Annotated in this window: 212 protein-coding genes and 1 tRNA gene (1 of these 213 cut by a window edge); 114 read left to right on the forward strand and 99 right to left on the reverse strand. The window is 59.3% G+C overall.

Going from position 1 to position 227,466, the window contains the following annotated elements; genetic code table 11:
• Positions 1-468, forward strand: the final stretch of a protein-coding gene (locus HHJ17_RS13350; RefSeq protein ID WP_296497672.1) for an acetoacetate--CoA ligase. Its footprint begins 1,596 nt before the window's first position; the window shows 468 of its 2,064 coding nt (coding positions 1,597-2,064); the start codon falls outside the window, past its left edge; the stop codon is at positions 466-468.
• Positions 469-538: 70 nt separating this feature from the next.
• Positions 539-1,963, forward strand: coding sequence for a diguanylate cyclase (locus tag HHJ17_RS13355; protein WP_296497675.1), 1,425 nt, complete (start codon positions 539-541; stop codon positions 1,961-1,963).
• Between the two features lie 11 nt (positions 1,964-1,974).
• Here HHJ17_RS13355 and HHJ17_RS13360 read toward each other — a convergent pair whose 3' ends face one another.
• The 3 genes from HHJ17_RS13360 to HHJ17_RS13370 form a co-directional block, all read right to left on the reverse strand.
• A complete protein-coding gene (locus HHJ17_RS13360; protein WP_296506096.1) occupies positions 1,975-2,469 on the reverse strand; it encodes a glycine zipper 2TM domain-containing protein in 495 nt (164 codons plus the stop codon).
• Between the two features lie 59 nt (positions 2,470-2,528).
• The gene (locus HHJ17_RS13365; protein WP_296497681.1) at positions 2,529-2,843 is read right to left on the reverse strand and encodes a BON domain-containing protein; all 315 of its coding nucleotides are present in this window, start codon (positions 2,841-2,843) and stop codon (positions 2,529-2,531) included.
• A gap of 141 nt (positions 2,844-2,984) precedes the next feature.
• On the reverse strand, positions 2,985-9,095 hold the full coding sequence (locus HHJ17_RS13370; RefSeq protein ID WP_296497683.1) for a PAS domain S-box protein: 6,111 nt from the start codon (positions 9,093-9,095) through the stop codon (positions 2,985-2,987).
• A gap of 346 nt (positions 9,096-9,441) precedes the next feature.
• Between HHJ17_RS13370 and HHJ17_RS13375 the strand changes: the two genes are divergently transcribed.
• From HHJ17_RS13375 to HHJ17_RS13410, 8 genes are all read left to right on the forward strand, one after another.
• Positions 9,442-10,266 (forward strand): ABC transporter ATP-binding protein, encoded by an 825-nt coding sequence (locus tag HHJ17_RS13375; RefSeq protein ID WP_296497686.1) that lies wholly within the window; start codon positions 9,442-9,444, stop codon positions 10,264-10,266.
• Positions 10,259-11,158 carry an ABC transporter permease gene (locus HHJ17_RS13380; protein WP_296497688.1) on the forward strand — a complete coding sequence of 300 codons (900 nt, stop codon included), beginning with the start codon at positions 10,259-10,261 and terminating at the stop codon, positions 11,156-11,158. Before HHJ17_RS13375 ends, HHJ17_RS13380 begins: the two co-directional genes overlap by 8 nt.
• Positions 11,155-12,093, forward strand: coding sequence for an ABC transporter permease subunit (locus HHJ17_RS13385; protein WP_296497690.1), 939 nt, complete (start codon positions 11,155-11,157; stop codon positions 12,091-12,093). Before HHJ17_RS13380 ends, HHJ17_RS13385 begins: the two co-directional genes overlap by 4 nt.
• A 54-nt stretch (positions 12,094-12,147) precedes the next feature.
• Positions 12,148-13,167, forward strand: a complete 1,020-nt coding sequence (locus HHJ17_RS13390; protein WP_296497692.1) for an ABC transporter substrate-binding protein — start codon at positions 12,148-12,150, stop codon at positions 13,165-13,167.
• 5 nt (positions 13,168-13,172) lie between these two features.
• Positions 13,173-13,832, forward strand: a complete 660-nt coding sequence (locus tag HHJ17_RS13395; RefSeq protein ID WP_296497693.1) for a TetR family transcriptional regulator C-terminal domain-containing protein — start codon at positions 13,173-13,175, stop codon at positions 13,830-13,832.
• A gap of 158 nt (positions 13,833-13,990) precedes the next feature.
• Positions 13,991-14,878 carry a hypothetical protein gene (locus HHJ17_RS13400; protein WP_296497695.1) on the forward strand — a complete coding sequence of 296 codons (888 nt, stop codon included), beginning with the start codon at positions 13,991-13,993 and terminating at the stop codon, positions 14,876-14,878.
• A gap of 69 nt (positions 14,879-14,947) precedes the next feature.
• Positions 14,948-15,127 carry a hypothetical protein gene (locus tag HHJ17_RS13405; RefSeq protein ID WP_296506098.1) on the forward strand — a complete coding sequence of 60 codons (180 nt, stop codon included), beginning with the start codon at positions 14,948-14,950 and terminating at the stop codon, positions 15,125-15,127.
• A 151-nt stretch (positions 15,128-15,278) separates the two neighbouring features.
• Positions 15,279-15,710, forward strand: a complete 432-nt coding sequence (locus tag HHJ17_RS13410; protein WP_296497697.1) for a hypothetical protein — start codon at positions 15,279-15,281, stop codon at positions 15,708-15,710.
• Between the two features lie 191 nt (positions 15,711-15,901).
• Here HHJ17_RS13410 and HHJ17_RS13415 read toward each other — a convergent pair whose 3' ends face one another.
• Positions 15,902-17,614 carry a sigma-54-dependent Fis family transcriptional regulator gene (locus HHJ17_RS13415; protein WP_296497699.1) on the reverse strand — a complete coding sequence of 571 codons (1,713 nt, stop codon included), beginning with the start codon at positions 17,612-17,614 and terminating at the stop codon, positions 15,902-15,904.
• 449 nt (positions 17,615-18,063) lie between these two features.
• Here HHJ17_RS13415 and HHJ17_RS13420 point away from each other — a divergent pair, with 449 nt between their 5' ends.
• The 8 genes from HHJ17_RS13420 (at position 18,064) to HHJ17_RS13455 (ending at position 26,228) form a co-directional block, all read left to right on the forward strand.
• On the forward strand, positions 18,064-19,569 hold the full coding sequence (locus HHJ17_RS13420) for an aromatic/alkene/methane monooxygenase hydroxylase/oxygenase subunit alpha (protein ID WP_296497703.1): 1,506 nt from the start codon (positions 18,064-18,066) through the stop codon (positions 19,567-19,569).
• Between the two features lie 70 nt (positions 19,570-19,639).
• Positions 19,640-19,906 (forward strand): toluene-4-monooxygenase system B family protein, encoded by a 267-nt coding sequence (locus HHJ17_RS13425; RefSeq protein WP_296497706.1) that lies wholly within the window; start codon positions 19,640-19,642, stop codon positions 19,904-19,906.
• A gap of 15 nt (positions 19,907-19,921) precedes the next feature.
• The gene (locus HHJ17_RS13430; protein ID WP_296497708.1) at positions 19,922-20,257 is read left to right on the forward strand and encodes a Rieske 2Fe-2S domain-containing protein; all 336 of its coding nucleotides are present in this window, start codon (positions 19,922-19,924) and stop codon (positions 20,255-20,257) included.
• Between the two features lie 29 nt (positions 20,258-20,286).
• Complete coding sequence (locus HHJ17_RS13435) at positions 20,287-20,604, forward strand: MmoB/DmpM family protein (protein ID WP_296497753.1); 318 nt, start codon at positions 20,287-20,289, stop codon at positions 20,602-20,604.
• Between the two features lie 57 nt (positions 20,605-20,661).
• On the forward strand, positions 20,662-21,648 hold the full coding sequence (locus HHJ17_RS13440; protein ID WP_296506100.1) for an aromatic/alkene monooxygenase hydroxylase subunit beta: 987 nt from the start codon (positions 20,662-20,664) through the stop codon (positions 21,646-21,648).
• Positions 21,649-21,723: 75 nt separating this feature from the next.
• On the forward strand, positions 21,724-22,746 hold the full coding sequence (locus HHJ17_RS13445) for a 2Fe-2S iron-sulfur cluster-binding protein (RefSeq protein ID WP_296502024.1): 1,023 nt from the start codon (positions 21,724-21,726) through the stop codon (positions 22,744-22,746).
• A gap of 89 nt (positions 22,747-22,835) precedes the next feature.
• Positions 22,836-24,212: an outer membrane protein transport protein gene (locus HHJ17_RS13450; RefSeq protein ID WP_296502025.1), complete on the forward strand. Its 1,377-nt coding sequence runs from the start codon at positions 22,836-22,838 to the stop codon at positions 24,210-24,212.
• Between the two features lie 288 nt (positions 24,213-24,500).
• Positions 24,501-26,228: a methyl-accepting chemotaxis protein gene (locus HHJ17_RS13455; protein WP_296502028.1), complete on the forward strand. Its 1,728-nt coding sequence runs from the start codon at positions 24,501-24,503 to the stop codon at positions 26,226-26,228.
• A 208-nt stretch (positions 26,229-26,436) separates the two neighbouring features.
• Here HHJ17_RS13455 and HHJ17_RS13460 read toward each other — a convergent pair whose 3' ends face one another.
• On the reverse strand, positions 26,437-27,147 hold the full coding sequence (locus tag HHJ17_RS13460) for a GntR family transcriptional regulator (RefSeq protein WP_296502030.1): 711 nt from the start codon (positions 27,145-27,147) through the stop codon (positions 26,437-26,439).
• A complete protein-coding gene (locus HHJ17_RS13465) occupies positions 27,147-28,853 on the reverse strand; it encodes a sigma-54-dependent Fis family transcriptional regulator (protein ID WP_296502032.1) in 1,707 nt (568 codons plus the stop codon). Before HHJ17_RS13465 ends, HHJ17_RS13460 begins: the two co-directional genes overlap by 1 nt.
• Positions 28,854-29,181: 328 nt before the next feature.
• On the opposite strand from HHJ17_RS13465, the gene HHJ17_RS13470 reads away from it, so the two are divergent.
• The 19 genes from HHJ17_RS13470 (at position 29,182) to HHJ17_RS13560 (ending at position 44,474) form a co-directional block, all read left to right on the forward strand.
• The gene (locus tag HHJ17_RS13470; RefSeq protein ID WP_366557542.1) at positions 29,182-29,457 is read left to right on the forward strand and encodes a phenol hydroxylase subunit; all 276 of its coding nucleotides are present in this window, start codon (positions 29,182-29,184) and stop codon (positions 29,455-29,457) included.
• A gap of 38 nt (positions 29,458-29,495) precedes the next feature.
• On the forward strand, positions 29,496-30,494 hold the full coding sequence (locus tag HHJ17_RS13475; protein WP_296502034.1) for a phenol hydroxylase: 999 nt from the start codon (positions 29,496-29,498) through the stop codon (positions 30,492-30,494).
• Positions 30,495-30,525: 31 nt separating this feature from the next.
• Positions 30,526-30,795 (forward strand): MmoB/DmpM family protein, encoded by a 270-nt coding sequence (locus HHJ17_RS13480; RefSeq protein ID WP_296502036.1) that lies wholly within the window; start codon positions 30,526-30,528, stop codon positions 30,793-30,795.
• A 26-nt stretch (positions 30,796-30,821) separates the two neighbouring features.
• Positions 30,822-32,381, forward strand: coding sequence for an aromatic/alkene/methane monooxygenase hydroxylase/oxygenase subunit alpha (locus tag HHJ17_RS13485; protein WP_296502038.1), 1,560 nt, complete (start codon positions 30,822-30,824; stop codon positions 32,379-32,381).
• Positions 32,378-32,734: a phenol hydroxylase subunit P4 gene (locus HHJ17_RS13490; protein WP_296502039.1), complete on the forward strand. Its 357-nt coding sequence runs from the start codon at positions 32,378-32,380 to the stop codon at positions 32,732-32,734. The genes HHJ17_RS13485 and HHJ17_RS13490 overlap by 4 nt, the downstream gene beginning before the upstream one ends.
• A gap of 17 nt (positions 32,735-32,751) precedes the next feature.
• Positions 32,752-33,816, forward strand: coding sequence for a phenol 2-monooxygenase domain-containing protein (locus HHJ17_RS13495; RefSeq protein WP_296502040.1), 1,065 nt, complete (start codon positions 32,752-32,754; stop codon positions 33,814-33,816).
• A 12-nt stretch (positions 33,817-33,828) separates the two neighbouring features.
• Positions 33,829-34,176 (forward strand): 2Fe-2S iron-sulfur cluster binding domain-containing protein, encoded by a 348-nt coding sequence (locus HHJ17_RS13500; RefSeq protein WP_296502042.1) that lies wholly within the window; start codon positions 33,829-33,831, stop codon positions 34,174-34,176.
• Positions 34,177-34,201: 25 nt separating this feature from the next.
• Positions 34,202-35,146: a catechol 2,3-dioxygenase gene (locus HHJ17_RS13505; protein ID WP_296502044.1), complete on the forward strand. Its 945-nt coding sequence runs from the start codon at positions 34,202-34,204 to the stop codon at positions 35,144-35,146.
• Positions 35,147-35,283: 137 nt separating this feature from the next.
• Positions 35,284-35,763: a heme-binding protein gene (locus tag HHJ17_RS13510; RefSeq protein ID WP_296502046.1), complete on the forward strand. Its 480-nt coding sequence runs from the start codon at positions 35,284-35,286 to the stop codon at positions 35,761-35,763.
• A 37-nt stretch (positions 35,764-35,800) separates the two neighbouring features.
• The gene (locus HHJ17_RS13515; RefSeq protein WP_296502048.1) at positions 35,801-37,261 is read left to right on the forward strand and encodes a 2-hydroxymuconic semialdehyde dehydrogenase; all 1,461 of its coding nucleotides are present in this window, start codon (positions 35,801-35,803) and stop codon (positions 37,259-37,261) included.
• Between the two features lie 10 nt (positions 37,262-37,271).
• Positions 37,272-38,111: an alpha/beta fold hydrolase gene (locus HHJ17_RS13520; RefSeq protein WP_296502049.1), complete on the forward strand. Its 840-nt coding sequence runs from the start codon at positions 37,272-37,274 to the stop codon at positions 38,109-38,111.
• Between the two features lie 116 nt (positions 38,112-38,227).
• A complete protein-coding gene (gene dmpE / locus HHJ17_RS13525) occupies positions 38,228-39,010 on the forward strand; it encodes a 2-oxopent-4-enoate hydratase (RefSeq protein WP_296502050.1) in 783 nt (260 codons plus the stop codon).
• Positions 39,011-39,024: 14 nt separating this feature from the next.
• Positions 39,025-39,615 (forward strand): antibiotic biosynthesis monooxygenase, encoded by a 591-nt coding sequence (locus HHJ17_RS13530; protein ID WP_296502051.1) that lies wholly within the window; start codon positions 39,025-39,027, stop codon positions 39,613-39,615.
• A gap of 12 nt (positions 39,616-39,627) precedes the next feature.
• Positions 39,628-40,422 carry an SDR family oxidoreductase gene (locus HHJ17_RS13535; RefSeq protein ID WP_296502053.1) on the forward strand — a complete coding sequence of 265 codons (795 nt, stop codon included), beginning with the start codon at positions 39,628-39,630 and terminating at the stop codon, positions 40,420-40,422.
• Between the two features lie 21 nt (positions 40,423-40,443).
• Positions 40,444-41,391: an acetaldehyde dehydrogenase (acetylating) gene (locus HHJ17_RS13540; protein WP_296502056.1), complete on the forward strand. Its 948-nt coding sequence runs from the start codon at positions 40,444-40,446 to the stop codon at positions 41,389-41,391.
• 19 nt (positions 41,392-41,410) lie between these two features.
• A complete protein-coding gene (gene bphI, locus HHJ17_RS13545; protein ID WP_296502058.1) occupies positions 41,411-42,454 on the forward strand; it encodes a 4-hydroxy-2-oxovalerate aldolase BphI in 1,044 nt (347 codons plus the stop codon).
• A complete protein-coding gene (gene dmpH / locus HHJ17_RS13550) occupies positions 42,451-43,239 on the forward strand; it encodes a 2-oxo-3-hexenedioate decarboxylase (protein ID WP_296502060.1) in 789 nt (262 codons plus the stop codon). The genes bphI and dmpH overlap by 4 nt, the downstream gene beginning before the upstream one ends.
• A gap of 44 nt (positions 43,240-43,283) precedes the next feature.
• Positions 43,284-43,475 (forward strand): 2-hydroxymuconate tautomerase, encoded by a 192-nt coding sequence (locus HHJ17_RS13555; RefSeq protein WP_114968210.1) that lies wholly within the window; start codon positions 43,284-43,286, stop codon positions 43,473-43,475.
• Positions 43,476-43,970: 495 nt separating this feature from the next.
• The gene (locus tag HHJ17_RS13560; protein WP_296502063.1) at positions 43,971-44,474 is read left to right on the forward strand and encodes a hypothetical protein; all 504 of its coding nucleotides are present in this window, start codon (positions 43,971-43,973) and stop codon (positions 44,472-44,474) included.
• A 476-nt stretch (positions 44,475-44,950) separates the two neighbouring features.
• Here HHJ17_RS13560 and HHJ17_RS13565 read toward each other — a convergent pair whose 3' ends face one another.
• From HHJ17_RS13565 to HHJ17_RS13605, 9 genes are all read right to left on the reverse strand, one after another.
• Positions 44,951-45,685: a Mut7-C RNAse domain-containing protein gene (locus HHJ17_RS13565; RefSeq protein WP_296502065.1), complete on the reverse strand. Its 735-nt coding sequence runs from the start codon at positions 45,683-45,685 to the stop codon at positions 44,951-44,953.
• A 78-nt stretch (positions 45,686-45,763) separates the two neighbouring features.
• Positions 45,764-46,459: a DUF3334 family protein gene (locus HHJ17_RS13570; protein WP_296502067.1), complete on the reverse strand. Its 696-nt coding sequence runs from the start codon at positions 46,457-46,459 to the stop codon at positions 45,764-45,766.
• Between the two features lie 110 nt (positions 46,460-46,569).
• The gene (locus tag HHJ17_RS13575; protein ID WP_296502068.1) at positions 46,570-47,556 is read right to left on the reverse strand and encodes a CapA family protein; all 987 of its coding nucleotides are present in this window, start codon (positions 47,554-47,556) and stop codon (positions 46,570-46,572) included.
• Positions 47,553-47,966 carry a hypothetical protein gene (locus tag HHJ17_RS13580; protein ID WP_296502069.1) on the reverse strand — a complete coding sequence of 138 codons (414 nt, stop codon included), beginning with the start codon at positions 47,964-47,966 and terminating at the stop codon, positions 47,553-47,555. The genes HHJ17_RS13575 and HHJ17_RS13580 overlap by 4 nt, the downstream gene beginning before the upstream one ends.
• 51 nt (positions 47,967-48,017) lie before the next feature.
• Positions 48,018-49,124, reverse strand: a complete 1,107-nt coding sequence (locus tag HHJ17_RS13585; protein ID WP_296502070.1) for a sulfate ABC transporter ATP-binding protein — start codon at positions 49,122-49,124, stop codon at positions 48,018-48,020.
• A gap of 26 nt (positions 49,125-49,150) precedes the next feature.
• On the reverse strand, positions 49,151-50,026 hold the full coding sequence (cysW, locus tag HHJ17_RS13590) for a sulfate ABC transporter permease subunit CysW (protein WP_296502071.1): 876 nt from the start codon (positions 50,024-50,026) through the stop codon (positions 49,151-49,153).
• A complete protein-coding gene (gene cysT / locus HHJ17_RS13595) occupies positions 50,023-50,907 on the reverse strand; it encodes a sulfate ABC transporter permease subunit CysT (RefSeq protein ID WP_296502072.1) in 885 nt (294 codons plus the stop codon). Before cysT ends, cysW begins: the two co-directional genes overlap by 4 nt.
• A complete protein-coding gene (locus HHJ17_RS13600; RefSeq protein ID WP_296502074.1) occupies positions 50,908-51,909 on the reverse strand; it encodes a sulfate ABC transporter substrate-binding protein in 1,002 nt (333 codons plus the stop codon). It lies immediately after the preceding gene.
• Positions 51,906-52,490 carry an alpha/beta hydrolase gene (locus HHJ17_RS13605; RefSeq protein ID WP_296502075.1) on the reverse strand — a complete coding sequence of 195 codons (585 nt, stop codon included), beginning with the start codon at positions 52,488-52,490 and terminating at the stop codon, positions 51,906-51,908. Before HHJ17_RS13605 ends, HHJ17_RS13600 begins: the two co-directional genes overlap by 4 nt.
• Before the next feature lie 136 nt (positions 52,491-52,626).
• On the opposite strand from HHJ17_RS13605, the gene HHJ17_RS13610 reads away from it, so the two are divergent.
• A complete protein-coding gene (locus HHJ17_RS13610) occupies positions 52,627-52,998 on the forward strand; it encodes a thioredoxin family protein (RefSeq protein WP_296502076.1) in 372 nt (123 codons plus the stop codon).
• 59 nt (positions 52,999-53,057) lie between these two features.
• Positions 53,058-53,873: a c-type cytochrome gene (locus tag HHJ17_RS13615; RefSeq protein WP_296502078.1), complete on the forward strand. Its 816-nt coding sequence runs from the start codon at positions 53,058-53,060 to the stop codon at positions 53,871-53,873.
• Between the two features lie 25 nt (positions 53,874-53,898).
• On the opposite strand, the gene dsbG is transcribed toward HHJ17_RS13615, so the two are convergent.
• The 3 genes from dsbG to dsbD are packed head-to-tail and all read right to left on the reverse strand — an operon-like array spanning position 53,899 to position 57,295.
• Positions 53,899-54,666, reverse strand: a complete 768-nt coding sequence (gene dsbG / locus HHJ17_RS13620) for a thiol:disulfide interchange protein DsbG (RefSeq protein WP_296502080.1) — start codon at positions 54,664-54,666, stop codon at positions 53,899-53,901.
• Positions 54,667-54,671: 5 nt separating this feature from the next.
• Entirely contained in the window at positions 54,672-55,508 is an 837-nt protein-coding gene (locus HHJ17_RS13625; RefSeq protein WP_296506102.1) for a TlpA disulfide reductase family protein, read from the reverse strand.
• Positions 55,509-55,510: 2 nt separating this feature from the next.
• A complete protein-coding gene (dsbD, locus tag HHJ17_RS13630) occupies positions 55,511-57,295 on the reverse strand; it encodes a protein-disulfide reductase DsbD (RefSeq protein WP_296506104.1) in 1,785 nt (594 codons plus the stop codon).
• 178 nt (positions 57,296-57,473) lie between these two features.
• Between dsbD and dsrO the strand changes: the two genes are divergently transcribed.
• Genes dsrO through HHJ17_RS13645 form a run of 3 tightly spaced genes read left to right on the forward strand, consistent with a single transcriptional unit; the run spans position 57,474 to position 62,435 of the window.
• The gene (gene dsrO, locus HHJ17_RS13635) at positions 57,474-58,235 is read left to right on the forward strand and encodes a sulfate reduction electron transfer complex DsrMKJOP subunit DsrO (RefSeq protein WP_366557543.1); all 762 of its coding nucleotides are present in this window, start codon (positions 57,474-57,476) and stop codon (positions 58,233-58,235) included.
• Positions 58,232-59,329 carry an NrfD/PsrC family molybdoenzyme membrane anchor subunit gene (gene nrfD / locus HHJ17_RS13640; RefSeq protein WP_296506106.1) on the forward strand — a complete coding sequence of 366 codons (1,098 nt, stop codon included), beginning with the start codon at positions 58,232-58,234 and terminating at the stop codon, positions 59,327-59,329. The genes dsrO and nrfD overlap by 4 nt, the downstream gene beginning before the upstream one ends.
• Before the next feature lie 16 nt (positions 59,330-59,345).
• Positions 59,346-62,435 (forward strand): molybdopterin dinucleotide binding domain-containing protein, encoded by a 3,090-nt coding sequence (locus HHJ17_RS13645; RefSeq protein ID WP_296506108.1) that lies wholly within the window; start codon positions 59,346-59,348, stop codon positions 62,433-62,435.
• 16 nt (positions 62,436-62,451) lie between these two features.
• On the opposite strand, the gene HHJ17_RS13650 is transcribed toward HHJ17_RS13645, so the two are convergent.
• Both HHJ17_RS13650 and HHJ17_RS13655 read right to left on the reverse strand, forming a co-directional pair.
• The gene (locus HHJ17_RS13650) at positions 62,452-63,087 is read right to left on the reverse strand and encodes a response regulator (RefSeq protein ID WP_296502086.1); all 636 of its coding nucleotides are present in this window, start codon (positions 63,085-63,087) and stop codon (positions 62,452-62,454) included.
• Positions 63,080-64,849: a PhnD/SsuA/transferrin family substrate-binding protein gene (locus HHJ17_RS13655; protein WP_296502088.1), complete on the reverse strand. Its 1,770-nt coding sequence runs from the start codon at positions 64,847-64,849 to the stop codon at positions 63,080-63,082. Before HHJ17_RS13655 ends, HHJ17_RS13650 begins: the two co-directional genes overlap by 8 nt.
• A gap of 203 nt (positions 64,850-65,052) precedes the next feature.
• On the opposite strand from HHJ17_RS13655, the gene HHJ17_RS13660 reads away from it, so the two are divergent.
• From HHJ17_RS13660 to HHJ17_RS13685, 6 genes are all read left to right on the forward strand, one after another.
• Positions 65,053-65,718: a response regulator gene (locus HHJ17_RS13660; RefSeq protein WP_296502091.1), complete on the forward strand. Its 666-nt coding sequence runs from the start codon at positions 65,053-65,055 to the stop codon at positions 65,716-65,718.
• Positions 65,715-67,031, forward strand: a complete 1,317-nt coding sequence (locus tag HHJ17_RS13665; RefSeq protein WP_296502093.1) for an ATP-binding protein — start codon at positions 65,715-65,717, stop codon at positions 67,029-67,031. The genes HHJ17_RS13660 and HHJ17_RS13665 overlap by 4 nt, the downstream gene beginning before the upstream one ends.
• A gap of 260 nt (positions 67,032-67,291) precedes the next feature.
• Positions 67,292-67,843 (forward strand): hypothetical protein, encoded by a 552-nt coding sequence (locus tag HHJ17_RS13670; RefSeq protein WP_296502094.1) that lies wholly within the window; start codon positions 67,292-67,294, stop codon positions 67,841-67,843.
• Positions 67,844-67,978: 135 nt separating this feature from the next.
• Complete coding sequence (locus tag HHJ17_RS13675) at positions 67,979-68,185, forward strand: CsbD family protein (protein ID WP_296498078.1); 207 nt, start codon at positions 67,979-67,981, stop codon at positions 68,183-68,185.
• A 91-nt stretch (positions 68,186-68,276) separates the two neighbouring features.
• Positions 68,277-68,516, forward strand: coding sequence for a hypothetical protein (locus tag HHJ17_RS13680; RefSeq protein WP_296498080.1), 240 nt, complete (start codon positions 68,277-68,279; stop codon positions 68,514-68,516).
• Between the two features lie 32 nt (positions 68,517-68,548).
• Positions 68,549-68,707: a DUF3309 family protein gene (locus tag HHJ17_RS13685; protein WP_296498082.1), complete on the forward strand. Its 159-nt coding sequence runs from the start codon at positions 68,549-68,551 to the stop codon at positions 68,705-68,707.
• Between the two features lie 143 nt (positions 68,708-68,850).
• On the opposite strand, the gene ssuE is transcribed toward HHJ17_RS13685, so the two are convergent.
• Both ssuE and HHJ17_RS13695 read right to left on the reverse strand, forming a co-directional pair.
• Complete coding sequence (gene ssuE / locus HHJ17_RS13690; protein ID WP_296498084.1) at positions 68,851-69,363, reverse strand: NADPH-dependent FMN reductase; 513 nt, start codon at positions 69,361-69,363, stop codon at positions 68,851-68,853.
• Between the two features lie 42 nt (positions 69,364-69,405).
• Positions 69,406-70,428 carry a sulfate ABC transporter substrate-binding protein gene (locus tag HHJ17_RS13695; RefSeq protein WP_296498086.1) on the reverse strand — a complete coding sequence of 341 codons (1,023 nt, stop codon included), beginning with the start codon at positions 70,426-70,428 and terminating at the stop codon, positions 69,406-69,408.
• 287 nt (positions 70,429-70,715) lie between these two features.
• On the opposite strand from HHJ17_RS13695, the gene HHJ17_RS13700 reads away from it, so the two are divergent.
• Together HHJ17_RS13700 and cls are read left to right on the forward strand one after the other, a co-directional pair.
• On the forward strand, positions 70,716-72,674 hold the full coding sequence (locus HHJ17_RS13700; protein ID WP_296498087.1) for an AsmA family protein: 1,959 nt from the start codon (positions 70,716-70,718) through the stop codon (positions 72,672-72,674).
• On the forward strand, positions 72,671-74,068 hold the full coding sequence (gene cls, locus HHJ17_RS13705) for a cardiolipin synthase (RefSeq protein WP_296498090.1): 1,398 nt from the start codon (positions 72,671-72,673) through the stop codon (positions 74,066-74,068). The genes HHJ17_RS13700 and cls overlap by 4 nt, the downstream gene beginning before the upstream one ends.
• Positions 74,069-74,099: 31 nt before the next feature.
• Here cls and HHJ17_RS13710 read toward each other — a convergent pair whose 3' ends face one another.
• Positions 74,100-74,315: a hypothetical protein gene (locus HHJ17_RS13710; protein ID WP_296498092.1), complete on the reverse strand. Its 216-nt coding sequence runs from the start codon at positions 74,313-74,315 to the stop codon at positions 74,100-74,102.
• A gap of 18 nt (positions 74,316-74,333) precedes the next feature.
• The gene (locus HHJ17_RS13715) at positions 74,334-74,678 is read right to left on the reverse strand and encodes a hypothetical protein (RefSeq protein ID WP_296498095.1); all 345 of its coding nucleotides are present in this window, start codon (positions 74,676-74,678) and stop codon (positions 74,334-74,336) included.
• On the opposite strand from HHJ17_RS13715, the gene HHJ17_RS13720 reads away from it, so the two are divergent.
• Positions 74,656-75,510: a GGDEF domain-containing protein gene (locus HHJ17_RS13720; protein ID WP_296498097.1), complete on the forward strand. Its 855-nt coding sequence runs from the start codon at positions 74,656-74,658 to the stop codon at positions 75,508-75,510. The two genes, HHJ17_RS13715 and HHJ17_RS13720, sit on opposite strands and share 23 nt — an antisense overlap.
• Before the next feature lie 155 nt (positions 75,511-75,665).
• Here HHJ17_RS13720 and HHJ17_RS13725 read toward each other — a convergent pair whose 3' ends face one another.
• From HHJ17_RS13725 to HHJ17_RS13745, 5 genes are all read right to left on the reverse strand, one after another.
• Positions 75,666-76,952 carry an amidohydrolase family protein gene (locus tag HHJ17_RS13725; RefSeq protein ID WP_296498100.1) on the reverse strand — a complete coding sequence of 429 codons (1,287 nt, stop codon included), beginning with the start codon at positions 76,950-76,952 and terminating at the stop codon, positions 75,666-75,668.
• Positions 76,953-77,051: 99 nt separating this feature from the next.
• A complete protein-coding gene (locus tag HHJ17_RS13730; protein WP_296498103.1) occupies positions 77,052-78,308 on the reverse strand; it encodes a Zn-dependent hydrolase in 1,257 nt (418 codons plus the stop codon).
• Between the two features lie 155 nt (positions 78,309-78,463).
• Positions 78,464-79,906, reverse strand: a complete 1,443-nt coding sequence (gene hydA / locus HHJ17_RS13735) for a dihydropyrimidinase (protein WP_296498105.1) — start codon at positions 79,904-79,906, stop codon at positions 78,464-78,466.
• Between the two features lie 67 nt (positions 79,907-79,973).
• Positions 79,974-81,287: an NAD-dependent dihydropyrimidine dehydrogenase subunit PreA gene (gene preA, locus HHJ17_RS13740; RefSeq protein ID WP_296498108.1), complete on the reverse strand. Its 1,314-nt coding sequence runs from the start codon at positions 81,285-81,287 to the stop codon at positions 79,974-79,976.
• A 56-nt stretch (positions 81,288-81,343) separates the two neighbouring features.
• Positions 81,344-82,702: an NAD(P)-dependent oxidoreductase gene (locus HHJ17_RS13745; RefSeq protein WP_296498124.1), complete on the reverse strand. Its 1,359-nt coding sequence runs from the start codon at positions 82,700-82,702 to the stop codon at positions 81,344-81,346.
• 297 nt (positions 82,703-82,999) lie between these two features.
• Here HHJ17_RS13745 and HHJ17_RS13750 point away from each other — a divergent pair, with 297 nt between their 5' ends.
• Positions 83,000-86,035, forward strand: coding sequence for a transglycosylase domain-containing protein (locus HHJ17_RS13750; protein WP_296506374.1), 3,036 nt, complete (start codon positions 83,000-83,002; stop codon positions 86,033-86,035).
• On the opposite strand, the gene HHJ17_RS13755 is transcribed toward HHJ17_RS13750, so the two are convergent.
• Positions 86,032-86,625: an outer membrane beta-barrel protein gene (locus HHJ17_RS13755; RefSeq protein WP_296506111.1), complete on the reverse strand. Its 594-nt coding sequence runs from the start codon at positions 86,623-86,625 to the stop codon at positions 86,032-86,034. The genes HHJ17_RS13750 and HHJ17_RS13755 overlap by 4 nt on opposite strands.
• A 218-nt stretch (positions 86,626-86,843) precedes the next feature.
• Here HHJ17_RS13755 and HHJ17_RS13760 point away from each other — a divergent pair, with 218 nt between their 5' ends.
• The 3 genes from HHJ17_RS13760 to HHJ17_RS13770 all read left to right on the forward strand — a co-directional run bounded on the left by HHJ17_RS13760 (position 86,844) and on the right by HHJ17_RS13770 (position 90,318).
• Positions 86,844-87,572: a tRNA-uridine aminocarboxypropyltransferase gene (locus HHJ17_RS13760; RefSeq protein ID WP_296506113.1), complete on the forward strand. Its 729-nt coding sequence runs from the start codon at positions 86,844-86,846 to the stop codon at positions 87,570-87,572.
• Between the two features lie 266 nt (positions 87,573-87,838).
• Positions 87,839-88,666, forward strand: coding sequence for an alpha/beta hydrolase (locus tag HHJ17_RS13765; RefSeq protein ID WP_296506115.1), 828 nt, complete (start codon positions 87,839-87,841; stop codon positions 88,664-88,666).
• 14 nt (positions 88,667-88,680) lie between these two features.
• Positions 88,681-90,318, forward strand: a complete 1,638-nt coding sequence (locus HHJ17_RS13770; protein ID WP_296506116.1) for a diguanylate cyclase — start codon at positions 88,681-88,683, stop codon at positions 90,316-90,318.
• Positions 90,319-90,431: 113 nt separating this feature from the next.
• Here the strand turns inward: HHJ17_RS13770 and HHJ17_RS13775 are convergent, their stop codons facing one another.
• Positions 90,432-91,340: a LysR substrate-binding domain-containing protein gene (locus HHJ17_RS13775; RefSeq protein ID WP_296506377.1), complete on the reverse strand. Its 909-nt coding sequence runs from the start codon at positions 91,338-91,340 to the stop codon at positions 90,432-90,434.
• A 268-nt stretch (positions 91,341-91,608) separates the two neighbouring features.
• Between HHJ17_RS13775 and HHJ17_RS13780 the strand changes: the two genes are divergently transcribed.
• The 3 genes from HHJ17_RS13780 (at position 91,609) to HHJ17_RS13790 (ending at position 95,449) form a co-directional block, all read left to right on the forward strand.
• Entirely contained in the window at positions 91,609-92,805 is a 1,197-nt protein-coding gene (locus HHJ17_RS13780; RefSeq protein WP_296506118.1) for an acyl-CoA dehydrogenase, read from the forward strand.
• A 388-nt stretch (positions 92,806-93,193) separates the two neighbouring features.
• A complete protein-coding gene (locus HHJ17_RS13785; protein ID WP_296506120.1) occupies positions 93,194-94,465 on the forward strand; it encodes a CaiB/BaiF CoA-transferase family protein in 1,272 nt (423 codons plus the stop codon).
• A 24-nt stretch (positions 94,466-94,489) separates the two neighbouring features.
• Positions 94,490-95,449, forward strand: coding sequence for a hypothetical protein (locus tag HHJ17_RS13790; RefSeq protein WP_296506122.1), 960 nt, complete (start codon positions 94,490-94,492; stop codon positions 95,447-95,449).
• Here the strand turns inward: HHJ17_RS13790 and HHJ17_RS13795 are convergent.
• A complete protein-coding gene (locus HHJ17_RS13795; RefSeq protein WP_296506123.1) occupies positions 95,446-96,513 on the reverse strand; it encodes an HD-GYP domain-containing protein in 1,068 nt (355 codons plus the stop codon). The two genes, HHJ17_RS13790 and HHJ17_RS13795, sit on opposite strands and share 4 nt — an antisense overlap.
• Before the next feature lie 6 nt (positions 96,514-96,519).
• A complete protein-coding gene (locus HHJ17_RS13800; protein WP_296506126.1) occupies positions 96,520-97,038 on the reverse strand; it encodes a flavin reductase family protein in 519 nt (172 codons plus the stop codon).
• Between the two features lie 101 nt (positions 97,039-97,139).
• Here HHJ17_RS13800 and HHJ17_RS13805 point away from each other — a divergent pair, with 101 nt between their 5' ends.
• Positions 97,140-97,988 carry a M14 family murein peptide amidase A gene (locus tag HHJ17_RS13805; RefSeq protein WP_296506127.1) on the forward strand — a complete coding sequence of 283 codons (849 nt, stop codon included), beginning with the start codon at positions 97,140-97,142 and terminating at the stop codon, positions 97,986-97,988.
• Between the two features lie 27 nt (positions 97,989-98,015).
• Here HHJ17_RS13805 and HHJ17_RS13810 read toward each other — a convergent pair whose 3' ends face one another.
• Both HHJ17_RS13810 and hpaR read right to left on the reverse strand, forming a co-directional pair.
• Positions 98,016-98,675, reverse strand: coding sequence for a DsbA family oxidoreductase (locus HHJ17_RS13810; protein WP_296496730.1), 660 nt, complete (start codon positions 98,673-98,675; stop codon positions 98,016-98,018).
• 2 nt (positions 98,676-98,677) lie between these two features.
• A complete protein-coding gene (hpaR, locus tag HHJ17_RS13815) occupies positions 98,678-99,193 on the reverse strand; it encodes a homoprotocatechuate degradation operon regulator HpaR (protein WP_296496732.1) in 516 nt (171 codons plus the stop codon).
• A 134-nt stretch (positions 99,194-99,327) separates the two neighbouring features.
• On the opposite strand from hpaR, the gene HHJ17_RS13820 reads away from it, so the two are divergent.
• Both HHJ17_RS13820 and HHJ17_RS13825 read left to right on the forward strand, forming a co-directional pair.
• The gene (locus HHJ17_RS13820) at positions 99,328-100,269 is read left to right on the forward strand and encodes a bestrophin family protein (protein WP_296506129.1); all 942 of its coding nucleotides are present in this window, start codon (positions 99,328-99,330) and stop codon (positions 100,267-100,269) included.
• Positions 100,270-100,352: 83 nt separating this feature from the next.
• Positions 100,353-101,906: an acetyl-CoA hydrolase/transferase family protein gene (locus HHJ17_RS13825; protein WP_296506132.1), complete on the forward strand. Its 1,554-nt coding sequence runs from the start codon at positions 100,353-100,355 to the stop codon at positions 101,904-101,906.
• 10 nt (positions 101,907-101,916) lie between these two features.
• On the opposite strand, the gene HHJ17_RS13830 is transcribed toward HHJ17_RS13825, so the two are convergent.
• The gene (locus tag HHJ17_RS13830; protein ID WP_296506133.1) at positions 101,917-102,765 is read right to left on the reverse strand and encodes a PA4780 family RIO1-like protein kinase; all 849 of its coding nucleotides are present in this window, start codon (positions 102,763-102,765) and stop codon (positions 101,917-101,919) included.
• 182 nt (positions 102,766-102,947) lie between these two features.
• Here HHJ17_RS13830 and HHJ17_RS13835 point away from each other — a divergent pair, with 182 nt between their 5' ends.
• The 5 genes from HHJ17_RS13835 (at position 102,948) to HHJ17_RS13855 (ending at position 106,146) form a co-directional block, all read left to right on the forward strand.
• On the forward strand, positions 102,948-103,400 hold the full coding sequence (locus tag HHJ17_RS13835) for a hypothetical protein (protein ID WP_296506135.1): 453 nt from the start codon (positions 102,948-102,950) through the stop codon (positions 103,398-103,400).
• A complete protein-coding gene (locus tag HHJ17_RS13840) occupies positions 103,321-104,178 on the forward strand; it encodes a hypothetical protein (RefSeq protein ID WP_296506137.1) in 858 nt (285 codons plus the stop codon). Before HHJ17_RS13835 ends, HHJ17_RS13840 begins: the two co-directional genes overlap by 80 nt.
• 141 nt (positions 104,179-104,319) lie before the next feature.
• Positions 104,320-104,898 (forward strand): cytochrome b, encoded by a 579-nt coding sequence (locus HHJ17_RS13845; RefSeq protein WP_296506139.1) that lies wholly within the window; start codon positions 104,320-104,322, stop codon positions 104,896-104,898.
• A gap of 23 nt (positions 104,899-104,921) precedes the next feature.
• Positions 104,922-105,509, forward strand: coding sequence for a YceI family protein (locus HHJ17_RS13850; protein ID WP_296506141.1), 588 nt, complete (start codon positions 104,922-104,924; stop codon positions 105,507-105,509).
• A gap of 61 nt (positions 105,510-105,570) precedes the next feature.
• Positions 105,571-106,146, forward strand: coding sequence for a YceI family protein (locus HHJ17_RS13855; protein WP_296506142.1), 576 nt, complete (start codon positions 105,571-105,573; stop codon positions 106,144-106,146).
• Between the two features lie 29 nt (positions 106,147-106,175).
• Here the strand turns inward: HHJ17_RS13855 and HHJ17_RS13860 are convergent, their stop codons facing one another.
• The 4 genes from HHJ17_RS13860 to HHJ17_RS13875 form a co-directional block, all read right to left on the reverse strand.
• Positions 106,176-107,234, reverse strand: coding sequence for a TAXI family TRAP transporter solute-binding subunit (locus tag HHJ17_RS13860; RefSeq protein ID WP_296506143.1), 1,059 nt, complete (start codon positions 107,232-107,234; stop codon positions 106,176-106,178).
• 1 nt (position 107,235) lies between these two features.
• Positions 107,236-107,985, reverse strand: a complete 750-nt coding sequence (locus HHJ17_RS13865; protein ID WP_296506145.1) for a zinc ribbon domain-containing protein — start codon at positions 107,983-107,985, stop codon at positions 107,236-107,238.
• Between the two features lie 274 nt (positions 107,986-108,259).
• Entirely contained in the window at positions 108,260-109,765 is a 1,506-nt protein-coding gene (locus HHJ17_RS13870) for a CoA-acylating methylmalonate-semialdehyde dehydrogenase (protein WP_296506147.1), read from the reverse strand.
• Between the two features lie 13 nt (positions 109,766-109,778).
• Positions 109,779-111,122 carry an aspartate aminotransferase family protein gene (locus tag HHJ17_RS13875; protein WP_296506379.1) on the reverse strand — a complete coding sequence of 448 codons (1,344 nt, stop codon included), beginning with the start codon at positions 111,120-111,122 and terminating at the stop codon, positions 109,779-109,781.
• 97 nt (positions 111,123-111,219) lie between these two features.
• On the opposite strand from HHJ17_RS13875, the gene HHJ17_RS13880 reads away from it, so the two are divergent.
• The 5 genes from HHJ17_RS13880 (at position 111,220) to HHJ17_RS13900 (ending at position 117,855) form a co-directional block, all read left to right on the forward strand.
• Complete coding sequence (locus HHJ17_RS13880) at positions 111,220-112,158, forward strand: LysR family transcriptional regulator (protein ID WP_296506149.1); 939 nt, start codon at positions 111,220-111,222, stop codon at positions 112,156-112,158.
• A gap of 103 nt (positions 112,159-112,261) precedes the next feature.
• Positions 112,262-113,245 (forward strand): HlyD family efflux transporter periplasmic adaptor subunit, encoded by a 984-nt coding sequence (locus HHJ17_RS13885; RefSeq protein WP_296506151.1) that lies wholly within the window; start codon positions 112,262-112,264, stop codon positions 113,243-113,245.
• Between the two features lie 72 nt (positions 113,246-113,317).
• Positions 113,318-116,005: a ribosome-associated ATPase/putative transporter RbbA gene (rbbA, locus tag HHJ17_RS13890; RefSeq protein ID WP_296506152.1), complete on the forward strand. Its 2,688-nt coding sequence runs from the start codon at positions 113,318-113,320 to the stop codon at positions 116,003-116,005.
• A gap of 2 nt (positions 116,006-116,007) precedes the next feature.
• Positions 116,008-117,153 (forward strand): ABC transporter permease, encoded by a 1,146-nt coding sequence (locus tag HHJ17_RS13895; protein ID WP_296506154.1) that lies wholly within the window; start codon positions 116,008-116,010, stop codon positions 117,151-117,153.
• 297 nt (positions 117,154-117,450) lie between these two features.
• Positions 117,451-117,855 carry a VOC family protein gene (locus HHJ17_RS13900; protein WP_296506156.1) on the forward strand — a complete coding sequence of 135 codons (405 nt, stop codon included), beginning with the start codon at positions 117,451-117,453 and terminating at the stop codon, positions 117,853-117,855.
• 90 nt (positions 117,856-117,945) lie between these two features.
• On the opposite strand, the gene HHJ17_RS13905 is transcribed toward HHJ17_RS13900, so the two are convergent.
• Complete coding sequence (locus HHJ17_RS13905) at positions 117,946-120,225, reverse strand: nitric-oxide reductase large subunit (RefSeq protein ID WP_296506158.1); 2,280 nt, start codon at positions 120,223-120,225, stop codon at positions 117,946-117,948.
• 274 nt (positions 120,226-120,499) lie between these two features.
• Between HHJ17_RS13905 and hemN the strand changes: the two genes are divergently transcribed.
• Entirely contained in the window at positions 120,500-121,891 is a 1,392-nt protein-coding gene (hemN, locus tag HHJ17_RS13910; protein WP_296506160.1) for an oxygen-independent coproporphyrinogen III oxidase, read from the forward strand.
• A gap of 104 nt (positions 121,892-121,995) precedes the next feature.
• On the opposite strand, the gene HHJ17_RS13915 is transcribed toward hemN, so the two are convergent.
• Both HHJ17_RS13915 and HHJ17_RS13920 read right to left on the reverse strand, forming a co-directional pair.
• Positions 121,996-122,373, reverse strand: coding sequence for a hypothetical protein (locus tag HHJ17_RS13915; protein ID WP_296506162.1), 378 nt, complete (start codon positions 122,371-122,373; stop codon positions 121,996-121,998).
• A 95-nt stretch (positions 122,374-122,468) separates the two neighbouring features.
• Positions 122,469-122,609, reverse strand: coding sequence for a hypothetical protein (locus tag HHJ17_RS13920; protein WP_296506164.1), 141 nt, complete (start codon positions 122,607-122,609; stop codon positions 122,469-122,471).
• 355 nt (positions 122,610-122,964) lie between these two features.
• Between HHJ17_RS13920 and HHJ17_RS13925 the strand changes: the two genes are divergently transcribed.
• The gene (locus HHJ17_RS13925) at positions 122,965-123,606 is read left to right on the forward strand and encodes a nitroreductase family protein (protein WP_366557544.1); all 642 of its coding nucleotides are present in this window, start codon (positions 122,965-122,967) and stop codon (positions 123,604-123,606) included.
• Here the strand turns inward: HHJ17_RS13925 and HHJ17_RS13930 are convergent.
• From HHJ17_RS13930 to HHJ17_RS13960, 7 genes are read right to left on the reverse strand one after another with little or no spacing between them, the layout of a single operon-like run.
• Positions 123,603-123,854, reverse strand: coding sequence for a phosphopantetheine-binding protein (locus HHJ17_RS13930; protein ID WP_296506165.1), 252 nt, complete (start codon positions 123,852-123,854; stop codon positions 123,603-123,605). The genes HHJ17_RS13925 and HHJ17_RS13930 overlap by 4 nt on opposite strands.
• Positions 123,851-125,089, reverse strand: a complete 1,239-nt coding sequence (locus HHJ17_RS13935; protein ID WP_296506166.1) for a dihydrolipoamide acetyltransferase family protein — start codon at positions 125,087-125,089, stop codon at positions 123,851-123,853. The genes HHJ17_RS13930 and HHJ17_RS13935 overlap by 4 nt, the downstream gene beginning before the upstream one ends.
• Positions 125,086-126,075 (reverse strand): alpha-ketoacid dehydrogenase subunit beta, encoded by a 990-nt coding sequence (locus HHJ17_RS13940; protein ID WP_296506167.1) that lies wholly within the window; start codon positions 126,073-126,075, stop codon positions 125,086-125,088. Before HHJ17_RS13940 ends, HHJ17_RS13935 begins: the two co-directional genes overlap by 4 nt.
• Entirely contained in the window at positions 126,075-127,091 is a 1,017-nt protein-coding gene (gene pdhA / locus HHJ17_RS13945) for a pyruvate dehydrogenase (acetyl-transferring) E1 component subunit alpha (protein WP_296506168.1), read from the reverse strand. Before pdhA ends, HHJ17_RS13940 begins: the two co-directional genes overlap by 1 nt.
• Positions 127,088-128,866 carry an acetate--CoA ligase gene (gene acsA / locus HHJ17_RS13950; protein ID WP_296506169.1) on the reverse strand — a complete coding sequence of 593 codons (1,779 nt, stop codon included), beginning with the start codon at positions 128,864-128,866 and terminating at the stop codon, positions 127,088-127,090. Before acsA ends, pdhA begins: the two co-directional genes overlap by 4 nt.
• A gap of 54 nt (positions 128,867-128,920) precedes the next feature.
• Positions 128,921-129,373: a CBS domain-containing protein gene (locus HHJ17_RS13955; RefSeq protein ID WP_296506170.1), complete on the reverse strand. Its 453-nt coding sequence runs from the start codon at positions 129,371-129,373 to the stop codon at positions 128,921-128,923.
• 58 nt (positions 129,374-129,431) lie between these two features.
• A complete protein-coding gene (locus tag HHJ17_RS13960) occupies positions 129,432-130,085 on the reverse strand; it encodes a BON domain-containing protein (RefSeq protein WP_296496762.1) in 654 nt (217 codons plus the stop codon).
• Between the two features lie 121 nt (positions 130,086-130,206).
• Between HHJ17_RS13960 and HHJ17_RS13965 the strand changes: the two genes are divergently transcribed.
• Positions 130,207-130,830, forward strand: coding sequence for a phosphoribosyltransferase family protein (locus HHJ17_RS13965; RefSeq protein WP_296496763.1), 624 nt, complete (start codon positions 130,207-130,209; stop codon positions 130,828-130,830).
• Positions 130,831-130,863: 33 nt separating this feature from the next.
• Here the strand turns inward: HHJ17_RS13965 and HHJ17_RS13970 are convergent, their stop codons facing one another.
• The 5 genes from HHJ17_RS13970 to HHJ17_RS13990 form a co-directional block, all read right to left on the reverse strand.
• Complete coding sequence (locus HHJ17_RS13970; protein ID WP_296496764.1) at positions 130,864-131,511, reverse strand: alpha/beta hydrolase; 648 nt, start codon at positions 131,509-131,511, stop codon at positions 130,864-130,866.
• Positions 131,512-131,530: 19 nt separating this feature from the next.
• On the reverse strand, positions 131,531-132,610 hold the full coding sequence (amrS, locus tag HHJ17_RS13975) for an AmmeMemoRadiSam system radical SAM enzyme (protein WP_296496765.1): 1,080 nt from the start codon (positions 132,608-132,610) through the stop codon (positions 131,531-131,533).
• A complete protein-coding gene (gene amrA, locus HHJ17_RS13980; protein WP_296496766.1) occupies positions 132,607-133,179 on the reverse strand; it encodes an AmmeMemoRadiSam system protein A in 573 nt (190 codons plus the stop codon). Before amrA ends, amrS begins: the two co-directional genes overlap by 4 nt.
• Positions 133,166-133,981 (reverse strand): AmmeMemoRadiSam system protein B, encoded by an 816-nt coding sequence (gene amrB / locus HHJ17_RS13985; RefSeq protein ID WP_296496767.1) that lies wholly within the window; start codon positions 133,979-133,981, stop codon positions 133,166-133,168. The genes amrA and amrB overlap by 14 nt, the downstream gene beginning before the upstream one ends.
• A 214-nt stretch (positions 133,982-134,195) precedes the next feature.
• Positions 134,196-135,971: a sigma 54-interacting transcriptional regulator gene (locus HHJ17_RS13990; RefSeq protein ID WP_296496768.1), complete on the reverse strand. Its 1,776-nt coding sequence runs from the start codon at positions 135,969-135,971 to the stop codon at positions 134,196-134,198.
• 421 nt (positions 135,972-136,392) lie between these two features.
• Between HHJ17_RS13990 and HHJ17_RS13995 the strand changes: the two genes are divergently transcribed.
• The 3 genes from HHJ17_RS13995 (at position 136,393) to HHJ17_RS14005 (ending at position 140,200) form a co-directional block, all read left to right on the forward strand.
• Complete coding sequence (locus HHJ17_RS13995; protein ID WP_296496769.1) at positions 136,393-137,670, forward strand: PQQ-dependent sugar dehydrogenase; 1,278 nt, start codon at positions 136,393-136,395, stop codon at positions 137,668-137,670.
• A 5-nt stretch (positions 137,671-137,675) separates the two neighbouring features.
• Complete coding sequence (locus HHJ17_RS14000; protein WP_296496770.1) at positions 137,676-137,993, forward strand: c-type cytochrome; 318 nt, start codon at positions 137,676-137,678, stop codon at positions 137,991-137,993.
• Between the two features lie 104 nt (positions 137,994-138,097).
• Entirely contained in the window at positions 138,098-140,200 is a 2,103-nt protein-coding gene (locus tag HHJ17_RS14005; protein WP_296496771.1) for a TonB-dependent receptor, read from the forward strand.
• Positions 140,201-140,262: 62 nt separating this feature from the next.
• On the opposite strand, the gene HHJ17_RS14010 is transcribed toward HHJ17_RS14005, so the two are convergent.
• The gene (locus HHJ17_RS14010) at positions 140,263-141,621 is read right to left on the reverse strand and encodes a D-amino acid dehydrogenase (RefSeq protein WP_296496773.1); all 1,359 of its coding nucleotides are present in this window, start codon (positions 141,619-141,621) and stop codon (positions 140,263-140,265) included.
• Between the two features lie 89 nt (positions 141,622-141,710).
• Between HHJ17_RS14010 and HHJ17_RS14015 the strand changes: the two genes are divergently transcribed.
• The 3 genes from HHJ17_RS14015 (at position 141,711) to HHJ17_RS14025 (ending at position 144,513) form a co-directional block, all read left to right on the forward strand.
• A complete protein-coding gene (locus HHJ17_RS14015; RefSeq protein WP_296496774.1) occupies positions 141,711-142,631 on the forward strand; it encodes a LysR family transcriptional regulator ArgP in 921 nt (306 codons plus the stop codon).
• 54 nt (positions 142,632-142,685) lie between these two features.
• Complete coding sequence (locus HHJ17_RS14020) at positions 142,686-143,303, forward strand: TetR/AcrR family transcriptional regulator (RefSeq protein ID WP_296506173.1); 618 nt, start codon at positions 142,686-142,688, stop codon at positions 143,301-143,303.
• A 130-nt stretch (positions 143,304-143,433) separates the two neighbouring features.
• Entirely contained in the window at positions 143,434-144,513 is a 1,080-nt protein-coding gene (locus HHJ17_RS14025) for a type II asparaginase (RefSeq protein WP_296506175.1), read from the forward strand.
• Between the two features lie 142 nt (positions 144,514-144,655).
• Here HHJ17_RS14025 and HHJ17_RS14030 read toward each other — a convergent pair whose 3' ends face one another.
• From HHJ17_RS14030 to HHJ17_RS14040, 3 genes are read right to left on the reverse strand one after another with little or no spacing between them, the layout of a single operon-like run.
• The gene (locus HHJ17_RS14030; RefSeq protein WP_296506176.1) at positions 144,656-145,075 is read right to left on the reverse strand and encodes a universal stress protein; all 420 of its coding nucleotides are present in this window, start codon (positions 145,073-145,075) and stop codon (positions 144,656-144,658) included.
• A 51-nt stretch (positions 145,076-145,126) separates the two neighbouring features.
• Positions 145,127-145,969, reverse strand: a complete 843-nt coding sequence (locus HHJ17_RS14035; RefSeq protein ID WP_296496782.1) for a metallophosphoesterase — start codon at positions 145,967-145,969, stop codon at positions 145,127-145,129.
• Positions 145,970-146,010: 41 nt separating this feature from the next.
• On the reverse strand, positions 146,011-146,967 hold the full coding sequence (locus HHJ17_RS14040; protein ID WP_296496784.1) for a LysR family transcriptional regulator: 957 nt from the start codon (positions 146,965-146,967) through the stop codon (positions 146,011-146,013).
• A gap of 125 nt (positions 146,968-147,092) precedes the next feature.
• On the opposite strand from HHJ17_RS14040, the gene HHJ17_RS14045 reads away from it, so the two are divergent.
• Entirely contained in the window at positions 147,093-147,512 is a 420-nt protein-coding gene (locus tag HHJ17_RS14045) for a hypothetical protein (RefSeq protein ID WP_296496786.1), read from the forward strand.
• Between the two features lie 142 nt (positions 147,513-147,654).
• On the opposite strand, the gene HHJ17_RS14050 is transcribed toward HHJ17_RS14045, so the two are convergent.
• The 4 genes from HHJ17_RS14050 to HHJ17_RS14065 all read right to left on the reverse strand — a co-directional run bounded on the left by HHJ17_RS14050 (position 147,655) and on the right by HHJ17_RS14065 (position 152,002).
• The gene (locus HHJ17_RS14050) at positions 147,655-149,538 is read right to left on the reverse strand and encodes a phosphoenolpyruvate carboxykinase (GTP) (protein ID WP_296496788.1); all 1,884 of its coding nucleotides are present in this window, start codon (positions 149,536-149,538) and stop codon (positions 147,655-147,657) included.
• 454 nt (positions 149,539-149,992) lie between these two features.
• Positions 149,993-150,133 (reverse strand): hypothetical protein, encoded by a 141-nt coding sequence (locus HHJ17_RS14055; RefSeq protein ID WP_296496790.1) that lies wholly within the window; start codon positions 150,131-150,133, stop codon positions 149,993-149,995.
• A gap of 106 nt (positions 150,134-150,239) precedes the next feature.
• Complete coding sequence (locus HHJ17_RS14060) at positions 150,240-150,788, reverse strand: DUF1003 domain-containing protein (RefSeq protein ID WP_296496792.1); 549 nt, start codon at positions 150,786-150,788, stop codon at positions 150,240-150,242.
• An 11-nt stretch (positions 150,789-150,799) separates the two neighbouring features.
• The gene (locus tag HHJ17_RS14065; RefSeq protein WP_296506178.1) at positions 150,800-152,002 is read right to left on the reverse strand and encodes a threonine ammonia-lyase; all 1,203 of its coding nucleotides are present in this window, start codon (positions 152,000-152,002) and stop codon (positions 150,800-150,802) included.
• Positions 152,003-152,121: 119 nt separating this feature from the next.
• Between HHJ17_RS14065 and HHJ17_RS14070 the strand changes: the two genes are divergently transcribed.
• Positions 152,122-152,505 (forward strand): carboxymuconolactone decarboxylase family protein, encoded by a 384-nt coding sequence (locus HHJ17_RS14070; RefSeq protein ID WP_296506180.1) that lies wholly within the window; start codon positions 152,122-152,124, stop codon positions 152,503-152,505.
• A 32-nt stretch (positions 152,506-152,537) separates the two neighbouring features.
• Here the strand turns inward: HHJ17_RS14070 and HHJ17_RS14075 are convergent, their stop codons facing one another.
• Entirely contained in the window at positions 152,538-152,801 is a 264-nt protein-coding gene (locus tag HHJ17_RS14075) for a hypothetical protein (RefSeq protein WP_296506181.1), read from the reverse strand.
• Between the two features lie 435 nt (positions 152,802-153,236).
• Here HHJ17_RS14075 and HHJ17_RS14080 point away from each other — a divergent pair, with 435 nt between their 5' ends.
• The 4 genes from HHJ17_RS14080 (at position 153,237) to HHJ17_RS14095 (ending at position 156,689) form a co-directional block, all read left to right on the forward strand.
• Complete coding sequence (locus tag HHJ17_RS14080; protein WP_296506182.1) at positions 153,237-153,464, forward strand: type II toxin-antitoxin system PrlF family antitoxin; 228 nt, start codon at positions 153,237-153,239, stop codon at positions 153,462-153,464.
• Complete coding sequence (locus HHJ17_RS14085) at positions 153,464-153,868, forward strand: type II toxin-antitoxin system VapC family toxin (RefSeq protein WP_296506183.1); 405 nt, start codon at positions 153,464-153,466, stop codon at positions 153,866-153,868. Before HHJ17_RS14080 ends, HHJ17_RS14085 begins: the two co-directional genes overlap by 1 nt.
• Positions 153,859-154,050, forward strand: a complete 192-nt coding sequence (locus HHJ17_RS14090; protein ID WP_296506184.1) for a hypothetical protein — start codon at positions 153,859-153,861, stop codon at positions 154,048-154,050. Before HHJ17_RS14085 ends, HHJ17_RS14090 begins: the two co-directional genes overlap by 10 nt.
• 233 nt (positions 154,051-154,283) lie before the next feature.
• On the forward strand, positions 154,284-156,689 hold the full coding sequence (locus HHJ17_RS14095; RefSeq protein ID WP_296506185.1) for a hypothetical protein: 2,406 nt from the start codon (positions 154,284-154,286) through the stop codon (positions 156,687-156,689).
• 213 nt (positions 156,690-156,902) lie between these two features.
• Here the strand turns inward: HHJ17_RS14095 and HHJ17_RS14100 are convergent, their stop codons facing one another.
• From HHJ17_RS14100 to HHJ17_RS14135, 8 genes are all read right to left on the reverse strand, one after another.
• On the reverse strand, positions 156,903-157,070 hold the full coding sequence (locus tag HHJ17_RS14100) for a hypothetical protein (protein ID WP_296506186.1): 168 nt from the start codon (positions 157,068-157,070) through the stop codon (positions 156,903-156,905).
• Positions 157,071-157,150: 80 nt separating this feature from the next.
• Entirely contained in the window at positions 157,151-160,483 is a 3,333-nt protein-coding gene (locus HHJ17_RS14105; RefSeq protein ID WP_296506187.1) for a VPA1262 family protein, read from the reverse strand.
• A 539-nt stretch (positions 160,484-161,022) separates the two neighbouring features.
• The gene (locus HHJ17_RS14110; RefSeq protein WP_296506382.1) at positions 161,023-161,448 is read right to left on the reverse strand and encodes a type II toxin-antitoxin system VapC family toxin; all 426 of its coding nucleotides are present in this window, start codon (positions 161,446-161,448) and stop codon (positions 161,023-161,025) included.
• Entirely contained in the window at positions 161,445-161,699 is a 255-nt protein-coding gene (locus HHJ17_RS14115; protein WP_296506189.1) for a type II toxin-antitoxin system Phd/YefM family antitoxin, read from the reverse strand. Before HHJ17_RS14115 ends, HHJ17_RS14110 begins: the two co-directional genes overlap by 4 nt.
• 122 nt (positions 161,700-161,821) lie before the next feature.
• Entirely contained in the window at positions 161,822-165,295 is a 3,474-nt protein-coding gene (locus HHJ17_RS14120) for a DEAD/DEAH box helicase (RefSeq protein WP_366557545.1), read from the reverse strand.
• Between the two features lie 56 nt (positions 165,296-165,351).
• Positions 165,352-166,365, reverse strand: coding sequence for a lipoyl synthase (gene lipA / locus HHJ17_RS14125; RefSeq protein ID WP_296496798.1), 1,014 nt, complete (start codon positions 166,363-166,365; stop codon positions 165,352-165,354).
• Positions 166,366-166,391: 26 nt separating this feature from the next.
• Positions 166,392-167,084 carry a lipoyl(octanoyl) transferase LipB gene (gene lipB, locus HHJ17_RS14130; RefSeq protein WP_296496799.1) on the reverse strand — a complete coding sequence of 231 codons (693 nt, stop codon included), beginning with the start codon at positions 167,082-167,084 and terminating at the stop codon, positions 166,392-166,394.
• A 6-nt stretch (positions 167,085-167,090) separates the two neighbouring features.
• Positions 167,091-167,381 (reverse strand): DUF493 family protein, encoded by a 291-nt coding sequence (locus tag HHJ17_RS14135; RefSeq protein ID WP_296496800.1) that lies wholly within the window; start codon positions 167,379-167,381, stop codon positions 167,091-167,093.
• A 194-nt stretch (positions 167,382-167,575) separates the two neighbouring features.
• Between HHJ17_RS14135 and HHJ17_RS14140 the strand changes: the two genes are divergently transcribed.
• Genes HHJ17_RS14140 through HHJ17_RS14180 form a run of 9 tightly spaced genes read left to right on the forward strand, consistent with a single transcriptional unit; the run spans position 167,576 to position 174,702 of the window.
• Positions 167,576-168,055, forward strand: a complete 480-nt coding sequence (locus HHJ17_RS14140; RefSeq protein WP_296496802.1) for an ATP synthase subunit I — start codon at positions 167,576-167,578, stop codon at positions 168,053-168,055.
• Positions 168,056-168,065: 10 nt separating this feature from the next.
• Positions 168,066-168,950 carry a F0F1 ATP synthase subunit A gene (gene atpB, locus HHJ17_RS14145; RefSeq protein ID WP_296496804.1) on the forward strand — a complete coding sequence of 295 codons (885 nt, stop codon included), beginning with the start codon at positions 168,066-168,068 and terminating at the stop codon, positions 168,948-168,950.
• A 48-nt stretch (positions 168,951-168,998) separates the two neighbouring features.
• The gene (gene atpE / locus HHJ17_RS14150; protein WP_188709704.1) at positions 168,999-169,265 is read left to right on the forward strand and encodes a F0F1 ATP synthase subunit C; all 267 of its coding nucleotides are present in this window, start codon (positions 168,999-169,001) and stop codon (positions 169,263-169,265) included.
• Positions 169,266-169,302: 37 nt separating this feature from the next.
• The gene (locus tag HHJ17_RS14155; protein ID WP_296496805.1) at positions 169,303-169,773 is read left to right on the forward strand and encodes a F0F1 ATP synthase subunit B; all 471 of its coding nucleotides are present in this window, start codon (positions 169,303-169,305) and stop codon (positions 169,771-169,773) included.
• Positions 169,774-169,783: 10 nt separating this feature from the next.
• Positions 169,784-170,323, forward strand: coding sequence for a F0F1 ATP synthase subunit delta (locus HHJ17_RS14160; protein WP_296496807.1), 540 nt, complete (start codon positions 169,784-169,786; stop codon positions 170,321-170,323).
• Positions 170,324-170,372: 49 nt separating this feature from the next.
• A complete protein-coding gene (atpA, locus tag HHJ17_RS14165) occupies positions 170,373-171,926 on the forward strand; it encodes a F0F1 ATP synthase subunit alpha (RefSeq protein WP_296496809.1) in 1,554 nt (517 codons plus the stop codon).
• 29 nt (positions 171,927-171,955) lie between these two features.
• Positions 171,956-172,846 carry a F0F1 ATP synthase subunit gamma gene (gene atpG, locus HHJ17_RS14170; protein WP_296496811.1) on the forward strand — a complete coding sequence of 297 codons (891 nt, stop codon included), beginning with the start codon at positions 171,956-171,958 and terminating at the stop codon, positions 172,844-172,846.
• A gap of 24 nt (positions 172,847-172,870) precedes the next feature.
• Positions 172,871-174,274, forward strand: coding sequence for a F0F1 ATP synthase subunit beta (atpD, locus tag HHJ17_RS14175; RefSeq protein WP_296496813.1), 1,404 nt, complete (start codon positions 172,871-172,873; stop codon positions 174,272-174,274).
• An 11-nt stretch (positions 174,275-174,285) separates the two neighbouring features.
• Positions 174,286-174,702: a F0F1 ATP synthase subunit epsilon gene (locus HHJ17_RS14180; RefSeq protein ID WP_296496815.1), complete on the forward strand. Its 417-nt coding sequence runs from the start codon at positions 174,286-174,288 to the stop codon at positions 174,700-174,702.
• Between the two features lie 114 nt (positions 174,703-174,816).
• Here HHJ17_RS14180 and HHJ17_RS14185 read toward each other — a convergent pair whose 3' ends face one another.
• Genes HHJ17_RS14185 through HHJ17_RS14195 form a run of 3 tightly spaced genes read right to left on the reverse strand, consistent with a single transcriptional unit; the run spans position 174,817 to position 176,897 of the window.
• Positions 174,817-175,338, reverse strand: a complete 522-nt coding sequence (locus HHJ17_RS14185) for a TPM domain-containing protein (RefSeq protein WP_296496816.1) — start codon at positions 175,336-175,338, stop codon at positions 174,817-174,819.
• On the reverse strand, positions 175,338-176,270 hold the full coding sequence (locus HHJ17_RS14190) for a YgcG family protein (protein ID WP_296497062.1): 933 nt from the start codon (positions 176,268-176,270) through the stop codon (positions 175,338-175,340). Before HHJ17_RS14190 ends, HHJ17_RS14185 begins: the two co-directional genes overlap by 1 nt.
• A gap of 39 nt (positions 176,271-176,309) precedes the next feature.
• On the reverse strand, positions 176,310-176,897 hold the full coding sequence (locus HHJ17_RS14195; protein WP_296496818.1) for a LemA family protein: 588 nt from the start codon (positions 176,895-176,897) through the stop codon (positions 176,310-176,312).
• Positions 176,898-177,041: 144 nt separating this feature from the next.
• Here HHJ17_RS14195 and HHJ17_RS14200 point away from each other — a divergent pair, with 144 nt between their 5' ends.
• Genes HHJ17_RS14200 through HHJ17_RS14210 form a run of 3 tightly spaced genes read left to right on the forward strand, consistent with a single transcriptional unit; the run spans position 177,042 to position 179,061 of the window.
• Positions 177,042-177,491 (forward strand): nuclear transport factor 2 family protein, encoded by a 450-nt coding sequence (locus HHJ17_RS14200; RefSeq protein ID WP_296496820.1) that lies wholly within the window; start codon positions 177,042-177,044, stop codon positions 177,489-177,491.
• 42 nt (positions 177,492-177,533) lie between these two features.
• Positions 177,534-178,505: an alpha/beta fold hydrolase gene (locus tag HHJ17_RS14205; protein WP_296496822.1), complete on the forward strand. Its 972-nt coding sequence runs from the start codon at positions 177,534-177,536 to the stop codon at positions 178,503-178,505.
• A gap of 16 nt (positions 178,506-178,521) precedes the next feature.
• Entirely contained in the window at positions 178,522-179,061 is a 540-nt protein-coding gene (locus HHJ17_RS14210) for a DUF2946 family protein (RefSeq protein ID WP_296496824.1), read from the forward strand.
• 93 nt (positions 179,062-179,154) lie between these two features.
• Here the strand turns inward: HHJ17_RS14210 and HHJ17_RS14215 are convergent, their stop codons facing one another.
• Positions 179,155-179,688, reverse strand: a complete 534-nt coding sequence (locus HHJ17_RS14215; protein WP_296496826.1) for a c-type cytochrome — start codon at positions 179,686-179,688, stop codon at positions 179,155-179,157.
• An 89-nt stretch (positions 179,689-179,777) separates the two neighbouring features.
• Here HHJ17_RS14215 and HHJ17_RS14220 point away from each other — a divergent pair.
• The 10 genes from HHJ17_RS14220 to HHJ17_RS14265 all read left to right on the forward strand — a co-directional run bounded on the left by HHJ17_RS14220 (position 179,778) and on the right by HHJ17_RS14265 (position 190,692).
• Positions 179,778-179,853, forward strand: a tRNA-Arg gene (locus tag HHJ17_RS14220).
• 176 nt (positions 179,854-180,029) lie between these two features.
• Positions 180,030-181,232 carry an integrase arm-type DNA-binding domain-containing protein gene (locus HHJ17_RS14225; RefSeq protein ID WP_296506191.1) on the forward strand — a complete coding sequence of 401 codons (1,203 nt, stop codon included), beginning with the start codon at positions 180,030-180,032 and terminating at the stop codon, positions 181,230-181,232.
• Between the two features lie 500 nt (positions 181,233-181,732).
• The gene (locus HHJ17_RS14230) at positions 181,733-183,445 is read left to right on the forward strand and encodes an AAA family ATPase (RefSeq protein ID WP_296506192.1); all 1,713 of its coding nucleotides are present in this window, start codon (positions 181,733-181,735) and stop codon (positions 183,443-183,445) included.
• 582 nt (positions 183,446-184,027) lie between these two features.
• Positions 184,028-184,174, forward strand: a complete 147-nt coding sequence (locus tag HHJ17_RS14235; RefSeq protein WP_296506193.1) for a hypothetical protein — start codon at positions 184,028-184,030, stop codon at positions 184,172-184,174.
• A 36-nt stretch (positions 184,175-184,210) separates the two neighbouring features.
• Positions 184,211-184,543: a hypothetical protein gene (locus tag HHJ17_RS14240; protein ID WP_296506194.1), complete on the forward strand. Its 333-nt coding sequence runs from the start codon at positions 184,211-184,213 to the stop codon at positions 184,541-184,543.
• Positions 184,544-184,770: 227 nt separating this feature from the next.
• On the forward strand, positions 184,771-185,739 hold the full coding sequence (locus tag HHJ17_RS14245; RefSeq protein ID WP_296506195.1) for a DUF932 domain-containing protein: 969 nt from the start codon (positions 184,771-184,773) through the stop codon (positions 185,737-185,739).
• A 123-nt stretch (positions 185,740-185,862) separates the two neighbouring features.
• Positions 185,863-186,873: a lambda-exonuclease family protein gene (locus HHJ17_RS14250; protein ID WP_296506196.1), complete on the forward strand. Its 1,011-nt coding sequence runs from the start codon at positions 185,863-185,865 to the stop codon at positions 186,871-186,873.
• Between the two features lie 112 nt (positions 186,874-186,985).
• A complete protein-coding gene (locus HHJ17_RS14255) occupies positions 186,986-187,915 on the forward strand; it encodes a hydrolase or metal-binding protein (protein ID WP_296506198.1) in 930 nt (309 codons plus the stop codon).
• Positions 187,912-188,553 carry a hypothetical protein gene (locus tag HHJ17_RS14260; protein WP_296506199.1) on the forward strand — a complete coding sequence of 214 codons (642 nt, stop codon included), beginning with the start codon at positions 187,912-187,914 and terminating at the stop codon, positions 188,551-188,553. The genes HHJ17_RS14255 and HHJ17_RS14260 overlap by 4 nt, the downstream gene beginning before the upstream one ends.
• 213 nt (positions 188,554-188,766) lie before the next feature.
• A complete protein-coding gene (locus HHJ17_RS14265) occupies positions 188,767-190,692 on the forward strand; it encodes an ATP-binding protein (protein WP_296506201.1) in 1,926 nt (641 codons plus the stop codon).
• A gap of 30 nt (positions 190,693-190,722) precedes the next feature.
• On the opposite strand, the gene HHJ17_RS14270 is transcribed toward HHJ17_RS14265, so the two are convergent.
• From HHJ17_RS14270 to HHJ17_RS14300, 7 genes are all read right to left on the reverse strand, one after another.
• Positions 190,723-193,002, reverse strand: coding sequence for a restriction endonuclease (locus tag HHJ17_RS14270; protein WP_296506202.1), 2,280 nt, complete (start codon positions 193,000-193,002; stop codon positions 190,723-190,725).
• Positions 193,003-193,153: 151 nt separating this feature from the next.
• On the reverse strand, positions 193,154-196,174 hold the full coding sequence (locus tag HHJ17_RS14275; protein WP_296506204.1) for a DEAD/DEAH box helicase family protein: 3,021 nt from the start codon (positions 196,172-196,174) through the stop codon (positions 193,154-193,156).
• 23 nt (positions 196,175-196,197) lie between these two features.
• Entirely contained in the window at positions 196,198-196,677 is a 480-nt protein-coding gene (locus HHJ17_RS14280) for a hypothetical protein (protein WP_296506206.1), read from the reverse strand.
• Entirely contained in the window at positions 196,674-196,973 is a 300-nt protein-coding gene (locus HHJ17_RS14285; RefSeq protein WP_296506224.1) for a nucleotidyltransferase domain-containing protein, read from the reverse strand. The genes HHJ17_RS14280 and HHJ17_RS14285 overlap by 4 nt, the downstream gene beginning before the upstream one ends.
• A gap of 4 nt (positions 196,974-196,977) precedes the next feature.
• On the reverse strand, positions 196,978-199,005 hold the full coding sequence (locus HHJ17_RS14290) for a site-specific DNA-methyltransferase (RefSeq protein ID WP_296506226.1): 2,028 nt from the start codon (positions 199,003-199,005) through the stop codon (positions 196,978-196,980).
• Positions 199,006-199,117: 112 nt separating this feature from the next.
• Positions 199,118-199,789 carry a DUF4391 domain-containing protein gene (locus tag HHJ17_RS14295; RefSeq protein WP_296506228.1) on the reverse strand — a complete coding sequence of 224 codons (672 nt, stop codon included), beginning with the start codon at positions 199,787-199,789 and terminating at the stop codon, positions 199,118-199,120.
• The gene (locus tag HHJ17_RS14300; protein WP_296506230.1) at positions 199,786-203,109 is read right to left on the reverse strand and encodes a helicase-related protein; all 3,324 of its coding nucleotides are present in this window, start codon (positions 203,107-203,109) and stop codon (positions 199,786-199,788) included. Before HHJ17_RS14300 ends, HHJ17_RS14295 begins: the two co-directional genes overlap by 4 nt.
• A gap of 625 nt (positions 203,110-203,734) precedes the next feature.
• Here HHJ17_RS14300 and HHJ17_RS14305 point away from each other — a divergent pair.
• On the forward strand, positions 203,735-204,451 hold the full coding sequence (locus tag HHJ17_RS14305; RefSeq protein ID WP_296506231.1) for an inovirus-type Gp2 protein: 717 nt from the start codon (positions 203,735-203,737) through the stop codon (positions 204,449-204,451).
• Between the two features lie 39 nt (positions 204,452-204,490).
• Here HHJ17_RS14305 and HHJ17_RS14310 read toward each other — a convergent pair whose 3' ends face one another.
• The 3 genes from HHJ17_RS14310 to rsmI form a co-directional block, all read right to left on the reverse strand.
• Positions 204,491-205,450 (reverse strand): hypothetical protein, encoded by a 960-nt coding sequence (locus tag HHJ17_RS14310; RefSeq protein WP_296506232.1) that lies wholly within the window; start codon positions 205,448-205,450, stop codon positions 204,491-204,493.
• 940 nt (positions 205,451-206,390) lie between these two features.
• On the reverse strand, positions 206,391-207,395 hold the full coding sequence (locus tag HHJ17_RS14315; RefSeq protein ID WP_296496828.1) for a PEP-CTERM sorting domain-containing protein: 1,005 nt from the start codon (positions 207,393-207,395) through the stop codon (positions 206,391-206,393).
• 552 nt (positions 207,396-207,947) lie between these two features.
• Positions 207,948-208,871 (reverse strand): 16S rRNA (cytidine(1402)-2'-O)-methyltransferase, encoded by a 924-nt coding sequence (rsmI, locus tag HHJ17_RS14320; protein ID WP_296496830.1) that lies wholly within the window; start codon positions 208,869-208,871, stop codon positions 207,948-207,950.
• Here rsmI and HHJ17_RS14325 point away from each other — a divergent pair.
• Genes HHJ17_RS14325 through HHJ17_RS14335 form a run of 3 tightly spaced genes read left to right on the forward strand, consistent with a single transcriptional unit; the run spans position 208,871 to position 210,534 of the window.
• Positions 208,871-209,257: a YraN family protein gene (locus tag HHJ17_RS14325; RefSeq protein ID WP_296496832.1), complete on the forward strand. Its 387-nt coding sequence runs from the start codon at positions 208,871-208,873 to the stop codon at positions 209,255-209,257. The two genes, rsmI and HHJ17_RS14325, sit on opposite strands and share 1 nt — an antisense overlap.
• Positions 209,258-209,305: 48 nt before the next feature.
• Positions 209,306-209,899: a phosphoheptose isomerase gene (locus HHJ17_RS14330; protein ID WP_296496834.1), complete on the forward strand. Its 594-nt coding sequence runs from the start codon at positions 209,306-209,308 to the stop codon at positions 209,897-209,899.
• On the forward strand, positions 209,896-210,534 hold the full coding sequence (locus tag HHJ17_RS14335; protein ID WP_296496836.1) for a BON domain-containing protein: 639 nt from the start codon (positions 209,896-209,898) through the stop codon (positions 210,532-210,534). Before HHJ17_RS14330 ends, HHJ17_RS14335 begins: the two co-directional genes overlap by 4 nt.
• 95 nt (positions 210,535-210,629) lie before the next feature.
• Here the strand turns inward: HHJ17_RS14335 and HHJ17_RS14340 are convergent, their stop codons facing one another.
• From HHJ17_RS14340 to HHJ17_RS14355, 4 genes are read right to left on the reverse strand one after another with little or no spacing between them, the layout of a single operon-like run.
• Positions 210,630-211,544: an NAD(P)-dependent oxidoreductase gene (locus HHJ17_RS14340; protein ID WP_296496838.1), complete on the reverse strand. Its 915-nt coding sequence runs from the start codon at positions 211,542-211,544 to the stop codon at positions 210,630-210,632.
• Between the two features lie 20 nt (positions 211,545-211,564).
• The gene (locus HHJ17_RS14345; protein ID WP_296496840.1) at positions 211,565-212,701 is read right to left on the reverse strand and encodes a PilT/PilU family type 4a pilus ATPase; all 1,137 of its coding nucleotides are present in this window, start codon (positions 212,699-212,701) and stop codon (positions 211,565-211,567) included.
• A gap of 21 nt (positions 212,702-212,722) precedes the next feature.
• Positions 212,723-213,352 (reverse strand): cyclic nucleotide-binding domain-containing protein, encoded by a 630-nt coding sequence (locus HHJ17_RS14350; protein WP_296496842.1) that lies wholly within the window; start codon positions 213,350-213,352, stop codon positions 212,723-212,725.
• Between the two features lie 41 nt (positions 213,353-213,393).
• Positions 213,394-214,437, reverse strand: a complete 1,044-nt coding sequence (locus tag HHJ17_RS14355; protein WP_296496844.1) for a type IV pilus twitching motility protein PilT — start codon at positions 214,435-214,437, stop codon at positions 213,394-213,396.
• 36 nt (positions 214,438-214,473) lie between these two features.
• On the opposite strand from HHJ17_RS14355, the gene HHJ17_RS14360 reads away from it, so the two are divergent.
• Positions 214,474-215,166 carry a YggS family pyridoxal phosphate-dependent enzyme gene (locus HHJ17_RS14360; protein ID WP_296506233.1) on the forward strand — a complete coding sequence of 231 codons (693 nt, stop codon included), beginning with the start codon at positions 214,474-214,476 and terminating at the stop codon, positions 215,164-215,166.
• 11 nt (positions 215,167-215,177) lie between these two features.
• Here the strand turns inward: HHJ17_RS14360 and HHJ17_RS14365 are convergent, their stop codons facing one another.
• The 6 genes from HHJ17_RS14365 to HHJ17_RS14390 form a co-directional block, all read right to left on the reverse strand.
• A complete protein-coding gene (locus HHJ17_RS14365; RefSeq protein ID WP_296496848.1) occupies positions 215,178-215,732 on the reverse strand; it encodes a DUF3617 domain-containing protein in 555 nt (184 codons plus the stop codon).
• Positions 215,733-215,825: 93 nt separating this feature from the next.
• A complete protein-coding gene (locus HHJ17_RS14370; protein ID WP_296496850.1) occupies positions 215,826-218,081 on the reverse strand; it encodes a TonB-dependent receptor in 2,256 nt (751 codons plus the stop codon).
• A 183-nt stretch (positions 218,082-218,264) separates the two neighbouring features.
• Positions 218,265-218,621 (reverse strand): DUF2946 family protein, encoded by a 357-nt coding sequence (locus HHJ17_RS14375; protein WP_296506235.1) that lies wholly within the window; start codon positions 218,619-218,621, stop codon positions 218,265-218,267.
• A gap of 209 nt (positions 218,622-218,830) precedes the next feature.
• Positions 218,831-220,114, reverse strand: a complete 1,284-nt coding sequence (locus tag HHJ17_RS14380; protein WP_296506237.1) for a TRAP transporter large permease — start codon at positions 220,112-220,114, stop codon at positions 218,831-218,833.
• On the reverse strand, positions 220,111-220,785 hold the full coding sequence (locus HHJ17_RS14385) for a TRAP transporter small permease (protein WP_296506239.1): 675 nt from the start codon (positions 220,783-220,785) through the stop codon (positions 220,111-220,113). The genes HHJ17_RS14380 and HHJ17_RS14385 overlap by 4 nt, the downstream gene beginning before the upstream one ends.
• 53 nt (positions 220,786-220,838) lie before the next feature.
• Positions 220,839-221,837 (reverse strand): TRAP transporter substrate-binding protein, encoded by a 999-nt coding sequence (locus HHJ17_RS14390; protein WP_296506241.1) that lies wholly within the window; start codon positions 221,835-221,837, stop codon positions 220,839-220,841.
• A 266-nt stretch (positions 221,838-222,103) separates the two neighbouring features.
• Between HHJ17_RS14390 and HHJ17_RS14395 the strand changes: the two genes are divergently transcribed.
• Positions 222,104-222,649 (forward strand): polymer-forming cytoskeletal protein, encoded by a 546-nt coding sequence (locus HHJ17_RS14395; protein ID WP_296506242.1) that lies wholly within the window; start codon positions 222,104-222,106, stop codon positions 222,647-222,649.
• Here the strand turns inward: HHJ17_RS14395 and rocF are convergent.
• From rocF to HHJ17_RS14410, 3 genes are all read right to left on the reverse strand, one after another.
• The gene (gene rocF / locus HHJ17_RS14400) at positions 222,646-223,563 is read right to left on the reverse strand and encodes an arginase (RefSeq protein ID WP_296506243.1); all 918 of its coding nucleotides are present in this window, start codon (positions 223,561-223,563) and stop codon (positions 222,646-222,648) included. The genes HHJ17_RS14395 and rocF overlap by 4 nt on opposite strands.
• A gap of 72 nt (positions 223,564-223,635) precedes the next feature.
• Positions 223,636-224,805, reverse strand: coding sequence for a GGDEF domain-containing protein (locus HHJ17_RS14405; RefSeq protein ID WP_296496858.1), 1,170 nt, complete (start codon positions 224,803-224,805; stop codon positions 223,636-223,638).
• A gap of 37 nt (positions 224,806-224,842) precedes the next feature.
• Positions 224,843-227,338 (reverse strand): EAL domain-containing protein, encoded by a 2,496-nt coding sequence (locus tag HHJ17_RS14410; protein WP_296496859.1) that lies wholly within the window; start codon positions 227,336-227,338, stop codon positions 224,843-224,845.
• Positions 227,339-227,466: the final 128 nt, after the last annotated feature.

Consider the following 227,466-nt stretch of genomic DNA (forward strand, 5'->3'; position numbering starts at 1 on the left):
TGGCGCCATGGCGACTGGCTCAAGATCGGGGCGAACGGCGGCTGCATCATCTATGGCCGCAGTGACGCCACCATCAACCGGCACGGCCTGCGCATGGGCACCAGCGAGCTCTACAGCGCGGTCGAAGCCTTGCCCGAGGTACTGGACTCGCTGGTGGTTGATCTCGAATACCTCGGGCGCGAGAGCTATATGCCGCTGTTTGTGGTGCTGCGCGACGGTCTGACGCTGGATGACACCGTGCGCCGCAACCTTAACGAGGCGATCAAAACCGCGCTGTCGCCGCGCTTTGTGCCGAACGAGATTTTTCAGGTGGCGGAGATTCCGCGCACCCTGTCGGGCAAAAAACAGGAACTGCCGATCAAGAAGCTGCTGCTGGGCCAGCCGCTGGAAAAGGTGCTCAACCGCGATGCCATGGCCAACCCGGGTTGCCTGGACTGGTATGTCGCGTTGGCACAGGCGCGACAGTGAGCTGCATCGGTCACACTTGGACGGCATAATCTGAACGATGAAGTGCGTCAGCCCGGCGCCGATAGGATCTATGACTGCCCGCCAACGCGTGACCAAGACCGAGTCCCCCTCGTTGGAACCAACGGACAACCTGGCGCAAGCGCTGCAAACCCGGATGGCGGACCTGTCACGCCTCAACAACGACCTGAACCACCTGCTGGAGGACGCCGGCATCGGCGCCATCTTTGTCGACCCGCACATGCGCATCCTGCGCTTCACTGCCACCGCGTCCCAGCTGATCAACCTGATTCCGAGCGACGTCGGGCGGACCCTGGATGACATCGTCACCAATCTGATGGGCAGCGACCACCTGGTGGTTGACGTGCAGGCCGTGCTGGACACACAGACACCCCGGAACGTGCAAGTGCAGACGGCGGCCGGTTTATGGTTTGAAGCGCGCATCCGGCCCTACCGCACGCTGGAAAAAGTCATCGAAGGGGCCGTGATCACGTTTGTGGACATCACCGAACTCAAGCGCATGGAGCAGGCGCTGAGGAAGGGCGAAGAACACTATCGCGCCATGGTGGAGTGGTCGCCCGAAGCAATCAATGTGGTGCGGGATGGTCTATTTGTCTATGTCAATCCGGCGGCCATTCAGATGTACGGCGCCAGCACGGCGCAGGATCTATTAGGAACTCCGACGCGCGACCGGGTGCACCCGGACGATTACCAAGTTGCGCTCGGGCGCTTGAAGTTGCTGACCCACCAGCATGTCAGTGCACCCTTGGTCGAGATGAGATTTCTCAAGCTGGATGGCACGGTGATTGAGGTGCAAGCCCAGGCCAAAGAAATTGACTACGATGGCGCACCGGCCATCCACGTTGCCTGGCGCGACATCGCGGAACGCAAGCGGGCGCAAACCGCCCTGCGAGACAGCGAAGCACGCATGCAAATGGCCGACCAGGTGCTGCATCTGGCGTTCTATGACGCGCTGACCAACCTGCCGAATCGGCGTGTGCTGAATGACCGCTTGAACCAGACCATGATCACCAGCAAGCGCAATGGTTGTTATGGTGCCCTGATGTTTCTGGACCTCGATAATTTCAAATCACTCAACGACACGCATGGGCATGAAGCGGGCGACTTGCTGCTGATCGAGGTGGCGCAACGACTGAAAAATTGTGTGCGCGAGATGGACACCGTGGCGCGTTTTGGCGGCGATGAATTTGTCGTGATGCTCAGCAAATTAAGTGCGGACAAAACCGATTCCATATCGCAAGCCAAGAGCGTGGCTGAAAAAATAAGTGTTGCGCTATCCGACCCCTACCAGCTGAGCATCAAGCAGGTCGGCAAAGTCGATACCGCCGTCGAGCATCGTTGCACGGCAAGTATCGGCGTGGCCTTGTTCATCAACAATGAAGCGAGCCATGTCGACATTCTTAAATGGGCGGACACCGCCATGTACCTCGCCAAAAAGGCGGGGCGCAATTTAATCCGGTTTCATGACGGCGACTGAGGCATGAAAAATCAGTAGCGCTGCGCGACGCCGTTTTCAATCCGCACCCGATCACCCACCCGAATATTGGGGTTGGTGGTTTGCGTCAAGGTTTGATAGGAACCATCGTTCATGCGGATGGTGAATTTGTAGGCGTCTGAAGTTTGCTGGTTGCGTTTTTCCAATTCGTGACCGGCATAGGCCCCGCCTGCCGCGCCAAGCACCGTCGCGGCCGTGTTGCCCTGGCCCTGCCCCACTTGGTGGCCAACGATGCCACCGATCACAGCGCCTGCGATGGTGCCCGCGCCTACGCCGCTACCACCAATGCCGCGGTTGTCCACCCGGACCAATTCAATCGCCTGCACGACGCCGTAACTCGCATACGCGCCGCTTTGATTGGTGGATTGCGGATACGACGATCCCGAGTAATTCGGGTTGCCGTTGTTGTTCATGTCCGCGCACGCACCCAAGGTGAGGACGGCCGCCAAGCCCATCACGGGGCCAATGATATTCAGAGGTTTCATCATCACTATCTCCTTCAAATGTGGCTAATCGCAAGAGCACAAGTACGCGCCTCAATACAGGCTCAAGGGCGGATGACGATCTCGTTCTTGACCGCTTTCACACCCTTCACGTCGCGCGCAATTTTTTCGGCGGTGTTGCGTTCCATGCTGCTTTTGGCGAAGCCGGACAGCAAGACGGTGCCATTGAGCGTTTCGACCCGGATACTGCTGGCGGCCACATCGGTGTTGTCAACAAAGCGTGCTTTGATGGAGGTGGTGATCGCGGTGTCGTCAACGTAGGCGCCCACGGTTTCCTGGCCGCGGGTGACCGCACAGCCGGTCGCGGTAAGCAGCGTAACAGCCATCACGGCAACAGCAAGAGTGGTACGAATGTTCATGGTAAATCTCCGGTAGCAGTTGATGTGTGTTCGGGTTCAACCCACTGGTACGGGGCCAATCCCTACTGAACCGAAATGTAGTACGAAGCATCGACGATAGCAAGTCAATCCCGTAAGTTTGTAGGTTTTTTCTATCGCGCTTTAAGCGTCGGCCCACAGCGTTGTCAGCCGTTGGATAGATGCGCCGAGCGTCCGCATGACCGTCTGCATTTCATCGAACAAGACCGGCATCATGGCGGCTTGGCCGTCCAACAGGGTCGTCTCTGTTTTGGCCGCCAGGCGAGCCAGTTCCGTGGCCTGCAGAATGCTGGCCACGCCACTCAGGCCATGAATAAGATCGCGCGCGCCTTTGAGGTCAGCCGCATGGAACAGACGACGGGCTTGCTCGACGTCACCGCCGTGTTGCACGATGAACTTGTTCAGGATATCCCGATACCGCTTCTCGTCCCCCCCAAAGGCATTCAGGGCGGCCGCAATGTCCAGCCCCGGCAGCTGGAGCGCCGGAGCCCTGGCTGGCAAGGCAGGGTCGGGTCTGACGGGTGCTGACGCCAGCGGACCCCGGCGCTCCTTGGCCACCAGGTCGAGCAAATCCTCCACATCCAGCGGTTTGACAATGTGTCCCACCATGCCCGCCAGTCGGGATTTTTCACGGTCCTCGGGTCGGGCAAAGGCGGTCACCGCGATGATGGGCAGATCAAGTAGGCCCAGCTCCTCGCGGATGATCCGGGTCGCGCTATAGCCGTCCAGGACCGGCATCTGAATGTCCATCAGGACCGCATCAAAATGCGCACCGGGCACCTGCAGTGCCTTGACGGCGACGAGTCCGTTGGCCGCGATCACCACTTGGGCGCCCGCGCGGGTCAGGATCTGCTCAATCACCTCCTGGTTGAGCTCGTTGTCCTCGGCCACCAGCAGGCGCATACCAGCCAGGCGCCGATCGGTCTTGCCGGGTGGCGGCAGGAGGGAGTTCAATTCGCCTGAGTACGCCCGCGTAACGGCTTCCAGCAGGCTGGCGGGTGTCATCGGTTTGGCCGCAATGCCATCGAGGTCGAGGTCATCACTGGCCGCTACCGCTTGCTCCAGCTCAAATATGGAGGCCATCAAGACCACGAGCGGCAGACCGATATCGGGTGAGTCATACGCTTGCCGGAGCATCGCCAGCCCATCCAAGCCGGGCATGTGCCAGTCGAGCAACATCAGGTCGTAGTCGCGGCCTTCAGCCACACTGCGCCGCAACTCGTTCAGGCCGGCGGCGCCAGAATCAACGGCGGTCGCCTGCCAGTCGAAGGCGGCGCAGGTCTGCGTCAAAATGTCCCGCGCCAGCGGATGGTCATCAATGATCAGGATGCTCAGGCCGGCCGGAATATTGCTGGAGACAGACACAGGCACGTTCACCCCGAGCGCCAATGGCACGCTGAAGTGAAACTCGCTACCCGACCCCACGACGCTGTTCACCCCGATCTGGCCACCCATCAAACGCGCGAGCCGGGCACTGATGGCCAACCCCAGGCCCGAGCCGCCATAAAGGCGGCTGGTTGACGCGTCCGCTTGGGTGAACCCTTCAAAAATAACGCCCAATTGGTCGCTCGGAATGCCGATGCCCGAATCGCGGACAGTAAATTGCAGCGTCACCCGTGTGGCTTCGCGGGCGAGACAGCGCACCGAAAGCACAATCTCGCCCGTCTCGGTAAATTTGACGGCATTGCTGGTCAGATTCAGCAGGACCTGCTGCAAACGCAAGGCATCCCCGATCAGCGCATCGGGGATGTCCGGCGCCACCTCAAACAAGGCTTCAATGGGTTTGTCGCGCAGGCTAACGCCGACCACCGCCGCCGTGGTGCGCAGGAGGGCGTTCAGCGACAAGGGCGCCTGTTCCAGTCGCAATTTCCCGGCCTCGATTTTGGAAAAGTCCAGGATGTTGTCGATAAGCGCGCGCAAGGCCTGGGCCGATAACAGAATCTTGTCCGCGTAATCTCGTTGGCGGCGGCCCAGTGGTGAGTCAGCCAGCAGTCCTGTCAGGCCGACTACGGCATTGAGGGGTGTGCGCAGTTCATGGCTCATGGTGGCCAGGAAGGCGCCTTTCGCCAGGCTGGCCGCCTCGGCGTCCCGGACTTTTTCGGTCAGTTCGGCATTGAGTTCGGCGATCTCCTGTGTCCGTTCTTTGACCAGTTTTTCCAGTTGCTGCTGGTAGCGTGCCAGTTGGCTGCGGGCGCGCAGCGACTGCAGGCCAAAGGCCATGTCGTTGGCCAGTTCTTCCAGCGACTGCACTTCATTCATGCCAAACGCATCGGGCTCGGCTGAATACAGGGTCAAGGCCCCCAGCACCTGCTTGTCAATGATAAGCGGCAGCGCCACGCTCGATTGGTAGCCTCGGTTAAGAGCGGCCTCGCGCCAGGGCGCCATTTTCGGATTGCTCAGGCAATTCTGATTGATCTGGGCAGTGCCGGTCCGGATGGCCGTGCCCGTCGGCCCGCAACCAATGGCTTGCTCACTGTCCCATGAGACCTGAATGCATTCCAGATAACCCTCTTCGAAGCCGGACTGCGCGACCGGCCGTACTGATTTTTCAGCGTTCTGTTCGGCTATTCCGACCCACCCCATCAGGTAGCTGCCAGATTCCACTACCAACTGGCACAACTCGTCGAGCAGTTGGCCTTCATCCTTGGCGTGGACCAGCGCGATGTTGCAGTCACTGAGCAGGCGCAGGGCGTTGATGAGGCGCTTCTGTTCGGCCTCGGCATCGGAAAGTTCGGCCGTGCGTTCGGCGACCAGTTCTTCCAGATGGTCACGGTACAGATCCAGGGTGAGCTCGGCCTGCTTGCGCTGGGTGATATCGATGCCAATTCCGCGGTACCAGATCACCCGGCCATCTTTTTCCGGCACTGGGCGGGAGCGGGCCATCAGCCAGCGCGGGGCCGCGCCCGGGGGTAACTTGACCTGCCATTCGATTTCAAATTCTTTCTTTTGGGCTATTGCCGTCTTAACGATGTGCTCGGCTTGTTCCAGATCATCGGGATGCACGGTCTGCCGCCAGGTCTCGAAACACGCAGGGACAGAGTTCAATTCCAACCCGAAAAGCGCCCAGAGTTCGTCCGACCAGATATCCACTCCGGTGTCGAGGTTCCACTCGCAGCAACCAGCGCCCGCCCCCTCCAAGGCCATCTTTAAACTCGTTTCGCTATCGCGTAACTTGACGTCAATCTGCCGTTGCTCTGTGATGTCTTTGACGGCACCCATCATCGACTGCGCCGTCCCGCTTTCATCAAAAGAGAACTCCCCGGTCTCCACGACCAGCCGCTCACTGCCGTCTGCCCATCTAAGACGGAATTCAGTTTGCCAAGTGGCTTTGTTGGCCAACGCTTGCAAGGCCATGTCCATGACGCGCTGACGGTCGTCCGGATGCACCCGTGCAAAAAAAACATCCGGGGTCAGGACCGGTATGTCCTCCGGCCTGTAATCCATCAGCCGGTACATCTCGGCGGACCAGGTGACCGGATTATGGTTGAAGTTCTCCAGGTCAAGCAGTTCGATCGACCAGGCGCCGAGCTGGGTAATGCGTGCGGCCTGATTCAAGGTCAACTGGCTGCGTTGCAGCAGCGCCTCGGTGCGTTGGTGCTCCTGAATCTCGACTTGCAGACGTTCTTTCGATGCCGTGCTGACCTCCAGGGTGGTGGTCAGTTCGGCGGTGCGCTGCGCGACGCGCTGCTCCAGGCTGGTATTGAGTTCAAGCAGCGCCTCCTCCGCCTGCTTGCGCGCAGTGATGTCACGGATGATGCCGATGAAGTGGGTCAAGCGGCCATGCTCGTTGCACACGGGTGAGATGCTCAGGTCGTTGCAGAACAGTGTGCCATCCTTGCGGTAATTAAGGATCTCGCCCGTGAATTCGGTCCTGTTTTCCATGGCCCGGCGAATCGATGCCCGCATCCGTGGATCAGTGAGAGGGCCTTGCACAAAACTGCATGTCTGGCCCAGGACTTCTGCCGCGCTGTAGCCGGTGATCGACAAAAAGGCATCATTCGCCGAGAGGATGCACCCGTCGGCACTGCTGATGAGGACGCCTTGCGAAATCGCCTTCAGGGCGAGGTCGCTCACCCGCAGCTTCTCGCTTGACTGTATGCGCGCGGAATTGTCGGTGCCGATCAGCAGGTAGCCGATGATGGTGTTTTGAACGTCACGCAACGCCGTGACCGACACCACTGCCGGAAAGCGGCTGCCATCCTTGCGGATGTAGGTCAACTCGTAGATGTCCTCGATGCCGCGCGAGGCTTTGAATACCAGGGCCTCGAAGCCCGGCTCAATTTGGGTTCCCAATTCGGCGGTCAGGGCCTTGGCGCGCGCAATCACTTCTTGCGGGTCAGAGATGTCGGCCGGGGTGATCTTGTTCATCACGTCAGCAGCGTCGTAGCCCAGCATGTGTTCCGCGCCAACGTTGAAAATCTGGATCACGCCCTGGACGTCGGTGGCGATGCTGGAGAAATTGGCGCTGTTAAAAATCGCGCGCTGCAAGGCGCCGGCCTTGAGCAGCGCGGCCTCCGCTTGCTTGCGCGCGGTGATGTCTTGCACCATGCCGTGGAGTTCGACCACCGTGCCGTTGGCATCGTAGGTGGCTTCACCGCGGGCGGTGATCCAGCGGTGAGTGCCATCGGCGCGCACCATCTCGGCCTCGCATTCGTAAGGCGTGCCGTGTGACCGGGCCGTCTCCGAAACCTCTTCAAAGCGAGCCCAACTGTCAGGCGTGTAATACGCTTGAATTGCTGAATAAGGCAGGGGCGGCAAGCTGGGGTCGATGCCGTAAAGGCGATAAATTTCCTCTGACCAGACACGTTGGTCGGTCCGCAGGTCCCAGCTCCAGCTACCCAGAGCCGCCATCTGCTGCGCCGCCCTCAATGCGAGCTCTTTGCTCTGGAGCGCGGCCTCTACTTCTTTGCGACGCTGGATGTCTTCGATCACCGAGATGAAGTAGTCGGGGCTGCCGTCAGGGTGCCGCGCCAGCGCGACGGTGAGGTGAACCCAGATGCTGGTGCCGTCCTGGCGCAGGTAACGCTTCTCCATCGAATAGGTTTCGAAGGCACCCGCCAACAGCTGCTCGGCCAAGATGAGATCGGCTTGAAGGTCGTCCGGGTGCGTGATGTCCTGGAAGGTTTTTTCCATCAGTTCGGCTTGCGTGAAGCCGGTGATGTCGCACAGTTTTTGGTTCACCTGCAGCAAACGCCCCGCCGGGGCGACCAGCGAGATGCCCACCGCCGCCTGCTCAAAGGTGGCGCGAAAGCGTTGCTCACTGTCGCGCCGGGCTGCTTCGGCTTGGTTGCGTTCCGCAAGCGACTGGTCCAACAGGCGGCGTACGACGGCGATTTCAGTGATGTACGGGACCGGTGCCTTCGGATTTGTGGTGTTTCCCAGCAGCGTCACTGATTTGGCGAGCCGGCGGCCGGCCAGTTTGCCACCGAGAACCCCGGCCAGGGTGGCGCCCAGAATGGCGAGCGCCAGTTGGGTGGCGGCCTCAAGTAGCGGTGCGAAATAGATATGGCGCGGAATTTCAAGCACCACGGACCATGGCGAAGTTTGAGAATGAACGACGAATCGCCCGGGGGTATCGCTTGCCGGGACCGTCTTTTCCCCCGGTGGTCCGCGGCGGGCAAGGGTCTCGCCGGCACCGTCCAACAGGGCGACGGACCATTCCTCAGGCAGTTCCAACTGCTCCAGGCGCTGCTGGAACTGGCGAGCCCCGGCAGGGGTGATCACGAGGAAGGCGATCTTGCCTTTGCGCTGGCCCGGCACCGCGATGCCGACCAGCGGCTCCTTGGAGTTCGGGCCAAAAAAGAGATCGCCAACGGCGGGCATGCCCGTTTGCATGGCGGTCAGTGCCGCGCTATGGCCCTGCGGCAGCATCGGCAGCATCGGCAGAGGCGTGCCGAACGGTTCGCGCGTGTTGAACAGCATGTGTTTTTGCAGGTCGGCGAGGATGACGTGGCTGCCGAAAGCCTGGTGAAAGCCCAGTGCCTCCTGGTAAAGCGCTTTGTGCTGCGAGGGCTGGTCCGCGAGCGGCGACGCAGCCAGAATATGCAGGGCATCAATGCGCGCTTTCAGGTCATGGTCCACCGCCTGGGCAAGGCTCTGGGCAAGGTGTTGGGCATCGACGTTGAGCTCTTTCTGGACATGATTGACATGGACAAAAGCCAAATAGGCGGCCAACAGGACCAGTGGCAAGACGCATAGCCAGATCAGCCGCGTCAGGAATTTATTCAGCGACATGCGGGACTCAGCCGGCGGCCGGATGGGAAGCGATGTTGTTCATGACGATGGCCCTGTGTGATGAGCTCATGCAGGCGATTGCGCTGCGAGAGAAAACTTCTGATGCGGGTTGGCGACTTTGCCCCGTGCCATTTAATCACCTGAGGGGCATCATGGCATACCAAGCTTGGCGATAGCTTGCCAACATAGCAGGCCGGTGGCGCTCAAGGGGGCGAGGGCGGTAAATACCCTGATGATATTTGTGGCACGAAACTGGCATGCATCGATAGAATAAGTTGACCAACTGGTTAACTTTCAGTCTGTTTCGCTTCGTTGTGGTGCAGCCAACTTACTTTTTTGCGTGTCAATGAATACTTCTGAAGTGCCACCCCTGCCAGTTGCCAGTCCCTTGGTCAGCGCGCGGCTGGCCGTTCAAGTCCGCAACGCCAGCGTCATCTACCAGGCAACTGATTCACCGGTGCACGCGCTGGCGGGGATTGACCTGGACATACACGAGGGTGAATTCGTCGCGCTGATTGGCCCTTCGGGTTGCGGCAAGACCACCTTGATGCGTGTCATTGCCGACCTGGAAAAGACCAGCGCGGGCCAGGTGCTGGTCAATGGCGTCACGCCGCACGAAGCCCGGCTGGCACGCGCTTACGGCTATGTCTTCCAGGCGCCGGCCTTGTTCCCATGGCGCACGGTGCTGGCCAACGTCACCTTGCCGCTGCAAATCCAGGGCCGCACCAAAACGGACAGCAAAGCCATTGCCCTGGCGCATCTGGCGCGGGTCGGGCTGACCGGCTTTGAGGGCAAGTACCCGTGGCAGTTGTCCGGCGGCATGCAGCAGCGCGTGTCGATTGCCCGCGCCTTGTCGTTTGAGCCCCGCATTTTGATGATGGACGAGCCTTTTGGGGCGCTGGATGAAATCACGCGCGACCGGCTTAACGAGCAGCTGCAGCAGCTGTGGCAGCGGGAACGCCGCACGGTGGTGTTTGTCACGCACTCGATTGCCGAGGCGGTGTATCTGGCGACCCGCATCGTGGTGATGTCGCCGCGCCCGGGGCGCATCGTCAAGGTCATTGACTCCCCGCTGCCGGATGAGCGTTATTTGGGGCTGCGCGACACCCCGGCCTTCATTGAAGTCGCCCATGCGGTGCGCGAAGCACTGGCGGTGGGTCACCATGACTGACACCTTTAGGACCAGCCGCGTGACGCGCTTCCAGCGGCAGGGCTTGCCGGTGGCGGTGATGTTGCTGGCGGTCTTGCTGGTCTGGTACGGCGCCGCCTGGGCGCTCAATGCGCCGGGTGCGATCGAACGTGTGCTGCCCGCCGACGGGGCCTGGACCTGGCAAGAGTTGTTGCGCGCCACCATGGCCATGCAGCGTCCAGTGCTGCCCGCACCGCATCAGGTGGCGCTGGATTTTTGGTCCAGCCTGGTGGACTGGCCGCTGGATTCGCCGCGCAACCTGCTGTTCCACGTCGCGGTCACGGCGGAGTCCACGCTCTGGGGCTTTGTGCTGGGCACCGCGCTGGGGCTGTTTCTGTCGGTCTGCATTGTTCATTCGCGCACGCTGGACCGGGCCTTGCTGCCGTGGATCGTGGCGTCGCAAACCGTGCCGGTGCTGGCGATTGCGCCCATCGTGCTGGTGATTCTGGGCAGTCTCGGTTTTGCCGGGGTCGCGCCGAAAGCGGTGATCGCCATGTACCTGTGCTTTTTCCCGGTAACGGTGGCCATGGTGCAGGGCCTGCGCTCGCCGCAACGCATCGAAACCGAAATGTTGCACACCTATGCCGCCACGCGTTGGCAGACCCTGTGGCTGCTGCGCCTGCCGGCTGCCTTGCCTTTCTTGTTTCCGGCGCTGCGGGTCGGCATTGCCGCCGGCCTGGTGGGCGCCATGGTGGCCGAGCTGCCCACCGGTGCGGTGGCCGGCCTGGGCGCACGGTTGCTGACCGGCTCGTATTACGGCAACACCATTCAAATCTGGTCGGCGCTGGTGATGTCGGCGCTGCTGGGCTTGACGCTGACCACGGTGGTGGCCGGGGTTGAGCGTCTGGTGCTGCGGAACCGGCCCCAGTCATGAAGCGCACCCTCCAAATCAGCGCCCTGTTTGCCTTGGCCTGTCTGGCCGGCGGCGCGCTGTTGCTGCAATGGCTGGCAGCCATCGGCGAGGCCCCGCCGCCACTGCTGTTCTGGCTGGCCACCGGCATGCTGGCGTTGCTGGCTGTGCAGTCGATCCGGTTTTTGGCCGCGCTGGAGGGCGCCCGCCTGTTGACGGCGGCTTTGTTCGGCGTGTGGGTGCTTTACTTCTGGCAGTTGCTGGTGCTGGCGTTGGCGGTACCCAAGGTTTTGTTGCCGCCACCCAGCCTGATTGCGCAATCGATTGCCCTGCACTGGCCCACGCTGTGGGACGACTTTGTGCAAACCGTGCTCAAGGCGGTGCTGATCGGTTGGGCGCTGGGCTCGGGGCTGGGATTTGCGGTGGCGGTGGCAATTGACCGCCTGCCATTTTTACAACGCGGCTTGTTGCCGCTGGCCTCCCTCAGCAGCACCATCCCGCTGGTGGCCGTGGCGCCGATCGCCGTGATGTGGTTTGGTTTTGACTGGCAGTCCAAAGCCGCGGTGGTGGTGTTGATGACGTTTTCCCCGATGTTGGTGTCCACGCTGGCCGGGCTCAAAGCGGCCGGCCAACTGGAGCGCGAGTTGATGCACAGCTACGCCGCCAGCTACGGCCGCACCCTGCTGGCCCTGCGCTTGCCGGCCGCGTTGCCCTTCATGTTTGGTGCGCTCAAGGTCAACGCGACGCTGGCCTTGATTGGCGCCATCGTGGCCGAGTTTTTTGGTTCACCCACGCAGGGCCTGGGCTTTCGGATTTCAACCGAAGCCGCCCGCATGAACATGCCGCTGGTGTGGGCTGCCATCGCCGTGGCGGCGGTCACCGGTTCGGTGGCGTATGCCGTGCTGGTCCAGCTGGAGCGACGTGCCGCGTTCTGGCACCCGTCGGTGCGGGAGGGATGACGCTGCGCCGCCGTTATTGACTGAAGTTTTTTTCCCTAACCCAAGGAGTTTTCCATGATTCTTCGTTCTTGCAAGATCACCCAGAGCCTGCTGGCGGCGCTGCTGGCCGTAGGTGGCGTGACCGTCGGCGTCAACGCCAGTGCGGCGGACAAGGTCACGGTGCAACTCAAATGGCTGCCGCAAGCGCAGTTTGCCGGCTACTACGTGGCACAAAGCAAGGGCTACTACAAGACCGAAGGGCTGGACGTGACCATCAAGCCCGGTGGCCCGGACATCTCGCCGGTGCAGGTGATTGCCGGCAATGGCGCCGACGTGGTGGTGAACTGGATGCCCGATGCCCTGGCCGCGCGTGAAGCCGGGGTGCCGCTGGTCAACATTGCGCAGGTCTTCAACAAATCGGGGCTGATGCTGACCTGCAAAAAGTCCAGCGGCATCGCCAGTCCCAAAGACCTCAAGGGCAAAACCCTGGGTGTCTGGTACGGCGGCAACGAGTACCCGTTCCTGAACTGGATGGCCAAGCTGGGTTACAAAACCAACGCTGACATCAAGATTCTCAAGCAGGGTTTCAACGTCGACCCGTTGCTGCAAAACCAGGCCGCCTGTATTTCCACCATGATCTACAACGAGTATTGGCAGCTGGTGGATGCCGGCATCAAGGAGAGCGACCTGATCACCTTCTTCTATGAAAAAGAAGGCGTTGCTTCGCTGGAAGACGGCTTGTATGTGCTGGAGTCCAAGCTCAAAGACCCGGCCTTTGTGGCACGCATGGGTAAGTTTCTCAAGGCCAGCTTCAAGGGCTGGAACGACGCCGTGAAGAACCCGGCCGAGGCGGCCCGGATCGTGGTGGCGGCGGACATGTCGGGCAGCGCGACCGAGCAAGTGCAAAAACGCCAGATGGAAAACGTGGCCAAACTCATCACCACCGCCGGTACGCCGAAAATCGGCTACCTGGAGCCGGCCGCCTATGAACGCACCGTCAAGGTGTTGCTGGCCGCGGGCAGCTCACCGGTGATCAAGAAGGATCCGGGCAAAGCGGCCTACTCGCATGTGGTGTGGGAAGCGGCTGCCAAATAAGTGACATGCCAGCGCTTGCCAGAAGCCCGCTCACGGACGCCAGCGATGCCGCATCCAAAGGCCAGATTCGCCAAGCCAATGAGGCCGTGATTCTGGCCGCCGCCGAGCGCGTGTTTGCCGGTGCCGGCTTTGGCGGGGCCACCATGGCCGCGATCGCCAAAGCCGCCGGCCTGCCCAAGGCCAACCTGCATTACTACTTTGGCAGCAAGCAGGAGCTCTACCGCACCGTGCTGGCGCGCACCTTGAAAGACTGGCTGCTCCCCGCGCTCAACATCACGGCCCAAGCGGACCCCAGGGCGGCGATTGAAAGCTACATTCGCGCCAAAATGGCCCTGTCGGCACTGCGGCCGCACGCCTCCAAGGTGTTTGCCAACGAACTGTTGCATGGCGCCCCGGTGGTCAAGGGTTTGCTGGCCACCGAACTGCGCGAGATGGTGCGGACCAAGGCGGCCGTGATCGACGGCTGGATTGCCTCCGGCCGCATGGCAGCGGTGGACCCGGTGCACCTGTTCTTCACCATCTGGGCCGCAACCCAGACCTATGCCGACTTTGATGTGCAGGTGTGCGCCGTGCTGGGGCAGCCCGAGTTGACGCCGCAGGATCATGCGCGCGCCACCGAGCATGTGGTGGCGCTGATTTTGCGCGGCTGTGGGTTGTTGAGCTAAACAGGCCTCTAGCCCCCGTATCTATTGCGTAGGAAGCTATTAAAAATAGAGCAGTTGTTTTGGTGAATTACGGCTCATGCAGGTACCGCCGCCAGTGAGCGCGCCGGAGCGTGTCTGCATAATCGTTCCTTCTCAACTCCGTGCACGAAAGTAGATCCATGCGCAAAATCTCGGCGGCCATGTTCCTGGCTTTGAACTTTTCAATGGCAACCCAGGCGGCCCAGTTGGTTGACCTTGTGCAAGTCGCACCGGTCATCCCCTACGCGACAGGGGCTGAGTCGGCCGCGCCGGCGGTGAACCATGACTGCCACTGGAATACGCAAGTCGTTCAGGCCCTGATCAAGGAGTCCAAAGGTCGGGTCCAGCTGGCTGCGCAAGATCTGGGTGCCTTTGAAGGGCGCAAGCTTATCTTGTTTGCCAGCAGCAGTGCTGAAGCTGGCACCGCAAGCGAGACGGCGCCCAAGTGGCTGGCGGTGACAGGTCAGTTGCTGGACAAAAACACGCTCATCGGGGACTTCAAGTTACGTCAGGAGATCACCAAAGGATCACTGCAGGATAGCAAAATCCTGAAGGAGATGAGCGGTGATTTGGGCGATGGCATGGCGCAATGGCTCGAAGAGCCGATGCGTGGCGTCAGCGTTGCGCCCGCTATGCCTGCTTTGAACAAGGATTCGGTTGACGATGAGGTGCTCAAAAACTGCCCATGGAATACTTTTATTCCCAAATATCTGGCGGAGAACACCCGTGGCCAAGTGAACATTGGGGCGCGAGATATCCACAATTTAAACGAGCGCAAATTACTGCTGACCGTGGTTGAAAGCCGCATCGCGGGGGGTGGGGTTTATTCGGGTGGCAAGTGGATAGACCTCACGGGTCAGCTGATTGAAAACGGCAACGACATTGGCAGCTTTGAAGCGAGTCGACACACCATCAAAGGCTGGAGCGGTTGCGGTGCGGCGAAAAATTTGAGTGAAGAGATTGGTGAGGACATTGCGAAATGGTTGAAAAAACCCAGCATGAACGCCAAGCTGGGCGATGCCAGCTGAGCGTCAACCTCCTGGGCATTGAGTAGACATCGGGGCCAGATTGCACTGGCCGATCGTCATGGCACTGACATGAGTCTTTTAAAAAATCATCGCATTTTTCTCGCCACCAGCCGTGCTGAAGGTGGCGCTGCAAGCGAAACAGCGCCCAAGTGCCAATGCTTGACGGGGCGTTGCGTTGTTTTATTTGCCAGGCACTTCACCCCATTGACATTTATCAAACGCTTTGTCATCAACGGGTTCAGGATTTGATTTGGTAGGACGTGCAAAAAAGGATGGGGCAATGTCAGATACCAATACGGGCAAGCTTTATAGAACTACATGTGCGTTTGCTCATGTTTTTGATGATCGTATGGCTGATGCATTCCACCGCGGCGCGCGGTCTACATTACGTTAAATCGCCATGATGCCAACCAAATTTCTACCCTCATTGTTCGCGTCGATTGCTGTTTCCAGCCTTTTGCTAGGTTGCCAACTCCCTGCGCAACACACCGATAGGCCGCCGCCCTTCGGCTCCTTGGCGCAAATCACTTCTATCTCACCTGACACCCTCCAAGTCTTTAATTCTGGTGCACAAGTAAAACTGAAGGTGGATGTCAGTTATGTCCTGACCACAGAATCAGGAACGATGACGCTGGTCGTTCTCGCTGCGGACAATTCGGGCATTGCCCACGATTTCAAGGTGATCAGCAAGGGTAGCGGGACAGCCACTCTGGAGGCTGAATTCACGGTCCCCCGCACCACGGTCATTCGCGTGTTTACGCCGCTTGTGGTTCAAGGCCAGAACTCAACATCGGTAGCCGATGGCAGAGAATTCAAGGTGCTTCCCAATTGAGGGTAGACCTAACATCCCAATCCAGCGGACCGGCAGCAACCACCAGGAGGCGGTGAGCACGATCAGGTTCATGGCTTGACCTTACTTCCACTGCGTATCACCATGGTTCAGTTAGGCACGCACAAAGCGCGTGCGGGAACGCGTCATGTCGGCATCAAATTTTCTGCACAAAGGTTTGGTTGATGAATGAATCACAAGGTTCCGGGTTCGCTGTGAGGGTCGGTTGCTGACGCAGCGACACCTTGAATCTGGCGGTGCTTTAGCCGGTATGCCAATTGCGGTCGGGTCATGCCCAGCAAGCGTGCGGCCTCCGACAGATTGCCACGTGCGCGCGCCACAGCGTGGTCCAGCACGAGTGCGTCGATATCTTCCAGTGAGCTGCCGCTGTCCAGAATCCGTGCACACAAGTCGTCATCTTGCGCACTGGGCAATTTGGCGAGATGGCCATGCGCGTCCAGGCTGGTCTGTACGGAATCAGGCTGGTTCGGAAACAGGTGCGCCACTTCGACCATGCCGGCCTGGGGCGCAAGGATGACGCCACGCTCCACCAGGTTTTCCAGTTCGCGGACGTTGCCCGGCCAGTCGTGCTGCAGCAGCGCCTGCAGCGCCCGCTCTTCAAAGCCCAGCACCCGCTTGCCGTGCAGTGCGCAAAAACGAGCGAGCATGGCTTGGGCCAGTGGCTCAATGTCGGTTTTGCGCTCGCGCAAAGGAGGAATGCAAATCGGGTAAACATTAAGGCGGTAGAGCAAGTCAGCCCGGAAACGCCCGGCCAGCACGGCCTTTTGCAGATCGACATTGGTGGCCGCGACCAGGCGCACATTGACCTTGCGCGTGGTCTCCCCGCCCACCCGCTCGATCTCGCCTTCCTGCAAGACGCGCAGCAGTTTGGCCTGGGCGGCCAAGGGCAACTCGCCCACTTCATCGAGGAGCAGGGTGCCGCCATCGGCGCGCTCAAAACGACCCATACGCAGCGCATGTGCACCGGTGTAAGCGCCCTTTTCAACGCCAAACAATTCGGCCTCTACCAGCTCGGCGGGCAAGGCTGCGCAATTCACTGCCACAAAGGGCTTGTCGGAACGGCTGGAGAGCTCGTGCAGGGCACGCGCAAAGCGTTCCTTGCCGACGCCGGTTTCACCGGTCAACAGCACCGTAGCCTGCGTCTGCGCCACCTTTTGCATCAAGGTGTAGGCCTTGCGAAAGGCGGTCGAGTTACCAATCAGCTGGCCGCCCTGGCTAGCGGGCGCAAGCGTCGACTTCAATGCATCGACCTGCGATTGCAGGGCCTCCATCTTTTCCATCAGGGAATCGTCGTTGAAGTAGACGCGATGGGCTTCGCCATCAGGCCATTCTTCGATAGGGCGCCCGACGATCTGGCAATGTTCAGCACCACAGGCGGCGCACATGGTTTCCTTGTAAAGGATCAGGCGCCCCATGAACGCGCTGGTGTAGCCGCTGGCATAGCCCAGCAGTGTCCAACAGGCCGGGTCTGTATCCAAACCATACTTTTGCTGGTGCGCATAGGCCTCCCAGGAATGGTCCCAACTGAATTCGCCGTAAAACTGGCCCGCCGCAATGTCGAAGCTGAGCTTGACGGGGGTGACATGGGCCGCCCCTTCGAGCATGAACAGTTGCGGGCCCACCATGAAACATTCATTCAATGTCATGTCGGGCCGCGTCTTTCTGGCGTACTCCGCATCACACATGCCCGCGGCGTAACCCATGCGCGTCAGAATGCGCCGCGCATGCTCGGCCCCGATAGAAGTGATCAGGTCCTGGCGCAATGCGGTCAAAGCCATGGTGTGCATCAGCACCATGCGCCGGTCGCCCAACCAGATCGCGCCGCTGTCCGGCTCAAAGCGAAGCAGGCGTCGCAAATCCTCATTGGGTGGATATTTGAAGCTCATAAACCTATGTCTGATAGTTGCGTCAACTAACGGTTTTCTCGATATTTATCTATGAACCATTGCCAGGGCGATATTTTTCGGACTTCTGCCAGGATTTGATCATCCAAGCAAAAGTAGCGCTTATCACTTTATCGGATGGTAAATATAACCGAGGAAGACCGACAGTTGAGCCAAGGGAAAGCCCTATTGCGCTGAAGTAAAAAAGCCAAATTGGGCTAAAAAGCACCTCGAATGATTAGGGGTTATCCCTATAAATCTCGAGATTAATGCCGGCCTAGGCAAAGTTGGCAAGGACCTTGCAAAGTCACTCAGGCAGGACCTGCCATTTCATAGCCAAGGAAAACCGGCGTGCCACATCACCGGTATCCGCGCCAAAGACATGGCTAGAAGAATTCTTTTGTTGCATGCACCAAGGCACTTTCGCCACATCTAAAAAGAGGAGATTTGTAATGGCTTTGCTGAATCGAATGGACTGGTATGACATCGCCAGGGCAACCAACTGGTCGCCGAAATATGTGACAGAGCTGGAGCTCTTTCCGGCAGACATGGCCGGTGACTATGGGCTGCCCCAGGAAGCGTGGGAAAAATACGATGAGCCTTACAAGCAAACCTATCCTGAATATGTGAAGGTTCAGCGCGAGAAGGACGCGGGGGCCTACTCGGTCAAGGCCGCGCTGGAGCGTTCCCAAATCTTCGAAAACTCGGACCCGGGCTGGAAGTCGGTGATCAAGTCCCACTATGGGGCGCTGGCGCGACTTGAATATGCGGCGGCCAGTGCCGAAGCGCGCATGATGCGTTTCTCCAAGGCGCCTGGCATGCGCAATATGGCGACGCTCGGCTGTCTGGACGAGATGCGTCACGGGCAGATACAGCTCTATTTCCCGCACGAGCATGTGTCGAAAGATCGCCAGATGGATTGGGCGCACAAGGCCATTGACACGAATCAGTGGGCCATGATTGCAGCGCGCCACTTCTTTGACGACATCATGATGACGCGCGATGCCATCAGCGTGTCCATCATGCTGACCTTCAGCTTTGAAACAGGCTTTACCAACATGCAGTTTCTGGGTTTGGCGGCGGACGCGGCTGAAGCCGGGGACCACACGTTTGCCAGCCTGATCTCCAGCATCCAGACCGACGAATCGCGCCATGCACAGATCGGCGGCCCGGCGCTGCAGGTGCTGATTGAAAACGGCAAGAAGGCCGAAGCCCAGAAAAAGGTAGACATCGCTTTCTGGCGTGCCTGGAAGCTCTTCTCCGTTTTGACCGGCCCGGTGATGGATTACTACACGCCCCTCGAACACCGCAAGCAGTCGTTCAAGGAGTTCATGGAGGAGTGGATCGTTGCCCAGTTTGAGCGCGCCCTGACCGACCTCGGTCTTGACCTGCCATGGTACTGGGACCACTTTCTGGAGCAACTCAGCGAGCAACACCACGGCATGCATCTCGGCTCCTACTTCTGGCGGCCTACCATGTTCTGGAATCCGGCAGCGGGCGTGACGCCGGCCGAACGCGAGTGGCTCGAAGAAAAGTACCCGGGCTGGAACGACACCTGGGGCGAGTGCTGGGACGTGATCATCGACAACGTGGTCGACGGCAACATGGCCATGACCTATCCCGAGACACTGCCCATGGTCTGCAACATGTGCAACCTGCCAATCAACTACACGCCGGGCAAGAAGTGGAACGTCAAGGACTTTCCGCTCGAGTACAAGGGCCGCCTGTACCACTTTGGCTCTGAACAGGATCGCTGGTGTTTCGAGCAGGAACCCGAACGCTATGCCGGGCACTTGAGCCTGGTGGATCGCTTTCTCGCCGGGATGATCCAACCGATGGATCTGGGTGGCGCGCTCAACTACATGGGGCTGGCGCCGGGCGAGATTGGTGACGATGCGCACAACTATGCGTGGGCCGAGATTTACAAGGCTATGCGTGCCGAGAAAAAAGCCAGCTAAACCCCACTGACAGACCAAGTCGCCGGCCACCAGCGCTGGCGCAATGAATAACCCGATACAGGAGACCCCCATGGCCTTATTTCCTTTGAGTTCAAATTTTGAAGGCGACTTCGTGCTGCAACTGCTGCCGGTCGATACCGAAAACACCATGGACGAAGTGGCTGCGGCCGCCGCCCATCACTCGGTGGGGCGGCGCGTGCGTGCCCGTCCAGGCCAGATCCTGCGCATTCGCCGCCAAGGCAGTGAAGAACTCTTGCCACGCACCATGAAGGTGGCGGAGGCGGGCTTCAAGCCGACAGAAACGATTGAGATCATCTGGGAAGCCCCCAGCCACTGATCAGGAGACGCAAACATGACATTTAAAAAAGTGTGCACCCTCGATGACCTGTGGGAAGGTGACATGGAATCATTCGAGGTGGAGGGCCAGGACATTTTGCTGGTCTGTGCCGAGGGTGGCGTGATCAAGGCCTTCCAGGGAATGTGTCCACACCAGGACATCCCCTTGTCGGAAGGCAAATTTGATGGAAAAACAGTGATCTGCCGGGCGCATCTTTGGCAGTTCGATGCCTGCTCCGGCAAGGGCATCAATCCATCCGACTGCGCATTGGCCGAGTACCCGGTAAGGATCGAGGGCGAGGATGTGCTGGTCAAAACCGGGGGCATCACACCCCTGTTTGCGCACACATGAATTCGGTAGAAAAAAACAAGGAGACAAAAATGAGCAATGCAAATGTAGTTGTCAACAAGCACAGCAACAACCGGGTGGGCCCGGTGATGCGTGCGGGTGAGTTGGCCATGGCCGTGGCAGAGGCCGCGCGTGAAGACAACCCGGGGCGGGTGATACGGGTGGATGACAAACGCGCCTACCTGCGCATCGATACCGATGACGAATTGATTCTGCGGCGCGAGACGATTGAAAACGCGCTGGGACGTCCGTTCAAGATGAATGATCTGGAGGTTGATCTCAGTTCCTTTTCCGGACGGATTGAGACACTGCCTGACCAGGTGCGTTTCTATTTCGCCACTCATCTTTGAAGTAAACATCCGTGCCGCCCCCTGTCCGGAAACTAGTAATCCAATAGGAAACAGATCATGTCAGAAGTTCAAGTATTAAAGCCGCTCAAGACCTGGAGTCACCTGGCCGCACGCCGCCGTAAACCCAGCGAATACGAAATCGTCAGCGCCAACCTGCACTACAACAACCGCGATGCCAACGCGCCGTATGAGCTGGACCCCGAATTGGCCATGAACAAGTGGTACAAGAAAAACACCTTTGGCAGTCCGCTTCAACATGACGACTGGAATGCCTTTCGTGATCCAGAGGAAGTGGTCTACCGTAGCTACAACATGATGCAGGACGGTCAGGAGAACTATGTCTCAGGCCTGTTTGACCAGTTCAACACGCGTGAACACGACAAGTCCCTTGACCCCCGTTGGGCCGGCACGCTGGCGCGACTCTACACGCCGGCACGTTACCTCTTTCACACCTTGCAGATGGCCTCTGCCTACGTGGGACAAGTGGCGCCAGCCAGCACCATCACCAACTGCCATTATTTTCAGATGGCAGATTCCTTCCGGTGGCTGAGTCATACCGCCTACCGCACCAAAGAACTCTCGCTGGCATTTGCGGACAAGGGTTTTGCGACCGATGAGCGCCATTATTGGGAAACTGATATCGCATGGCAGGGCTTTCGCGAGTTGATGGAAAAGGTTCTGGTGACCTGGGATTGGGCCGAGGCCTTTGTGGCCCTGAACCTGGTCGCCAAGCCGGCCATCGACGAGGCTGTGTTGCGCAAGCTGGGCGAGTCAGCGCGCCACAACGGTGACATGTTGCTGGGCTTGCTGAACGACGCCCAACTGATTGATGCCGCACGCCATCGCCGCTGGGCGACTGCGCTGGTGAAGATGGCGCTTGAAAAGCCGGGTAATTTAGAAGTTATCAAAGGCTGGATTGCCAAGTGGGAGCCCTTGGCCGACAAGGCGATCGAGGCCTATTGTGGCGCGCTGGCCGATGTGCCTGACGCAGCCTCATCGGCAAAGCAGGCCACCCGCGACTTCCGCCATTCATTGGGGTTGTAAGTTCGTTCCTGGCGTACCGCAGGCACCAGCTAGGCGCCTGCGGTGCAGCCAAAAACCCATTAATTGGAATTGTTTATGACCCAAGCCAGAATAACGACTGAAGGCGAAGAAAGTACCTTTGACCAAGTGGGCGGAGACACCGTCTTGCGTGCTGCCTTGCGCGCAGGTGTTGGTTTCCCTTACGAATGCAACTCAGGTGGTTGTGGTAGTTGCAAGTTCGAAGTGCTTGAAGGGGACGTTGAGAATCTTTGGCCGGAGGCGCCGGGCCTTACCGAGCGAGACCGACGAAAAGGGCGCCTGCTGGCCTGTCAATGTCGGGCCCGCACCGACCTGCGCATCAAGGTACGGATCGCACCAGAATGTTTGCACGTCATCACGCCCAAGCGTCTTCGCGCGAGATTCGTTGCCATGCGCGAGATCACGCATGACATTCGCGAGTTCCGATTTGTCTCTGAAGGCAGCGCTGATTTTCTGCCTGGTCAGTACGCGATGCTTGCAATTCCTGGGGTCAGCACGCCCCGTGCTTATTCCATGTCAAATGTCGGCAACAACGAAGGTGAATGGCACTTTCAGATTCGCCGTGTTGCCAATGGTGTGGCCACTGACAAACTATTTCATCATCTTCACGCCGGAGACGAGATCGAGATAGATGGCCCTTACGGCCTCGCCTATTTGAGAACAGAGGTCGCACGCGACATCGTCTGCGTGGCGGGGGGGTCCGGCTTGGCGCCCATGGTTTCGATTGCCCGAAAGGCAGCGCAATCCGGCATGCTGAAGACGCGTCAGCTCCACTTTTTTTATGGCGGCAGAACACCAAGCGATATCTGTGGTGAAACCTTTCTGCGCGAGCTACCCGGCTATGGTGATCGCATTCATTTTCATCCGGTAGTTTCGCTGCCCCATGATGATTCTGGCGCACATTGGAGCGGTGAAACAGGTTTTGTCCATGAACTGGTGAGACGTGTTTTTGGGGATGCCTTGCCCAACTTTGAGTTTTACTTTGCCGGTCCACCGCCGATGACGCAGACCTTGCAGGAAATGTTGATGGTGGGTTACCAGGTCCCTTTCGAACAAATTCACTTCGATCGTTTCTATTGAATCCGAAGATCGTGGGCTTCAGTCCGCAATTTAAGGTTCTTATTCATTGGCAATAAAAATTTACTCAAAAAAATTGAGGAGACAAACAAATGAAATCAAAAATCAATACGCTTAGCGTCATCGCCGTGGCGTGTCTGGCCGCAACATCTCAAATGGCCCATGCCACAGAAGTCTTCCGACTTGAGGGTTACGGACCAATTTCGCGTGCCATGGGCGGGACGGCCACGGCATTCAATGTAGGCGCCGCTGGCATGATGGCCAACCCGGCAACCTTGTCGTTGATGGCCCCAGGTTCTGAGTTTTATCTTGGACTGGATCTGATAAGCACCGACATTAAGGTAACGAACCAGGTAACGGGAGAAAGTATCTCGTCTAATACTCACTCCAGTAACAGAGGCCCCTATCTTGCGCCAGAGCTTGCTTTTACGCACCGAAATGGTGAACTGACATTGGGTGTTGGCGCCTTTGCCCAAGGTGGATTGGGGACTGAATATGGCAATAGCAGCTTTCTTTCCCGTGCGGCTGGTGGGTTGAACACCGGGCTCGAAAACTCAAGCCGTCTGTTGGTATTGAACATTCCGTTTGTAGCGAGTTACCAAGTCAACGACAAGCTGACTGTTGGGGGGAGCATTGATGCGATGTGGCAAGGCTTGAACCTCAATCTATTGCTTGGCGCTGGCCAAGTTGGCTCGTTGATCGGATCAGGACGAGTGCAAGGAAGCCTGTTGCCGGTGCTGGGTGGTCTACCGGACATGCGCGGCGCCCATTTCAGCATGACCAAGAACGAGCCCCTGGCCAGTGGTGTTGAATCCTGGGGCTTTGGTGGGCGTATCGGGATGACATACAAGGTGTCAAATGAGACCATGTTCGGGCTCGACTACGCCATGGAAAGCCAGATGAATGACATGGAAGGGCGAGCCACACTCACAGCGATTGATGGCATTGCGGGGCAAATCCCTTTGCAAGGCGCGATCAAGCTGCGGAATTTCCAGATGCCCGCTAAGCTAGACCTCGGCTTGAGCCACCGCTTTAATGATCAGTGGATGATGGCAGTCGACGTGTCACAAGTATTCTGGGAGCACGCGATGAAAGATATCAGTGTTGGGTTTGTGACAGACAGCGGGCAAACCCTCGATATCCAATTGCCACAAAACTACAAGGATCAAACCATCTTGGCTTTTGGTGTTGCGTACCAGACCGGCAATTGGACGCTGCGTAGTGGGGCGCGGCTGGCGACCCAGGCGCTTCGCTCAGAAACGCTTTTGGCCGTGATTCCTGCAACCCCAAGAAAACATATTTCCGCCGGGTTTTCTTACGCTTTCTCCAAGGATGACAGCGTTGATTTTGCATATTTTCACGCCTTTGAAGAGTCTATGAGTAACGCAAGCTTGCCAAATACTGCGGATCCGATACAGACGACGCATTCGCAAAACAATGCGACTATCGGTTATACGCACAGGTTCTAACAGGCTTCTGAAATACCCTCAGCCAGCTCACACCGACTGAGCCTCAAGCGTTTACTTGAGATCAGTTATCAGTAGTGTTTCAACGTTCTTCTCTGAAGAATGTTGGGCACTAATGATATTTTTTCTTGAGAAATGCAATTTTTAGTGGGTCGCGGAATGACTAACCCACAGCACAAAATATGCCAAGAAGACGCTACACAAATATTCAAAAATGAGAGAAGAACAAGCTTCAATTTTCTAAAGAAAAGATGCTTGAAGCCTACTTACTCCTATAAAACGCGAACCCCCATGTATAAAAATATTCGTATCACCCATCGCATGTTGTCGGTATTGGTGATTTACTGGATTACTTTCTTGATCACGGTAGCCGTTGGCTGGACAGGTCTTCACTTAGCCAGTGAAAGCCTCAAAAGTGTGCATGAAATCCGTATGGGGTCGACACTGAAATTAAATAAAATTTCTAATCTTCTGGATCAAAACAAAAGTCAAATTTTGTTGGCGTTTCAGCATGACCCCGCTAGCCCACTCGCCTCAATGCATGACCATCCTTTGGCTACTCACCTGGAGGTCATCAGCAAAAACAGTGAGGTCATTGAGAAGCTTTGGCGAGACTACTTGACCAATCCCCACTCGCCTGAAGAAGCCGTCTTAGCTAAAGAGGTTGAGATAAAGCGTGCTGCTTGGTTAGATAAATTTACGCAGACGGTTATCGCCCTAAATAATCAAGACTTCTCTTCGGCGACCATGGCCAAGTTTTTACTGGCCGCGCGAACTGAAGGCCAAGCGAATGTTGATGCCACGAGTGCCCTCATCGATCAGCAGACCCAAATGGCGAAAGAAGAAGTTGCAAAGGCTGAGCTGAACTACCACCGCATCTTGGTTGTATTTTTACTGGGTGCCGTGCTGGGTGGCCTGCCGGCGTCCGTCATCATGACTACTGCGTTACGCCGCTTGAGCACAGGATTTGCGTTGGTGACGACGACTGCAGGCGCCATTGCGCAGGGTGATCTGTCCCAATCCGTCGCCGCTGACGGCCGTGATGAAATTGGACAGATGCTGAGTCAGTTGGCGCAGATGCAGGAAAACCTGGCGAAAGTTGTCGCCGACGTACGCATCGGCTCGGAGAGCGTGGCCACCGCCAGTTCGCAGATTGCCTCCGGCAACCACGACCTCTCGGCCCGCACCGAACAACAGGCCAGCGCCCTGGAAGAAACCGCCGCTTCCATGGAAGAGCTCAGCGCCACCGTCAAACAAAACGCCGACAGTGCCCGCCAAGCCAACCAGCTGGCCCTGAGCGCCAGCACCACCGCCATCCAGGGTGGCGAGGTCGTCAACCAGGTGGTCGACACCATGAAGCACATCAACGACAGCTCCAACCGGATCGCCGACATCATCAGTGTGATTGACGGCATTGCCTTCCAGACCAATATTCTGGCTTTGAATGCCGCGGTGGAAGCCGCCCGTGCGGGCGAGCAGGGCCGCGGCTTTGCGGTGGTGGCCAGCGAGGTGCGCAGTTTGGCCGGGCGCTCGGCGGAAGCCGCCAAGGAGATCAAGGGCTTGATCAATGCCAGCGTGGAGCGGGTCGAGCAAGGTTGCGTTCTGGTCGATCAGGCCGGCACCACCATGACGGAAGTCGTGAGCTCCATCAAACGCGTGACCGACCTCATGGGCGAGATCAGTGCCGCCAGCAACGAGCAAAGCCAGGGCGTGTCGCAAGTGGGCGAGGCGGTCATGCAAATGGACCAGGTGACGCAGCAAAACGCCGCCTTGGTCGAAGAAATGGCGGCGGCGGCCAGCAGCCTGAAGTCGCAGGCGCAAGAACTGGTCGGCACGGTGGCGGTGTTCAAACTGAGCTCGGGCACGGTCCCCGTTCGCGCGACCAGTCCGCAAAAACAGGCCTTTAAAGGCGTCGAGAAACGGAGCAACCGACCGGCCCGACTGACCCCGCCGCGTGTGGCCCTGCCACCCGGAAAATCAACATCGACCCAAAACAACACGGAATGGGAAAGCTTTTAAGCACCGTGAGAACCAACCTACCCGTCACCGAGCGCGAATACCAGTTCCCTGGTAGGGAGACCTTGCTCTCTGACACTGACAAGACCAGTCACATTTCGTATGCCAATGCGGCGTTTATCTGGACCAGTGGCTACGCCCCTTGCGAGTTGATGGCGCAAAGCGCTACCGCTGCCAGCAGCATGGCCAACCAGCAAAGTGGAGGCGATGCTCATCCGAGCTGGGTCTGGCGTTTGACGATGTCGTGCGTCAAACGCACATGGGCCTCCAGGGCCAGGGCAGCACGCGCTTCCTGATGGTCAAGGGTGGCGCGAAAAATATCTTCGTGTTCGCGGTGCACATCGCGCCCGCTGGCGTGGGCCGCGGTCAGGCGCCAGTTGATGTTGCGGTAGCGCTCGGCGTGGCGGTACAGGATCGACAGCAGGTACTTGCTCCAGGTCGAATCGAAGCCGGCAATCAGTGCCTCATGAAAGGCCTTGTTGCGCCGCTCCCAGCGGTCTGAGCCGGACTCTGCGAGATCCACTTCGGTCTTGGTCAGCAGTTCGTAACTTTGAACCAGCGCGGCTTCCCATTGCGCATCGCCATGGCGGATGGACTGGCGCAAGGCCTCGGTTTCCAGCATCACGCGCGTGTTGGTCACGTCTTCTAGATCGGCCAGTGAGATCGGTGTCACCCGAAAACCGCGCTGCCCCTCGGAGGTGACCAACGCGTCAGACACCAGCAGGGACAAGGCCTCGCGCAATGTCCCGGCACCGACCTCGTACTGGTCCTTCAGGTGCTCTACGCGCAGTCGCTCGCCGGGGGCGAGCTTGCCGCACACCACGTCATGGCGCAGGCTTAAGTAAGCGCGTTCGACCAGGGTGCGGGGCACCACCGTGTCAGGGTCCGGGTCGGTCCCCAGTTTTTTTTGAATGGTTGACATCAAATTGCTCCGGGTTCGCGGTTGAGTTCGGTTGTAGACGCGCCGCGATTCTGGCGCTGCTTTTGCCGGTAGGCCATTTGCGGACGGGTCAGACCCAGCAGGCGTGCCGCCTCCGACAAGTTGCCCCGGGCGCGCGCCATCGCATGGTCCAGCACGCGTGCCTCAATCTCTTCCAGTGAGCTGCCGCTGTCCAGAATGCGCGTGCTCAAGTCGTCGTCCTGCGCCGTTGGCAAGGGGACGAGATGGCCGTGCGCGTCCAGACTGGTCTGCGCCGCGTCAGGCTGGTTGGGAAAGAGATGTTCGACTTCGACCATGCCGGACTGGCTCGCAAGGATCACGCCACGCTCGACCAGGTTTTCCAGTTCGCGCACATTGCCCGGCCAGTCGTGCTGCAGCAGCGCCTGCAGCGCGCGCTCTTCAAAGCCCAGCACGCGCTTGCTGTGCAACACGCAAAAGCGGGCGAGCATGCCCTGGGCCAAGAGCTCGATGTCGGACTTGCGCTCGCGCAGCGGTGGAATACAGATGGGATAGATATTGAGGCGGTACATCAGGTCGCGCCGGAAACGCCCGGCCTCAACGGCTTTTTCCAGGTCGACATTGGTGGCCGCCACCAGGCGCACATTGACCTTGCGCGTGGTCTCTCCGCCCACCCGCTCGATCTCGCCTTCCTGCAAGACGCGCAGCAGTTTGGCTTGGGCTGCCAGCGGCATTTCTCCGACCTCGTCGAGCAGCAGGGTGCCGCCATCGGCGCGCTCAAAGCGGCCCGCACGCGCCGCGTGCGCGCCGGTGTAAGCGCCTTTTTCCACGCCAAACAGTTCGGCCTCAATCAGTTCGGCAGGCAGGGCCGCGCAATTCACCGCCACAAAAGGTCCACCGGCGCGGCTGGAGAGTTCGTGCAGGGCGCGCGCAAAACGCTCCTTGCCGACGCCAGTTTCTCCGGTCAACAACACGGTGGCCTGGGTTGGCGCCACCTTCTGCATCAAGGTGTAGGCCTTGCGAAAGGCGGTGGATTTGCCAATCAACTGGCCGCCCTGGCTGGCAGGCTCCAACGTGGATTTCAGGGCCTCCACCTGCGATTGCAGGGCTTCCATCTTTTCCATCAGGGAGTCGTCGGTGAAATACACGCGATGCGCCTCGCCGTCCGGCCATTCCTCAATCGGTCGGCCGATGATCTGACAATGGTCCGCGCCACAGGCGGCGCACTCGGTCTCCTTGAACAGGATCAGCCGGCCCATGAAGGCACTGGTATAGCCGCTGGCATAGCCCTGCAATGTCCAGCAGGCAGGCTCGTCCACCAGGCCGAACTTCTGCCGGTGGGCGTAGGCCTCCCAGGAATGGTCCCAGCGGAAGTCACCATAAAACTGGCCCGCCGCAATGTCGAAGCTGAGATTGACGGGGGTGACACGTGCTGCGCCTTCGAGCATGTGCAGCTGGGGTCCGACCATGAAACTGTCTTGCAAGGTCTCGCCGGGGCGCATCTTTTTGGCGTATTCGGCATCGGACAGGCCTGAGGCGTAGCCCATGCGCGTCAGGATGCGCCGCGCATGCTCAGCGCCGACCGAGCTCATCAGGTCCTGGCGCAAAGCGGCCAGTGCGTTGGTGTGCATCAGCACCATGCGCCGGTCACCCAGCCAGATCGCGCCACTGTCCGGCTCGAAGCGCAACAGGCGCCGCAAGTCACTGTCCGGGGGGTATTTGAGGCTCATGTGCAGATCATCTCGCGGTAGGGCTAAAAGGCCATTTTCTCGATATTTTGAATCCGTGACCAAACAGTCAGATTGCCTGATCGACTTCCTCAAATTGATCATTTGGTGAATTTTATCTGTTTTGAATGCATCAAATGCCGAAGTTTCCCTAATATGGCTGAATTATTGGTCTACGGGTAAGCCCTATCTCAGGCCAAATTCGACCCCGTTTCTTTGCGTGAGGTGGCCGGATTTGTAGGGGTTATCCCTTGAAATATCGAGATTTCAAGGGGTTTGCCATTTTTTGGCAAGGTCCTTGCAAAGTCATCACGGTAATACCCACCAAACCATGAACATGACATTCGCCCCATCAACAGCCCCGACCTCAGGGACCAACGCGCCGTGCAACGGTAGCCAGGAGTTCTCGCCTGTGCCCGCTGCTGCCGATGGACTCCGCTGCGATGTCACGCGCAAGTTTGTCCGCATCAAGCAAGTTCGTGCCGACGGTCTGGTGTGTTTTGAGTTCGCCATTGGCTGGCCTGAGTTGTTTGTTGACTTGATGTTGCCTCAAGCTGCCTTTGACGATTTTTGCGTCCAGCAGCACGTGCAACGTTTAAGCGATTGATTCCCAGCGCAGTTTCTTTTCTAAAAAGGATAGTTCACATGTCAGTAGATCTTCACACCCGTGAAATTAAGCCGTTACGCAACACTTATACGCAGACAGCGAAATACGTTGGCAATGACAAACCTGCCTCGCGCTACCAGGAGGCGACTTTGGGTACGCAGCCGACGGCCAATTTCCATTACCGCCCCACCTGGGACCCGGCGCACGAAATCTTTGATGCCTCCCGCTCGGCCATCAAGCTGCTCGACTGGAATGCCCTGCGCGACCCGCGGCAGTACTACTACGCCACCTGGACCATGGCCCGTGCACGCCAGCAGGATGCCATTGAGGCGAGTTACGAGTTCGTGGACTCCCGTGGCCTGCTCGCCAAGCTGCCCGACGCCGTGCGTTCCAAGGTGTGCCAGGTGCTGATGCCGCTGCGCCACGTGGCCTGGGGTGGCAATATGAACAACAGCTCGATTGGCGCTTATGGTTACGGCACGCCGTTTACGGCACCGGCCATGTTCCACGCCATGGACCAACTGGGCGCTGCGCAATTCATCACCCGCCTGGGCCTGGCGCTGGATGAGCCCGGTGTGTTGCAAGCCGGCAAGAACGACTGGCTGAAAGACGCCCGCTGGCAAGAGCTGCGCCACTACGTGGAAGACACACTGGTGTTGCAGGACCCGTTTGAACTCTTTATTGCCCAGAACTTTGCCCTGGACGGCCAGCTCTACCCGCTGATGTTCGGCAGCTTTGTGGACGATCACATCGTGCCGCAGGGTGGCACCGCGGTGGCCATGCTCACCGCCTTCATGCCCGAGTGGCACAGCGAGAGCGCGCGCTGGATTGATGCGGTACTCAAAGTCGCTGCCGCCGAATCGGCGGACAACAAGCAATTGATTGCTGGCTGGGTCAAGACCTGGGCCGATCGCGCCCAGATGGCGCTCGCTCCGGTGGCCGAACTCGCCCTGGGCGCTGAAGGCCAGCAGGCACTCCAGGAGGCACGCGCCAGCCTGGACCAGCGCGGCAAAAAGGCCGGCATCGCAGCCGCCTGAGCATCACAAAAAAATAAAAGGAGACACCCCCATGTCCAATGTATTCATTGCCTTCCAGGACAACGAAGATTCGCGTCCCATCATCGAAGCCATCCTGGCCGACAACGCCACGGCAGAGGCCAGCTACCCGACCGGTCTGGTGAGGATTGTTGCGCCCGACAGCCTGGTGATACGTCGCTCAACCATTGAAGAGCTGATTGGACGCTCCTTCAATCTGCAACAGATCCACGTCAACCTGGTGACTCTCTCAGGCCACATTGACGAAGACGACGACCAGCTCTCGCTGAGCTGGACGCACTGAACCCGAACACCCTCAGGAGACAAAAAATGGACACCCCTGTCATCAAGAAAAAGCTCGGTCTGAAGGACCGCTACGCCGCCATGACCCGCGACCTCGCCTGGGACACCACCTACCAGCCGATGGACAAGGTCTTCCCCTATGACAAATACGAGGGCATCAAGATCCACGACTGGGACAAATGGGAAGACCCGTTCCGCCTGACCATGGACGCCTACTGGAAGTACCAGGGCGAAAAAGAGAAGAAGCTGTATGCGGTGATTGAGGCTTTTGCCCAGAACAACGGCCAGCTCGGCATCACCGATGCGCGCTATGTCAATGCGCTCAAGCTGTTCCTGACCGGTGTCACGCCGCTGGAGTATTACGCCTACCGTGGCTTCGCCCATGCCGGGCGCCAGTTCACCGGCGCCGGTGCCCGCGTGGCCTGCCAGATGCAGTCGATTGACGAGTTGCGCCACTACCAGACCGAGACGCACGCCCTCAGTCACTACAACAAGTACTTCAACGGTCTGCACAGCCCGCAGCACATGTTTGACCGTGTGTGGTACCTGTCAGTGCCCAAGTCCTTCTTTGAAGATGCCTACAGCGGCGGACCCTTCGAGTTTCTCACCGCTGTCAGCTTCTCGTTTGAATACGTGCTGACCAACCTGTTGTTCGTGCCCTTTATGTCGGGTGCCGCGCACAACGGCGACATGTCCACCGTGACCTTTGGTTTCAGCGCGCAGTCGGATGAGTCGCGCCACATGACGCTGGGCATTGAGTGCATCAAGTTCATGCTGGAGCAGGACCCTGACAACGTGCCCATCGTGCAGGGCTGGATCGACAAATGGTTCTGGCGTGGTTACCGCCTGCTCAGCATCGTGGCCATGATGCAGGACTACATGTTGCCCAAGCGCGTGATGAGCTGGCGCGAAAGCTGGGAAATGTATGTGGAAGATAACGGCGAAGCCCTGTTCAAGGACCTGGCCCGCTATGGCATCCGCAAACCCAAGGGCTGGATACAGGCTTGCGAAGGCAAGGACCACATCAGCCACCAGACCTTCGCGGTGTTCTACAACTACAACGCCGCGGCGGCCATCCACACCTGGATTCCTGACGAGGGAGAAATGGCCTGGCTGTCGGAGAAGTACCCCGAGACTTTCGATTCGGTCTACAAACCGCGCTGGGACTACTGGCGTGAGCAGGCCGCGAAGGGCAACCGCTTCTACCAGAAGACCCTGCCCATGCTGTGCCAGACCTGCCAGATCCCCATGATCTTCACCGAGCCGGGCGATGCCACCAAGATCGCTTACCGCGAGTCCGACTACCTGGGCAACAAGTACCACTGCTGCAGCGACCACTGCAAGGAAATCTTTGACAACGAGCCCGAGAAGTATGTGCAGGCCTGGTTGCCACCGCATCAGATTTACCAGGGCAACTGCTTCAAGCCCGATGTCGATCCGACCAAGGAAGGCTTTGATCCGTTGCTGGCGGTGCTGGACTACTACAACATGAAGGTCGGCAGCGACAACTTCGACTTTGACGGTTCAGAAGACCAGAAGAACTTTGCCGCCTGGCGCGGCGATACCAACGAAGGAGCAAAAAAATGAGCGTCATCGCCCTCAAACCCTACAGCTTTCCTGCCAAGGACGTGCGGGAAAACTTCCCCGCACCGCTGCTCTTCATCGGCTGGGAAGACCACCTGATGTTTGGCACACCGATTGCCTTGCCCCTGCCACCGGACACGCCGTTTGGCGCACTAGGCGCGGCGGTGCTGCCCGGCACCTATGGCTACCACCCGGACTTTGCCAAGATCGATTGGAGCAAGGTCGAGTGGTTGAAGTCGGGCCAACCCTGGTCGCCCGATCCGGCCAAGTCGCTGGCTGAAAACGGCTTGAAGCACAAGGACGTAATCCGCTTTCGCACCCCCGGACTCTCGGGCCTGAACGGCTCCTGCAATTAAGCGCCACTGGACCGACCATGAGCTACCAACTGACCATTGAACCGCTAGGCGCCATCATCGAGGTGGAGGAGGGACAGACCCTGCTGGATGCCGCCTTGCGCCAGGGCATCTACATTCCACACGCTTGTGGCCACGGTCTGTGCGGTACCTGCAAGGTTCAGGTCAGTGACGGTGACGTGGACCATGGCCACGCCAACCCGTTTGCCTTGATGGACTTTGAGCGTGACGCCGGCAAGACCCTCGCCTGCTGTGCAACGCTGCAAAGCGATGCCTGCATCGAGGCGGACATTGACGAAGACCCGGACGCGCAGGTGATCCCGGTGCGCGACTTTCACACCACGGTGTCGCGCATTGAGACCCTGACGCCCACCATCAAGGCGATCTATCTCAAGCTCGATAGCCCGGTGCATTTTCAGGCCGGGCAGTATGTGCAGGTGGTGATTCCCGGCATCGAAGGCAGTCGCGCGTTCTCCATTGCCAACTCGCCGGCGCAGGTGCAGGCCACGGGTGAAATTGAACTCAATGTGCGCATGGTTCCCGGCGGCGCGGGCACCACCTGGCTGCACCAGAGCCTGAAGGCGGGCGACAGCCTGCAGATCTCCGGACCCTATGGACGCTTCCTGGTGCGCAAGTCGGCCAAGCTGCCGCTGGTGTTCATGGCGGGCGGATCGGGCTTGTCAAGTCCACGCTCCATGATCCATGACCTGCTGGAAGAGCAGAGCCAGCAGCCCATGACCCTGGTCTACGGTCAGCGCACGCGCGAAGAGCTGTACTACGACGATGCGTTTCGTGAACTTGCCGCCCAGTACCCGCACTTCACGTATGTGCCGACGCTGTCCGGGGAACCTGAAGGATCAGATTGGGCGGGGGCGCGAGGCTATGTCCATGATGTGGCCAAGGCGCACTTTGGTGGCACCTTTGCAGGCCACCAGGCCTATCTGTGCGGACCACCGGTGATGATTGAAGCCTGCATTTCGACCCTGATGCAGGGACGGTTGTATGAGCGTGATATCTACACCGAAAAGTTTCTTTCAGCGGCCGATACCAACCAGCAGCGCAGTCCGTTGTTCAAGCGAGTTTGAGGAGCCATCACCATGTTGTTCGACACCCGCCCCAAGGTCAGCGTGCACGTCGCGCAAACCAACGAAACCTATCTGTGTGCGAATGATGAAAGTCTGTTGCAAGGCATGCTGCGCCTGGGTCGCAAAGGCATCCCGGTGGGCTGCGTCAACGGCGGTTGTGGTGTCTGCAAGGTCCACGTTCTCGAGGGGCAATGCCGCCCCTTGGGCCCCATCAGCCGCGCGCATGTCAGTGCCGCAGAGGAAGCACACGGTTTTACCCTGGCCTGCCGTGTCGCACCCATCACTCCTGTTCAGTTGGAGGTGGTTGGTAAATTTGAAAAGCCGTTTCGCAGAGGGTTTACCACCGCGGTAAATCCCTGATTATTTTTACAACGAGGAGACATCAATGGGTATCTTACGTATCGGTCACGTCAGCCTTCGGGTGATGGACATGGCAGCCGCGCTCAAGCACTATGAAAACGTGCTGGGCATGAAAAAAACCATGGAGGACAAGCACGGTAACGTGTACCTCAAGTGCTGGGACGAGTGGGACAAATACTCGCTGGTGCTGACCCCGTCCGACCAGGCTGGCATGAACCACGTCGCCTACAAGGTCGAGAGCGATGCCGACCTGGACGATCTGCAACAGAAGGTCGAAGCCTACGGTATTCCTACCACGGTACTGCCAGAAGGCACGCTGCCGTCGACCGGTCGCATGCTGCAGTTCAACCTGCCCAGCGGCCACGAGATGCGGCTCTATGCGATGAAAGAATACGTCGGCACCGAGGTCGGCACCGAGAATCCGGACCCGTGGCCCGACAACATCAAAGGCGCTGGCGCGCACTGGCTGGATCACTGTCTGTTGATGTGCGAGCTCAACCCGGAAACCGGCGTCAACAAGGTGGCCGAGAACACCAAGTTTGTGATGGAGGTGCTCGACTTCTTCCTCACGGAACAGATCCTGGTCGGCCCCACCGGTGACATGCAGGCCGCCACCTGGCTGGCGCGCTCCACCACGCCGCACGACATCGCCTTTGTCGGCGGCCCGCGTATGGGTCTGCATCACATCGCGTATTTCCTGGATTCGTGGAACGACATCCTGAAGGCCGCCGACATCATGGGAAAAACGAAGACCAAGATCGACGTCGCCCCCACGCGCCACGGCATCACACGCGGCGAGACGATCTATTTCTTTGACCCGAGCGGCAACCGCAACGAAACCTTCGCCGGCCTGGGTTACCTGGCACAGCGCGACCGGCCTGTGACCACCTGGTCGGAAGACCATTTGGGCAGCGGCATCTTCTTTCACACGGGGGAGATGGTGTCGTCGTTCACAGAGGTGTACACCTGATCTATCCCATGAACCCTTTGCACAGGCAAGCCCTGGTGCGAAGGGTTAACGCTGAAGAGAATGAGAACGCATGAAAAAAACCATCATTGCCATGGCTGTATTTTCAGTTGTGAATGACTTTGGGGGCGCTTAAGCCTATGAGCAGCACGACGACCAAATTCGCACTTCAGTGCAGGGGAGATGCGCAGTCTCTCAGCGTGCCATTGCGGACCATTGACTGGCACGCGGCCTACCAAGCCATCGGTGCGGCAGTGCAAGCCGCCGAGGCCCTGGGCGTGCGCGTCAATGTGGCGGTGGTGGACGCTTCCGGCGTGCTGGCGGCTTTTTTGCGCATGCCGGGTGCGCCGCTGCATTCGGTCGACATCGCCATTGACAAGGCCTACACCGCCGCCAGCTTTGGCCTGGCGACCAGCCAGTGGACCGATGCCTTGCAGCAGCACTCCAGCGCCGTGCGGGAAGGCCTGGTGCTCCGACCGCGCTTCGTCGCTTTTGGCGGCGGCCTGCCGGTGCTGGAAAACGGTCAACGCATTGGCGGCATCGGCGTCTCTGGTGGCTCGGAGCAGGAGGATGAAGCCTGCGCCCGCGCCGGACTGACGGCCATCGGATTGAACAACTAAGGGCGAAGAGCCAAGCACCATTTCACGAGAGAAAAATATGAAAGACTTCAAGAACTTCATCAACGGCGACTACGTCACCAATGTCAGCGGCAGAACCTACGAGAAGCGCAATCCGGTCGACAATTCGCTGATCGGCCTCGTTCATGAGGCTGGCCAACCCGAAGTCAATGCCGCCGTCGCCGCCGCCAAGGCCGCATTGCATGGCCCCTGGGGTCAGCTGTCGGTGGTGGACCGGGTCGCCATGCTGGACGCGGTGGCCAACGAGATCAACCGTCGTTTTGATGACTTCTTGCAAGCCGAAATTGCCGACACCGGCAAACCGCTTAGTCTGGCCTCGCACATCGACATCCCGCGCGGTGCCGCCAACTTCAAGATTTTTGCCGACACCATCAAAAACGCCTCGACCGAATCGTTCGAGATGCGCACCCCCGATGGCAAGACCGCGCGCAGCTACGGCGTGCGCACCCCGCGCGGCGTCATCGCCGTGGTCTGCCCGTGGAACCTGCCGCTGCTGCTGATGACCTGGAAGGTCGGCCCGGCGCTGGCTTGCGGCAACACCGTGGTCGTCAAGCCCTCCGAATGCACGCCGGGCACCGCCACCCTGCTGGGCGAGGTGATGAACAAGGTCGGCGTGCCACCTGGCGTCTACAACGTGGTGAACGGCTTTGGCGTCGATTCCGCTGGCGCCTTCCTCACCGCGCATCCGGATGTGAACGGCATCACCTTCACCGGCGAAACCAAGACCGGCACCGCCATCATGAAAGCCGGCGCCGACGGCATCCGTCCGGTGTCGCTGGAGCTGGGTGGCAAGAACGCCGCCGTCGTGTTTGCCGACTGCGATTTCGAGAACGCCGTCAACACCGTCACCCGTTCGGCCTTTGAGAACTGTGGCCAGGTTTGCCTGGGCACCGAGCGCGTGTACGTCGAGCGCCCGATCTTTGACAAGTTCGTGGCCGCGCTCAAACTCAAGGCCGAGGGCATGAAGCCGGGCCGCCCGTTCGATGCCGACACCAAGATCGGCCCGCTGGTCAGCAAGATTCACCAGAAGAAGGTGCTGTCCTACTACGCCAAGGCCAAGGCCGAAGGTGCCACCATTGTCTTTGGCGGCGGCGTGCCCGACATGCCGGACGAGCTGAAGGACGGCTGCTGGGTGCAACCCACCATCTGGACCGGCCTGCCGGAAACCGCCTCCGTCGTGCGCGAAGAAATCTTCGGCCCCTGCTGCCACATCCAGCCCTTCGACACCGAAGAAGAAGCGGTGCGTTTGGCGAACGACACCAAGTACGGTTTGGCGACTTCGATCTACACGCAGGACATCAGCCGCGCCAGCCGTCTGGCGACGCAGATCGAAGTGGGTCTGTGCTGGATCAACAGCTGGTTTTTGCGCGACCTGCGCACCTCGTTCGGCGGCTCCAAGCAGTCCGGCATCGGGCGTGAAGGCGGCGTCCATTCGCTCGAGTTCTACACCGAGCTGCGCAACGTGATGATCAAGTATTGAAAGTCCATTCATGAGTCATAACCCTGAAATCAGCAAGTCCATCGTTGCCAACGGCATCGTTACCAACTACCACGACATCGGCTCCGGTTTTCCGGTGCTGTTGATCCACGGTTCCGGTCCCGGCGTCAGTGCCTGGGCCAACTGGCGCCTGACGATTCCGGCGTTGGCCGGGCAGCGCCGGGTGATTGCGCCGGACATGGTCGGCTTCGGCTTCAGCGAGAGGCCCGCCGGGATCCGCTACAACCTGGATACCTGGGTGGCCCAGGCGATTGGCCTGCTCGACGCGCTGGAGATCGACTGCGCCGACCTCGTGGGCAACTCGTTCGGCGGCGGGTTGGCACTGGCGCTGGCGATTCGCCATCCAACACGGGTCCGGCGGCTGGTGCTGATGGGCGCTGCCGGCGTGTCGTTCCCGATCACGCCCGGTCTGGATGCGGTCTGGGGTTATCAGCCGTCGATTGCGAACATGCGCAAGCTGCTCGACGTCTTTGCCTTTGACCGCACGCTGATGACCGATGAACTGGCCGAGTTGCGGTACAAGGCCAGCATCCAGCCCGGTTTTCAGGAAGCGTTCGAGACGATGTTCCCGGCGCCGCGGCAAAACGGTGTGGACGCGCTGGCCAGCCGGGAAGAAGACATCCGTGCGCTGCCGCACGAGACGCTGGTGGTCCACGGTCGCGAGGACAAGGTGCTTCCGCTGTCCAACTCGCTGACCCTGGCGCAATGGATTTCTCGCTCGCAATTACATGTCTATGGTCGCTGCGGCCACTGGACCCAAATCGAACACGCCGCACGCTTTAACCAGCTGGTCGAGAATTTTTTATCCGAAGCGGATACGCTGAAGGCCTGAGCCCACTTTCAATTTACTATTGTTTTAATAGCTGTCTGCGCTTATTGCATAAGGGCTAGAGGCCTAAAACATATAAAAAATTATTCTTCCATTCAACCGACAGGACTTATTTACCTATGGACGCCAAACTGATCGAAACCCTGGGCGACGAGCTGTTCCACGCCATGAGCACGCAAACCGTGGTCGAGCCGTTGACCAACCGCCACCCCGACATCACCATCGAGCACGCGTACCACATCCAGCAGCGCATGCTGTCACGCCGCTTGAGCGCAGGCGAGCGCATCGTCGGCAAAAAAATCGGCGTCACCTCGGCGGCGGTGATGAACATGCTGGGCGTGTACCAGCCCGACTTCGGCTATCTGCTCGACGGCATGATCTACAACGAAGGCCAGTCCATCGATGCCAGCACGCTGATCCAGCCCAAGGCCGAGGGCGAGATTGCCTTCATTCTGAAAAAAGACCTGATGGGCCCCGGCATCAGCAACGCCGACGTGCTGGCCGCCACCGAGTGTGTGATGCCGTGCTTCGAGATCGTCGATTCGCGCATCCGCGACTGGAAGATCAAGATCCAGGACACCGTGGCCGACAACGCCTCTTGCGGCGTGTTCGTGCTGGGCGACTGCGCGGTGGACCCGCGCCGCATCGACCTCTCCACCTGCGGCATGGTGCTGGAAAAAAACGGCGAGATCATTGGCACCGGCGCCGGCGCTGCCGCGCTGGGCTCGCCGGTGAATGCGGTGGCCTGGCTGGCCAACACGCTCGGTCGCCTGGGCATCGGCCTGAAGGCCGGTGAGGTCATCCTGTCAGGCGCGCTGGCGGCCATGTCACCGGCCAAGACCGGCGACAACTTCCGCGTGTCGATCGGCGGCATGGGCAGCTGCTCGGTGCGCTTTCACTAGGGTTGGAGACAGCCATGTCAATCGCGAACCTCGACAAACCCTCTGGCGCGGTCACGGTGCTGGTCACGCGCCGCGTCAAGGTCGGGCACGAGGCCGCGTTCGAGCAGGCCTCCAGCGACATGACGGCCGCCGCCAGCGCGTTCCCGGGTTACCTCGGCGGCCAGCTGGTGCATCCCGACGAAGAGGGGAGCGGCGACGAGCCTCATCTCTACCATGTGGTGTTCGCGTTTGACAACGCGGAACATCTGCAGGGCTGGCAACAGTCGCCGACCCGCTCGCTAGGGCTGGCGGCGATTGCGCCGCATATCGAAGGCCAGACGGTGCGTCAGGTCAGCGGCCTCGGCCACTGGTTTGCCGCGCCGGTCGGCCCCAAGCAGAATCCGCCACCGCGCTGGAAAGTAGCGGTCGTCACTTGGCTCGGCATCTGCCCCACGGTGTTCGTGTTGTTCTTGCTGCTGGGGCCGCTGCTGGCGCCGTGGCCTTTGTTGCCCCGGGTGATGCTGCTGACCGCGCTGGTGGTACTCGCCATGACCTGGCTGGTGGCACCCCAACTCACTCAACTGCTCAAGCCCTGGCTGTACCCGGCCACGCGCAGCACCACTTGACAAGGAATCGGGATGGATCTTCAACTCAAAGGCAAGCGCGCGTTGGTCACCGGCTCCACCTCCGGCATCGGCTGGGCCACGGCGCGTGAGCTGGCGGCCGAGGGTGCGCACGTCATCGTCAACGGGCGTGACCCGGTCCGGCTGGCCCATGCCGTCGAACGCATTCAGGCCGACGTGCCGGGCGCCACTATTGACGGCGTGCAGGCTGATCTGTCCAGCGCCGCCGGCTGCCAGCGCCTGCTGGACGCGGCAGGCGAGGCGGATATTTTGGTCAACAACCTCGGCATCTTCGAGCCCAAGGTGTTTGAGCAGATTAGCGACGAAGAGTGGCAGCGCTTCTTCGAAGTCAACGTGCTGAGTGGTGTGCGCTTGAGCCGCCACCACCTGCCGCGCATGAAGGCGCGCGGCTGGGGCCGCATTGTTTTTATCTCCAGCGAATCGGGCATTTGCCCGCCCGCTGACATGGTGCATTACGGCATGACGAAATCGGCCCAGCTGTCGGTGTCGCGCGGGCTGGCGGAGACCTGTATCGGCACCGGCGTCACGGTCAATGCCGTGCTGCCCGGCCCCACGCGCACCGAAGGCGTGGGCGCGTTCTTTGCCACGCTGGCGCGTGAGGCGGGCCAGACGCTGGCCGAGGCGGAGCGTGACTTTTTTAAATTTGACCGTCCGACTTCGCTCTTGCAGCGCTTCATTGAGCCCACCGAAGTCGCGGCCATGGTGACCTATGTTTGCAGCCCGCGTGCGGCCGCCACCAACGGCGCAGCGCTGCGCGTTGAAGGCGGCGTCGTGCGTTCCATTATCTAAATTTATACCTACGGAGACCTTATGAAAAAAATCAAATGCGCCCTGATCGGGCCCGGCAATATCGGCACCGACCTGCTGGCCAAACTGCAACGCAGCAAGGTCTTGGAGCCGGTCTGGATGGTGGGGATTGACCCCGAATCGGACGGCCTGAAACGCGCCCGCGAGATGGGCATCAAAACCACCGCCGACGGTGTCGACGGCTTGCTGCCTCATGTGCTGGCCGATGGCGTGCAGATCGCCTTTGACGCCACCAGCGCCTACGTGCACGCCGAGAACTCGCGCAAGCTCAACGCCCTGGGCGTGATGATGATCGACCTGACGCCGGCCGCCATCGGCCCGTTTTGCGTGCCACCGGTGAACCTGATGGAACACCTGGGCAAGGGCGAGATGAACGTCAACATGGTGACCTGCGGCGGCCAGGCGACCATCCCGATGGTGGCCGCGGTCAGCCGCGTGCAACCGGTGGCCTATGGCGAAATCGTCGCCACCGTGTCGAGCCGCTCGGTCGGCCCCGGCACCCGCAAGAACATCGACGAGTTCACCCGCACCACGTCCGGCGCGGTCGAGAAAGTGGGCGGTGCCAAACAAGGCAAGGCCATCATCATCATCAACCCGGCCGAGCCGCCGCTGATGATGCGCGACACCGTGCACTGCCTGACCGAAACCACGCCGGATCAAGCCAAGATCACGGCCTCGATTCACCAGATGCTGGCCGAGGTGCAAAAGTACGTACCGGGCTACCGCCTGGTCAACGGCCCGGTGTTTGAAGGCAACCGCGTCTCGGTCTACATGGAGGTCGAAGGCCTGGGCGACTACCTGCCCAAATACGCCGGCAACCTCGACATCATGACGGCCGCCGCTGCCCGCACGGCAGAGATGTTCGCCGAAGAAATCCTCGCCGGCCGCCTCACGCTCAAGGCCACTGCTGCGCCCGCAGATGCACCCGTCTCTACCCCGGCGTTTGCCTGAACCATCAAAGAGAAACACCATGAAATTACAAGGTAAAAAAGTCACCGTGCACGACATGACGCTGCGTGACGGCATGCACCCCAAGCGCCACCTGATGACGCTGGAGCAGATGAAAAGCATCGCCTGCGGACTCGACGCCGCCGGCGTGCCGCTGATCGAAGTCACGCACGGCGACGGCCTCGGCGGCTCTTCCGTCAACTACGGTTTTCCGGCCCACACCGATGAAGAATATTTAGGCGCCGTGATTCCGCTGATGAAGCGCGCCAAAGTGTCGGCCCTGCTGATCCCCGGCATCGGCACCGTCGAGCACCTGCTGATGGCCAAGGATTTGGGCGTCAATACCATTCGCGTCGCCACCCACTGCACCGAGGCCGATGTGTCGGAGCAGCACATCACCAAGTCGCGTGAACTGGGCCTGGACACCGTCGGTTTCTTGATGATGGCGCACATGGCCAGCCCGGAAAAGTTGGTCAGTCAGGCGCTGCTGATGCAAGGCTATGGCGCCAACTGCATTTACGTCACCGACTCGGCCGGCTACATGCTGCCGGATGACGTGAAGGTGCGTTTGAGCGCCGTGCGCGCCGCCCTCAAACCCGAGACCGAGCTGGGCTTTCACGGCCACCACAACATGGCCATGGGCGTCGCCAACTCGATCGCTGCGATTGAGGCCGGTGCCAATCGCATCGACGCCGCCGCCGCTGGACTGGGTGCTGGCGCCGGCAACACGCCGATGGAAGTGTTCATCGCCGTCTGCGCGCGCATGGGGATTGAGACCGGTGTCGATGTGTTCAAGATTCAGGACGTGGCCGAAGACCTGGTGGTGCCGATGATGGACCACATCATCCGCATCGACCGCGACTCGCTGACACTGGGTTACGCCGGGGTCTACTCCAGCTTCCTGCTGTTTGCCAAGCGCGCGAGTGTGAAGTACGGCGTGCCAGCGCGCGATATCCTGGTCGAACTGGGCCGTCGCGGCATGGTCGGCGGGCAAGAGGACATGATCGAAGACACTGCCATGACCATGGCGCGTGAACGCAAAAACTTAACCAAGGTAGCCGCATGAAACTCGACGCCAAAACCATTGCCGCGCTGGCCGAACGCCTGGAAAACTGCCAGCTGCAGCAGCAAGACACGACCAAGATCACCGAAGAGTATCCCGACATGGATTGGGATGATGCCTACGCCATTCAGGACGAAATCAAGCGCCGCAAAATCGCGCGCGGCGGCCGCATCATCGGCCTCAAAGCGGGCCTGACCTCGCACGCCAAGATGAAGCAGATGGGCGTGACGACGCCGGTGTTCGGCTTCATGGCCGACGACTATGCCGTGCCCGATGGCGGCGAGTGCAAAGTGAGCGAGCTGATCCACCCCAAGGTCGAGCCCGAGATTGCTTTTGTCACCAAGACCGAGTTGCGCGGCCCCGGTTGCCACATCGGCGCCGTGCTGGCCGCCACCGACTTTGTGATGCCCGGCATCGAGGTTATTGACAGCCGCTACCGCGACTTCAAGTTCGACCTGAAAAGCGTGGTGGCCGACAACACCTCGGCCGCGCGTTTCGTGGTCGGAGGCCAGCCCATGGCCGTGTCCGGCGTGGACCTGCGTACCGTCGGCATCGTGCTAGAGAAAAACGGCCAGGCCGTCGCCTTTGGCGCCGGCGCCGCCGTGCTGGGCCACCCGGCTGCGGCCATTGCCATGCTGGCCAATCACCTGGCGGAACGCGGCGAGTGCATTCCGGCCGGCAGCCTGATTTTGTCGGGCGGCATCACCGAAGCCGTGTCGGTAGAGGCGGGTGACAACGTCACCTTGCGGGTGCAAGGCATGGGCAGCACCAGCATCCGTTTTGTTTAAATACGGTCACCATCAAACCCCAATAACTTGTTTGGAGAATTTCTATGCCATTTGCGCAGATCTACATGATTGAAGGCCGCACCGAAGAACAGAAGCGCGCCGTCATCGAAAAAGTCAGCGCCGCCTTGGTCGAAGCCACCGGCACCCCCATCGCCAACGTGCGCGTCTGGATTCAAGACGTTCCCAAGGAAAACTGGGGGATTGCGGGGGTGAGTGCGAAGGACTTGGGGCGGTGAATTCTTTGAGTCAAATCGGGCTGTAGCTCTCGTCAATGCTGCGTGAGCAGCTATTGAAAGGGGAGCGGTTGGTGATGGTGCCGATGCCACTTACCCGATGGCATCGGTCTGGCGCTTGGGCTGTTCGCGCTGTTGCATCGTTCGGGGGTAAATGCCTCTGGCTTCTAGCATGGTCCCATGCAATTTTCTCGCGCCTTCCTCATCGCAACAGCGTCACTTGTCTTCGTCTCGACGCAGGCCTGCTCACAGAAACTCTCGCCGATGTCGAGGTATGTTTTCAAGTGCGAGGTGGTCTGGCTTGCACCGAAACTTCTAAACCTGAACGTTGCACCGCACACTTGAACTCACGCAAAAATTAACTGCGCTTGTAAAAAAATGTGTCCACCGTCAACGCAAGTGAACACCCCACGTTGTAGATACAAGCCGGAAAAAACTCTGGCTCGCTCATAACAGTCGGAGCTCATACGACTGTTGCTTTAAGAGTGAGTGTTAACAATGTTGAATATCAAAACCCTGATCGCTACGGCCCTTCTTTCCAGTGTTGCTGCTGCGTCATTTGCTCAGGCTCCGGCGGCTCCAGTCGTTAAGCCTGCCACCCCAGCGGTCGTGAAAGCAGAAGCAAAGGCGGATCAAGCTAATGCCAAAGCCGTAGCAGCAGAAGCCAAAGTTGACGTCAAGGCAGACGCCAAAGTTGAAGAGTCCAAAGTGAGCGCCACCAAGGCCAAATCCAAAGCACACACCAAGGCAATCAAAACCAAAACGAAAGCTCATGCCAAGGCACAAGAAGCCAATGCAAAGGATAAGGCAGTCGCTGAGACCAATGCCCAAAAAATCGATGTGAAGGCCGATGCCAAAGCTGACAAGGCTGTTGTGAAAGCCAATACCAAGACCAACGAAGTCAAGGTGGACGCAACTGCAGACAAAGCAAATGCCAAGATCGAAACCACAGCGGTCAAGGCAGAAGGCAAGGCTGATGTGAAAGCCGCAGCCAGCAAGTAATTAACTGATTGTTTTCCTTTCGAAAGACAGGCTTTGCCTGTCTTTTTTTATTGGTGCACCTGTTCAGGTGTGCGCTCCTACAGTGCAAATATTGTCCTGCCGTTGATCGCGTCGAGACAATGCGCAATTGAACGCGAGTGACAAGATACCTGGCTGTTGGGTCTTTCAGCAGTCCGACGGTCAGGTAAGGGTGCTACGAATATCGCGAACGGCTCTGAGGGGTCTTAAGCAGGTATAGCCTTCTGTACGCCCGTTGCGCGAAAAACTCCGCCCAATTGGCCTCCCGGCAGCCGGTGCCGCGTTCCGGAATTTCCTCGACGCGTAGCTCGGCGTCGCCAGGATCACTGCTGAATCAAGTTCGTAAATCGAACCCAATGGTTTTCAAATGCAAGCATGAATAGTCGCCCTGGCTTCTTGACACCTCTAGCGGAAATCAAATCACTATCCAGTCCTCGTCATCATTGTGTGAGCAGCTATTAAAAGTGGAGTGACTGGAGACCTGCTTGCCGAATCGCCGCGTCCAGCAAATGTTGCATGCGTTGCCAGTGCGAGCCTTCCCAATAGACGCGATCACAGCGCGTGCAGTGGGTGAAGTGTTCATGGCTGGTTTGAACGATGGGGGGTAACCGTGGGAGCACCAGTGACTTGCCGATGGCCTGCAAGGGCGCGTTGCATTCCAGGCAACGCGAGAAGGGATGAACGGTGCTTGTGAGCGCCAGCCGGGCCATGATCTCGACGAGTTGTTGTTCCGGCCTGAGTGCATGGACGTAACAGCCGTGAATGATGTCGCGCAGCATGAGCAGGTCGCGGTCGCGCGTCAGCACGATGCGATGCTCGCGCAGGGCGATGTCGGCAATCTCGCGATCTCTCAAGTCATTGCGGTAAAGGGTATCGAAACCAGCCATTCGTAGCAGGCGGGCGAGCCCACCGAGATGGGCGTCGGCGATGAAGCGCTTTTCCTGCGCGGTGTCCGGCAAGCCGGCCTGGGGGTAAACGGCGACGTGATCCCCGTCTTGCAGCCGCTGCTCCAACCCCGCCACTTGGCCTTGTACCGTGATCAACCCGACCTCGGTATGCGGCACGCCGAGGGCCTCGATCATGTGCTTGGTCGTCGCCTGGCGCGCGCACGGCACACTGAACTCACACGCGCGCCGCTGGGGTGACAGGAAGTCGTTGAGTGCCTGATGAAAACGAAATGTGGCAGTCACCATCGATATTCACCTCTCTGCTCGTCTGTCGTGTGGGCCTCAGTCCACCTGGCCTCATGGACCGTGCGCAGGTAACTCGGCCTACATGCCCAGCGACTTCATGAGTTCCTCGTGGTCCAGGGCCTCTACCGATGCCGCTGGGGCACTGGCCTTCTGCTCGGCGTGGGTCTGGGCGATCAACTCGTCCGGGTTGGTCACTTCGTTGACCTCAAAGTCATGCAGCTTGATGAACTCGGTGCGGTCGATCGCCAGCTCAAGGTAAAAAATGTTGTTTTTGCCGGTGTAGAAGGTCACGCGCCGTGCTTCCGGCTTGTCCAGGTGGGTGTCCACACTCAAGGCCACCTGTTTGTTGAGCACCAGCATCTTGGGCTGGTTCTGCGTGATGTGGGTTTGCAGTTCACGCCGCACCTTGCCGGTGAAATCGCCCACGATCTGGTTCATCAGTTCGCCCATGATGTTCGCCACTTCGTCCGAGGTGTGGGACGTGGCCAGTTCGCTCTTGGGCATGCCCATGTTGAGCATGTAGCTCTCGTAGAGCTCCATGGCGGTTTGCGCCGAAAAATTGATGACCACCAGGCCAGAAAAACCGCCGTCAAACAGCACAAAGCAGCCAATGTCCGGCTTCAGGCAGGTTTTGGTGATGCGCTGAACCATGCCGGAATAGTGAATCTGGCATTGGGTCGCCACGTTCAGCACGCGGGTGACCGAATTGCACAGGCTGGTCAGCAGGTCTTCGGTGCCGTACACCACTTCGGATTCTTGTCCCTTGTTGGCCATGTCAAATCTCTTTAATGAAAGCAGGGACTGTACAACACCCTCTCTTGGGCTATCAGCGGCCGCGCTGGCGGCTGAAATTGGAGGCGACCAGTTGATATATCAATTTCAACTCAGTCTGGATTTCGGCACAGCTCCACCTCACTCTGCCCCCTGCGCCAGCACGGGCTGGCGGCTGCGTGGTCGGGGTGCGGGATGCCATCGTCGTTGATCTGCGCCACCCGGGTATCGAAACTGCGCACGCCCTGTTTGTCCAACTGCAGGCGCAGCACCCAGCCGACGCGCTGATTCGCATTGTCGGTTTCCTTCATCACAAAATTGCCGACGCTGTAGATGATGGGTTTGCCCTGGTAGTGCGCAATCTCTTGGGTGACATGCGGGTGGCCGCCAATCACCGCATCGGCGCCAGCGTCGATCATGGTCCGGGCCAGCTGGCGCTGGCGGATGTCCGAGGTCGCTTCGTTCTCCCAGCCCCAGTGCATGACGGGGATCACCAGATCCGCCTTGTAAACAGTACGCGCTTTCTGGATGTCCGCCACGACCTGTTCATCTTCACTCCAGGCGACGCCGGGTGCGTTGTAGTCGGCTTCAAAACTGCGGGGCATGAATTCGCTGTAGCCCAGCAGCGCAATACGGATTCCTTTGCGTTCGATGATGAACGGCGTGTGGGCTTCTGAGAGGTTATGGCCGCCGCCAAAATGGCCAAGCCCAGCTTGTTTCAACAGGCCCAGCATTTCCGCAAAAGCGGGGCGGCCAAAATCGCCTGAATGGTTGTTGGCCAGCGCCAGCGCATCAAAGTGCTGCTTCAGGACCGGCAGCGTGCGGGGATGGGCACGGAAGGTGAAGTTTTTGTCACCCGCCGAGCCGGTGGTGGCGATCACGCATTCCAGGTTGCCAATGCGGATATCCGCATCGTGGAAAACGGACGCAAAGCCGGCAAAGGGATCCTCGCCCCGGCGGATCATCTCGCCCGCCGCATCGTCGAGCACGATATCGCCGGCAAAGACCAGGCTGACCGGGGTCGCGACGTCGGCGGCAAAACCCAGCGGACACCAGACCAGGGTCAGGGCGCTGAGCAAATGACACAAAGCAGTTTTCATGGCTGGACTCCTTCCAGCGTGCAGCTGTAGATCAGCTCGCGCTCCGCCGGGCCGGCATAAAGATGCTGCTCGCCGGTGAGCACAACGGGCGCTGCCGTGGCTTTAAAGGGCGGCAGGTATTTGGCTTCCTGAATCAGCAGCGGCTGGCGGCGGGCATCCAGGTAGGTGTAGAGCTTGATGTAATCCACATGCGCCGCGTCCCCCACCATGACCGCCTTGAAACGAAAGCGGCCACCGATCTCCACCGAGGCAACCGGATAAGGGTCGGCCACGGGACGGGCTTCGATCGTTTGGGTGCTGCCGGCATACGTCACATGGCACCGCAAAAGCGGCGCGGCGAACACGGCGTGATTGAGCAAGAGACCCGCAAGTGCGAGGGTTGCCAAGTGGTGAAGGCGTCGGTGATCCATGGCGCATATTCTGCATGATCCAGAGGCCACCCAGCCTCGTTCGTCGGGGTGTTAACCCTCGGCCACAAACACCCGCGCCTTGCGCGGCGTCAGCACCAGGGTTTCGCCCGTTTGCAAATCAAGTTCCTGGAACAGTTGCGCCGGCAGATGGGCTTCGATGATGTCGCCGTTGCCGGCGGAGGCGTCCAGCGGCAGCAACTCCAGCCGCGCAATCGGTCCCACCACAATGGCGCGCGTCAGCTTGGCGACGATGCCGCGCGGTTGATCCGCCGCACTCAAGCCGGGCGTGTAGCGCTGCACCGTCAGATCGTGCGGGCGCACGTAGGCAAAGGCCTTGGCATCCTGCGCATCGCCATGCTCGGGCGTGGCCAGCCGCAGGCCATGCTGGTCGGCGCCGATCAGCATTTCGCCTTCATGGGCGCGGCCGTGGAACAGGTTGACGTCGCCCAAAAAGCCATAGACAAACGGACTGGCCGGGTGGTCCCAGACGTGCTGCGGTGAGCCGACCTGCTCGACCTGACCAGCGTTCATCAGCACCACGCGGTCGGCCACTTCCAGCGCTTCTTCCTGGTCATGGGTGACAAAGATGCTGGTGACGTGCAAATCGTCATGCAGGCGGCGCAGCCAGCGGCGCAGCTCCTTGCGCACCTTGGCGTCGAGCGCGCCAAAGGGTTCGTCCAGCAGCAGCACCTTGGGTTCCACCGCCAGGGCGCGCGCCAACGCGATGCGCTGGCGCTGGCCGCCAGACAGTTGTGCCGGGTAGCGGTCGGACAACCAGTCCAGTTGCACCAGGCCCAGCAGTTCATGCACTTTTTGCTTGATGACGGACTCCGAAGGCCGGCTGGCGCGTGGTTTCATGCGCAGGCCAAAGGCGACGTTGTCGAACACGCTCATGTGGCGAAACAAGGCGTAGTGCTGAAACACAAAACCGACGTTGCGCTCGCGCACGTCCACGTCGGTGGTGTCTTCGCCGCTGAAAAGAATGCTGCCGGTGTCGGCCGTTTCCAGGCCGGCGATGATGCGCAGCAGGGTGGTCTTGCCGCAGCCGGACGGCCCCAGCAGCGCGACCAGTTCGCCCGAGTTGATGTCCAGGCTCACATCGCGCAGGGCGTGGAAGTTGCCAAAGTCTTTGCTGACGTTGCGAATTTCGATGCTCATATTTTTCTCAATCAGTTCGGTTCAGTTCAGACCACGGGCCGTTCCGGCGGCAAGTCGGCGGCGGCTTTCTGCTCGCGTTCAAACTGCCACTCCACGCCCGACTTGATCAGCAGCGTGACGACCGCCAGCAGCGAGGCCACGGCAAAGGCGGCGACCGACTGGTATTCGTTGTACAAAATCTCGACATGCAGCGGCATGGTGTTGGTCTGGCCCCGGATGTGGCCCGACACCACCGACACCGCGCCGAACTCGCCCATGGCGCGGGCGTTGCACAAAATCACGCCATAGATCAAGCCCCACTTGATGTTGGGCAGCGTCACATGCCAGAAGGTCTGCCAGCCGGTGGCGCCCAGCACCATCGCCGCCTGTTCTTCCTCGGTGCCTTGCGCCTGCATCAGCGGGATCAGTTCGCGGGCGATGAACGGGAAGGTGACGAACACCGTGGCCAGCACGATGCCCGGCACGGCGAACACGATTTTGATGTCATGCGCCTGCAGCCACGGGCCAAACCAGCCGTGGGCACCAAACATCAGCACATAGACCAGACCCGCCACCACCGGCGACACCGAGAACGGCAGGTCCACCAGCGTGGTCAAAAACGCCTTGCCGCGGAACTCGTGCTTGGCAATCGCCCAGGCCGCCGCCACGCCAAACACCAGGTTCAGTGGCACGGCAATCGCGGCGGTGATGAGGGTCAGGCGGATGGCGGTCCAGGCATCGGGTTCCTGCAGCGCTTCCAGATAGGCACCAATGCCCTTGCGCAGCGCCTCGGTGAACACGGCCGCCAGCGGCAGCACCAGAAACAGAAAGATAAAACCGAGCGCGATGCCGATCAGCGTCCAGCGTACCCAGGTTGGTTCGGTGGTGCCGGCTTGCGCCCGTCTGACGGTTCTTGCACTCATGATGCGGCTCCCGAGCGGCGGCGTTGCCAGGCTTGCAGCGCGTTGATGACCAACAACAAGATGAACGAGAAGCCGAGCATCACCACCGCCACGGCGGTGGCGCCGGCGTAGTCGTATTGCTCCAGCTTGCCGATGATGATGAGCGGGGTGATTTCCGAGACCATCGGCATGTTGCCGGCGATGAAAATCACCGAGCCGTATTCACCAATGGCGCGGGCAAAGGCCATGGCAAAACCGGTCAGCAGCGCCGGTGCGATGGTCGGGAAAATGACGTGGCGAAAGGTTTGCCAGCGCGTGGCACCGAGGCAGGTGGCGGCTTCTTCCAGTTCTTTTTCGCAGTCTTCCAGCACCGGCTGCACCGTGCGCACCACAAACGGCAGGCCGATGAAGATCAGCGCAATCACGATGCCGTTGCGGTTGAACGCCAGCTGGACGCCATACGGCGCCAGCACTTGGCCGACCCAGCCGTTGTCCGCCAGCAGCGCGGTGAGCGCGATGCCGGCCACGGCGGTGGGCAGTGCAAACGGCAGGTCCACCAGCGCGTCAATGATTTTCTTGCCGGGGAACTGGTAACGCACCAGCACCCAGGCCACCAGCAGCCCAAACACCACGTTGACCAGCGCCGCAATGAAGGAGGCGCCAAAGGTCAGCTGGTAGGAGGCGACGACGCGCGGGCTGGCCACCGCCGTCCAGAATTGCTCCCAGGTCAGGGTGAAGGTCTTGAACACCAGCGCCGACAGCGGAATCAGCACGATCAGGCTCAGGTACAACACGGTGTAACCGAGCGTCAAGTTGAAGCCCGGCAGCACGCGCCGGCTGGGCCGCTTGCGCACCGGCTGATCCGCCGCAGAGCGCGGCAAAGGAAGAGTGGCTGCCGTCATTTACTTGACCGTGTAGAGCTTGTCGAACTGGCCGCCGTCGTTGAAGTGCACTTTCTGCGCCTCGGCCAGCGAACCAAAATACTGGTTGACGGTGAAGAACTGGATCGGCTTGAACGTCGCGGCGTATTTTTTCAGCACGGCCGGGGCGCGCGGACGCAGCCCATGCTGCGCGGCAATCTCCTGCGCTTCGTCCGAATACAGGTAGTTCAAATAGGCCTTGGCCAGTTCGCCGGTGCCTTTTTTGGCCACGGTGCGCTCCACCACGGCCACCGGGTTCTCGGCCACGATGCTGACCGAAGGATGCACGGCATCGACCTTGCCGGCGCCAAATTCGCGGTCCACCGACACCACTTCGGACTCAAACGTTACCAGCACGTCGCCGATGTTGCGCTGCAGGAAGATGGTGGTGGCGTCGCGTCCGCCCTTGGCCAGCACTGGCACGTTCTTGTAGAGCTTGCCGACAAACTCGGCGGCCTGCGCATCGGTGCCGCCTTTGTGGCGCACGTAACCCCAGGCCGCCAGGTAGGCCATGCGGCCGTTGCCGCCGGTTTTGGGGTTAACCACAATCACTTTGACGCCCGGTTTGACCAGATCGTCCCAGTCCTTGATGCCCTTGGGGTTGCCGTTGCGCACCAGAAACAGCATGGTGGAGGAGGTCGGCGAGGCGTTGCCGGGAAAGCGCTTGGCCCAGTCCTTGGCCACCACGCCGGTGCTGGCCAGAAAGTCAATGTCGGTGGTGGTGTTCATGGTCACCACATCGGCCTCCAGCCCGTCGTTGACGGCGCGCGCCTGGGCGCTGGAGCCGCCATGCGCCTGGTCAATCTTGACGTCTTTGCCGGTGGTCTTTTTGTAATGCGCCACAAAGGCGCCGTTGTAGTCCTTGTAGAACTCGCGCGCCACGTCATAGGAAGCGTTCAGCAGCGTGCTTTGCGCCGCTACTAAATTAGTAGCTGTCAGTGCAACACTGACGAGGGCTAGAGTCACTTTTTGTTTAAATTTCATGCGGATTCCAAGGCGGAGGTTGAAGAGGGAGGCGGGACGAACGCGGCGGTGGCGGAATAGCTGTCGCCGGTGAGAGACTGCAGCAGCGCCAGCCCGAGCGGCCAGGCGCCGAAACCGGCCTCGATGTTGATATGGCCGGCTTTTTGCAGTCGCACAAATTCGCTGCCCCAGGCCCGGGCGTAGGCGCCAGCGGTGCGGACCGGGCAATAGGGGTCGTTGCTGCTGGCCACGATGATGCTGCGGTAGGGCAGCGGCTGGTACGGCACCGGCGCAAAGTCGGCCAGGATGCTGCGGCGTTCCGGGTCGGCCGGGGCCACCAGCAGCGCGCCCTGAATGCGGGCGGCCGCTTCCGGCGGCAAATGGGTGGTGGCGATGCTGCCCAGGCTGTGCGCCGCGATCACCACCGGGCCGGGTTGTTCCAGGATGGTGCGGGTGATGGAGGCGACCCAGGCGCTGCGCGAGGGCGTGATCCAGTCATCCTGCTGCACCCGCACCGCGTCGGGCAACTGCGTCGCCCACAGGCTTTGCCAGTGGCCAGGGCCGGAATCACGCCAGCCGGGAACGATGATGATGCTGACCATGAGGATAAGGAGTGGGTGTTGGTTGGGTTGGCAGGGGGGCTGGCGGATTGTGGGCGGACACCGTTAAAACTCAAACGACTTATTTCCCATTTGTTTATCGCAAAATGGGCATAACGATTTTTGCGATCATTACCCCATGAACTCTGCTACCCCGGCGCTGCCCGCTTCTGTTCTCGTTGTTTGCCTGTGTGCCGAGTGGTGCGGCGTCTGTCGCGACTACCGCGGCCGCTTCGAGGCGGTGCAGGCCAAATTCCCGCAAGCGCAATTTCTTTGGATTGATGTGGAAGACGAGGCCGACCTGCTTGACCCGCTGGACGTGGAAGACTTTCCGACGCTGCTGCTGGCCGTGGGCGATGCGCCCCGCTTTTTTGGCCCGGTGACGCCGCAGCTGGAAATGCTGGAGCGCCTGGTCCGCGCGCAGATCGAGCACCCGGAGGCGCCGGCGCTGGCCAACCCGGCCATTGTCGCGCTGGTGGCCCGCATTCGGGCCGAGAAAAAGACGCCCTAGCGTTGCGCTCTGTGTATTTCGGCCGTCTAATTTAGGTTCATAACATCTAGGAGCAAGCCATGAAGAATTTGTCTCAACTGTCAGCCGCAGTTGTCACTGCTTTTTTATCGCTGAACGCTGGCGCACAGACCGCCGCTGAGTTCAAGGTGCCGCCAGATTCCAGTATTCCTTCCGGTCCCCGAGGCCTCGCCATCCAGGAGGGTAAAAAGCTTCTGACCGAGACGCACCAACGGCTGCCGAAGAATGTGGGCAATGGCCTTAACTGCACCAACTGCCATTTAGCCGGTGGCACTGTCGCCAACTCATCCCCGTGGGTTGGCATCTGGGGCGTCTTTCCTGAATACCGTTCGCGCAGCGCGAAAATCAATTCCCTGCAGGAGCGGGTGAACGACTGCTTCGAGCGTTCGATGAACGGAAAAGCACTGCCCTACAACTCGCCGGAGATGAACAACATCCTGGCCTACATGCAATGGTTGTCGTCGGGCGTGCCCACGGGTGTGAGCGTGAAAGGCCGCGGCTTTGGCGCCATCGACCAAAAGCTCAAGCCGGACGCCAGCCATGGCAAACTGGTGTACGCCGCCAAATGTGCCAGCTGCCACGGCGCGGACGGCCTGGGGGTGAAGAATCCGGCCGGTGGCTATGCCTTCCCGCCGGTTTGGGGTAAGGCGTCGTTCAACGATGGTGCCGGGATGGCCCGCACCTTTACGGCAGCGGCCTTCGTCAAACACAATATGCCCTTGGGACAAGGTGGCACGCTGACCGACCAGGAGGCGGTGGATGTGGCGGAGTTCTTCACCCACCAGCCTCGGCCGGTCTATCCTGGTAAAGCCAAAGACTGGCCGAAAGGCGACAAGCCGAAGGATGCGCGTAGCTGAACGGCGTCAAGCGTCGCCAGCCGGATCAGCGCGGCCCCAGAATTCGATTCAGCATCTCTGCCGATGGCGCCCCTTTCATGCTTTTCAGGTAGCCGTCTTCGTCTTTATAAAGAATCGCCGGGGTGGCTGCAAAGCCCAGTTGCTGCATCAACTGGGCGTTGGCCTCAAGTTGGGCGCTGATCTTGGGTGCAATCTGCGCCAGCGGTTTCATGCCGCCGCTGCGTTGTTGTTGCTCGTGTTGGGCCAATGCCGCCTGCGGGTCCGGGGCCGCAAGCAGCGCGGCCGCTTTCCCGGCACTGGTCGGTGTGAGGATGGCCACCATGATGTGGCGCAGCTGTACCTTGCCGGCCTGGACCCAGGGCCGGGCATCGTTCCAGAACTTGTTGCAGTACGGGCAATTTGGATCGGTGAAGGTGTAAATGACACGCGGGGCACTCTTGGCGCCATCGGCAATCCAGGTGCTGCCTTCCAGCTGCTTCCAGGTTTTCGCGGTCAGGGGTTTGTTCACCAGGCGGTTCAACGGTTCTTCGCTCAACTCCACCCCTTTGCCGTCGATCATGGTGCCGATGATGGCTTGCTTGCCGTCCGGGGTGACGTAGATGGCCAGCGGTTGCTGCCGGATCAGGCCGGCATAGCCGGTCAGTCCGCCGGGCGCTTCAAAAGTGCCCATCACCTCGACGCCCTGGGCTTCGAGGGCCTTGATCGGGGCCGGCCAGTCTTTGGCTTGAGCGCCCAGGGCGAGGCCGAGCGCGGCCAGTAAAACGGCAAGCTGGGTCGTTGGTTTTTTCATCATGGTCGTTATTCCTTGGTTAAGGGGTCGGTGCGCGTGCGCAATTGGTTTAATTTGCTGGCCAGCGAAGCGGCCGACAGTTCACCCAGGTGGGTATCGACCAGCTGGCCGCTGGCGTCGTAGAACAGTGTGGTGGGGAGGGCGGTCGAGCCGATGGCGCGGCCCAGCGCGGTCCCCGGGTCAAGCAGGACGTTGGCCAGATTCAGCTGGCCGGCGCTCAGGTAGCGCAGGGCGGCGGCGCTGTCTTCACCCTGGTTGGCGAAGACAAACGTGACTTGTGTTTCTTGCTGCTGTGCCGCCGCCAGCACGGGCATTTCTCGGCGGCAAGGGGGGCACCAACTGGCCCACAGATTGACCAACATCGGCTTGCCCTTGGCCAGCGCGGCGAGCTGGGTCGGCTCGCCGGCCAGCGTCGTTAATGCCACCGTGGGCAGGCCCGGTTTGGCGGCCTTGTCCACGGCCCCCATCACGCCAAACATCGCGCCCCAGGCCAGCAGCCCTGCCGTCATTCCCCAGATCAGCGGCTGGCGCATCAGTGGCCGTCGCCAGCCGCGCCAGATCGCCACGCTTAACGCCGCCACCAGCCCTGCCCACGGGGTAAAGCCGCCATCGCGGATGTCCAGCATCGACCACGGTGCGTTCCGGTACAGCTCAAACCAGGTTGCAATAAAGGCCAGCCGTGCCGCCAGCAAGGCCGCCCACAACATGTCGATCAGGCTGTTGCCGATGCCGATTTGCTGACGCCGACCGACCAGGTGGCCAACGCCGGTGGCGACCAGCAAGGCGGCCAGCAACAGCAAATGACTGACCTGCAAGGCAAAGGGACCCAGGTTAACGTTCAGCATGTTCAATTTCCTTGTTTTGCCTGTGCCAGGCGGGCGAGAAATTCGTCGGCACTGAGCTCTCCGATGATGCGCTCGGCACGGCGCTCTTTGCCATCGGGACCGATCAGCAGCATGGTGGGCGGGCCGAGAATCTGGTGGGTGCGCATCAGGGTCTGGTCATCGGCATTGTTGGCGGTGACGTCCGGGCGCAACAATTGCATGTCGCTTAAAGCTTGCTGCACACGCGGGTCGGCAAACACCTCGCGTTCGATCACGCCGCACGACACGCACCAGTCGGCGTAGAAATCCACCAGCGTCCACTGGCCGCGTTGGCCCGCTGCGGCGACCTGTGCATCGAGCGCTTGCGTTGTCTTGACCGGTTCGAAGCGGCTCATAAAATTATTTTTGGCGGACGCCGGGGCGAGCGTGCTGGCACTGGCGCCGATGTTCAGTGGCTGCAGGGGGTCATGGGCGCCACCGGCCGCACCGATCACCATAGAGCCGCCCCACAGCCCCAGCAGCAAGGCCAGGAAGCGAGAGAACAAGCGCCCCCTGTCGGTACCGAGTTTGTGAACCAGTGCCAGCAAACTGAGGGCCATCGCCAGCAGCCAGGCGCCCCACAGGCCCAGCGTCAGTGCCGCTGGCAAGACGCGCGCCACAAAAAAGATGGCAGTGCCCAGCAGGATGAAACCGAACAGCGCCTTAACCCGGTTCATCCAGTCGCCGGGGCGCGGCAGCAGCCGGGCCCCGAGGGTCCCGACCAGCAACAGGGGCACCCCCATGCCCAGCCCCATGGCAAATAGGACCAGGGCGCCGGTCAGCACATCGCCGGTATTGCCGATATAAAGCAGGGCGCCGGCCAGCGGCGCGGTCATGCAGGGGCCGACCAGCAGCGCCGACAGCACGCCCATCGTCGCGGCGCCGGTAACGGTGCCGCCGCGCTGGCCCTGGCTGGCATGGTTCAGGCGGTTGCGCAGCACGGCGGGCAGTTGCAGTTCGTAAAAACCAAACATGGACAGGGCCAGCCCGACAAAGACCAGACCGAAGCTGCCGAGCACCCACCGGTTTTGCAACACGGCCTGCAGATTGGCGCCAGCCAGCGCCGCCGCCGCGCCGACCCCGGCATAGACCAGCGCCATCGGCAGCACGAAGGCCAGCGACAGCATCAAGCCGCGTTTCGGACTCGCGCCGCTGCCCGCGATCAGGCTGGAGAGAATCGGCACCATTGGCAAAACACAGGGTGTGAACGTCATCAGCAAGCCCAGTCCGAAGAACACCAGCAACATCCAGCCCAGGTTGAGGCGTGACAGCCGCTCGGCCAGGTCCTGATCCTCGCCCAAAGTGCTGCTCCCGGTTTGCGGCACCTTGGCCGTGGTCATGCTCGCCTCAACCGCGGGTGTCGCGGCGACATCGGCCAAAGCCACGCGCCGGGTTTGCGGCGGGTAGCACAGACCGGCCTCGGCGCACCCCTGCCAGCCGATCGTCAGGGTCTGGGCCTGCGGTGCCGTGAGTAGAACCGCGACTTTGTCGTGGTAGACCTCGCTCTCGCCGTAGGTCTCATCGGTCTTGAGGGTGCCGGCTGGCCACTCGACTTTGAGCGGACTGCCGACGGGGTCCACGGCGACCTTCATTTGCTGGCGATAGAGGTAATAGCCGGGGCTGATGTCCCAGTTCAGACGCAGTTGGCCATCGGCCTGCTTGCTGACGCTCAGCTGAAAAGCCTCTTCTGGCTGCAGAAAATCCGGTTGGGCCTGCGCTGGCAGCGCCCACAAGAAGGTCAAAACGACCGACCACAACAAACGCAGCATAAGCGCCTCATAAATCAAATGAAGCGCCCATCTTTGCGTTGCCAGATTAAGGCAACGTTAACGGTTGATGCGGTGAGCTATAGGGAAAATCATCTAGTCGACTGACCTATGACCCCAATAGCAGCCGGGTCATTCCGCCCCTAAGCTGACAGCAACCCTTGAACCAAGGAAAGTTGTCATGAAAATAGAAGCTATCAGCCCCACCGACCCGCTTGAGTCTTCCTCGAGACGGTCGTTTTTGCGTGGGATTCCCGTCGTCACCATGGGGGCCGTGAGCGTGCCAAGCGCCGCCTTTGCCGCGCAGTCCGGCCCGCATTGGGGCATGCTCATCGACATCCGCAAGTGCATCGGCTGCCAGGCCTGCACCATGGCCTGCATTAACGAAAACGAGGTGCCCGAAGGCAGCTTTCGCACCATCGTCTCCACCTACAGCGTCAAACAGAGCGATCAGGCCGCGCAGCCGGCGGGCACCTACGTCCTGCCGCGTTTGTGCAATCACTGCGACAACCCGCCGTGCATCCCGGTGTGTCCGGTCGGCGCCACCTTCAAGCGGGAGGACGGTCTGGTACTGGTCGACGGCGACCGCTGCGTCGGCTGCGCCTACTGCGTTCAGGCCTGTCCCTATGACGCCCGCTTTATCAATCACCACACTGGCAAAGCGGACAAATGCACCTTCTGCGGCCACCGACTGGAGGCCGGTTTGCTGCCGGCCTGCGTTGAAACCTGCGTCGGCGGCGCGCGGATTTTCGGTGATCTGAACGATCCCAACGGCGAGTTGCGGTTGCGCATGAACACCGCCAGTGATCAATTGAAGGTGCTCAAGCCCGAACTCGGCACCAAGCCCCGCGTCTACTACATCGGCCTGGACGAACGCTTTCAGGGCAAGGTGGAGGGTCAGGGCGCACTGTGGAAACCTGCAACCCATGGAGACGAATCATGAACCCGACCATTGTTGAAACCGTCAATGTTGTCCGCGAAGTCGCCTGGCTGCCGTGGGCCGTCCAGTATTTCTTTCTCATTGGCCTGTCGTATGGCGCATTCCTGGTCTCGTTGCCGGGCATCGTCTGGCGGCGTACCGGCTGGATCGGGATTTCACGGGTTGCCTTGCTCGCCGCGCTGCTCTGCGGCCTGACGGCGCCGGTGGCGCTGCTGGCCGACCTGCACCAACCGGGTCGCTTTTATCACTTTTACCTGTACTTCACTCCTTCCTCATGGATGTCCTGGGGTGCGTTCTTCATCCCGATCTATCTGGGCGGGCTGATCCTGTTCGCCTGGCTGGCTTTCCGACCATTGCTGGCGCAACAGGCGGCGGATGACGCCCTGTCGCCGCGCCTGGCCCGTCTTTGCCGACTGATGGCCTATGGTGGATTCGAAAGCCGGGGTGCGCTGCTCGCCGCCGCCGCCCTGGCCTTCGTTGGTGCCTCGCTGGTTGCGGTGTATACCGGCATGGAGGTGATGGTGGTGCGAGCACGTCCACTTTGGGATACCCCGTTCCTGCCGGTGCAGTTCGTGGTCACCGCGCTGGCGGGTGGCATCGGCCTCACGCTGATCCTCCAGCGCTTTGCTGGGCAGCCGGCGTCCTCAGACGATACCAAACGCCTGTCCAAAGCATTGGCGATAACGCAGGGACTGGCCCTGCTGATTGGTGCGGTCTGGTTGCTGCTCGGCCTCACGGGCTTGTCGCCGAGTCATGCCCAGGCACTGGCCCAAGTGGCGCCTTCCGCGTCCTGGCGGTTGACCGCGGTCTGGGCCGCTGGCAGCACCGCATTGACGCTGTGGCTCGCGCTGCGCCGCCCGGGCAGCGGATGGCTGATCGGCCTGCTCGCCTTGCACAGCGCCTGGATGATGCGCTGGACCATCTTCATCGGCGGCCAGGAAGTACCCAAGACCGGGGCCGGCTTTTACCAGTATCAACTGCCGCTGGGCTACGACGGCCTGCTTGGCATCGTTGGCACCTTTGGCTTGTGGATTGCGCTGTTTATCGCGCTCACGACGCTGTTGCCGGTCGACCGTCTGACCGCCAAGAGCGCGTAAGCGAAAGGAAATCACCATGAAAAATACACGTCGCCAACTCATCGCCGCAGGCGGTCTCACCGCCTTTGCCGTCGGTTTCTCGCAAACCCTGGGCCGCATCGCCGACAAGGTGATGGGCAAGGATGCGCCCAAGCACAACGTCTGGGGCAATGCCGCTGCGCCCGAGTTCACGGTTGATCCCATCACTGGCAAGCTGCAGCCCAACCCCGCGCAGCAGGTCAGCTACACGGCCTGCCTGGGCTGCACCACCCAGTGCGGTGTGCGGGTGCGCATCGACAAGGCTTCGGGCCGCATCATCCGCGTGGCGGGCAATCCCTACAGTCCACTCTCGACCGAGCCCCACCTGCCGATGAAGGCCTCCGTCAAGGAAAGCCTGATCGCCATGTCGCGTTTTCAGGATAAAGGACTCGTCGGTCGCTCGACCGCCTGCGGCCGTGGCAACGCGGTGCTCTCGCAGATCACCTCGCCCTTTCGCGTGTTGACGCCGCTGAAACGTGTCGGCCCGCGCAACTCCGGCAAATGGGAGCCCATCGCCTTCGACCAAATGGTCCGGGAAGTGACTGAAGGCGGCAACCTGTTCGGGGAGGGGCCGGTCACCGGCCTCAAGGCCCTGCGCGACCTGAGCACGCCCATTGACCCGGCGCAGCCCGAACTCGGCGCCAAGGTCAATCAGGTGGCGCTGCTCTCCAGCGTCAATGATGGCCGTGAGCCGTTCGCCCGGCGCTTCTGGAATAAATCCTACGGCACCCTCAATTTTGTGGGCCACGGCTCCTACTGCGGTGGTGCCTACCGCTCCGGCTCGGGCGCCCTGTTCGGTGACATGAAAAAAATGCCGCACGGCAAGCCTGATCTGGCCAACAGCGAATTCGTCATCTTCATCGGCACAGCGCCGGGTAATGCTGGCAACCCGTTCAAGCGTACTGGCGCCATGCTGGCCAAGGGTCGCAGTGATGGCAAATTGAACTATGTCGTGGTCGACCCGGTATTGACCAACGCCGACAACCGCGCCGCCGCTGATCGTGGGCGCTGGATTCCGATCCGTCCCGGCACTGATAGCGCACTGGCGCTCGGCATGATGCGCTGGATGCTCGACCATGAGCGCATCAACATGGCTTATTTAGCCAACCCCAACCTCGCGGTGGCCGAACAACTAGGCGAGCCGTCTTTCTCCAGCGCAACCTGGCTGGTTATCACCGAAGCCGGTCATCCGCGCCAAGGGCGTTTCTTGCGCGGCTCAGACCTAGGGCAGCCAGTCACCCCTGAGGAACGCTACAAAGAAAGCGACCCTTACTTGATCCTTGGCGCCGACGGCAAACTCACTCCGGCCAGCAGTCAGGCCAGTGGCCCGGCAGCGCTTGACGCCCAGGCCAGTCTGACCGTCGACGACAAACCGCTGGCCGTGCAAACCGCCTGGCTACTGCTCAAGGCTTCGATTGAACATCAGACGATTGAACAATGCGCCGAGGCCTGCGGCATCCCGGTCGCCACCATCACCGCCTTGGCCGACGAATTCACGCGCCACGGCCGCAAGGCCGCTGTCATCGCCCACGGCGGCATGATGTCCGGTGCCGGCTTTTACAACGCCTTCTCGGTGCTGACCCTCAACCTGTTGATCGGCAACCTGAACTGGAAGGGCGGCCTGGTGATGAATGGCGGCAGCTTCAAGGAAGACGGGACGGGGCCGCGCTACGATCTCGAGAATTTCCCTGGGGCGATCACGCCCAAAGGGACGCCGTTGGGTCGCAATATGCCGTATGAAAAGAGCAGCGAATTCGCGCGCAAAAAAGCCGAAGGCAAACCTTACCCGGCACAGTCGCCGTGGTTCCCCAACGCCACGGGGCTGGCCACCGAATGGTTCACCGGCGCCCTGAATGGCTACCCCTATGGCATTCAGGCCCTGATTTTGTGGAGCTCCAACCCGTTCTATGGCGTCCCAGGACTGCGTGCACAAATTCAAAAAGACATCGCTGATCCAAAGAAGATTCCGCTGATCATCTCGGTCGATCCGCTGATCAACGAAAGCAACGCCTATGCCGACTACATCGTGCCGGATTCGCTGATGTATGAAAGCTGGGGCTGGACGGCACCGTGGAACGGCGTCCCCACCAAGGCCTGCACGGCGCGCTGGCCGGTGGTCGAACCCAAGGCGGCGAAGACGCCGGACGGCCAGGCGATTGGGATGGAAACCTTCTTCATCGCGCTGGCCAAAGCCATGGCGCTACCCGGTTTCGGGCCGGAAGCCATGAGCGACACGGACGGTAAACCGCTGCCGTTGGAACGGCCGGAACACTGGTACTTGCGCGGGGGTGCCAACATCGCCTGGCTCGGCAAGGAGCCGGTGCCTGACGCCACCGACGAGGATCTGGCGCTGTCCGGTGTGGATCGTTTGCGGCCGATGCTGGAGGCCAACCTGAAAGCAGAAGAATGGCGCAAGGTGGCCTTTTTGTTCACCCGTGGCGGCCGTTACCAGCCGGCCAAGGATGCACAGGACGAGAGCAACCCCGAATGGCAGACCAACCGCTTTAAAAATCCCCTCTGGCTCTGGAGCGACATGGTGGGGGGCAGTAAAAACAGCATCACCGGCAAGCGCTTCACGGGTTGTGCCAGCTGGCAGGTGCCGGCTTTTGTTGATGGCACGCCGATGCGCAAGATTTACAGCGAGGCGCAGTGGCCGCTGCAGGTGGTCAGCTTCAAGTCGGCGTTGCAAAACTCCTACAGCATCGGGGCCACCCGACTGACCGGCATCCATGCCAACAATCCGCTCCTTGTGCACCCGGCTGACGCAGCCAAGGCCGGCCTGAACAGCGGTGACATCGCCACGCTCAGTACGCCGGGCGGCGCCGTCAAAACGACCGTGATCGTGCATGCGGGCGTGATGCAGGGCGTCGTCGCGATTGAGCATGGATTTGGGCATCGTGAACTCGGCGCCCGCGCCCACCGCATTGGCAAGGAGCAGCAGCCGGACAAGCCGGCACTGCGCGCCGGCATCAACCTGAATGACCTCGGGCTCGCTGACCCCACCCGGTCCGGCAAATCAGTGTGGGTCGACGCCATCGCCGGCACTGCGGTACGTAATGGTCTGCCCGCCCGACTGGGGAGAGTCTGAATTCGGGCTGTTGGTTTCAGTCCAGCGCGCGCGGGTCAACCCGCAGCATCAGGCGCGCCAGTTCGGCGGCACTGCCAACCTCGACCTTTTCCATGACGTGTTGGCGATGCACATGCACCGTCTTTTCACTGATGTCGAGGTCGCGTGCCACCTGCTTGTTCGGATGGCCGCAGGCGACGAGACGGGCGACTTCGCGTTCACGCGGTGTCAGTCGAGCCAGCAAGGTCTGCGCCTGTTCGCGTAGTTGACTTGCGATCCGTTGGGTGTCGCCGTGGCGCACGGCGGCGGCAACGGCATCCAGCAAGGCCTGATCGCGAAACGGTTTTTCAAGAAAGTCAAAGGCACCCTGCTTCATCGCCTGCACGGCCAGTTCGACATCACCGTGCCCGGTCATGAACACCACGGCCGGCGTCCAGCCCCGCGCGCGCAGGGTTTGTTGCAGTTCCAGTCCATTCATGCCGGGCATGCGGATATCCAGTACCAGACAGCCGAAATCTGTCGGTGGTCTGGGGCAGGCGGTGAGAAAGTCGGCGGCTGAGGCGTGTGCAAGCACCGACCAGCCGAGTGATTCAAGTAGAAAAACAAGCGACCGGCGAAACGCCGCGTCATCGTCCACGACATGGATCACCGGGTTGTTAGAACAATCAGTCATGAATGGGGAGCGTAAAAGTGAAGACCAGCCCTGGCCCTTCGGCCGGTGGTTGGGCTGAAAGGTGGCCGCCGTGCGCTTCAATGATGGTCGTGCAGATCGACAGGCCGAGCCCCAGACCGTCTGGCTTGGTGGTAAAGAATGGCTCAAACAGATGTTCCCGCGCTTCCGGGGCGAGGCCGCGCCCGTAATCGCGAACCGCAATGTGCAGCGTGCCTTTGTCGGGTCGCAGCAAAATGTCCAGGCGGCGCTGATCGTCAGGCAAATCCTGCATCGCGTCCAGCCCGTTTTTCAGCAGGTTCAGCATGATTTGCTGGATCTGCAGGGGATCAACTTCAACCGCACAATTTGCTGCCGTGCCCTCATCGACCCGAATCTCGGGCCGGTTTGAAAGCATCCCCAAAAACAGCACCACCGTCTCGCGCACCAGCTCGGCCAGGACACGGCGTTCACGCACGGTCGCCCGTTTTCGGGAAAAGCCGCGAATGCGACTCAGGATGCCCGCCGCCCGCGCGGCCTGGCCGGCAATCTCGAGGCTAGCCTCACGAACGGCGGCATCGGTCACGCGGCCGTTGTCCACGCGCAGCACCAGGCTCTGCGCATAGTTGCCGATGCTGGCGAGAGGCTGATTGATTTCATGCGCCAGCGTGCCGGACAGCTCGCCGAGGATCGAGAGGCGTGACAAGTGCTCGACCTGTTCCTGATGCACGCGCATGCGTTCTTCAATCGCCTTGCGTTCGTCCAGCGCCTGTCGCAGAGCGGTGGTCCTCGCCTGCACCAGATACTCCACCCGCACGGTGTAGATAATCCAGGCGACCATCAGCGTCGCCAGCATGAGCACCAGCGGCCAGTAGCGGACCACCGCCGCACGCAGCGTACTTTCCTTGAGGTAGCTGTACGGCCCCGTTTGCAATTCACGAAACAGCTCATGGACCGCTTGGTAATCGGCCGGCACCGTCCACGACATGCCTTCCACTGTCACCGGCATGGCGAGTAACGCGGTGGCAACGGACTTCGCCAGGGCCGGCGGCGTGCTTCGCAGCGTGGCAATTGGCCAGTCGGGATAAAGCCGGGTCGATGTCTGACAGGGAAAATCCGGCTCGCGACGTGGCGACAACACGCGAAAACCAGACGAGAGGCGTGCCGGCAGACTTTCAATGGTGCAGGCCCGAACGATCCCGGCATCGGCACGGCCTGCGGTGACCGCATCGGTCACCTTGTGCATTGGCAAGCCGACGAAGTCGAGTTGCGCGAAGTCCGTGAAGGGGTCAATGCCCAGTTGCACAAACTCTCGCCACGCCACCTGGAAACCACCAAAAGCATTTTCTCCAACGGCGATCACGCGCTTGCCCGCGAGATCGGCCAGCGAGCGCAAATCCTGGCGGTCGGCCCGCACAATCACGGCGGAACCCACCGCGCGCACCGGTGATGGGGCCTGCGCGGTATCCAGCGTGGCGATCCGGCTGATGCCGAATTCCATTTCAAGCGCGACATAGTTGCCGGGGTTGGTGATGACGAAATCGACGGATTGGGTCGTTACCGCTGCCTGCAGCGCCGCCTGGTCGAGCTGTACCAGAACCGGGGTGTAACCCGGGAGTGCGGTGGCGAGGTGGGCAAGCAGCGGGGCCCATTGGCTGTCCATGGTCTCGGTATCAAGAAAGGCCAGCACGGCGATGCGCACGGTGCGCGGTTCGGCAGAAGCTGACAGGATCGGGCCGAAGAAAAACATCAGCGCAAGAACAAGGTAGCGGGGGGAAAAGGACATATCTAGGGAGGGGAAACTCAGCCAACGCAGCCTTGCCATCTTACCTTGGGTGGGGCTTGTCGAAGCACCGCATTGACGACCTAAGATGGTGTTGCAGGTGACCGATGGGATGCAATTTATTAGGGTTGAATCAGACACACGCGCTGCGATAACGGCCGGTCGTGAACAATGCCTACTTTTAACTGAAAGCGACAGAACCTCTCATGCGCGTGTTGCTGATAGAAGATGATGAACTGATTGCCCACGGCATCCTGGCCGGCTTGTGGGCGCACGGGTTGACGGTCGATGGGGTGCACACCGCGGCGCAGGCCGAGGCCGCGTTGTCGGCCGTGCATTGTGATGTGGTGATTCTCGATCTCGGCCTGCCCGACGAGGACGGCATGAGTCTGCTGCGCCGCTTGCGGGCGAGCGGCATGGCACTGCCGGTGCTGATCTTGAGTGCGCGTGACACGGTACAAGATCGCGTTGCCGGCTTGCGTGCCGGCGCCGACGACTACCTGCTCAAGCCCTTCGATCTGGATGAACTGGTGGCCCGGCTGCATGCCTTGCTGCGCCGCGCCGCCGGCCGCAGCGTCGATGTCATGGAGCATGGCCCGTTGCGTCTTGATCCGGCCAGCGGGGAGGTCACTCTGCACGGACAGCCGGTTGTTTTATCGCGCCGCGAACTGGCGTTGCTGGCCGCCCTGCTGCAGGCGCGTGGCCGCATCCTGAGTCCCGACCAGCTCAAAGACAGTCTCTACGATTTCAGTGAAGAAATCGAAAGCAATGCACTCAGTGTGCACATCCATCATCTGCGTCGAAAACTGGGGGCCGACTTGATCGAGACGGTCCGTGGCGTGGGTTACCGGTGCAGCAAGGTCAGCGTATGACGCTTCGACTGCGCTTGCTGCTGCTGATCGGCGTCTCGATGCTGCTGCTCTGGGGTGGGGTGGCGATCTGGATGCTGCACGATCTGGAGCAGGAAATGCAGCGCACCCTGGACCAGCGCCTTGAAATGTCGGCCCATATGGTGGCCGGCCTGATGTCGCAGAACCCGGCCGCGTGGGATGGCCGTGCCGGCAAAGCCGGCGCCTCCACCTTGAACGTACCGGAAACGGTGAAAGGTTTGGCGTGTCAGGTCTCGCTGCGCGGCGAGGTGATCGCGCGCACTCCGGGTGCGGCACCGGAGGCCATTGACCTCGCCGCACCCGGGTTTTCTGATCGAAAAATCAAGGGCGAACACTGGCGCAGCTACACCCTGGATAAACTGGGTTTGCGTGTCACCACGGCCGATCGGCTGAGCGAGCGCAACACCCTGTTGCGCAATGTCATGGTGGCAGCGGTGGTGCCTTTTGTCGTTGCCCTGCTGGGCAGCCTGTTGGTGTTGTGGTTCGGTGTTGGCAGCGGGTTGCGGCCACTGGAGCGCCTGCGTCAGATCCTGGCCAGCCGCACGCCCGATGCCTTGACCCCGATTGAAAATGCGCCGCTGGCGCCCGACTTGCAGCCCTTGGTCAACACCCTGAATCACCTGCTGGCGCGAATGAACGAGACCGTCAACCGCGAACGCCGTTTTACCAGCGATGCAGCCCACGAATTGCGCACGCCGCTCACCGCCATCAAGACCCATCTTCAGGTCGTCCGCATCACGCACGGCCAGGAGGCCGCCGTGGCCATGGCTTACGCCGAAGAGGGGGTGGCGCGGCTGCAGCACTCGCTCTCGCAGTTGCTGACACTGTCACAAGTGGAGGGGGCTTTTGTCTGGGAAGACGGGCACCTCGTAGATGCCAACGAAGTCGCCCTCCTTGCCATGCGCGATGCGGCGCCCGATGCGCCGGAACGCATCGAACTCGACAGTGACGCCAGCGGGGCCGAACTGGCACTGCCGCAAGCGCTCGCCGTGACCGCACTGCGTAACTTGTTGGAGAACGCCTTGCGGCATTCCCCTGCCAAAAATAGCGTCCTGCTGGAAATCCGGCGTGGGCCGGACACGGTTCGTTTCAGTGTCTGTGATCAAGGACCCGGGCTCAGCGAGGAGGCGCTGGTCCTGGCGAAGCAACGTTTCTGGCGGCGCGGTTCGGATCGCGGTAGCGGACTGGGCTTGTCCATTGTTGTCGCCATCGCCGAACGCTTTGGTGGCTCGTTTGAATTGCTGCAGCGACCCGAGGGCGGGCTGGAAGCCAGATTGATCTTGCCGAAAATTTGATTATGAAATGAAAGTTTTCAAACTGGGGGCGTCGATGCTCGGCCGGTTGTAGGTGCGCTCGGCCTAGTTTGACTTCCAAGGTTTTTTGACTCCAGACATGCCCAGCTTTGCGTTTTCTCAATTTGTAATCTCCATTCTCTGAATTTAATATGCATCCTTGGGTTGCGCTTTTCGGGGGGCAAGACCCTGGTGTTGGCGCACACGCAAGGACAGAGCGAAAGCCCCGCTTTCTCTATGACAGTCAATCGAAAAGGAATCCCATGAACCCGCATTTCAATCTCAAGGCTTCATTCGTGGTCGCTGCCATGCTGGTGTTGCCAGTAGCGCAGGCCGCGACCATGACCAAAGCCGACTACAACACCGAAAAGACCCGCATTAGCGCAGACTACAAGACCGACAAGGCCGCCTGCGCCTCGTTCGCTGGCAATGCCAAGGACATCTGTAGGGAAGAAGCCAAGGCCAAGGAAAAAATCGCACGCGCCGAACTGGAATACAGCTACAGCGGCAAGGCCAGCGACCAGACCAAGCTGCTGGAGGTGAAGGCCAAATCAGCCTATGCGGTTGCCAAGGAAAAGTGCGACGACAAGGCGGGCAACGAGAAGGACGTTTGCGTCAAGGAGGCCAAGGCCATCGAGGCCAAGGCGCTAGCCGAGGCCAAGATGGGCAAACAGATTGGTGAGGCCAGGAAGGACGCCGCTGTAGAAACAAGCGACGCCGACTACAAGGTCGCCGTGGAGAAGTGCGACGCAATGGCGGGCGATGCCAAGGCCAGTTGCATGGCAGCCGCCAAGGCCAAGTTCGGCAAGAACTGAGCGCTGCGCGATGACCTGAAAAACCGACTTTTCATCTGATAGTTGGTTATCGAAGGATAGAAATTTCGCACTGTCCATCGTTCAGGTCTGTGCACAGGGGCAAGATAGAAATTTATTAACTTTAGGAGAAGTAGCATGAATAAAAACCAAGTCAAGGGCGCGGTCAAAGATGCCGCCGGTAAAGTTCAAGAGGAAGCTGGAAAGTTAGTTGGAAGTAAAGAACAGCAAGCGAAGGGTTTGCAAAAACAGGTCGAGGGCAAAGCGGAGAAGAAGTTGGGGGATGTCAAAGAAGTCGTCAAGGATGCCAAAGAAGCGATCAAGGATGCAGGCAAAAAACTCTAGCCTCGGTATTGCCACCGATCTCGGCAGAGAGGTAAAGATTAATCTTGTTGCGCACCCTGCCACCATTTTTTACTTTAAAAGGATAGCCGCCATGAACCGTTCCATACTAATTTCGGCGCTGCTCGCCACACTGGCCCTTGCTGCTTGTGACAAGCGCACGGTCGTCAATGTTCCCGCGACACCTGCGGCACCCGTCGTGGTGCCCGGACCCCAAGGTCCGCAGGGCACAACCGGCAGTCAGGGTAACGAGGGCAGCCCAGGCGCCACCGGCAAGCCTGGCGAAAGCAGTACCGTGATCGTGATGCCCCCGGCTTCAGCGCCAGCGAACTAAATCTGCTTATCTAAAATTTCAGGGAGAACGCCATGAGCTTGGGAACCATACTGTTGATCGTTTTAATCCTTATGCTGATTGGCGTCATGCCGACTTGGCCGCACAGCAGGAGCTGGGGCTATGGACCAAGTGGTGGAGTAGGACTGGTCGTGATCATCATCATCGTGTTGCTCTTGATGGGGCGGCTGTAACGGAGTAGTTAAACCGCCACCAAGGCCGAACGCTTCGGTGTAGATCACGCGTTTGAAGCGGGCCTTGTGCTCGGCCCACGAGAACTTGCCGGAGTCGACGATTGCGCCGCCAATTAAGGTGCCATGGCCGACCAAAAACGTGGTCAGTAATGCACCACGATGTCGGCGCCATGCTCGTTCGGTCGTAGCAGGTACGGCGTAGCCACCGTGTTATCGACGATCAGGGGGAACCAAACGTTTTTCCAACGTGCGGCTAGCTTTTTGTGCCAAGGCATGGCCGGTGGCACCGGGCGCAGCGCATAGTCCAGAGCCCGCATGTGGTCTGGGCTGCCACCGGTGGCCAGCGGCAGCACGGTTTTGCCTTGCAGTGCGTTCTGTGGCAACAGGTCCAGAAACACTTTGAGAACCCCGCTGTAAGCCGCCTTGTAAACCGGGGTCGCCACCACCACGACCTCGGCGTCGGCCACCCGCCGGATCGCGTGGCTGATGGTGCGGTGGCTGAAATCCGCCAGGATCAGCGCCTGCGGCGACAGGTCGCGGATCTGCAGCCGCTCCACATGGGCGCCGCGCTGGTGCAGCCGCTGCTGGACGCCGTCCAGCAAGGCGGCCGAGCGCGATTTTTCAGAGGGGCTCCCGGCAATCAACAAAACAGTCATTATTTTTCTCCTTGATCAGTGCGTGTGTGACAGCGTTGGTGCTTACTTTTTCAGGTAGATCTGGTCAAAGCTGCCGCCATCGGCAAAGTGCGCTTTGTCTGCCTTGGCCCAGCCGCCAAAGGCCTGCTCAATGGTGAACAGGTTGAGCTTGGGCAACTGTTTCAGGTACTTGGCCTGCGCCTTGGGCGAGATGGGCCGGTAGAAGTTTTTGCCGGCGATGTCCTGGCCTTCGTCGGTGTAGAGATATTCCAGGTAGGCCTGTGCCACGGCGCGGGTGCCCTTGCGGTCCACGTTCTTGTCCACCACCGCCACCGGCGGCTCGGCCAGGATGCTCAACGACGGGTAAATGATGTCGACCTTGCCGCCAAATTCCTTCTCCAGCAGATGCGCTTCGTTTTCCCAGGAGATGAAAACGTCACCCTGGTTGCGCTGGGCAAAGGTGATGGAAGAGCCACGGGCTCCGGTGTCGAGCACCGGCACGTTCTTGTACAAGGCCTGCACGAACTCCTTGGCCTTGAGTTCACCGTCGTTTTTGCCGCCAAATTTACGTTTGGCAAACTCCCAGGCCGCCAGGTAGTTCCAGCGCGCGCCGCCGGAGGTCTTCGGGTTGGGGGTGATGACGCTGATGCCGGGTTTGATCAGGTCGTCCCAGTCGCGGATCGCCTTGGGGTTGCCCTGGCGCACCACCAGCACGATGGTCGAGGTGTAGGGGGCCGAGTTGTGCGGCAGGCGTTTTTGCCAGTCAGCGGGCAGCCATTGGCCGTTCCTGGACAAAGCGTCCACATCACCGGCCAGCGCCAGCGTCACCACGTCGGCGTCCAGCCCGTCGATCACCGAGCGCGCCTGCTTGCCCGAGCCGCCATGCGACTGCTTGATGGTGACGTCCTGGCCGGTTTGGGCTTTCCAGTGTTTGGCAAAGGCGGCGTTGAACTCGACATACAGCTCACGCGTCGGGTCGTAAGACACATTCAGCAGCGAAACAGGGGCTTGGGCGCTGGCGCCCAACGCGGCGCTCGCCAAAAAAGCGGCCAGGGTGAAATTGAAAATCCGACGACGTGTGCGCATGGTGGCTCCAAAAAAATTGCATTGCAAAACTGCGATGGAATGGATTCTGGGAGTCAATGCTTAAAACTGGAACTAGTGTTTATTTGGTTCTAAATAACTTAAACATCTGTAGTAGCGAGCGCGCGGTCCTTTAGCCCCGTCAGCGCAGCGGTCTCGACCACAACCACTTCCCCTTCTTCACGGTCTTTGCGTATGCTTGTCGGGTACGGATCGCGGAAGGATCATCCTGGCCATTCCCGGGTCCGTGCATTTGGAATCAACATGTACCCCTTGCCTGCCACCTCGCCATGACGCTGTCTCGTTCGCTTAAATGGATCGCCGGCGTGTTGTTGGTGCCCACCGTGCTGGCACTGTTGTTCATCGCCTTCTTTGACTGGAACTGGCTGCGCGGCCCGATCGAACGCATGGCGACGGAGAAAACCGGCCGGGCGCTGGCCATTCAGGGCGACCTTCAGGTGAAGTTCGGCTGGCCGTGGCCGCGCATTTATGCCAACGGTGTGACGTTCGCCAATCCGGCCTGGGCCAAAGAGAAGCAGATGGTCAGTGCCGACGCGGTGGAGATCACGGTCGACTTGCCGCAACTGCTGCGCCAAAAACTCGTATTCCCCGACGTGCATTTGACGCGGCCGGTGGTCTTTTTGGAGCAAGGCAGCCTCGGGCGCAAGAGTTGGCTGCTGGACCTGAACCAGCAGGACGAAGGTGCGCGCATCCAGATCGACCGCCTGCGGCTTGATCACGGCACGCTCGGTTACGACGATGCCGCCAACAAGACCAGCCTCCGGGCCGAGCTCTCGACCACCCAACGGCCCGCCGGCGACACGAACGAGGTCGGGGTCGCCTTCAGTGCCTCGGGACAGTACAAGGGTCTTCCTTTGAAGGCGCAGGGCCGTGGCGGGCCGGTGCTGGCGATCCGCGATGAAAGCACGCCGTATGCGCTGACCATCGATGCGACCATTGGCCACACCGGCGTCAAGGCGCAGGGCAGCATCACCAGCTTGCTCAAATTTTCCGCCATCGACATGCGGCTGGCCCTGAAGGGCGGCAGTCTGGAACAGCTCTTTCCCTTGCTCGGCATCGCGTTGCCGGCAACGCGTGCTTATGCGACCGAGGGGCATCTGCGGCACAGCGGCACGCTGTGGCGCTACGAGGAATTTGCGGGCCGGGTGGGCGACAGCGATCTGGCTGGCACGGTGGAGGTCCATACCAACGGCAAACGCCCGACGCTGACGGCCGATCTGGTGTCCAAGTTGCTTGATCTGGAGGACCTCGGGCCGATGATTGGCTCGCGGCCCGGCAGCGTGGCCAAAGCCACCAGCCCGGTGGCGACGCGCACGCCCGGCCGCGTGCTGCCGGATCTGCCTTTCAAGACCGATCGCTGGAATACCGTGGACGCCGAGGTGAGCTTGCGCGCCAAAACCATTCGGCGTGCCAAGGAATTGCCGCTGGAAGACCTGGTGGCCCATCTGAGCCTGCGCGATGCCGTGCTGAAGCTCGAACCACTCAATTTTGGCCTGGCCGGTGGCAAGCTCACGGCGGTGATTTCGCTGGACGGGCGGCAAGACCCGATCCAGGCGCGGGCCCAGGTGAAGGCCCGCAAAATTCAACTCGGCCAGCTGTTTCCAACCTTCGACATGAGCAAGACCAGCATCGGTCAGGTCAACGGGGAGTTTGATCTGACCGGGCAAGGCAACTCGGTCGGGCGCATGCTGGCCAGTTCCCACGGCAAGGTCGGGCTGGTGGTCGCGGGCGGCATGATCAGCAAGCTGATGATGGAACAAGTCGGCTTGCACCTGTGGGAAATCCTGGCGCTGAAAGCGACCGGCGACAAACAGGTCAAGCTGCGCTGCGCGGTGGCTGATTTCGAGGTGCGCCAAGGCGTCATGAACGCCGACGCGCTGATTTTCGACACCGAGGTCACCACCCTCATCGGGACCGGCACGATCGACCTGGGCCAGGAGCGCTTGAACCTGACGCTCAACCAGAAGACCAAAAACACCAGTCCCCTGGCCCTGCGCAGTCCAATCTATGTGCGCGGCAGCTTTGGCCAGCCCGATGTCCAGGTTGACAAGACGCGCGTCGCGGCGCGTGCGCTGGGCGCGGTGGCCCTGGGCATGATCAATCCGCTGCTCACGCTGCTGCCGCTGATCGACGCCGGTCCGGGACAGGACAGTGATTGCCGGCAACTGGTGCACGAAGCCCGGGCGTTGCCGCATGTCGATAGAAAGAAAACAGGTGCCCGCCAATGACCCCGATCTTCATGCGCACCGTCAGGCAGACGGCGACGATAGTGTGCTGTCTGCTGGCCGCGTCCGGCTGCGCGACCTTGCCGGATACCGAAGAACTCATCAAGCGGCACACCGGACAGGCCGCCCGGTTCGAGACAGCACGCGGTGCGCTGTCGACGCAAAAAAACGCGGCCATCCTCGCCGCGCTGCAGCGCAAATCCGGGGACATCGATATTCTGGAAAAACAGATCGTGCTGGAGCAGGCGATCATCGGCAGTCCGCTCATCCTGGGCAACAAAGTCGCCCTGCTGCAGGATGGTGCGGCGACTTATGCGGCCATGTTTGCGGCCATCCGCAATGCCCGGGACCATATCAACATGGAAACCTACATCATGGAGGACGACGAGATCGGCCGGCAGTTTGCGGACCTGTTGCTGGCGCAGCAAAGCCGCGGCGTGCAGGTCAACCTGATCTATGACAGCGTCGGCGCCTTGAGCACGCCGAAAGCTTTTTTCGAGCGACTGAAACAGGGTGGCATCAAGGTGCTTGAGTTCAACCCGGTCAACCCGTTCGACACCCGGACGCCCTGGCTGATCAATAACCGCGATCACCGCAAACTGCTGGTGGTCGACGGGCGCATCGCCTTCATCGGCGGTATCAATATCAGCAGTGTTTACGCGTCGGGCTCGTTCGTGCGACGCAGCAAAAAAGCGGCCACCAGCACGTCGGCCTGGCGCGACACCGACCTGCAGCTTGAAGGGCCGGTGGTCGGTGAGTTGCAGAAGTTGTTCCTGCAAACCTGGGACAAACAGCGCGGCCAGCCGCTGGCCGCGAAGAACTACTATCCCGCCTTGCAGGCGCAGGGCAAAGACATCGTGCGCGCCGTCGGCAGTACGCCCGACGACCCCTACAGCCTGATCTACCTGACCCTGATTTCGGCGATCGGCAACGCGGAAAAGCAGGTGTCGTTAACCAATGCCTACTTCGTTCCCGACCCCCAGTTGCTGAAGGCCCTGACCGAGGCGGCCGGGCGCGGCGTGGCGGTGCAGCTGATCTTGCCGAGCTACTCGGATTCGGCCCTGGTGTTTCACGCCGGGCGGGCGCATTACACCCGTCTGCTCCAAGGCGGCGTCAAGATTTACGAGCGCGCTGGCGCGCTTCTGCATGCCAAGACCGCCGTGATTGACGGCGTCTGGTCCACCGTGGGCTCGACCAATCTGGATTGGCGCAGCTTCCTCGACAACGATGAAATCAATGCCGTGATCCTCGGGCACGAATTTGCCCAGCAAGTGCAGGCCATGTTTGCCGATGACCTCGCCGCCTCGCAGCCGATCCATCTGGCGCACTGGGAAAACCGGCCCCTGCATTTTCGTGTCAAGGAATGGCTCGCGACCCTGTGGGCGCGCTTGCTGTAAAAGCGAAGCGCTGACCGGGTCCGGGTGACGCTTATTTGCGGGCGATGACCAGCAGGAACACGCCGAGGACGATGGCACCGGCGCTGACGATCAGCGGCACATTGACGCGTTGCTTCTCTTCAACCTTGAGTTCCAGCGGGCCCAGTTTCAGTCCGGTGGTTTCTTTGGTGTAACTGAAGCCGCCGTACGCCAGGCCCAGGCCACCGCCCGCAATCAGAATGATGCCGATAAGTTTTGTCATATTCATGCGTCTGTCTCCTAATCATCAAGAAAAAATATAGCCAATGTAACCACGCGGGTTCATTGCGGCCACCCATCGCGTGATGGTGCGCGCCAGGGGGCAGTGTGGCATAGATGAAAAATGGCGCGTATCAGCCTTTGCTGCCAAGTCCTGGCAGGTGCAACTGGCTTGTGGCTGCGAATCGCCCCGGCGGGCGCCACCGAGCGAGGCACCGGGCCGCACGAGGCGTTTTTGCAGCACGGACAGGGCCTCGTTCGCTACCGCAAGACTATTTGCCGTGATTCGGCCATAATTTGAACAGAGGTCGCGCAACGCGACGTATTGAACTGCTAAAAAGCGCCCCTTCATGAAAAAGAAACCGACTTCCAAATTGCCTGAAGGCACCCAGCCAGCCAAGTCTTTGTCTCAAGTGTTGAAAGAGAGCGAGCTGGTCAGGGGCATGGTCAAAGAGTCTGCGGATGAATTGGCGTCGGTCAACTTGGTCCTCCAAGAAGAGTTTTCGAGTCGGAACCGTCTGCCTGAATTGGAAATGGCCCTTGAAAAAAGCGAAGCCGTTGAAATCAAAGTGCAAGAAGCGTCGGAAAAACTGTCAGGGGTGAATCAAGCGCTGGAAAAAGAGGTTAAGGAACGTCACGTCATTGAACAGGAGCTGGCCAAGGTCATGGACGAGCAAAAGCAGACCCTTCATGCCGCCCTCCATGATGCTTTAACTGGTTTACCCAATCGCGTGCTCTTTAATGATCGGCTGGAACATGGAATGGAGCAAGCCAAACGGCATGGCTGGACTTTGGCCGTGATGTTCATGGACCTTGATAAATTCAAAACTATCAATGACTCCTATGGCCACGACGCAGGCGATGCTGTTCTGCTGACGATTGCCAAGCGACTTAAAGAAACCACACGCACCGACGATACGGTCAGCCGCCATGGAGGCGACGAATTTTTGTATCTGCTCATGGAAATAAATGGCGATCAGGACGCAGCCATCATTGCGAAAAAAATCATCAAAGCAGTTCAAGTGCCGTGTGATGTCAGCGTCGGTGAACTGACGGTCAGCACCAGTATTGGTATATCGATCTTTCCGAGAGATGGCACCACGGTAGACGCCTTGATCAAAAGTGCCGACGCGGCAATGTACCGGGCCAAGCAAAGCAAGTCCGGCTATTCCTTTGCGAGTGACGACCCTACGCCGCCAGTCTGAACGTACTGTGCTGGTGGGGTTGCCTAAATCATCGCTACATTGCTGACCGTCGGCCTGTCAATGCCAACGTCAGGTCTGGAGAAAGTTCTGAACCCGGTTTGCAGTGCGGATTCAACCGGTGAGTGCAACCGATTGGCTGAATCTTTCAGCTGGTTTCACGGCTGTGAAAAGTCGACAGCATCCGGCCGTCCCGCCAACTGCAAGCTCGCTACCACCTCCGGTGTCTGCGCCAGCAGCTTCCCCTTCTTCCACACCTTCAGCCGATTTGCCCGTAGCCGAATCGCCTCCACCGGGTCCCGCGCCTGCAGCAGCACAAAGCTCGCATCGCAGCCCACCGCCAGCCCGTAGCCCTGCAGCAGCATCACCTTGGCCGCGTTGGTCGTCACCGCGTCGAAGCACTGGCGCATGGCGGCCTGGCTCGTCATCTGCGCCACATGCAGCCCCATGTGGGCCACCTCCAGCATGTCGCCACTGCCCAGCGAATACCAGGGGTCCATCACGCAGTCGTGGCCAAAGGCGACGTTGATGCCGGCGGCCAGCAGTTCGGGCACGCGCGTCATGCCGCGGCGCTTCGGGTAGGTGTCGTGGCGGCCCTGCAGGGTGATGTTGATGAGCGGATTGGCCACCACTTGCAGCTGCGCATCAAGCATCAAGGGCAGCAGCTTGCTCACGTAGTAGTTGTCCATGCTGTGCATGGAGGTCAGGTGCGAGCCGGTGACGCGGCCGTGCAGCCCGAGACGCTGGGTCTCGAAGGACAGTGTCTCAACGTGGCGCGACAGCGGGTCGTCGGACTCGTCGCAGTGCATGTCCACCGGTTTGCCCAGTTCGGCGGCCAGTTCGCACAGCAGCTTGATGCTCAATGCCCCATCCGCCATGGTGCGCTCGAAATGCGGAATGCCGCCGACCACGTCCACGCCCATGGCGAGCGCGCGCGTCAGGTTGTCCATGTGCTGGTCCGGTCCCAGCGGGCCGCGCAGCACGCCCATCTGCGGAAACGCCACCAGCTGCAAATCCAGATACGGTGCCACCCGGCGTTTGACTTCCAGCAAGGCCTCCACCGCCAGCAGGCGCGGGTCGCAGACGTCGACATGGGTGCGAATCGCCAGCAGGCCTTTGGCCACCGCCCAGTCGCAGTAGGTGAGGGCGCGTTCCATCAGCGCTTCCTGCGTCAGCAGCGGCTTGAGTTCGCCCCACAGCGCAATGCCTTCCAGCAAGGTGCCGGACTGGTTGACGCGCGGCAGGCCGTAGCTGAGCGTGGCGTCCATGTGAAAGTGGGCGTCGACAAATGGCGCGCTGAGCAAAAAGCCCTGGGCGTCGATGACTTCGCGCGCTGCCACATGGAGCCCGGCGCTGACTTCAATAATTTTGCCATCGCGCACCGCAAGGGACATGCCGACGCGACCATCCGGCAGCGTGGCGTTTTGGAGCAGCAAGTCAAGCATCAGATGGACCCGGAAAGGTGAAATATGCTACTAAATTAGTAGCTTCTTGCGCATATTCTACGGGGGCTAGAGGTGGATTTTGTACATAAAAATTGTGTTTCAGGTACCCGCCCGCTCCAGCATCGCGTGCAGCAGCACATTGCAGCCGGCGGTGATGTGTTCGGGTTTGGCATCTTCGATCTCGTTGTGGCTGATGCCGTCCTTGCACGGGATGAAGATCATGCCGCTGGGCGCCAGTTGCGCCATGTAAACCGCGTCGTGCCCGGCGCCGGAGACGGCCGGCATGTTGGAGTAACCGAGCTTGTTCGCCGCACGTGCCACGGCGTCGATGCAGTCGGCATGAAAGACCTGCGCCGGGTAGCTCGACACCAGTTCAATCTGAATTGCCAGGCCCGATTTTTTGGCGAGCTGGGCGGCGTAGGCCTTGACCTCGTCCACCATGGTGTCGACCAGCGCATCGGTGGCGTTGCGCAAATCAATCGAGAACTTGACCGAGCCCGGAATCACATTGCGGCTGTTCGGGTGCACCTGCACCATGCCGACGGTGCCGCGGCCGTGCGGCGCATGGCGCAGGGCCGTGGCCACCACTTCCTGCATCAGATGGGTGGCGACTTGCAGCGCGTCGCGGCGCAGCGCCATCGGCGTCGGCCCGGCGTGCGCCTCCATGCCGGTGACGGTGCAGTCAAACCAGCGGATGCCGAGCACGCCTTGCACCACGCCAATGGTGGTGTCGTTGTCTTCCAGCACCGGGCCTTGCTCGATGTGGGTCTCAAAATAGGCGCCAACCGGATGGTCGCCCGGTTCCTGCGCGCCGACGTAGCCGATGCGGGTCAGTTCGTCTTTCACCGACTTGCCGTCCACGTCTTTCGCGGCGTAGGCGTGCGCCAGCGTGAAGGCCTTGGCGAACACGCCCGAACCCATCATCACCGGCACAAAGCGCGAGCCTTCTTCGTTGGTCCAGAAGGCGACTTCGATCGGGGCTTCGGTCTCAATGGCGTGCTCGTTCAGCGTGCGCACCACCTCAATGCCGGCCAGCACGCCGTAATTGCCATCGAACTTGCCGCCGGTCGGCTGCGTGTCGATGTGGCTGCCGGTCATGATCGGCGGCAGCGCGTTGTTGCGCCCGGCGCGGCGCATGAAGGCGTTGCCGATCTTGTCGATGGTGATGGTCAGGTCGGCCTGCTTCGCCCACGCCAGCACCAGGTCGCGGCCTTGTCGGTCCAGGTCGGTCAGCGTCAGGCGACAGACGCCGCCTTTCGGCGTGGCGCCAATCTTGGCCAGCTCCATCAGGGTGTCCCACAGACGGGGACCGTTGATGCGCAGCTTGTCGAGATCGAGGGGTTTTGAAGTGCTCATGAATGCCTCCTGAAAATGAAGAATGGACCGCGTTTTTTAGTACGCGTACAACAACGCAACTTGTCGCCGGAGCGGGGATGGCCGGGGGCCGATTTGCTGGCCAGCAGGACTGATGAGGCCCCCGGCCATCCCCGCTCCGGCAGGCCCGCGACCCATCAGCGATGAACAGCAACAGGTGCCAGCGTTTCAGCACGCAGTTTGTTCGCCACAAAATTTGGACCAAATGCCGGCCGCTTGATATAGCGCCCCTTGCCCAGCACCGCCCGCAACTCGCCCTGCACAAACACCAGTTCACCCTGACTCACCGTGTGGCTCGGAATGCCGCGCACGGTGCGGCCCTCAAAGATATTGAAGTCGCCCTTGCTGTGCTGCGTCTTGGCCGACAGCGTTTTTGTGCCCGCCGGGTCCCACACCACCAGATCCGCATCCGCCCCGACCGCCACACAGCCCTTTTGCGGATAAATGTTGAACAGCTTGGCCGCGTTGGCCGAGGTGATGGCGACAAACTCGGAGGGCGTCAGGCGCCCGCTGTTGACGCCGGCATCCCAGATCACCGCCAGCCGTTCTTCCACGCCGCCGGTGCCGTTCGGGATTTTGGAAAAATCATCTTTGCCAGCCGCTTTTTGCGCCGCGCAAAAGGTGCAGTGATCGGTCGCCGTGGTGTGCAGATTGCCCGACTGCAGCCCGCGCCACAACGCTTCCTGATGGCCCTTGGGCCGAAACGGCGGGCTCATCACATGGGCGGCGGCGGTGGCAAAGTCCGGGTGGCGGTAGACACTGTCGTCCAGCACCAGATGGCCGGCCAGCACCTCGCCGTAAACGCGCTGGCCGCGCGCCCGGGCGCGGGCAATCGCGTCCGCCGCTTCCATGCAGGAGACATGCACCACGTAGATCGGCACGCCCAGCACCTCGGCAATGGCGATGGCGCGGTTGGCGGCCTCGCCTTCCACCGGCGGCGGGCGCGACAACGGATGCCCTTCCGGCCCGCTGATGCCCATCGCCGCCACTTCCTTTTGCAGCAAAAACACCAGCTCGCCGTTCTCGGCATGCACGGTCGGCATGGCGCCGAGTTCAAGCGAACGCTGGAAGCTGTTCACCAGCATTTCGTCGTCGCACATGATGGCGTTCTTGTAGGCCATGAAATGCTTGAAGCTGTTGATGCCTTCCTGCTGCACCAGCGTGCCCATGTCGCGTTTCACCGTTTCATCCCACCAGGTGATGGCCATGTGAAATGAATAATCGGACGCCGACTTGCGCGCCCATTCGCGCCAGATCTGGTAGGCCTCGATCAGCGACTGTTGCGGGTTCGGGATGACGAAATCGATGATGCTGGTGGTGCCGCCCGCCAGGCCAGCCGCCGTGCCGCTGAAGAAATCATCCATGGTGGTGGTGCCCATGAAGGGCAGTTGCATGTGGGTGTGCGGGTCGATGCCGCCCGGCATCACATACTGGCCGCCAGCGTCCACCACGGTGGCGCCGGCCGGGGTTGGCAGGTTCTCGCCCACGGCGATGATCTGGCCGTCCTGGGTCAGCACATCGGCCCGGTAAGCGCGGTCGGCGTTCACCACGGTGCCGCCTTGGATCAAAATATGGCGCATGAGTACTCCTCAATTAATAGCTGGTTACGCAATAAGCGCGGGGGCTAGAGGCTGTTTTCATATAAATTCAGAACGCTTGGGCGATGCGCAGCGGATTGTTCGGGTGTGTCGTCCAGTCCGCCTGTTGATCGCTGACCACCCGATTGGTGCGCAAGTCTTTTTCACCGGGCTTGAGATCGCGCAAACTAATGCACTCCGGCACCGGGCACACCAGCACGCACAGGTTGCAGCCGACGCAGTCCTCCTCCTTCACCTCGAAATGCCGTTGGCCGTCCTTCACGGCGGTGATGGCCTGGTGCGAGGTGTCTTCGCAGGCAATGTGGCAGCGCCCGCACTGGATGCAGCTGTCCTGGTCAATGACGGCTTTGCTGACATGGTTCAGATTCAGGTAACGCCAGTCGGTCACGCTGGGCAGGGCCTGGCCGCGAATAGCGTCAAGCGAGCGGAAGCCCATCTCGTCCATGTAGTTGGACAGGCCGTCGCTCATCTCCTGCACGATTTTGAAGCCGTAGACCATGGCGGCGGTGCAGACCTGCACGTTGCCGGCGCCGAGCGCGATGAAGTCCAGCGCGTCGCGCCAGTTGCCGACGCCGCCTATGCCCGAGATCGGCAGGCCGGCGGTGAGCGGGTCGCGCGCAATCTCGGCCACCATGTTCAGCGCAATCGGCTTCACCGCCGGGCCGCAGTAGCCGCCGTGCGAGCCCCGGCCAGCCGTGGCCGGGCTCATGGTCAGGGTGTAGGGGTCCACGCCCATGATGGAGTTGAGGGTGTTGATGAGCGACACGGCGTCGGCACCGCCTTTTTTGGCGGCGCGGGCCGGCAGGCGCACATCGGTGATGTTGGGCGTCAGCTTCACGATCACCGGCAACTTGCTGTACTGCTTGCACCAGGCGGTCACCATTTCGATGTACGCCGGCACCTGGCCGACCGCCGCGCCCATGCCGCGCTCGCTCATGCCATGCGGGCAGCCAAAGTTGAGCTCGATGCCGTCGGCGCCGGTGTCTGCCACGCGCGGCAGGATCGCTTTCCAGGATGCCTCTTCACACGGCACCATCAGCGACACCACCATGGCGCGGTCCGGCCAGTTGCGCTTGACCTCGGTGATTTCGCGCAGGTTCAGTTCCAGGTCACGGTCGGTGATCAGTTCGATGTTGTTGAAACCCAGCAAGCGGCGGTCTGGCGTCAGCAGGGCGCCATAACGCGGGCCGTTGACGTTGACCACCGGCGGCCCGGCCTCCCCCAGCGTTTTCCAGACCACGCCGCCCCAGCCGGCTTCAAAAGCGCGGTTCACGTTGTAGGCCTTGTCGGTCGGCGGCGCCGAGGCCAGCCAGAACGGGTTGGGGCTGCGGATGCCGGCAAAAGTGGTGTGCAGGTTGGCCATGGGGTTCTCCAGATCTTGGGGATGGGGTGCGCGCGGGGGCGAGGCGTGGCGCGGGTTCAGGCGCCGGTGAGCTGGGCGTGAATGGCCAGCGCCGACTGCTTGCCGTGTTCCACCGCTTCCACCGTCAGGTCCAGCCCGCCGGCACGGCAGTCGCCACCGGCCCAGACGCCGCGCAGGTTGGTGGCGCCTGTTGCGTCGGTGGCGATGCGGCCGCCGTCGAGCGTCAAACCGGCTTGCGCCAGCACCGGGTTGCCGAGTTGCTGGCCGATGGCTTTCAGCACCATGTCGGCGGGCATGACTTCGATTTCGCCGGTGGCGGTGAGCTTGCCTGCCACCAGGGATTGCCGGGCAAAGCGCACGGCGCTGGCGTGACCGCTGTGGTCTGGATGCGCAAGAATGTCGACCGGCGCCAGCCAGTGGTGAATCGTGACGCCGTGGGTTTGTGCCCACGCCTGCTCCGCGACCGAGGCCGACATCGCCGCCGGCCCGCGCCGGTAAACGAGGTGAACGCTTTCCGCCCCCAGCAGTTTGGACTGCACGGCGGCGTCCACCGCCGTCATGCCGCCGCCAATCACCACCACGCGGCGGCCCACGGGCAGGGTGGCCAGGTCCTTGGTCTGGCGCAGCGTGGCGATGAAGGCAATCGCATCCATCACGCCGTCCAAATCTTCGCTGGGCACGCCGAGCTGGTGCGTGCTGCGCAGGCCCATGCCCAGGAACAGGGCGTCGTAGCCCTGACGCAGTGCATTGAGCTGGGCCACGCTTTCCAGCGTCCAGTTGGTGCGGATCTCGATGCCGCCGATGTCCAGCAGCCACTGCACCTCGCGTTGGGCAAAGTTGTCCGGCGTCTTGTAACGGGCCAGACCGTATTCATTGAGGCCGCCGGCTTTGGCGTGGGCGTCGAACACCACCACGTCATGGCCGAGGCGCGCCAGCGTGTGGGCGCAGGCCAGCCCGGCTGGGCCGGCGCCCAGCACCGCCACCTTTTTGCCGGTGGTGGTGGCGCGGGTGAACAGTTGCGGGCGCGCGCTTTCCAGCAGCGCGTCCACCGCGTGGCGCTGCAGGCGGCCAATGGCGACCGGCGTGCCCTCTTGCGTATGGCGCACGCACACCGCCTCGCACAGGTTCTCGGTCGGGCAGACCCGCGCGCACATGCCGCCCAGCGGGTTGGCTTCCAGAATGGCGCGGGCCGCGCCGCGCAGGTTGCCGTCGGCGATGCGCTTGATGAACGACGGCACCTCGATGTGGGTCGGGCAGGCGGTGGCGCAGGGCGCATCAAAGCAGTACAGGCAGCGCTCGGCTTCCAGCACCGCTTGTGCCGGGGTCAGACGTGGCGACGCATCGGCAAAGTGTTGGGCGTACGCCAGGGCCGGCAGACGGCCGGGACGAACATCGGGCGAGGGGGGAAGAGACACGGGACTGGACACGCTGGCAACTCCTTGCGTAGGGGGCTGGTAACAGCCCGAAGCCTGAAAGCTGACCGTTTAGTCAGCTTATAAAATGCATGCTAGCAATACATATGCCACGCTGTAACTAGGGGTTTGTCCTCACCCTGGTGTGGCGTTGGCGCAACTTTGCATCGATTCGTATCTGAATGCTGATGCTTCGCAAGGGCGACTTTATTGCGCCGCATAATTTCAACCTTTCAGGGGATGACGGCGTTGCCGCCTTGTCCGATTAACGAGCCAACAATGAGATTCAGGCTGATGCGTATGTGGAAAAAGTTGGTTTCATGGTTGTTCTGGTTGCGGTTTAAGTTGGCCGTTGCGGGGCTGGTTTTGCTGGTGGTGGCCGGCTTGGTGATCGTCCAGGAGATGCGCTCGTCGGCCTATCAGGCACGGTTCTTTGCCGATCTGGCCAGCAAGGCGACCTATACGATGGGTGCCGGGCCGAGTCCGTCCATTCGTTTTCCCCAGAGTGCGCCGTATGACGACCGTTTGGGTTATGCGCAGCTGCCGGTGTTTCTGGCGACGCTCAAAACCCGGGATTTCGAAATCGACCAGCAGGCGCGGTTCTCAACCGGGCTGGCGAAGATCGTCGACGACGGTTATTTCGCGCCCTACCTGGAAAAGACCCAGGGCGGGCTGCGCATCCTGGACTGCCACAACGAGAGCCTGTTTCAGGAGCGTTATCCGAAGCGGGTGTTTGAACGTTTTGACGACATCGCGCCGATGCTGGTGCAAAGTTTGCTGTTCATCGAGAACCGCGAATTGCTCGATGCGACCCATCCGCAGCGCAACCCGGCGGTGGAATGGGACCGGTTGGCCAATGCAGTGCTGATCAAGGGCAAAAACAGCCTCACCGGCGACAGCCGTTCCCCCGGCGGCAGCACGCTGGCGACCCAGATCGAAAAATACCGCCATTCCCCCGAAGGCCGCACCTCCTCGATTCAGGAAAAACTGCAGCAAATGGTGTCGGCCGCCTTGCGTGCCTACCAGCAGGGGGAGGACACCAGCGCGGTGCGGCGCCAGATCGTGCTGAGTTACATGAACACCATGCCGCTGTCGGCCAAGGCCGGTTTTGGCGAAGTGCACGGCCTGGGCGACGGGCTGTGGGCCTGGTACGGCCGTGATTTCACGCAGGTCAACCGCATCCTGCAGACCCCGGCCGCCGCCGTTGGCGAGCTCGACGCGCAGGCGCTGCTGTACAAACAGTCGCTCAGCCTGCTGATCTCGCAGCGCCGGCCGTCCTATTATTTCGACACCAAGGAAGCCGAACTGGAACAAGTCACCGACAGCCATCTGCGTTTGCTCGGCAGCGCCGGCGTGATCACGCCGGCGCTGCGCGATGCGGCGCTCAAGGCCAAGCTGAATCGGCGGACCAGCAAGGTGCCGCTCACCGCGGTTTCATTTGTCTCGCAAAAGGCGGCCAATGCGGTGCGCACCCATCTGGCGGGCCTGTTCGGTGGCAGCCGCTTGTACGATCTGGATCGCCTCGATCTCACGGTCGCCAGCACGCTGGATGCGCCGGCGCAGACCGCCGTGACCACCCTGTTGCGCGAGTTGCGCGACCCGGCCAGTGCCAAGGCGGCCGGCCTCAACGCCCGCCAGTTGCTGGAGCGCGGCGACCCGTCCAAGGTGGTGTACAGCTTCACTCTCTATGAACGCGGCGCGGACACCAATTACCTGCGGGTGCAAACCGACAATTTTGACCAGCCGCTCAACATCAACGAGGGCACCAAGCTCGACCTCGGCTCGACCGCCAAACTGCGCACGCTGGTGACGTACCTCGACATCATGGACAAGCTGCATCAACGGCTCTCCACGCTGGATGCCGCCCAATTGCGCGCGCTGGAAATTGATCGCAAAGACGTGCTGACGCGCTGGGCCGCCGACTACCTGGCGAAGGCCGAAGACAAGAGCCTGAGCGCCATGCTGGATGCGGCGCTGGAGCGGCGTTATTCTGCCAGCCCGGGTGAGGGCTTCATGACCGGCGGCGGCCTGCACCACTTTGACAATTTCACCCACGATGACGACAGCCGGGTGATGTCGGTGCGCGACGGCCTGCGCAACTCGGTCAATCTGGTGTTCATCCGGCTGATGCGCGACATCGTGCACCACTACATGTTCCTGACCCCCGGCTCCTCGGCCAAGCTGCTGCAGGATGCCGACGACCCGCGCCGTGCCGACTATCTGGCACGTTTCGCCGACCGCGAAGGGCAGGTCTTCATGCGCCGCTTCCTGGTGAAATACCAGGGCAAGACGGCGGAAGAAGCGCAGGAGTTGCTGCTGGGCAATGTGCGGCCAACCACCACGCGGCTGGCGGCCATCTTCCGCACGCTGATGCCGCAAGCCTCGCTGGCGGAGTTCTCGGCCTTGGTCAAGGACAACTTGCCGGACGGTATCGATCCGGCCGAACCCAAGCTGGCCCGACTCTACGAGCAGGACGCACCCGAAACGATGTCGCTGGCCGATCGGGGCTATCTGGCGGGTGTGCATCCGCTGGAGTTGTGGCTGGTCGGCTACCTGCGCAACCATCCGGGCGCCAGCCAGACGCAGGTGATGCAGGCCAGCGTCGCCGAGCGGCAGGCGGTTTATGCCTGGCTGTTTTCCACCCACCGCAAGCAGGCGCAGGACAAGCGGATTCTGGGCCTGCTCGAAGGCGAAGGTTTTCTGGAAATTCATCGCCAATGGGCGCAGATGGGTTACCCCTTTGATTCGCTGGTGCCCTCCTATGCCACCGCGCTCGGCGCCTCGGCGGACCGGCCGGCCGCCTTGGCCGAACTGATGGGCATTCTGGTCAATGATGGCGTGCGCAAACCGAACACGCGCATCCAGTCGCTGCACTTTGCCGACGCCACGCCCTATGAAACCCAGCTGCACTACAAGGCCGGCAAGGCAGAGCGCGTGCTGGCGCCCGAAGTGGCGCAAGCCATGCGCGGCGCCATCCGGCGGGTGGTGGACGAAGGTACCGCCAAGCGCGTCAAGCAGGCCTTTGTGCGGCCGGACGGCAGCATCATTCCGGTGGGCGGCAAGACCGGCACCGGCGACCAGCGCTTCGATACCTATGGGGCCGGTGGCCGCCTGGTGTCATCACGGGTGGTGAACCGGTCCGCCACTTTTGTGTTCAATATTGACGAGCGTTTCTTCGGCACCCTGATTGCCTACGTACCGGGCGGCCAGGCCGCCAACTACGACTTCACCAGCGGCTTGCCGGTGCAATTGTTGAAGGTGCTGGCGCCCAAGCTGATGCCACTGATCAATGGTGCGGCCGGCGACGCGGCAGCGCCCGGCGGCTGTGTGCTTTAGAAATGGTAGCGCGCCGACAAGCTGGTGACGCCGACGCGGTCAGTGCGGTCGCCGGCAAATTTCATGTCTTGAGATTCGTATTGCAGTACGGCTGACCATTGCGGCGAGAACAGGTATTCAGCACCAATGCCGTAGGACAGGCCAAAGTCGTTCTTGGAACCCGCCACGATGCCGGAGGCCGGATTGGACGACACGTCGGTGCGGCTGTAAGTGGTGCCGACCTTGCCCAGCAGATTGAAGCTGGGGTTGAGCGGCAGCTTGCCGACCAGACTGAGGTTGAGCCCATTGGCCTTCGTCGTACCACCCGCGCGGTTGATGGAGCCAAAGTCCGTGTAGCCCAATTCCAGGCCCAAGTTGTTGTTGAAATAGGTGCCGCCGCGGACACTGTACGCGGTGTTGCCCTGGTCAGAGCCAAACACGCCAATGCCATTGCCCAGCGAGTAATCAGATTGACCCAAGCCCAGCTCAACATAGGAGTTGCCGGCTGCAGGGAAGTTGGACACGCTGCTTTGGGCTTGTGCACCCAGGGCAACCGTGCAAACTGCTGCAGCGATGAGCAGGCGGGTGAGGGTGGGAGAGGTTTTTTTCATGGTGAGTTTTTACCTTGATTTGATTTCGGGAGTGACTAACACGCTATTTACGCGCTATCTCAGCTTAATCAGCGCTTGCGTAACTGTCTGTGTGATTGCGTAAGCAAGATGCAACATGTCTGTTTGAGGAAGTTGGCGCAGACGGCGCCATACTTGGCGCTTCTTCAACCTTTTGGCCCATCTATGTCCGGCGTCTTTTTTTACCTGCGGGGAGCAGCATGAGCCATGCGGTTGCCCGCCTGCGCGCGGTGCGCATGGCGCGTCTTGACAAGCCCTTTGTCGCCCGCGGTTCGCGTGCGCCGCGCTGCCCTGGTTGCCGGGTGATGTTCAGCCACTGTCTGTGTGCCTTGCGCCCCCAGGTGCCGACCCGGGCCGGCATGTGCCTGATCATGTGCGACATCGAGCCGCTCAAACCCAGCAATACCGGCTGGTTGATTGCCGATGTGGTGCAAGACACCGCCGCCTTTGGCTGGGCGCGCACCGAGGTGGACCCTGCCTTACTAACGCTGCTGGCCGACCCGCAGTGGGCGCCTTATCTGGTGTTTCCCGGCGAGTTTGTCGATGCCGAGCGTGTCGTCACCGAGGTGCCGGTGATCCCCGGCAAACGGCCGCTGTTTGTCTTGCTCGACGCCACCTGGCCGGAGGCGCGCAAGATGTTTCGCAAGAGCCCCTATCTCAACCACTTGCCGGTGCTCAGCCTGCAGCCCGAACAACTCTCGCGCTACCGCCTGCGCCGCTCGACCCGCGATGACCACCTGTGCACCTCGGAGGTGGCCGCCCTGTGCCTGGCCCTGGCGGGTGAGCCGCAGGCGGCCGAGACCCTGGAGACCTATTTGGATGTCTTCACCAACCATTACCTGAATGCCAAACAGTCCGTGCCGCCGGATCTGGAAGACGCCGCGCATCAGCGTTTACGGGCGCTCGGTATGCCTGCGCAGTTTGGGTAGTTGAAGTCAGTCTGTTGCCGTCGGTGACTGGGGAATGGAGGACTTTCGGCATTAATCGACTCTTGGAGACCCAATCCGGACAAACAATATTCCCATCTGATTGCTCCAGACCGGCCATTCAATCTCGACGCTCGGCGGCCAGCACTGTGTCGCCTACCTCCAAAATGGGCCCCGCCGTTCATTACTCATCCTAAATAGCCCAAATCAAAATTGGTTTTACTGATATCCGCAATAATGAAGCCCAACAAACATCGTTGGATACTCGTGTGAACAAAAATAGAAAAATCTCAAACGTTCTTGCAAGAAACAACGTCAAAGTTCTAGCGGGTGACGGCCCCGTGTTGCTTTATGCCCATGGATTTGGGTGCAATCAAAACATGTGGGATCGCGTGACACCCGCGTTTGAATCATCCCATAAACAGGTCTTGTTCGACTATGTGGGCAGCGGGCGATCCGACATTGCCGCCTTCGATCTCGATAAATACGCCAGTCTCAGTGGCTATGCCCAAGATGTCCTTGATATTTGCGACGCTCTGGATTTGAAAAGTGGTGTCATTTTTATTGGTCATTCAGTCAGTTGCAGCGTAGGACTTCTCGCATTGATTGCCCGCCCCGGACTCTTCGCCAAGTTAGTATTGATCGGTCCCAACCCATGCTTCGTCAACCATGCGCCTGAGTACATCGGTGGTTTTGAGAAAGAAGACCTGGAAGGGCTTCTGGCGTTAATGGACCAAAACTACATTGGATGGGCGAATTATCTTGCGCCAGTGGTTTCGGCACAGGGCGAATCGGGTGCAGTGACAGCGGAACTCTCAGACAGCTTTTGCTCGACCGATCCACAGGCTGCAAAAGTCTTTGCACGAACTGCGTTTTTCTCTGATAACAGGGCTGATCTGCCCAAGGTCACTTTGCCTTGCCTGATTCTTCAGCACCGCACCGACACCCTCGCTCCAGTCAGCGTTGGCGAGTACGTGCATGCCCATTTAGCGGGTAGCACATTGAAAGTGCTGGAAGTGCAAGGCCACTGCGCCCACATGAGCGAACCAGCTCTGGTAATTGATGCAATGCGTGAGTTTCTTGCTTCATCCATTTAGTCAGCAACGTAATCGTGCCAACTTTTGACCAGCTACCTTGCCCCGTTTTGGTGACCGACCGGGGGGGCGTTGTTCAATCGGTCAATCAAAGCTTGCTGGACCTTGTGGGCGGCGTCAAAGGCAGTTGGCTCACAAAGCCGATGGACCTCATGTTTCCCATGGCAAGCAGAATATTCCTGCAGACTCACGTCTGGCCGATGCTGTTGCGTGAAAGTCGAGTCCGTGAAATTCGCTTACAGATTTTGGGTGACGCGGGAACGCGGGTTCCTGTATTTGTGAACTGCCAGGAGACAACGCTTGACGCAAATGATCGCTTCACCTGGGTATTTTTTGTAACGATTGAGCGCAGTCGTTATGAGCAGGAGTTGCTGGAAGCCAGGCAAAGGGCTGAAACGATGTCCGCCGACCTCGCCAAAAGCGAGCGATTCATCCGCACGGTTGCTGATGCAATGCCAAGCATGATCGCCTATTGGGACACACAGTTGCAGTGTCATTTTGCAAACAAGACTTACGAAGATTGGTTTGGACGAACACGTCAGGAAATGATGGGGTTGCCGATATCGACCCTCTTAGGCGCCAGTTTGTATGAAAAGAATTTGCCCTATATACAAGGTGCTTTGGCAGGTGAGCCTCAGGAGTTTGAGCGTGCCATTCTGAGACCTGATGGTTCTGTTGGATACGCACTGGCTAATTACATTCCCGACATTAATTCGAATGGAAGCATCCAAGGATTCTTTGCGCTCGAGACCAACATCAGCCGCCTGAGGGAAGCAGATGCGGCGATTCGACTTTCGGCAAGCGTGTTTGAAGCCACTATGGAAGGCATCTTGGTGACGGATACAGCCGCGATGATTATTTCAGTTAACCCCGCATTCACTGCGCTCACAGGTTACACCTCCGAAGAAGTTGTTGGACAGAATGCACGCATCCTGAAATCCGGACGCCATGATGCGACTTTTTTCGGCGCCATGTTTCAACAATTGCAGGCGACCAAATTGTGGAAGGGCGAAGTCTGGAACAATCGAAAGGACGGCTCGATTTATCTGGAACGACTCTCCATTTCTGCAATATGCAACGAAGCCGGCGAAGTCAGTCGCTATGTCGGGGTATGTGCTGATGTAACCCAACAATGGGACAAGGAACAGCTAGTGCTGCACATGGCTTTGCACGATGGTTTAACGGGTTTGCCGAACCGCTCACTCTTAATGGAACGCGTTGGTCAGCTGATCGCCTTGTCTACCCGTGAACCACGTCACATTGCATTATTGTTTCTCGATTTGGATGGATTCAAATTGGTCAATGACACTTGGGGCCATGAGTTCGGTGATCGTGTGCTAAAGGCCGTTTCCACGCGTCTTTTGGGTTTACTCCGACCGTCTGACACCGTTGCACGCCTTGGGGGAGATGAATTCGTCATTTTGCTGAACAACCCTGAAAGCCGCGACAACGTCGCCATGATTGCCTCGCGTGTCATCGAAGAAGTTAATGCCCCAATGAGTTTTGACGGAAAAACGGCCCATGTGGGTACGTCAATTGGGATAGCTTTTTTTACGAAAGAAGTTACATCGCCAGATGATTTACTCAAAAACGCCGACGATGCCATGTATGAAGCCAAAGCAGCGGGGAAGAATACTTACCGTTTCTCGGATTGATTTATGTAAGCGCCAATTACATGTCCGAGAAGGTTGGAACGGGATACTGATGTTTGTTCGCAAATCGGACTTCCTGAATGCTGCCCTTCGCGAATACCCGCAAACGCTGCATTTCATCCCTTCAATAATCCCGTCACTTGCGCCAACCAGTCCCGAAAAATGGTCACCACTGGCCGCTCGTCCGCGCGCTCGGGCGTGACCAGGTAATAGGCCCGTTCGCTGGGCAGGGGTTGCTGGCAGGCCACCACCAACTCACCACGCGCCAACTCGGTCTCGATCAGCAGTCGCGGCACCAGTGCCAGCCCCATGCCGTGGGCGGCCGCCGCCGCGGTCATTGAAAACAACTCGTAGCGTGGACCCGACAAGGCCTGCGGCGCGCTCACGCCCATGGCGTCAAACCACTGCCGCCAGCCTTCCGGCCGGGTGCTTTGTTGCAACAGGGGGAGCTGGGCGATGGCCTGCGGCGTGAGGGCGGTTTGCGCGCCCAGCAAGGCCGGGCTGCAGACCGGCACCACTTCTTCGGCCAGCAGCCGCACGGCGCGGGTGCCGGCCCAGCGGCGCACCTGCTCGACCGTGCCGGCGTAGAGCGCCGCGTCAAACGCCGTGTCGGTAAACATGAAGGGCCGGGTGCTGGTCTCGATGTGGACCGTGAGTTCGGGATGCTGCGCGGCCAGCAAGGGCAGGCGCGGAATCAGCCAGCGCGTGGCAAAGGTGGGCACCGCCGCCAGATGCAGGCTGCCACTGCGGCCCTGCGGCGACATGACGTCCAGCGTGTCGCGCTCCAGCCCCTGCAGGCGCGGCGCCACCTGCAGCGCGTAGTCGGCGCCGCGCTCGGTCAGCGCCACGCCATGCCGGGTGCGGCGAAACAGGGCAACGCCGAGGAACGACTCCAACGCCGTGATCTGCCGCGACACCGCGCCTTGCGTCAGCGCCAGTTCTTGCGCGGCGCGGGTGTAGCTCTCGTGGCGGGCGGCGGCGTCAAAGCAGGTCAGCGCCTGCAGGGAGGGAATTTTTCTGCGCATGATGTGCGTAATATACATAATTAATTTTCAACAGGGGCTTGCGATTGCTCATTAATTAATAGCGTCTTACGCAGATAGCAAGGAGGCTACTGGCTAAAACTATCCATATGTTCAAACGGTCTGAACGACGGCTCGACCAGTTAGATATGCGTTAAACGCACGAATAGATGACGATAAGTCGTTTGCCCGCGCGCCAGGCGTCCGCTACCATGCGTTAGCCGCTGCCGAGACAGCCCTGATTGATTCAACTTTTCACCCGGAGACTTCCATGGCCCACGCAAGCTTCAACTGGCAAGACCCCTTCTTGCTCGACCAGCAACTCACTGACGACGAACGCATGGTGCGCGATGCTGCCGCCGCCTATTGCCAGGACAAGCTGCAGCCGCGCGTGATCGAGGCCTTCCGCAAAGAACAAACCGATGTCGCCATCTTTCGTGAAATGGGCGCACTCGGCCTGCTCGGCCCGACCATTCCCGAGGCCTACGGCGGCCCTGGCCTGAACTACGTCGCCTACGGCCTGATCGCCCGTGAAGTGGAACGCGTTGACTCCGGCTACCGCTCCATGATGAGCGTGCAAAGCTCGTTGGTGATGGTGCCGATTTTTGAATTTGGCACCGAAGGCCAGCGCCAGAAATACCTGCCGAAACTGGCCAGCGGGGAATGGATTGGCTGCTTCGGCCTGACCGAACCGGATCACGGCTCCGACCCCGGCTCCATGGCCACCCGCGCCCACAAGGTGGCTGGCGGCTACAAACTGTCCGGCAGCAAGATGTGGATCTCCAACAGCCCGATCGCCGACGTCTTCGTCGTCTGGGCCAAAGAGGTGAGCGCGAGCGGCCAGGTCGGACCGATTCGCGGCTTCGTGCTGGAAAAAGGCATGGCTGGTTTGACGGCGCCGGTCATCCACGGCAAGGTTGGCTTGCGTGCCTCGATTACCGGTGAAATCGTGATGGACGGCGTGTTTTGCCCGGAGGAAAACGCCTTCCCCGAGGTGCAGGGTCTGAAGGGCCCGTTCACCTGTCTCAACAGCGCCCGCTACGGCATCGCCTGGGGCGCCTTGGGTGCGGCGGAAGACTGCTGGTTCCGCTCGCGCCAGTACGTGATGGACCGCAAACAGTTTGGCCGCCCGCTGGCGGCCAACCAGCTGATCCAGAAAAAGCTGGCCGACATGCAAACCGAGATTGCGTTGGGGCTGCAGGGCTGTCTGCGGCTGGGCCGCATGAAGGACGAGGGCACGGATTCGGTTGAAATCACGTCGCTGCTCAAACGCAATTCCTGCGGCAAGTCACTCGACATTGCCCGGCTGGCGCGCGACATGATGGGTGGCAACGGTATTTCGGATGAGTTTGGGGTGGCGCGGCATCTGGTGAATCTGGAGGTGGTGAACACCTATGAAGGCACGCACGATATTCATGCGCTGATTTTGGGGCGGGCGCAGACGGGGATTGCGGCGTTTGGTGGGTGATTTTTGGCTTTGTTGGTTTTTTGTTGGGCCTGTATTCCCCCCCTATCCCCCAACCCCTTTCCACCCCCGCCGGGGCGGAAAGGGGGGCTAACTGCCACATTTGGCCTTGTGTTTGAAGGTGAGACGTACACGCGCTGATTTGCGTTGACGCGGAACGCGGCGTTACGGTTTTAAAGTGAATCGTAAAAAACGCCAACGGTCCAAACCGTCAAGTTGAACGTGCCACCTTCAAACACGCGGCCAAATGAGGCTCCCCTCTTTCGCCCGGCGGGGCGAGAGAGGGGCTGGGGGAGTGAGTGGGGGAAACCCCCCGAAAAATACATCCCTAAAAAAAGCCAAAGCCCCACCCCCCAATAAACCCAACTTGAAACCCAAACCAAGAACCGCCATGACCCCAGAAAATCCCCAAACAACGACGCAACCAGGCGCCCTGTCCCACCTCAAGGTACTCGACCTGTCCCGCGTCCTGGCCGGCCCCTGGTGCACCCAGATGCTGGCCGACCTCGGCGCCGACGTGATCAAGGTCGAACGCCCCGGCGCCGGTGACGACACCCGCCACTGGGGCCCGCCATTCCTGAAAGACGCACAAGGAAACGACACCGATCAGGCCAGCTATTTCACCGCCTGCAACCGCAACAAACGCGCCATCACGCTCGACATCGCCCAGCCCGAAGGCCAGGCGCTGATCCGCCAGATGGCGGCGCAAAGCGATATCCTGGTGGAGAACTTCAAGGTCGGCGGCCTGGCGCATTACGGGCTGGATTACGCCAGCCTGCAGGCCCTCAACCCGCGCCTGATTTACTGCTCGGTCACCGGTTTTGGCCAGACCGGGCCCTATGCCGAGCGCGCCGGCTATGACCTGATGATCCAGGCCATGAGCGGCATGATGAGCATCACCGGCCGCCCGGACGAGGTGCCCGGCGGCGGCCCGTTGCGCGTCGGCGTGGCGCTGACGGATATCTTCACCGGTGTCTACGCCTGCAGCGCCATCCTGGCGGCCATCGAGGTGCGCCACCGCACCGGCGCCGGCCAGCACATCGACATGGCCCTGCTCGACGTTGGCATGGCGATTCTGGGCAACCAGGCGGCGGGCTTTTTGAACACCGGCCAGGTGCCGCAGCGCCAAGGCAACAGCCACCCCAGCCTGGCGCCGTACCAGGACTTTCCGACGCTGGACGGCGCCATGCTGCTGGCGATTGGCAATGATGGCCAGTTCCGCCGCTTCTGCAACGCCGCAGGCAGGCCGGAATGGGCGGAGGATGCGCGCTTTGTCGGCATGGCCGGGCGCGTCACCCACCGCAGTGCGCTGATCCCGGCGATGGAAGCCCTTACCCGCACCCGCAGCACCGCGCAGTGGATTGCCCTGCTGGAAGACAAGGCGGTGCCCTGCGGCCCCATCAACGACATCGGACAAGCGTTTGCCGATGACCAGGTGAAAGCCCGTTGTTTAGTGATAAATCAACCGCTAGCCCCCGCTGTTGCTGCGCAATCAGCTATTAAATCTATAGCAAGTGTCGCTAGCCCGCTGCGCCTGATGGCGACGCCGCCGGTGCTGCACCGGGCGCCACCGGCGCTGGGTGAGCACACCGATGAAGTGCTGGCCGAACTGGGGCTGGATGCGGCGCAAATTGCCGCGCTGCGGCAGGGCGGAGTGGTGTAATCGAGCTCTTTGACCGGTGGCTTGATGATGAAACGCAAATTCCAGTATTTACTTGGGCTGTTGGCCGTCCTGGCGGGGGTGGCCAGCGCCCAGCCCGTTTCCTTCGGCCTCTTTGGCGACACGCCGTACAGCCACTGGGAGCGCGAGCACCTGCCCGAGCTGATCAGCGAGATGGACCGTGAAAATCTGGCCTTTGTGGTACATGACGGCGACATTAAAAATGGCGGCAGCGTGTGCAGCGATGAAGTGCTGCGCGACATCCTGGGGGTCTTTCAGGCCTCAAAGACCCCGCTGGTGTATGTGCCGGGCGACAACGAGTGGACCGATTGCCATCGCAAAAGCAATGGCGGCTACGACCCGCTGGAGCGCTTGGCCAAGCTGCGTGAACTGTTCTTTGGCGGGGAAACCACGCTCGGCCAGCGCACACTGGCCCTGGAGCGGCAAAGCCGTGACCCGGCGTTTGCCAGCTACCGCGAAAACGTGCGCTGGGAAGCGGGCGGTGCCCTGTTCGTCGGCCTGAACCTGCCCGGCAGCGAGAATAATTACCACGGCACTACCTTCAAGGGCGGTCCGGTGCCGGAGTTTGTGGCGCGCAGTGCGGCCAACCGGGTCTGGCTGGCGCAGGCCTTTGCCCAGGCTCGTGCCAAAAAACTGGCCGGTATTTTGATCGTGATTCAGGCCGATCCTGAATTTGAAAACGCCAACGTCGGCCACCCCCAGCCGGGTTACCGGGAGTTTTTGACCCAGCTGCAGCAAGAGACGCAGGCCTTTGCCGGGCGCGTCGTGCTGGTGCATGGCGATACCCACTTGCAGCAGATCAACCAGCCGATGCGCGACCCGGTGAGCCAGCAAGTGGTGGGCAACTTTACGCGGGTGGAAACCTTTGGCTACCCCTTTTTCGGCTGGGTCAAGGCCACCGTGGATGTGACCGATCCGCAGGTCTTCCGCTTTTCGCCCCGCCCCTGGCGCACGTCCGCGCCTTAGCCCGGGAAAAATTCCGGGTGGGCCTGGATGATTTTCTTCAGGTGGGCGAAGCAGGTTGCATCAATCGCGGTGCCGACCGTGTCGGCCATGATTGCCAGTGTTTTTTCCACCGGCACGGCACTGCGGTAGGGCCGCTCGGCCGTGATGGCGTCAAAAATATCGGCGGTGGTGATGATGCGGGTTTCCAGCGTGATGTCCGCCGCCTGGAGGCCACGCGGATAACCGCCGCCATCCAGCCGCTCGTGGTGCGCCGCCGACACGCGTGCCAGCTCATCGAAGCTCTGGATGCGCCCCAGGATGGACTCGGTGTAAACCGCATGGCGTCGGACCGCCGCCCACTCGGCCTCGTCCAGTTTGCCGGGCTTGTCGAGAATGGCGTTGCTGACGCCGAGCTTGCCGACGTCGTGCAGCAGGGCACCGCGTTTCAGCCAGCGCCGGCGTGCTTCCGGAATCTCCATTGATTCCCCCAGCAGGGCCGTGTAGAGCCCCACCCGGGCGCTGTGGCCGGCCGTAAAAGGGCTTTTGGCGTCCACCACCTGGCCAAAGGCTTCGGCAATGTCGTCGAGGTAGTCTTCGTCCAGCACCGCTTCATGGCCGCCCGGCTCCATGGCGAAGACTTGTGTCTCCAGGTCGGCCGCGTTCAAGGTGGCCCAGAACGGGGCGGCGCTGGCCACGGCCAGAAACGCATCGACCAGTTCGGGGTCAAACCATTTGCCGCGCCGGTGTTGCACCTCCGCCGCCGCCGCGGCCGGGCCGGTGTGGCGCAGCACAAACCGCAACACTTGCGGCAAACTGCCGTCCACCCATTTGAAATCACGCTTGAAGGAAAGGTCATCGGTCAGGTACAGCTCGCAAATGCGCGAGGCGTTGCTGCTGCAGCCCAAATCCTTCAGCAGCAGGGTGTAATAAAGCTCCCACAGCTGCTCGGTCGGCAGGCCCAGCTGCTGGCCGATGTGCATGCCGATCCAGCAGCAGCGCACGCAATGCCCCTCGGGCTGGCCCTCCGTGATGTCGAGCGCATGGCTGAGCGCCCCCATCAGTTCTGACAGTTTCAAGGCCTGCATCAATGCCTACAAAGGGTGCTCGGTGTAAAACTTGCCACCGTGGTACAGCAGCGGAGAAGCACCGACGCGGTGTGAGCAGCGCTCCACTTCACCGACAAAAATAACGTGGTCGCCCTCGGAATAGCGGCTGCGGTTAAAGCATTCAAACGTGGCCGCCGCGCCGGCCAGCAGCGGCGCGCCGCCGACGCCTTCCAGAAAGGCGACATCGGCAAAACGGTCCACCCCCTTGGTGGCAAAACGTTTGGCCAGTTCTTTCTGGTCCGCCGCCAGGATGTTGATGGCGTAGTGCGAGCCGGTGCTGAAGGCAGGCATGGACGCCGCCGCCCGGGCCAGACTCCACAGCACCAGTGGCGGGTTGAGCGATACCGAGTTGAACGAGTTGGCGGTCAGTCCAACGAACTCACCTTCGGCGGTGCGGGCGGTCACGATGGTGACGCCCGTGGCAAACATGCCCAGGGCGGCTCTAAACTCGGGCGCGGAAAAATTGGGGGCGTGAGCCTTGAGGCTCAAATCAGACAAAGACATGGCTTAAATTTACCCGAAAATTCCGCCAGGCCGGAAAACGCGCGGCATACCCTTCGATTCAACGCCCCGTGGTCGCATCGCCAGGCGAATAAAATCAGGCCATGCGTTCTTGCCATTCCCTGTTTGTTATTCTTGCTACTTTTTTTATAGCGTCCCGCGTTTCTGCTGCAGGACTGTGCGACGATTTTTATGCCCGCTTGCCGAATGTGCAGCGCTCCCTGTGCGAAGACGCCAAGCTCCAGGCCAACGCGGCCCGCAGCGTCAAGGGTCGCGCCCTTTACACGCGGGACATTCGTCCGGATGACGCTCGCCTGCGGGTGCTGGTGATTGGCGGTATCCATGGCGACGAGTTGTCGTCCGCGTCGGTGGCCCTGCACTGGATTGGGCTGGCACAAGCCGCACCATCGCAAACGCACTGGCGTTTCATTCCCGCACTCAACCCGGATGGGCTGTTCAGCCGCCCGTCGCGCCGCGTCAACGCCAATGGCGTGGATCTGAACCGCAATTTTCCAACGCCCAACTGGAAGCGCGAGGCCCCGTTTTATTGGGCCAAACAAACGCGCAAAGACCCGCGCCGCTGGCCGGGCAAGCTGCCGCTGAGCGAGCCGGAGTCCAAGTTCATCGTGGAAGAAATGCAACGCTTCAAGCCCAACCTCATTGTCAGTATTCATGCGCCCTATGGCCTGCTGGACTTTGATGGCCCGCTGGCGCCGCCCGTGCGCCTGGGCCGCCTGTATCTGGATCAGGTGGGCATTTACCCCGGCTCGCTGGGCAATTACGGCGGCGTCCACAAGGGCATGCCGGTGGTCACGATTGAACTGCCGAGCGCGCTCAAAACGCCGTCGGATGCCGAGATGCAGCGGATGTGGCTCGACCTGAGGCGCTGGATGGGCGAACGCATGGGGCCGAGCACCACCGTCTTGGCGCCTGTTCCTGCGGCGCGGAAGTAGGCTGCGCCCAAGCGGCGCAGCCTTGTTTCAGTCGCGGCCCGCGACCGCCTGTTGCATGGCACCCAGCAACGTGGCGGGGTCGTGCGCGCCAGAGACGGTCACCTTCTGGTTGAAGATGAAAAATGGCACACCGCTGATGCCCAGACTCCGGATGTGGGCGTCGGCCTGGGCCACCTCTTCCAAATGCTCGGGATCGGTCACAAAGGCGCGGGCGTCTTCGCCGTTGAGACCGGCTTCTTCGGCAATGTTGGCCAGCACATCCAGGTTGCCAATGAAGCGGTTTTCGACAAAATAAGCCCGGAACAAGCGCTCCTGGATGTCGCTGCCGTCGGCATCACCCAGCTGGGCAAAGGCAATCAGGGCGTGCGCCGCCAGCGTGTTGGGTTGGCGTGCGATGCCGTCGATATTCAGCGTCAGCCCGACCGCCTGGCCGGCGGCGCGAATCCGCTCGTAGATCTCGGCGGCGCGCTCCGGCCCGCCAAACTTGTCTTCCAGGTACGCCTGGCGCGACACGCCTTCGACCGGCAAGTCCGGGTTGAGTTGAAACGGGTGCCAGCGGATGACGACATTCGGCAGGTGATAGGCCTCGGGCAAGGCCAGGGCGGCTTCAAGCTTGCGCTTGCCGATGTAGCACCAGGGGCAGACGACGTCGGACACCACGTCGATGGTGAGGGTAGGGCTGTTCATGGCTAAATTGTAGGCGGCGCGTTCAGTGCGGCAGCGGCAGCCGGCGCCGTTGCCGGTAGCGCAATCGGCGGAACTGGCTTGTTCTGCACGCCGATGAACGTTTCCAGCGCGTTGAACAGGTCGTCAAAAATTTCTTTGCCGAACGCCTGTTCGATCTGTTGGTACTGCAAATCGATCAAGGGCGCCATGTCGTTCACCAGTTGATCCCCTTTGGGCGCCAAACGAACCACCACCCGGCGCTGATCGCCTGCAACGCGACTGCGTTGAACCAGCGCCAGCTCTTCCATGCGCCCCAGCACGCCCGTCATGCTGGCACTGTGAATCTGGCACAGGCTGCAAATTTCACGTGGCTCCAGCTGCGAATATTCATCCAGCGCACGCAGGATGCGCCACTGCTGGTCGGTCAGACCAAAGTGTTTCAGGATCGGGCGGAAGTGCGCCATCAGGCTCTCCCTGGCCTTTAAAAAAAGTTGCGGCAGGTTGCGGTAGGTAATGCGGGGCGTCAAGTTGGGTGCCATTTCTAGTGTTGCTTCGGGATCAAAGACGTTTTGGCAGGCAAAAAACGCGCATTTAATCGCTAATATATTAGCGATTAAAATACTAATATATTTGTGAATTTCTTTGAAAATCGGTCCCTAAAGGGAATTTAGACATGATTGTCAGAAGCCGGCCATCCGGGCTCAAGATGTTCTTGCTGCTTCGCGGCTCCATCTTGCCGCGGATTTTGCCATCGTTGATCGCCACCACGGTGATCGCCACCGGGGTCACGCTGACCCATGGCGACCTGTTTGCGCTCAAGATAACCCTGACCACGATTCCCTTCACCTTGATCGGCTTGCCGCTGGCGATTTTCTTGGGCTTTCGCAACAACGTGGCCTATGACCGCTTTTGGGAAGCGCGCAAGCTATGGGGCGAACTGGTCCATAAAAGCCGGAGCCTGTCGCGCCAGTGCCAAAGCTTGATTGCCTATGCCGAGTCGGCCCAGGCCAGTCGCGGTTTAGTGGATCTACGGGTCCGCATGATTTACCGCGCCATTGCGTTCGCGCACGCTTTGCGCCACCAGCTGCGCGACACCGACGCACAGCCGGAATTGAAAGGCCTGCTCCTGGAGTCGGAGTGGCAACAACTGCAAAAGGCATCCAACAAGCCGGATTTCCTGATGCTGAAAATGGGTCAGGATCTGGCGCAGAGCCTGAAAGAGGGGCGGATTGACAGCTGCCTGGCGGCCGGCATTGACAGCACCCTGTCCGCCATGACCGCCGCTGCGGGCGGGTGCGAGCGCATCAAAAGCACACCGATCCCGTTTTCCTACACGCTGCTGTTGCACCGGACCGCGTACTTGTATTGCTTTTTGCTGCCGTTCGGGCTGGTCGACTCCATCGGCTTCATGACCCCGTTTGTGGTGGCCATCGTGGCCTACACTTTTTTCGGCCTGGATGCGCTGGGCGATGAGATCGAAGAGCCGTTTGGCATGGACGCCAATGACCTGCCTTTGAATGCCATCTGCCGCACCATTGAAATCAACCTGCGGGAATCCCTGGGCGACGAAGACAGTCCCGCGCCGCTGGCGCCCGTCAACTATTGCTTGACGTAAATGCAGCTACCCCCGTCACATCGCCAAGCCCTCTGTTGGTCGCTGCGCTCTTCAACTTTATAGACATCAAAGGAATTCAAAAAATGCAAGATAAGCATCAGGACCGTATCCGTTTGCCCTTATTGAGAGCGCGTGTGACCAGCGCCGCCAAGGCGGCGGAGTGGATACAAGACGGCATGACCATTGGCATGAGCGGCTTTACCCGCGCGGGCGACGCCAAGGTGGTGCCGATGGCGCTGGCCGAACGGGCCCGCAACGAAAAACTGAAAATCACGCTGATGACCGGCGCCTCGCTGGGCAGCGATGTCGACAAGACACTGACCGAAGCCGGCGTGCTGGCACGCCGTATTCCGTTCCAGGCCGATCCGGTGTTGCGCGCCGCCATCAATCGGGGCGAGGTGATGTATGTGGACCAGCACCTGTCCGAAACAGTCGAGCTGTTGCGGACCCGGCAGATGGCACCGATCGACATTGCCATCATTGAGGCCATCGCCATCACCGAGACCGGCGCCATCATCCCGACCACGTCGGTCGGCAACAGCGCCAGCTTTGCAATTCTGGCCGACAAGGTGATCGTCGAAATCAACATCACCCAGTCGCTGGAACTCGAAGGCCTGCACGACATCTTTATTCCCAAGCACCGTCCGCAACGCGAACCGATGCCGTTGATGACGCCGCATGACCGCATCGGCACCACGGCGATCGAGATCCCGGCCGACAAAATCGTTGCCATTGTTTTCACTGAAAAGCTGGACAGCTCCTCGACCATCCTGCCGCCAGACACTGAGACCGCGGCCATCGCCGCGCATCTGGTCGACTTCTTCAAGGACGAAGTGGCACAAGGGCGCCTGACCGAGAGCCTGCTGCCCATGCAGGCTGGCATTGGCACCATCGCCAACGCCGTGATGGGCGGCTTCATTGACAGTCCGTTCCAGCACCTGACGATGTATTCCGAGGTGCTGCAGGATTCGACCTTCGACTTGTTCGACGCTGGCAAGCTGGATTTCGCCTCCGGTTCCTCGATCACCCTGTCGTCGCAGAAAAGCAAGGAAGTCTTCGGCCATATCGGCAAATACAAGGACCGTCTGGTGCTGCGCCCGCAAGAAGTCAGCAACCACCCGGAAATCATCCGGCGTCTGGGCATCATCGCCATCAACACCGCGCTGGAAGCCGACATCTACGGCAACGTCAATTCAACCCACGTGCTGGGCACGCACATGATGAATGGCATCGGCGGCTCGGGTGACTTTGCGCGCAACGCTTACTTGTCCGTTTTTGCCACCAAATCGATTGCCAAAGGCGGCAAAATATCGAGCATCGTGCCGATGGTGTCGCACGTCGACCACACCGAACATGACGTGGACATCATCGTCACCGAAGTCGGCTTGGCTGACTTGCGCGGACTGGCGCCGCGCGAGCGGGCCGAGGTCATCATCAACAACTGCGTCGCCGAACCCTATCGGCAAATGCTGCACGACTATGTGACGGAAGCCCAGCTGCGCGGCGGACACACGCCCCATATGCTGGAAAAAGCGCTGTCATGGCACACGCGTTACCGGGATACGGGCTCCATGCTGACCCACGAGAAAGAAGCGGAAATTCTGGCGCAAGAAGCCATCAGTCTGGCCAACGCCTAGGATCGCTCCGTCACTGCGTCGTCTGCATGCGCAGACGGCGCGCCGCGTCCTCGGCGCGGGCATCGTCAATCTCGCGCATCAAGCCACCGACATCGACGGCCCCGGCCTTGCGCTCGAAATGACCTGTCAGCACCACCGCCGGGTCGAGCACCCCGCGTTGGTACAGGTCCCAGATCTCGGGGCCAAAGTCGGTCTGCAGCAGCTCCGGTGCAAACTGGCCGAAGAAGTTGCGCAGGTTGGCTACATCGCGCAGCAGCATGCGTTGGGCGTGGTTGTTGCCGGCGGCGTCCACCGCCTGCGGCAGATCGATGATCACCGGGCCGTCCTCTGCCAGCAAAATATTGAACTCCGACAGGTCGCCGTGCACCACACCGGCGCACAGCATCCGCATGACCTCGATCAACAAGGCCGCATGATGCGCCCGCGCCTGCTCGGGCGTGAGCGCCACGTCGTTCAGCCGCGGCGCCGCGTCGCCGTGCTCATCGGTCACCAGCTCCATCAGCAGCACGCCATCGCAAAAATTGTGCGGCTTGGGCACGCGCACGCCGGCATCGGCCAGGCGGTACAGCGCGTCGACCTCGGCGCTCTGCCAGGCGGCCTCTTGCTTTTCGCGGCCAAAGCGGGTGCCCTTGGCCATGGCGCGCGCTTCGCGCGAGTTTTTGACCTTGCGGTTTTCGGTGTAGTCCACCGCTTGGCGGAAGCTGCGCTGCGTGGCCTCTTTGTAGATTTTGGCGCAGCGGGTCTCGTCGCCACAGCGCACCACGTAGACCATGGCCTCTTTGCCGCTCATGAGCTGGCGCACGACCGTGTCAATCAGGCCTTCTTCAACTAACGACTGCAGTCTCGGGGGTGTTTTCATGGACGCTATTTTGCACTGCGCGCGCCTGAGCGGACACACGTCGTCTGTATACGCATCATGCAGGGCAAACTGACCACGCGGACACCGATCCACGTGGTAATTCTGGAAAAACCAGAATTACCCTTGCCACACTGGCGACTGTTCTGGTCAGCCTCGGGTCGCTGGCGTTTTATGCCAGCCAGATGCTGCGCGACGATATGCAACGCCTGTTGAGCGAGCAACAATTCGCAACGGCTTCTTTCACGGCCGCCCAAGTCAACCAGGAGCTGGACGACCGGTTTAACTTGCTGGGAAAAGTCGCCAAGATTGTGGGCCCCGCCATTCTGGGCAATACGACGTCCTTGCAAGCCATGCTGGAAAACCGCCCGGCGCTACAGGAGTTTTTCAACGGCGGTTACATTGCCTACCGGCTTGATGGCACCGCGCTGGCCGCAGCCGCTGCACGAGTTCGAGGCCTTGGCGAAGCGGGTTTGACGCTTGAGGAATATCAAGCTGCTGCAAACGCACGGTCCTACAGTGGATTTTTTCTGCTGTTGCGGCCCAGGTGGAGATGCGATGACAAAACTGCAGGTGGCGGTGATTGGTTTGGGCCGCTTGGGCCGGGCGTGTGCCGAGGCGCTGATCGACGACAGTGAGCTTGGGTTGGCGGGGGTTGTGCGCCATCCCGACGCGCCAGGCACCTTGCCTGGCCGCCTGCAGCGCTTTGCCGTCGCTTCGCATGTCAGAGAGCTGGCGGACGTCAAGGCGGCACTGGTGTGCGTGCCGGCTGATGCGGTGCTGGGCGTGGCGCGCGAACTTTTTCAGGCACGCATTCCAATTGTTGAATGTGCCTGTTTCGAGGGAAAGGCCATGGAGGCGCATCATGCCGCGCTTGACGAGGCGGCGGACAACCATCATGTGGCGGCGGTGGTCGCGGCCGGCTGGGAGCCTGGTGTCCTGCCCTTGCTGCGCAGCGCCTTCGAGATGCTGATTCCGCGCGGCCAGACCCTGTTTCACCGGCACCCTGGTCTGAACCTGCACCACACCACGGTCGCCGCGGGCATTCGGGGTGTCAAGGACGCGCTTGCCGGTGAATATCCTGGCGAGAATGGCTCGACACAGCATTATGTATATGTCGAACTGGCGCAGGGCGTGGCGCTTGCGCAGGTTCAGGCGGCCATTGCCGCCGACCCCCTGTTTGCCGGTGACGTTACCCAGGTATTTCAGGTGGAGTGCCTGTCCGAGCTGGAAGGCGAGGAAGGGCTCGGCGTCGTGTTGGACCGCCGCGGCAGCGCCACCCACGGCCCGCACGAGAGCCTGCTCCTGGAAGCGCGCTTCGATCACACCTCTTTTTCGGCCCGCGTCATGCTTGACGCCGCGCGCAAGCTCCCCCGCTTGCGCCGGGGTGCGCACCGTTACGCGCTGGGACTTTGAGCGGCAAGCGGGCGTGGACCAGCTATTCAAAAAAAATGAACTTAAACTTCAATTCAATTGAACTTGTTTAAATACATTGACCTCTAAACTTTGATCCGTTCACAGGCTACGCCTTGTGAAATCAATTTTAGGAAGTCTGACGTGACCGTATCTCCCTCCTCTGGCCCGACGCAGGTTGTGGCCCGCTACACGCTGTTGGCCATCGCGCTGCACTGGCTGCTGGCGCTGGTCATTCTGGCCATGTTCGCGGTTGGCCTCTACATGGCCGACCTGCCGTTTTCGCCCTTGCGCCTGAAACTCTACAACTGGCACAAATGGGCGGGTGTGACTTTTCTGGCACTGACCGTCTTGCGTCTGCTGTGGCGCGTGACCCATCGGCCACCGGCCTTGCCACCAGCCGTCACCAAGGCCATGCCGGGTTGGCAAACGCGCGCTTACCATGCCACCCATTACCTTTTATACCTGCTGTTTTTTGCCGTGCCGCTGATTGGCTGGGCCTACAGTTCGGCGGCAGGGTTCCCGATTGTCTGGTTTGGCCAGCTTCCGCTGCCGGACCTGCTGTTAAAGAACAAGGAACTGGCCGACATGATCAAACCATTGCACGAACTTTCGGCCTATGCCTTGGTGGGCCTGGCGGGCCTGCACCTCGCTGCCGCCCTCAAGCACCACTGGGTGGACCGCGACGGTTTGCTGTCCCGCATGTTGCCCGGCCGAAGCTGAAACTTTTTTACAAAGCACCCCTCATGAAATCGACTTCTCTCCTTCTCTCTTTGACAGCTTCTTTGTTGCTGGCCAGCGCGTTGCCGGTGGCGGCGCAGCAAAAAAATGCGCCGCAAAAACTGATTCCGGCGCAAAGCGACATTGGTTTTGTTTTTAAGCAAATGGGCGTGCCGGTAGAAGGCCATTTCAAAAAGTTTGAGGGACAAATCAACTTTGACGCGGCCAAATCAGCCACCAGCAAAGTGGCCTTTACGGTCGATATCGCCAGCGCCACGCTGGGCTCACCCGAGACCGATGCCGAGTTGCCCAAGGCGGTCTGGTTCAACACGGCCAAATTTCCGCAAGCCACGTTTGCCTCATCTGGATTCAAGGCTTTGGGGGTTGGCAAATATGAAGTGACCGGCAAGCTCAGCATCAAAGGTCAATCGCGCGATGTGGTGGTGCCCGTCACCATGACCCAGGCCGGCGCGGTGACGACCGCCGTTGGCGTATTCCCGATCAAACGCCTCGGCTTCAAGATTGGCGAAAACGAATGGGCTGACACCTCGATGGTGGCAGATGACGTCCAGGTCAAATTCAAGCTGGCTTTGAACGGTGTCGGCAAGCTCTAAGCTATTTCCACGGTTCTCTTTTTTCAATTTCTTCTTCAACCCCTACTTCTGGAGCTATTCAATGCGTTTCTCTCTTCTGTCTGTCGCCGCTGCTGCCACCCTGCTGGCGGGTGCGACCCAAGTTCAAGCGGCCAACTACGCCATTGATCCCAGCCACACGTTTGTGACGTTTGAGATTGGGCATTTCAGCACCTCCACCAACCGGGGTCGCTTTGACAAAAAAGAAGGCACCGTCCAGTTTGACCGCGCGGCTAAAACCGGCAAGGTCGAGATCGTGATTGACACCGCGTCCATCAACACCGGCACGGCACCGTTCAACAAGCACCTGCAAAGCGCTGAGCTGTTTGACTCGGCCAAGTTCCCTACTGCGACATTCGCCGCCGATAAATTCAGCTTCAGTGGTGACAAGGTGTCGGAAGTGACGGGCACCTTGACTCTGCTCGGCAAGACCCAGCCGGTGACGCTCAAGGCGAATAACTTCAATTGCTACGACAGCCCCATGGTCAAACGTGAAGTGTGCGGTGGCGATTTTGAAACGACGATCGATCGCACCCAGTTCGGCATGAACTACGGCATCGATTGGGGCTTCCCCAAGAATGTGCGTCTGCTGATCCAGATCGAAGCCATCAAGCAGTAAATCCGTGCAGCTTGGCCAAATTGGCCGGCTTATTTGCACAGACCCAGAATCCGTTCCTGCTGCGAGCACAGCTTGGCTGGGCGTGCTTTCGTTAGCTGGCCCCGCATTGGTTCGCCAGCGATGCAGGAGCGGAGTTCACGCGCCGTTGCGGGAAAGTAAAACCAGCCGCGCCCGAGCTCGGGCAAAGCAAGGTCAACCTCGCGCCACTTCGGGTGTCCTTTTTCCTGCAAGGTCGAGAAGTTCTGGCAGAGCGAACGCGCAAACTGCCGCAGGTGGCGCTCGGTGTCCTTCAACTGGAAATCGTAGGTGACCAGAAAAGCCTTGACCGCCACGCCGGGAAGGTCCGCCGTCAGCAGGTTGGGGTAATTGCTGGCCCGTACTGTCGCTGGAAAATAGGTCTTGAGCACCGCCTGACTAGAGGGGTGGCTAGGATCAAACTTGAGCAGTTTGATCAGTTTGCGGGACTCGGGTTTCATGTCGACGAGCAGTTTGGCCGGCTGGCCGGCGACAACGGCCACCACGTCAATCGACTTGTCCGTGACCAATTTGGCCAGTGCCTCTTCGTTTGACAGGTAGCTGGTGTTCGCGTCCGCCATGGGTTCGTCATACATCAGGCGGTAGAGCGTCGCCGAGGTCAGCGCGGTGCCGCTGCCTAACTCGCCGGCATTGATCTTCGCATTCTGGATCTCGTGGATGTAATTTCGATCCGAGTCAGCGCGCACGATAAAGTAGATTTCCTCGTTATACAGCGGCATGATCACGCGCAGCGGCCGAATCATGGCGCCTGCCGCTGCATTGCCATTCGCGGCCATGTCGAGGAATGACTGGTAGACGTCCGACTGCACCAACGCCAGTTTCATGCCCTGTTCGTAGCGGAGCCGTCGAACGTTTTCTGCCGAGCCGGCCGACGGCACGGACTCGAGCTGGATGTCGGCGGCAGGCGCGACATACTGGGCGAGATCACGCCCGATCTTGATATAGGTTCCCCGCTCGGACGCGGTCGCGATCTTGTATTCGACAGCAGCGATTGCCGCCGGACCCTGACACAGCATTGCTGCCAGCAGCGTGTATAAGACCATTTTTTTCATGCTATTGCTCCTCGTTTTTTGAACTTGAACTGCAGATACCGAGCGCTGCGACGCTGTCCGGGCATTCCTTGAGTAACGTTGGCTCTCGGCGCTTGATAGCGGTCGCTTGGTTCGCCGCGGATGTCCGCACACTCAGCATGGCGCCAGCCGCCGCTGGCGCAGGCGACTCCGGTTCGGTGGAGGTGGCCGTGACGGCTGCGGGTTTGGGCGTCGTGTCTGGGCGCGCTGGCGCTTCTTCCACCAGCGTCGCTACCGGTGGCGGTGGGACGGTGGTCGCCATCGGGAGGCCGGACACGCGTGGGGCAAACGGTATGACGCCTTGTGTCTTCGTGAACTCAGCCGACTGCTCGGAGTAGTACTCACCCGACATCACAATTGCCACGAACAAGAGCGTCAGTGCGGCCAACTGCAAGGTGCGTCGCGACAGCCTCGCCGGCTTGTTCTGCGTTGCGGCGACGACCTGTCCCGGTGGAAGATTGGCGGGCTCCGCCTCATTGAGCGCTGGCACGGCGGCGTTGCGCCCGGATGCTGCCGGCAGGGTGAAGCTCGCGCCGCATTTATGGCAGCCTTTTTCGGTTCGTTTGTTGAGCGCACCACATCGGTCGCAGGGCTGCAGGTGCAGCTCCGAGCCACAGTTATTGCAGAAGCTGGCCCCAGCTGGATTGAGATGGTTGCAGAAAAGGCACTGAAGATAGGGTAGCGGCGACATCTCGAACATGTGACCTGGTTGGGTAGGCAAAGGCGCGTTCATGCCATGGTGAATCCTGATCAGCAAGTCCCGCGTCAGGACTGAATGAGCGCAACGGTTTCTTCGGTATCCAGACGGCAAAAACGGGGGTACCAATGTTGATCGTGCCGCCGCTCAACATATTCCCGAGTGCTTGATTTAATCCAGAGGTTGGCGCCTGGTACTTGCGAAAACTCAAAAAGAAGCAAACCCGAGACCCCGTTGATCGGGTGCGCGCCAACAAAAAACACCCGCTGACGCCAGCGCGTCAAGCGGGTGTTTCAGGGTGCGAGTCGGGTTAACGGTTGCTCGGAAAACTAAACGCGGTTCCCTCCCGCACCCCGGCCGAGGGCCAACGCTGGGTGATGGTTTTACGCTTGGTGTAAAAGCGCACGGCGTCCGGACCGTAAGCGCCAAGGTCACCAAACAGCGAGCGCTTCCAGCCGCCAAACGAGTGGTAGGCCACCGGTACCGGCAGCGGTACGTTCACGCCCACCATGCCGACCAGAATGTTATCGCTGAAGTAGCGCGCGGCTTCGCCGTCGCGGGTGAAGATGCAGGTGCCGTTGCCGTACTCGTGGGCGTCAATCAAGTCCATCGCTTCCTGCAGGGTGTTGACCCGCATCACCCCCAGCACCGGGCCAAAGATTTCTTCCTGGTAAATCGTCATGCCCGGTTTGACATGGTCGAACAGACAGGCGCCCAGGAAGTAACCACGTTCATGGCCGGGCACCGTGATGGAGCGACCATCGACCACCAGCGTGGCACCCTCGGCCACGCCTTGATCGACAAAGCCTTTGACCTTGTCGAAGTGCACTTGGGTCACCAGTGGGCCCATGTCATTGCTGGCATCGGTGCCGGGGCCCACTTTCATCTTGGCAATTTCGACCCGCAGGCCGGCCACCACCGCGTCGGCAACGGCATCACCCACCGCCACCACCAGCGGAATCGCCATGCAGCGCTCGCCGCACGAGCCGTAAGCCGCGCCCATCAAGGCGCTCACGGCGTTGGCGACGTCGGCATCGGGCATCACCACGGCGTGGTTCTTGGCCCCGCCCAGCGCCTGCACGCGCTTGCCATTGGCACAGCCGGTGGCATAAATGGTTTCGGCAATCGGGGTCGAGCCGACAAAGCTGATGGCCTGCACGCGCTTGTCCGCCAGCAGCGTGTCCACCGCCTCCTTGTCGCCATTCACCACGTTGAGGACACCCGGTGGCAGGCCGGCCTGCAACGCCAGTTGCGCCACCAGCAGCGCACTGCTGGGGTCGCGCTCGGACGGTTTCAGCACAAAGGTGTTGCCGCAGGCGATGGCCATCGGCCACATCCACAGCGGCACCATGACCGGGAAGTTGAACGGCGTGATGCCGGCCGTGACGCCCAAGGGTTGAAACTCGCTCCACGAGTCCACCCCGGTGCCGACGTTTTTGCTGTGCTCGCCCTTGAGCAACTCCGGCGCGTAGCTGGCGTACTCGACGTTTTCAATGCCGCGTTGCAACTCGCCCATGGCGTCGCCCACCACCTTGCCGTGTTCGGCGGTGAGCAGGGCGCAGATTTGTTCGGCGTTTTCTTCCAATAAAACTTTGAGCCGGCTCATGACCCGCGCCCGCTTGAGCGGCGGGGTGGCGCGCCAGGCCGGGTAGGCGGCGTGGGCGCTGGCAATGGCTTGCTCGACTGTGGCCTTGTCGGCCAGCAGCAGGCGCTTTTCAGCCTGGCCGGTGGCCGGGTTGAAGACGTCTTGTGAACGGCTGCCGCCGGCGACCAGCTGGCCGTCAATCAGGTGTTGAATCAGGGGAAGGTTTTGCATAGAGGGCGTGAGTTCAGGCGGTTTGGTTGATGGACTCGCCCAGCGCATTGATCAGGCTGTCGATCTGCGCCGGGGTGGAGATGAAGGGCGGTGCCAACTGGATGGTGTCGCCGCCGTAGCGCACGTAAAAACCCTTGTCCAACATGGCCATGGCGATCTCAAAGGGCCGGCGCGCCGGCTCACCCGGCGCGGCATCGATGGTGATGCCGGCGGCCAGGCCGTAGTTGCGGATGTCGGTGATGTGCTTGGTGCCCTTGAGGTTGTGCACCGCGCCTTCGAAATACGGCGCCATCGCTTTCACCTGTCCCACCATGTTCTCCTTCTCCAGCAAGTCCAGCGTCGCCAGGCCGACGGCGCAGGCGACTGGGTGCGCCGAGTAGGTGTAGCCGTGCGCGAATTCGAGCATGTAGTCAGGCCCGCCCTGCGCCATGAAGGTGTCGTAGATGTCTTTTTTGACCAGCACGGCGCCCAGCGGTTGCGAGCCGTTGGTGATCTGCTTGGCCACATTCATGATGTCGGGCGTGACGCCAAAGGCCTCGGCGCCGGTCCAGGCACCGCAGCGGCCAAAGCCGGTGATCACTTCGTCAAAAATCAGCAAAATATTGTTGGCCGTGCAGATGTCGCGCAGGCGCTGCAGGTAGCCCTGCGGCGGGATCACCACGCCGGCCGAACCGGAAAACGGCTCGACGATGACCGCCGCAATGTTGCTGGCGTCATGCAGCGTGATGAGGCGCAGCAGGTCGTCGGCCAGCTCGGCGCCCTGGCTCGGCATGCCGCGCGAAAAAGCGTTGCTCGCCAGTTGCGTGTGCGGCAGGTGGTCGGCGGCGATGCCCTGGCCGAACATCTTGCGGTTGGCCGCGATGCCACCGACCGAGATGCCGCCAAAGTTGACGCCGTGGTAGCCCTTTTCGCGTCCGATCAGCAGCGTTTTGCTGGCCTGCCCCTTGGTGCGCCAGTAGGCGCGCGCCATCTTGAGCGAGGTGTCAGCCGACTCGGAACCGGAACCGGTGAAGAACACATGGTCCAGCCCGGTGGGCGTCAACTCTTTCAACTTGTTGGCCAGCGCGAACGACAGCGGGTGGCCAAACTGGAAGGCAGGCGAATAGTCCAGCGTCGCCATCTGGCGCGTCACCGCTTCGGTAATCTCCGTGCGGCCATGGCCCAAGCCGCTGCACCACAGGCCGGACAGACCGTCAAAAATCTGTTTGCCGTGCTGGTCGGTGTAGTAGCAGCCCTTGGCACTCACCATCATGCGCGGGTTGGCCTTGAAGTTTCGGTTGCCGGTGTAGGGCATCCAATGCGCCTCTAACCAGGCGGCATCCGTGCGGAGGGGGGCGAGGGCGTTGGCTTCGGTCATGTTCATGGCGGTTCCAGAATGAAGGGGTGAATGGGCGATTCTGATTGGCTCTGTTACTCTTATAAATGTATAAATATCACTATTAAGTTATCAATTTATGAAAGTAAAGCGTCATGCCGCCTTGGGTCAGGTGAGCGACATGGACATTCGCTTGCTGCGGGTGTTTAAAAGTGTGGTCGAGTGCGGCGGCATGGCGGCGGCTGAGTTGGAGTTGAACATTGGCATCTCCACCGTCAGCCGCCATATCAAGGACCTGGAAACCCGGCTCGGGCTGACCCTGTGTCGCCGGGGCCGGGCCGGTTTTGCCCTGACGACCGAGGGCCAACAGATATATGCCGAGACCTTGCGTCTGCTGGCCGGGGCCGATGCCTTTCGCAGCCGTGTGGACGAGATTCACCAACGTATGGGCGGGCAGCTCAATATTGCGGTGTTTGACAAAACCGCCAGCAACCCGGCCGCGCATCTGGGCGAAGCCATCGCGCTGTTTTCCGAGCGGGCGCCCGATGTGAGTCTGCACTTGCATGTGGCGCCCCTCAACGCGATTGAACGCGGGGTGATGGACGGGCAGTTTCAGGTCGGGGTGATTCCGGGCCATCGCAGCTCGGATTCTCTGGCTTACGACGAACTGTTCAGCGAGACCATGTTCTTGTACTGTGGCGCGCAGCATGGTCTGTTCCAGGCCGCGCCGCGGGCGATGACCTGGGACGAGTTGCGTACGCAGCCTTTCGCTGGCCTGGGCTACCACTCGCCCAATATGGAAATCAGCCAGCAGGTGCGCCTGACACGCCAGGCCACCGGCTACGACCAGGAGTCGATTGCCACGCTGATTCTGTCCGGCAAGTACCTGGGATTTTTGCCTGACCATTACGCACAAGCCTTTGTGCGCAGCGGCCAGATGCGCGCCATCCAGCCGGACTTGTTTCGCTACGCCTGCAGTTTTTTCAGCATCGTGCGGCGCTCGCCGTTGCCGTCCCGGGTGACCCGCGCGTTTCAGGATTGCCTGCTGAAAGCGCATGCAGCGGCGACTTTCGATTGATTTCAGCACCGTTGTTGTTGTCCCGAGGGATGGGCCGGGAAAACCCTGGGCTATACTTTTAAAGTAACTGACTAGCCAGTCAATAACATCGATAAAAACCACCATGACGCGCACCCTCTCCACCAAGCAGAAGCTCTTTATCGTGATCGTGCTGCTGGCCGCCCTCGGCGCCGGCTTGGCCGCCTGGTTGCTGCGGGCGCCCGAGCTGGCGACCGGCATTGCGTTCGGCAATGGGCGGCTGGAGGCGCTTGAAGTCGATGTGGCGACCAAGATCGCGGGCCGGCTGGCCAGCCTGACGCCGCGCGAAGGTGAACGGGTGGAAAAAGGGCAGGTGGTGGCCACGCTGGATGCCGAGGACATCGCCGCGCAATTGCGTGCCGCCGAGGCGCAAGTGCGCCAAGCACAGGAAATGACGCGCGAGGCCAAGGAAGGCGTGCGCCGGGCCGGGACTGATGTGACGCTGGCGCTCAAAACAATGCAACGCTCGCAGGAACTGGTGCAAAAAGGCTTCATCACCGGCGACAAGTTGGACCGCGACCGCAGTGCGCAACAAAGCGCCGAGTCCGGCCTGGCCGCGGCACGCGTGCGGGTGGCCGAGTCCGATGCGGCGGTAGAAGCGGCAGTGGCCAGGGGCCAGAGCCTGAGCGCCACGGTCAATGACACCGCGCTCAAGGCGCCGATCAGCGGGCGTGTGCTCTACCGTTTGGCCGAACCGGGCGAAGTGGTGGGCGCCGGCGGCAAGGTGCTGACGCTGCTCGACCTGTCCGACGTCTACATGACCATTTTTCTGCCCACCGCCGAGGCCGGCAAGGTCCGGATCGGCAGCGCGGCGCGCATTGTGCTCGATGCGCTGCCGGACCAAGTGCTGCCGGCCACGGTCAGCTTCGTGGCGCCACGGGCCCAGTTCACACCGAAAGAGGTGGAAACGCGCAGTGAGCGCGAGAAGCTGATGTTCCGCGTCAAGGTCAAGGTGGATGCCGCCTGGCTGGTGCAGCATCAGGACATCACCAAAGGCGGCATGCCGGGCATGGCCTATGTGCGCACCGATGGCGGCCAGGAGTGGCCGGCCAAGCTGCAGACGCGGTAGTCCGCCGTGACGGCCGATCCCGCCCGCCCCGTCGTTGCCCGCCTGCAGGGCATCACCCAGCGCTACGGCGCCGTGCTGGCGCTTGACCAGATCAACCTGAATATTCCCGCCGGCGCCATGGTCGGGCTGATCGGGCCGGACGGCGTCGGCAAGTCGACGCTGCTGGCGCTGATTGCCGGGGCGCGCCAGATCCAGAGCGGGCAGGTCGAGGTGCTCGGCAGCGACCTGGCCGACCGGCGCCAGCGCAACCTGACCCAGCCGCGCATTGCCTACATGCCGCAGGGCCTCGGCAAGAACCTGTACCCGACGCTGTCGGTGTTTGAAAACGTCGACTTCTTTGGGCGCCTGTTCGGGCAGAGCTCCCAGGAACGCCAGTCACGCATTGCTGAACTGCTCGCCAGCACCGGCCTGTCGCCGTTTCGCGAGCGGCCAGCGGCCAAGCTCTCGGGCGGCATGAAACAAAAGCTCGGTCTGTGCTGCGCGCTGATCCACGATCCCGATCTCTTGATCCTCGACGAGCCAACCACCGGCGTCGATCCGCTCTCGCGCCGCCAGTTCTGGGAACTGATCGACAGCATCCGTGCCCGCCGCCCCGGCATGAGCGTGATCGTCGCCACCGCCTATATGGAGGAAGCGGCGCGCTTCGACTGGCTGGTGGCGATGGACGCCGGGCGCGTGCTTGGCACTGGTACGCCAGCCGAACTGCTGGCGCGCACCGGCGAGACCACGCTGGAAGGCGCGTTCATCGGCCTGTTGCCGCCAGAGCGGCAGCGCGCGCACCACGAGCTGGTCATCCCGCCGCGCCAGCGCGATGGCGCACTGCCGGCGATTGAGGCCAGCCATTTGACGCAGCGTTTCGGCGACTTCACCGCCGTTGATGACGTCAGTTTTCGCATTGAGCGCGGCGAGATTTTCGGCTTTCTCGGCTCCAACGGCTGCGGCAAGACCACCACCATGAAGATGCTCACCGGCCTGCTGCCGCCGACCGAAGGGCAGGCTGCGCTGTTTGGCAAGCCGGTCAACGCGCGTGATCTGGCAACGCGCAAGCAGGTTGGTTACATGTCGCAGTCCTTCTCGCTCTATGGCGAACTGACCGTGTTGCAAAACCTGGACCTGCACGCGCGACTCTTCCATTTGCCGTCCGAGCGCATCGCGCCGCGCATGACTGAGCTGATCGAGCGCTTCAGCCTGGCGGCCTTTCTCGATGCGCCGGCGGCCGAACTGCCGCTCGGCATTCGCCAGCGCCTGTCGCTCGCGGTGGCGGTGGTGCACGAGCCGAAACTGCTGATCCTGGACGAGCCCACCTCGGGCGTGGACCCGATCGCGCGCGACGAGTTCTGGGCCCTGCTGGTCGAGTTATCGCGTGGCCAAGGCGTCACCATCTTCATCTCGACCCACTTCATGAACGAGGCCGAACGCTGCGACCGCATCTCGCTGATGCACGCCGGGCGGGTGCTGGCCAGCGATACGCCGACCGGTTTGCGGCTGGCGCGCGGCGCCACCACGCTGGAAGACGCCTTCATTTCCTATCTGGAAGAGGCCAGCGGCATCGCGCCCGCGACACCCGTGCCGGCGCCCGCGGTGGAGAAAAAAACCGCCGAACCGGCCACGCCACGGAAGGCCGGACCGCATGCGGCCTTCAGTCTGCGCCGCCTGCTGGGCTACGCCTACCGCGAAACGCTCGAACTGCGGCGCGACCCGATCCGCCTGGTTTTCGCGCTGCTGGGTTCGGTGCTGCTGATGTTTGTGCTGGGCTACGGTATCTCGATGGATGTCGAGGGCCTGCGCTTTGCCGTGCTCGACCGCGACCAGACGCCGGAAAGCCGCGCCTATGTGCAAAACATTGCCGGCTCGCGCTACTTCATCGAGCGTGCGCCGCTCACCAGCAGCGACGACATTGACCGTCGCATGCGGCGGGACGAGTTGTCGCTGGCGATTGAGCTGCCCGTCGGCTTCGGGCGTGACCTGCGGCTCGGACGCCAGCCCGAGGTCGGTGTCTGGGTCGATGGCGCCATGCCCTACCGCGGCGAGACGGTACGCGGCTACGTTGAAGGCCTGCACCGCCAATATGTGAGCGAACTGATCGTTGAAGCCACCGGCGCCCAAGCCGTCCAGGCCGCGACGCTGGAGGCACGTTACCGTTACAACCAGGACTTCAAGAGCCTCTATGCCATGGTGCCGGCGGTGATTCCGCTGCTGCTGATCTTCATCCCGGCGATTCTGATGGCGCTCGGCGTGGTGCGTGAAAAAGAACTCGGCTCCATCACCAACCTGTATGTGACGCCGGTCACGCGCCTTGAATTTCTGATCGGCAAGCAGTTGCCCTACATCGCCATGTCGATGCTCAGCTTCTTTCTGCTCTTGCTGCAGGCCGTGTTCGTCTTTGGCGTGCCGGTCAAGGGCAGCCTGCTCGCGCTGTCCTTCGGCGCCCTGCTCTATGTCACGGCCACCACCGGCATCGGCCTGCTGATCTCGACCTTCACCCGCACCCAGATCGCGGCGCTGTTTGGCACCGCCCTCCTGACCATGCTGCCGACCGTGCAGTTCGCCGGTCTGACGACGCCGGTTAGCTCGCTGGAAGGCGTGGGCTACTGGATCGGGCAATTTTTCCCGGCCACCTATTTCCTGATCATCAGCCGCGGCGTCTTCACCAAGGCGCTCAACCTCACGGATCTCGCCAGCCAGTTCTTGGCGCTGGCCGCCTTCATCCCGGTCCTCACCTTGCTGAGCCTGGCGCTGCTGCGCAAGCAGGAGAAATAGGCATGCAGAATAATCGTTTGCTCACCAGCCTGTCCAACATCTACCGCCTCGGCCTGAAGGAACTGCGCAGTCTGACGGCGGACAAAGTGCTGCTGGTGCTGATCGTCTGGGCCTTTTCCGGCGGCATCTACGTGGCCTCCACGGCAACCTCGACCGAGCTGCACAACGCGCCGGTGGCGGTGGTGGACGAAGACCAGTCGCCCCTGTCGCGGCGTCTGGTCGATGCGCTTTATCCGCCGTATTTCAAGGCGCCGGTGCTGATTGCATTGAAGGACATTGATCCGGTGATGGACAAGGGAATTTACTCTTTCACCATCGTTATTCCGGCCAATTTCCAGCGCGACCTGGTGGCCGGCCGGCACCCCGAAGTGCAGCTCAACATCGACGCGACCAACATGAGCCAGTCCTTCATTGGCGCGAGCTACATCCAGGCCATTGCGGCCGGTGAGATCAGCGAATTCCTGACCGGCACGCGCGACACGGCGACGCTGCCGATCCAGCTGGCCACCCGCGTGCGCTTCAACCCGAACCTGACCGGCGCCTGGTTCGGCGGTGTCATGGAAGTGATCTCCAACATCACCATGCTGACCATCATCCTGGTCGGTGCCGCGCTGATCCGCGAGCGTGAGCACGGCACCATCGAGCATTTACTGGTCATGCCGCTGGCACCGTTCGAGATCATGCTGGCCAAAATCTGGGCCAACGGACTGACCGTGCTGCTCGGCGCGACGTTCGCGCTGACGGTGGTCATCCAGCAGGTGTTGCGGGTGCCGATTGCCGGTTCGGTGCCGCTTTTTGTCGGCGCCGCCGCGCTCTACCTCTTTGCGGCCGCGTCCATCGGCATCTTCCTCGGCACGCTGGCGCGCTCCATGCCGCAGTTCGGTCTGTTGATCATCCTGACCATCGTCCCGCTGCAACTGCTGTCGGGCGGCGTGACGCCGCGCGAAAGCATGCCAGCTCTGGTGCAAAACATCATGCTGCTGGCCCCGACCACCTATTTTGTGCGGCTGGCGCAGGCCATTCTGTACCGCGGTGCGGGCGCCAGCGTGGTGTGGGCCGACCTGCTGGCCATGCTCGGCGTCGGCAGCATTTTCTTCACCCTGGCGCTGGCGCGCTTTCGCAAGTCGGTGACGCAGACCCAGGTGTAGACCGTCTGTTCGGCCTGTGGCGCAAGAATATAGGCTGAATCGGCCTCTAGCCCTCGTCCTATATGCGTAAGCAGCTATGAAAATAGTAGTGATTTGGTCGGGCGCAAGCAGCCGACGCAGCAGGCACCGGGCTGGAAGCTGGCAAAAATGAGCCAAGTCCTCGTGCGATAGGGATCGACAATTGTCTGCCGTTCGCTGGGCCTCGCTCTTCACACGGGAGACAGCGTGCAATTCAACAGGCGTTCCACGCCGCAACCTGGGGAGGCGGGTGGACGCTGAATAAATGGAATCTTCACCATGCTGGATCATGTCTTCCTCTCCGTCACCAACCTGAAGCGATCCATCGACTTTTACGAAAGAATCCTGGCCCCGCTGGGCATCAGCCATGTCATCGACTATGACGGGGCCCATGGTCCAGCCGGACACCCGGACTTGAAGGGATTCGGACGGGACGGCCGCGTCGCTTTCTGGCTGCGTCTGGGCAACGCGGATGCCGGCGCCGCCCATATTGGTTTCGTTGCCAACAGCATTGAAGAAGTTGACGCTTTTTACAAAGAAGCAATCGCGGCAGGCGCCACTGACCAAGGTGCGCCGGGTGCGCGTCTTCACTACGACCCCCGCTACTACGCGGCCAACGTACTTGATCCCGACGGCTACAGTCTGGAAGCCGTTTATAAAAGTTGGCAGCATCCACAACCCTAGCGGGTAAAACCCGGCCAGACGAAAAAAAGCGTCCGCCAACCGGGGCTTAACCCCAAGTTGGCGGACGCTGGACAGGCCGAGCGGCTTTGCTTACGCTCTTTTGGCGACCGCCACGGGCACTTGCAGTGGCAGTTTACGTTTGCCACCGGTCAGCAGCTTGATCGCGAACCAGGCCAGAAACAGGGTGCCGATGGTGAAGACGATATCGCCCGGCACCCGCATCCAGACCAGGGTTTCCATGAACGGCGAGTGAATCACTTCCGGTGAACGGGCAAACCACATGCCCTTGGTGATGCTGGCCCAGGCCTGGTAAATACCGGCTGGCACCAGCGAGATGAACACCATCATGGCCAGGCCAATATTGAGCGACCAGAACATCGGGGCCAGCAGCTTGTCCGACCAGGCGGCGCGGCTTGAAAGACCGCGCAGACAGAACAGCAACAAGCCGATACCCAACATGCCATAGACACCGAACAGCGCGGCATGGCCGTGGGCGGCGGTCATGTTCAGGCCTTGCATGTAATACAGGGCGATCGGTGTATTGATCGAGAACCCGAGCAAACCGGCCCCGACCACGTTCCAGAAACCGACCGCCATGAAACACAGAATCGACCACTTGTAGCTTTGCACCCAAGGTGCCGCTTTGGAGCGTTGGTAGTTGCGATAGGCTTCGACACCGATCATGGCCAACGGGACGACTTCCAACGCGGAGAACATGGCGCCGATGGCGATCACGAAGGTTGGCGTGCCGGTGAAGTACAGGTGGTGCAAGGTGCCCAGAATGCCGCCGAACAGGAACACGATGGTTTCCAGCACGATGGCGCTGTTGGCGGTGCTGGCGCGGATCAGGCCGAGACGGGTGAACAGCAGGGCAATCACGGCGGTAGCGAACACTTCAAAGAAGCCTTCCACCCACAGGTGGACCAACCACCAGCGCCAGTACTCGATCATCGAGTAATGGGTGTGCGGACCCCAGGTCAGTGACGTGGCGTAGAAGCCGCCGATGCACAGCGCCGCCAGGAACACCATGGCAATCAGGCCACGGCTCTCGGACGGTGTCTTCAGGGCAGGCCAAAGCCCACGGCCCAGCAGTGTGACCCAGAACAACAGGCCGATGAACAACAGCACTTGCCAGACGCGGCCCATGCTGGTGAATTCCAGCCCCTGGTTACCGATCCAGAACGAGAAGTCATTGCCCAGATGCTGCAAGCTGCCGAGCCAGCCGAAGGCGGTGGAGCCAACCACGATGAACAGCAGGGCGTAGAACAGCACGTCAACGCCGAGTTTCTGGTATTTGGGTTCGTGGCCGGAGATTGCCGGGGCGATGTACAGACCGGTCGCCAGCCAGGCGGTGGCAATCCACAAGACCGCAAACTGGGTGTGGATGGTGCGGCTCACGGTAAACGGCAGGATCTGCGCCAGCGGGAAGCCAAAGAAGCTCTGGCCCTCGACCGCGTAGTGCGCGGTGATCACGCCCATGCCGACTTGTGCCAGGATCAGGCCGATCACGACATAGAAGTACTTGCGCGTCGCCTTCATCGAGGGCGTCGGCTTCAGATCGAACAGCGGATCGGTCTTGGGCGGGGTGGGGTCGCCCTCTTCTTTGCTGATCGAGTGGTAGAAAATCATGCCCGCAATGGCGGCGATCATGAAAATGATGCTGGCGATCGACCAGATGCCAGCGCCAGAGGTCGGGGTGTTGTCGACCAGCGGTTCGTGCGGCCAGTTGCTGGTGTAGCTCAGGTCGGTTTCACCGGGACGGTCGGTGGCGGCCGACCAGGCCGACCAGAACATGAAGGCGGGCAGCGCTTGCAAATCCTGCGGGTCGGGCAGGGAGCCGGCGTTCATTGCATATTGTTCGCGCAGTTTGTCCAGCGAGGGGTCGCTGCCAAACAGGCTGACGTAGTGCTGCACGACCTGGCCCACCGCTTCGGCGCGTTCCGGCGACAGTGTGATGGTGTCGGTCTTGGCGTCATAGGTGTTGCGCCGCATCTCTACCTTGAGACGCGCATTGAGTTCGCCTTGCTGACCGACACTCAATTGATCAAACGGCTTGCTGAATTCGCGCTGCGCCCAGACGGCACGCAGTGCCAGCGCTTCGCGATGCAGCCAATCGGCCGACCAATCGGGCGCCACATAGCTGCCATGGCCCCAAACGGAGCCCAGTTGCTGGCCGCCGGCCGACAGCCAGGCTTCCTGGCCGCGCTGTACCTGGCCTTCGGAGAACAGGACGTCGCCCTTGGTACTGATGACTTGTTTGGGAATTGGCGGCGCCGTCAGGTAAATCTCGGTGCCGACCCAGCCGAGAACGGCAAAAGACAGTACACAGATGACGGCGAGCCAGGTCCAGAGTTTGCGTGTGGCATGCATGGCAAAGATTCCTTATTGGTGATTTGAAAATTTCAGTGAACAGAGCGTGAACCCGGCAGCACTTAAGAGGCATTCTAAATGCATCTATCGCTAAGATGCAATTTAAATGCTTCTTTTAAAAAGAAATTTCGCAACCTTGCGCCGGTCCATCCCCTGGCGCGGGATCAAAGCCCCTGCCGGGGTCAGGGTGCCCGGTCGAAGGTCGCATAATGAGCCGGTAAAAAGGCCTGTCCGCCAGCGGCAGGCCCTGAAAAAATTATTGACAGGTCATCCCATGAACACTTTGCCAGACATCGAATTTTCCGAAGAACTGATCCGCCGCTTTGACAAACTCGGCCCGCGCTACACCTCGTACCCGACGGCCGATCGGTTTCATGAGCAATTTACCGAGCAAACCTACATCCCGTACCTGGCGCAGCGCAACACGGCGGGACGCACCAATCCGCCGTTGTCGATTTACGTCCATTTGCCGTTCTGCGAGTCGTTGTGCTACTTTTGCGCCTGCAACAAAATCATCACCCAGGACCACAGCCGCGTCACCGAGTATCTGCGTTACCTGTCAAAAGAGATGGCGATGGTGGCCGCCCAGTTGGGCCCGGACCGGCGCACGGCGCAGCTGCATTTTGGCGGCGGCACCCCGACTTTTCTGAGCCCGGACGAGTTGCGCGAACTGATGGCGATGCTGCGCAGCCACTTTGAGTTCTTGCCCGACGCCGAACTCGGCATTGAAATCGACCCGCGCACCGTCAGCGATGACACCATGGCGATGCTGGGCGAACTGGGCTTTAACCGCACCAGCTTTGGGGTGCAGGACTTCGACCCCGATGTGCAGCAGGCCGTGAACCGGGTGCAGCCGTTCGAGATGGTCGAGAAAGCCGTCACCGCCAGCCGCAAGGCGGGCTTTGAGTCGATCAACGCCGATCTGATTTACGGTTTGCCGAAACAATCGATGGAGAGCTTCAACCGCACGCTGGACCGCGTGATCGAGCTGGCGCCCGAGCGCATCGCGCTGTACAACTACGCCCATCTGCCGAGCCGCTTCAAGGCGCAGCGCCTGATTGTGGAAGCCGATTTGCCGTCCGCCGAACTGCGCTTGCAGATTTTCCTGATGTCGGTGCGCCGCTTGCTCAATGCCGGCTACATCTACATCGGGCTTGATCATTTTGCCAAGCCGGAGGACGAGTTGAACCGGGCGCGGCTGGACAAGAGCCTGCACCGCAATTTCCAGGGTTACACCACCCGTGCCGACTGTGACCTGATTGGCTTCGGCGTTTCCGCCATTGGCAAAGTGGGCAACTCCTACAGCCAGTCGGTGCGCACCGTGAAGGGCTATTACACGTTTCTGGATTCCAATCGGCTGCCGATTGAGAAGGGCTTTTCACTCAGCGCGGACGATGTGTTGCGCCGCCAGGTGATCATGGAACTGATGTGCAGCGGGCCGGTTGATTTTGCGGCGATCAACAAGGCGCACGGCATCAACTTTGGTCTCTACTTTGCCGAGGAGCTGTCACAACTGAAGCTCTATGAAGAGGCCGAGTTGATCAAGGTTGATGCCCACAGCATTCAGGTCACGCCCAAGGGCCGGATGTTTGTGCGCGCAGTGGCCATGGTGTTTGACAAATACCTGATGCAGCAAACCAGCGCCAAGTACTCCAAACTGATCTGAGCACCAGCAATCCAGTCCCATGCCGGGGCTGGATTGCGATGAATTTAGGTCAAATAAGCCTCTAGCCCCCGTCCTGCTTGCGCAGGCAGCTATTAAAACAATAGCTAGTGCGCCGGCCGGACGCGCGTCACCAATTTGCCGTGCGGCAGGGTGGCCAGCCGGCTGAACATGCGGCGGCAGTAGCCGGTGATGCGCAGACATTTGTTGATCTCGTCGACCGGCAGCGGGCCGGACACCACCACGATGTCATTGGCGCTGTCCAGTGAGCCCGCGGCCCGCAGCCGGCGGCGCGCTGTGGTGGCCCAGGAGTGGATGCGGCTCGGGCTGCCATGCTCATGCAGCATGCCGGTGCTGACATTGAACGCAATGGCGACATTGTCTGTTTTCAAGCGCAGACGGTGTTCCCCGGTGACCACGCTGGCAGGCGTACTCATGTCGTACAAATGGTAGCTGCCCTCTTTGAGCTGGTACTGCAATGCCATGGACTCTCCTCGTTGAAGCGTATTGTGGGTTGCCGCCAGTGTAAGTAAAGTCAAAGAAGCGGCTGAAAACCAAGCCTGTTCGCTGGGATGGCGCGCTAGTGAGGCGTGGCGCTGGCCGGGACCGCCGGGCTGTCGTCCGTCAACCAGTTGGGCGGGTAGAGGCTGAAGGCGGCCGAGGTGGCGGCCACCACCAAGCCTGCGGCGACCAGTATCAGGATCAGTTTTTTGCGTGTCATGTTCATCCCCTTGAAAAAGGCAGGTGCGATGCCCATACCTTGAGCCTGCATGCTAGGGAGCCCGACTGTGCTGCATTTGAGAAATATCAACGCCTGTCGCGCCGCAAGTTTTAGAGTGCAGGGGTGTCCGGGCAAATGCTTGATTCAAATGTCTGTCCACAAAAATGTGGGTTTCCCTTAAGTGGGAAAGTTCCTGGTGTCTCCGACACTGGGAAGGATGAAGGCATCCTCAGACTGACCGAGCGGTCAAGCGCTTGGTTGGGGACCTTCACCGGGCCCGCCAATTCGCAAGGATTGGCGGGTTTTTATTTTCGCCACGCACATCAGGAGTTCAAACATCAGCACCTTAACCAAAATGGCCCTGGGATTGATCGGCCAGCTCAAGCCGCAACCCGCCGCTGGCGCTGCCGCCAGCACGATGTCCCTGCCGCCGGCCAGCACCAGCGGTGGTGTGCCGCTGATGCAGGCGCTGGCGCAGCGCCAGTCGCTGCGTGTGTTCGACCCGGCGCCGCTCCCTGAGCAAACCCTGTCCGATTTATTGTGGGCGGCCGCTGGCGTCAACCGCCCCGAGCTGGACGGCCGCACCGCCCCCAGCGCGATGAATGCGCAGGAAGTGGATGTTTACGTGGCCTTGCCCAATGGGCTGTTCCGCTATGTGGCCCCGACCCATACGCTGCATCTGGTGACGGCGTCCGACGTGCGCCGTGTCACCGGCTATCAGGATTTTGTGGACACGGCGCCGCTGGACCTGGTGTTTGTGGCCGACTTTTCCCGCATGAAGCTGGTGCCCGCCACGCAGCGCGAGTCGTATGCTTCCGTGGCGGCCGGCGCCATGGCGCAAAACGTCTATTTGTATTGCGCTTCGGCCGGGCTCTCGACGGTGATCCGCGCCTGGATCGACCGCGGCGCGCTGGCGCAGGCGCTGGGCTTGAATAACGACCAGCAGGTGCTGCTGGCGCAGACCGTCGGGCGGCCCGGCAAGGCAGACGCGCCTTAAGCCAGTCGGGTTTGCAGGTAGTCCAGCACGTCGTTGAGGGAGATCAGCCGGGCATAGTCCGCTTCGGCAATCTCGACGCCCAGGCGTTCATGCAGGCTCACCAGAAAATTGAGCCAGTCCATGGAATCCAGATCCACCTGCTGGCGCAAAGGCCGGGTCAGTTCCAGCGTCTCGGGTTCCAGTTCCGGCGCAATCGAATGCAACGCGGTTAAAACCGTGTTCAGCAGGGTCTGGCGGTCGGTTGTCATGGGGGGCTTCCTGGGTTGATACCCGCGTTCTGGCCGGTCTCCGCCAGCGCTTGTGGCCGCTGCAGCCACTCGCGCAGCTCGGCCAGAAACAAGGCACCCCGGTGGCCGTCCGAGGCCCGGTGATCGGCGGCCAGGGTGGCGCACAGCAGCGGTTGTGCGCGCAGCTCGCCAGCCTGCACCCAGGGCCGCACGGCCACGCGGCCAAAGCCCACCAACGCCACCTGCGGCGGATAGATCACGCCGAACACCGACTCCACGCCCTGGTCGCCCAGATTGGTGACGGTGAGGGTCGGGTCGCTCATCTCGGAGCTGCGCAGCGAGCCGGCCCGGGCGCGCTTGACCAGATCGGCCAGTTCAGGCATCAGCTGCGTCAGCGGTTTATCCCCTACATCGTGCAGCGCCGGGGCCACCAGACCGCCGCCGCGCAGCGAAATCGCCACGCCGGCATGCACGGCCGCACTGGCCTGAAACTGCCCGTCGCGGTAAAAACCATTGAGCTCGGGTGTGCGTTTGAGCGCCATGGCCACCGCTTTGAGCAGCAGCACGGCAGGCAAAATGCGCTCGGTGATCGGCAGGCCTTCGTTGCGCTGTAGTAACCAGGCCAGCGCGTTGGCCATCGGAATCGTCTCCGACAGGTAGTAGTGCGGAATCTCGCGCTTGGAGCGGCTCATGGCGGCAGCGATTGCTTTGCGCATTTCCTTCTGGCGATCCGGCATGGCGGGTGCGGCTGCGGCAACCCCCGTCGCGGCATCGCGCGCCCGCGCTGCGGCCTCTATGTCGGCCAGCGTGACCGAGCCCTGCGCGCCGGTGCCGGGCACGCTGTCGGGGTCAATACCGAGTTCCTTGGCCCGCTTGCGCGCCGAGGGCGACACCGCATGCCGGGTTGCCACAGGCACTTTTGCGGGCTCCGGCACGCGCTGCGGAGCAGATACCTGCGCGGTGGCGGGGACTGCTCTGGCCACTGCTTCAGGTGCCACCGCTGGCGCGGGCGCCACTTCGCCCGTCGCCAGCAGCGTCGCCAGTACCGCGCCCACCGGCACCTTCTCGCCAGGTTGCACTAGCAACTCATGCACCACGCCGTCGTGCCAGATTTCGACATCCACCGCCGCTTTTGACGTGTCCACCACCGCCACCACCTGGCCGCGCTTGACGGCCTCGCCCGGTTTGACCTGCCAGGTCAGCAGCGTGCCTTCGTCCATGTCGGCGCCGAGCGAGGGTAATTTGAATTCGATCATGCCGCGCTTCCCAGCAAGGACCGCACCGCGGCGATGATTTTTGGCACCTGCGGCAGCGCCGCCTCTTCCAGGTGGCGGGCATACGGAATCGGCACCTCCTCGCTGCACACCCGCGCCAGCGGCGCATCGAGGTCAAAGAAGGCTTGCTCGTTGATGCGGGCCATCACTTCGGCGGCCAGGCTGCCGGAACGCCAACCCTCGTCAATCACCACGGCGCGCCGGCACTTGCGCACCGAGGCCATGACGGTGGCGTCGTCGAGCGGACGCAGCACCCGTAGATCGATCACCTCGGCGGCAATCCCTTCGGTCGCCAGTTCCTCCGCCGCGCGCAAGGCTTTCGGCAGGCTGCCACCAAAGGTGATCAGGCTGACATCGGTGCCGGCGCGGCGCACGCGGGCGCTCTGGATGTCCACCGGACGCGACTCATCGTCCGGCAGTTCGCCCTCCATGTTGTAGAGCTGCGCATGCTCGAAGATCAGCACCGGGTCCGGGTCGGCCAGCGCCGGTGCCAGCATGCCGCGTGCATCTTCGACCGTGGCGGGCACCAGCACGCGCAGGCCCGGCACATGGGCATACCAGCCCTCAAAACTGTTCGAATGCTGGGCCGCCACCTGGCGCCCGGCGCCGGTGGCCATGCAGATCACCAGCGGCACCGAAAACTGGCCTCCCGACATGTGGTGCAACATGGCCGCCGTGTTGACAATCGGGTCGAGCGCCAGCAGGCTGAAATTGACCGTCATGATTTCGACAATCGGCCGCATGCCGCCCAGCGCGGCACCGATGCCGGCGCCGACAAAACCCAGTTCGGACAGCGGCGTATCGAGGATGCGCTCCGGGCCGAACTCGTCGAGCAGACCCTTGGACACCGCGTAGGTGCCGCCGTAGCGACCGACGTCCTCGCCCATCAAAAAGACCCGTGGGTCGGCCTGCAGCGCGTCACGCAACGCTTCGCGCAACGCCTCGCGGTAAGTGATGCGCCGGCCCATCAGAGGCTCGCCTCCTGCCGGGTATGAACGTCGCGCAGCAGGTCTTCCACCGGCTCCCAGGTGCCGGCTTCGGCGAAGGCCACGGCGGTATCGACCTCGGCCTGGACGGCCGCATCCAGCGCCAGAAATTCGTCTTCCGAGAGAACGCCCTGCGCTTTCAGGCGGGCGCTGTAGGTGTGGATCGGACCGCGCGTTTTCCAGGCTTCCACCTCTTTTTTGTCGCGGTACAGCTCCGGGTCGAACATCGAGTGGGCGCGAAAGCGGTAGGTCTGCAGCTCGACAAATACCGGACCGTTCCCCTGTCGCACCTGTTGCGCGGCGCGCTGCACGGCTTCATACACGGCCACCACGTCCATGCCATCAACCCGCACCGTGGCCACGCCATAGGACGCCGCCTTCAGGCGCAGATCCGTCTGCGATTCGGAACGCGCCAGCGCCGTGCCCATCGCATAGCGGTTGTTCTCGCAGCAGAACAGCACCGGCAGTTGCCACAGGGCGCTCAGGTTCATGGCCTCGTGAAAAGCGCCCTCGGCGATCGCACCTTCCCCGAAAAAGCAGGCCGTCAGCGCCACGCGCTGGGCCATTTTGTCGGCCAGCGCGAGACCGGCCGCCAGGGGCAGACCACCGCCGACGATGGCCTGGCCGCCAAAGAAGCGGCGGGCGCGGTCAAACAGGTGCATGGAGCCACCGCGCCCGCGCGAACAGCCCTCTTGCTTGCCATACATCTCGGCCATGATCGGGCCCATGCCAACGCCGCGCAGCAACGCGTGGCCGTGCTCGCGGTAGGTGGCCACGAGGTTGTCTTCCGGTAGGAGCGCGCGCAGGGCGCCGGCGGCCACCGCTTCCTCGCCGATGTACAGGTGCAAAAACCCGCGAATCTTCTGCTGGCCATACAGTTCGGCCGCCTTTTCCTCCATGCGGCGGATGCGCAGCAGGTCGGACAACAGGGCCAATGCAAATGGCTTGTCCCAGGGGACCGGGCCAGTCGGCGGTGGCGGCACTTCAAAATCAGTCACGCGCCGCCCTCCAGGGTCGAGGTATCGCCTTCCGGCAGACCGAGTTCGCGCGCCTTGAGCAGGCGGCGCATGATCTTGCCGCTGCGGGTGCGCGGCAAGGTTGGCAGAAAGGCAATTTCTTTCGGTGCCACGGCGGCCCCGAGGCGCTTGCGCGCATGCGCCATGATGTCCAGGCGCAAGGCCTCGTCGGGTGCATAACCGTCCTTCAGCGAAACAAAGGCTTTGACCACTTCGCCCACCATCGGGTCGGGCTTGCCGATGACGCCGGCTTCGGCCACCGCCGGGTGCTCCATCAGCACGCTTTCGACTTCGAACTGGCCAATCAGGTGGCCAGCCGACTTGATGACATCGTCAGCCCGGCCAACGAACCAGTAATAGCCATCGGCATCGCGCTTGGCCAGATCGCCCGTCAGATAGAGGTCGCCATCAAAGCACTTGCGGTAGCGGGCCTCGTTGTTCAGGTAGCCGCGAAACATGGAGGGCCAGCCACTCCGCAACGCGAGTTCACCTTCCACATCGGGGGTGTCGATGAGGCGCACCCGTGGCGGCTCGCCCTCGGCCTCCAGGTGCTCGACGATGCAGGCCTCGATGCCGGGCAACGGCCGGCCCATCGATCCCGGCTTGATGTCAAAGGCCGGCGTGTTGGCAATCATGATGCCGCCGGTTTCGGTTTGCCACCAGTTGTCGTGGATCGGCAGTCCCAGTACCTCCTTGCCCCACCAGACGGCCTCCGGGTTCAGCGGCTCGCCGACACTGGCGACAAAACGCAGAGCGGGCCAGCGGTGCTGGTCCGCCAGCGCCGCGCCGGCTTTCATCAGCATGCGGATGGCGGTGGGCGCGGTGTACCAGACGCTGATGCGCTCCTGCTCCAGCAGGCTGTACCAGCGCTCGGCATCAAATTCTTCGCGGTCGATCAGCGAGGTGACGCCGTGCAGCAGTGGCGCGATGATGCCGTAGGAGGTGCCGGTGACCCAGCCGGGATCGGCGGTGCACCAGTAGCGGTCTTCGGGGTGCAGGTCGAGCGCATAGCGCCCGGTGGCATAGTGGGTGACGACCGCACCGTGCACATGCTGCGCCCCTTTGGGCGTACCGGTGGTGCCGCTGGTGAAATGCAGCAGCGCGGGGTCGTCCGGCTGCGTCGCCACCGCGCTGAATTCATCCGACGCGTTACGCATGAGCGTGGCCAGGTCCAGCGTGCCCGGCGCATGGGTGCTGCCGCCGTCCTCGGCCACCAGCAGCACATGGCGCAGCGAGGGCATCTGCTCGCGCAATGACTTGAGCTTGCGTTGGTAGAGCACGTCGGTGGTCACCAGCACCTGGCCGGCACCGAGGTTGATGCGGGTGGCAATGGGCTCGGGGCCGAAGGCGGAAAACAGCGGCGTCACCACCGTGCCGTTCTTCAGCGCGCCCAGTACCGCCACGTACAGCTCGGGAATGCGCCCGGCCAGCACAAACAGCCGGTCGCCTTTGCCCATCCCCAAGCCTTGCAATACGTTGGCAAAGCGATTTGTTTGCCGCGCCAGTTCGCTGTAGCTCAGGTCCAGCGCAGGCGCCTGGCGTGCGACAAAACGCAGTGCAATGTGATCCCGCAGCGCGCCGCTGGCATGGCGGTCCACCGCTTCAAACCCCATATTCAAGCCACCGCCGGGCAAACCTTGCAACGCCTGTCGGGCAAGCTCCCAGGAGAACGCACGGCGTTCACCCTCGTAGTCAGTCCAATTGGGGGACGGGCGTTGGTCCGACGCGGTTTTGTGGATGACTGATGCTCTCTCCATGCTCCTCCCTGTGTGAGCAAGCTGGGTTTTTGCCCGGCTGCATGAGCTCTCGCTTTAACTTCTCTCGGTCAGCTCCCGATCCCGGGCGCCGGCCAGTCCTTCGGCGAGATTCGCCAACTCACGGGTCAACAGTTCAAGCACGTCCTCCATCGTCACGATGCCAACCAGCCGGCCGGCATCGTCCACAATCACCAGTCGGCGCAGCCGGTGCAACTTCATCAGTTGGACCGCATCCATCGCATCCATTTCGGGGTTGGCCACCACAAGGTCAACCGACATGATGTCGCCGGCGGTAAAAACGGCCGGGTCCAGGCCCTCGGCCATCAACTCCAGCACCAGGTCGCGATCCGTCACGATGCCCACCGGCTTGTTTTCCTCCCCCGCCTCGACCACCACCAAGGCCCCAATGTGATGCTTGCGCATGAGTTGCGCCACCACCAGCGCTGTGGTCTCATGTTGCACCACGGCGACCACCGAGGTCGCAAAGTCCTTCAGTTGAGTTGCCATTTGCGTACTCCCAAGGGGTCGTCAGAACAGAAAAAAGCTAAAAAAAGCAGAAGGCTCGCTACTCCTCAATCGTCAGCTGGTTGTTGACGCGACTCACGCCAGGAGCCGACCAAGTCGCCCCCTCGGCGGCACTTCTTTCCGCCCAGGAGTGAACGTGCCCCCGCAGGGTCACCACGCTGCCGTCCATCGAAATTTCAATCCGGCGCGCTTCGCGCATCGCCTGGCGGGTCAGCGCATCCTGAATCCGGTTGGACAGATTGACCGGGATCGGCAGCGCCTTGAGCCGGATGTTGTCGGTGATTCCCACCACGCCCTTGAGCGGGCGGACCATGCGCTCCACCGCGCGCCGCTGAAAATTCCAGTCGAGCTCACCGCTCAGGGTGACCCAGCCTTTTTCGACCGTCACTTTGACCCGGTCCTGCGGCACCGAGGTGTTCCAGCCTAAAGCATGTTCCACCGCGGTGGCGATCTCGGTGTCGCTGCGTTGGTGAATGCCCATCGGTACCACGTCCACTTCGACCGCAATCGCCTTCACGCCGGACACCCGCTCCACCGCGCGTCTGGCCGCCACCTTCTCGGCATAGGTGTCCAAATGGCCGGTCAAGGTCACCACCCCGTCGTTGACCGCGACCCCGACCCGGGCTTCCGGAACCAGCGGGTCCCACGATAGCTCGGTCAATACGTCTTTTTTCAAATCTGAATCAGTCTTCATGGTGACTCCTGGTTTGCACAACAACACAACACCCGATGGATCACTTCAGAATAATCCTGGCCGGATGCGGCACTTTGAGAAAAATCAAATCCCCAACGGTGCAACCCCGCAGACTGCCACCATGTTTCGAGATCGCAATGAAGCGGCCACGCGCCTGGCCGATAAACTCAAAGCCTACCGCGGCCAAAATCCGCTGGTCCTGGCCATTCCACGGGGTGCCGTGCCCATGGCCAAAATCATTGCGGACAAGCTGGAGGGTGACTTTGATGTGGTGCTGGTGCGCAAGCTGCGTGCGCCCCACCAGCCGGAACTGGCCATTGGTTCGGTCAACGAAAGCGGCTGGACCTACAAATCCAATTTCGCCGAACTCTATGGCGCCAACAAAGACTACATCGAAGCCGAAAAACGCCTGCAGATGGAAACCATTCGCCAGCGGCGCGCGCAGTACACGCCGATCCGCCCACCGCTCGACCCGGCGGGCCGTATCGTCATCGTGATCGACGATGGCCTGGCCACCGGGGCCACCATGATCTCGGCGCTGCACGGCTTGCGGGCCAGCAAACCGGCCAAGCTGGTGTGCGCGGTGCCGGTCGCGCCACCGGATACGCTGGTCAAAGTGGCTGATATGGCGGACGAGCTGGTGTGTCTGGAAGCGCCCGAATTTTTTCAGGCGGTGGGGCAGTTTTATCAGCACTTCCCGCAGGTGGACGACGCCGAAGTGATCGAGATCCTGAAAGGGTCCTGAAGCCGCCGGCAACTCACTTGCCGCCGCAAGACCTCAGGTTTTTAAATACTGGCTGAACCAGGTCGCGGCTTGGCGTGCCACTTCTTCCAGCGTGCCCGCTTCTTCAAATAAATGGGTCGCGCCTGGAATGATGACCAATTCTTTGGTGCAGGGCAGCCGCGCATAGGCGTCCCGGTTGAGCTCAATCACTTCCTCATCCCGGCCGCCGACCAGCAGCAGGGTGGGGGACTTGACCTTGGTTAAATCATGGTTTCCCGCCAGGTCCGGCCGACCGCCGCGCGAGACCACGGCACGAATATCGGCGCCCAATCCCGCCGCTGCCTGCAACGCGGCGGCGGCACCGGTGCTGGCGCCAAAGTAGGCAATCGGCAGCTGTCGGGTCGACGGGTGCAGTTTGACCCAGCAGGTGGCGACCAGCAGCCGGTGTGTCAACAGGGCAATGTCAAAGCGGGTCAGATAGTCCAGGTCTTCAGCGAGTGTGAGCAGGTCCAGCAGCAAGGTGCCGACCCCGTGTTCGCGCAGCACCCGGGCCACATAATTGTTGCGCGGACTGTGGCGGCTGCTGCCGCTGCCATGGGCAAACAGCACGATGCCCTGGGCGTTGGCCGGCAACTCCAGCATGCCCTCCATGTGGACGTCGTCCACCGGGATTTGGACCAGTTCTTCAAGCGCTGGATGCATGGGATCGCCTTTTTGCCGCTCAGGCAGCCATCGAAATCGGAATGCGTTTTCTGCCAAATTTGCCGCTCTGCGTGCCAAAACGTCCGGCCACGGCCGTACCGCAGTTCGGGCAATGGCCATCCGGCGTGAGCTTGTATTGTTTGATCTGGTACCAGTCGCGCACGATGAGCGGCGCCTGGCAGTCCGGGCAGAAAGTGGTATCGCCTTCGGCGTGATGCACATTGCCGGTGTAGACATAGTGCAAGCCCGCTTTGAGGGCGATGTTGCGGGCGCGAATCAGCGTGGCCGGGGGTGTCGCTGGCACGTCCGGCATCTTGTGGTCGGGATGAAAAGCCGAGAAGTGCAGCGGGACATCCGGCCCCAGTTCTTTCAAAATCCAGTCGCACATCGCGCTGATTTCCGCGTCCGAGTCGTTGTGGCCGGGGATGAGCAAGGTGGTGATCTCGAACCAGACCTGGGTCTCCTGTTTGAGGTAGATCAGGGTGTCGAGCACCGGCTGCAGGTGGGAGCCGGTGAGCTTGAAATAGAAGTCGTCGGTGAAGGCCTTCAGGTCGACATTGGCCGCGTCCATCTTGGCGTAAAAATCACGCCGTGGCTGGTCGTGCATGTAGCCGGCCGTCACGGCCACCGCCTGTACGCCGTGCGCATGGCAGGCATCAGCGACGTCCATCGCGTACTCGGCAAAAATCACCGGATCGTTGTAGGTAAAGGCCACACTCTTGCAGCCATATTTGAGCGCCTCTGAGGCGATAGTTTCCGGCGAGGCCTGGTCCATCAGGCGGTCCATGTCGCGCGACTTGCTGATGTCCCAGTTCTGGCAAAACTTGCAGGCCAGATTGCAGCCAGCAGTGCCAAACGACAGCACGCTGCTGCCGGGGTAGAAATGGTTCAGCGGCTTTTTTTCGATCGGGTCGATGCAGAAGCCCGACGAGCGACCGTAGGTGGTGAGGATTATCTGGTCGCCCTGACGGGCGCGCACAAAACAGGCGCCGCGCTGCCCCTCATGCAGCTTGCAGTCGCGCGGGCACAGGTCACACTGGATGCGGCCGTCTTGAAGCGCGTGCCACCAACGGCCTGGATAGCTGGATTCTTGCATCATGAGCCCTCGGTTTCTTTCCATTTGCGCACGGTGTAGCGCTGCAGTCGCATCCCTTCGGCCCAAAAATCAGGTGGCAGCCCGGCCTTGTATTTGAGGTGGGCGATGAACTCGGGGGCGCTGGGCAATTGCTCCCACACCTGCGGTAAAAAGGTGCTGCGGTAACGGCCAAATTCAAGCACCACCCCATCTATGCCGGGTTGCAACTGGGCCAGTGCCTGGGCCTCCGTGTCAAAGCGCATCGGTTGCATGGCAGACAGCAAAGACACTTCAATGTCCGTCTGGTCCAGCTCAGTGACCGTCAGCGCTGAAAAGCGGGTGTCCTGCAGGGCGGCGGCCACGGCATTCGATTTGACATCGGCGAGCAGGGTGCGGCGTGCTTCCAGCGTGCCAATGCAGCCCCGCAGTTGCCCGCCCTGGGTCAGCGTGACAAAACAGGCGCCCATCTCCTGCAACCAGACCGCATCTTCGGCAACCTCAAGGGTGCGACCCAGGGCCACCGAGATGGCGGCACGGGCAATCGGCAGCAAGGTCTTGCCGCGCTCCGCAGCGTTGGCGTCAGTGGATGTCATGGGTGCCTTCCGTGAACGCAAAGGAGGCGTAGCCAACGACACGGCCCTTGTCGCCCGCCGTGTCGCCGGAGTTGCACAGGCCCAGCAGACGCGGCTGCAAGCCATGCTGGCTGGCGGCCAGCAGCAGGCCGTTGACCGGTGTGCCACCGCAGGCCTGCTCATGCGTGAGGGCGCCGCTGAGGTTCAGGATGTTGTGCGTGGTCTCCAGGTCCACCGCCTGGGCGGTGCGGTAGGGCAGAAAATGCGACAGATCAGAACTGATCACGATCAGCGTCTCCGGTCCGCCCCAGAGCGCTTCCAGCACCTGGGCCACCTCCACCGGCGTTGCATCGCCCACCGCCAGCGGTACCAGTTTGAAGTTGTCCAGCACCGATTGCAAAAATGGCAGTTGCACTTCCAGTGAATGCTCCTGCTCATGGGCCGCCCGGCTCACCACGACTTGGCGCAGCGGCGTGATGGCCGCAAGGGCGTCTTGATCGATCTCGATATTGCCCAACGGGGTGGCAAATGAATCGACGCCCGGCAGAGCCAAACCCCGCACGGGCACCCGGTGCACGGGACCCAGCAAGACCACGCGCCGGATGGTGGTGCGGCCTGCCGCCAATTGCGCATAGGCCAGCGCAGCCGTCGCGCCAGAGTAGATGTAGCCGGCATGGGGCACGATGAGGGCCTTGGGCACCCTGCTGGCCGTGTCGGTGGTCAGCCTCGCCTTGGCCAGCAAGGCGGTCACGTCGTTTGACAAAGTGGACCCCTGCCCAGGGTAAAAGGCGCCAGCGACAGCGGGTGGTCGGACTTGGTACATGGGAATCCCTTCCAAAAGAAGCTTATTCCGCCAAAGATCGGGGTGACTTGCTACTTATCAAGTCAAATGCGGCTTTCCGTGTGGTCACACAAGTCAAAGGCTGGCCTGAATATATCGCTCATGCGACAGGGCTGCAACCTTCGTGCAAAAGCAGGCTTGGCGCCAGTCTGGTTTCTGAATTTGCCTAAGGCCTCGCTTCGGGCTCCAGGCGCCGCTAGGCCGGTGGCGGTGATTTACCGTCGCGTAAATGGCGATAAACCGTGGTTCGCGAAATAGCCAGGTTGCGCGAGGTGAGGCTGATGTTATGGCCCGTCCGTTCAAACTCCCTCAGCACCAACTCGGTCGCACTCAGGCGCAGAGACGGTGCACCGGAGAGGCCGGCACCATTGCCAACCGGCAGGTGGGGGCGCAGGTCGGTCGCCTCCAGCGCGGCTTCGGTGGCGCCCCGGGCCAGCAGGGCGCGGGTCAGGACCGCGCGCAGTTCACGGAAGTTGCCCGGCCAGTGATGGCTGGCCAGCAGATTGATCGCGGCCGGGGTGATGCTGGCGCCGGGGGCCAGGCCGGTCAGCACATGCCATACCGCATCGCTAAAATCGTGTCGCTCGCGCAGGGGTGGCAAGACCACGCACACGGTGTTGAGCCGGTACATCAGATCGGCGCGAAAGCGGCCGGCCGCCACGGCGGCCTCCAGGTCGGCATGGCAGGCGGCCACAATCTGCACGTCGACCTTGCGGCTTTGGGTGCCACCCACGGGGCGCACCAACTGGTCGTCCAAAAAGCGCAGCAAGGCAGGCTGCAAGGCCAGCGGCAGTTCGCGCAGTTCGTCCAGCAGCAAGGTGCCCCCATCTGCGCTGGCCAGCAAGCCTGGGTTGTCTTCCCGGCGTGCACCGGTGAATGCGCCGCCCTTGTGCCCAAACAATTCCGACTCGAACAGTTCCGCAGGCAGCGCACCGCAGTTGACGGCCACAAAGGCGCCTTTGCGCCCGCTCGCCTCATGCGCGTGGCGTGCCAGTTGTTCTTTACCTGTGCCGGTTTCCCCATGGATCAGCACCGGCACATTCATGCGCACGGCCGCGGCCACCGTGCGCAAGGCGGTTTCCACGCCCGGGTCAGCGGCCAGGTAATGCCGCCCAGCGATGCTGATGTTGTGGGTCCTGGCGGGCGCCTTGTGCGCGCTAACGGGACGGCTTTCATGTGCGATGCAGGACGACGCACTTGTCGTCGACGCGGCCCCATGCGCGCGGGTCACGAGCGTGCTGCCCATGGCATCGTTCAGGTTCACGGTGCCATCCTTGTGAAGACGCTGCAGGGTGGCCTCAAACGGGGCGTCGAACAGTGTCTCGAACAAGGTGCCCGGTGCCAGGGACAGGCCGGTTAGCAGCGCGTGCGCGCGCGCATTCACGGCCCGCAGCGCGCCCGATTGGTCAAACGCAATGACCCCTGCGCTGAGCGTGCCGAGGAATTCGGCACGGGGGTGAATGGCCAGCACCACAGCGTCGCGCATTTGGTGGGTCAGGAGCAGGTTTTCAATTTGCGTGGTAGCCATTCTCACCAGGGCCTCGGTGTGACGCTGGCGCGACTCGAAGTACGACGATGCGTCCAGCACGCCGACCACCTGACCCCAGGCATCGCGGATGGGGGAGGCCGTGCAGGAAATGTCGCCGAAATGGAAAAAGTAGTGATCCGGTCCATTCACTGAAATGGCCCGGCCCGTGGCCAGTGCGGTGCCCACGCCATTGGTCCCGCAAAGGTTTTCTGTCCATTGGCTGCCCGCTACGATGCCCGCGCCCGAGGTGCTGGTGGCGAAGCGGTGGTCTTCGAATAAATCCAGCAGGACACCGTCCTGATCGCCAAAAGCGAGCAGGAAATTGGAGCCGGCGATTTGCTGCGAAAGCGTCTCAATCTCGGCCAGCGCCAAATGCCGCAACAGGCCGGCCGCGTCACGTCGGCGGCTCAAATCGGCCCCGCTGACCATGAGGGTCTCGGGCACGAAATCTACCTGGAGACCCGCTTCGCCGCAGCGCCCCCAGCTGTCCAATATCTCAGGCGCTGGCAACCCCCCTGGGGGTCGGGTCAATCCGCGGGAACGCACGGAACGGGCGTGAGCCTGCAGCCGCTCTTGGGGTGCTGGAATCAAGATGAGTCTCCGTTCGGGCACATCAAAACTGTGTGCCCTGTTTTATAGATGGGCCATGCTAGCAGGCGGTTGGCGCAGAGACAACTGTGCAGAAAGTGAACAGTGATATGACCAGGGCGTTCGAATCTGGACAGGCCAGCCCAAGGTCGATGCAAGCTGCTGTCCAGCAGAGCCCACTGCCGTATTCACTGGCACGCCAATTGCTATCGCTGTGTCGGTCCTCCGCACTTCTGTGAGGGCCACAGCCCATCCACAAAATAAGGAGACCTCACCTATGCCCACCACCCTGCCCACGAACGCGTTGCGGCTAACGGCGGCTGCCGCCCTTGTCTTCGCCGCCAGCCTGCCGGCGCAAGCACAAAATATCGAAAAACTCAAACAGATGCGGGTGGCGACCACCGACCTGAACATCCCGCTGGTGCCGCAAACCGGCAAAAATGCGGACCAGTTGCGTGAGAATCTAAAGCGCGTGAAGTTGCCGCCGGGTTTCAAGATTGATCTGTACGCGGTGGTCCCGGATGCGCGCCACATGGCAATTGCACCTTCGACCAACATGCTGTTCGTCGGCACCCGCAAAACAACGGTGTGGGCGGTGACCAACCGCAATTCGGGCGACATGGCGACTGAAGTCAAGTCCTTCGCGCCCTCCCTGAAATTCAGCAACCCCAACGGCGTGTGCTGGACCAAGGATGGCTTTCTGATCGTGGCCGAGCACAACCGCATACTCAATTTCCCCGCCGCTGAATTCTTCTATGAAGGCCCGGACGTGGCGGTGATGGAAGTCGTGGGTCAGGGCAAGCTGGTCCCCGAGGAAGAAGAGAGTTACAACCATGGCGCACGCACCTGCCGCGTGGGTCCTGATGGTCTGCTCTACGTCACGCTGGGTCAGCCGCACAACGTGCAGCCACGCAACAAGGTCGATCTGTACAACAAGGTCGGCCTCGGTGGCATCGTGCGCATGAACGCCTTTGATGGCAGCAAGCGCGAGGTGTTTGCCACCGGTATCCGCAATTCCGTGGGCCAGGACTTCAACCCCAAGGACGGCAGCCTCTGGTTCACGGACAACCAGACCGATGGCATGGGCGACGACATCCCGGCCGGCGAGATCAACCGGGCCAACAAACCTGGCATGTTCTTCGGTTACCCGTATATCCAGGGCAAGACGCGCATCACCGAATTCGGTTACGACAAGGACCCGATCCCGGCCAACACCACCAGCGCCGAGGTGTTCATGGAAGCGCATGCCGCCGACCTTGGCATGACTTTCTACACGGGCAAGAAGTTCCCGGCCAAGTACCAGGGTGCGATTTTCTCGGCCCAGCATGGCTCCTGGAATAGAACCAAGCCGATTGGCGCACGCGTGATGGTGACCTACCTGAAACCCGACGGCCACGCTGACAAGACCGAGGTCTTCGCCGACGGCTGGCTGGACAGCGAAACCGGCACCTACCGTGGGCGTCCGGTGGACGTGGCGGTGATGAAAGACGGCTCCATGCTGGTCTCTGACGACTACGCCGGCGCACTCTACCGCATCAGCTACGTGGGCCTGTGAAGCCGATGCAGGTCTGCGTCAGATGGGTTGGCAGCGTGCTGCTGGTGGCCGGATCTGCATTGGCACAGGACGGCGCCAATGGGCCCCGTCCTGTGCCGCAGTGCATCATGTGCCATGGCCTGTTGGGCCACAGCAATACGCCGGATGCCCCCCACTTGGCCGGCCAGCCCCGCATGTACCTGATAACACAATTGAAAGCCTTTCGCAGCGGTAGCCGTCAACATGCGGTGATGAACGTCATCGCCAAGCCTTTGACGGATGATGACATTGCCGCTGCTGCCGGGTGGTACAACGCGGTAGCGCTGGACGTGTGCAAGCCTTGATTGGTCTAAGCCGTCTGGGCCCGACGCTTTGACGCGTCGGGCCTCTTTTTTGTGCGTTTATTCCTGCGCCTTGAAACCTAAGAATTCATCAAGAAAAAATAGATATGAAGTACGCAAGACAAAAAAAGGGAGGCGCGTTGTTCGTCAAGACTGCCTTGGCCCTGACGGTGACCTTCCTGTACGGTTCCTTGGCGAAGGCGCAAACACTGGAGGAGATGGTGGTGTCGGCCTCACGCGCCGAGCAACGCAGCTTTGATGCGCCCGCCGCCATCCAGTCGGTAGACCGTGCGACGATAGAAAATGCCGGTCCGCAAGTCAACCTGTCGGAGTCACTGAACCGGGTGCCCGGCCTGACGATCCTGAACCGGCAGAACTATGCGCAGGATCTGCAGGTGTCCATTCGTGGCTTTGGCGCGCGCTCAGCCTTTGGCATCCGCGGTATCCGCCTGCTGGTCGACGGCATTCCGGCCACCACGCCGGACGGCCAGGGCCAGGGATCGTCGATCAGCCTGACCTCCACCGACCGCATCGAAGTGTTGCGTGGGCCGCTGGCGCAGCTGTATGGCAATTCGGCGGGCGGCGTGATCCAGGCCTTTACCCGCGAGGCGCCCGAACAGCCCGAATTCGGGGCGCAGTATTACCTTGGTTCCTACGGCATGCACCGCTCGGACTGGCAATACGCCGGCCGCGTCGGCGACTATGGCCTGGTGGCCGACTACAGCACGTTTGACACCAATGGCTACCGCGACAACAGCAAGACCGAGCGCAAGCAGTTCAATGGCAAACTGAGTTTCAACGCCAGTGAGAAGACGCAGGTGAATGTGGTGTTCAACCAGTTCGACATGCCGCTGGCGCAAGATCCGCTCGGACTGACCGCCGCCCAACTGGCCGCCAACCCGGCACAGGCCGGCAGCAATGCGGTCAGCCGGGGCATTCGCAAAGTCGTGCTCCAGAATCAGCTGGGAAGCTCGCTGATCCACACCATCGATGCCGACCGTTCCGTCACGGCGCGCCTGTATTACGGCACGCGGGACAATTTGCAATTCCAGACCGCTGGCGTCACCGGTGGCTGGGTTGGGTTGAACCGGGATTACTACGGCACCGGCCTGCAGTACAACGCCCAAACGACGATGGCCGGCCGGCCGGTGGCTTGGGTCATGGGGTACGAGTTTGATCGTTCTCAGGAGTTGCGTCAGGGCGGTGCGGCCGCACTGGGCGTCAAAACAAGCAATACGCGCAACGAAGACAACCAGGCCGAAAACAGTGATCTGTTTGTCCAGGCGAGCTCGCTGGTTTCGGACAAAGTGTCGCTGGTCGCGGGTTTGCGCTACAGCACGGTCCGCTTGACGAGTGCGGACAACTACCTGAGCGATGGCAATGGTTCCGGTTCGGTCAGCTACCAGGCGAGCAGCCCGGTGCTGGGGCTGACCTACCACGTCACTGACAGCCTCAATCTGTATGCCAACTATGGCAAGGGCTTCGAAAGTCCCACACTGGCCGAGGTGGCCTACAGCGGTGCCGGTGTGCCGGCCTTCAATACGTCGGTCAATGCCGCCAGCAGTCAGCACTACGAAGTGGGGGCCAAGTGGGCACCGACGCCACAGTCCCGCCTGGATTTCACGGTCTACCAGATCGACTCCGCGGACGAGATCGTGGTTGCCAGCAACAACGGCGGCAGCTCCACCTACAAGAACGCGCCCGGGACCACGCGCACCGGCTGGGAACTCTCCGGCAGCACGCTGCTCACGCCGCACCTGCGTGCCACCTTGGCCGCCTCCCAGATCGATGCGACGTTTTCAAGAACGTTCACCAGCGGGGCTTCGACCGTGCTGGCCGGTAACCAGCTTCCCGGCATTCCCCAGCGCTTTCTCTATTCCGAACTACTTTGGGCCAGTCAAACCATGAGCAGCAGCAAAAAGGGTGCTGGCCTGGGCGCTCAGGCTGGCATTGAGCTGACACAGGCCGGCCGGCTGTATGCCAACGACACGAACACCGCATCGGCCGATGGTTACACCACCCTGAGTTTGAAAGCCAGTCACGGCTGGGCCATGGGTGCGGGCAGCCTGACGGCCTATGGCCGTATCGACAACCTGACCGACGAGCGCTATGTGGGCTCGGTCATTGTCAATCAGGCCCTGTCCCAGTTTTATGAGCCGGCCCCCGGCCGAAACTGGACGCTGGGACTGCGCCTGGTCTTGCCGCTTTGAATCGCTTTGAATTCGTTTTATCAGGACAATCCGCTGGGTTGGACGCGGCATGGGCGACGGGCTCAACCCGCTAGCGGGACCGATGTCAGGTCGGTTTGGCGCGCCGCGGCGAAGCCGTGAAAACCAAACGCCAAGTCCGGCTGCTGGCCGCTGATGAGCTCGGCCAGGGCTTTGCCGGAACCGGCGCCATGCGTCCAGCCCAGCGTGCCGTGGCCGGCATTGATCCACAGTTTGCCCACCCGGGTTTTGCCAATGTAGGGAATGTTGGTCGGCGTGGCGGGGCGCAGGCCGGCCCAGTAATTTGGCGTGCCACCCTGGGCTTCGTTGCGCGTGTCGCAGACGCCGGGCAGCACGGCCTCGATGCGGTCGGACAGCATCTGGCAGCGGGCGCGTGCCACCGGCGAATCAAGCGTCAGGTCATAACCGCCGATTTCAATCGTGCCGGCCACGCGCAGCTGGTCGCCCAGGCGGCTGATGGCGATTTTCTTTTCGTCGTCGATGGTGGAGACCAGCGGCGCCGCCTCGGGCCGCAAGATGGGAAAGGTGGCGCTGTAGCCCTTGCCGGGGTAGATCGGCAGGTCCACGCCGACGGTGCGCAACAGCGGCGCCGTGTAAGAGCCGCAGGCCGCCACAAACTGGTCGGCTTTCAGTAGGCGCTGTTTCTTTGAATCATTTTGGCCACCAGCCCCCGTGTTGTTTGCGCAGACAGCTATTGAATCTATAGCGTCACCCACTTTGTTCAGGCGCACCACATCGTGGCTGTACAAAAACTCGGCACCGCGTGCGATGCAACGCGCCGCCAGCGCCTGGGTGAAGACGCGGGCGTCACCGGACTCATCGCTGGCGGTGAAGGTGCCGCCCACGATGCGGTGCGCAAAGGGCTGGAACGCAGGCTCGATGCGCAGCAACTCGTCGCGGCTGACCACCCGGCGCGAGACGCCGTACTTGCGCATCAACGCGGCGGCATCGCTGGCGGTGTCGAATGATTTCTGGTCGGTGTAATAGTGGGCAATGCCACGCTCCAGCCGCGAATAGGCGATGTCGGTGGCGCGCACCACGTCTTTCAGCGCGGCGTGGCTGTAGGCGCCCAGCGCCACCAGCTGCTGCACATTACGTTCAAACGCGGCATCGTTGCACTGGCTCAAAAACTGCAGGCTCCAGCGCCATTGTTGCCAGTCCAGTTTCGGGCGAAACAGCAGCGGGGCATCGTTGCGAAACATCCACTTCAGCGCCTTCAGCGGCGCATCGCGGTTGGCCCAAGGCTCGCAGTAACTGACCGAGATTTGCGCCGCGTTGGCAAAACTGGTTTCCAGCGCCGCATCCGGCTGCCGCTCCACCACCGTGACCTCATGGCCCCGCTCCAGAAGATGCCAGGCGGTGCTCACGCCAATGATGCCCGCGCCAAGAATGATGATTTTCATGAGGCGCAGTGTGGCGGAAGTCCAGCCATAACAAAAGCAGGATTAAACTTTATTGGAAAACATTAGTTTTACTTATCGAGGTGACTGGCATGAGTACTTTTGACCCCAACGCGCTGGAATGTCTGGCGGCGATCGTGGAAGAGGGCGGTTTTGAGCGGGCGGCCGTGCGCCTCTCGATCACCCAGTCCGCCGTGTCGCAGCGCCTGCGCTCGCTCGAAGTCCAGGTCGGCACGGTCCTGATCGTGCGCAGCCGCCCGCTGAAACCGACCGCGGCGGGCCGGCTGTTGCTCAAGCACGCCATGCAGATGCGGCTGCTGCGGGCCGATCTGGAGCGCGATCTGAAAGACCTGGCGCCGGGGGCCGCTGGCAGCGGGCGGGCGGAGGAGCGCATCTCGATTGCCATCAACGCTGACAGCATTGCCACCTGGGCCCTGCCGGCTTTGAGCGCGCTGGCACGCCAGGGTCTCGGTCTGGAGATCATCACGGATGACCAGGATTTCACCCATGACTGGCTGCGCGAGGGCCAGGTACTGGGTTGTGTGACCACCCTCAAACAGGCCTTGCGCAGCTGCAAGGTGGTGCCGCTGGGCGCCATGCGCTACGTGGCGGTGGCCGAAGCCAGCTATGCCGCCGTGCATTGCCCCGCTGGTTTGACGCCACACAACTTTCGCGCTGTGCCCTTTGTTGCCTTTAACCGCAAGGATGACCTGCAGGCCGACTTCATCGGGCGGGCGCTGGGGCTCAAGCAGGTGGCCTTGAGCCAGCTGTACGTGCCCAGTTCGGAGGGCCAGGTGCGTGCTGTGCTGGCCGGCTGGGGCGCCAGTGTGCTGCCGGAGCTGCAGGTGCGCGACCATCTGCAGAGCGGTCGCCTGCTGGACATCGCCCCCGGCCACGCCTTGCCGGTCGCCTTGTACTGGCACTGCTGGAATCTGGACTCGGCCGTGCTGGACGCCCTGACCAGCGCCCTGACGGCCGCCGCGGCGGTGGCGCTTGACCATGGTGACGAATGAGTCATAAAACAGCCGGGGCACTCAAATTTTGACGCCCATGGCTAAAATTCGGGCATGAAACCCACCTGCGTCGTCAAAATCTCCTTCAAACAGCAAATGCTCAAGGCGCGTGAAGAGGCCATCGTGCAAACGGTCAACCGGCTGCTGGCCGAAAAGGGTTTTGAAGCCATGACGGTGGACGAAGTCGCAGCGCAAGTGGGCATCGCCAAAGCCAGCCTCTACAAGCACTTTGCCAGCAAAGAAGAATTGGCCGCTGCCGCCATGGTGCGTGTGATGCGCCGGGCGCAGGACTTTATCAGCGCGCTGCCGGCCGAGGGTACGCCGCTGGACAAGCTGCGCAGCGTGGTGCGCTGGACGCTGGAAGTCAAGCTGGCGGGCGACATGCCGTCGCTGCCGAGCCAGAACTCCAGCCTGCGCGCCACGTTGATCGGCAACAAGGACTACATGGATGGCTTGATGGACGTGAGCGACCGGCTGGGCGCGTGGATTGAAGCCGCCCAGGCGGCGGGGGAACTCAACCCCGATTTGCCGGCGATTGCCATTTTGTACACCTTCTTTGCCCGCGCCTGCGATCCGGTGCTGGAGTTCCTGAAGATGGGTGGTCTGTACCAGGACGAACAAATTGTGGCGCTGGTGCTCAGCACCTGTTTTGACGGACTGAATGCCCGCTGACCCGCCTGTCATGGGGTTATGAGAAGAAAGCATGGATCGCCGCTGTCCATTTCGGGTGGGCGCCGATACCATCAGGCACCTCCGATGGGAGGCGATTTCTCACAATCACAATAGTTACAGGAGCATCTCCATGCGCGTTCATTTCAAAATCAGGCAGTTCATGGCAGGGTTCGCTTTGGCGGTCCTGGCCACGCTGGTCCCCTTGGCCCAGGCCCAGGTCGCCAAGCCCAACATCGTGGTGCTGGCCACCGGCGGCACCATTGCCGGCGCCGGTGCTTCCGCCGTCAACAGCGCCACCTACGCCGCCGCCAAAGTGCCGGTCGACAAATTGCTGGCGGGCCTGCCAGAATTGGCCAACGTGGCCAACGTCAAGGGTGAACAGGTGTTCCAGATTGCCTCGGAGAGCTTTACCAACACCCAGCTCATGACCTTGGGCAAACGGGTGTCGGCGCTGGTCAAGCAAGCGGATGTGGACGGCGTGGTCATCACCCACGGTACCGACACGCTGGAAGAAACCGCCTTTTTCCTGAACCTGGTGGTGCACACCGACAAGCCGATCGTGGTGGTCGGTTCGATGCGTCCCGGAACCGCCCTGTCGGCGGACGGCGCGCTGAACTTGCTGGACGCCGTCACGGTGGCGGCCAGCAAAGACGCGGCTGGCAAGGGTGTGCTGGTGACGATGAACGACAGCATCCAAAGTGGCCGCGACGTGGTCAAGTCCGTCAACCTCAAGGTGGAAGCCTTCCGCAGCCAATGGGGCGCGCTGGGCCTGGTGATCGAGGGCAAGAACTACTGGTTCCGCGCCCCGGTCAAACGCCACACGGCGCAGTCCGAGTTCAACATCGACAGCATCAGCGAACTGGCCCCGGTCGAGATCATTTACAGCTACGGCAACGTGCCCCGCACCGGCTTTGATGCGCTGGCCAAGACCGGCATCAAGGCCGTGATCCATGGCGGCCCCGGCAACGGCTCGGTGGCGGACCGCATCGTGCCCGCGCTGCAAGCCATGCGCAGCGCCGGCATCCAGGTGATTCGCTCGTCCCGCGTGCCCGAAGGCTTTGTGCTGCGCAATGCCGAGCAACCCGACGACAAGTACGACTGGGTGGTAGCGCATGATTTGAATCCGCAAAAAGCCCGGATCCTGGCGGCGGTGGCGCTGACCCAGACCAATGACAGCAAAGAGCTGCAGCGCATCTTCTGGGAATATTGAGGAGGGTGAAGGGGCCCGACGGCGCTTGCAGGAAGCGGCCGTCGTGGGGCCTTGGCTTAAGAGTTAAATAGCCCGCTAGCCCCCGTCACATAAGCGCAACTAGCTATAAAAATAATAGCGATGTAGTTTGCGCTGGCTGGCTTTAGCGCACCAGCAGCACCGGCACCTTGCAATGCGCCAGCACTTCGGTGGCCACCGAGCCCATCACCAGATTGACCAACGTGCCGTGGCCGTGGGAGCCCATGACGAGCAGGTCGAACTTGCCGCTGTCGGCGAATTTGGCAACCGTTTCGCCCGCATGGCCGGTCTTCCAGCTGCTCTTGGCGTCGATGCCATGGCGCAACAGAAACTTGGACACTGGCGCCAGGATCTTCTCAGCCTCGTCGGTATAGTATTTATCCACAATTTCCTTGCCAACGGCGGCGCGGGCACGCGGTGGCAGCACCGGCTGCACCGTGAACACGGTGTATTCGTTGCCTTGGGTGAACAAATCATGCGTGGTCAGGTAGGCCAGCATTTTTTTGGTGTACGGACTGCCATCGACGGCGAGAAGAATTTTCATTGTGGGGCTCCGCTTTAAAAACTGCAGTGTAGCTAAGGGCCGCAGTGGCGCTCACAGTTCGATACAAAAAGCCTCACGAAACGCTGATTGTTCGTTTTTGCGGGCGTAACCCAAGGGGTTGGCGATGACGTGGCAGCCGCTTTTAACGTAGTCATTCGGCGCATGCAGGTGACCGTGCAACCACAGCTGCGCGTGCGGCAGCAAGTGGTCCAGCGCATTGCAAAAGCCGGCGGTGCCGGGTGTCAGTCCGTAGCGCGGGTCGGCGCTCAGCAGGCTGGGCGCAAAGTGGGTCACCACCACCGTCGTGCCGGCAAACGGCTCGGCCAGGGCTTTGGTCAACCAGTCCTGGCACAGCAGGGCTTGTGCGCGTACCGCCTCGGCCAGCATCGCTTGGCCGTGCCGGGTGCTGCCCGTCTTCTTCAGGTAGTAGTTGGCAGCGCGAAACGCCTTGTCACGGGTTTTGAGTTGCTGGTTGAGCAGGCCGGCGGTGGCAGTTTCCGTCTCGGACGCCGGTGGACCGAGCGCATCGAAATCGGTCCACAGCGTGGTGCCGATAAAACGCACGGCTTTCCCCGGCGCGGCCGACCAGCGGATGACTTCCCGCTCCAGCCAGGTGATGCCCAGCCGCGCGCAGGTCTCGCGCAGGCGCGCATGCGCCACATCAAAATCCATGCCGTCGTACTCATGGTTGCCGGGCACAAACAGCACCGGTGTGGGCCAGCCGTGGTGCGGAGAAAAGCGGGCCAGGCCAAAGTCGCTGTCCAGCAGCAGCGAGCCGGGCTGGTAAGAACCGATGTCGCCGGCCAGCACCAGCAGGTCGGCACCCGGCGCCGGCGTGGGCACCCAGGCCGGGTGAACTTCGAGGTGCAGGTCGGACAGGAGTTGAATCTTCATCCGGCCATTGTCCGTGCTGGCGGGCGCGCTGGCGTTCCGCGTCAACTGGTAAAGGCCGACTTGGCCACCGTGGCGATGGTGGCGCGCAGCCATTCATGGGCACTGATGCGGTGGAGCCGGTGGTGCCAGAGGGCGTCGATCTGCACCGTTGGCACCGGGTAGGGCAACGCCCGCAACACCAGTTGCTCCGCGAACCCCGTGACGCTCACAAAGTGGCGCGGCAGGACGGTCAGCAGGTTGGAGTGGGCCACCACCTTGCCGGCGGTAAAGAACTGATTGACCGTGAGGACAATGCGGCGTTCGCGCCCCAGCAGCGCCAATGCTTCGTCCACAAAGCCAAAGGGGCGACCGGAAAAGCTCACCAGCAGGTGCCGCGCCGCGCAATAGCGGTTGAGCGTGAAGGGGCCTTTGGCCAGCGGGTGGTCACGGCGCATGACGCAAACGTATTCACCGCTGTACAGCCGTTGCTGCGCGAACGCCACCGCCTCGCCGGCCTGCGCCCGCGCCGTCAGGTCGGCGAACACGGCGGGAAAGTAGCCAATCGCCAGATCGACAGCTTCCAGGTCAAGCAGGCGGCGCGGGTCGCGTGTGGTGAGCGGCACCACCCGGATCGAGATGCCCGGCGCATCGCGGTCCATGATCTCAACCAGGCCCGGCATCAGTTTTGCGGCGGTGGCGTCCGCCATGGCCAGCACAAAGGTGGTAGTGGCCTGTTCCGGGACAAAGTGGCTGGGCGTGATGACCTCCTGCAACTGGCGCAGTGCTTCGCGCACGGCGGGCCACAACGCCAGCGCCCGCGGTGTTGGCGCCATCACCTGGCCGCTGCGTTTGATCAGTTCGTCCCCCATCGCCTCCCGGAACCGGCGCAGCGCGTTGCTCACCGCCGGTTGCGTGATGGAGAGCTTGAGCGCGGCCCGGGTCAGGCTGCGTTCGGTCATGACTTCGTCGAAAACACGGAGCAGGTTCAGGTCGAGTGTCTTGAAATTGGTGGTATCCATGGGTCTATTAAATCACTGATATGAATAGACGCCATTATGCAAATAAACTTGCGAAATATCAGGGCTAACCCTAATATCAGCACTCGTTTCTACCCATCCGGTAAAACATTAAGGAATATTTCACCATGGTCAGCTTTACACAATCCCGTTTTCCTGCGCAACATGCCGGCGTTGCCCGCCATGCAGCGGTGGCTGGTGCGACGAGCGCGACGCATCGTGGCTTCGACAGCACCAAGGGCCTGAGCGCCATGTTGCTGACCGCCATGGTCTCGGCCCTGGTGGTGGTGGCGGACCAGCTGATTGACACATGGGCTGACGGTCACCTGATGGTGGCCTGGGTCGCTTTGTGGGTGGTCGGCTTTTCGGCCCTGGCGCTGTTTGCGGGTGCTGCACGTAAGTTGGCGGTCACTGTCGTGAATTCGCTGGATGCTTGGTCGGTGCGGGTGGCCAAAACCCGGGCTGACAAGCGCCTGTGGGCCATTGCCAAGACCGATCCGCGCGTGATGTCGGAACTGACCGCCGCCAAGACGCGTAACGAACGCTGATCAGCTAAATTTTTTGCGGCGTGCGCCGCAGATGTAAAAAAGCCACCGGGTTCGGTGGCTTTTTTTTGTCCGGGATGTTGACCCGGGGCTTCTCTGACAAAGTGCAGATCATGCACTTTGTCAGTTATTCAGGCTGACCGCTTCAGGCTATCAAACGCTTTTCGATTTGCGCCTTGGTCGCTGTCAATTCTTTCGGCAGATGGTAGGCCAGTTGCTCAAACAGCGCGGTGTGCAGCTTGAGCTCTTCGGTCCAGGCCGCTTTGTCAATGCTGGTCACGGTGTTGAACTGTTCAGCCGTGAAGTCGAGGCCGGTCCAGGTGATTTCGTCATAGGTCGGGCTGATGCCAAACAAATTGTCTTTACCGGGTGCCTGGCCTTCAAGGCGGTCGATCATCCACTTCAGCACGCGCATGTTCTCGCCGTAGCCAGGCCAGACAAACTTGCCATCGTCGCCCTTGCGGAACCAGTTGACACAGTAGATGCTGGGCAAAGTGCCGCCGGACGCTTCGAGCTTGTGCTCCATGTCGAGCCAATGCTGGAAGTAATCGCTCATGTTGTAGCCGCAGAACGGCAGCATGGCGAACGGGTCGCGGCGCACCACGCCCATTTGGCCGACGGCAGCTGCGGTGGTCTCGGAACCCATGGTGGCGGCCATGTAAACGCCTTCCATCCAGGTGCGGGCTTCGGTCACCAGCGGCACGGTGGTGGAGCGACGGCCACCGAAGATGAAGGCATCAATTGCCACACCAGCCGGGTTGTCCCATTCCGGATCGAGCGCCGGGTTGTTGCCGGCCGCGACGGTGAACCGTGAGTTCGGGTGGGCCGCCTTGGCGCCGGTTTGCTTGGCGATCTCGGGGGTCCAGTCGTTGCCTTGCCAGTCGATCAGGTGTGCGGGCACGCCGCCACCGTCTTTTTCCATGCCTTCCCACCAGACGTCGCCGTCATCGGTCAGGGCCACGTTGGTGAAAATCACGTCTTTGTCCAGGCTGGCCATGCAGTTGGGGTTGGTGTGGTAGTTGGTGCCGGGGGCGACGCCAAAGTAACCGGCTTCCGGGTTGATGGCGTACATCTTGCCGTCGGCGTGCGGTTTGATCCAGGCGATGTCGTCACCAATGGTGGTCACGCTCCAGCCGTCAAAACCAGCCGGTGGCACCAGCATGGAGAAGTTGGTCTTGCCGCAAGCGCTCGGGAAAGCGGCTGCCACATGGTATTTTTTGCCCTTGGGCGATGTCACACCCAAAATCAGCATGTGCTCGGCCAACCAACCCTGGTCGCGTCCCATGTTGGAGGCGATGCGCAGGGCAAAACACTTCTTGCCCAGCAAGGCATTGCCGCCGTAACCGGAGCCATAGCTCCAGATTTCACGGGTTTCTGGGTAATGAACAATGTATTTGTTCTTGTTGCAAGGCCACGACACGTCAGCCTGACCGGCTTCCAGCGGTGCCGCCACGGTGTGCATGCAGGGGACGAAATCACCATCGGTACCCAGCACGTCGTACACGGCTTTGCCCATGCGCGTCATGATTTTCTGGTTAACGGCGACATAAGCGCTGTCGGTCAATTCAATGCCGATGTGGGCAATGTGCGAGCCCAGCGGACCCATGGAGAACGGCACCACGTACATCGTGCGGCCCTTCATGCAGCCGTCAAACAGGGCTTTGGTCTCGCCAGCGCCTTGTTGCAGCAGGGCGCGCATTTCGGCGGGCGCCATCCAGTTGTTGGTCGGGCCGGCGTTTTCCTTTTTCTCGGAGCAGATAAAGGTGCGGTCTTCGACGCGCGCTACGTCGCTCGGGTCGGAGCAGGCCAGGAAGCTGTTCGGGCGCTTGGCTTCATTGAGCTTTTTGAAGGTGCCGGCAGTGACCAGCAGCTGGCACAGGCGGGCGTATTCTTCGTCGGAGCCATCGCACCAGTAAATGCTGGCGGGTTTGGTGAGGGCGACCATGTCGGCAACCCAGGCGATCAGTTTCGCGTTTTTGACAAAACTCGGGGCGTTGAGGTTCAAGCCTTGCATCACAGGTGTGTTCATGAATGTGCTCCAGAATAAAAAATCATTTTTTCAAAAGGAACGGACCAAGGGGTTCAATTTCCCCCAACCATTCATTTTGAAAAAGCGATTTTTCTAAACGGACTCTTGCTGCGGCTGTCAACGAAAGCCTGTGACGGGGTGCTTCACAAACGTCAAGTCGTCGCGGCGAACGCTGGAAGGTCGATTTTATGAACTTGAATGTCGGTTACCAACCGATTACCTCGAAAAGATATGCAAAACTTGCATGACTTTATGCGGGTAATGGCAACGAGATTGCGGTAGTCCGCGCCACGTCGTGGCGAGGGCCGCTGGAGGGCAGAATTTGGCAGGCTGCTGCCATTGTCAGGGCGGTCGTGTGACGCCCGGGACTTCACGATTGCCGCAAGGGACAACCGGGTAGTGCGCTGCATATTTTGTAGCGCACTACTTAATTTCGGTAAGGGCTGTGTGCCGATCAGGCCATTGAAACGGCGATGAAGGCCAACAAAAACATCAGTACGGCACCGACCAGCGGCAACACCAGCGGCATGGAAGATACGACGGATTCGACCGCGTCAGGTTGATGGGCGTCGCGGGCAGGTGTGGGGCTGGACATGGTGGTTCCTTGAATTAGCAGAGTCGCAAAAGCTGAATTTTACCCATGCGTCCCGCCATCAGCCCGGGGGTATATCCGCATGGCGCTCATTTCAGCCGTTCCGTCGTCACGGAATCCGCTTGGACAGGGCGGCCAGCTGGGCCGACAGGTCGCGCACCGATTCGGTCAGCGCCAGCAGTTCGCGCTCCTTCATGAAGTCGATCTTTTCGTGCAGCAACTCAATTTCCAGCTCGGCCTTGACGTTGATTTCATAGTCGTTCTCGGCATGCCGGCGGTCCAGCTCGGACTGGCGGTTCTGGCTCATCATGATGGCGGGCGCCGTGTAGGCGGCCTGAAATGACAGCAACAGGTTCAGCAAAATGAAGGGGTAGGGATCCCAGGCGTTGCGTCCGGCCAGGACGTTGCCGGTGATCCACAGCACGATGGCGGTGCTCTGGATGATGATGAAGCGCCACGAGCCGATGGTGGCCGCCACCGCATCCGCCAGCCGCTGGCCCCGGGTCGGCGCGCTTGGCAAAAAGTGCTCGGGTGCGGCCAGCGGTCGCGGGGGCTGTTTTTGCCGGTGGGCGCGGCGGTGCGCGCGCAGGAGTCGGAGTTGCTGCTGGTCGACGGGCGCCAAAGACGCCGTGCGCTCGCCGGGAGGGGTATCGCTCATAAAGACTTTCGTTAATGAATCAACTGCGCCGCCAGCCCGGCTTGCAGCAACTGGGCCAGCACTTCCTGGATGTGCTGCGGCCCGCGCGTCTGGATGACCAGCTCGACCTCGACATTCTGGGCTGCCAGCGCGGTGAAGGCGCGCTGGTGATGCACCTCGTCGATGTTGGCGCCGGCCCCGGCCACGGTGGCGGTGATTTTGGCCAGTGAGCCGGGGATGTCGCGGGCACTGACGCGAATCCGTGCCAAGCGGCCAGCGCGCACCATGCCGCGTTCGATGATGGCAGCCAGCAACAGCGGGTCGATATTGCCGCCGCTCAGCACCAGGCCGACCCGTTTGCCCTTGAAGCGCTCCGGGTATTTGAGCAACGCCGCCAGGCTGGCGGCCCCGGCGCCTTCGACCAGCGTTTTTTCCACTTCCAGCAGCATGACGATAGCCTGCTCAATATCACCTTCGTCCACCAGCACCAGGTCATCCACCAGGCGCGCAATGATGGCTTGCGGAATCTGGCCGGGGGTGCCGACCGCAATGCCTTCGGCAATGCTGCTGTTGCCCTGCGGGTGGTGCGTGCCCTTGATGGCATTGACCATGGCCGGGAAAGACGCGGTTTGCACGCCAATGATGTCGATGCCGGGTTTGAGCGCTTTGGCGGCGGTGGCCATGCCGGCAATCAGCCCGCCGCCGCCGACCGCCACCACCAGCGTGTCCAGCTCGGGCACGTCCTGCAGCATTTCCAGCCCGACCGTGCCCTGACCGGCCACGATGTCGGCATCGTCGTACGGGTGGACAAAGACCAGTTGCTGTTGTTCTGCCAACACCAAAGCGTGGGCTCGCGCTTCGTCCAGCGTGTCGCCGTGCAGCACAATTTCGGCGCCAAAACCCCGCGTGCGCTCTACTTTGACGCCCGGGGTGAAGCGCGGCATCACGATCACGGCCCGCAGCCCCAGCCGCTGGGCGTGGTAAGCCACACCCTGCGCGTGGTTGCCGGCGCTCATGGCGATGACGCCGCGTTGGCGCTCCTGCGGTGTCAGTTGCGCCAGCTTGTTGCAGGCGCCGCGCTCCTTGAAGGAGGCGGTGAACTGCAGGTTTTCGAATTTGAGAAAAACCTGCGCCCCGGTGATGTCAGACAGGGTGCGCGACGCGATGCAGGGCGTGCGCAGCAACTGGCCCTGCAAGCGCGCGGCGGCGGCTTCGATGTCGGAAAGTTGGATCATGGAAACATTGTGCGATGGAATCGAGCCTCCGCGGTGGATCGAAAACTTGATTCACCCCAAACTACGGCAACGGGATGTGGCCGATACTCCCCGGACTATATTTTTATCAAAGACACACCATGAGCACTTTTGATCACACCGGCTTGATTCAAAACATCAACGAATCACTGGCCCCGTTGCGCAAAGCCCAGCCCGAGGCCATGCAGGGCTTTGGTCAGCTGGCGCGCGCCGCCATGGCGGAAGGCGCCGTCAGCGCCAAACACAAAGAGTTGATGGCGCTGGCCATCGGCATCACGCAGCACTGCTCGGGCTGTATCGGGTTTCACGTCAAAGCGCTGCTCAAGCTGGACTGCACCCGCGCCGAGCTGGAAGAGATGTTGAGCGTGTGCGTCTACATGGGCGGCGGCCCGGCCCTGATGTACGCCGCCGAGGCCATCAAAGCCTGGGATGTCATGGCGCCCAGCCCGGAAAATCTGCGTGCAAAAGAAAAGGGAGCCGAGTAACCCCGGCCCCCTTTTCTCAGAAATCAGTCCGCTTATTTGGCAGCAGGTGTAGCTGGCGTGGCTGGTGTTGCAGGCGTAGCCGCGTCAGCCTTCTTGGCTGGCGTAGTTTTGTGCGTTTTCTTCACCGTGTGCGCTGGCTTTGAAGCCGCCTTGGCTGGGGTTGCCGCCACAGCTGCCGTCACTGCGGCAGGGACTGCCGGAGTGGCCGCTTTCGGCGCAACAGGCGCCTGGGCAAACGAAACAGCAGCAACGCTGGAAAACAACACGGTAGCGATCAGGTTTTTGATATTCGACATGTTTGATACTCACTCATAAAGCGACAGTCGCATGAGCTCCGACTGTCATAAGCGAGCCAGAATTTCGTTCGGGCTTGTACCTACAACGTCGGGTTGATGCCGACGTTGACAGCGGATACTTTTCTTTACAAAGCGCCCTGGCGGCTAGATTGGTGTGCCGTCCCGTTGGGCGTGCGGGGTGACGACAACATGACACGCCAAGGTGTGACGGTTCAGTTGTGGCAACAGATTCATATAGAAAATTGAGCTGTAGCGCTCGTAGCATAAGCACAAGGCGCTATTAAATAAGTAGCGACTTCAGTAGCTCCGTCAGATCGCCCTCGCTGTACAGCTGCTGCCGTTCTCATACAACTGACCATTGGGACCCGAGCAAGTAAGTGTCTTGACCTTGCCTGCTGAACTCCTTACACTATCAAATAATGTAAGGAGTTCAACATGTCAGAAGCGACACTCACCAGCAAGGGCCAAATCACCATCCCTGCCGACATCCGGCGGTCTATGGCTATCAGTCCGAAGGACCGGCTCACGTTCACGCCTATGCCCGACGGCACCGTGGTGATGCGAGCCAAGACCAAGTCCTTGCTGGCACTCAAGGGCATGCTCAAGCCGTCACCTGGCACGGCAGTTTCCATTGCTGAAATGAGCTTGGGTTCAGCTTCTTAATGGCGGCGCTTGACACCAACGTCCTGGTTCGCTGGCTGACGGACGACGACGCAAAACAGAGCGTGATCGTTGCAGGTTTGTTTGAGTCCAGCGCAAAAAAGGAGGAGAGGCTGTTTGTCACGGTGACCGTCATGCTTGAAACCGAGTGGGTGCTGCGGTCTCGTTATCGTTTTGACAAGCCTTCCGTCACGGCCGCCCTGGACGCACTCCTGAGCGTGACTGAACTTGAGTTTCAGACCGAACCTGTCTTGGAGCAGGCTCTGTGGCTCTTCAAACAAGCCGGCTCACCAGATTTCGCCGACTGCCTGCACGTTGCACTGGTCAGTCAGGCTGGACAGGGGCCTTTGCTGACCTTTGACGAGCGCGCATCCAAGCTTGAAGGCGCCCAACTGCTTTGCGACTGAACTCGTACCTGCCAACCCAGGTTGATGCGGAAAAGCGCATGGACCAGTTGCTGCCGTTCTCACTGGATGAGTTGCAACAGGGGCAGGTGCCCATCGTGGGTCTGACCGATCTGAGGTGGCGCGGCCTGCACAAATGGACCCGCCTTGCCGGGGCTGCCGCTTCACCCGCCGGTGCTGGTTGATGGCGGTGACGACAACATGACCCGCCAAGGGGTGACGGTTCAGTCGTGAAGGCAGATTTGCATGCCAAATTGCCCCGTAGCTCTTATGAGGTATGCGCAAGCAGCTATTAAAAGCATAGCATGTCGATCAACTTAAAATCCACTCATTCAACAGGGAACACGGTGAAAAATCTAATAATCAAACGCAGCGCAGCCTGCACGTCGGCCCTTCAATCCAGCCAAGCTATTGCACCGTGAGCCTGTATACCCAACTGCAATCCGCCAAGAGCGAAGAGGACGTTAAAGACGCCTACATCAAAGCCCTGGGCCTCAAGGGCTACACCAAGGGCTTGATTGATATCCAGACCAAGGAAGTCTGGTTTGAAGCCAAAGACACCGGCAAGTGCTCCAGCTACGCCATGTTCACGCAACTGCTGCATTACGTGCAGGTCGCGCTGGACAAGGGTGAAACCGTGCCGCCCTTCCTGGCCGTGATCGACACCGAAAAAGCCGCGCTGATGAAAAGCACCGACGTGCTGCCCTTTCTCAGCAAGAAGACCATCAAGTGGGGCAAGTCCGCCAGCCAGTACACGACTGACGCGCTGGACGAAATATCGGCCCACATCGGCACGCACTTTGTCTCTTTCAAAATCTCAACGCACGAAGACGAGTTTTTAAGCACCGTCAAAATCGCCATCAAATCTGGCGACATCATCCGCACGCAAATCACCCCGGACAACCTGAAACAGGTGTTTGACAAATGGGTCGCCATGGTGGGGCGAGAAATCCTCGGTATCAAGCAAGAAGACTACGCCCTGCTGTTTTTCGCCGACATCATGCACGACGGCACCGTGTCCACCCATGCCAACCTGCCCGCCGAGCTGCTGCACAAGAACGGCGCACCGGTGTTCAGCTTGGCCGGGAAAATGTACGAGCTGGGCAACAAGGAAGGGTATCGCCAGTTCTGGGCGATCTACCACAAGCCGCCCAAATCCGAATACCGCGACTACCTGCTGGAACGCCGCGACAGCCTGATTCCGCTGGACGAACGCAGCTTCAAGGGCGCGTATTACACGCCGCTGCATGTGGTCGATAAAGCCTACGACAAGCTGACCGAGGTGCTGGGCAATAACTGGCAAAAAGACTACCTCGTGTGGGACATGTGCTGTGGCGTGGGCAACCTGGAAGTAAAGCACAGCAACCCGCGCAACATCTACATGTCCACGCTGGACCAGCCCGACATCGACGTGATGAAGGCCACCAAAACCTGCGTGGCGGCGCAGCGCTTTCAGTATGACTATTTGAACGACGACGTCACTCTTGAGGGCCAGATTGATTACAGCCTGAGCAACAAGGTGCCTGCCCCTTTGCGGGCGGCGATAGCGGCTGGCAGGAAGATTTTGGTGCTGATCAATCCGCCGTATGCGGAGGTGGGCACGCGGGGGAACACTGAGACCAAATTGGGCACTGAAAATAAGTCGGGAGTGGCCACCACGCGGGTCGGTGACAGCATGACGCACTACGGCTACGCCTCTCGTGAACTGTTTGCGCAGTTCCTGGCACGCATTGGCATCGAGATGCCTACCGCAACCGTTGCGATGTTCAGCACGATGAAATACATCAATGCGCCAAATTTTGAAAAATTCAGGCTGGCATGGAATGCCCAGTATCAGGGTGGTTTTGTCGTTCACAACCAGGCGTTTGATGGCCTGAGCGGAAAATTTCCCATTGGCTTTTTAATATGGAAAACGGACCAAACCGCAGCGACAAAGACACCGATTGTGGAAATATCGGTGGACGTATTGGACAGAAACGCGCAAGCCATTGGCGAGAAGATGTACTACAACTTACCAAATTCGCAGTTGCTGACGAACTGGATGGGCAGGCAAAAATCCAATGAAGTAGATGCGCTGCCGTTAATCAATGCCACCACGCCAACGACCAAAACTACTGGCGTGCGACGCACCAAGTGGGCGGATGGCGCAATTGGTCACATGCTGTGCGATAGCAACGACTTACAAAACGCGGAACAGCGGACGGCAGTGTTTTCGTCTGTTCACAGCATCGGACATGGCGGCGGGTTTTTCATCACCCCCGAAAACTTGCTCCAAGCCGTCGCTGTTTTCTCCGTGCGAAAACTCATCCGGCCCACTTGGCTCAATGACCGCGACCAGTTTTTGCAGCCCACGTCACCACTCTCCGACGAATTCAAAACCGACTGCCTGATCTGGACACTGTTCAACCGTGGCAACCTCACCGCCGGTGCCAACGATCTCGAATGGAACGGCAAAACATGGTCGCTGGTCAACCACTTCATCCCTTTCACAGAAGCAGAAGTGGGCGCGCCGGATCGCTTTGAGTCCGACTTCATGGTGCAGTACTTGGTCGATAAAACCTTGTCTGCGGAGGCGCTGGCCGTGCTGGACGGTGGGCGTGGTTTGTGGCAAGCCTACTTCGCCCACACCGACGTGCGCACGGTACGCGATCAATACAAGCTCAACAGGTCCGACGTGGGCTGGTATCAAATTCGCAATGCCTTGAAAGCCCGTAACGCCAGTGGCGACACTGCGCCGGTCAACCATGGCCCGTTTGAACTGGCCTATCAAGCATTGACCGACAAATTGCGGCCCCAGGTTTTTAGCCTGGGTTTTTTGCGCTAACCCTTGCCTCCATCAGGCCGGCTGATTCGACCGCTTTTATATAAAGAATTGACTTGTAACCCTCGTGGAATAAGCGCAGGCGGCTATCAAATCAAGAGCGATTTTGTTGCGGGGATGCCGCTGATCCGTCGGACAACGGGAAGAAGATGCGCAGGCGCGACCCCGATTTGAGCCTGGACAGCCAAGGAGGGGGACAAATTGACCCCCCTTGCATTACCGTTTGACACTGCGGGTGGGCGGCAGAAACTCCAGTGCTGGAATACGCAGGGCATTTTTCGCTTGATCCAGTCCATCCCCAGCCCCAAAGCCGAGCGCTTTAAAGCGCTGGCTGGCCAAGGCGACCACCATCAAGCTACACCGCGACCGGGATTCGGTTGGCATGGTGCCGCTCAAGCAGGATACTGCAGCAACACCTAATTGATCTGAGGCCACCGCTGAATCGACTGTTGAAGTTTGCTTTTCTACTCGTCGCTTGAGGCCAGGAGCTCCTCCACCTGGTCGAGGAACGCGGCGAGCTCGCCCTGCTTGCCGGCACCCTCAGACCGCCATTCGCTCATCGGCCTGACCATCGCAAGCTCGCTGGTGTCCCGCAGCAGATCTTCCATCTCGCGGTTGGTCATGCCGCGCTCGCGCAAGTAGTACTGACCCCATCGGGTAAAGGTCAGGATCCACATCGAGACCACCAGAGCGCCGTCCCACCGGGTCCAGTCCGAAGTGCTGGCGAGGGGCTGTTGCACGATCCGCCTCTGCCGCTTTAGGATCGCCTGTATCGACTTCAGGCTGGCCTGCTGTCGCTCGGAGTTGCTATAGGCGAAGAGGAACGCGGTGATGTTGGTCGTCTGGCCCTCTCGCGCTCGGTCAAACAGCAGCGACTGGTCCTTCAGTTGCGGTTCCAGCATGCCGGCCAGCTCCTGCATCCAAATTTCGCAGGCCTCGTCGGTGTTGGCGCGATCATTCTGCAACAAGGGAAAGACCACATCCTGGAACAGCCACGGCTCGGTCCAGGCCAGTTGCTGCATATGCCCGCGCATGGAGTCGACCAGACGCCTCAGCTCTTCAGCGGGGATGGTCGCCGGCAGTGCCTCGTGCAGCGCCGCTACCAGGCCTTTGTAGATCTCGGCCTTCTTTGGATTCCCTGCCGCGTGATGAACCATCCAGCCCAGGGCACGCACCCGCTCCGGGTAGGCAAAGGCGGTCACCAACTGCAGCACTATGGCGAGTCCTTCCGGCTTTTCCAGCTGCATCTCAATCGCATTCAGTCCCATCCATTGCAGCAGACCATTGCCGCTGCGAACGAGCCGGTCCCGCTGTCCCTCGCTGATGTCGAACTGCACCGACAACGCAATCTCGCTGACGATCTGGCTCAACAGGGACAGTCGCACCGCGTCCGGACCTTGGGGCTCCATTGGTACGCTGGCCATCTGGGCTTCGGCGATCGCCAGCAGAGCGTCTGGGGCATACCACCACAGAAACTTGATGGTGAAGTACTCCGGCCAGGTCAGGGCTGCATACTTTATCGCATGGAACAAGTGATGCGGGTGATAGGAGCTGTGTAGCAAGGTCTCGACCGGTTCCCGAAAGAGCCGGGCCTCCACCACGGCCAATTCCTTGTCTACCTCGTCATGCGGGCGGTTGAACGATGCCTCGAGAAACCGCTCCTGGAATTCCAGAAAGGCAGGCTCGGATTCAAGCTCGCGAAAGCGGCTGTCCCCGAAGCGTGAATGTGCGAGCACCTCGCCGAGCACATCCCAGGTCGCCGTGAAGTCCGCGTAGTTGTCCGCCTGCTGATCCAGAAAATTGCGTAGGCCTGACGTCTCGGGCAGCGCGAGCGAGTCATCCTTGAGTAGCTCTAGCGCCGCCATCCGCTCCTTCAACGGATCGCCGCTCAAGCCTTGTAGCGACAGCTCGCCTGTCCATACGCTCAGCACGGCGCCTGCCTTGGCCTTCTCGAGGAAGCGTAGTGGCTCGTAGCGTCGCGGCACCGTCGGTGTCGCCGTGGAGTCGAACAGAAGCCGCATGGCGGGATTCTCAGTCTCGCCTTCGGGCTGCGCGGCCTGCGCCTCCTGCACCAGCCCGAACTTGTATTGCTCGACCTTTAGCAAGACATCCGAAGGTATCGGGGTGACCAGCAAGGGATAGTTTTCGGCAGCTTTCTGAAGCGAGTTGGACAGGTTGAAACCTGCGACCGGGAGCCCGTCTGGACTCATGATTACGATGTAGCGATCATGCAGCCGACCTTCCTTCAGGCCGTAGATGCGCAGCTTGATGCTTTTCAGTAGTTGGCGGTTGTGTTCACAACTCGCCATCAGGTTGTTAATCCGGCTAGGTGATGGCATGTCGCTTTCACACGGCACGACGTCGCTCCGCTTTGGCTTAGGTAGGGACGTAAAGACGATGTAGTCCGCCTCCGGCGCCGCACAAAGTAGTAACAAACCCAACCCGGCATCCTCGAAATAGGGATCGAAAACGACCATCTGATGCTGCTGGTACTTGGCTAGCAGCTCCCTGAACCACTCCACGAATTGCAGCCGCCCCTCGCCCTTGTGCTGGAAGAACCACCCATCCGACTTCGGCGGATGGAGTCGCGCAAAAAGGGATGCGAAATCGCGGTTGGCCGGGACCCAAGGGTCTGCCTCTCGCCCGCCGATGTGATTGGCGAATCCCAGATTGCCGCGAGTGATCGTCAGTGCTGCTTTCACCCTAGCCGACTCGGACGGCTGAGTGGCATTTCCCAGCCAGTCGAATTTGACCGGGCTGGCCCCGTGGCCCGCTACATGACTCTGCAGATGAATTTCTCGGATGTACCCGATTCGCCACCTGCAACACAGCGTACCCTCGCGGGATTGGTCACCATGGAAGCCGAAGATCTCCAGTTCGGTGCTATCGGTTATCTCACGCACTTGGTTGCCCAACTCGAACTTGCACTCGAATACGCCTTCTGCATTGCGTTCTGCTGTGGCGATGCCCGAGTAGACGATTTGGCCGTCGTTGGCGACGCTCAGGCGGAACTGGAAGCCGCTGAAGTGCGGTACCTGCGTCGGCTTGAAGCGTGCAACGAACGCGTGTGGAGCATCGGCCCAGCTCACGACCAACAAGGGGCGTTCCAGTTCGTCCAGCGTAGGGAAGACCAGCAGCTCGAGGTCGCCAAAGCGGGCGGTGTCGGTGCCACCGAAGTCCAGGCCTGTATCCGCGTTAAGACGCTTGACCACCGATGCGGTCAAGGCAACGTCGTAGTCCTGACCCAGGCGGAACAGCGCCCCCTTGTCGGTCTGGGTGATCGAAGCGCTGAAGGCTCCAGCTCCGCCATGCGAGCTAGAGGGCGAACTCCGGTCATTCGCATCGCGGTTGAGCAGGTAGGCGACGGGGCGGTAGACCAGATCACCGGCGGCGAGCGTGGTTGTCCCGAAACGTGCTTTCAAATTGTTCGGCAACCCGAGCTTCAGCTCTTCGCTGATTGCTGAGATGGTCTGGCCTGCGCTGAATAACCGTAAGAGGCCCGCGCAGTGGGTGCTTTTGATGTCCAAGTTGATTCGGGTAACCTGTGTCTTGAATTGCCCGAAGGTATCGAATTTATCGTTGTTGCTGAAGTGCCAGCGGTCGTTGGAATGGCTGTAGGGGAGCAGGCGACCGTAGACGACGCGATTTTCAATCGATTGCTTGGACTTGATCTGCAATATCCACAGTTGTAGCGCGCAGTGGCGGGCATCCTTCGAGAACAGCCGTGCCAGCCGGCCGTCGTTCAGCAGGTCATCAAGTACAGGGGCCATCGATTTCTTTTGAGCAACTTTACGCATTTTCACTGTCCGCATTGCCGGGTGGCGCTGATTCCTTCTTCATCAGAAGATCAAGAGCACGAGTACGGAGTGTGTTCTTGTTCAGCAGCTAGACGATAAAAGCCGCAATACCGGCAGCGCAGGCCGAGGCCACAGCGGATACGACCGTGCCATTTTTGAAAATTGCAATCGGTTTTCATTTGACTAACCCCCTTTGTTATTGGGCCATTGTGGTGCAGCGTGTTTCACACGCTGAATCTCAACGGTACCTTGCGAATGTTCGGCAGGATTGATTGCAAGCGAATCGTATCAAACTGGCTCCTCGTCGTAAGCGCCGCTTGCGCTGCTCAAGAACCGTCTACGGCTAAATTCTGATTTTTCGTATCGAGCGACCGCTTTGTTGAAGTTGACTCGGGGAAGGGCTGCTTTGGTGCGATCTGATCGAAAAGTTGTGTGACAGCAGTCAGTCTTTTACGGTCGTAATCTAGTCAAGTTTTATCGTTGAAACTAGGGTCAACGTTATTCGCTGGCGCAACAAACTCTTTTGTTTTTCGGCTCAGTCATTTGGTATCCCAAGGATTGAGCACCGGCACACCGCACGGCTCAAAATCGGCAACGTTGCGGGTGACGACGGTCATGCCATGCACAAGGGCGGTTGCCGCGATCAGGCAATCCCGAACAGGGCGCGGATCGGGGACGTGAAGCTTGGCGCTGCGCTGTGCGACAGCCGTATCAACGGGCAGGATACGGCCGGCAAATGCGGGTAAAACATGGTGGTCGAACCACGCCCGAAACACCGCGCCTTGCGCCGGGTCGCGACGTTCTGCGAGTAAGACACCGATTTCCAGCTCCTGAACCGTGATGCAAGACAAGTACAGGTCAGCCGATTCCACGCTGTCAGCCCACTGCGCCACACGCGCATCAGCTCGTCCAAGGCGAATTTTGCGCAGCTCAGACACGACGTTGGTATCAAGAATAAACATCAGGAAAGGTCCGCCGGCCGTGCGAGGTCACGCAGGCGGGGAATTTCAAGTTCAATATCCTCAATGCCCGGCATCGCCAACAAGTCGGCGATCTTCTGACGGCTGCCCGTGAGGCGCTGATACAGCGCCATGCTCATCAGCACATGGGCGGGTCGGCCCCGGTCTGTGATGAACACAGGCCCCTCGTTGGCTGCCTTTTTTGCCTCGCTCGCAGCCTGGTTGAATTCTCTGCTTGAGATGGTGGTGATGGTCATGACAGTGCCCTTCTGATTGAAGTAGTCATGTTACTACATCAGCCGGGCAAAGGCAAAGGCAATTGATCTATTTCATACATAAAATCAGCCGCTAGCCCCCGTGTTACCTTCGCAACCAGCTATCAAATAGATAGTGGTTTCAGCAGCTCAGCCAGATCACCTTCGCTGAACAGAGGCTCCTTGCGTCCAACCGACCCGCTGTACATGCTCTCGCTCAGCGCCGCCTTGCGCTCCTGCAGCGCCAGAATGCGTTCTTCAATCGTGCCTTGCGCCACCATCTTGTAGACAAACACGCTTTGCGTCTGGCCGATGCGGTGGGCGCGGTCGGTGGCCTGCGCCTCGACCGCCGGGTTCCACCATGGGTCGTAGTGAATCACGGTGTCGGCTTGCGGCAGGTTCAGGCCGACGCCACCGGCTTTCAGGCTGATCAGGAACAGCGGCACCTGGCCGCTGGTGAACTGCTCGATCAGCGCGTCGCGCTTCTGGCTCTGGCCGGTCAGCTTGACCCAGGGAATTTTGCATTTTTTCAGCTCGGCCTCGATCAAGGTCAGCATGCTGGTGAACTGTGAGAACAGCAGGATGCGGCGTCCTTCCGCCAGCATTTCGGGCAGCATCTCCATCAGTTGCTCCAGCTTGGCCGAGGTTTTGACCTTTTGCGCCGCTTCCATTTTGAGCAGTTTCGGGTCGCAGCAGACCTGGCGCAACTTGAGCAGCGCGTCCAGGATGGTGATTTGCGACTTGGCCAAGCCCTTGCTGGTGAGCGCCTCGCGCACGGTTTTTTCCATGCCGAGGCGGATGGTTTCGTACAGGTCGGCCTGTTGGCCGGACAGCTCGACGCGCATCACGGTTTCCACCTTGGGCGGCAGTTCGTTCGCCACCACCGCCTTGGTGCGGCGCAGCATGAAGGGTGTGATGCGGGCGCGCAGTTGGTGCAGGCGCTCCGGGTCGCCTTGTTTTTCAATCGGGTTGCGGAACAATTCCTTGAAACGCGCCTGGCTGCCGAGAAAGCCGGGCATCAAAAAGTGGAACAGGCTCCAGATTTCGCCCAGGTGGTTTTCCATCGGCGTGCCGGACAGGCACAGGCGGTGCCGGGTTTGCAACAGGCCGGCCACTTGCGCCGCGTTGGTGCTGGCGTTCTTGATGTTTTGCGCCTCGTCCAGCACCACCAGATGCCACTGTGCCTCCAGCCAGCGTTCGCGGTCGCGTTGCAGGAGCGAGTAGGGCGCAATCACGACATCAAACTGGTCCATCGTGTCGGCCACGGCGTGCCGTTCTTTGCCGTGCAGCACCAGGCAGCGCAGCTGCGGGCAGAAGCGTTCGGTCTCGCGCTGCCAGTTGCCCATCAGGCTGACCGGCGCAATGATCAGGGCCGGGTGGCTCAAGCGGCCGGCGTCTTTTTCGATCTGGATGTGGACCAGCGTTTGCAGGGTTTTGCCCAGGCCCATGTCGTCGGCCAGAATGCCGCCGAGACGGTGCTGGCGCAAAAACTGCAGCCAGTTCACGCCTTGCTGCTGGTACGGCCGCAGGCTGGCCTGCACGCTGGCGGGCACCGGCACTTGGGGTAATTCGGACTGGCCGCTGAGTTGCTGCACCATGTCGCGCAGCGTCTGGGCACCGTCCCACACCGCGCCTTCGCCCAATGCCGCGCCGGTGCGCAGCGCGTCCAGGCGCGACAGTTTGAGGCTGGCGCCGGTGAAGTCGTGGTCGCGGTCGTTCACCAGTTCCAGCAGCGCCGCCATCCAGGGTTTGAGCGTGTCGGTCGGCAGGCGGATGAAGCCTTGGCTGTTGGGCGACGGCAGGTAGACAAAGGGCGGAATGTTCGGCAGGCCGGTCTCCGGGTCGAGCGGGCTGGCAGCAGCGGCGGCAATCAAATCGGGGAGCCAGGGCAGGATGTTGTGGCGCTGGCCGTTGATCTCCATGCCGAGCGACAGGTCAAACCAGGGTGAGGTGGCTTCTTCCTCGCCCTCGGGCTGCAACTGCACCTCCAGCGTGTCGGCGTGGGTGATCCAGTGGTTCAGGGCCGCGTCCAGCGTCACCTCAAAGCCGGCGTCGCGCAGCACCGAGAAACCGTTGTCGGCCCAGTGCAGCCAGTCTTGCTGCGGGCCGTCGCCCGGAATGCCAAACAAGCCTTTCTCGGCCGACATCAGGCCCAGGTCATAGAGGCGGGTGATGGCGTCGAGTTCGGCTTCGGCATCGCGCTGCAGCAGCACGCGACCCGCAGCGCTCTCGATCAGCACGGTGCTGCCCTGGCCGGCCCACCAGCCGCGGTGGCCGGCGTAGTCAAAGCGCAGTTGCGCCTGGATCAGGCCCGCGGAGGGCGCGTTTTCTGGCGGCGTGAGCGCTAGGTGCAGGCAGGCGCTGGGCGTGATGCCTTGCAGCGTGGTGAGTTGTTGCAGCACCGGTGGCAGCGGCAGCTTGCCCAGGCGTTGCATCAGCGCCACCTGGTGTTTTTGCAGCGCCGACGGTTTCAGTGGCGGCGCTTTCAGCAGCACGTCAAGCTGGGCGGTCGGGATGCCTTCGGCCTGCACCGGGCCGCACAGGCCGAGCGCGGCGTCCAGATACAGCGGCGGGCTGTTCAGGCACAGTTTGGCGTGGCTGTCGGCCAGTTGGCCGCGCAGGGTCCAGCTGGGCTCGAGAGCTTGCGGGTTGGGGACTTCTTGCCAGTGCCAGCTTAAGCGTTGGGGCGGGCCCCACTGGAGGGGCAGACCCGCGCCGCCCTTGCCATCGTCCAGCAACAGTCGCCCGGTGCTGGCGGCCTGTTGCAACGCGATCAGGCCGGCCTGGCCGCTGGGCAGGGCGCTGGAGTTGAAGTTGTAGGAGAAGCGGCTGCTGTCGGGCATGGCGCGCATCAGTTGCAGCACTTGGTGGTCGGCGTCGCTGGCCTGGTCGTACACCGCCTGGCCTTTGTAGGGGGCGGACTTGATGGCCTTGGGTTTGGCCCAGCCGCCAGTGACTTTGGGGTACGACACCACCGCTTCCATCTGCAGCCGGGGCGTCGGGCTGTGCGCCCCCACCACCGTCAGCAGGTACAGGAATTGCTCGGGCCGGATGTCCTCGCGGGCACCGTGAATTGCCGGATCCCCGTGAGCCGCCTTGGTGGCGGCCCCGCTGGCCCGGTCCAGCTCCTGCAGCCAGCGCAGCAATTGGGCCTCGGCCTCCAGCCGGGCACTTTCCTGGGCCCGGGCCAGATTCGCCAGGCGTTGGGTTTCGACCTGTTCCGGGCTGGGTGGGCTGAGCATGGGGTAGGGCGCGTTGCCGCCCAACAGCTGCAGGCCCTGGTAGGCAGCTTTCAGCATCAAGGCGACGCCGTGTTTGCACTGGCTGCCGACCGGGCATTCGCATTCGCTGTCCCAGTAGTCCACCTGGCCGTCCGGCATCAGCGCCATTTCGATCGAGACTTCATACGGTTCGCGCTGGCTGCCTTGCACCTCACCCAACAGCAGCCAGTGGTCCTGCATCGGCTCGATGTCGAGGCCCAACACCTTTTGGCTGCGGTAGAGCATCAAGCCGCGCGTCCAGGCCCCGGCGTCGGCCATCGGCTGCAGTGACTGGGGTTTGAACCAGAGTCCGGGACTCAAGGGTGAATTTTGAATCAAATCAGGCTCCAGCCCTTGTTTTGCCTGCGCAAGCAGCTATTGAAAACGTAGCGAATTCAGGCGGTCGGGCTACCCAGCGCGTGACCGGCCTGCTGGTCGGCGTGGTAGCTGGAACGCACCATGGCGCCGACGGCGGCGTGCTTGAAGCCCATGGCATAGGCTTCCGTTTCAAACATCTTGAAGGTGTCCGGGTGCACGTAGCGTTTGACCGTGAGGTGCGAGGTGCTGGGCGCCAGGTACTGGCCGATGGTCAGCATCTCGATGCCGTGGGCGCGCATGTCGCGCATCACTTGCAGAATCTCTTCGTCGGTTTCGCCCAGGCCGACCATGATGCCGCTCTTGGTCGGGACGTGCGGGAACAGGGCCTTGAACTTTTTCAGCAGGTTCAAGGAAAACTGGTAATCGCTGCCGGGGCGCGCTTCTTTGTACAGGCGCGGTGCGGTTTCCAGGTTGTGGTTCATCACGTCCGGCGGCGCCGCTTTCAAAATTTCGAGCGCGCGGTCGTCGCGGCCGCGGAAGTCCGGCACCAGCACCTCGATCTGGGTCTGCGGTGACAGTTCGCGAATTTTCTGGATGCACGCTGCAAAGTGGCCGGCGCCACCGTCGCGCAGATCGTCACGGTCGACGCTGGTGATCACCACGTATTTGAGCTTGAGCTGGGCGATCGTTTTGGCCAGGTTGTCGGGCTCGTTCACGTCCAGCGGGTCGGGCCGGCCATGGCCGACATCGCAAAACGGACACCGGCGCGTGCATTTGTCGCCCATGATCATGAAGGTGGCGGTGCCCTTGCCGAAACATTCACCGATGTTGGGGCAGCTGGCCTCTTCGCACACGGTCACCAGTTTGTTCTGGCGCAGCACGTCCTTGATTTCATAAAAGCGGGTGCTCGGCGAGCCGGCCTTGACGCGAATCCAGTCCGGCTTTTTCAAGACCTCGCCCTGCACCACCTTGACCGGGATGCGCGACAACTTGGCCGCCGCCTTTTGCTTGGCCGACGGGTCGTAGTTGGCTTGCGACTGGGCGTCGCGAACCGTGGGAGTGGAAACGAGGTCGTCGTGGCTGTGGCTCATGGTGGGTAATGCGGTTTGGAGCGGCGTCAGGGCGCCAAGTAGGTTGCGAGCTTGTGGCCCAGGACATCGGCCGCTTCAGCCCAACCGACGGAGACACCAATTGTAGAAAGGTCCACCGTTTGCAGACCCACGTAGCCACAAGGGTTGATACGCGAGAAGGGTTCCAGGTCCATCGCCACATTGAGCGCCACGCCGTGGTAGGTGCAATTGCGGCTGACCTTGATGCCGAGGGCGCCGATTTTGCCGAGGCCGGTGAAATCGGGCCCGAGGGCGGCGAGGTTGGCTTGGGTGGGGCGCTGCGGCAGCACCGCGTGTGACCCCGGGTCCGCCAGCCGGACATAAATACCCGGCGCGCCTGCCACCCGGTGTCCGGTGACGCCAAAGTGCGCCAGCGTGCGAATCACCGCTTCTTCAATCCGGTAGACATATTCCTTGACGAAATAACCAGCCCGCTTGAGGTCGAGCAGCGGATACGCCACCACTTGGCCGGGGCCGTGGTAAGTGACCTGACCGCCCCGGTTGGTTTGCACCACCGGAATGTCGGCCGGATTAAAAATATGTTCAGCTTTGCCCGCCAGCCCCTGCGTATATACCGGGTCATGTTCACAAATCCACAGCGCATCGGGCGTCTCGGCCGTGCGCGTGGCAGTGAAGGCCTGCATGGCGTCGTAGGTGGGTCGGTAGTCGACCCGGCCGAGTTGTTGGGGTGACATGGTCACAGCGGGTTACAGCACCACTTTGACCATCGGATGGGTCGACAGCGTCCGGTACAACTCATCCAGTTGCTCGCGGCTGGTGGCGGTCACGGTGATGGTCACCCCCAGGTATTTGCCGCCCTTGCTTTCGCGCAGTTCAATGGTCGAGGCATCAAAGGCCGGGTCAAACTGGTGGGCGATCAGGGTGATGGCGTGCACCAGCCCCTCCACTTTGACGCCCATGACTTTGATGGGGAAAAGCGACGGGTACTCAATGAGCGACTCGTTGGGGGGAATGTCGGGGTTGATCGGTGTGGACACGGCGTTCAATATAGTGAGACTGTCGGTTTCAATGTTGGGTCCCCATAGCGTTGAGGGGCGGCTGCGGGGGGCAAAGTGCGCATGAATCAATTATCGCCGCGGCAAGGCACCCAAGGCAGGGGTTTCTACGTATAATCTAAGGCTTTGCGGCAACTGTCGCGTGTACCTTACCTGTAACCTGCGTGTAATTTGAGATGTCGATAATTACGCCTGATTCCAGATACGACTCAGATGAGTCCGAAGAGTTGGAGTTCAAGCGGCTAACCGCCGAAGAAGCGCAAGCTTTACGTGAACTTCATCCCTCGGTTTCGCCTTGGTTGATCGTGGGCATGCAAGTTTTAGTGGGTTTGCTGGTGGCGTTGGCTGCCTGGGGCTTCACTGGAAAGTCGAGTGCGGGTTGGTCGGCGGCTTATGGTGCGCTGGCGGTGATAGTGCCTGCTGTGGTGTTTGCGCGAGGTCTGACGAGTCAGTTCTCGTCCCTGAATGCAGCAACCGCTTGGCTGGGGTTTTTTGTGTGGGAGGCAATCAAGATTGCTGTAAGTGTGGGGATGCTTTTTGCTGCCCCGCGCCTGGTTGTAGATCTGGACTGGTTGGTAATGCTGATTGGCCTGATCGTGACCATGAAAGTCTATTGGGTGGCGCTGTTAATGCGTCCGAAACGAAAAACAAAGTAAAGAGTTAACAATGTCCGTAGAACAAAACGCTCCGACAGCAAGTGACTATATTGTTCACCACCTGACGCATTGGCAAAACAAGCCGCAGACGGAAATCGTCGATTTCTCCGTCTTCAATATCGACTCATTGTTTTTCTCAATCCTGCTTGGGGTTGTGGGTTGTTTTTTCCTCTGGAAAGCAGCACGCACCGCAACCTCGGGTGTGCCCGGTCGCTTTCAGGCTGCCGTTGAAATCCTGATGGAAATGGTCGATGGCCAAGCCAAGGCGATTGTTCACAACGCGAAAAGCCGCAAGTTGGTGGCGCCGTTGGCGCTGACTGTTTTTGTGTGGATTTTCCTGCTCAACGCGATGGATTTGTTGCCATTGGATCTGTTGCCCACCATTTGGGGTTGGATTTATGGTGCTGCTGGGCATGATCCGCATCACGCCTATCTGCGTGTGGTGCCGACCGCTGACCTTTCTGTGACTATGGGTCTGTCGGTTTCTGTTTTGTTCATCTGCCTTTTTTACAACATCAAGATCAAGGGTGTTGGCGGTTGGGCGCATGAGTTGGTTTCGGCGCCATTCGGTACCAGCAAGAATCCAATTTTTGCCGTGATTCTGGGTGTGATCAATATTGCTGAGCAGTTGATCTCCTTTGTGGCCAAAACGGTTTCGCACGGTATGCGACTGTTTGGCAATATGTATGCGGGCGAATTGGTATTTATGCTGATTGCTTTGCTGGGTGGTTCGTGGGCTTTCTCTGCAGAGCCGGCGAGTCTGATGCTTTTGTTACTGCACGTGGTGGCGGGTTGGGCGTGGGCAGTGTTCCACATCATCATCATCTTGTTGCAGGCCTTTGTGTTCATGATGTTGACCTTGGTCTACATTGGACAAGCGCACGACGCGCATTAATTCTCGGTCTGTTTTTGTTTTGTTTTTTTTATAGTTAATTAGGAGTGAATCATGGAAGTTATTAGTTTTGCTGCGCTGGCTGCTGGTTTGATCATTGGTCTGGGCGCTTTGGGTGCTTGTATCGGTATCGGCATCATGGGTAGCAAGTACCTTGAAGCAGCTGCACGTCAACCTGAACTCATGGGCGAACTCCAAACCAAGATGTTCGTGTTGGCTGGTCTGATCGATGCTGCGTTCATTATCGGTACCGGTATTGCGCTGTGGTTCGCTACTGCCAACCCGTTCCTGGCTCAAATCGCACGTTTGGTCAAGTAAGGCCTGTCCTGCAACACCTTGTTGAAGGAGATTTACTGTGAACATTAATGGAACACTGGTAGCGCAAGCTATCGTCTTCGCATTGCTGGTGCTGTTCACGATGAAGTTCGTGTGGCCGCCCATCGCGACTGCATTGGACGAACGTGCCAGCAAAATCGCCGACGGCCTTGCAGCTGCCGATAAAGCCAAGTCAGAGCTCTCCTCCGCCAACAAGCGTGTGGAAGCCGAATTGGCCAAGTCGCGTACTGAAACCACTGCAAGCCTGGCTGATGCCGAGCGCCGTGGTCAGGCCATCGTGGAAGAAGCCAAGTCAAAAGCAACCGAGGAAGGCAACAAGATCATTGCTGCTGCCAAGGTTGAAGCGGAACAGCAAACTGTCAAGGCGCGTGAGACTCTGCGTGAGCAAGTCGCTGCACTGGCAGTCAAGGGTGCCGAGCAGATTCTCCGCAAGGAAGTCGATGCCGGTGTCCATGCTGATTTGCTTGGCCGTCTGAAGACTGAGCTGTAAGAGGATAACCATGGCTGAACTTGCCACCATTGCCCGCCCTTACGCCGAAGCCTTGTTCAAGGCGACGGCATCAGACTTGAATGGTGCCGCTGTCTGGGTTGAAGCGTTGAAGGAAATTGCGAAAAACTCGCAACTCCAGCAACTTGCAGACAATCCAAACTTCACAGCTGCCCAGGTGTTTGAGTTGTTTGATGGCATTTCCGCATCGGCCAAAGTGGCTTTGCCGGAAATGGCTAAAAACTTCTTGCGCACCGTGATTGAAAACGGTCGCTTGAATGCTTTGCCTGAAATTGCAGAGCAGTTTCGTGTCTTGAAGAACGCCCAAAGCGGTTCGGCTGACGCGGTTGTCTACAGCGCCTTCGCTATTGACAACGCGGCCCTGGCTGATTTGGCGATCACGCTCGAAAAACGATTCGCTCGCAAGCTGAACGTGTCCGTCGAATTGCAGCCCGAGTTGATCGGTGGCATTCGTGTGGTGGTGGGTGATGAGGTTCTTGACTCTTCTGTCAAAGCCCGTCTTGAACAAATGAAAATGGCCTTGACAGCTTGAGGCGTAAGCCCCAAGTTGCCAGCCCAATTAACGAAAGAAGGAAAGAGTCATGCAACTCAATCCCGCAGAAATTTCTGAACTGATCAAGAGCCGTATTGAAGGCCTGTCAGCCAGCGCTAACATTCGCAATCAGGGTACGGTTGTGTCCGTGACTGACGGTATTTGCCGTATTCATGGCCTGTCGGACGTGATGCAGGGCGAAATGCTCGAATTCCCAGCCGATGCTGAGGGTCAACCCAGCTACGGCTTGGCCTTGAATCTGGAACGTGACTCGGTCGGTTCCGTGATTTTGGGTGCTTACGAGCACATTTCCGAAGGCGATATCGTCAAATGCACGGGTCGTATTCTGGAAGTACCGGTCGGTCCCGAGCTCAAAGGCCGCGTGGTCAATGCGCTGGGTCAGCCGATTGACGGCAAAGGTCCGATCAATGCCAAGATGACCGACGTGATTGAAAAAGTCGCGCCTGGTGTGATTGCCCGTAAATCGGTGAGCCAACCGATGCAGACCGGCTTGAAGTCAATCGACTCCATGGTGCCGGTGGGTCGCGGTCAACGCGAACTGATCATTGGTGACCGTCAGACCGGCAAAACTGCCGTGGCCATTGACGCGATCATCAACCAAAAGGGTCAGGATGTAACCTGCGTTTATGTCGCAATTGGCCAAAAAGCCTCTTCCGTCAAGAACGTGGTGCGCGCACTGGAACAAGCCGGTGCGATGGAGTACACGATCGTGGTGGCTGCCACCGCTTCCGAGTCGGCCGCCATGCAATACGTCAGCGCCTATTCAGGTTGCACGATGGGCGAATACTTCCGCGATCGCGGTGAAGATGCGCTGATTGTGTATGACGATCTGTCCAAACAAGCCGTGGCTTACCGTCAGGTATCCCTGCTGTTGCGTCGCCCACCAGGCCGCGAAGCCTACCCTGGCGATGTGTTCTATCTCCACAGCCGTTTGCTGGAGCGTGCCGCTCGTGTGAACGAGAAGTATGTTGAAGACTTCACCAAAGGCGCTATCAAGGGCAAGACCGGTTCTTTGACCGCTCTGCCGATCATTGAAACGCAAGCGGGTGACGTGTCGGCCTTCGTGCCAACCAACGTGATTTCGATTACCGATGGCCAGATTTTCTTGGAAACCTCGCTGTTCAACGCCGGTATCCGTCCTGCGATTAACGCCGGTATCTCGGTGTCTCGCGTCGGTGGCGCAGCCCAGACCAAGCTGATCAAGAATCTGTCCGGCGGTATCCGTACCGATTTGGCCCAGTACCGTGAGTTGGCTGCGTTCGCGCAGTTCGCCTCCGATCTGGACGAAGCCACCCGCAAGCAGCTCGATCGCGGCGCCCGGGTGACCGAGTTGCTCAAGCAGGCTCAATACAGCCCGCTGCCTATCAGTTTGATGGGTGCCACGTTGTTTGCTGTGAACAAAGGTTTCATGGACGACATCGAAGTCAAGAAGGTATTGGCGTTCGAGCACGGTCTGCATGCTTATCTCAAGGATAAACACGCTGCCCTGCTGGCCAAACTGGAAGCTGACAAGGCCATGGACAAAGATGCTGAGGCTGAAATGACGGCAGCAGCAACGGCGTTCAAGAAGTCGTTTGCTTGATTCGCATCTGACGGCACAAGGAGTCATTCATGGCAGCAGGTAAGGAAATTCGCGGCAAGATCAAATCGGTGGAGAACACCAAGAAGATCACCAAGGCCATGGAAATGGTGGCGGCCAGCAAAATGCGCAAGGCGCAGGAGCGCATGCGCGCCGCCCGCCCTTACAGCGAAAAGATCCGCAACATTGCGGCCAATCTCGGTCACGCCAACCCTGAGTACGTTCACGCCTTCATGAAATCCAACGACGCTAAGTCGGCGGGCATGATTGTGGTGACGACGGACAAAGGGCTGTGCGGCGGCATGAACACCAACGTGTTGCGCGGTGTCACCACCAAGCTGCGCGAGTCACAGGCGGCGGGTATTTCTACCCAAGCCGTGGCGATTGGCAATAAAGGTTTGGGATTTTTGACCCGAATCGGTGCCAAGGTCGTGTCACATGCCACGCAATTGGGTGACACCCCACACCTGGACAAGTTGATTGGCCCGGTCAAGGTGCTGCTTGATGCCTATGCCAAAGGTGAGGTGAATTCGGTGTACCTGTGTTACACCCGCTTCATCAACACCATGAAGCAGGAACCCGTTGTGCAGCAGTTGTTGCCTCTGTCGGCCAGCGTCATGCAGGCCGAAATGCAAGCCAGCGAAGCCACTACAGGTGCCAAGCATGGCTGGGATTACATCTATGAGCCTGATGCGCAGACCGTGATCGACGATTTGTTGGTCCGCTACGTAGAAGCGCTTGTGTACCAGGCGGTGGCAGAAAACATGGCATCCGAGCAATCGGCGCGCATGGTGGCCATGAAGTCAGCGACAGATAACGCCGGCAGCGTGATTGCCGAGCTTAAGCTGATCTACAACAAAACGCGTCAAGCAGCGATTACGAAAGAACTTTCGGAAATCGTTGCGGGTGCAGCGGCCGTTTAAACGTATTTATTTTTGGAGCAAAAAATGGCTCAAGTCCAAGGCAAGATTGTTCAGTGTATCGGTGCGGTGGTCGACGTGGAATTTCCACGTGACAAGATGCCCAAGATTTATGACGCGCTCAAGATGGATGGCTCCACTTTGACCCTCGAAGTGCAGCAGCAGTTGGGTGACGGCATCGTGCGTACTATTGCGCTCGGTTCTTCCGACGGCCTGCGTCGCGGCATGATCGTGCAAAACACGGCGGAAACCATCATGGTGCCAGTGGGCAAAGCCACCTTGGGTCGCATCATGGACGTGCTGGGCGCGCCGATTGACGAACGTGGTCCAGTGACGGCGACGAAAACCGCTTCCATTCACCGTAAAGCACCTTCTTACGACGAATTGAATCCTTCACAAGAGTTGCTGGAAACCGGCATCAAAGTGATTGACTTGATTTGCCCGTTCGCCAAGGGCGGCAAGGTGGGTCTGTTCGGCGGCGCTGGCGTTGGCAAGACCGTGAACATGATGGAACTCATCAACAACATCGCCAAGGCGCACAGCGGCTTGTCCGTGTTCGCTGGTGTGGGTGAGCGTACCCGTGAAGGTAACGACTTCTATCACGAGATGGCCGACTCCGGCGTTGTGAACCTCGAGAACCTCGAAGAGTCCAAAGTTGCCATGGTCTACGGTCAGATGAACGAGCCCCCGGGCAACCGTCTGCGCGTCGCCCTGACCGGTTTGACCATTGCTGAATCCTTCCGTGACGAAGGTAAAGACGTGCTGTTCTTTGTGGACAACATCTACCGCTTTACCTTGGCCGGTACCGAAGTGTCCGCCCTGTTGGGTCGTATGCCTTCCGCTGTGGGCTATCAGCCTACGCTGGCTGAAGAAATGGGCCGTTTGCAAGAACGTATCACTTCGACCAAAGTCGGTTCCATCACGTCCATCCAGGCCGTTTACGTCCCTGCGGATGACTTGACCGATCCATCGCCTGCCACCACCTTTGCCCACTTGGATTCCACTGTGGTGCTGAGCCGTGACATTGCTTCGCTGGGTATTTACCCCGCGGTGGATCCTCTGGACTCCACCAGCCGTCAGCTGGATCCGCTGGTGGTCGGTCAAGACCACTACGAAACTGCCCGTGCTGTGCAAGGTACGCTGCAACGCTACAAAGAATTGCGCGACATTATTGCGATTTTGGGCATGGACGAGTTGGCGCCAGAAGACAAACTGGCTGTGGCACGTGCCCGCAAGATCCAGCGTTTCCTGTCCCAGCCATTCCACGTGGCTGAAGTGTTCACCGGCTCGCCTGGTAAGTACGTCAGCTTGGCCGAGACGATTCGCGGCTTCAAGATGATTGTGGCTGGCGAGTGTGATCACCTGCCAGAGCAGGCGTTCTACATGGTTGGCACGATCGACGAAGCGTTCGAAAAAGCCAAGAAGATCTAAGGATCGTCAAGATGAACACCATCCACGTTGATGTGGTCAGTGCCGAAGAGTCCATCTTCTCAGGCGAGGCGCGTTTTGTGTCTCTGCCCGGTGAAGCTGGCGAGTTGGGCATTTTTCCGCGCCACACACCACTGATCACGCGCATCAAGGCGGGTTCGGTGCGCATTGAAAAAGCAGACGGCAGCGAAGAGTTTGTCTTTGTTGCTGGTGGCATTCTTGAAGTTCAGCCCCATTGCGTCACGGTGTTGTCTGACACCGCCATTCGCGGCAAGGACCTGGACGACGAGAAAGCCAATGCTGCCAAAGCACTTGCTGAAGAAGCACTCAAGAACGCCAAAGGCGAGCTTGATATCGCCCGTGCGCAATCTGAGCTGCTCGTGATGGCGGCGCAAATTGCAGCGCTGCGCAAGTTTCGCCAGAAAAAGTAATTGAAATTGACGGCCTTGGCGCCGTTCGATTATTCAGTGCACTTGAAAGCCCTGATCTCTCCAGATCAGGGCTTTTGTCATTGAGGGGTCGTTGGCTTCAATACGGCGGCGACCTCAATTCAGTACGGGGGCGTTCGGCAGTTCGTTTGGATTGCGTGCTCCTGCTGCGAGCGGGTAATGTTGTACCAGCAGGGCGGACACCTCTTCCAGTGCCTGCGTCAGACCGTTCTCAAACTGCCCCTGCTGGAAGGCGTTGCGCATGCGTGACACCACGGCCTGCCAAATCTGCGGCGCGACCACCTCGTTGAGTCCGCGATCCGCCACCAGTTCAATCGAGTGCTCGGCCAGCAGCAGGTAAATCAGAACGCCGTTGTTGTTGGCGGTGTCCCAGACGTGCAGCTTGCTGAACATGGCCAGGGCCCGCTGACGGGTAATGTCGCGGGTTGAGGCATCACGCCAAAGGTAACTCAGCGGCAGGCTGGCTTCGACATAAATTCGGATTTCGCCTGAGTGGCGTTGCTCGCTCGCCGCCACCCGTTGTTGCAGGCGTTGCAGCATGTCGGGCGGAATGGCCCGGTGCGTGGCATTGTCATCCAGCCAGCGATGTTTCAGAATTCTTTTGATCCGGCTCAGCATTACCAGTCTCCCGAGGCGCCACCGCCCCCAAAGTCACCGCCCCCAAAGTCACCGCCACCACCGGAGCTAAAGCCACCACCGCCACCTCTGCCGCCAAAGCCACCGCCCCAGCCGCCACCTGGTCCCCGTCCGGAGCCGAAGCCCGAGCCGACACTGTGCGCGACGTTCGAGAACAGGGAGAATACAAGGGCCACGAAAGCGGCCATGCTGGCAATCAACAGGCTGGAGGTGAGCAGCATGGCCAACAAACCCACGGCGCCACCGGTGGCCAATGAACCCAGTTTCGGGCCCAGGACCTTGCGTGCCACGCCCGCCACCACGGGTACAGCGATAAAGGCAAAAACAAGGAGATTCATCCAATCAAAGCCAGCGTTGGCTGGCTTTGACTCTGCGGCCGGTGCCGGCAAGGCCTCGCCCGAGATGAGTTTCATGACCAGATCAACGCCGGCTTCCAGCCCGCCCGCAAAGTCGCCCTGCTTGAAGCGGGGGGTAATGGCCTGCTCAATGATGCGTTTGGCCGCAAGGTCGGGGATGGCCCCTTCCAGCGTTTTGGCCACTTCGATGCGGACTTTGCGGTCGTCCTTGGCCACCACCAGCAGCAAACCGTCCCCGACCTCCTTGCGACCAATTTTCCAGGCGTTGGCAACCCGGTTGGCGTAACTGCTGATGTCCTCGGGTTGCGTGGTCGGTACCAGCAACACCACCACTTGTGCGCCACTGCTTTGCTCAAACGCACTGAGCTTGCTCTCCAACTGCTGCACCTGCTCGGCGCTGAGTGTCCCTGTGCTGTCAACGACGTGCGCGGTGAGCGCTGGGACCGCCAGTTGCGCCAAAGCCGGTGTGAGCGCCAACAGCAGGCCGCAAAGCAGCCCTGCCAGCTCGAAGCGCCAACTCGACAGCCGCCATAAATAGCGAAGCGACCGTCGAGGCATCAGCGTCATGAAAATCACCAGACTTGCAAACGGGAGAACTTATTTCTTGTTGAAATCAACCACCGGAGGGGTAGAGATGGTCGCTTCGTTCTGGACCGCGAAGGTGGGCTTGGGCTGGTAGCTGAACATCATGGCGGTCAGGTTGCTGGGGAAACTGCGCGTCAACACGTTGTAGGCCTGCACGGCCTGGATGTAGCGGTTGCGCGCCACTGTCACCCGGTTCTCGGTGCCTTCCAGCTGCACGCGCAGGTCAGAAAAACCTTGGTTGGCTTTCAGGCTCGGGTATTGTTCCGACACCGCCATCAAGCGGCTCAGGGCTGAGCCGAGTTCGCCTTGCGCGGCCTGAAATTTCTGGAAGGCTTCCGGATTGTTCAGCGTTTCCGGCGTCACCTGAATTGAAGTGGCTTTGGCGCGCGCCTCAATCACCTTGGTCAGCGTTTCCTGCTCGAAAGCGGCCTCGCCTTTGACCGTGGCCACAATATTGGGCACCAGGTCGGCACGGCGCTGATACTGGTTGAGCACTTCACTCCAAGCCGACTTGGTTTGTTCATCAAGCCGTTGAAAATCGTTATAGCCGCAACCCGACAGTCCGACGGCCGTCAAAAGAATTAGAAACCAGCGTGTCATAAAAATTCTCCAACTTGTTGCATGTAACAGTAGCATAAACCTGAGCCATCAATTGTGAGTTGACGACCGCCAAGCTGTCGATTGACAAGAACGTTGACAGAAAGCACGGCAAAATCAAGCCAAACGCTCACCCCACATACCACCATGCCCAAAGCAAGAAAACAGGCTGCCATCGTCGGTGGTACGGCCGACGATATTGAAGCTGCCTTTTATGACGCCCTGCAGAACGCCGACCTGGAGAAGCTTATGGCGTGCTGGGCGGACGAGGATGAGGTGGTCTGCGTCCACCCGGGTGGGCCCCGTTTGATTGGGATCGGTGCGATTCGGGTCGCTTTCGACGCCATGTTTGCCAACGGCAGCATCCGGGCTTGGCCGGAAGGGGTGCGCAAGATCGAGTCGCTGGCCAGCAGCGTGCACAACGTGCGGGAACGGATTGAGGTCTTGACCGAGGAGGGGCCGCGTGAAGCCTATGTCATTGCCACCAACGTTTATCACAAGACCGCGCAGGGCTGGCGCATGGTGGCGCACCATGCCAGTCCGGGTTCCGAGCGGGAGGCGCTGGAAATCAGTGAGTCACCCCATGTTCTGCATTGAGGAAATAGGCCTCCAGCCCTTGATTTATATGTGTATCCAGCTATGAATTATGTAGCGCCTTCCTGGCTGCCCGGCGGAAATTTGCAAACCATCTGGCCGGCCTTGTATTCACGCCGTGTGTTGGGCCCGCGTCCGCAATACCGGCGCGAACGCTGGACCACCCCGGATCAGGATTTCATTGACGTCGACTGGTTGCAGGCGCCAGCGAGCAGCACCTTGCTGGTGATGTTTCATGGGCTGGAGGGTTCGTCAGCCAGCTACTATGCCGAGGCTTTTGCGGACTTTGCCCGCATACGTGGTTTTGCCTTTGTGGTGCCCCATTTTCGGGGTTGCAGTGGCGAGCTGAACCATGGTCCACGGGCTTACCACTCGGGTGACTTTGAGGAGATCGGCTGGATTTTGGCGCGCTTGCGCCAGCAGCATCAGGGCGCCATGCTCGCGGTGGGCATTTCGCTCGGTGGCAATGCCCTTCTGCGCTGGGCCGAAGAAATGGGCGCGCAGGCGGCGCAGGTGCTGGATGCCGTGGCGAGCGTGTCGTCACCGATTGACCTGGCCGCCAGTGGCTGGGCGATCGGACGCGGCTTTAACCGGCTGGTCTACACCCGCCGGTTTTTGGCCACCATGAAACCGAAGGCGCTGCAAAAACTGGCGCAGCATCCGGGGCTGTTCAAGGCTGAAGCCTTGCGCGCCGCCCGCGATCTGTATGCATTTGACAATGTGTTCACGGCGCCTTTGCATGGTTACAAGAGCACGGAAGACTATTGGTCACGCGCCTCCGCCAAGCCGCATTTGCACCAGATCCGCTTGCCGGCGCTGGTGGTGAATGCCCGGAACGACCCGTTTGTGCCCGCTTGGAGCCTGCCGCGTCAGCGCGATGTGGGCAACCGGGTTACCCTGTGGCAACCGGCGCACGGTGGACATGTCGGTTTTCCCAAAGGACCGATCCCCGGTCATGTGCGCTCGATGCCCGAGGCCGTGGGCGGCTGGCTGGCGGCACACCGCAACACCCCCTGATAAAAGAAAGACATGGATGGATGACATTGTTAAGCAAGCCTTGGCCAAATGGCCCAATGTGCCGGCTTGCTACGGCTGGCTGGGCCTGGATGCCCGCGGTAACTGGTACATGCGCGACGACCGCGTGCAAGCGCAGGGGCCGTTCGCCGACGGCACCTTGCAGAGCAAGGGCTCGCAGTTAAAGCACGAGAAGTTGATCGAGTTCATTCAGCGCAACTACGAGCCGGATGAACTGGGGCAGTGGTTTTTCCAGAATGGACCGCAGCGCGTTTACGTGGAACTGGAAGCCACCCCGCTGATCTGGCGTGTGCAGGACGACTTCTCAATCCAGGACCACACCGGCAGGGCAGCACGCGTGCAGCGCTGTCTGCTGGACGAGCAGGGGCGCGTGTACCTGGAAGCGGACACTGGTTTTGGTCTGGTGCACAGCATGGACATGAGCCATGTGGCGGACGCCGTCGAGCAGGGCTTATGGGTGCCGCAGGAGGTGCTTGCCGCCGCTTTGCCAAAGCAGTTTCACTATGTCGGCAGCCCGCAGATGCTACAAAAACAATAGCTTCTCACGCTGTATGGACGGGGGCTAGCGGCCTAAAAGATATAAAAAAAGCCGGTCCATGACCGGCTTTGGTAGGGGGCCTGAACCCTGGCCTTATTTGGCCGCTTCAGCGGGTGCGGTCGGCGCTTGGGGTTCGTCGAACTTGGCACCTGCGGCGTTGGCCATGTAGACCACGGCACGGCCGATTTCCAATGTTTCAAAATCACCACCGCCCTGGGCGCCCATGGCATTCTTGCCTTTGACTGCCGAGTTCAACAGTGCCTCGTAACCCGTTTTGATGCGGGGCGCCCACGCGGCGACGTCACCAAACTTGGGTGCGCCGACGACGCCCGCCGTATGGCAACTCGTGCACTGGGCCTTGAAGACTTCTTCGCCAGTCTTGAGTTGGCGGTTGGCATCACGAATCTCGATGCTGCCAATTTTCTGGATTCGGGCCGCGATGGCTTTTTCAAGATCGACGGCGCCAGCTTCCGGTTTTTTGGCGGCAGTGACGTATAAAACCAGACCAATAATGACGAATATGGGAACCACAAACGAAAAGAAAACGGTCAGCAGCAATTGCTTGGGGTTCTTGACGGGGCCAGTGTGGGCCTCTTCGTGAACGGGAGTGTTGTTGTTATCGCTCATGGTGTCCTCTAAAAATCGGGGGCGTTGGAAGCAGCCTGCAATTATAGCGGGCGCGTCTTTGAAAACACCTACAATGGACCCTTCGGTTTGCGGCTGTAGCTCAGTGGATAGAGTATTGGCCTCCGAAGCCAAGGGTCGTGGGTTCGATCCCCGCCAGCCGCACCAATTAGTCGTTTCATAGCGTCTCAAGAAATACCAAAACCTGCTCCGGCTATAGCTAGAGTGGGTTTTTTTATGCCTCAAGCTGTCTCAGGGGGTAACATGCCATCACGGTACTTTTACGGTACTTTTAACGGTGCTTGAAAATACCGTCAAAAAAAGTACCGTTACAAGGGGCAAAGATGGCATTAACAGACACATTCGTTAAGCAGGTTAAGCACACCGGAAAACCTACCGGAGACAAACATACCGATGGCGGTGGCATGTATCTTCTGGTGAAAGCAAGCGGCAAATACTGGCGAATGGACTACACGCACAACAGCAAGCGAAAAACCTTAGCGCTGGGTGTCTATCCTGCGATTTCCCTTGCTGCAGCAAGAAAGCGTCGGGAGAAAGCCCGAGAGCAGTTGGCGCATGAAGTAGATCCTGGCGTAGCTAAGCGCGAAGACAAGCAGGCCCAAGCAGACGCGGCTGCGAGCACCTTTGAGGTGGTGGCGCGCAATTGGCTTTCAAAAACGGCGGTCAAACGTAAAGTTGTGACTCAAGATCGAATCACGACCCTGCTGGAACACGACGTTTTCCCATTCATTGGCAAGCTTCCCATCCACTCCATAGGGCCACGTGACGTATTGGACAAGGCTGTCCGCAAAATTGAAGCACGGGGGTCCATCGATACAGCTCACCGGGCCAAGCAAATCTGTGGGCAGGTATTCCGGTATGCGGTGGCCATTGGACTTGCAGAGCGAGACGTAACCGCAGACCTGCGTGGCGCTTTGGCGGAAATTCCAAGGTCACACTTTTCTGCCATCACGGAGCCAAAGCAGGCTGGTGAATTGATGCGCTCAATATTTGACTACACCGGTCACCCAACAACCGTTGCAGCGCTCAAACTTTCACCACTGGTGTTTGTCAGACCAGGGGAGCTTCGGACCGCTGAGTGGGCTGAAATTGACTTGGACGGAGCAGAGTGGCGCATTCCAGGCGCCAAGATGAAAATGAAAATGGATCACATCGTTCCGCTGTCCACGCAAGCGGTTGAGCTGCTGCGCAGTGTTAAGCCGATCTCTGGGCATGGCCGCTATGTATTCCCCAGTTTGCGGACTGGTGAGCGGCCTATGAGTGATAACACGATCAACGCAGCTTTACGCGGCTTGGGGTATAGCAAGGATGTTCACACGGCGCATGGGTTCAGGGCCATGGCTCGTACCATCATGGATGAAGTCCTGAATCAACGGGTTGATCTGATTGAGCACCAATTGGCCCACGCTGTGAATGATGCCAACGGACGTGCTTACAACCGTACGTCCCACCTTCCAGCGCGCAAGGTAATGATGCAGACGTGGGCCGATTACCTGGAAAAACTGCGCACTGGTGCCCACACCTGATTATTTGCCGTCTGATAGTGGTGAAGTGCGATTCACATCCTTAAAGGTCGATGTGGAAATGATGAATGCGGCCCTTATTGACCGCAAACTAGCTTAAAACTTCAACACCAATGTTGCACTTTTCCATTACCTAAGCCAGTATCTAAGCAACGGTAGGTAGGTAAGAATTCCGCCTTGGTTATTCATTTTTAATCCAAACCAGCCCGTCTAAACCATTCCGGTAAAGCGGCAATTTGGAAAATTCAAATGAACTACACCCCAAGCGCAAACCAATGCGCAATTCCCCTCCTTCTTAGCGGATTTGACCAGCTGCCCGACTCAGCACACGTCCCAATCAAGACCGTTTGCGCGCTTTTCGGTTGCTCACCAGCGACCGCATGGCGTCGTGTTCTATCTGGGCACCTTGTGCAGCCGGTTCGATTTGGCGCTCGTTCCACACGGTGGTGTGTGGGCGATCTGCGTCGTTCGATGTTGTCGTTGACTAACGCGAAGGCAACAAAATGAACTTCCTTCCCAAAAAACAAAATTCACAGGCGATGCCTCGGCACGGCTCGATTTTCACTAACGGCATCCATCTTGTGCCTGCCGCAAGCATCCAGCCGGAATCCATCACGTGGCTGCTTGAGGGGTGGTTGGCAGCAGGCAAATTCCATCTGTTGGCAGGCCCACCCGGAACAGGGAAAACCACGATTGCTACAGCTATTATGGCGAGCTTCTCATCGGGGAGTACCGGCGGTTGTGGCTGGCCTGGCAATTCTTCCTTCCGCAGCGGAGATGTCATTTTTTGGAGCAGTGAGGACGGCATTGAAGACACCGTCGTGCCACGCCTCATCGCTGCTGGTGCGGATTTGACTCGTATTCACATCATTCGAGGGACCATCGTCAATGGTCGTATGCGCCCATTTGGCGCTGCAGATATACCCAGGTTGAGTCAGGAAATTGAACGTATTGGCTCTGTCTGTCTGATCGTGATTGATCCCATTCTCCAAGTCGTTGTTGGGGATTCAAACAAAAATGCCGAAGTACGCCGCGCACTGGCACCTTTACTTGAACTCGCAGAGCTTTACAACTGCGCCGTCTTGGGGATTACCCATATAAATAAATCTTCCAAAGGAAAAGAGCCTCTTGATCGCATCAATGGTAGTGTGGCGTATGGGGCCGTTGCGAGATTAGTCATGATGACGGCTAGGGTCGAAAGCGGCGATTCTGCAGATGGGCCGGGTTCTTCTGTCATTGTGCGGGCCAAGTCCAATATCGGTACCAGCGACGGTGGATATGAATATCGGATCGAGCCGTTTACATTCAGTGCAAATGGGAAAATCATCAATACGTCTCGCATTGCTTGGAGTCCAACTCCGCTGACGGGTTCGGCCAAGGAAATTTTGAAATCTGCCGAAAATGCTGGTTCAGGTGAGTCCACCAAAGTTGTTGATCAGGCCGCTCAGTTTTTAAAAGACATCTTGGCCAACGGTGGTCGTTCATTTCCGGAAATTGAGCAGCTTTCGCAAGATGCCGGCATTTCAATCGGCTCTATCAAGCGCGCCAAACTTACCCTTGGTATCACTTCGAAAAAGCAGACCGGTATGGGACAGGTCAGCCCGTATTTTTGGTACCTGCCTGAACAATCCAACCAACAGATGCCCCAACCGGGATTTATGAATCAGAATGCCCAACTTGGTCATGCTCACCAGGCCGATCCGTTCAACATTGGGCAGCCGTATCTGCAACAAAATGCATTTCAGAGCGGAATGCAATTCCAGCAGAGGGAAGTTCCATTGACAAACTTACCCTATCAACCGGTGATGCAAATGTCTGCACCGTTGTTCGAAGGTGTCGGTTACCCCCAACCACCTGCACCACCTGCACCACCTGCACCACCTGCACCAGCTGCATCACCTGCATCACCTGCATCACCTGCATCACCTGCATCACCTGCATTTTTTGCCGAAAACAATACAGTGGGATCTGAGGTCAACATTAATCCAAAGCTTTTGGCGTGGATGGTTACCCAGTGCAAACAGCTTCTTTCGGAATACCATAGCGACCCCACAGCTTCCGACGAAGATCAATATGATGACCGTCAGGATCGAATCATCAGTATTGAATACGAAACTGTGGATTCGGGTCTTGAGTGCCTTTCGGAGGACGAAATTGACCGTAGTGAGCGGCCCTACCGAAAGGCTTTAAGCGGCACAAATTGGTGGGTCGGCTAATAATTTCCGCGTTCGGCTCAAATGTCGTCGTTTACTTCCGCAGGATACCGCCTCCATGTTTTAAAACATCGCAAGCGGCCAGCTTCAGTGTTGGCATCCTGAGATTTAAACGCGACATAGTTGGTGTTCGCGTTCCGGCCTCGCCCCCGTCAAGCTACGCATGTCTGTCCTTTCCCTGCACGGATCTTGGCTATTGAATGTGCGTTACCAGCCAAGAGTTGACCTTAAATCGACGCATCACAGTTAAATCAGTGTCAAAAGCTGATTCAAGAAAATTTCAGTGACATATAACTTCACTGCAATGGAAATACACATCAGTCAAGCTGCATCCAGCAACTGCGACTAAGCGATCCAAGTTTTCTCTTTTGTAAATCCGCACATCCCGACATGCGGATTTAAGTGCGTGCTGCTTGCTGACTCTTGCCTCAAGTGGTCTGCAGAAATTCTTCAATCAATAAATCTCGATGTTCAACAAATACCAGCCAGCGGGTTGGTATTTATGCCGCCGTTCCACGGCACATCAATACAAGCGTCTGCTTTTTTCTCAAACCCATTCACAACCAACAGAAGGAACACCAATTGATGATCAATAGCAACTCACCCCTTGAATACCTCAGCGCATTTGCCATCGTTTTTGTGATCGGTGCCATGTCTGTCGTTGGCATTGCCAGCTACATCGAACGCGCCAGCCGCCATCGAACTCAATCAACTCATTCGAATGAAACGTGACCCACCTTTACCCAACCCTTTTTATGGAGAATAAAAATGACATTAAGTTGCCCACGTTGCGGATCTGACCGCATCGGTATCAAAAACCTCGCCCGAAAAACAGGTGGCACCATCGGCACCATGGCCGGCGCTGCCAGTGGTGCTGCGGGAGCACTTAGCGGTGCCGAATTTGGCGCAACAGCTGGAATCGTTGCTGGACCTGTTGGTTCAGCTCTTGGCTCCATTGCAGGTGCCATATTGGGTGGGCTGATCGGTGGTGCCGCTGGTTGTGCCGTCGGTACGATATTGGGGGAAGTGGTGGACGACACAATTTTGGACAATTGTTTTTGCCTGACGTGTCGGTTCCGGTTCAGCAAAAAACGTTTCTGAATAGGCGTCTGAATCGCGATTAGCCAAAGCGGAATCACCCGCATGGACTCAATCACAAGTCCCACTGTGCAGTAAATCCTGCTCAATCTGGTGACCATCACCATACCGACATAAATACCAGCGTCGGCACCCTTCTCGTAGTTTTCCCTAATTAACTAAGTACGTGTTTCAGTTTGCTGTATCAACCCAGCGGCATTGTCACGTCCTTACACATCTGAAAGAAAAAAATGGCACACCTTATTCAAACCATGGCCTATACCGGCGAAACACCTTGGCATCAGTTGGGCAATCAACTGCCTGCCAAACAATCCATTGACGTCTGGGCCAAAGAAGCAGGCATGGACTGGAATATTTGCGAAACCCCAGTTCGTTATTTGGCTGACCAGATTGGCTCCCTCGGCTCCATCATGTCGTTCAACGACCAAAAAGTGCTTTATCGCAGCGACACCAAGGCGGCCTTGTCAGTCGTCAGTGGCCGTTACCAAGTCGTACAGCCCAAAGCCGTCCTTGAGTTCTATCGTGATCTGACCGAGATTTCCGGTTTCGAACTCGAAACCGCTGGCGTGCTGAAAGAAGGCAAGAAGTTCTGGGCACTGGCTAAAACTGGCAAGGAAGCCACCCTCAAAGGCAACGATGTCGTGAAAGGCTACATTTTGCTGGCGACAAGCTGTGACGGCACGTTGGCCACCACGGCAACGCCGACCACGGTGCGCGTGGTCTGCAACAACACGTTGGCGATTGCCTTGAATGGTGCCAGCAGCGCCATCAAGGTGCCGCACAGCACCAGCTTTGATCCACAAGCGGTGAAGAAGCAACTCGGTATTGCGGTCTCGCAGTGGGACAGCTTCATGTACCGCATGAAAACGCTGTCTGAGCGCAAAGTCAAAAGTCACGAATCGATGAACTACTTTCTGAAAGTCCTGTGCCAGACCGACAGTCATGTCGATCCAGCGCTGGGTTTGATGAATGAGCGTGCCTTAAAGAAAGTACAGGCTTTGTACGAAGGACAAGGTCATGGTTCAGAACTGGATTCGGCATCCGGTACGGCTTGGGGTTTACTCAATGCTGTCACCGAATATGTTGATCACGAAAAGCGTGCTCGCAGCCATGAGTACCGCATGGATTCAGCCTGGTTCGGCCAAGGGGCAAGTCTGAAACAACGGGCTCTGGACTATGCGCTGCAACTGGCAGCGTGACTCGGCAGTAATTACCACCCCTCCAACCGTCATACCAAACGACGGCATATAGCCCTGATCCATCTTGCGTGGCTCAGGGCTTTTCCATTTGTAGCAACGAAATAACCAATTGAAGGAATCATTATGTCCATCGCACAAATCGCATTCAAGGCAGATAGACCTACACGGTCAGCACCCGCCCTGAAGCTGGTCAAAACCAATGACCTCAGTCGGGACCAATGGCTCACTGTCAGAAAAAGTGGCATCGGCAGCTCAGACGCCGCAGCAGCCGTTGGATTAAATCCATATCGCAGCCAATTGGAGCTTTGGATGGAGAAAACTGGTCGTGATGCGGGTCTGCCCAAAGTCGATCCGAAAGACCAAAGCAGTCCAATGTACTGGGGCACTTTATTGGAAAGCATAGTGGCAGCGCACTACACCATGCGCAGTGGTCACAAGGTCCGGCGCATCAATGCCGTGCTGCAGCACCCCACTGAACCGTGGATGCTGGCGAACCTGGATCGTGAAGTCTTGGGTACAACGGAAGTCCAGATATTGGAGTGTAAAACTGCCGGAATTAATGGCGCCCGACTGTGGAAAGAAGGGGTGCCGGAATACATAACCCTACAGGTAATGCACCAGCTCGCAGTTACTGGCAAGCAGACAGCTGACGTGGCGGTATTGATCTGTGGTCAGGATCTGCAGATTCACCGCATTGAACGCGATGACACCATGATCGCCAAACTGATCGAACTGGAACGTCAGTTCTGGCATTACGTCGAAACCGATACCGCACCTCCAGCGGACGGCTCGGATTCAGCCGATGTCGCTTTGCGGTGTCTGTACCCGAAAGACAGCGGAGCCACTCTCGATTTGTCGCAAGACCTCGAAATGTCGGCGGCGTTCTCGGACCTATTGGCGGTTCGCGAGACGCTGACCACCAACGTATTACTGGAAGCTCAACTCAAGCAGCGTATCCAGCAACGCATGGCTGACGCCACCAAAGTCGTATTCGAAACGGGAGACGTGACATTCAAACGCAGTAAGGACGGGACAGGACTTGATGTCGTGACCCTGCTCAAAGACCAACCTGAGTTGGCACAACGATATGCCCTGGTCAAACCTGGCTCACGGCGTTTTCTTGTGAATTTGTAAACCGACACACCCTGCTTGGGCGGGGTGTAGTTGTCGTTCGCATCTATCAATTGACCTGCCTTTATTCAGTTGAATTGGGCGGGCATTTTTTCAATCAACAAAAGGAATCATCATGCTCAAAGGTTTAGCACTCACCCCACCTGTCATTGGCCGGATTTCCATTGGCAAAGTGGTCGAAAAGAACGGCAAACGTTTGCCAGAGAAAGACGATGAATTTACCGTGACCAGCCAGGTGCAAATGAAAGACGGTTGGGTTAATCACCCGGTGGACGAAACCCTTCGCAAAACACCCACTTCCAAGCTACGCAACATTCCGGTGCGGCTGCTGTTTGATGACCCGGATCTGAATCTGCGTGCCAACTACAGCCTGTTTGACCGACAGTCTGGCCGGCCGCTGTGTGTTGGCAACGGCGAGACCTGCAGGCGGTCACTGGCAGCCGGAGTGCAAACACTGACCTGCCCTTCACCTGAGTCTTGCGACCTCGCCAAGGGTGGCTATTGCAAGCCCTATGGTCGGTTGAATGTGCGCATTGGGGATGACGATGAATTGGGCAGCTTTGTTTTTCGTACTACGGGTTTCAACAGCATCAGAACCTTGTCGGCACGACTGAAATACTTCCATGCTGTATCTGGAGGGCAGTTGTCCACCTTGCCACTGGAGCTGCGCTTGCGGGGTAAATCAACCACCCAGTCACACCGGGCACCCATTTACTACGTGGACTTGACGGTAAAGACCGGCATGACGATGGCGGAAGCGATTGCCAGTGCCAGGTCAGAAGGTGAGATTCGCAAGGCTTCGGGTTTTGATCAAGCCGCATTGGACGACGCCGCCAGACAAGGCTTTGCCGAGGGTGCGTTCGAGGAGTCGGAAGAAGATGGTGCCGCCGTGGTGGAAGAGTTCTTTCCAGATGAGTTTGATGCCGGATCACCTGTCAATTCGATAGGCGCGGGAATCAAGGTCGGACTGACTGACAAGCTCAATCACAAAGTGGAAAAACTCAATGGCGCTGGTGCCACTGGCCATAGAGCTATGACTAATTGACTGTGCTGATTTCTGGCGCTTATGACGCGCTCACCACCAAGCCCTGCAAGTCAGGGCTTTTTTGTGCTCTGTTGAAAACAGTATTTTGCAAAAAACCCAATCAGGGAGCTACTATGAAAAAATCAAGAAAGATCGAGATCGTCATTCCCACATGGGAAGGTCGTTCAGGCCCCAGTTATTGGGGTGACACCGACTACAGCAGTCATGACAAACAGTCCACATCGTTCTGGCTGTCATTGCGGGGTGTTGTGCCGAGTGTCGGCTATTTCAACGGTGATTGCCGCGCCATTGGCGCTATCGGCCTGTACGTATGGATTGATTTGCACGACACCGTCAGTATCGACCTGCGTTTGCATGAGGTGGGTTCAGTCAGCTTGTATGAAGGGGTGCAGCTGATCAATTTACTGAAACGGCTTTGTGCCAAAGGGAAGGCGTATCCGTTCAGCAATTTTCAGCGAAGGACGACGGTACATACTGAGTTGACGAAGGCCCTTGATGCACTGGGTATCAAGCGTGCCTTGGTTTACCACCGCATCACCACAAATGAGAGCTATGAGCTAGTGGGTATGATCATCAAACGGATTTCAGTCACAGTTGATGAGCGGCTCGAAGAAATGAAGCAACGCCACGCAGCTTGACCTCTCTAGGGTGCTGCACCTTGATACGGTGTGGTACCGAAAAGACCATCATTTTTTTTGGTTTATTGTCAACATCAACAGTGCCTGAGTGGTGGGTTTTAAAAATCGTAGGTCTGGTTAAGGTCGGTGCAGTACGAAGGCTGCGGGCAGAATGTTCACCACCACGTTGGTCTACGGTCTGTCGGGATTTGGCTTTTTGCCCAGACATGCAACTTGAAGCAGCAGATTTTTCTACCAGGAATCGTCGATACTGTCGCTTTCATTACAACAAAAATCAAAGGGGGGCTTATGAAACTTGCCGCTGTGATTATCGAAAACTTCCGTGGGTACTCTCAGAGCACTCGGATCGAGATTGGCGACCTAACAGCGTTTATTGGTAAGAATGATGCGGGCAAGTCAACAATCTTGGAGGCACTTGAAATTTTCTTCAACGACGGCAAGCCGGAGCGCGGTGATGTGTGCGTGTTTGGCACTCAAACCACTATCCGTATCGGCTGTGCCTTCAATAGCCTGCCTGTCGAGATGATCCTTGATGCGGCTGCTCGTACATCTCTCGCGGCCGAACATTTATTGAATGAAAAGGGGGAGTTGGAAATTATCAAAGAGTGGGACTCTTCGACCAAAACACCGAAGGAACTAGTTTTTGCGGCGGCTCTGCACCCCACTAACGCCGATGCTACCGACCTACTCACGCTCAAGAATGTCGAATTGAAAGCTAGGGTCAAAAAGCTTGGAATCGACGAGGCTACTGTGAACCTGACAATAAATGGGAGCATGCGCCAAGCCATTCGCGACGCTTGTCAGCCGCTAACACTTGAGCGCAAGCAACTCCAGCTTGACAAGGAAGACGCTAAAAAAGTCTGGGAGCAGATTAAGCTACAGCTTCCGATGTACGCGCTCTTTCGTTCGGACCGACCAAGCCAGGATGGCGATGAAGAGGTTCAGAGTCCGCTAAAGTTCGCGATCACGCAAGCACTGAAGGAAATGGCCGACGATCTGAAAAAGATAGAGGATGCAGTGAGACTGCGGGCTGAGGACGTTGCGAATCGAACGCTGGCAAAACTGAATGAGATGGACAGCCGCCTGGCAAGCGAGTTAAAGCCGTTCTTCAAAGCCGATCCTAAATGGGATGTTTTTAAATTCGGACTAATGGGGGATAACGATATTCCCATCAATAAGCGAGGGAGCGGTGTTCGCCGCCTTATTCTGTTGAACTTCTTTAGAGCCGAAGCTGAGCGGCGGCGAACAGAGAAAGGGGCGTTGAGTGTGATCTACGCTATCGAGGAACCGGAAACCTCGCAACATCCTGACAACCAGCGATTGCTAGTTCAGGCGCTCAAAGAACTCGCCGTAGATGAAAACACGCAAGTGCTGGTCACCTCTCATACACCAGGCTTGGCTGGTCTGCTACCAAGTGACAGTTTGCGATGTGTACGAAAACTGGCAGACAGCACAGCTGCAGTCACACATTGCGGCGAGGATGACTTAGCGGTTATTGCGAATGAACTTGGCGTATTGCCCGACGGGCGAGTACAAGCTTTAGTTTTCGTTGAAGGTACGAACGATATCGAATTTTTTGAACGTGTCAGTGCTATTCTTAAACTTGAAAATCCCGAAATCGTAGATTTCACCAGTGACAACCGCGTGGCTCTTGTGCCACTCGGTGGTGGCACTCTGAAACAATGGGTTGCCAAGCACTACCTGAGAAATCTGAATCTTCCAGAAGTTCACATATACGACCGCGACGACGCAACGCCGCCCCAGTACCAACCGCAATGCGATGTGGTCAATGCCCGTGCAGACGGGTCTTGGGCGGTCATAACGAAAAAGCGCGAGCTTGAGAACTATTTGCACACAGATGCGATTGCGGAAGGTCTGAACGGCATTGTGGTGACATTTGCCGATACGTGTGATGTTCCTCTGATCGTTGCGAAATCTGTTCATGAATCGTCTGGCAGCCCTAAACCTTGGTCTGACGTCTTGGCCGACGCAAAGGAACTTTCGGACAAGATCAGCCGGGCCAAGAAGCGACTCAACCGCGATGCTGCCGATAAGATGACATTTGCCAGACTAGCGCAAAGCGATGGCAATGGAGAGGTTCTGGGCTGGTTAAAAAAAGTCCACTCCATGCTTGTGTGATCGCCCGCCGCATGGGGGCGATAGGTATGGCTATTCATCGACATCACTGAACGTTGATCGTCCCCTCGGCGTAGCAGCAATCTTTGCTGGAGATACATCTGGCCAGCTTCCATGCTCCTCATCGGGCGATTTCTTTTTCGATACTTCAGTTACGGCTTCTTCGATTTCCTGACCCAACGAATGCAATGTGCTTTGAATTGATTCATCGTCCACAAAGGACTCACGCAACTGATCGATGAAGGTCTTGACTTGGTCAAATTGATCCGGCACGTCCTGGTCTGGATCAGCATCTTCAGCGATCGCTGCGATGCGGTCCGAAATGACATCATTGACTATGCCAACAAGTCGTATCCCCAGGCTAAGTAAGCTCGCAGGTTGGAATAGCCCGAGAACATCTTTCACATCTAGAAAGGACACGTCCATATTTTCAATCGCAGCGCGTGTGAGTTCGATTTCTGCTTCTGCTCGAACTTCATCGGGTAGGCGGTGGAGCTTGTGAACACGTGCCATAAATCGAATACGCTGATCATCCCAAATCTTCCAGTGGCTTCTTGCCTCACGAAGAAGTACGGTGGAGTCTGCGTCGAGGACTGCATGGATCACTCTGTCAGAGGCGCGAACGGTCAAGAACCCAAACAATAAACGGTTCAGATCCAGGATATTTGGGGCTTCGAGTAATCGCCGAACCAAGTGCCCTGACGCAGAGGCCGGGATGACCACTGCATCTTGAATTGATGTCGCGTCTTCGCATACGGTGTCCGTTAACAGTGTTTCAAGCTTGGCTCCTTGGACGTACAGCTCAACAAGATCGGGGCGTCTGCTCAGCATGCTGCTGATCGCATCGGTGAACGTCGGATGCACAAACCCCCAAATTTGTTGTCCTGCTTCCTGGCGGACCGATAAAAATGATTGCTCAAGTTGCGGTAGCGCCTCGGCAATTGCTCGTGGCGTCACGTCGTATTTCTCTGCGACCAGTTTGGTCGCATCACCAGTGAGCTCATGGGCCGGAAGTTTCCCTTGTCGCAAGAAAACCAAAGTCATTGCAGCTTGATGCGCATCGTCTAGCTCTAATATCGTTTGAACTAAGAACTCGGCAGGTTCCGCTACAAACTTGATCAGGTCCGCGGGAATCGCCTTCAATGCCCTTGTGAAGCTGCTATTACCCAGACGTCGAGCGATCTCAGGTAGCAGCCTTGAATTATTTGCAAGTTCTGGCAAATGCCTCTTGATTTGCTTCTTCCATTGAATAGTTTGATTTCCTGCTTTGATGTGGTTATAAATGATTTGCTCGCGTTCCTCGGGACTAAGCGTACCGAGGTCAACTACAGCCTTGTTATCCGCCAGAGCAGGCAGATTCCGAGTCCCTAGCTTGGGTTTTGCGCCAAACCAGATGTGGCTGCGCGAAGTCAGGATGAAGCGGTTGCCAAGCTCCATGGCGGCCTTGACCTTTGGCATGGCGCTTATCCAGCCATCTACGAAGTCGGGGCGTAACTGATTGGGACCAAATGCATCGTCGATCCAATACAGCCGATTCTTTTCGTAAGGATTCCAGTGGGCGGCAAGTTCAAGTGGGCCATCGCACTTTAAACACTCATGGCCCTCGCCATCCAAAGCTGTTGTCGCCAATATCGCAGCCAACATTGACTTCCCGGTCGCTGGTGCTCCAAGCAAAAGTACGATTCTCTGCTCTGAGAGTATACGAACGGCGCTCCGATGAGCTGCCGTAGGAACATATACGCGTAGGCTTGGTCGGAGGTGCCCAAGAAGTGCCTGCGTTTGTTGTGCGCACCGTTCGTCAAGGATCGTAGAAAGGTCGCCCAGACCGTATACCCGGGGCACGAGTGCTCTGAGGCGCGCACTGCCGCGAATCTGCTGCGTGAGCCATTCCCGGCCCAATACATGAGGTTCGACGACCCCTGCTTCCATCAGCTTGTCACGAATGGCTGCGGCCACCGGTGCATCGACACCTTGGCTTGTAATCAGGTAATAGATCGTTGCTCTTCCCGAAACCACAAGTTCTCGTACAGTACCCAACTCTGAATCAATATCGCAGGCTCGAAGTCGTATTTCAGCCTTGCTGCTGAACTTGCACTGAACAGTTGTCTCAGTTGTAGCTCCGCTCTTCCGCGTGAGGAAAACGGCATCCTGACCTCCGTCTTGAGCTTCTCTGTAGACGGAAACCGTGATGCCCCAAGTCTCAGCGCAAACCTGAGCACAGAGGTCCTGAAACGCCTTCCATCCCAAGGTGTGAATTGCGAGATCAGCCACTGATCCTTGAGCTTGCGGTGCAGATTTCGCCATGACGTTCATTACGAATTTCGAAAATAACTCAGCTTGCCAAACAAGAGTGAGTGGTTGCGCGGTACAAGCTGAGTTTTATCGATCATCAGCGGCCTCGCGATTTGGTCACTATGCTGAGGAGCTTGGCTTTGCGTGTATTGAATCACCTGTTCACCTACTGTCACATCACCAAATCCATCAACTTCCCATAACCATCCACCACGTCATACTTCACCTGATCTGACGTGATCTTGGCGAAGAATTTGCGGGCGCATTCGATCTTGCTTTCCTCAATCTTTCGCAAGTCCATGCTGGACATGGAGCCCTTGGTTTCGGCGACAAAGTACACATGCTTGACCTTGCCTTGCTGGAATGCAATGGCCCAATCAGGGTTGTAGTTGCCCACTGGGGTCGGAATGAAGAAGCCACGAGGCAGCTTGGCATACACCACCACTTCGGTGCTGGCATCCAGTTCTTTCACGAAATCGCGCTCATTTTTGGAGTCGGTGAACACGTAGTCGTAAATGTGATGGTTCGCTTTGACCGCCTTGCTGAAGTCTTCCTTCGGCTTATCCTGCGTGAAGATGTCCATGTCATAGGCATCACCGGTCGGATCGTAGGCAATGTGCTCAACGATCACGGTGGCCTTTTGCTCGTTCATCAACCGAGCCGCTTTCTGCATGAAGTCTTCCGGGTTGGTTCTGTACTGGCTGAAAACGGCTTTGTTGATGCCCTGCAACACCGCCGCTACAGTCACCCGCGTAAGTTGTGTTTCACCGGCCAGGCGACCGATCAAGTCGTACTTCACTGCCGAATGGGCTGATGCACGGTGGAAATCAGTTTTTGACTCTGTCACTTTGAACGACTCACCCTGTTTGAGCGCATCGTAAGTGGCATCGTCAGTTTGCTCACCGATCACCACGGTGTATTGCAGCGGGCTGACTTTAAGTTCCTTTTCAAGCGCCTTCACACACTTGGTCACCAGCTCTGGGGTCTCAAAATGGACCGTGTAGGCCGCCTTGCGATTGATACGGTTCCAGAGTTCCTTGAATTCCTGCTTTTTGAAATTGTCATTTAGCGGGTTGGTTTTAGCTTTGCGGTCATCACTGATGTCGGGCAGCTGGGCATCACTGAACACGCTGTCGATCAAGCTCAGCACCTGTTCGGCGTAAGGCGCCAATTCAGGTGGCAGATCCGCCAGTTGGCCTGTTTTCTTGGCTTCGTGATAGGCCGGTGAAATCTTGTCGCTGTTGTCGGTGTAGTCGTTTTTTGCCAGGTAACGGTAAATTAGCTTCGCCAGTTGCGGTGTCACCGCCACATCACCCGCCGCCGTTTTCAGAACCTTGCCTGCGAAATAAGCTTCGTCCGCAATGCGTGGCCGCTCTGACAAACCATCGCTAATGTCACGTTGCAACGCCGTCACAAAGTCTTTGTAGCTCTCACTGGCCACCACCGTCAGCACGTTGACCTGGTGTACCGTGGCCGGGTTATCCATGCGGTCACCGTTCTGGTTCACCGACAAACGCAAGCCACGTCCCACTTCCTGACGACGGCTGACCGTGTTGTCACTGTGCTTGAGGGTACAGATCACAAACACGTTGGGGTTGTCCCAGCCTTCACGCAGTGCCGAGTGTGAAAAGATGAAGCGAACCGGCTCCTCAAACGACAGCAACCGTTCCTTGTCCTTCAAGATCAAGTCATACGCATCAACATCGTCCGTTTCCGTTGATTTCTTACCCGTTTCCGGGTCCACCATGCGTTTGGTTTTCTTGTCGATGGAGAAGTAGCCGTTGTGCGTTTTCGTGGTGGCAATGCCCTTTAGATAGCGGTTGTAAGGCGTGTCTTCCAGTGTCAGCACCTCATTGAGTTGCTGGTTGTACTCTTCCTCAAACATTTGGGCGTACTCACCCGGCTTTTCACCCGCTTCGTCATAACTGCGGTATTTGGCGACCGCATCAATGAAGAACAACGACAGCACCTTGATACCCTGGTTAAACAGAGCCAGTTCTTTCTCAAAGTGCGCCTTGATCGCCTCACGAATCTGAATACGCCGCAGGGCGGATTCACTGACATCCCCTGTGGCTTCACCGGCAATCAGCTCATGCCCATTGGTAAAGCTCACCGTATTGGTCAGGGCGTTGATGTCGGCCACCACAAAGCCTCTGTACTGGTCAAGCCCTTGGGACACATCAAACAAATTGTCATTGCGAGAGAGCTTGCGCAGCACGCGCTTGATGCCTGTGTTTTGTTTGATTTCCAGCTCTACGCGTGCCACCGGGGCACTGGTGGAGATTTCAATCGACTCCAAATACAAATAGGCATTGGTGCCGGTCAGGCCCTTAACCGAGATGCCGCGCACATTGATTTTTTTGACCAGCTTCTGATTGAATGCATCCAGTGCGTCTAGGCGGTGAATTTTGTTGTGTGTCGTTTTGTGGGTGGCTGAATAGCGCAGCACCGCCAAGGGCTTGAAGTTGACCAAAGAATCCAGCGTTTTGCCGCCTTCCATCTTTTGCGGCTCGTCCAGGATCAATACCGGACGGTTGGCACTGATGACGTCAATGGGCCTGCGCGACTGAAAATCGTCCAGCTCTTCGTAAATGCGTCGTGCATCCTTGCCTGTGGCATTAAAGGCCTGCACATTGATCACCATCACATTGATGCCTGCGTCGCTTGAATAGCTCTCCAGGTTGTGCAACTGGCGGGAGTTGTAAATGAAGCAACGAACACGCTTTTTGTAGTCATCCAAAAAGTGCTCTGCTGTGATTTCCAGCGACTTGAACACCCCTTCACGAATGGCAATGCTGGGCACCACCACAATAAACTTGGTCCAGCCAAAGCGCGCATTCAGCTCAAACATGGTTTTGACGTAGCAGTACGTCTTCCCGGTGCCGGTTTCCATCTCCACATCAAGGTTGAATTTGCACACTTTAGTGGTGACCAAGGCGGTAGAGAGTGGCAGATTTTGTCTGCGCTGCACCGCATGGATGTTTTCCAGCACCTGACCGGGCGTCAAGGCAATGTCAGAGTTCTTGAAGCCACCGGTCTCAAGTGCAGCCATTACTTGACCTCGGGCGTCTTCAGTGCGACCGGGATCAATGCGGTATTCAATGCCGGTGAATTTGGGTTGTCCGGCAAAACAATCAGCTACGGCCTCAACGGCATTGGTCTGATAGGCCTGTTTTTTAAATTTCAGTTTCATGTGGGTTTTAAAGACGTTATGGCCTATGCCTGCAGCAAGCGTTGTGCTTCTGCGACGCAGCGTCTTGCAGCGGTCACCAGGGCCGGTACAAAAGCGTGTCCGCTACGCAGCGCACTGGCCAACACCGCTAAGTCTTCAATGTATTCATGCACCATCTGGTTTCTGAGTCGGCGCATTTCCATCCAGCCATCGGCGGACTCAATGAAACCAAACTTTTCTGCTTTGTCCAGGTTGTCAATGGCAGGACCGGTTTTCTCTGCCAAAGCGGTCAGCAAGGCTGGCAGCAGCTTGTCGCCTACGGTGTCTTGCAAACGTCCAAAACGTGACACAAACGCATCCAGCCGTTCCGCCAGAATCGGGTCAGCTTCAATTTTTTGAGCATCTTCAATCGTGAACAGGTTGCCAAACAAACGACCATCGGTATCGAGCAAGTGCTGGCACTCTTTGTCGGTCACACGGGCCAGGAATTCGAGGCGAGCTGTCAGTGAGGGTGTGATTTTCATAAACGAATGCCTTCAGCAAGTGCGATGGAATGAATGGGTAAGTGCATCAGGTTGGGCGCTTTAATCAGCACGTCCACCTTGCGGCCATACATGGCACGTGACACCTGAGCAGCTAAACGGGCAGAGAGTTGAGCCGGTTCAGTTACTGGTGCGTCCAGTTCCAGCAGCAAGTCCACATCGCCCCCCTTGGCATCGTCACGGACACGTGAGCCAAACAGCCAGACCCGCGCCGAAAGACCGGCAAGCTGGGTTGCGCTGGTGCGAATGGCAGAAATTTGTGTAGAGCTGAGGCGCATAGGGCTAGATCGTTTTGACTTCGGTGCTGGGCGACATGAGCTTGAATATTTGCTCGACGTTGATTTTGACGCTGTCACTGGAAAAACCAGCATCACGGAACACCGCTCGCAGAGGCGAACGTTTAGCCAGCAGCTTGACAAAGTCTTCGTTGATATCTGTCTCAAAGCAAGCTGCCAGTGCGTTGCCATCGACAAAGAACACCGGTTTGCCTGCAATGGTTTCCTGTGCAATCGGTAGCGCCAAGTCAACACCCCAATCCAGCAGCACCTGGAACAGCAGGTCTTCAGAGGTTCGATCTGCGCGTATGTTGTCAACCATCCCAGCCAATTGATCTTGCGATATAGCGTCAGGCGTGTAGTACACCTCGTTCATGTTCGAGTTGTCAATCTTTAGGACGCGGAAACCAATATCTAATGATGCCAGTGCCATTTGACCACTGGGGTCGTTAACAATTGCAGAGCCTGATAAACGGAGCCTTTCTTTACTAATTTCACAAATATTTAGTGAAAGGGCTTTACTGTTGAGATAATCAATTGCATTTTTTACTACCTTCTTGCTCAGTCCAGTTGCCACCTTGTAAGTTGAATTCAAATCTTCTGGAAGTTGAATCAATATAAATCTACAGTTGCTATTCTGAGACATATTTAGATTAAGAACAGAATGTCCTGTCGTAGCCGAGCCTGCAAAAAAATCAATAACTAAGTCGTCATTTTTGATGCCTACAGCCTTCATCAGTTCGGTCAATACCGATTCATCTTTTGGATTTGTAAATATATTTAATCCAAACAGAGATTTCAGTCGTTTAGAGGCAGCGCGACCATCTTTAAAGAGAATGCTTGTTAAGCTCTTATATTCAGTTTCTTTAAGATGAATCTTCAGGCATGGGACCGTTGTCTCATCGTCACCAAAATGGACAAGTTTTTTACTAATTAAATCTAACAAATTTTCTTTTGGACAAAACCAACCACGAGATGGCGGCTTTACCGTTTTCTTCGTTATTGGATGTTCAATATCGTAGACGTATTGTCCAACGTTCGGTCCGGAAATATCTGCAGGAAAATAAACACCTTTTCCATCCATCCATGAGTAATGTTTACTGGAGTAGATCGGGTTAGATTCTGGAAATTTTTTATACCAACTCAAAGCCTCACTATGAATTTCTCTCCAATTATCCCCGTGCTTAATCTTAAATCCTTCAAAGGCTTTATAAATTTCATCTATTCCCTCCTTCTTTTCCTCCCATTTCCCTAGATTTCTTGATTTTGTTTTTACAAAAAATAGCAAATATTCATGTTGAATTGAAATATATGCTTGGTCATTCTTGCTGCTATTTTTCCAAATTATTTCGCCTGCGAAATTTTCTTCTCCAAATATTTCCTCGCCCATTCTCCGTAAGTTATGCACTTCATTTTCATCAATAGAAATGATGATTAATCCATCATCACGGAGAAGATTTCTTGCCAGCTTCAATCTTGAATACATCATGCTCAACCAGTCGGAATGACGGCGACCATTAGTCTCTGAGCTAGCAACTAATCGATTACCAGCGTGATCTTTCTGATTGGATTTTCGGAAATAGTCTTCGGAGTCTTCTGCAAAATCATCCGCATATATAAAGTCATTCCCTGTGTTGTAGGGTGGGTCGATGTAGATCAGCTTGACCTTATTCAGATAGGTTTCCTGCAACAGCTTGAGCGCGTCCAGGTTATCGCCTTCAATAAACAGATTTTTCGTGGTGTCAAAGTCCACACTTTCCGCACGGCAAGGACGTAAGGTCTTGGCAATGGGTGCATTGGCCGTCAGCAACGCCTCACGCTTACCGGGCCAATTGAGTTGGTAACGTTCCTGTGGGCCCTCCACAATGCTGGAGGACAGTTCCTGACGCAGTTGGTCAAAGTCAACGCTGCGGCTCAACTGGCCTTCTGAATCCAGTGATTCGGTGACGCAGTTGGGAAACATGTCAGCGATTGCAGCCAGCTTGTCGATATTGGCTTGCGTAATGTCAGGGCTGTGAAGTTTGAGTTTTTGCATGGCGAACGGTTGTCTTTGACGAATAGGCACTAAAAAGGCTTCTAGTCCTTATGGATAGTGCGTAAGAAGCTATTGAAAATATAGCTGCATCTTGAAGCTGATGGAGACATTTTCATGCAGCCAACGAATCAATGGTTTGTTGCAGATCGCGCAGTTCGGCGTTTAAGGCGACTTTGCGGTTGAACTGCTTTTCTTGGGCTAAGCGGGTGGCTATTTTTTGGGCTTCAAGTTGCTTGGTGGACAGTGCGGACAGTCGATCCAATTGCTCCCGCAATGATTCATCCTTACGAGCAGGCACAGCCAAATGCTGGCGGATCAATTGCTCGTACAAACCTTGCAAGTCCAGCGCCATTGGCAAACCGGGTCGAGCCAGGCTGTCGATTTGCCACGGTGTCGCATGGTAGTCGCCTACCACCCACTGACCGGGGTTGGCTTCACTAGGGCGCTTGAATGCCGCGACAGCTTGTGTGCGGCCTTCAAAGCGTAGATTGAACAGCATGGGCCGAGGCATGGCTTTGTCAACGCAACGCAACACGGCATGGTTGAGTTCTGGGGTTTTCAGCGTCAGCTCGAACACGTCGATTTCTGGCACAGATGGTCTGGAGGGTAAGTTGATGGTTTCAGGGGCGAGCTTGTAGGCCCAGGTGATTTGCTCCACCTGCGCAACAAACAGGGCACGCAAAGCAGCGGTCGGCTGGGTGTGTGCGTAGATCTTGTTCTTTGGCACGGGTCGGTTGACCGCTGCCTGCAGTGGCCATGCAAATAGAGCGCTTGCCTGACTCATGCCCGTTCCTGAATCACCAAAAAGCTGACCAACTCGAAATCATTCAGTCCCGCAATGGTCTTTGTCAGGGCCGTGGTCTTTCCGGGTGAAAACAGGCTGTCAAGCTCTTGGTCTTGTTCCCGCTCGATCATGGAGTGAATCGCCTGATCCAGCAGGTTGGAATACACCTGCATGTTGCGACCATCATCCGTGGCTGCGTTGAACGGCACACAAGCATCCACAACAGGTGAGCTGCGCCCTTTACAGGCGCTTCGTGCCAAGTCCAGCAGGCGTTTGACTTCAGTGTGCTGCGTGATGATGTTGCCGTTATGCCCGATATAGACCAAATAGAACGGGTGCAGTCGGTTGTGCTGCGGTGTGCTGGCACCGGATTGAATGCCGCTGTTGACCCCAAGCTGGCGGTTTTTCAGGGTAAAGATGACGCCAGGCAGCAAGCCTTTGTCGACATCGGCTGGGACAACGGCATGAAGCCCATTGGGCAGACGGGACAGGTCACCATTGGTTTTGACGTAGTTCAGCAGGTCCATGCGAAAGTCATTCAAGCCAAGGTCGGTGATGGACACCCCGGTTTTCAGGTCTTCCATTTCAATGACTTCTTCTTGCAAACGACGCAATTGTTCTTTGCGGTAGGCCACGTCGTTGGCTTGGGCTGACAAAACGTTGTCATCGCCCGTGGCGGTCACGTCGGCAATCATCATGCGGCTTTCGACCCGCTCTTTCAGCTTGATGTATTCGTCAAGGGAGATGTCAGGCCAGTAGTTGACCAACTGAATACGAGCGTTGGGTGACCCAATGCGATCCACACGACCAAACCGCTGAATGATACGCACGGGGTTCCAGTGAATGTCGTAGTTAATGACGGTGTCGCAGTCCTGCAGATTTTGGCCTTCTGAAATGCAGTCGGTGCCAATCAACACATCAATCTCACCCGGTTCGTTGGGCAGGATGGCTGCCTTTTCTTTGGCACGAGGTGCAAACAGCGTGAGCATGGTTTGAAAGTCGATGCCCTGACGTGGGTTCACCGCCAGCTTCAATGTGGTTTTGGGTGTGTCTGAGCCTGTCACTTTGCCTGTATGCAAGCCATGTTTTTGAAACAAGCCGTCTGCCAGGTTGTCGTACAGGTAGTTGGCTGTGTCGGAAAATGCCGTGAATATCAGCAGCTTGCGGTTGCCGGGATTGATTGGGTTGGCAAGCTTGTGCTCAATCTGTGCTTTCAGGTGCTGGAGCTTGGCGTCTTCAGCAGGGGTAATTTTTGCCATCTCTTTGAGCATGGCTTCAATCACGTCCAGATCATTTTGCAGGTCATAGCCCCATGACGGCAGGTCCATGTCACCCAAGTTAATTTGGACTTTGCCACCCGTGCTGTGCTCACCGGCATCATCCAGGTCGGGCAGGTTTTCGTCATCAAAGTCAGCGTCTTCATAGGCGCTTAGCGTGTCGTCAATGGTGGCGGCCTTGCCGCTTTGCTTGAAGCTGGCAATTTTGGCTAGTGCTTTTTGGTGGTTTTTTTGCAGGCTTTGTAAGGTCAACCGGAATGATTCAACCGAGCTTTCCAGACGTTTGAGCAGATTCACGGTCATCAACGCTTGCAGGCTTTTCTCACGGTCGGCCTGCTTGAGCTTGCCGCCACCGCCGCCCACACTGGTGTCGTACATGTCTTCGTATTTTTTGATGCGGCTGGGCAGGATGTAACTGACCGGTGCATACACCGCCAACTTCAACATGGAGAGGCGGTTAAAAATTTCATTGAAGCCAATGACATCTGTGCGGTGTGTCAGTGGGCAGTGAAATGACAGTGGCTTCAAACGTTCAGGAAAATTGCCAATGTCCTTGGTGTCATAAAAGGTTTCGATGTGCTTGCGTGAGCGGGCAATGGTGACGCTGTCCAGCAGCTCGAAAAAGTCAAAGTCCAACGTTCGCAAAATGGCGTCGGCCGTGCGTTCATCCGGTGGCAGCTTGGCCCAATTGTTGAAGACGGTCTGCGCTCGACGGAATATCTCGTCAACATCTTTTTCTGTGCGCAGCTTGCCGCCCAACTGTGACGCATTGCCCTCATACGCCAAGGCCAGCTGGTTGCGCAGGTCGTTAAAGCGGTTGTTGACCGGCGTGGCCGAGAGCATCAATACCTTGGTTTTGACCCCTTGCTTGATGACGGAGTTCATCAGCTTCTGGTAGCGCGTTTCCTTGTCTTTGTACGTGTCGTTGTTGCGGAAGTTGTGCGACTCGTCAATCACCACCAGGTCGTAATTGCCCCAGTTGACCCGATTCAGCGGCATGCCAAATGATTCGCCTGTCGTGCGCTGGAGGTCGGTGTGACACAGCACGTCATAGTTAAACCGGTCTTTGGCGAAGATGTTGGTTTTGAGGTTGCGGTTGTAGGTAAGCCAGTTGTCGGCCAGCTTCTTGGGGCACAACACCAGCACAGAGCGGTTACGCAACTCGTAATACTTGATGACAGCCAGGGCAGTGAAGGTTTTGCCCAAGCCCACACTGTCGGCCAGAATGCAGCCGTTAAACGTCTCCAACTTGTTGATGATGCCGGTGGCGGCATCGCGTTGGAAGTTAAAGAGCTTTTGCCAAACCAGTGTGTCTTGGTAGCCGGTACGGTCGTTGGGCAGTACGTCTTCAGTGAGGTCTTCCAGAAACTCATTGAAGATGTTGTAGAGCATCAGAAAGTAGATGCGTTCAGGCGAGTTTTCTTGGTACACCGAGGCGATGTGGTCGCAGACACGGGTGGTGACGTCTTCCAGCTTGGACGGATCGCTCCAAATTTGGTCAAACAGACTCAGGAAAATGCCGGTGTGTGCGGGTTCATCAAACTTGTTGACGATGTTGGAGACGGCATCACCATGCTGGTAACCCAAGTCCACTGCCGTGAAGCCATGCAAAGGCATGTAAACGGCTGATTCCGACTGTTGTTGCACCGCCGCGAACTGTTGCATGGGTGCGGTGCCACGGTTGCTACGGAAGCTGGCTTTACGACGCATCCAGTCAGCACACTCTTTGGCAATGGCCCTTTGGGTCATCTTGTTTTTGAGCTGGATTTCAAATTCAGTGCCGTACAGATCACGTTCCCGGTCAGTCTTGGGAATGTGGAACTCGCGTCGTTCCTTCTTGGCGGCATCCGTGACGGCATCTGCGGCGAAGGTGGGGGCTGTGAAAATGAAGTCAAACGATTCAACCGTTTCCAGCTCACGCTTGAGGGCTTCGAAGGCGTAGATGGAAAAGCAAGAGGCAGCAACTTTCAGGCGTGCGCCAGGCTTGATCGACTTTTTGAAGTCATCACCCAGCAACTCATTGATGTTGTCGATTAATTTCATTTTTCTAAGACTCCCTGACCACCGGTCATTGAGGCATCTTAACCAGCAAAGTTGCCTTACTTTGGACTCAAACGAGCGCTCTCCAGCAGCCTGAGCATGCTTGGCTGTGAAAACCAATATGCAACATGGACTGGCTGAGCACTTAGCCCACGTCGGCAGCTGCGTTCAGGATAGGTGGAAACACTTCATAAGCCATTTTTCTGAGGCCATATATCGGCCTGAAGGATGGACTTCTCTACGGTTATAGGTCACGAAAATGAAGTAAATATCTGAGCAGATGATTTCATAATCCTGGAGACTGTTTTATTGGTGTCAATATCTTTAATTGCTAGCGCTGAAGTGTTATTTCATTGCTTTTGCATTGAAGAGGTTTTGTTTTATTATTGGTTTGAAGGTATTCTTATTATAGTAGGCTGGTATTGCATGTTTTATGGTATTGAGTTCATATAAGAATCGTCTAAAACTTCTAGGAGTGAGATGGTTGCTGTGCTGGTGTTAGCTCTACTATCGGATACTGTAATGCGTTCAATGGTAAGAAGTTGTTCAATGTAAAAAATACTGAACTGTCCAATTATTTGCAAAGATAGAAGTCGATGCATTTATAAACAAATCAGGAAATTAAATCATGAACACAAACAGGCAGCATTACGATTTCAGTAATTTTGAATTTGATACAACAGCTTACGATCATCGTACGCTTGACGAATTACTTTATCGTGCTAAAAGAAATATGTCAGAGCTAGCGAAGTTGATTAATCGACTGTTTGAACGTCATTCAAGAATACTGGTAGTGAGGATTGATTTAGGATACAAAAAAGAGGTTGCTGAATCAGTTCCACTTGAAATCGTGCAGATGCATCGTGAGCAATTACTTACAGACAGGAGGAATCATCCAGAAGTCTTTGAAGGCCTGCTAGGGTACGCCTGGTGTCTTGAGTATGGAGAGCAAGGAGGTGGATATCACTATCATCTACTTGCGCTATATAACGGCGCTGTTCGTCGTGATGATGTCGGCCTTGGCATGGCCATACGTGATTTATGGAATACGATTGCCAACGGTCATGGACATTGCTATATCAGCAACTTCGATAAGGTTAAATTGGAAGGTCAAGGTAACCTGGGCATTGGCATGATTCATCGTGACAATGTATTACTTCGCATTAACCTGATTGAAAAGGTTGCGACTTACATAGCCAAAAAATGCACTGTATTTGACATGCAGTCTGGCAGGACAGACTCAGGGGATTTCCGTACTTTTGGTAAGAGCTGGATGCCCAAACCTTTAGATCAGAATGCTCCTCGTCGAGGACGTCCACCTCAATCGAATGGTTCGACTTGGTAGTTTCGACAAGACTTGATTGTTGGTTTACTAAGATGGTCCTTACTTATTGACTCTACTTTTCCTCCACGCTCTTAATGCTGTGCCGCAACCACCGAGTGTGTACGGCTTATATACGGATTTATCAGTAAACCACTCCACACCCTTATGAAGCTTTTTGTGCAGGAATTCGCTATGCTTTCCCTCATCTGCAAATTTCTGCAAAATAGCAATTACTTCTTTTGGTTTTGCAAATCTTTTGGTTTCTTGTTCAATATCCCAAGCAATGCTAATTGCTAGTTTCCCAATGCTGATGTTTGGTATCAAGCCTGGTATGCCTGGCTTGATATCTTTATCTAAGTCGTCAAAATTGGATTCAATTTTTTGACTTTCACAGAACTTTATTAAATCAGATTTGTATAGTGTTGAGCGACTTATCCAGTAGTCGATATCATCATATTGGCGCTGATATCTGGCTGTCCGATGCAGAGGTGAATAGATACTTTGATTTTTAGGTTTGTCTTTGAATGCTTGCACAAATGAGCCATCCAGAATGGAAGCTGTGTGCTCCTCAATTTTTTTCAAAGCATACTCTACGGATACTGGTTCAGGAGATTTTACTTTTGGTTTTAGTCCAAGATCAGTACTCGATAGATCTATTACTTTTGTAGCATCAACATTCCAGAATTCAATTTCATGATTTAAAACTGATTTAATCATGCGATCCATGAAGTAGTAGTTTTGATCGCGCAACTCTTCTTCGTGATAAATATCTTTTACTGTGCTGTGGTAGGCTAACCATGGCTCTGTAGTGGAATCTACGTTTTGCACTTTGACGATGGAATCGATCTCACTCTCCGACTTCTCCAATAGTCCCAGGTGTATTGCAATATCCATTTTATCTGGCATATTGCATAGCTGATGGAGGACGGTTGCTTCGCTTATTATTTTTACAACGTCTTCTGCTGAGTAATAAATTGCATCGCAAAAAGATATGGAGAAATTATATTCAGAGGCTTTCATTTATGATGATTCCAATATGGTTTATTCAATAACGCTTGGGAAATATGCCTGAATACAGTTCCTGTGACTCGCATCCATCGAGTAAGCACATAGTCAAAATCTTGCCTGAATGGACGGTAAGCTCGGTCATCCCTCATTAGGCGGGCAATCGCACCCAATCTAACAGAGTTGCGCAGCAGCGAACTCTGACGGGAATCGGCCAAGTACATCAGACAAGTGTGCACAATCGGAGGGTCGATGGTGCAACCCGTTGTGGGGTTAACAACTAAGCCAGGTTGCGCACGGCATTAGATGAGCAACATTTAGGCACTTTTCTTTTCGACGGTACTTTTAACGGTACTTTAATAAGCAAATACCAAGAAAGCTAGTGTTCATGCGGGTTTCAGCCTCATTTACCATCCCCGCCAGCCGCACCAAATGTATTTAAGTCCTTGATTTTCAAGGACTTTTTGCATTCTGCGTCGCTTGCTACAAAGGCGTATGTTTTATGAGCCGTCATATTGTCCGACGTGGTGGCATGGGGTGAGTGCGACTTGCCGTGCCTAAACACCTGCGCAAGCTTGCAGCGAGGCGCGAATTCTCACCGTCAACCGGAACGCATGAGCTACATATTGCCAAGCCGGTTTCACCGGTGCTGCTGGCTGGCGTCGCCCCAAGTGCCTGGCTAGGTTCAGCCCTTGAATTGTTTTGATTCTTTTGCGACGCACCCCGCTCGCAGGTTTACAGCGAAAGTGGCAACCGACGTGGCAGGTGGACAAGATTGCAATATTGATCTCGCCGTGCCATGCGCACATCTTCCAGATCTGTCTCCGTCGACGTCAATGCCGCAATACGTGGCTAGAAAATAGTGGCGACGCTAACGTAGTCTCAAAGGTTGTACATCTGTGGAAAAGAAAACCCCGCTGCAGCGGGGTTCTGATTGACAGGATATTGGAACAACTCAGTGCCTGCGTCTGCGCACTGAAAGCAGACCAAGCAAGCCAACACCGAGCAGCGCAAGCGAGTCAGGTTCTGGCACCCTGTTTGTTGGTGCGATCGTGCATTCGCTGCAAATCCACAACTGTTCATACCCAGCGTTATTGCCAAAATAACGCACATCCACCGACATGAAATAACCTGCATTCGCCCATGTCTGCAAATTATTATTCAGGTAAGAACTGAATACGGCATATTCAGCATTAGAGGTGCTCAGGTTGTCATTGACATAATAATCACCGGCACTACAGTCACTCGATTGCGCGGTACCAATTGCATAGGAGGCCCCGGTAACGCTATTCACGCAGTAATTCCCAACTGCGGGTACGTAGGACGCCAGAGATGGTGGCAAACTGCTGCAACCGCTCCCCAGACTGAACTGGACGCAATCCTGGCTCACTCCGGCCGCATTCGTGATGTTGACTTGGCCCCAGATGGAAATTGCCTGGTTAACAGCGCCACCTTGCTGATTGTTATCAAACAAGAAGACGAGGCCATGCCCGTTCAAATAAGTCACCAGGTCAGATAGCTTTACCTCCCACGATCCAGGCTTGTCACCGGTAAACGTATTGACTGGCTCATTCGCGCCACTCATGACAAATGAAGTGCTCGTAGCGCCGTTCGGGGTCTCAAAAGGGTTGTCCACACTGGAGCCGTTCGGAAACGGACTGGGCATGTTGTTCACTTGAGGGTTAACGACGCCGCTCAGGACAATAGCCTGGTCGTAAATCTGACCTGGAGAGGATTGCACCGGGTAGGGGCCGCTCGGCAGGCATCGTGCATCTCCGGCGGCGGAACACTGCTGGTTCAAATCCAGGGACTGAATTTGAAAGCCGTTATAGGTGGTCGTTGTTAGCGTGTTGATTGGCGCTAACTGCAAGACGGTGGCTTGGACCATGCCCGTACTCAATGCTGCGGACACCATAATTAGTGCGGCTTTAAATATCTTGAAATTTGATCTCTTGAACATGACAGGCTCCAAGTTAACTGTAGACAGCCTGAAGTGCAAGATTGAGGCCAACATACTCAGCCTGTTGATTCATATAGCATTTGTTACTGATTTAACGATAGGTCCATGCGTCTCTGTAAAAAAATCCGACAGTTTTTGGGCTAATGTAAATAAATGCCGGAAGTATTTCATTCGCCGGATCTGCAGCGACTGAACGGGGGCGGTCCGATCATGAGCAAAGTCAGCGAGGTTCATGTCCACGAGTACCAGAGACACTCTGCTAATCCAACCGGGTGGAAGCCTGTTAGCAACTGTCAATGACTAGCACGCGCTCAAAACGAGGGCTTCAACTTTAGGTGATGTACAGGGGAAAGAGCACTGGGTTCAATCCCCGCCAGCCAGCAGCTTTTGGCCCCCCGTCATTTGTGAAGCTGATGTTCCAAGCCTGCTAAATTGACAGGCAGCACGGCAAGGTGTTGCCTGTCTTTTTTGACTGGCCGATGCCAGTCCTTCACTATCCTCCGGCATCTGACGACGATTCAGGCCCTCTTCAACCATCTGCACCAGCTCGGCTTAAACCTCTTTCAGACCCAGGGCTAATTCGTAGAGGGCATTGCGGGGTTCGCCGGTGATATCGGCGGCCAGCTTGACGGCAGTTTTGAGTGGCAGCTGCTCTAGCAGCAGCTTTAGAACGCGGGTGTCTGGCCCGCTGTGTGCTTCTGTCGGCGCCGGGTGCAGCACCAAGACAAATTCGCCGCGCAGGCGGTTGGCGTCCTGGCTCAACCAGGCCGGAAAACCTTCTGCGCTCAGGGTGGTGATTTCCTCGAATTGTTTGGTCAACTCGCGCCCAATGGTGAGGGCGCGGGTTCCCAGCGCGGCCAGTGCGCTGGCCAGTGCTTCAATCCGGTGCGGCGCCTCCAGCAGGACCACGGCACGCGCCTCGCCACGCAGGGCCTCCACCGCCGTCGCACGCTCGGTGGCTTTGGAGGACAAGAAGCCGACAAAGACAAAGGCGCCATGCTGCGCGCCGTCATCTGCGATGCCGGCCACACTCAAGGCGGCGGTCACGCTGCTGGCACCCGGCAGCGGCACCACCGGCAAGCTCGCCAAGCGCACGGCAGCCACCAGCCGCGCTCCAGGGTCGCTGATGGCGGGGGTGCCGGCGTCGCTGGCGTAGGCTACCCGCTGGCCTTGGCGCAGGCGGTCAATCACGGTCTGCGCTGCTTCGGCCTCGTTATGTTGGTGCACGGCGAGCAGTTGGGCGCTGGACTTGTCAATGCCATAGGCGCGCAACAGGGCCTGGGTGTGACGCGTGTCCTCGCAGGCGATCGTGTCGGCCAAGCCCAGCACATGCAGGGCCCGCAGCGTGATGTCGGCCAGGTTGCCAATGGGTGTGGCCACCACGTAGAGTGCGCCGGGCGGATAATTCTGATGACCCGCCGCTTCAAACGCGGCACGTAAGGCAGATGAATAGGCTGAGGCAAAAGTAGAAGTCAATGGTATTTCCTCAAATCAAGGCCAAGGTCGGCACGACCAAACAGGTAGGCGATGCAGCCGAAGATGCTGCGCTGCATTATTTGCAGCAGTCCGGTCTGCGCCTTGTGGAGCGCAATTATCGGACGCCCGGGCGCGGCGGTGGCGAAATTGACCTGATCATGTGCGCGCCTGACGGCACTTGCGTTTTTGTCGAGGTGCGGCAACGCAAGAGCGCCAGCCATGGCGGGGCGGCCGCCAGTGTCAATCACCCGAAGCAGCGCCGCATTATTTTTGCGGCGCGGCATTACCTGATGCGGTTGCGCGAACCACCCCCCTGTCGCTTTGATGTGGTGCTGCTGGAGTCGGGTGGCATCGAGTGGCTGCAGGCGGCGTTTGACGCGTCCTGAGCGGGCAGCCTACAGTTTGATACATCTGACGCAGGTATCATCGGCCCCATGCTAGAGCAACGAATTCAACAACACTTTATTGACAGCGCCGATCTGAAATACCAGTCCGCGCAATCCCTAAGCAAACCCATTGCGGCCGCCGTACAGGCCATGCTGACCTGCGTCACCAGCGGTGGCAAAGTGCTGGCCTGCGGTAACGGTGGTTCCGCCGCTGACGCGCAGCACTTTTCTGCCGAATTTGTGGGGCGCTATGAACGGGAGCGGCCGGAGTTGGCGGCCATTTCGCTCACCACCGACAGTTCCATCATCACGGCCATTGCCAACGACTACGATTTCAACGCCATTTTTTCACGCCAGGTGCGTGCCCTCGGGCAACCCGGCGACGTGTTGCTGGCCATTTCGACCAGTGGCAATTCCGGCAATGTGCTGGCCGCGATTGAGGCCGCCCACGAACGCGAAATGGTGGTTGTGGGCCTGACCGGGCGCGGTGGCGGCAAGATGACCCATGCCCTGCGCGATACGGATGTGCACATTTGTGTGCCCCATGAGCGAACTGCCCGCATTCAGGAGGTCCATATTCTGGCGCTGCACTGTATTTGCGATGCCGTGGACGCTCAGTTACTTGGAGATCAGGAAATATGAAATTTGCAACTCGAAAACTCGTGACGGTATTGGCTCTGACCGCCTGTCTCGGTGGCAGCCTCGTTGCTTGTGCGCCGATCATCGTCGGTGGCGCCGTGATGGGTTCGCTGATAGCAACCGACCGCCGGACCCCGGGCACCCAGATTGAAGACGAAGGGATTGAGCTGCACGCTGCCAGCGGCGTGCGCGCCAATCTGGGCGATCGCGTTCACGTCAACGTCACCAGTTACAACCGCCAGGTGCTGTTGACGGGTGAAGTGCCGAGTGCCCAGGACAAGCAGTTGGTGGAGCAGGTGGTCACCAAGGTTGAAAACGTACGCGCCGTCGTCAACGAGCTCAAAATTCTGGGCAACGCCACGCTGACCCAGCGCGCGTCGGATGCGCTGGTGACCGGCCGGGTCAAGGCCTCGATGGTGGATGCCAAAGATTTGTATGCCAATTCTTTTAAAGTCGTGACCGAGAGCGGCACCACCTATTTGATGGGTCGGGTGACCCAGCGCGAAGCGAACCGGGCAACCGATATTGCACGCGGCACCGACGGTGTCCAGAAAGTGGTTCGTGTGCTGGAACTCATCAGCGAAGATGAGTTGGCGAACATGCTGCCCAAACCGGATCCCGTCGAAACTAAAAAATAATCACGGTACCTGGCAATTTTCCGCCGGGCCGTCCGCCGGAAAATCAGCCCGTTGGGGGGCAGCGCCATACCGGCGGCTGCCCATCCTGGGGCGGATTACCTTAGCCGCTTGATCAGGCTGGAGGTATCCCAGCGCTGACCACCCATGTGCTGCACATCGGCATAAAACTGGTCCACCAGCGCGGTGACCGGCAGGCGCGCCCCGTTGCGCTTGGCTTCGTCCAGTACCAGTCCGAGGTCTTTGCGCATCCAGTCCACCGCAAAGCCGAAATCAAATTTGTCGGCCACCATGGTTTTACCGCGGTTGTCGAGCTGCCAGCTCTGCGCCGCGCCCTTGCCAATCACCTCCAGCACCTGGTTCATGTCGAGCCCGGCTTGCTGGCCAAAGGCAATCGCTTCGCTCAGGCCCTGCACCAGCCCGGCAATGCAAATCTGGTTCACCATCTTGGCCAATTGGCCGGCACCGCTCTCGCCGACCCGGGTGAAGGCTTTGGAGAACGCCATGCCGACGGGCTGCGCGGCATCGAACGCGGCCTGGTCGCCGCCGCACATCACGGTCAGCTGGCCGTTTTGTGCCCCGGCCTGGCCGCCCGACACCGGTGCGTCGACAAAGCGCAGGCCCAGGTTTTTAGCGGCGGTGTACAGCTCGCGGGCTACGCTGGCGGAGGCGGTGGTGTGGTCCACAAACACGGCACCCGGCTGCATGCCGGCAAAGGCGCCATCCGCGCCCAAGGTGACACTGCGCAAATCGTCGTCGTTGCCGACACAGCAAAAAATGAGGTCGGCCTGTTGCGCCGCGAGTCTCGGTGTTTCTGCATGTTTTGGGCTGTTAGCGCCCGCAAACTCTGCGCACCATGCTATTGATTTGGAAGCGGTTCGGTTGTACACCGTGACTTGGTGGCCGGCCCGCGCCAAGTGCCCGGCCATGGGGTAGCCCATCACACCCAGGCCCAGAAAGGCAACGTGACGGGCTGGCGTGGCTTCGTAAGTTTTGTTGGCAATATTTGTCATGGTGATGGTGAGTGGGTTGTTCAAACGATGGCGAAATTTTCGGTGCCGGCGCTCAGGTCTTGCGCCCGGCCGCGCTGGCTGTTGAGTTTGATCTGCAGGCGCAGATCGTTGACCGAATCGGCGTTGCGCAGGGCGTCTTCATAGGTGATCAGGTTGGCCTCAAACGCGTCAAACAGGGCCTGGTCAAAGGTCTGCATGCCCAGGTTGCGGCTTTTCTTCATGACCTCCTTGATCTCGGAGACTTCACCCTTGAAAATCATGTCGGTAATCAGGGGCGTGTTGAGCATGATCTCGACCACCGCGGTGCGGCCTTTGCCGTCCTGTTTCGGGATTAGGCGCTGTGACACCATGCCTTTGAGGTTGAGCGACAAGTCCATCAGCAACTGCGAGCGCCGTTCTTCGGGAAAGAAGTTGATGATGCGGTCCAGCGCCTGGTTGGCGTTGTTGGCGTGCAGGGTGGCCAGGCACAAATGGCCGGTTTCCGAGAAGGCGACCGCGTGTTCCATGGTTTCACGGTCACGAATCTCGCCCATCAGAATCACGTCGGGCGCCTGGCGCAGGGTGTTTTTCAGGGCCGCACCCCAGCTGTCGGTGTCTTGCCCGACTTCACGCTGCGTCACCACACAGTTTTTATGCGGGTGCACAAACTCGATCGGATCTTCAATCGTGATGATGTGGCCGTACGAATTTTCGTTGCGCCAGTCCACCATCGCCGCCAGCGTGGTCGATTTGCCGGAGCCGGTGGCACCGACCAGAATGCACAGGCCGCGCTTGGCCAGTGCCACATCCTTGAGCACCTGCGGCACGCCCAGGCCATCAATGGTCGGCACGCTCAGCGGAATGACCCGCAACACCATGCCGACTTTGCCCTGCTGGATAAAGGCGTTAACGCGAAAGCGTCCGATGCCGGGTGGCGCGATGGCAAAGTTGCATTCTTTGGTGCGCTCAAACTCGGCCACCTGCCGGTCGTTCATGACCGAGCGCGCCAGCGACAGGGTATGGGCGGCGGTGAGCGGCTGGGGCGAAACCTTGGTGATCTTGCCATCCACCTTGACGGCGGGCGGAAAATCGGCCGTGATGAACAAATCGCTGCCGTTGCGACTGCTCATCAGTTTGAGCAGGTCATTGACGAATTTACTGGCTTGATCACGTTCCATGGGGTGTTCTGCTTTCGGAAATCATTTGTTGTCGCTGAGCCGGGCGCTGACGACGCGCAGCCGCAGCGATAATTTGCGGGCCAGCAGGGCAATGAGGTTGGCGGCCAGCGCCGGGTCGGCGCTCAGCATTTCATCCATGGCGTCAGCACTGAGCACAGCGATGTCGCACGTGCCCAGCGTGGTGCAAGCTGAAAACCGCATGCCGCTGTCGAGCAATGACATTTCACCCAGAATCTCGCCGGGGGTGGCTTCGGCCAGGCGCAGACGCTCGCCCCACGGCTGGACGCGATCAACGGCAATGCTGCCACTCAGCACTACCACCATGAAATTGCCGTACTCATTCTGCCGAATGATGTCACGGTCGGCCGCTACCGTGGCGAAGGCAAAGAAACGTTCCAGCCGTCCAATCGCGTCCTGGTCCAGCAAGTGCATGTACTTGTCTTTGGCCCACAGGCCCTGCAGCAGTTTGGTGCCACGGCTGGGGCTCAATCGGGTGGCCCCGACCTCGACGGCACGCGCCTCCCAAGGCACCAGCAAGTTGGCGTCCAGGCCGAGCCCGGCAAAAGCCGTGGTGAACAGCATGGAGTCGGGTTGATCGTCCCTGGACTCGATCTTGTTTTTTTTAAGGAGGAATCCGAAGAGTCCTTTCATGGCGCGCTCCAAAAGGTTGGCGGGGGTCTGCCGGCTGGGTGTTAGCCGGGAAAGTTCTCGGGAATCTTGGCTTTAGAGCGAGCTTCGGTCGGGCTGATGATATTGCGTTTGACCAGATCGGACAGGTTCTGGTCCAGCGTTTGCATGCCGACGCTGTTGCCGGTCTGGATGCTGGAGTACATCTGGGCTACTTTGGCTTCGCGGATCAGGTTGCGGATGGCGCTGGTGCCGAGCATGATTTCGTGCGCCGCTACCCGGCCCTGGCCGTCCTTGGTTTTGCACAGGGTCTGCGAGATCACCGCCTGCAAGGACTCGGACAGCATGGCGCGGATCATCTCTTTTTCTTCACCCGGAAACACGTCAATGATCCGGTCAATGGTCTTGGCCGCGCTCGACGTGTGCAGCGTGCCGAACACCAGATGCCCGGTTTCGGCCGCCGTCATGGCCAGGCGGATGGTTTCCAGGTCGCGCATTTCGCCGACCAGAATGGCGTCCGGATCTTCCCGCAGCGCCGAGCGCAGGGCGGCGGCAAAGCTCAGCGTGTGGGGCCCGACCTCGCGCTGGCTGACCAGGCATTTTTTCGACTCATGCACAAACTCGATCGGGTCTTCCACGGTCAGGATGTGGCCAAATTCGGTCTCGTTGAGGTAGTTGACCATGGCGGCCAGCGTGGTGGACTTGCCCGAACCGGTGGGGCCGGTCACCAGCACCATGCCGCGTGGCTTCAGGGCCAGGTCGGAGAAAATCTTGGGTGCGTTCAGCTGCTCCAGCGTCAGGATTTTGCTGGGAATGGTCCGGAACACGGCGCCAGCGCCCCGCTGCTGGTTGAAGGCATTGACCCGAAAGCGCGCCAAGCCGTCAATCTCAAACGAAAAGTCGATCTCCAGGAACTCCTCGTAGGTTTTTCGCTGGGTGTCGTTCATGATGTCGTACACCATGGCGTGCACCATCTTGTGGTCCAGCGGCTCGACGTTGATGCGCCGGACATCGCCATGCACGCGAATCATGGGCGGCAGGCCGGCCGAAAGGTGCAGGTCGGAGGCTTTGTTCTTGACGCTGAAGGCCAGTAGTTGGGTAATGTCCACGAAGTGCCTTGTCCTTTGTTACGCTTGGCTGTAATTATGACCATGATTCAGACCCAACTCCAAACCGTTCGCGACCGCATAACCGCCGCCTGTCTTGCCGCTGGCCGGGCGCCCGATGCCGTCGCGTTGCTGGCGGTTTCCAAGACCTTTGACGCGCCGGCGGTGGCCGAAGCCCATGCCGCCGGCCAGACCGCGTTTGGCGAGAACTACATCCAGGAAGCGCTGCAGAAAATCACCGCGCTGCGCCATTTGCCGCTGCAGTGGCACTGCATTGGCCCGATCCAGAGCAACAAAACACGGCTGGTGGCCGAGCACTTTGACTGGGTGCACACGGTGGACCGGCTCAAGGTGGCGCAGCGCCTGAGCGAGCAACGCCCCGCTGGCCTGCCGCCGCTGCAGGTGTGCCTTCAGGTCAACGTCGATGGCGGCGACACCAAATCGGGCGTGCCGCCCGAGGCGGCGCTGGCGCTGGCACGGCACGTCGCCGCCTTGCCGCACCTGCAACTGCGCGGGATCATGAGCATTCCCGAGCCTGCTCCTGATTTTGTAGCTGCTTGCGTCCTGTTTGCGAGGGTTAAGGCCGTATTTGATGCTTTAAATGCAGCAGGTCTGGCGCTCGATACGCTGTCGATGGGCATGAGTGCCGATATGGAAGCCGCCATTCACGCCGGCAGCACCCTGGTGCGGGTCGGCACCGCCATCTTTGGTGGCCGGCCCCGGCCCGTCTGAAGCCAGCGGCGTTACTTTTTGGGCGGGCTGAGCGGCTTGATGTGGCCGCACTCGCTGGCCAGGAACCTGGCCGAGGCATCCAGTTTCATTTTTTCGGGTTTGCCCGTGGCCGTGGTGTTGAGCGCCATTTGCAGGGTGTACGCCACCGGACTCAGAAACGTCACCAGACCCTCGCCGCTGGACGGTGGCTGGGTGCAGACAAACGAGAACTTCATGGTGTTGCCGCTGCGGGCTGCGGTGGTCTGCTGGCAGTCACCTTGCTGCGTGGCGATGTCGTTGCGTGTCACCATCTCCGGGGTCATGCAAATCTTGACGGCGGTGGTGCCGGCGCCAGCGCCCAGGCCGACCCCTTGTTGGGCCATCATGTCTTCCATCCTCTTGCGCTGATCCGGCGGCATGCCGGCGAGCTGCTTTTGCGCCTCCGCCATGACTTTTTCCAGTTCCCCCGAACTGCTGGTCATGGTGTTGTGGATTTCCCAGAGGCCGGGCTTCAGGGTCTGCGCGGTGGCGCCCCACGCGCCGCTGGCCAAGGCGGCAGCGAGCAGGATCGGATGCAATTTTTTCATACAAACCCCTTTCAAACTAAACGTTGATTGTCACCAAAGAGGCGCGAAAGAAATGGGCGCCTCAGCGCCCATTTCAGCAGGGTTGGGTTCGACTCAGAACTTGACGGTGACGCCGACGTAGATCGACCGACCCATGCCGGGGACCGCGATGCCAGAGACAGCGCCCGTTCCCATGCCGTTGCCTTCGCCAACATAGGTGCCGCCCAGTGGCGACGCGTAGAACTTGTCCAGCGCATTTTCAATGCCGATATCCAGGCGCACCTTGTTCCATTCGTAGCTGCTGCGCAGATTCAGCAAGCCATAACCTGCCGTCTTGATCTCATTACGGATTTGCGAGACATCGGTCTTGGCCGCCACCAGGTGGGCTTCAACGGTGTTGCTCCAGCGACCGGCCCGCTGTGTGACCGCCAGTTTGGCGTTCAGCGGCATGATGTTGTAGAGCCCGCTGTCGGTGGCGGTGTTTTTTCCTTTGACGTAACTCAGCAGACCGGTTGCCATGAAGCTGCCGTAATCCTCGGTTTGGGCCAGAAGCGTGTGACCCGAAATATCCAGGCCGTAGAGGCGAGCATTCTGGTTGGCGAAGCTGAGGTTGACAAAGCCATCGGTTCGAGGCGGGCAGGTCTTGCCCACCGCCGCACAGGCCACGGCATCGATGTAGTCCTGGATGTAGGTGTAGTACGGCGTCACTTGCAGGCCCCATTGCTGGCGCCCGGCATCATGCCAGTCGGCGGTGGCGCTGAGCGTGTTGGCAACTTCGGGCTTCAGGTTGAGATTGCCGACATAGCCATTGCCATCGCCCACCCAGTTGATCATGTTCATGACCATGGTGTTGTTGGTGGACCAGACGTAGCGCTCGTACAGGTTGGGCGAACGGGTCTTGCGTGCAAAACCGGCCTCGAATGTTTTTTCGGCATCCGGCGTGTAGCGGGCCAGCGCCGACAGATCCAGGTTGTTGTCGGTTTTGCTGCGATCAGCCGCATTAAAAGCAGCATACGTTGCAACGGGATAGTTGCTGGTGTTGTAGCCATTCACCACGCCGGTGTTCATGGTCACGGTGCTGCTGCGCACCCCAAGTTGCGAGAGCCATTGCGGGTTCCAGCGCGCTTCCCATTCGCCAAAAATGTCAAAACGGTCGCGCTGGCCGTCATTGATGTTCCTGAAGGGGCCGGGGCCTTTCATGCCCAGCATCATGCCGCCGGGGACATACGGCCCAATCGCGTCCCACCAGTCATTCAAGCGATAGTGCTGCACCTCGCTGCCCAGCTTGAGCGTGTCGCGCTCAGACACAACAATATCCGCTTTCACCAGTGCGCCGGTGTTTTTACCTTCCGTGTCCATCGGCATCCCCGCCGGGTTGCCGGTTTGCAGTTTGTTATCCAGAAAGTTCATCTTGTGCCGCGTGTTTTCGTTATAAACACGCGCCTCCAGAGTGCCCCACAGGTACTGACCGGTGTAGCGCAGGTTGACTTGCTCGCTCTGGTTACGGGTCATGTCCATGCGCTGATTCGGAAACCCCTGGTAGGGAATGTCCTGAAAGCCAAGCTTCAGTTCCAGCAGATGGTCCTCATGGCGCAGGGCCAAACCGAGCGACTGGTTTTCAGTCTTGTAAAGCGAAGAACCCACTTCGCTGGCCCCTGGTTTCTTGACGGTGGTGGCCAGCTGACTGGGCTTCATGGTCGCTTTGAAATCCTGGGCCGCCTCGTAGTTGCCCGACTCCGCCGTCGAGCCGCTGTAAGTCAAACTCACCTTGTCGCTTGCCACCGTGGCCGACACATTGCCGCCTTTGCCGTTGCCATTGCTGCGGTAAAAAGCACCAGCCTGACCTTTGAGTAAAGTGCCTTCGCCGGGCTTGGCAAACTCGGGCGCCGCCGAATTGACCACGATGGCGCCGCCAAGGCTGTCACCGCCTACGCTTACCGGCGTGATGCCGGAGTACACCTGGATGCTGCCGACGTTGCTGGGGTCGATGTAGGACAGCGGCGGGTTCATGTGGTTGGCGCAGGCCGAGATCAGGTCCATGCCATCGACCTTGATGCGCAGCCGGTCATCGGCCAAACCGTGAATGACCGGCAGGCTGGAGACGCCGCCGGCGCCATACAGTTGAACGCCGGGCACATCGCCTAGAAGACCTGCGGTGTCACTGGTGGCTGAGAGCTTGTGTGGCAGGCTGTCTTTGTCGATCAAGGTGGCGCCCACCGGTTGGGTGTCGACTTTGGACTCGCTGACGGTAACGAGGGGCAGCGTGGCGACGGGCGCATCGGCCGCGATCGACTGGCTGCAGAGCAGGGAGAGGGCGGGCAACGCCAGCGCCAGCGACCAGGGCAGGGCGCGGATTTTCAGATGAGACATGGAGATCACTTGGGTTGTTGGGTTTTTTCGCCAGGCAGGCGGTGCCGATTGACCACAAGTCAACCGGACTGAGGCAGACAACGCCGCCAATTCACGGCGTCTCTGCGCTGGCCGTCATGTGGACGGCCAGAAACCAGCCTGGCAGCGGCTCAGCGAAGAGGTGGCGCCAGGGTCAGTGGGGAATTAGATCGATGAAGGCGGGCCGCGTGGCGGCAGCGGTGCGCCCGTTTTGGCAGCGAGGCGTGCGGCCGGCAGGCGGCCCAGTGCAAAAGCGAGTGGCTGGTGAGGCTCAACCAACACCACCTGCGGTGCGGGCGGCGGCGCCACTGCCACGCACAGCGAACAATCCATCAGGTGCAAGGTGGGCGCTTCAGAGCCGTCGGCGCTGCTGGTCACCAGTTTCATGGTGCCGCTGGCCGAGCACACCAGTTGCATGGACTGCGGCTGCACCAGTGGCGCTGCCACCGCCGCCCCCAGCGACAGCACAAACCACACCAGCACCAGACGGGCAAGGAGGTGAGCGTGGCGCAGGGTTTGCATGGAGGCTGATTATGGACGGCGGGTCAGTCCATTTTCCTGACCTGCATCAAACGTCTCGGTTATGAGCTAAATCAGCCTCTAGCCCCCGTCCTTATTGCGAAAGTAGCTATGTAATCGATAGCGAGTCTGATTTCGTCCCGGCAACAAACAGTTGGGGGCACGACCACCTGCGCAGTCGTGCCCCCAAGCAGCCCGTCAAACAGACTGCGCTACATCATGCCCAGCAACTTGGGGAACCAGGTGGACATGGCGGGCCAGTAAGTCACCAGGCCCAGGAAGCACAGCATCGACAGCAACCACGGCCACACCGCCACGGTCAACTCGGTGATGCCCATCTTGGTGATGCCCGACGCCACGTACAGGTTCAGCCCCACCGGCGGATGGCACATGCCCACTTCCATGTTCACCACCATGATGATGCCGAAGTGCACCGGGTCAATGCCCAGCTTCATCGCCACCGGGAACAGGATGGGCGCGAAGATCAGCACAATGCTTGAGGGCTCCATGAAGTTGCCGGCCAGCAGCAAGATGACGTTGACCGCCAGCAGGAAGCTGATCATGCCCAGCCCATGGCCCAGCATCCAGTCGGCCAGCGCCTGCGGAATGTTCTCGTTGGTCATGATGAAGGAGAACAGCACCGCGTTGGTGATGATGTACAGCAGCATGGCCGACATGTTGGCCGAGTTGAGCAGCACTTTCGGCACGTCTTTGAGCTTCATGTCCTTGTAGACAAACACCGCCACAAAGAAGGCATACACCGCACTCATTGCTGCCGCTTCCGTCGGGGTGAACAGGCCGCTGTAAATGCCGCCCATCACGATCACGATCAGCAACAGGCCCCAGGCGGAAGCGCGAAAGGCCGTCAGGCGTTCGGCCCAAGTCGCTTTCGGCAGGCGCGGATAGCCAAACTTCTTGGCGCGGTACCAGGTGACACCGCCCAGCACACCGGCCAGCGCGATGCCCGGCACCACGCCGGCCATGAACAAGGCGCCGACCGACGTATTGGTCGCCACCGAGTACATCACCATCACGATGCTGGGCGGAATCAGGATGCCCAGGGCGCCCGAGGTGGTGATGACACCCGCACCGAAGCTTTTCGGAAAGCCGGCCTTGGTCATGGCCGGCAGCAAGATCGAGCCAATCGCCACCACGGTCGCCGGGCTAGAGCCCGACACGGCGGCAAACAGGGCGCAACCCAAAACACCGGCCAAGCCCAGACCACCGTACCAATGGCCAACCATGCTGGAGGCAAAGTTGATCATGCGCCGTGCCACACCACCGTGGGTCAGGAAATTGCCGGCCAGGATGAAGAACGGAATCGCCATGATTTCGAACTTCTCGATGCCGGTGAACAGCTTGAGCGCCACCGACTCCAGCGGCACCTCGGTAAAGCCAAACAGGAAGGTCAGCACGGTGAGGCCGAGCGAGATCGAGATCGGCATGCCCGTGAGCATGAGCGTCAGCAGCAGGATGAAGATGATGGCGGCGTTCATTTGGCGCTCCCATCCCGGTTCCGTGCGGTACTGGGGTGCAGGTTGTCATTCATGGCAAAGGGGTTGTGGTCAATGGGCGGTGTTTCTTCGTCCAGACCTTCCACATGACCGTGGTCGTGGTGGGGCAGTTCGCCGGTCTTGAGAAAGTTCACCATCACCTGCAGAAAGCGAAAACACATCAGGCTGGTGCCCAGCGGAATCGCGCTGTAGACCATCCAGGTCGGCCATTCCAGGTCCGGCGTGGTCGGCCCCTCAGGGATGCCGTCCAGTGGCATGCCCAGAAAATGGAGAAACGCATAGTGCGCGCCGTTCTCCCAGACAAAGCGGGCACCCAGCGTGGCGACGATGCCGGTAAAGAGGGCGCCGGCACACAGGCCAAAGACGATGAATTTGCTTTTCATCTTGTCGTTCAGCCGGTTGATCAGCACATCGACCCCGACGTGGATGCCGGTGCGCACGCCATAGGCGGCGCCAAACTTGGCCATCCAGACAAACATGATGATGGTGAGCTCCTGCGCCCAACTTAAGGAGAGCGACAACAGCCAGTCCTGCAGGCCGGGTATCGCCAGCCCGGCCGCATAGCGGTGAACCACCGCCACAAAGATGATCAGCGTCGCAGCGCCCATGAGGAAGGTGACAATCCACTCTTCCAGGTGATCAAGAAATTTCATGAGTTGAACTCCAACAGTGCGTCATCAAAGTAGCGGGGGTGCATCAGATCCGCTTAGAGCTTGGCTGGATCGAACCCGGTTTCCTTGTAGATCGTTTGCAGGGTTTCCTTGCCGACGCGATCGGCCATCTTGGTATGCACCGAAACCATGGCCTTTTTCAGCGCCAGGCGCTCTTCCGGCGTGGGCTGGTAAACAATCGTCTTGCCGCTCTTCTTCACGCCAGCCAAGGCGTTGTCGTTTTCTTCCTGGGCAATTTTGTTGGCATAGACGGTGGCTTCCTTCATGGCCTGTTCCAACTGGCCGCGCACGTCAGCCGGCAGACCATCCCAGAACTTCTTGTTCACGATGACCGCGTAGCCGAGGTAGCCATGGTTGGTGAGCGAGAGGTGCTTTTGCACTTCGTGCATCTTCTGGGTGTAAAAGTTGGAGATCGGGTTCTCGGTGCCGTCCACCACGCCGGTTTGCAGCGCCTGATAGACCTCGGAGAACGCCATCACCTGGGCAATCCCGCCCACGGAGCGAATCTCTTCTTCCAGCACTTTGGAGGACTGGATGCGGAACTTTTTGCCCTTGAAGTCAGCGACGTTCTTGAGCGGGGTGTTGGCCGAGAAAGACTTGAAGCCGTTGTCCCAGTAAGCCAGGCCCTTGATGCCCTTGGGCTCCAGCTTGGCCAGCAGGCTGGCGCCGACCGCACCTTGGGTGATCTTGTGCAAATCAGCCGTGTTGTCAAAAATGAAGGGCAGGTCAAACGCTTCGAACTCTTTCACACCCAAGGGGCCAAACTTGGCCAATGAGGGGGCCAGCATCTGCACGGCGCCGATTTGCAGCGCTTCGATTTCTTCTTTGTCCTTGTACAAGGCGCTGTTGGCATAGACCTCGACCTTGACTTTGCCCTTGGTCAGCTCGGCGGCCTTCTTGGCAAAAAATTCGGAAGCCTTGCCTTTGGGTGTGTCGGCCGCCACCACATGGCTGAATTTGATGATGGTCTGGGCACTGGCGCTCAAGGCCGCGCAGCTGACCAGCATGGCCAGTAACAATTGTGAAATTTTCATTCGATGTCTCCTAGTTGTGACGTAAGTAATTCCCTGCGGAACGTTTGTCCGCTTGAGGGGGGACTGTAGAGGCGAAATATCAACTCCGCTATTGTGGAAAACCACAATGCCGGCGCAGTCGCTGGAGGCCGGTTCTGAGCCCGCCAACGCAATTTTTGCGGTGTGGGCAGGGCCGTCGCCAATGAATCATTTCGTTACGGATTTTGCAAAACCAGTGGAGACTTGCAAAAGCGTGGCTCGTACCATGAGCTTTTGAAGGAATCAATATGGCCATTTCACCCAACTTTTTCAACAAACGCGTCCCTGAAACCACACCTCCACGCCATGTCGTGCCCACGCCAAGCGCCAGTACCTACGGTGCATCGGTTGCGCCCAGTGCCCCTGCGGTCGCCGCCACTCCGGTGGCCAGCGTGGCCAAGGCCAGTGCGCCCGTGGTGGAAGGCGGCAGCAAGCTGACAGTGGGACCCAACATCAAGCTCAAAGGGGTGGAAATCACCGATTGCGACACGCTGCTGGTTGAAGGCATGGTGGAGGCGACCATGGATTCACGGGTGATCCAGATTTCTGAGCGCGGCGCCTTTAAAGGCTCGGCAGAAATCGATATTGCCGAGATTCACGGCCAGTTCGATGGCAACCTGACTGTGCGCGAAAAATTGACGATCTATGCCACGGGTAAAGTCACTGGCAAAGTGCATTACGGCAAGCTGGTGATCGAAGAGGGCGGACAGCTCACGGGCGAGATCCAGTTTGGTTCCATGTCGGGCGCCAGGTCCAGCAGCATGGAGAAATCAGGCATCTCGCTGGCCAGCTAATACTTGCGCATCAGGGTGCTCTTGCCAAAGAGCGACCCGATCAAATCGACGGCCAGTTCAGCCGTGCGGTTGCGGACATCAAAGGCCGGGTTGAGTTCCATCACGTCGAGTGAGGCGAGTTGCCCGGTGTCGGCAATCATTTCCATGCACAGCTGCGCTTCACGGTAAGTGGGGCCACCGCGCACCGTGGTACCGACGCCGGGGGCAATGTCCGGGTCCAGAAAATCCACATCAAAGCTCACATGCAGGTGCGTGTTGCCGTCCACCAGGGCGAGGGCCATTTCAACCGCGGCGCGCATGCCCATCTCATCGATGTAGCGCATGTCAAACACCTCCAGTCCGGCTTCATGCACCAGGCGTTTTTCACCGTCATCGACACTGCGAATGCCAATCTGGCGTACCCATTTGGGGTTGATGGCGGGCGTTTGGCCGCCCAGTTCGATCAAGGCCTGGGGGCCATGGCCACACAGACAAGCCAGTGGCATGCCGTGCAGGTTGCCGCTGGGAGTGAGCGTGTGGGTGTTGAAGTCGGCATGGGCATCCAGCCACAGCACGCGCAGTTTTTTGCCGGTCTCGCGGCAATGGCGGGCCACGGCGCTGATGGAGCCGATGGCCAGGCAGTGGTCACCGCCCAGCAGGATAGGCAGGCGGCCCTGACCGAGTTCGGCATATACCGCGTCATGCACGACGGTGTTCCAGGCCACCACTTCGTCGAGGTGGCGATAGCCATTCACCGGCGGCAGCCACGGGTTGACGGGACCGCTCAGGTTGCCCCGGTCGAGCACCTGCAAGCCCCGGTTTTGCAGCACCGGCACGATATCGGCCACACGCAGGGCTTCCGGCCCCATGCTGGCGCCGCGACTGCCCGCGCCAATGTCGGTGGGGGCGCCAATGAGACTGATGTTGTGGTTCATGCTGCGCTTCGCCTCGCGGGAAAAAATGCAGTGTATTTCTTCCCGCGAGCCATGGCCAGCCTGCGGGGGGGGTCAGCTGGTTTTCGGGCCGCTAACGATTTGATTCCGGCCATTCTGTTTGGCTTGGTACATGCGCTGGTCGGCGAGATCCACCAGCATTTTCCAGTCGGTGATCCGATCGGCGCTGCGTTCGGCAATCCCGATGCTGGCGGTCAGCGGCGTGTTGTCAGGGCGGGTGCCAAAACCTGTGCTGCGCATGCGCAAGAGCGCAGCCTGTGCCTGCGCCATATCGGTGTTGGGCATGATCAGCAAAAATTCTTCGCCGCCCCAGCGTGCCAGCAGATCGCCACGCCGTTGATTGCTGTGGACGATGGCCGTCATGTCGAGCAGCGCCCTGTCGCCGGCTTCGTGGCCGAACTTGTCGTTGATGCCTTTAAAGTGGTCGAGATCGAGAAAAGCGATCGCCAGCGTGGCATCGCTGCGGCTGGCGATGGTGAACTGAAGTTCCAGCACTTCCTCGCCGGTGGAACGCGAAAAGATCCCCGTCAACGGGTCGCGGATGGCCTGGCGCACCAGCGCGATCATGAATGCCAGCTGGCTCATGCTGGCCAGCGTCGAGACGCTGGTGATCAGCACCAGCAGCCAGAAAGCGCCAGCGAACGATGGCCAGTCCAATGTGGACCAACGCATGGAGCCGGCGATGCCTTGTGCGATCAGGATCGGGCTGGCGATCACCAGGTTTTCCAGCAAGGTGAGCGGAAAAACGGCCAGCCCGGCCAGCAGCACGAACGGCAAAAAAGCATAACCAGCGCCGATGGCGGCCGAGACACCGGTCAATTGGTAGTGGCTGAGCAGCGTGTAGGAGGCGACATAAAAAACGGTCGGGATGGCAAACAGCAGTGCCATGGCGCGATAGGCATCGAACAGGTTGCCGCTGGGCCGGTAATGCAGCAACAGGCTGGTGAAGGCCGCACAGGCCAGTAAGCGCATCAGGGCCAGGTTGAGCCACAGCGGAAAAGGGAAGACGACCAGATCGACCAAGCTCCAAAGCGGCGTCAGCACCGCGAACAGGAAGGCGACCAGGCGCACCCGGTTGACGATCATGGTCGCACGCCGGCGCGTCAGCAAGCTCATATGCTGATGGGGCGATGCCAGCCAGACCAGTTCGGCCGGTTTGAGTTCTCCCGACATCAGGGTGGACAGTCGTTGCCATCCGGCGTCTGCCAAGCGGTGTATGTTCATTGAGTGGTTCGTGGTGGGGTGGCTTGCATTCGCTGGACTAACTGTGCGTCGGCGAAGCACGCATCAGTTCGGTCAGGTCTTTGGCCGCCATCGCTTTGGCATACAGCCAGCCTTGGTACGCCTCGCAACCGTGCTGGCGTAAAAAGCCCCGCTGGGCATCGGTTTCAACGCCTTCGGCCACCAATTGCATCCCCAGACTGTGTGCCAACGCAATGATCGCCTTGACAATGGCGACGTCATTGGCGTCGTGCGGAATGCCGTCCATGAAGCTCTTGTCAATTTTGAGTTTGCTCACCGGCAAGACCTTGAGATAGGCAAGCGATGAATAGCCGGTGCCAAAGTCATCCAATGCGACACGGCAGCCCAGTGCCACCAAGGCATTGAGTTGTTCGCGTGCCTGCTCGGGATGGGTCATGGCCACCGACTCGGTGATTTCGATGTCCAGCCATTGGGCTTGTGCCCCTGTGCGGGCCAGGGTTGCGCGCACTTTCTCGGGCAGATCGTGCTGGCGAAATTGCTGTGCCGAAACATTGACGGCCACCCGCAAGGGCATACCGGCTTGCGCCCAGTCGGCAATCTGTAGGCATGCCGTCTCCAGCACCCAGTCCGACAAAGGCAAAATCAGACCGGTGGCCTCGGCCACCGGAATAAAGCGTGCAGGCGACACCGGGCCCAGCACTGGGTCGTTCCAGCGGAGCAAGGCTTCAGCGCCGACCACCAGGCCACTTTGTACGTCAACTTGCGGCTGGTAATGCAACTGCAAAATCCCTTGCGCCATGGCTTCTTTCAAGCGGGTGTGCAGCTGCATGTTTTCATGCACTTTCCGGTCCAAGTCTTGGGAATAGCAGGCATAGCCGCCGCGACCGGCCTGTTTCGCCTGGTACATGGCCATGTCCGCGTAGCGCAGCAAGTTGTCATTGTCCTTGGCATCATCCGGGTAAAAAGCCAGACCCAGGCTGGCACCGGAATAGACATCCTGGTCTTGAAGCCGGTACGCGGCCTGCAGCGACATCAAGAGCTGGGTGGCCACATTCACCGCTTCATTCACATCCGCCAGTTCGGTCAGCAAAATGGCAAATTCATCACCCCCCATGCGCGCCAGCATGTCGTTTTCACGCAAGACGCCGCGAATGCGCTCGCTAATTTGCACCAGCAAGGCGTCGCCAGTGGCATGGCCAAAACTGTCATTGACGGTCTGGAAATAGTCCAGATCAAGAATCAAAACGGCCACGCGCAGGCCGGACCGCTCGGCCCGGACCAAGGCTTGGCTCAGTTGCAGCCGAAACAACCAGCGATTCGCAAGACCGGTGAGTTCATCATGGGTGGCTTGGTATCGCAGCGATTCTTCAAACTTTTTGAACTCGGTTAAATCGCGGACATAGGCAATGGCGTGGCTGGCGCCCTCGTCTTCCCAGTGCCCCAACGAGATGTCCACAGGCACCAGTTGGCCATCGCGACGCAGTAACTTCAAAGCCATGGAACCCATGGCGCGGGAATGCGGGTCCATGAAATAACCGCGCATCGATTGCGCGTGGCGAGCCCGCAAATGTTCGGGCAAGAAAATATCCACGTTTTGCCCCATCAACTCGCTCGCCGGGTAGCCCGTGAGCGTCTCCATGGCCGGGTTAACCATCAAAATACGTCCGTCGTGGTCGACCCACAAAATGCCATCGGGCGCCGCATTGAGCGTTACTTTCTCGCGCAGATGTTGCACCTCCATGCGCTCCAGAGGACGGCGCAGGGCCTCGTTAAAGGTGGCGTGAAATAAATACAGATAGGCAGCCACCTTGTAGAGGTGCCCAAGCACATTGGCGCCATCTTTGTCGACGACCCCCAACATCGTGAAAAACAGTTCGGAGACGGCTGACAAGGCAATGGCAAAGCCAAGGGCCATGACACATTCCTGAATCAATTCCTCGCGGCGACGCCACAGCACGGCCAGCGTCACCAAATTGACGGTGATGATCAACCATTCGAGGCCGATCTTCAGTGGCGTCAGGCCCTGCCCATTAATAAATAGCGCCGGCACGCGGTCTGGCCACAGCAGCCCGATACTCGCCAGCACGCCGACCAGTGCCAGCATCACAGCCAGAGAGAGCCGTTTTTTCAGCGTGGTGACGTCTGCGATCGTGGGCAGCAGCGTGTACAACAGCAACGCAGTTGCTGCCAGCATGCGGGCAGCGAGCCAGAAGAAAATAGATTTTTGCGACGAGTTGGGGGTGATGGCGTCCGGCATGCCGGCATAGTCCAAGGTGTGCAGAAAGTCGAGCAGCGCCACGCCCAAAAAAGCCACCCCCAGCAGTACTACGGCCCCTTTGCGCGCCGACAAAATGGCGCGGTAGCCGGTGACAAATACCAGCAGGGCCACCACCACGGCGAACATTTCCACGGCCGTGTGCCAAAAAACGAACTGCATCGGCTCGATCACGATTTGACGGGATGGGTGTGAAACCCACCACAGCAGTGGTATCGCCAGCGCCAGCAAGGTCCAGCCTGCCGTGCTTTGAAAGGGGTGCGTGTGTTTGTTGTGCATGGTTACGAACGGGTTGTTCTGGGTAATCCACCGAAGAGCGGCGAAAGCGTCACCCGCGGTGGACGCTTTCTATCAAGTTTTTGCGAATGCTCAACTGTAGCGCTGCGCTAATTGGATCCAAACTGACG

It is taken from the genome of Rhodoferax sp., from assembly GCF_012927445.1.
Taxonomy (GTDB): domain Bacteria; phylum Pseudomonadota; class Gammaproteobacteria; order Burkholderiales; family Burkholderiaceae_C; genus Rhodoferax.

Coding starts and splice junctions, on each gene's coding strand:
- HHJ17_RS13480 (WP_296502036.1), top strand. CDS start 30,526: ATGTCCAATGTATTCATTGCCTTCCAGGACAACGAAGATTCGCGTCCC.
- HHJ17_RS13710 (WP_296498092.1), bottom strand. CDS start 74,315: ATGAATATGACAAAACTTATCGGCATCATTCTGATTGCGGGCGGTGGC.
- HHJ17_RS13505 (WP_296502044.1), top strand. CDS start 34,202: ATGGGTATCTTACGTATCGGTCACGTCAGCCTTCGGGTGATGGACATG.
- HHJ17_RS14250 (WP_296506196.1), top strand. CDS start 185,863: ATGTCCATCGCACAAATCGCATTCAAGGCAGATAGACCTACACGGTCA.
- HHJ17_RS13675 (WP_296498078.1), top strand. CDS start 67,979: ATGAATAAAAACCAAGTCAAGGGCGCGGTCAAAGATGCCGCCGGTAAA.
- HHJ17_RS13530 (WP_296502051.1), top strand. CDS start 39,025: ATGTCAATCGCGAACCTCGACAAACCCTCTGGCGCGGTCACGGTGCTG.
- HHJ17_RS14310 (WP_296506232.1), bottom strand. CDS start 205,450: ATGAAAGCCTCTGAATATAATTTCTCCATATCTTTTTGCGATGCAATT.
- rocF (WP_296506243.1), bottom strand. CDS start 223,563: ATGAACCACAACATCAGTCTCATTGGCGCCCCCACCGACATTGGCGCG.
- HHJ17_RS14085 (WP_296506183.1), top strand. CDS start 153,464: ATGGCGGCGCTTGACACCAACGTCCTGGTTCGCTGGCTGACGGACGAC.
- HHJ17_RS13485 (WP_296502038.1), top strand. CDS start 30,822: ATGGACACCCCTGTCATCAAGAAAAAGCTCGGTCTGAAGGACCGCTAC.
- HHJ17_RS13535 (WP_296502053.1), top strand. CDS start 39,628: ATGGATCTTCAACTCAAAGGCAAGCGCGCGTTGGTCACCGGCTCCACC.
- HHJ17_RS13465 (WP_296502032.1), bottom strand. CDS start 28,853: ATGAGCCTCAAATACCCCCCGGACAGTGACTTGCGGCGCCTGTTGCGC.
- HHJ17_RS14075 (WP_296506181.1), bottom strand. CDS start 152,801: ATGTCGAATATCAAAAACCTGATCGCTACCGTGTTGTTTTCCAGCGTT.
- HHJ17_RS14230 (WP_296506192.1), top strand. CDS start 181,733: ATGAACTTCCTTCCCAAAAAACAAAATTCACAGGCGATGCCTCGGCAC.
- HHJ17_RS13730 (WP_296498103.1), bottom strand. CDS start 78,308: ATGAGCACTTCAAAACCCCTCGATCTCGACAAGCTGCGCATCAACGGT.
- HHJ17_RS13650 (WP_296502086.1), bottom strand. CDS start 63,087: ATGACTGATTGTTCTAACAACCCGGTGATCCATGTCGTGGACGATGAC.
- HHJ17_RS14020 (WP_296506173.1), top strand. CDS start 142,686: ATGAAACCCACCTGCGTCGTCAAAATCTCCTTCAAACAGCAAATGCTC.
- HHJ17_RS13835 (WP_296506135.1), top strand. CDS start 102,948: ATGCTGCGCGACGATATGCAACGCCTGTTGAGCGAGCAACAATTCGCA.
- HHJ17_RS13685 (WP_296498082.1), top strand. CDS start 68,549: ATGAGCTTGGGAACCATACTGTTGATCGTTTTAATCCTTATGCTGATT.
- amrA (WP_296496766.1), bottom strand. CDS start 133,179: ATGACATCCACTGACGCCAACGCTGCGGAGCGCGGCAAGACCTTGCTG.
- HHJ17_RS13810 (WP_296496730.1), bottom strand. CDS start 98,675: ATGAACAGCCCTACCCTCACCATCGACGTGGTGTCCGACGTCGTCTGC.
- HHJ17_RS14040 (WP_296496784.1), bottom strand. CDS start 146,967: ATGGATACCACCAATTTCAAGACACTCGACCTGAACCTGCTCCGTGTT.
- HHJ17_RS13920 (WP_296506164.1), bottom strand. CDS start 122,609: ATGACACGCAAAAAACTGATCCTGATACTGGTCGCCGCAGGCTTGGTG.
- HHJ17_RS13825 (WP_296506132.1), top strand. CDS start 100,353: ATGCAAGATAAGCATCAGGACCGTATCCGTTTGCCCTTATTGAGAGCG.
- cysT (WP_296502072.1), bottom strand. CDS start 50,907: ATGACGGCAGCCACTCTTCCTTTGCCGCGCTCTGCGGCGGATCAGCCG.
- HHJ17_RS13785 (WP_296506120.1), top strand. CDS start 93,194: ATGACCCCAGAAAATCCCCAAACAACGACGCAACCAGGCGCCCTGTCC.
- HHJ17_RS13725 (WP_296498100.1), bottom strand. CDS start 76,952: ATGCTTGACTTGCTGCTCCAAAACGCCACGCTGCCGGATGGTCGCGTC.
- ssuE (WP_296498084.1), bottom strand. CDS start 69,363: ATGACTGTTTTGTTGATTGCCGGGAGCCCCTCTGAAAAATCGCGCTCG.
- amrS (WP_296496765.1), bottom strand. CDS start 132,610: ATGATGCAAGAATCCAGCTATCCAGGCCGTTGGTGGCACGCGCTTCAA.
- hemN (WP_296506160.1), top strand. CDS start 120,500: ATGAACACTTTGCCAGACATCGAATTTTCCGAAGAACTGATCCGCCGC.
- HHJ17_RS14195 (WP_296496818.1), bottom strand. CDS start 176,897: ATGACACGCTGGTTTCTAATTCTTTTGACGGCCGTCGGACTGTCGGGT.
- HHJ17_RS14390 (WP_296506241.1), bottom strand. CDS start 221,837: ATGAAAATTTCACAATTGTTACTGGCCATGCTGGTCAGCTGCGCGGCC.
- HHJ17_RS13885 (WP_296506151.1), top strand. CDS start 112,262: ATGACGCGCACCCTCTCCACCAAGCAGAAGCTCTTTATCGTGATCGTG.
- atpA (WP_296496809.1), top strand. CDS start 170,373: ATGCAACTCAATCCCGCAGAAATTTCTGAACTGATCAAGAGCCGTATT.
- HHJ17_RS13965 (WP_296496763.1), top strand. CDS start 130,207: ATGTTTCGAGATCGCAATGAAGCGGCCACGCGCCTGGCCGATAAACTC.
- atpB (WP_296496804.1), top strand. CDS start 168,066: ATGTCCGTAGAACAAAACGCTCCGACAGCAAGTGACTATATTGTTCAC.
- HHJ17_RS13755 (WP_296506111.1), bottom strand. CDS start 86,625: ATGAAAAAAACCTCTCCCACCCTCACCCGCCTGCTCATCGCTGCAGCA.
- HHJ17_RS13780 (WP_296506118.1), top strand. CDS start 91,609: ATGGCCCACGCAAGCTTCAACTGGCAAGACCCCTTCTTGCTCGACCAG.
- HHJ17_RS13775 (WP_296506377.1), bottom strand. CDS start 91,340: ATGCGCAGAAAAATTCCCTCCCTGCAGGCGCTGACCTGCTTTGACGCC.
- HHJ17_RS14375 (WP_296506235.1), bottom strand. CDS start 218,621: ATGCAAACCCTGCGCCACGCTCACCTCCTTGCCCGTCTGGTGCTGGTG.
- HHJ17_RS13700 (WP_296498087.1), top strand. CDS start 70,716: ATGACGCTGTCTCGTTCGCTTAAATGGATCGCCGGCGTGTTGTTGGTG.
- HHJ17_RS13580 (WP_296502069.1), bottom strand. CDS start 47,966: ATGGATCACCGACGCCTTCACCACTTGGCAACCCTCGCACTTGCGGGT.
- atpD (WP_296496813.1), top strand. CDS start 172,871: ATGGCTCAAGTCCAAGGCAAGATTGTTCAGTGTATCGGTGCGGTGGTC.
- HHJ17_RS14275 (WP_296506204.1), bottom strand. CDS start 196,174: ATGAAACTGAAATTTAAAAAACAGGCCTATCAGACCAATGCCGTTGAG.
- HHJ17_RS14105 (WP_296506187.1), bottom strand. CDS start 160,483: ATGCGTAAAGTTGCTCAAAAGAAATCGATGGCCCCTGTACTTGATGAC.
- HHJ17_RS13940 (WP_296506167.1), bottom strand. CDS start 126,075: ATGGGCCGGCGCATCACTTACCGCGAGGCGTTGCGCGAAGCGTTGCGT.
- HHJ17_RS14410 (WP_296496859.1), bottom strand. CDS start 227,338: ATGCACAACAAACACACGCACCCCTTTCAAAGCACGGCAGGCTGGACC.
- HHJ17_RS13400 (WP_296497695.1), top strand. CDS start 13,991: ATGCGCAAAATCTCGGCGGCCATGTTCCTGGCTTTGAACTTTTCAATG.
- dmpH (WP_296502060.1), top strand. CDS start 42,451: ATGAAACTCGACGCCAAAACCATTGCCGCGCTGGCCGAACGCCTGGAA.
- HHJ17_RS13540 (WP_296502056.1), top strand. CDS start 40,444: ATGAAAAAAATCAAATGCGCCCTGATCGGGCCCGGCAATATCGGCACC.
- HHJ17_RS13385 (WP_296497690.1), top strand. CDS start 11,155: ATGAAGCGCACCCTCCAAATCAGCGCCCTGTTTGCCTTGGCCTGTCTG.
- HHJ17_RS13575 (WP_296502068.1), bottom strand. CDS start 47,556: ATGAAAACTGCTTTGTGTCATTTGCTCAGCGCCCTGACCCTGGTCTGG.
- HHJ17_RS13860 (WP_296506143.1), bottom strand. CDS start 107,234: ATGAAAAAAATGGTCTTATACACGCTGCTGGCAGCAATGCTGTGTCAG.
- HHJ17_RS14335 (WP_296496836.1), top strand. CDS start 209,896: ATGAAATTTGCAACTCGAAAACTCGTGACGGTATTGGCTCTGACCGCC.
- HHJ17_RS14280 (WP_296506206.1), bottom strand. CDS start 196,677: ATGAAAATCACACCCTCACTGACAGCTCGCCTCGAATTCCTGGCCCGT.
- HHJ17_RS13445 (WP_296502024.1), top strand. CDS start 21,724: ATGACCCAAGCCAGAATAACGACTGAAGGCGAAGAAAGTACCTTTGAC.
- HHJ17_RS13645 (WP_296506108.1), top strand. CDS start 59,346: ATGAAAAATACACGTCGCCAACTCATCGCCGCAGGCGGTCTCACCGCC.
- HHJ17_RS14240 (WP_296506194.1), top strand. CDS start 184,211: ATGACATTAAGTTGCCCACGTTGCGGATCTGACCGCATCGGTATCAAA.
- HHJ17_RS13840 (WP_296506137.1), top strand. CDS start 103,321: ATGACAAAACTGCAGGTGGCGGTGATTGGTTTGGGCCGCTTGGGCCGG.
- HHJ17_RS13905 (WP_296506158.1), bottom strand. CDS start 120,225: ATGCATGCCACACGCAAACTCTGGACCTGGCTCGCCGTCATCTGTGTA.
- HHJ17_RS13380 (WP_296497688.1), top strand. CDS start 10,259: ATGACTGACACCTTTAGGACCAGCCGCGTGACGCGCTTCCAGCGGCAG.
- HHJ17_RS13600 (WP_296502074.1), bottom strand. CDS start 51,909: ATGAAATTTAAACAAAAAGTGACTCTAGCCCTCGTCAGTGTTGCACTG.
- HHJ17_RS14030 (WP_296506176.1), bottom strand. CDS start 145,075: ATGAAAATTCTTCTCGCCGTCGATGGCAGTCCGTACACCAAAAAAATG.
- HHJ17_RS13570 (WP_296502067.1), bottom strand. CDS start 46,459: ATGGCCAACAAGGGACAAGAATCCGAAGTGGTGTACGGCACCGAAGAC.
- HHJ17_RS13510 (WP_296502046.1), top strand. CDS start 35,284: ATGAGCAGCACGACGACCAAATTCGCACTTCAGTGCAGGGGAGATGCG.
- HHJ17_RS14215 (WP_296496826.1), bottom strand. CDS start 179,688: ATGAGCGATAACAACAACACTCCCGTTCACGAAGAGGCCCACACTGGC.
- HHJ17_RS14295 (WP_296506228.1), bottom strand. CDS start 199,789: ATGAGTCAGGCAAGCGCTCTATTTGCATGGCCACTGCAGGCAGCGGTC.
- HHJ17_RS14070 (WP_296506180.1), top strand. CDS start 152,122: ATGAGCACTTTTGATCACACCGGCTTGATTCAAAACATCAACGAATCA.
- HHJ17_RS13470 (WP_366557542.1), top strand. CDS start 29,182: ATGAACATGACATTCGCCCCATCAACAGCCCCGACCTCAGGGACCAAC.
- dmpE (WP_296502050.1), top strand. CDS start 38,228: ATGGACGCCAAACTGATCGAAACCCTGGGCGACGAGCTGTTCCACGCC.
- HHJ17_RS14210 (WP_296496824.1), top strand. CDS start 178,522: ATGGATGACATTGTTAAGCAAGCCTTGGCCAAATGGCCCAATGTGCCG.
- HHJ17_RS14290 (WP_296506226.1), bottom strand. CDS start 199,005: ATGCAAAAACTCAAACTTCACAGCCCTGACATTACGCAAGCCAATATC.
- HHJ17_RS13790 (WP_296506122.1), top strand. CDS start 94,490: ATGATGAAACGCAAATTCCAGTATTTACTTGGGCTGTTGGCCGTCCTG.
- HHJ17_RS13880 (WP_296506149.1), top strand. CDS start 111,220: ATGAAAGTAAAGCGTCATGCCGCCTTGGGTCAGGTGAGCGACATGGAC.
- HHJ17_RS14285 (WP_296506224.1), bottom strand. CDS start 196,973: ATGCGCCTCAGCTCTACACAAATTTCTGCCATTCGCACCAGCGCAACC.
- HHJ17_RS13435 (WP_296497753.1), top strand. CDS start 20,287: ATGAGCAATGCAAATGTAGTTGTCAACAAGCACAGCAACAACCGGGTG.
- dsbD (WP_296506104.1), bottom strand. CDS start 57,295: ATGCTGCGTTTGTTGTGGTCGGTCGTTTTGACCTTCTTGTGGGCGCTG.
- HHJ17_RS13970 (WP_296496764.1), bottom strand. CDS start 131,511: ATGCATCCAGCGCTTGAAGAACTGGTCCAAATCCCGGTGGACGACGTC.
- HHJ17_RS14015 (WP_296496774.1), top strand. CDS start 141,711: ATGAGTACTTTTGACCCCAACGCGCTGGAATGTCTGGCGGCGATCGTG.
- HHJ17_RS14330 (WP_296496834.1), top strand. CDS start 209,306: ATGCTAGAGCAACGAATTCAACAACACTTTATTGACAGCGCCGATCTG.
- HHJ17_RS14055 (WP_296496790.1), bottom strand. CDS start 150,133: ATGTCCAGCCCCACACCTGCCCGCGACGCCCATCAACCTGACGCGGTC.
- HHJ17_RS13410 (WP_296497697.1), top strand. CDS start 15,279: ATGATGCCAACCAAATTTCTACCCTCATTGTTCGCGTCGATTGCTGTT.
- HHJ17_RS13395 (WP_296497693.1), top strand. CDS start 13,173: ATGCCAGCGCTTGCCAGAAGCCCGCTCACGGACGCCAGCGATGCCGCA.
- HHJ17_RS14200 (WP_296496820.1), top strand. CDS start 177,042: ATGCCCAAAGCAAGAAAACAGGCTGCCATCGTCGGTGGTACGGCCGAC.
- acsA (WP_296506169.1), bottom strand. CDS start 128,866: ATGGAGAGAGCATCAGTCATCCACAAAACCGCGTCGGACCAACGCCCG.
- HHJ17_RS14050 (WP_296496788.1), bottom strand. CDS start 149,538: ATGAACACACCTGTGATGCAAGGCTTGAACCTCAACGCCCCGAGTTTT.
- HHJ17_RS13855 (WP_296506142.1), top strand. CDS start 105,571: ATGCGTTTCTCTCTTCTGTCTGTCGCCGCTGCTGCCACCCTGCTGGCG.
- HHJ17_RS14140 (WP_296496802.1), top strand. CDS start 167,576: ATGTCGATAATTACGCCTGATTCCAGATACGACTCAGATGAGTCCGAA.
- HHJ17_RS14245 (WP_296506195.1), top strand. CDS start 184,771: ATGGCACACCTTATTCAAACCATGGCCTATACCGGCGAAACACCTTGG.
- HHJ17_RS14225 (WP_296506191.1), top strand. CDS start 180,030: ATGGCATTAACAGACACATTCGTTAAGCAGGTTAAGCACACCGGAAAA.
- HHJ17_RS14350 (WP_296496842.1), bottom strand. CDS start 213,352: ATGAAAGGACTCTTCGGATTCCTCCTTAAAAAAAACAAGATCGAGTCC.
- HHJ17_RS13995 (WP_296496769.1), top strand. CDS start 136,393: ATGCCCACCACCCTGCCCACGAACGCGTTGCGGCTAACGGCGGCTGCC.
- HHJ17_RS13805 (WP_296506127.1), top strand. CDS start 97,140: ATGCGTTCTTGCCATTCCCTGTTTGTTATTCTTGCTACTTTTTTTATA.
- HHJ17_RS13520 (WP_296502049.1), top strand. CDS start 37,272: ATGAGTCATAACCCTGAAATCAGCAAGTCCATCGTTGCCAACGGCATC.
- HHJ17_RS13455 (WP_296502028.1), top strand. CDS start 24,501: ATGTATAAAAATATTCGTATCACCCATCGCATGTTGTCGGTATTGGTG.
- HHJ17_RS14045 (WP_296496786.1), top strand. CDS start 147,093: ATGGTCAGCTTTACACAATCCCGTTTTCCTGCGCAACATGCCGGCGTT.
- HHJ17_RS14370 (WP_296496850.1), bottom strand. CDS start 218,081: ATGTCTCATCTGAAAATCCGCGCCCTGCCCTGGTCGCTGGCGCTGGCG.
- HHJ17_RS13390 (WP_296497692.1), top strand. CDS start 12,148: ATGATTCTTCGTTCTTGCAAGATCACCCAGAGCCTGCTGGCGGCGCTG.
- HHJ17_RS14365 (WP_296496848.1), bottom strand. CDS start 215,732: ATGAAAAAATTGCATCCGATCCTGCTCGCTGCCGCCTTGGCCAGCGGC.
- HHJ17_RS13800 (WP_296506126.1), bottom strand. CDS start 97,038: ATGTCTTTGTCTGATTTGAGCCTCAAGGCTCACGCCCCCAATTTTTCC.
- HHJ17_RS13870 (WP_296506147.1), bottom strand. CDS start 109,765: ATGCAAAACCTTCCCCTGATTCAACACCTGATTGACGGCCAGCTGGTC.
- amrB (WP_296496767.1), bottom strand. CDS start 133,981: ATGTACCAAGTCCGACCACCCGCTGTCGCTGGCGCCTTTTACCCTGGG.
- HHJ17_RS13475 (WP_296502034.1), top strand. CDS start 29,496: ATGTCAGTAGATCTTCACACCCGTGAAATTAAGCCGTTACGCAACACT.
- HHJ17_RS14005 (WP_296496771.1), top strand. CDS start 138,098: ATGAAGTACGCAAGACAAAAAAAGGGAGGCGCGTTGTTCGTCAAGACT.
- HHJ17_RS14325 (WP_296496832.1), top strand. CDS start 208,871: ATGGTATTTCCTCAAATCAAGGCCAAGGTCGGCACGACCAAACAGGTA.
- lipA (WP_296496798.1), bottom strand. CDS start 166,365: ATGAGCCACAGCCACGACGACCTCGTTTCCACTCCCACGGTTCGCGAC.
- HHJ17_RS13495 (WP_296502040.1), top strand. CDS start 32,752: ATGAGCTACCAACTGACCATTGAACCGCTAGGCGCCATCATCGAGGTG.
- HHJ17_RS13615 (WP_296502078.1), top strand. CDS start 53,058: ATGAAGAATTTGTCTCAACTGTCAGCCGCAGTTGTCACTGCTTTTTTA.
- HHJ17_RS13460 (WP_296502030.1), bottom strand. CDS start 27,147: ATGTCAACCATTCAAAAAAAACTGGGGACCGACCCGGACCCTGACACG.
- HHJ17_RS14205 (WP_296496822.1), top strand. CDS start 177,534: ATGAATTATGTAGCGCCTTCCTGGCTGCCCGGCGGAAATTTGCAAACC.
- HHJ17_RS13930 (WP_296506165.1), bottom strand. CDS start 123,854: ATGACAACCGACCGCCAGACCCTGCTGAACACGGTTTTAACCGCGTTG.
- HHJ17_RS13660 (WP_296502091.1), top strand. CDS start 65,053: ATGCGCGTGTTGCTGATAGAAGATGATGAACTGATTGCCCACGGCATC.
- HHJ17_RS14000 (WP_296496770.1), top strand. CDS start 137,676: ATGCAGGTCTGCGTCAGATGGGTTGGCAGCGTGCTGCTGGTGGCCGGA.
- HHJ17_RS13500 (WP_296502042.1), top strand. CDS start 33,829: ATGTTGTTCGACACCCGCCCCAAGGTCAGCGTGCACGTCGCGCAAACC.
- HHJ17_RS13425 (WP_296497706.1), top strand. CDS start 19,640: ATGGCCTTATTTCCTTTGAGTTCAAATTTTGAAGGCGACTTCGTGCTG.
- HHJ17_RS14010 (WP_296496773.1), bottom strand. CDS start 141,621: ATGAAAATCATCATTCTTGGCGCGGGCATCATTGGCGTGAGCACCGCC.
- HHJ17_RS14255 (WP_296506198.1), top strand. CDS start 186,986: ATGCTCAAAGGTTTAGCACTCACCCCACCTGTCATTGGCCGGATTTCC.
- HHJ17_RS13585 (WP_296502070.1), bottom strand. CDS start 49,124: ATGAGCATCGAAATTCGCAACGTCAGCAAAGACTTTGGCAACTTCCAC.
- HHJ17_RS14190 (WP_296497062.1), bottom strand. CDS start 176,270: ATGCCTCGACGGTCGCTTCGCTATTTATGGCGGCTGTCGAGTTGGCGC.
- HHJ17_RS13915 (WP_296506162.1), bottom strand. CDS start 122,373: ATGGCATTGCAGTACCAGCTCAAAGAGGGCAGCTACCATTTGTACGAC.
- HHJ17_RS13760 (WP_296506113.1), top strand. CDS start 86,844: ATGAGCCATGCGGTTGCCCGCCTGCGCGCGGTGCGCATGGCGCGTCTT.
- HHJ17_RS13955 (WP_296506170.1), bottom strand. CDS start 129,373: ATGGCAACTCAACTGAAGGACTTTGCGACCTCGGTGGTCGCCGTGGTG.
- dsbG (WP_296502080.1), bottom strand. CDS start 54,666: ATGATGAAAAAACCAACGACCCAGCTTGCCGTTTTACTGGCCGCGCTC.
- HHJ17_RS14340 (WP_296496838.1), bottom strand. CDS start 211,544: ATGACAAATATTGCCAACAAAACTTACGAAGCCACGCCAGCCCGTCAC.
- HHJ17_RS13355 (WP_296497675.1), top strand. CDS start 539: ATGACTGCCCGCCAACGCGTGACCAAGACCGAGTCCCCCTCGTTGGAA.
- HHJ17_RS13895 (WP_296506154.1), top strand. CDS start 116,008: ATGCAGAATAATCGTTTGCTCACCAGCCTGTCCAACATCTACCGCCTC.
- HHJ17_RS14035 (WP_296496782.1), bottom strand. CDS start 145,969: ATGAAGATTCAACTCCTGTCCGACCTGCACCTCGAAGTTCACCCGGCC.
- HHJ17_RS13360 (WP_296506096.1), bottom strand. CDS start 2,469: ATGATGAAACCTCTGAATATCATTGGCCCCGTGATGGGCTTGGCGGCC.
- HHJ17_RS13720 (WP_296498097.1), top strand. CDS start 74,656: ATGAAAAAGAAACCGACTTCCAAATTGCCTGAAGGCACCCAGCCAGCC.
- HHJ17_RS14360 (WP_296506233.1), top strand. CDS start 214,474: ATGACCATGATTCAGACCCAACTCCAAACCGTTCGCGACCGCATAACC.
- HHJ17_RS13440 (WP_296506100.1), top strand. CDS start 20,662: ATGTCAGAAGTTCAAGTATTAAAGCCGCTCAAGACCTGGAGTCACCTG.
- HHJ17_RS13795 (WP_296506123.1), bottom strand. CDS start 96,513: ATGCAGGCCTTGAAACTGTCAGAACTGATGGGGGCGCTCAGCCATGCG.
- HHJ17_RS14270 (WP_296506202.1), bottom strand. CDS start 193,002: ATGAACGTCATGGCGAAATCTGCACCGCAAGCTCAAGGATCAGTGGCT.
- HHJ17_RS13515 (WP_296502048.1), top strand. CDS start 35,801: ATGAAAGACTTCAAGAACTTCATCAACGGCGACTACGTCACCAATGTC.
- HHJ17_RS14405 (WP_296496858.1), bottom strand. CDS start 224,805: ATGAACATACACCGCTTGGCAGACGCCGGATGGCAACGACTGTCCACC.
- HHJ17_RS13610 (WP_296502076.1), top strand. CDS start 52,627: ATGAACTCTGCTACCCCGGCGCTGCCCGCTTCTGTTCTCGTTGTTTGC.
- HHJ17_RS14235 (WP_296506193.1), top strand. CDS start 184,028: ATGATCAATAGCAACTCACCCCTTGAATACCTCAGCGCATTTGCCATC.
- HHJ17_RS14080 (WP_296506182.1), top strand. CDS start 153,237: ATGTCAGAAGCGACACTCACCAGCAAGGGCCAAATCACCATCCCTGCC.
- HHJ17_RS13750 (WP_296506374.1), top strand. CDS start 83,000: ATGTGGAAAAAGTTGGTTTCATGGTTGTTCTGGTTGCGGTTTAAGTTG.
- preA (WP_296498108.1), bottom strand. CDS start 81,287: ATGGCCAACCTGCACACCACTTTTGCCGGCATCCGCAGCCCCAACCCG.
- hydA (WP_296498105.1), bottom strand. CDS start 79,906: ATGCGCCATATTTTGATCCAAGGCGGCACCGTGGTGAACGCCGACCGC.
- HHJ17_RS14160 (WP_296496807.1), top strand. CDS start 169,784: ATGGCTGAACTTGCCACCATTGCCCGCCCTTACGCCGAAGCCTTGTTC.
- HHJ17_RS13490 (WP_296502039.1), top strand. CDS start 32,378: ATGAGCGTCATCGCCCTCAAACCCTACAGCTTTCCTGCCAAGGACGTG.
- HHJ17_RS13820 (WP_296506129.1), top strand. CDS start 99,328: ATGATTGTCAGAAGCCGGCCATCCGGGCTCAAGATGTTCTTGCTGCTT.
- HHJ17_RS13370 (WP_296497683.1), bottom strand. CDS start 9,095: ATGTCGCTGAATAAATTCCTGACGCGGCTGATCTGGCTATGCGTCTTG.
- HHJ17_RS13850 (WP_296506141.1), top strand. CDS start 104,922: ATGAAATCGACTTCTCTCCTTCTCTCTTTGACAGCTTCTTTGTTGCTG.
- HHJ17_RS13565 (WP_296502065.1), bottom strand. CDS start 45,685: ATGGTGACTGCCACATTTCGTTTTCATCAGGCACTCAACGACTTCCTG.
- HHJ17_RS14305 (WP_296506231.1), top strand. CDS start 203,735: ATGAACACAAACAGGCAGCATTACGATTTCAGTAATTTTGAATTTGAT.
- HHJ17_RS14115 (WP_296506189.1), bottom strand. CDS start 161,699: ATGACCATCACCACCATCTCAAGCAGAGAATTCAACCAGGCTGCGAGC.
- HHJ17_RS14395 (WP_296506242.1), top strand. CDS start 222,104: ATGGCCATTTCACCCAACTTTTTCAACAAACGCGTCCCTGAAACCACA.
- HHJ17_RS14345 (WP_296496840.1), bottom strand. CDS start 212,701: ATGGAACGTGATCAAGCCAGTAAATTCGTCAATGACCTGCTCAAACTG.
- HHJ17_RS14100 (WP_296506186.1), bottom strand. CDS start 157,070: ATGCCAACCGAATCCCGGTCGCGGTGTAGCTTGATGGTGGTCGCCTTG.
- HHJ17_RS13365 (WP_296497681.1), bottom strand. CDS start 2,843: ATGAACATTCGTACCACTCTTGCTGTTGCCGTGATGGCTGTTACGCTG.
- HHJ17_RS14385 (WP_296506239.1), bottom strand. CDS start 220,785: ATGAAATTTCTTGATCACCTGGAAGAGTGGATTGTCACCTTCCTCATG.
- HHJ17_RS14060 (WP_296496792.1), bottom strand. CDS start 150,788: ATGAGCGATACCCCTCCCGGCGAGCGCACGGCGTCTTTGGCGCCCGTC.
- HHJ17_RS14380 (WP_296506237.1), bottom strand. CDS start 220,114: ATGAACGCCGCCATCATCTTCATCCTGCTGCTGACGCTCATGCTCACG.
- atpG (WP_296496811.1), top strand. CDS start 171,956: ATGGCAGCAGGTAAGGAAATTCGCGGCAAGATCAAATCGGTGGAGAAC.
- HHJ17_RS13375 (WP_296497686.1), top strand. CDS start 9,442: ATGAATACTTCTGAAGTGCCACCCCTGCCAGTTGCCAGTCCCTTGGTC.
- HHJ17_RS13560 (WP_296502063.1), top strand. CDS start 43,971: ATGTTGAATATCAAAACCCTGATCGCTACGGCCCTTCTTTCCAGTGTT.
- HHJ17_RS13875 (WP_296506379.1), bottom strand. CDS start 111,122: ATGACCGAAGCCAACGCCCTCGCCCCCCTCCGCACGGATGCCGCCTGG.
- cysW (WP_296502071.1), bottom strand. CDS start 50,026: ATGAGTGCAAGAACCGTCAGACGGGCGCAAGCCGGCACCACCGAACCA.
- HHJ17_RS13900 (WP_296506156.1), top strand. CDS start 117,451: ATGCTGGATCATGTCTTCCTCTCCGTCACCAACCTGAAGCGATCCATC.
- HHJ17_RS14180 (WP_296496815.1), top strand. CDS start 174,286: ATGAACACCATCCACGTTGATGTGGTCAGTGCCGAAGAGTCCATCTTC.
- HHJ17_RS13935 (WP_296506166.1), bottom strand. CDS start 125,089: ATGATCGAATTCAAATTACCCTCGCTCGGCGCCGACATGGACGAAGGC.
- nrfD (WP_296506106.1), top strand. CDS start 58,232: ATGAACCCGACCATTGTTGAAACCGTCAATGTTGTCCGCGAAGTCGCC.
- HHJ17_RS13430 (WP_296497708.1), top strand. CDS start 19,922: ATGACATTTAAAAAAGTGTGCACCCTCGATGACCTGTGGGAAGGTGAC.
- HHJ17_RS13665 (WP_296502093.1), top strand. CDS start 65,715: ATGACGCTTCGACTGCGCTTGCTGCTGCTGATCGGCGTCTCGATGCTG.
- HHJ17_RS13865 (WP_296506145.1), bottom strand. CDS start 107,985: ATGAACGCGCCTTTGCCTACCCAACCAGGTCACATGTTCGAGATGTCG.
- HHJ17_RS13960 (WP_296496762.1), bottom strand. CDS start 130,085: ATGAAGACTGATTCAGATTTGAAAAAAGACGTATTGACCGAGCTATCG.
- HHJ17_RS13680 (WP_296498080.1), top strand. CDS start 68,277: ATGAACCGTTCCATACTAATTTCGGCGCTGCTCGCCACACTGGCCCTT.
- HHJ17_RS13670 (WP_296502094.1), top strand. CDS start 67,292: ATGAACCCGCATTTCAATCTCAAGGCTTCATTCGTGGTCGCTGCCATG.
- hpaR (WP_296496732.1), bottom strand. CDS start 99,193: ATGGCACCCAACTTGACGCCCCGCATTACCTACCGCAACCTGCCGCAA.
- HHJ17_RS13605 (WP_296502075.1), bottom strand. CDS start 52,490: ATGGTCAGCATCATCATCGTTCCCGGCTGGCGTGATTCCGGCCCTGGC.
- HHJ17_RS13415 (WP_296497699.1), bottom strand. CDS start 17,614: ATGAGCTTCAAATATCCACCCAATGAGGATTTGCGACGCCTGCTTCGC.
- HHJ17_RS13405 (WP_296506098.1), top strand. CDS start 14,948: ATGAGTCTTTTAAAAAATCATCGCATTTTTCTCGCCACCAGCCGTGCT.
- HHJ17_RS13655 (WP_296502088.1), bottom strand. CDS start 64,849: ATGTCCTTTTCCCCCCGCTACCTTGTTCTTGCGCTGATGTTTTTCTTC.
- HHJ17_RS13450 (WP_296502025.1), top strand. CDS start 22,836: ATGAAATCAAAAATCAATACGCTTAGCGTCATCGCCGTGGCGTGTCTG.
- HHJ17_RS14300 (WP_296506230.1), bottom strand. CDS start 203,109: ATGAAATTAATCGACAACATCAATGAGTTGCTGGGTGATGACTTCAAA.
- bphI (WP_296502058.1), top strand. CDS start 41,411: ATGAAATTACAAGGTAAAAAAGTCACCGTGCACGACATGACGCTGCGT.
- HHJ17_RS13925 (WP_366557544.1), top strand. CDS start 122,965: ATGGCCCTGGGATTGATCGGCCAGCTCAAGCCGCAACCCGCCGCTGGC.
- HHJ17_RS14065 (WP_296506178.1), bottom strand. CDS start 152,002: ATGATCCAACTTTCCGACATCGAAGCCGCCGCCGCGCGCTTGCAGGGC.
- dsrO (WP_366557543.1), top strand. CDS start 57,474: ATGAAAATAGAAGCTATCAGCCCCACCGACCCGCTTGAGTCTTCCTCG.
- HHJ17_RS14185 (WP_296496816.1), bottom strand. CDS start 175,338: ATGCTGAGCCGGATCAAAAGAATTCTGAAACATCGCTGGCTGGATGAC.
- HHJ17_RS13830 (WP_296506133.1), bottom strand. CDS start 102,765: ATGAAAACACCCCCGAGACTGCAGTCGTTAGTTGAAGAAGGCCTGATT.
- HHJ17_RS13625 (WP_296506102.1), bottom strand. CDS start 55,508: ATGCTGAACGTTAACCTGGGTCCCTTTGCCTTGCAGGTCAGTCATTTG.
- HHJ17_RS14025 (WP_296506175.1), top strand. CDS start 143,434: ATGCGCGTTCATTTCAAAATCAGGCAGTTCATGGCAGGGTTCGCTTTG.
- HHJ17_RS13420 (WP_296497703.1), top strand. CDS start 18,064: ATGGCTTTGCTGAATCGAATGGACTGGTATGACATCGCCAGGGCAACC.
- HHJ17_RS13555 (WP_114968210.1), top strand. CDS start 43,284: ATGCCATTTGCGCAGATCTACATGATTGAAGGCCGCACCGAAGAACAG.
- cls (WP_296498090.1), top strand. CDS start 72,671: ATGACCCCGATCTTCATGCGCACCGTCAGGCAGACGGCGACGATAGTG.
- HHJ17_RS14315 (WP_296496828.1), bottom strand. CDS start 207,395: ATGTTCAAGAGATCAAATTTCAAGATATTTAAAGCCGCACTAATTATG.
- HHJ17_RS13695 (WP_296498086.1), bottom strand. CDS start 70,428: ATGCGCACACGTCGTCGGATTTTCAATTTCACCCTGGCCGCTTTTTTG.